Here is a 223,057-nt window from a genome sequence, read left to right as displayed (position 1 = left end):
TAGAGCCCACTCAACCACTGCGTCTTGCTCGACAATCCAAAAATAATTGAGAGGCTAGGACTTTTGTCCCAGCCTCTATCTATTTGACTGACAAAAGGGGGGATTGATGGTAAAATGAGGAAGAGATTAGGAGGAGATGAAATGAAGAAGAAAATAAAATGGGGCCTTGTCTTATGTTCGGTACTTATACCAGTATGTTTGAGTGCCTGCAAACAAGGAACTGTAGAAAAACAAGGTTCTTCGAATAAAGAAGTACAGAAGAAAATCGATCGAAAAAACATTCATTTTGACAAGACAGGACCTGCAGCAACATTTGATTGGGATGCAAAGAACAGTATCAGATACATAACGTTTGAAAAACTTCCACAATATATGAGGTCAGATGATAGCGATGGTATTTCAATATATGGACAGCAACCGAATGAAGTCTCTCTATCTGAGGAAGGAAGAGTTCAAAAAGCTTTGCAGGTCGTTGAAGGAATCTATGTAGATCCAAGGGGAATAGACACAGTAATCAAGGCCAATGGGGCAAAAAATCAAGAGGATATGTATACTCGACTCTGGAACGATTATATTATCCCTAAAATTGAAAAAAACAGTAGTACTTTTGATCCAAATACTTATGTGGAATATCTTGGTGAGAAGTACCCCCTCAAAATATATGGTCCCATGTATTTGAAGCTCATGACGAATGCATTGAGCTTTGGAAAAAAATATGAATTAAAGGGCTATGCAGTTAAGGGAAACAAAGTATTTATTCGCATTCAGGTACCAACGTACTTCCCAGAGCTTTTACCGAGAGGGAATAAATATTATAAAAATCCTAATGAGTCAGATTTCAATCAAGCCTTCTATGATTGGCTCGATGAATTCCATCAAAGGTATGCTGAAAAAGAAATAAATCGAGATGATCATATTTCCTATATCATGCTTTCAACAGTTTTACAACAGTTAGTTAACAAAAATTTCGAGGCAACCTCATTATCCGGTTATGCTTATAGTAAAACTTCGCCTACGGAATTCACGGTTGAAATGGAAGTGACAAATCAAGGTGATGTTCGAATTGATTTAAAAAACTTGGCTATTCTCTTACAAATCCCTCAGCAAATGAAGGGGGATAATCAGTATGGTAAGCAAGATGAGAATAATATCTTTTGGACCATCCCATCTGGAAATAATAATGACGGACAAAAGATAAAAGAAAAATTAAAGAATTTTAATCCCAAAAATCCTGTTAAAAGTTATGCAATTGGAGAGCCAGTTGTATTTGCTAATGGCTTAGAAGTTACACTGAATAGTGTAACAGACGATCCAAATTTGGATGTTCAGGATGATCAAGACCGTATCGATACAAGGAAAAAACAACATCGATTGATCGTCGAATTCACCCTATCGAATACAACACCTCTCAGTATTGAAAATACTCCAGATTATACAAATGTAGATCTCTATGATGGCCATGGCAAATCTGCTTATATGCTGAATAATACTTTAAATTACAAACAGCCAACAGTCCTTGAGGCAGGTGAGTCAGCTAAATATAAGATTAATTATTTAACAGATGGGGATGGGCCGTTTACGATCGTTTATGGTGACGCCAAATGGGTCATTCAAAAATAGAGAAAAATCCAAATCTTTAATCAGCTTATTGTAAAAGCTAGTGAGTTTAAGAAATTATAAGAAGCTTCAGTTGTCAATAAATTATTAAAGAAATTTATTCATATGTGGTTGGAAAAGTCGGAAGACTTTTAAAGAAAAATGACGAACAAATAAGGTAAAAGAAGCGTACAGAAAGTAGAAAAGAGAGAATGAAGAAGATTTTTAAATCAATCAAGTTTTGGATATTTGTATTACTTGTTACCTTGGCAGGAGGCTGGTTTATCCGGTATGAAATTCATAAGCGTGATATATCACAATTTGTAACTTGGAAACCTCGTCCACACATAGTTGATTCCCAATTTATTGCAGGTGGGAAAGCAGTAGCTATTCAATGGGATAATAAAAAAGAAGTGGATGAGGCGCTGGAAGCAAATTCGTACAATCCAAAAGTTAAAGTAGAATGGTTTATAAATGGTGGAAATAGTGAACGGTACATTGCACAAGAAAGTTACAAATTAAAATCTGACCCACGTCTCTATTTTCAATATTATATTCGTGGTAATCAAGTTCCTTACCTAACTACAAATAAAGCACAAAAGGGAGAGTACTGGCTCATTGATGTCTATGATACCAAGGACAAGCGCTTAGTGAAGAAAACATATGATGTTTTTAAGATAGTACGAGATATGGATAAGAATTATATCCCCTTATCTGTTAAAGTTTCTTCTATGTTGTTGGATACATATGATGGAGAAACATACATTCCGATTGATATTCTTGTCGATAAGAAAGACAAATATATTGTAGAACCTGGAAATATCTATGTACAAACAGAGTATCAATCTCGTATAGGGTTAATGAATGTTAAGGATGGAAAGTTCGCTTGGAAAACCTCATCAGGCAAAGGTTATGAACAAGTTCAAAAAGAAAGTCTAGAAAACGACAAAGACTCGCATCCATTTGAATACAATTTTGAAAGAGGACAATTGGAGCTCCAACATTCACGTTTGTTATTTACAGATCGTAGTGATGAGGCTAAGGACATCCCATTGAAAACACTCTATCCGAAAGTATATTCGATTTTAAGCAAAGGGAATAATCCAACTACTGTAAAATGGGGTGAAGAATATACAAAAGGGGAGAATGCCTACCTATACTTTCTCGGACCAGAAGATCTCAACTTTGATATTTCATTTTTGGAATTGCTTTATAAAGTTCCAGAGCAGCGTTCAGGTGGATGGGATGATGTCCTACGGTATCATAAGATACCAGCAGAATTTTCAAAAGATGGGCAAGAACATCTTGCGAATAACAAAAAAGAATTTTTCCAATATTTTAAAAAGGAATTAAATCAAAGTAAGGATACTACAGAGTTCTCATTGCTGAGACGCTTGTATGAAGTACAGAACTACGTGGTCTCTAGGGATTTTGGAAAGTCCTTCGGTGATCTGACCATACCAGCTGAGTATACTAAAGATGGAAACGTTCATGTCGTTCAAAATGATGAAGAATTCTTCAAATATATGGATTTAGAGAAAATTCCTAATAAAAAGATGAAAGAAGATATTAAAAAAATGTTCCCATATGATGTAAAAAATTAATTGATTTAATTGAATTTTACAAGGAGGTCAGGCTATGAAGCCCAACTATTTCAAACTATTCGCAGGAATTCCACTTATTCTTTGTTGCCTGTTTCTTTCCAGTTGTAAGATCATGAAACCGAGTGATTACAAAAAGGCTAAAGAAGTTGTTACAGAAGTTTTTAAAGAAAATGGTCTTCATGGCAAAGTTACCATCACTAAGTTATCCTGGACTGCCCTAGAATACCCACAGTATCATGTAAGCTACGTATACTCTGAGAAGACCTACGATGATCAAACGGTAAAATTGGAAGATGAGGACGTAACTTTTAAAGATGACTGGTCGGGGTCATATAGTAGTTATCTTCCATCATACAAGGAAGCGTTTTTGAAACAGAAATCTATTAAAAATATCGAGGAAAAACTAGAGACTGAATTAAAGAAGCAATCTCTAGGTCTTCCTATTAGTTTCTTTGGTTTTTTATCTAACTCCAACCGTGATGAGAAGGAGCAAATTCTAGATAGTATCGCAAGTCAAAATCTCAAAGAAGGGAAAAAGGACTTTGCTGGTTACTATCAAATCCCTTTTCAGACCTTAATCGATCAAGAGTTAATCCGTATGACTATTTATATAGAGGATGGTGTATCCGTTAAGGAACAAGACTTAAAAGCAGCAGCCAAAAAATTAGACGCTAGCAAACTACCGGATGGTGCCTATGATTTCTACTATTCCAAAGGCAGTTACGCCGATTCCATTAGTTACTCATTCAAGGTTAAAGATGGGAAAGTTGTTTTTTATGAAGATCAAAATATTCAGAATTGAGTAACCGAATACAAGAAAAAGATCTAGTCGTGTTTGACTAGATCTTTCATGTTGCTTAGAAGTCTTCCTTCTTCTTAAGTGTCATAGAAGCAATAGCTGTAGCGACGAATGTCAAACCAGTTACAAGAAGTCCTAAATGATCTTCCGTTCCTGTTGAAGGAAGGGATCGTTTACTTTCTTTAGGCTTGTCACTAGATTTAGGAGTTTCACTAGATTTAGGTTTGTCACTAGGCTTAGGCTTATCTCCATTTGGTGATGGATTTTTAGGTTTGCTATTACTTGGTGTTGGTATATTTGGAATATCAATTGATGGTGAAGGTGGAAGAAGTTTATTTACCACATTTCCTTTATCAACGACAAGGTTTGTAGCTGAAGTAAAGTCGCTTGTAGTAACTTTGATGGATGTATCTGAAAGTTGGTAACCATTAGGAGCAGAGAGCTCTTTGATCACGTAATTTTTCGCTTCAAATCCAACAAAGCTTGCAAGTCCATCTTGACCAGAAATTGCTTGCGCTTGGCCTTGTCCATAAGGATTTGCAACAGGTGTCACACCATCTGCTTCAAAGAGTCCAAATACTGCACCAGCTAGGTAATCACCCTTTTCATCCACTTTACGAACCCTAAGGGTATAAAGTTTCAATTCAGGATTATTCACTGTTGGTGGAGTTGGTGGGATAACCTTGTTGATAAAGGTTTTCTTATCTCCATAAGCAACGACTGCTTGGATAGCATTTGATGCTTCATCCTTTGTGACGGTAACTGTGACATCCACTTGACCTTCATCATATTGGATGTTTGCCTGATCAGCTGGAACGACTTCTTTAATGGTATATTTATGAGTACCAATCATCGCTTCCGTGTAGGCGATTGCATCAAATGTCACTGTACCATCTGCAGCATTTTGTTTTGTCTGAAGAACAGTACCATTTTCGTCCAAGAGGTTAAAGCTAAATTCACCACCTTGAAGGTCACGACCTTCTAAAATCTTGCTTGTGGTAATTTGTTTTTCACTTGGAGTTGGAGGTGTCGGAGGTGTATACGTGTTGGTAAAAGTAGGAGTATCTTTCTTACCGTCGTATTGCACATCCGCATTCAATTGTCCATTTGCATCCTTAGTGACAGTCACTGTTACAGTATGAACAGATTCATCATAAGTGATTGCTGATTCTGGTGTAGCTGGTTTTTGTTCAGTAATTGTGTAGGTGAACGTACCAGCTTCATTAAAGCTTACTGGATTGAAGAGAATATCGCCATTCTCACCATTTGTCTTGGTATCAATGAGCGTACCAGCTTGATCCTTGAGAAGGAAAGTAAACTCATTTGCTTTCAACGTACGGTCGCTCGAACCATTGATCGCCAATACTTTTTTAGCCTTGAATTGAGCTGTCGTTGGTTTCACTGTTGGAGGAACAGGAGTTGGAGGTGTATACGTGTTAGTAAAAGTAGGAGTATCCTTTTTACCGTCGTATTGCACATCCGCATTCAATTGTCCATTTTCGTCTTTTGTAACAGTCACTGTTACAGTATGAACAGATTCATCATAAGTAATTGCTGATTCCGGTGTAGCTGGTTTTTGTTCAACAATTGTGTAGGTGAACGTACCAGCTTCATTAAAGCTTACTGGATTGAAGAGAATATCCCCATTCTCACCATTTGTCTTGGTATCAACGAGCGTACCAGCTTGATCCTTGAGAAGGAAAGTAAACTCATTTGCTTTCAATGTACGATCGCTCGAACCATTGATCGCCAATACTTTTTTAGCCTTGAATTTAGCTGTCGTTGGTTTCACTGTTGGAGGAACAGGTGTCGGAGGTGTTTTCGTATTTGTAAACGTATCTCCTTTTTCAGCATCCCCACCTGAGTAAGTCACAGTAGCGACGAGTTTATCGTTTGCTTTCTTCACCTCAACTGTAGCAGTGATGGTTTGTGTGCTATAGCTGATAGAATCATCCGTACCTTTGTTTTCGGTAATGGTGTATGTGTGTGTTCCTTCTGCAGTATAAGAAAGTTCCTGGAAGGTTACAGTACCATTTGCTTTGTTTTTAGCAGTTTCAAGGGTCGTGTTTCCTTCTTTCAAGACAAATTCAAATTGATCGTCTGTCAACGGTAAGTTTGTTTCACCTTCTTTAAGGAGCTTTTTCACTTGAAGTGTAGCTGTTACACTTTCTGCTTTAGGAGCTTCTTTTTTGTTGGTGAACGTATTTGTCTCAGTTTGACCATCAGAGTAGCTGATTTGTTCTACAACCAAGGCGTTGTCTTTTTCAACCACTACAACTGTAGCCGTGATGGTTTTATCACTGTAGGTAATGGTTTTGTCCGTACCTTTTGTTTCAGTGATGGTATATTTGAATGTACCTGCTTTGTCTACAGTGATGTTATCAAAAGTAATTGAACCATCTTTTTTGTTCTTGGTTGTGCCAACAACTTTATCGTTTGAATCTTTTGCAACAAACTCAAAGTCATCACCCTTAAGTTCGCCACCTTCAAATGTTTTTTTAAGTTTTAAGGTTACCTTAGCATTTGAAACTTTTGGTTTGTTTTGAGTATTGGTGATCGTATTTTTTTGTTCACCATCTCCACCTGAGTAAGTGACAGTAGCGACCAGTTTGTCGTCAGTTTTCTTCACATCGACAGTAGCCGTGATGCTTTGTGTACTATAGTTGACATTAGCATCCGTACCCTTGTTTTCAGTGATGGTGTATGTATAGCTACCTTCCTTATTGAAGGTTAGAGACTTGAAGTTGACAGTGCCATCTGCTTTATTTTTAGCAGTTTCAACTACCGTATTATTTTCATCTTTCAAGACAAACTCAAATTGACCTTCTGTGATTGGAACTTGTTTATGTTCTTGATCACCGGCTACTTCGAAAGCTTTTTTAACAACAAGATTTGCAGTAGTTTCAGTTACTTTTGGTTTGTTTGAAGTGTTTACAACTTTAATAACATTCGACTCATTGATTGGTTCAACTTTTGAAGTATAACCATCAGGTGTATTCGTTTCTTCTACTGAATAAACAATCGGTTGTCCATCTTTAATCCCTGGTAATTTAGAAAATTCTGCAGTCCAACCTGAAGCCTTTGTCAAGGTCTTAGTCATACCGTCTAATTTTTTACCATCAGCTAATAATTGAACTGTGATATCTTTACGGTCAGCTTCTTCATCACCAACCCATTCTTTTTGAACAGTTATAGTTTTATCACCGGATACCCAGAAGTTTAATTCTGTGTTATTCCAGAATGCTGGGTCTTTTAATGGTGTTTTGATTTCATCAGCTGTTAACGTAGCATTGTTGTCAACGCGAACGGTTGTCTTAGGAATTAATGTTTGGTATTCAACGATCAATTCATCGCTTGATGCTGTTTTAAAGACATCACTGACATCTGATAAATTCACGGTAAATCCATTGCCGTCCGCATCGAATTTCACATGTTTCCAGAAGTCCCAACCAGAAGCTACCACTTGTCCACCTTTTCTCAAAGTGAAGGATGGTTTCAAGTAAGTTCCTACAAAGAATTCACTTGCAGCGTGGTTTGCAGCAGGAGCAAAAGTGATTTTTGAGTAATCTACAGCTGGAGCTTGGATTTTATCTGACACAACAGGGTTTGTGATGGCTTGTTTCTTACCATCTCCGTTGATACGAATGAACCAAGTAGTGAGATAATAGTCATCTCCAACATTCATCCATGCATAGTTTTCAGATGCGTCTAATTTGAATTGTTTAGAAACATAATCACCTGTACGATTATATTTATTTAAGATTGCTTCGAAAACTCCTGGCCCATCAGGACGTGTGATGACGACTGATTCTGAACCAACTTTTGAGGTAGCCGTTTTATTTCCAGGATTTCCCGGAGTGTTATCCCATTCTGCTTTGTATGAGAAACCACCCTTAACGTTTTGGTTCATGGATTCGATGGCTTTTTTAAAAGTAAAAGTAATCTTTTTGTTTGTCATCGAAATGGTTGCGACTTCAGCTCCATTTGCTTGGAGTGATTGAGTTGCAACTTCAGTGATATTGACACCTTCTGGAGCATCAATGGTAAACGTATCACCTTCTTTAACTGATTTACCAGTTAAATCCCAGTCAAATGAAAAGATAACTTTTTGTCCACTTGCCTGAGCCTTTAAATTGGTGACGGTTGGTGAAACAGTGGCCGCGCTAACAGGTTTGATCACAGACAAGCCTAAGGCTACCACGGCGATGATAGCTACAAATGCAACTATCTTTTTATATAGAAATTTCAATTGGCCTCATTTCCTTTCTTTTGCATAAATTTCGTAAAGTTTTTCTATATAGTGATATCTCCTAAAACTGAAAAACTCCTGATCTTTGCTCCATACAATCAGTTGCTTTATTTGAACATGTATTTAGAGAAGAAGGACCTTACCTCTATTGAGAAAATATGGGGGCATACCTCAATATCCTATCTTTAGTCTGTCCATACTAGAGGATTGGTTGGACCTGAAACAAACTTTCTAAAAACAATGATTCGATAGAAAAACGGAAGAAATTTACGCTTCATAATATAAAATGATAATAAGCAGTGCAAACTTAACAGAATAATCATCCCATTACATTTTTAAAAGATTATTATCATATTTATTATATTCTTTTAGTGTGATAAGTCAAGCTAAATGCAACAAAAATAGAGGAAATTGTTCATTTTATTCCAACCACTACCTGACCCTTTATTTCCCGCCATTTTAACCTTTCATGATATAATATTCAGATAAGAAAAAGAGGAGACCAAAAGCTAGATGATCACTTCAAAATACGATTGGCAGTTAGCTTCACCAAGTGCAGATGAGGCCTTTTTAGCCCTTGCCAAAAAAGCAGGCCTGGAAGCGTCCGTAGCAACCTTGCTGTATGAGCGTGGCATTCAGACCAAAGAGGATTTAGAAGACTTTTTAGAACCCAAACTGGAGAAGCTACACGACCCTTATTTGCTCCACGATATGGAGAAAGCAGTGGAGCGCATCCGACGGGCCATTGAAGATTATGAGCAGATCCTGATCTACGGAGACTATGACGCGGACGGGATGACTTCGGCCTCTATTATGAAGGAAACCTTGGAGCAGATGGGGGCAGAGGTGCAAGTCTACCTCCCCAACCGCTTCACAGACGGCTATGGTCCCAATGAGAGTGTCTACAAGTACTTTATCGAGCAGCAAGGCATTTCCCTGATTGTTACAGTGGACAATGGGGTCGCCGGTAATCAAGCCATTGCCATGGCTCAAGCGATGGGAGTCGATGTTATCGTGACGGACCATCACTCGATGCCAGAGGTTTTGCCCGATGCTTATGCGATCATCCATCCGGAGCATCCAGATGCGGATTATCCCTTCCATTATCTAGCAGGATGTGGTGTGGCTTTTAAGTTGGCCTGTGCCCTCCTAGAGGAAGTACCAGTCGATCTCTTAGACCTGGTAGCCATTGGGACCATTGCTGACATGGTCAGCCTGACAGATGAGAATCGGATCCTGGTCAAATACGGTCTGGGTGTTCTCCAACATACCCAGCGCATGGGTTTGCAGGAGCTCTTGGAGATCGCAGGGATTCGTCCGGAGGATGTCAATGAAGAAACGGTTGGTTTTCAGATTGCTCCTCGTCTCAATGCCCTTGGCCGCCTCGATGATCCCAATCCGGCCATTGAACTCCTGACAGGATTTGACGATGAAGAGGCGCACGAGATTGCCCTCATGATTCATCAGAAGAATGAAGAACGAAAAGAGATTGTCCAAAGCATCTACGATGAAGCCAAAACCATGGTCGACCCAAGCTTGTCCGCCCAGGTCTTGGCAAAAGAAGGCTGGAATCCAGGGGTCCTTGGTATTGTCGCCGGCCGTCTATTGGAAGAGCTTCATCAGCCAGTTGTTGTTTTAAGCATCGAAGATGGGCGGGCTAAAGGAAGCGCTCGAAGTCCTGAGTCGGTCAATATTTTTGAGGCCCTCGATCCTCACCGGACGCTCTTTGTCGCCTTTGGAGGACATGCCGGTGCAGCAGGGATGACGCTCGAAGTGGACCAACTTCCTGCCCTATCTCAGGCTCTTACGGATTACATTGCAGAGCAAGAGATTGATCTCAGTAGCAAGTCCAGCTTAGCCATCGATGAGGAACTGCATTTAACTGAACTAACGCTTGAGACTCTGAAAAGCTTTGAGCGCTTGAGTCCTTTTGGCATGGACAATAAAAAGCCCGTCTTTCTGGTTCGTAATTTCAAGGTAGAAGGGGCGCGCTCAATGGGAGCTGGCAATACTCACTTGAAACTCAAAATTTCTCAGGAAGATGCGACCTTTGAGGTGGTTGCCTTTGGCTTGGGAAGCATAGAGGCAGAGTTTGCCCAGGCGCAAGACCTGGAGTTAGCTGTGCAATTGTCAGTCAACCAATGGAATGGCCAAACGACCCTTCAGCTCATGCTGGTCGATGCGCGTGTGGACGGAGTCCAGCTCTTTAATATCCGCTCCAAAAATGCCAGTCTCCCCGCAGGTGTTCCTGTTCTCGACTTTACCCAAGAACTGCCGGATCTGACAGGCGCGCCCGCTGTAGTGGTTGGAAATATCCCTGAGGATATAGAGTCCTTACGGCAAATTTTTCAAGAGCATGATTTCCAGGCTGTCTATTTCAAAAATGAGATCCCCAAAGCCTACTATCTGACAGGGTACGGGAGCAGGGACCAGTATGCCAAGCTCTATAAGACCATCTACCAATACCCAGAGTTCGATGTCCGCTACAAATTGAAAGACCTAGCAGCCTATCTCAAGATCCAGCAGATCCTCTTGGTCAAAATGATCCAGATCTTCCAAGAGTTGGGCTTTGTGACCATTGAAAATGGCATCATGAAGGTCAATAAAGAAGCAGAAAAACGGGAAATCGCTGAAAGCACCATCTACCAAAACCTCAAACAAACGGTAAAAGAGCAGGAGTTGATGGCCCTTGGAACGGTTCGTGAAATCTATGACTATCTAACAGGACAGGCCTTATGAAAAAACACCTAAAACAGTTTCTCTGGCTCAGCCCCATCCTACTTTTTGCACTTTATTGGCTGGGAATCTACCTGAGTCTCAAAAACCCCATGGAGGAGATTAACTACTCCGAAAATGGTGGGTGGATGCGCTATGTGATGTTTAAGCCCTATACAGAAACGATAGGAAACGATGGTATCTGGAAAGAAGATGAAGGATTTCAAATGTATCCCTATTCCGAAGGAATTGTTGGTGGGGATGAGCGACTTTCAGTCTTGATGTTTCATGATTCATCTGATTGGACATTTCGATATGAAGTTGATGTATCTAAGGATGTTACGGTTGGTTTTGGATTTACCTATGATTCTACTAAAAAAATCTTTAGACAGGAGGGCCTGTTCCTCTCTAAAAATGGGGCGAGCTACAAAGGCCAGCAACTCCTTGATCAACTTGCCACCTATGGCAAAGACCGTACTTGGTTGAAAAAGCAAAGCAAGAAAGTCGCTGAGCAGTATATTCTTGGCACCTGGTTTAAAAACGGAAGTTCCCGTTATTCCCTGAAAAACTTGGGGGATATGAAAATCGAGTACAATAAATTGATAGAAGAATAGTAAGTTTTTTTGGAATCCAATCCCACATCATTTTTCGGATGTGGGATTTTTGCATTTGACGCAGAGACTTGGGAAAATGATTTGGCAAAAATGATGCAAGTTAGTAGAATTCATGGTATAATGGAATGTAAAAATTTTTTATGAAAGAAAGTTAACCATGAATTTAAAAGATTACATTGCAAGCATTGAAAACTATCCACAAGAAGGAATTACCTTCCGTGATATCAGCCCTTTGATGGCAGATGGTAATGCTTATAGTTATGCGGTTCGTGAGATCGTTCAATACGCAACCGATAAGAAGATCGATATGATCGTCGGTCCTGAAGCGCGTGGCTTCATCGTTGGATGTCCAGTCGCTTTTGAATTGGGAATTGGTTTTGCACCTGTTCGTAAGCCTGGTAAGTTGCCACGTGAAGTCATCTCTGCTGACTACGAAAAAGAATACGGTGTCGATACCTTGACCATGCACGCAGATGCTATCAAACCAGGTCAACGTGTTCTCATCGTTGATGACCTTTTGGCGACTGGTGGTACGGTGAAAGCAACCATCGAAATGATCGAAAAACTCGGTGGGGTCGTTGCAGGGTGTGCCTTCTTGATCGAGTTGGACGACTTGAAAGGTCGCGAAGCGATCGGCGATTACGACTACAAAGTTTTGATGCATTACTAATATAGTCTAATACTATAACTGGCTACAGAAAAACCATAATTGAAAACTATAGGCTCCTATCATATAATGTTAGTTAAGAACTTGTAAGATGGGAGCTTTTTATGCCAATTACTCTAGATAAAAAATTACCAGCAGTCGATATCCTTCGTTCAGAAAATATTTTTGTCATGGATGATGTTCGGGCGACTCACCAGGATATTCGGCCCATGAATGTTCTCATTCTTAATCTGATGCCGACCAAGGTTGCGACAGAAACCCAGCTCTTACGCCTCTTGGCCAACACACCCTTGCAGATCAATGTGGAGTTCCTCTACATGGCAAGTCATGAGTCCAAGAATACAGCGGCAGAACATTTGGAGAGTTTCTACAAGACCTTTGAGGATATCAAGGATAATTACTATGACGGTTTGATTGTGACAGGAGCACCTGTCGAAAAGATGGACTTTGAAGAAGTGGACTACTGGGATGAGTTGACCCAGGTCTTTGAATGGGCCAAGCGTCATGTTTTTTCCACCTTGCACCTCTGTTGGGGAGCTCAGGCTGGTCTCTACCACCGTTACGGGATTCAAAAAGTAGAGCTCTGTGACAAGCTATCCGGTATCTATGACCAAGCTGTGGTACGTCCGGAAAGTCTGCTCATGAGAGGCTTTGACGATCGCTTCCTTGCCCCTCATTCTCGCTATACGGATGTTCCTTTGAAGGAAGTACTTGAAAAGAGCAATCTTCAGGTGATCGCTCAGGGAAATGAAGTTGGCATTTCCATCATTGCCAGTCCAGACATGCGTGAGGTGTATAGCTTTGGCCATCTGGAGTATGATCGCGATACGCTGGCTAAGGAATACAACCGAGATGTCAAGGCAGGCTTGGATCCGGATGTTCCTAAGAATTACTTTGATGGGGATGATGCCAGTACAGAGCCTCGCATTCGCTGGAATCTAGCTGCGACAACCTTCTTTAGTAATTGGATCAACTATGCGGTTTATCAAGAAACACCTTACCGCTTGGAAGAATTGGAAAAAGATATTTCATTTTATGGTTACCTATAAAGGGGAATTATGACATATTCACAAGCATTTAAGTATGGCAACTTGGTTCTTCCAAGTGCCTTGCTTTTTCATTATCATGAATTGTTTGACCAAGCAGATGACTACTTGGTTTGGCAGTTTTTCTTCCTTCAAAATACGACTGGCCAAGAGGCTTTGACACCTAATCAGATTGCTAGTCATCTAGGAAAAACAGTGACAGAGGTCAATCGGATTATGTCCAATTTGACCACCAAGGGACTTCTTCAATACCGGACTATTGAGCTCAATGGCGAGATTGAAGCCATCTTTGATGCGACCATTGCCCTGGAGCGCTTGGATGAGATTTTAGAAGCACAATCACAAGGGAAGGCACAAAGCGCGCCTGCTAAGGGAAATGTCATCAAGGACTTGGTGGAAACCTTCCAACAAGAACTGGGACGACTCTTGACGCCTTTTGAGATTGAAGACCTGACCAAGACCGTGCGCGAAGATCAGACAGATCCAGATGTGATCAAGGCAGCCTTACGAGAAGCTGTCTTTAACGGCAAGCCTCACTGGAAATATATCCAAGCCATTTTACGCAACTGGCGCAGTGAAGGCATCAACAGCCTGGCCCAAGTAGAGGCGAAACTACAAGAACGTGAGCAAACCAACCCACGCAATGTAACGGTTTCAGACGATTTCTTGAAGGCCATGGATTTGTGGAAGGATTAAAAAAAGCTAGCACTTTATAAAAGTGCTAGCTGCAGATGGAAGGTAAAGTCTTCCTAGAAACTTTCCTTATGTGAGTACGGACGTCAGCGAACTTCGAAGAAGTTCCATGACTTAGTTTTGAACCTAAGGTTTCAAAACTCCCGAGTGCCTGAAACAATGGTGTTTCAGGCACTTTTCTCACGGCGGAAAGTTTTTAGTTTATACTTGAATAGTTTTAAAAATAAGACATTATTTTTACTGAAACAAATAGGTTCTTAATTGAAAAAATAATTTTTAACCATACAAAAAGCTAGCAGTCATATATTGCTAGCATTTTTCGTTTATAGATAGTCTGCATAGGCTTTTTCTAGTTTGCTAAGGAGTTCTTGTTTTTCCTCCTCACTAGCAAAGGAAGCCTGGATGGCATCGACATTGTGCTGGTAAAAGTCAGCTTCCTTGGTTTGGAAATGCTGATGGTAGAGGGCATATTCCTTGGTTAAATCCGTATCAGATACAGTCCGGTTATCAGTATTGATACTGATCCGAGCTCCAGCTACCTTCATCTTCAGATAAGGGAAATCCTCTATAGTCGGTGCTGCTTTTGTCTGTAAGTTGCTGGTCAAGCAGAGTTCACCCGTGACCCCATTGTCAATAAAGGATTGGAGTAAGGCTGGTTCATGAGATAGAGCTGTCACGTGGCCATTGCGTTTGATGCCAAATGCAATCGATTGGGCTACAAAGTGTGGGCAATGACACTCACCTGCGTGAAGTGTCATAGGACGATGGTAACTCTTGACTTGCTCAATTAGAGGTCGAATATCTTCTGGAGAGTAGTTGTGCTCATCCCCGGCAAAGTCAAAACCAACAAAATCTTGATCGCTAACTTGGTTTGCTTCGGCAAGGATGCGAGAGGTGAGTTCTGGATCGGACTGGCGCATGCCACAGACCAGGGCTTTTGCAATAATGCCAAACTCTTCTTGGGCTTGGCGCAATCCTTCACAGACAGCATCGATAGTTTCTGGGACGGTAAGTCCTTGGTCCATGGACAATTCTGGGGCAAAACGAACCTCGATGTAGAGGACATTCTCCAGAGCCGCTTGCTTAGCGACATCGTAAGCAGCAAGGGTCAAGGCTTCCTTGGTTTGAAGGAGGGGCCGGATGTAGTCAAAGGCCTCTAAATAGTCCAAAAGATTCTCACAGTGGGCAGGGGCAGTGACATGGTGTCTGAGCTCTTCATCGCTAGCAGGGAGGTCAATATTGGCCATAGCTGCCAATTGGCGAATAGTCGGAAGAGACAAGGAACCGTCTAAGTGACAGTGGAGTTCCGTCTTTGCCAAACTATGAAAATCGATCATGGACATATTTTTTCTCCTTAAAATGTATTTTTTCTATACTATCATTTTGCCAAGAAAAGTCAAGTAGCCTTCGCGTAGCAGATCTTTGAAAGGGAGCCCGAGATTTGATATGCTAGGAGTAGCGAAATAAAGGAGAAGAAAGATGTCAGATTATCAATTGCCAGAAGTATGGGAAGCACCGAGCCAAATGGGAGGAGCTTGGGGTGGCTTGAACCAACCAACAGCAGGTGCCCGCTTTGAACAAACTCTTCCAAAAGGTGACCAGCCTTTCCAACTCTATACTCTTCCAACACCCAATGGGATCAAGGCCACCATTATGCTGGAGGAATTGAAAGAGCTGGGTGTGGATGCAGGCTATGACGCTTATCGGATCAAGATTGGCGAAGGAGATCAGTTTGGTAGTGACTTTGTAGCCATCAATCCAAACTCGAAAATTCCAGCCATGTTGGATCAATCAGGGGATCAAGCCATTCGTGTCTTTGAATCGGCTAATATCCTCCTGTATCTAGCAGAGAAATTTGGAAAATTGATCCCGACAGATCTGGCTAAACGAACAGAAGTGCTCAACTGGCTCTTCTGGCAGACAGGAGCTGCACCTTTCCTAGGAGGAGGCTTTGGTCATTTCTTCCACTATGCACCAGAGAAAATCGAGTATGCCATCAACCGCTTTGCCATGGAAGCCAAACGTCAATTGGACTTACTGGACAAGGAGCTTGCCACTAAACCTTATATCGCAGGGGATGACTATACCATTGCAGATATCGCTATCTGGTCTTGGTATGGTCGTCTAGCCCAAGACAAGGTCTGGGACTGTGCAGGGATTTTCCTAAATGTGAAGGAATATAAGCATTTGCAGGCTTGGACAGAGAAAATTGCCAATCGCCCAGCTGTGAAACGTGGCTTGGAAGTAAGCTATAAGGAAATTGATGCATAATGAAAAGGCGCCGTTGCGCCTTTTTTTAATGGTGCAAACATGGTATACTAAGGGATGGAATAAAAGTTTAGAAAGTAGCACATGGAATTTACAAAATTATCAAATCGCTTGGACTTGGTGGCTAGCTTCGTCCCAGCTGGAGCGCGTCTGTTGGACGTGGGGAGTGACCATGCTTATCTGCCAATCGCCCTCTTACAAGAAGGTAAGATTGAGGCCGCTATTGCTGGTGAAGTGGTAGAGGGACCCTATCAGTCTGCCCTGCAAAATGTCGCCGATAATGGCTTAGAGGACAAGATTGAAGTCCGTCTGGCCAATGGCTTGGCTGCCTTTGAACCAGCAGACGGCATTTCCTGTATCACCATTGCTGGCATGGGCGGACGCTTGATTGCAGATATCTTAGCGGCAGGTCTTGAGAAATTAGCCAATGTCTCTCGCTTGGTTCTGCAGCCCAATAATCGAGAGGATGAACTGCGGGCTTGGTTAGTCGACCATGATTTCCACATTGTTGATGAAGCTATCTTGGAAGAAAATGAGAAGTTTTATGAGATCCTTGTGGTGGAACACGGTTCTCAAGAGTTGACAGCCAAGGAACTACGCTTTGGTCCCCATTTGATGCGGGAACAAGCTCCAGCCTTTGTCCAAAAGTGGTCCAAGGAAGTGGAGAAATTAGCCTTCGCCTTGGAGCAGGTCCCAGTTGAGAATCAATCTGCCAGAGCATCGTTAGAAGAGCGCATCGCTCACATCAAGGAGGTTCTACATGTTAGCAAGTGAAGTCATTAAACGCTATGAAGCCTACTGTCCTCAGGAGCTTTCCATGGAGGGAGATGTCCGTGGGCTACAGGTCGATACGCTACAAAAAGACATTCATAAGGTCATGGTGGCCTTAGATATCCGCGAGCAGACGGTGGCGGAAGCTATCGCCCATGGGGTGGACTTGATCATCGTCAAGCACGCACCGATTTTCCGCCCGCTTAAAGATTTGGTAGCTGACCGGGCTCAAAATCAGATCTATATCAACTTGATCAAGCACGATATCGCGGTCTACGTCAGCCATACTAATATTGACATTGTCCCAGATGGGTTGAACGATTGGTTCTGCCAGCTCTTGGAAATTGAAGATACAGAGCCCCTCAGTATGACAGGAGAAGGGCTCGGAATTGGTCGCATCGGTCGGGTGCCCGCCCAAACCTTTGGCCAGCTGGCTGACAAGGTCAAAGAAACCTTTGGCTTAGATGCTTTGCGCCTAGTCAGTTATGATCAGGCGGATTTGGAACGGGTCATCGAGCACGTCGCCATTTGTGGAGGAAGTGGCCAGTCCTTTTACAAGGATGCTCTCGCCAAGGGAGCAGAGGTCTATATCACAGGAGATATCTACTACCACACGGCTCAGGACATGCTGAGTGATGGGCTCTTGGCCTTGGATCCGGGACACCATATCGAAGTTCTTTTTGTGTCAAAATTAGTAGAAAAGCTCAATCAGTGGAAGGCTGAAGAAGCGTGGGAGATTGAAGTGATTGGCAGTCAAGCCAGCACCAATCCTTTTTACCATATCTAAGGGGGCATGATGAAAGTTGCCATTATCGGTGCAGGGATCGTGGGATCTACTGCAGCCTATTATTTATCCAAAGAAGCACAAGTGGATGTGACCGTCTACGACCATGGAGTCGGCCAAGCAACCAAGGCAGCGGCAGGCATTATTAGCCCTTGGTTTTCTAAACGGCGGAATAAGGCCTGGTATCGCCTGGCTCGTCTGGGAGCAGATTTTTACCAAGAATTGGTAGAAGACCTGGCCAAGGACGGGATTAAAACAGATTTTTACCAGCAGACCGGCGTCTATCTCCTCAAGAAAAAGGAGGAAAAATTAGACGAACTCTATCAGTTGGCGCTGAGCCGTCGGGAGGAATCTCCCTTAATCGGGGACTTGGCGATTTTGAATAAGGAAGAAGTAGCCCAGCAATTCCCAGGTCTGCAAGGCTTTGAGAAGCTTCTCTATGCATCAGGTGGAGCCCATGTGGAGGGAGCCCTTCTTACGGAAACCCTTCTTGAAGCCAGTGGCGCAAGAGTCATCAAGGAAGAGGTTGCTCTCTCAGTCTCAAGTGATGGCTATCAGATTGCAGGAGAAAGCTATGACCAAGTTATCCTGTCAACAGGAGCCTGGTTGGGGCAGGTACTCGAACCACTTGGCTACCAAGTCGATGTCCGTCCACAAAAGGGGCAATTGCGGGATTATCAGCTAGACTTAGTTACTGATGATTATCCTGTGGTCATGCCAGAAGGAGAGCTGGATATCATTCCATTTCAGCAGGGCAGGATCAGTATGGGAGCCACCCATGAGAATGAGATGGGCTTTGACCTGACGGTGGATCAGGCTTTGCTGAATCAGATGGAAACAGAAGCCCTGTCTTACTATCCAGAACTCGCTCAAGCCGAAGTTATCGGGGAGCGCGTGGGAACCCGGGCCTACACCAGTGATTTTTCACCATTTTGGGGAGCTGTTCCTGATCAAGCAGGCCTCTATGTCGCCAGTGGCCTAGGATCATCTGGCCTCACAACCGGTCCCCTCATTGGTTGGCACCTAGCCCAACTCGTGGTAGGAGGAAACCTGCGCTTAGATCCAGCAGATTATCCAGTTGAACAGTATGTGAAGAAGTAGGCTGGGACAAAAGTCCTAGCCTCTCAATTGTCTTTGGATTGTCGAGCAAGATGCAGTGGTTGAGTGGGCTCTACTACAAGGTAAGATTTTCAGACGGCTCAGTCAAGGAGCAGTAATCTATTTGAATCATGAGTAAGACCAATGCTAACAATTCTACAACTCTCATCTCCTGTCATCACCTTGTAACACAAATGCAAGGTGACTTTTTTATATAAACATGATAAAATAAGGGTAATGACTACGTAGAAAGGCCTAACATTATGAAAGGTATTATTTTAGCAGGGGGCTCAGGAACTCGCTTGTATCCATTGACACGTGCGGCTTCTAAGCAGTTGATGCCCATTTATGACAAACCAATGATCTACTATCCGCTGTCAACCCTTATGTTGGCTGGGATCAAAGATATCCTGATCATCTCGACTCCTCAAGACCTTCCTCGTTTTGAAGAGCTTCTTGGAGATGGCTCTGAGCTAGGAATTTCTCTCTCTTATGCAGAGCAACCAAGTCCAGATGGTTTGGCGCAAGCCTTCATCATCGGGGAAGACTTTATCGGTGACGATCATGTTGCCCTCATCCTTGGGGATAATATCTTCCACGGAAATGGCTTAACCAAGATGTTGCAACGAGCAGAAGCGAAAGAAAAAGGGGCGACTGTCTTTGGTTACCAAGTCAAAGATCCAGAACGCTTTGGTGTGGTAGAGTTTGACGCAGATATGAACGCTATCTCTATCGAAGAAAAACCAGAACATCCAAAATCCAACTTTGCAGTGACAGGACTTTACTTCTATGACAATGATGTGGTAGAAATTGCCAAAAACATCAAACCAAGTCCTCGTGGAGAGCTTGAAATCACAGATGTTAACAAGGCCTATTTGGAGCGTGGAGATCTCTCTGTTGAGCTCATGGGCCGTGGTTTTGCCTGGTTGGATACTGGGACTCACGAAAGCCTCTTGCAGGCATCTCAATATATCGAGACTGTTCAACGCTTGCAAAATGTCCAAGTGGCTAACCTTGAAGAAATCGCCTATCGCATGGGCTATATCACCAAAGAACAAGTCCATGAATTAGCGCAATCATTGAAGAAAAACGAATACGGACAATATTTGCTCCGTTTGATTGGAGAAGCTTAATGACGGAACAATTTTTTGATAAAGAATTAGCAGCACGCAAAATTGAAGCCATCCCAGGCTTGATGGAGTTTGATATTCCTGTACGCGGGGATAACCGTGGTTGGTTTAAAGAAAACTTCCAAAAAGAGAAAATGCTTCCCCTTGGATTCCCTGAAAGCTTCTTTGCAGAAGGCAAGTTGCAAAACAATATTTCATTCTCTCGTAAGAATGTTTTGCGTGGCTTGCATGCAGAGCCTTGGGACAAGTACATCTCTGTAGCAGATGAAGGAAAGGTTCTTGGAACTTGGGTAGACCTTCGTGAAGGCGATAGCTTTGGAAACACCTACCAAACCGTGATCGATGCTTCAAAAGGCATCTTCGTCCCTCGTGGTGTAGCCAATGGGTTCCAAGTTTTGACAGACAAAGTTGCTTATACATACTTAGTCAATGATTACTGGGCACTGGAACTCAAACCAAAATATGCTTTTGTCAACTACGCAGACCCAAGCCTAGACATCCAATGGGAAAACTTGGAAGAAGCAGAAGTCTCAGAAGCAGACAAAAATCACCCATTGCTCAAAGATGTTAAACCCCTAAAAGCAGAAGATTTGTAAGAATGAACCTTGCATAGCAGTATCGCGACTGCAAGGAGCGTTATAAGATTGTTCCTGTCCTAGTGAAAACAAGATTCCCTCAGGGAATCTTGTAAGGAAATCCGGAGACTTTGGCTTCGGATTTAGCCATGAAACCGAAAGGTTGCTGGCGTCCCTCACTAGCTAAAGGAACAATCAAAACTAAAAACTATTTGGAGAAAAAATGTCAGAATATAAACATATCATCGTAACCGGTGGAGCTGGTTTCATCGGTTCAAACTTCGTACACTATGTCTACAATAACCATCCAGACGTGCATGTGACTGTCCTTGATAAACTTACTTATGCTGGAAACCGTGCCAATATCGAAGAAATCCTTGGAGATCGTGTCGAGTTGGTTGTGGGGGACATCGCTGATGCTGAATTAGTTGACAAATTGGCTGCCAAGGCTGATGCCATTGTCCACTATGCGGCTGAAAGCCACAATGATAACTCCCTCAAAGATCCATCTCCATTTATCTACACAAACTTTGTTGGAACATACACACTCTTGGAAGCGGCTCGTAAATACGACATTCGTTTCCACCACGTGTCAACAGACGAAGTGTATGGAGACCTTCCATTGCGCGAAGATCTTCCTGGACATGGGGAAGGTCCTGGTGAAAAATTCACTGCTGAAACCAAATACAACCCATCATCACCTTATTCATCAACTAAGGCTGCTTCAGACTTGATTGTGAAAGCTTGGGTACGTTCATTTGGTGTCAAAGCAACGATTTCAAACTGTTCAAACAACTACGGGCCATACCAACACATCGAAAAATTCATCCCACGTCAAATCACCAATATCTTGTCTGGCATCAAGCCAAAACTTTATGGTGAAGGGAAGAACGTCCGTGACTGGATCCACACCAACGACCACTCAACAGGTGTTTGGGCGATTCTTACTAAGGGCCGTATCGGTGAAACTTACTTGATCGGTGCTGACGGTGAAAAGAACAACAAAGAAGTGCTTGAGCTCATCCTTGAAAAAATGGGACAACCAAAAGATGCTTACGATCGTGTAACAGACCGTGCGGGTCACGATTTGCGTTATGCCATCGATTCAACAAAATTGCGTGAAGAATTAGGTTGGGAACCACAATTCACAAACTTCGAAGCAGGTTTGGAAGATACCATAAAGTGGTACACAGACCACCAAGACTGGTGGAAGGCTGAAAAAGAAGCTGTAGAAGCCAACTACGCGAAAACACAAAAAGTTTTGAAATAATAAAGAAAGTCCAAGCGGAAAATTGCTTGGACTTTTTCTTTTATTTTCTGAAAATAAGTGATTACCCTTTCATCTATGGTATAATAGGATCAGTTTGAAAATATTTATCGATTAGGAGGAATAGATGAATCAAAAAGATTGGGTTGACTATTTTGAAGCACTCCATAACCGGAAGCCGAGTCTGCAAGAGTTTCAAAATGCACGAGCGAATGGCGAGTTTGTAGTGGAACGAAAAGAGACCGTTCCTGAAGCACCAGTTCCATCAGCGGTCGCCTCACGAGAGAATAGTGAGCAGGTTCAAATGCCGTCACAAGTGGAGTCAAGTCCTGAGACTCCAGCTATCAAACGTTTTAGTGTGAAATGGAATAAACAGACAAAATGGGCTTTATCAGGTGTAGGAATACTAGCTGTTATTGTACTGGCTTACTTCTTTTTCTTCCAACCGACTCCAAGTTTAGAAGGAATTTGGGTTGGTCCTGCTGATTCAACAGCAGTGGTTTATGAATTAAATCAAGAAGAGTCACGATCGTATGGTAAGTATAAGATTGAGAAAGTTTATAAAGGAAATGAAGCAAAACAAGAGTTTCAGAAAGCTTTAAACCAATTAAACTACTCCAAGCTGAAAACCTTAGCAGATGTTGATAGAAAATTTGACCTCCACACGAGGGAAGTTGTCATCATTAAAGACGAGCATGGGCTTGTTTATAATCTACTCCAAAGCAATGGAACCAATGTAATTTTGGCCAATGACTTGATGGATTTGGTTACCTATAGTGATCATTCAGAAAGCTTTAAAAAGAATGCTATTTTTCACAAGACAGAAATTCCTAAAGTGCTAGTTGGGAAATGGAAAATTGAGCGTTCTTATGACGATGAAACCAATTACCTTGAATTAAATGATCGTGGAATTCTTACTTATAGTGAATTTGATAGCAGCGAAGGTACGGCTTTTTATACCCTAGAAGAGCTCCAAAAGATGCCTTCAACTAAGTTTGACCAAGAAAAGACAGCTGACAAAGTGAATGAGGTATATGAAGATCTTCAAGATGCGGTGGATTCTCAAGATTATCAGCTAAATAGTATGAAAGACGTGTACAAGCAACTAGGATCTGATTTTTATTATGTCCCTGTAAATGGAGGAAAGACAGTTCTTGTTTTCACAGAAGACTATCATTTATTTGAAAAATTGGAAAAAGTGAACTAAATCAGAAGGGCCGCAAGGTCCTTTTCTTTTATTTTCTGAAAATCACAAAATTAACCATTGATCTGTGGTATAATATGATTAGTTTTTATGATGAATCAATAAGGGGGATATGATGAATCAAAAAGATTGGGTTGAATACTTTGAAGCGATCAATGGTCGTAAGCCAAGTATGCAAGAATTTCAAGAAGCGCGTGAAAAAGGGGAGTTTGTCGTAGAGCGAAAAGAAGCGCCGACTCCAACAACTGAGGCACCAGCTCCAGCAACTGAAGCACAGGCTCCTGTTCAAGAAGCACCTGTTGCACCTAGCGCACCTCTTTCACAAGAGCAGACGTCCTTTGTCCAACCACAACCATCTGCGAAAACCTTGCAACCTGTTCCAAGACCGAAATTGACTTTTAATAAACCAACGAAGTTAGGTGTTGCAGTCGTCGCTGCCGTTACAGTCATTGCATTGGTTTGGATCTTTTTCTTTACAGGAGGACCAAGTGTAGATGGCGTTTGGTTGCGAGATACGGATTCAAGTCCGGTTACTTATGAACTAAGCGGAAAGAAACAAAGAGTCAATGGCGATGAGACCATCAAAAAGGTTCTCAAGGGCAATGAAGCGAAAAAAGAATTTAATACAGCACTTTCTTTGTTGAATGCAGCTGACTTGCATTCACTTGCGGATGTCGATAAGAAATTTAACCTGAAGACGACAGAAATAGTTGTTATTAAGTCTGGTGGGAACACACGCTATAACTTGCTCCAAAAAGACGGAAGCAATATTATTTTAAGAAATGATTTATTCGACTTGAAAACTTATAAATCATACAAAGGAAACTTTGAAGATAATTTGGTCTATCACAAGGTTGAAACACCAAAGGCCATGGTTGGAAAATGGAAGAATGTGACAGAAGGAAGTAATACAACTGTTCAGATTTCAGATCACGGAATTATTAGTGATAAGTATTACGATAGCAAGGCTTACGCATTCTATTCTCTAGCTGATTCAGAAAAGTATGATGGAGACACGACTTCTAAAGAAGAGATTGAACACACATTTGAAGTAATTCAAGAAGCGGTGAAATCAGAAGGCTATCAAGTGAAGAGCGCTAAGGAAGTCTATATACAAGCTAATTCAAATTATTGTTTCGTACCTGTCAACGGTGGAAAGAATATACTCGTCTTACGTGGTGGTAATGAATTTGCCGCAAAATTAGAAAAAGTGAAATAATCAAAGGACCGCAAGGTCCTTTTTGTTTCCAAACTTCTTACTGAAAAACTATTCATGTCTAGGCAAAAATATGGTAAAATGGATAAGATGTAATGGAGAGGTTAGGACCTTTTCAAGCGATTAGAGCTAATGGAGTAGAAAATGCAAAATAGACCTATTATTATTGGTGTTACTGGTGGTTCTGGTGGTGGAAAGACCAGTGTGTCTCGTGCCATTTTGGCTAATTTTCCGAATGAAAAGATTGCTATGATTGAGCATGATTCTTATTACAAGGACCAGAGTCATTTAACCTTTGAGGAGCGGATCAAGACCAACTATGACCATCCTTTTGCCTTTGATACGGACTTGATGATTGCGCAGATCAATGAACTCTTGGCAGGTCGTCCGGTGGATATTCCAACTTATGACTATGCAGAGCATACGCGCAGTAGCAAGACCTATCGTCAGGAACCACAAGATGTTTTCATCGTGGAAGGAATCTTGGTCCTTGAAGACAAGCGCCTTCGAGACTTGATGGACATCAAGATCTTTGTGGATACAGATGATGATGTTCGGATCATTCGCCGGATCAAACGCGATATGGAGGAGCGTGGACGGAGTCTCGATAGCGTCATTGAGCAGTACCTTGGAGTGGTGAAACCCATGTACCATCAGTTCATTGAGCCAACCAAGCGCTATGCGGACGTGATTATTCCTGAAGGAGTGACCAACACGGTAGCGATTGATTTGATCACAACCAAGATTGAAAAAATCCTCAACGAAGCGCGTGAGGGAAAATAAAAAAAGGAGAAAGAGGGCAAGTGATCTCCAAGTGTCTACGGATATGAGGAGTGACGGAATGTCTCAGTAGTTGATGAGACTCTTCATTCGCTAAAAGACTAAGAAGAGTTCTCAATCAATTTTGTGGGGGTGGTATGAGAAATGTTTATTTAAACATTTTCTACCACTCCCTCTTTTTCCTAGGGAGAAGATAAATGAAAAGGGAGTTTCATTCGCGGACCAAGGCGTTCGCTTGTTTATTGACCATGTGTGCTGGTTTTTCAGATGCTTATACCTTTATTTGTCGGGGTGGGACCTTGGCGGCAGGCCAGACGGGAAATGTGGTCTTTCTATCGGTTGGTTTGATTGGCCAGCAGATCTCAGATGTAGAAGTGAAGTTAGCCACGATGCTGGCCTTTATGCTGGGAATCTTTTTGATGACGGTTTTACGTCGCTTGATTGACAATTCAGTCTGGCGCTTGAGTACCCTGGTGCCCTTTATCCTCACGACCTTGGTGACGGGATTTTTACCAGCATCGGTAAAAAATGTCTTCATCGTGCCTTTTTTTAGCCTGAGTTTGGGAATCGTAGCGACCTCATTTGGAGAAGTAGATGGCTATGCCTACAACCACTCCTTTATGACCGGAAATCTCAAGAAAACCATGGTAGCTTATGGAAATTTTGTTAGAGACAGGGAGATGAAATTCCTCTGGGAAGCCATCTTTATGACCTGCTTGATCGGGAGTTTCGTCTGTGGGGCCATTTTTTCGACCTACTTGATCCAGTTTTATGGATTAAAGACGATTTGGCTGGTGGCCATCATCTTGACCATCTTTTTAATCTACCGGGCCATTCAATATTTTGAAGTCTTTCACTTCAATCGACGATATGAATAGATAAAGGTATCATAAAAAACTTTCCTTAGGTGAGTGCGGACGTCAGCGAACTTCTTTTAAGAAGTTACATGACTAAATCAAGATACAAAGGGCGTCTGCGGATAAAGTCAAAATAGGGAGTTTGACGCAGAATCTTTCGATTCTAGGAGAACTTATCTTTTTGACACAATCCGCAGCCCGTGTTCAATTCATATTGAGCCCCTTCGCTCTTCAATTTCTGGGCTCAGGCTAAAACAGTTTCCCAAACTGTTTTACTCTCAATAATTCCGTGTGCCTGAAGCAGTTAAGCTTCAGGCACTTTTCTCACAGCGGAAAGTTTAGTATATTCTTTATCAATTTAAATTAATGAGACCTCGATTTTATCTCTTTTCAGAATCGCTTAAGTTATTTTACTAAAAATTAGTTTATCTATATTCCAGAGGCTGGGACAAAAGTCCTAGCCTCTCCATTATCTTTGGATTGTCGAGCAAGACGCAGTGGTTGAGTGGGCTCTACTACGCTGATTTCATCAGCTTTTACAGCCCTACTCAACTGTGCGGAGGTTGGACGACGAAATCGAATTCTAACGAATGACCGATTTCTGTCCCACTCTCTTTTCTTTCGTTGTTTGAAGCTTAATTTTTGGGCAAAGATTTGGTATAATGAAAGGTATGAAACATTCGGAAAAAGAATCACAATACCAACTTTTACTGGCACAGTTAGACGCTCTCTTAATGGGAGAAACCAATGCCTTGGCTAATCTGTCCAATGCCAGTGCTCTCTTAAATCAAGCCCTGCCTCGTTCGGTCTTTGCGGGTTTTTATTTGTATGACCAAACAGAATTAATCCTGGGACCTTTTCAGGGAGGTGTTTCTTGTGTCCATATCGCTCTTGGAAAGGGTGTCTGTGGAGAAGCAGCTCAAAAGCAGGAAACCATGATTGTCGATGATGTGCGCCAACATGCCAACTATATTTCCTGTGATAGCCGGGCTATGAGTGAGATTGTGGTGCCTATAGTCAAGGACGGTCAGCTCCTTGGGGTATTAGACCTGGACTCAGAATGCGTCTCTGACTACGATCAGCTGGATCAAGAGTATTTGGAAAAGTTTGTCACTATCTTGATCGAAAAGACAAACTGGGACTTTAAGATGTTTGGAGTTAAGAACTAATGTATCAAGCTTTATATCGGAAATACCGTAGCCAGACCTTTGGCCAATTGGTCGGCCAGCAAGTGGTGGCACGGACATTGAGACAGGCCGTCGAGCAGGACAAGATCAGCCATGCCTATCTCTTTTCTGGACCTCGTGGAACTGGGAAAACGAGTGTGGCCAAGATCTTTGCCAAGGCTATGAACTGTCCTAATCAAGTCAATGGGGAGCCGTGTAACGACTGCTATATCTGTGAATCCATTACCAATGGGAGTCTTGAAGATGTTATCGAGATCGATGCAGCCTCTAACAATGGGGTCGATGAAATTCGCGATATTCGCGACAAGTCGACCTATGCTCCAAGTTTAGCCAAGCACAAAGTCTACATTATCGATGAGGTCCACATGCTCTCGACAGGGGCTTTTAATGCCTTGTTGAAGACGCTGGAAGAGCCGACGGAAAATGTGGTCTTTATTCTCGCTACGACAGAATTGCACAAAATTCCTGCAACTATTTTGTCACGGGTCCAACGCTTTGAATTCAAATCCATCAAACTGCCAGATATTGTCCAACATTTGGAAGATATCCTAGCTACTGAAGGGATTGCCTATGAAGCAGATGCTGTCCAGATCATCGCCCGGCGCGCTGAGGGTGGGATGCGGGATGCCTTGTCCATTTTAGACCAAGCCCTTAGTCTGACTGCAGGTAGTGAGTTAACGACCGCGATTTCTGAAGAGATCACCGGCTCCATCAGTCTAGCCGCTCTTGATCAGTACGTGGCTGCCATCCTGGACCATGATGCGACGGCTGCGCTGGAGCAACTCGCGATTATCTTTGATAATGGCAAGAATATGGCTCGTTTTGTCGCAGACTTACTTCAATACCTGAGAGATCTCTTGATTGTTCAGACAGGTGGAGAAAATACCCATGCTAGTGCTTTATTCGCGGTCAACCTTGCAGCCGATCAAGCTCGTCTCTTTGCTCTGATTGATCAGGCGACGACTAGTCTAGCAGATATCAAAAACAGCCTGCAACCGCGTATCTACACTGAAATGATGACCATTAAATTGGCTGAAAGCACAGGCCATGTTTCTAACTCAGCAGCTGTGGAGGTTCCTTCTAATGTGCTAGCTCAGCTGGAAGACTTGAAGAAGGAAATCGCTCAACTCAAGCAACAGTTAGCGCAATCAGGTAGCAGTCTTCCTGCTTCAAAACCAGCAGTAACTCGTCCAACTAAGTCGAACAAGGGCTACCGAGCAGATCGCAACAAGGTCAACGCGATTTTACAAGAGGCAGTCGAAAACCCAGAACTGGCTCGAACAAACTTGATCCGCCTCCAGAATGCATGGGGGGAAATTATCGAGAGCTTGGCAGGTGCGGATAAGGCTCTCTTGATCGGATCCCAGCCAGTCGCTGCCAATGAAAATCATGCGATTTTAGCTTTTGAGTCTGCCTTTAATGCCGAACAAACCATGAAGCGGGACAACCTCAATACCATGTTTGGAAATATCCTCAGCAATGCTGCTGGCTTTTCTCCAGAGATTCTAGCGGTTTCTCTAGAGGAGTGGACCCAAATTCGGGCGGAGTTTTCTGCTAAGAAGCGTGGTCAAAAAGCCGAAGTGGTGGAAGAAGAGGAAAGCGTCATTCCTGAGGAATTTACCTTCCTATCTGATAAAATTACTCTTCAGGACGATTAATACATGAATTTTTTACCGAATCATGGTAAAATAATGATATGAATACAAAACAATTTGCAGTGATAGCAGTCTTTACTGCTATGGAGACATACTTTTTCAATGAAGCGACCATGGCAGGTCAGATGCTCTTTGCATTCTTTTGGGCCCTCTTGATCCTGCGCAATCTTCAGACGGCCTATATGGTGGAGAAAATTGCTAGTGTCATTGAAAAAGAAATCAGAAAGAAAAGAAAATAAAACCTTTGAAAAGGAATCCTTTTTCAAAGGTTTTTTCTTGTTTTAAAAGGCTTCTTGGGATTGCTTGCGGTAATCTCCTGGGGAGAGGCCGACCTTCTGTTTAAAAGCCTTTGTAAAGTAAGAGTAGTTGTCGTAGCCCACCTGAAGGGCGACTTGGTAAATGGGGGTATTGCTTTGCGATAGCATCTCTTTTGCGGCGGCCATCCGTTTATCGGTGATGTATTTCACCAGGGTTTCGCCGGTGTCGCGCTTAAACATCCGTGCTAGATGATCTGGACTAAGAAAAACCATTTCGGCCAGCTTGGTGCGACTGATATCCTCCTTGTAATGGTGATCGATGTAGTCAGTGATCCGCTGGATTAGATTGGATTGGTGTTCTAGATCGATCACATAATGGCGAGCAGAGCTCCAGTAATCTTCGATATAGGCTTCAAAAGCTTCGATGGCATGAAACCGCCGTTCGAAGAGAAATTGATGGTGTTTGTTTTGAAATAACTTGTGGGCGAGAATGCCGTTCTTATCCAGATAAATCCCAATTTGCTGGGTCCAGTCTAGCTGGAGTTCACTCAGAGTTGAGATCGGGATGCGATCTTGAGTCTCTAAGCTATGGATGATTTGGAGGAGCTGTTCTGTCTCTAGTTGATTTGTAAAAGTAAGCGATATTCGATGAGCGGGCTTTTGAGGTGCTGGATTTGAGGAAGTGTAGGAGTGGATGCTGTTCCAATGGAAAACTTGTTCTTCACTGTATTGGCAGAGTTGCAGAGCCTTCATCAAGAGCGTCTCAAGGGAAATGGCATCTGAATAGAGAAGGATAGAGGATCGGTCTAAGTCTTGCTGGATCTTCTGCTGGATAGCCTTTAGGAAGTCTGCACACTCTGTAGTCTGATTCTTTTTGAAGAGGCAGAGGTAGCGATCGGTCTGGTTTTCGATTTTACTGAGGGCGCAGTAGTGGACAGGGAAATCTAGGGAGAGATCCTTGATACAATGGCGGAGCTGCAAGCGCCAAGAAGGGACGCTGGGGTGAAAGTCTTCTTCAACTAAGTGGAGAGTGATGAGGACCAAGAGGTATTCTTCATGTGATTTGGGGCTATAGCCTCGTTTTGTTACTTCTTGAAGGAGCAGTTCTGCTTGAGATGGACGCGGTTTTCGCAAGTAGTCATGCCAAAATTCAGCTTCTTTTTGCCCTTGCTGGGCTAATTGGATCGCACTCTTGTGGCGCTTGATCTTATTGAGGGCTTTTTGAATGATAAATTCTAAGCGGTCGGGGTCAATCGGTTTGAGGTAGTATTCAAAACTTTGGAGTTCAATGGCTTTTTGAGCATAATTGAAATCAGCATAATTGGTGAGGAAGATCGTTTGAATGTCATATTTTTCTGACCGTACCCAGGCTAGGAGATCTAGCCCACTGCCCTGTGGCATCTCGATATCACTGATCATGAGGGCGATCGGGTGACTTTGAATGATGGCTTGGGCTTGGCTCAGGCTGGAGGCGGTATATACCTGCTCAATGCCCAAGGCTTCCCAATGGATGGTTTCCTGTAGGGCTTTAATGATAAAACGATCATCGTCAACGAGTAGGATATTCATGTGTGTCTCCTTTGTAGGGTTCATAAGGAAGGCCCAGTTGGATGCGAGCACCTCCTTGGGATCCATTTGAAAATTGAAGCGTGTAGTGATCTGGATAGAGGAGATCCAGCCGCTCCCGTGCATTGGTCAAACCAATGTGATGGCCATCTTCTGTAACTAAGGATTTTTTCTTTGCTAGATCTTGTAAGATAGCGGAGCTAAAACCTGAACCATTATCCTGAAGGCATATGGCAAGCTGTTGGTTTGCTTCTTCATGAATGGAAAGCTGGATATGGAAGGAATCTTGGAAAGAAAAGCCGTGTTTGATGGCATTTTCTACAAAGGTTTGTAGAAGCAGAGGTGGAATGGCCGCATCTTTCAGACCAGGATCCCAGTCTAGGTCAAAGTGGATGCTGTCCCCATAGCGGATTTTCTGGATTTCTAGGTAATTTCGGATATGTTGGATTTCATCTGCTAGGCGATTAAAATCTTGGTGGGCTTGAAAGAGGTGACGCAAGTAATTGGAAGTCACCTTGGTCAACTCCTCGATTTCCTTATAGTTCTTGGTTTGGAGCATGCTGTGAATCATGGAGAGCATGTTGAGGTAAAAATGGGGTCGGACTTGATTTTTGAGGTAATTGAGTTCGACTTTTTTGAGATTGAGTTGCGCGTGGTAGGCTCGAATTTGGAGGTCTTTCATATGGATTAGGACCTGATTGATCTTGTGATTGGCTTGATCGATCTCTAAGATCCCTTGGTCTTCGATCACATCTAGCTTGGTGGAAGCAGCGTCTAGCTGAGAAAGGCGTTGGGTGAGTCGTTTCATCGGTTGGATCATCCGTTGACGAATATAAAGGATTAGAATGGTAGAGAGAACGGCGATGATCAAAGGAACCAAAGAAAGAAGGGTTTCAAGTACGATATTTGTACGGAAAACGTCTCCGTAATCGACTGTCACATAAAGATCAAAAGGCAGATGGGTTTGATTGCTATCGGCTTGAATGACAGAATCTGTAGCATGGATCTGATTGGGGCGTTCGATGGATAAGCGCCCTTTTTTTCCAATATTGAGCTTTTGCAAGGGTCTTAAAATATTCTGGGTAGAAATGATGGCATAGATAGCCTTGCCCTTGTAATGAAGGGATTTCAAGAGATAATCATGCTGGTTCAGGCTGATTCGTTGCCATTTTTGACGGGTCTTGTCTGTTTCTTTGTCATAGGTTTTAAGATGATCTTTCAATTGTACATAGTCCAGGTAGGGCAGTTGAAGACTGGAAGCGTTGAAAAAATGTGGGATGTCTTTTGTCTCTATGAAAAAGGTAATGGGGCTATCCATCTGGTACTGAAACTCCGTGAAATCAATCCGCAGTTTTTTTAGATTTTCATGAAAATCCGTGAAATCAAGCGGAGTATTGAGCTCTGTCAAATAGTCGTTGTGACTAATGGTACTGTACATAAAACGCTCAACGGAGTGAAGCTCTGTATTTAAGGAATCCGCATAGATATGAATCGAGTCCTCTAAATGGAGCATATTTTGGTGTTTAATAAAATTTCGGCTAATCCCACCAATCAAAAGGTTGATCAAGGTATTGACGACTAAGAGGAGAAAGAGTAGGCGCGAAAAAAATTGGATCGAGTGATCTCGTGTACTTCTGTGAATAGCTTTCATAATGAGCACCTCACATATATTATAGCACTATTTGAAAACGGATTCATGAACAAAACCGATATTAAAGTAAAAAAATCGGGAAAGTGCATGTTTTTGTGTGGAGAAAACGGAAAAGTGAATGAAGATGCACGAAAAAGTTCTATAAAGATGGAAAGGATTCCTATAAAATAGAGGAGAAAGAAAAGGAGGGCCTTATGAAAAGCGAAGTAAATGCGAAGCAGAGCAAATTTAAGAAAAATATTCCTTTATATGTGCTGCTCCTACCATCGATTATTTTATTGATTTTATTTGCCTATATCCCTATGGCGGGTCTAGTCATCGCTTTTAAAGATTACTCTCCCGCTACTGGGATATTTGGAAGTCCTTGGGCTGGTCTCAAGTATTTTAACCAGTTCTTCTCATCCTTCCAATTTGCGACAACCATGAAGAATACCTTGAAAATTTCTATTTACAGTATTCTGGTGGGTTTTCCCTTGCCGATTGTTCTAGCCATTATTTGCAACCAGATTCGTGTGGGCAAGTTCAAAAAAGTCTTTCAAGTAACGACTTATTTGCCTCATTTTATCTCGACCATGGTCATGTGTGGGATGATTATTCTCTTTCTCTCTCCAAGTAGTGGACTGTTAGCCAATGTCCTCAAATTGGTCGGCTTAAAGATGCCTGCTCTCTTATCCAAACCGGGTAGCTTTGCAGGTGTCTATGTCTGGAGCGATGTCTGGCAACATATCGGTTGGGATAGTATCATCTATCTAGCCGCTCTATCGGCCATTGATCCGACCTTTTATGAAGCTGCGACCATGGACGGGGCGAGTCGATTGCAAAAGATCCGTCATATTGACTTACCCTTACTGTTACCAACGGCGATGATTCTCTTGATTCTCAGAGCAGGAAGCCTACTCAGTGTTGGTTTTGAAAAGGTCTTGCTCTTGCAAAATCCACTCAATCTGGCAGGAAGTGAAATCATTTCGACCTATGTTTACAAAGTGGGGATGATTAATTTCCAATATAGTTATTCGACAGCGATCGGTCTCTTTAATACCTTGGTCAACTTGATCATCTTACTGTCGGTCAACTGGTTTGCGAAACGCTATACCAAGACAGGATTGTTCTAGAAAGGAGGAGAAATTGTGAAATTGTTTCAACATGCGAGAAAGACCAAGTCAGAAATTCTCTTTGATGTTTTTATCTATGGTCTAGCGATTTGCTTGACTCTCTTGATTGTCTACCCTTTGTGGTTTGTTATCATTGCCTCCTTTAGTAATCCGTCTGATGTGGCAACTGGTAAGGTTTGGTTTATCCCGAGGGAATGGCGACTAGATGGCTATCAACGCTTGATTGAACAGCCTTTGTTTCTAAAGAGCTATCTCAACACCATCCTCTACACGGTTGTAGGGACCATCGTTGCCCTGGTCATTAATATCCCGGCTGGTTACGCTTTGTCGCGAAAGGACCTCTTTGCTAAGAAATGGGTCAGTGTTTTCTTTATCGTTCCTATGTTCGTCTCTGGGGGCTTGATTCCCATTTATTTGACAGTGAAACAATTGGGTTTGGTCGACACCTTCTGGGTAATGGTCGTACCGTTTGCAGTTTCTCCTTACAATATCGTTGTAGCTCGAACTTTCTTTAACAATAGTATTCCAGAAGGGATGTGGGAAGCCGCCCAGATCGATGGTTGTGGAACCATTCATTACTTCAGAAAGATCGTGCTCCCCTTGTCCAAGGCTATTATTGCCGTTATTGGACTTTGGACAGCAGTAGGGATCTGGAATTCTTGGTTCAATGCCTTGATTTATTTGACCAATGAAAATCTCCAACCCCTACAACTGATCCTGCGCCGTCTCTTAATTAGTAATCAAATGTTGCAATCGCAAGCAACAGGGGAGGTAGCTTCTGACCTCCGTATTAAGGCTGATATGATGAAATATGCAGCCATCGTTATCTCAACAGCACCGATTATGATGCTGTATCCATTCGTCCAAAAATACTTTAATCAAGGTGTCATGATAGGGGCCTTGAAAGAATAGGAGAAGATCATGAAAAACAGGAAATTTGCCTATCTGCTCCTTGGAGCAGCTGCTTTAGCTGGCTTGACGGCTTGTGGAGCTTCCACAAATAAATCAAGCAATGACAAGAATGATGGAAATACCTTCAAGATCACGACCGTTCGTTGGTCGGATTGGGGGGAAGACTATCACAAAGGTTTTCTAGATGATTCAGCCAAGGAATCAGGTATCAAGATCAAATGGGATACCATGGTGGCTGCAGACTGGTCGGATAAGAAATCTGTCCTTGTAGCCAGTGGAGATTTACCAGACGCATTCTTGGGATCCAATGCCTTCACGGATTCTGAAATCGCTCAGAACCAAAACATGTTCATCCCATTGGAAGACTTGATCAAGGATAATATGCCCAACTTGAACAAGGCCTTTGAAAAAGAACCAAAATTAAAAGCCATGGTGACCAACCCTGATGGTCATATTTACAGTCTGCCTAAGAAATTGCCAATGCGGCCAATCGTCGGCAACCAACTCTTTATTAATAAGAAATGGTTGGACAACCTTGGCTTGAAGATGCCGGAAACCTATGATGAATTGGTGACTGTTTTACAAGCCTTCAAGGACAAGGATGCTAATGGCAATGGGGATGTCAATGATGAAATTCCATTTGGTTCTGGTAACTTTGATCCGACCTTCTCTTATATCTTGCCATTCAACAACCGTCTGGGTGGAGATAATACCTATGAAATGTCCGTCAAAGATGGCAAACCGGTCTACCTCCGGACGGAAGAAAGTTATAAACAAGGGATAGCGGCTATGCATGAAGCCTACAAGAAAGGCTTGATCGACCCTGAACTCTTTACAGAAGATACCTCTATGTCTGTTGCCAAACGGATGGACAAGGGAGTGGCGCGTGTCGGTGTATCAAGTGGTTGGACAGCAGATGCAACCTTTGGCCAACATGCCAGCGAATATGCTCCTCTCCCAGCATTGAAAGGCCCAGATGGCAAACAATATGTCGTTTCTGACCCAGATCATTTGAACTATGGACGCAATGAAATCCTGATCACGAATAAGTGCAAGGACCCTGCAAAATTGCTCAAATGGTTGGATAAATTCTACACGGATGATGCCAGCATCCAAAACTTCTATGGTTCCTTTGGCATTGCGACTGAAAAAGATGGTGACAAGTACAAGGTCTTGGCTCCAAAAGATGGTAAATCTGCCGATGAATGGGCTTGGATCAATTCCCTTCGTGACTTTGGACCAAAATATGTGTCGGATGATATCAATAGTCATGTCGACATCGACCAAACACAAGGTGATGGTCTCAAATTGAAGATGGATAAAGAATTGAAACAATACGCTTTGCCAGCATATCCAAATGTCATCTACTCTCAAGAAGAATTAAACAAATTGTCCTCTATTTATGTAGATATCAACTCTTATGTTACCCAACAAGCTTCTAAATGGGTAGTAGAAGGGGGCATCGAAAAAGAATGGGATGATTACAAAGCAACTTTGAAGAAGATGGGCATTGATGACTTTATGAAGATTCAACAGGATGCCTATGATCGTTACCAAAAAGAAGTGAAGTAACAGGGGTCTAAATGGATTCAAGTAAGTAACTCAGGGGCGTAGAGCCCCTGAGTGCTTCCTTAGAGGAAGTAGCAGAAATTGAGATGAAGCACAAGGAGAAGAAGATGAAAAAATTATTTTCATTGGATGGACGCTTGGTCAAGACCTTGACCCGGTTGACAGACATCATTATCTTGAACACCTTGTTTATCGTTTGCTGCCTTCCGGTTCTCACGATCGGTGCATCGCTTACGGCTTTAGCAACCATGTGGCACCGATTGTTGAAAGGGGAAGATACGGATCTCGTCTTTCATTTTTTCCGTCTCTTTCGCGCTAATTTTAAGCAAGCAACGGTGATTTGGTTGACTTGCCTAGGACTATCTGCCCTTCTTTATCTGGATTACTGCCTTTTTTCAAATACGGCCTTTTTAAGTGAGTATGGGATTTGGATCTTGCTTCCCTTTATCGTCCTTCTATGTGGAGGGATGACCTTGATCTTTCCTTATATCGGCCTCTTTGAAGATCCTACAAGAAAGGTCTGTCTGAATAGTTTCCTCATTGCTCTCTTAAATCCTATTCAAACCATCTTTCTTATCTTCTTCAATCTGGCAGTGATTTATATCAGTCTCAGTAGTCCTGAACGGTTACTGACAGCTATTTATCTCTTTACCTTTGGAGGTTTCGCTCTTTGGAGCTTCTTGAATGTCCGACTGACCGATCAGATCTTTTCAAATATCCAAGAAGGAGAAATCTTTGAAAAATGAAGTCAAGGAAGTGGGGCGTATGTTTTACGGATATTATTTAAATCGAATAAAGTTTCCTAGATTTTTAGGAAACGATAGAGAGTAGCACAACTTTTTTTGCTAAAAAACTAAGTGATGCTGAAAAGAATAAATGATATAGACTTTTAGCCTTATTCAAACATATGCTGAAACTTTCCGCTGTGAGAAAAGTGCTAGAAATATGATTGTTTCTAGCACTCGGGAGTTTTGGAACTTTAGGTCCAAAACTAAGTCATGGAACTTCGAAGAAGTACGCTGACGTCCGACCTCACCTAAGGAAAGTTTCTCTGGTGACTTTTTCTCAATCCGAAGTTTCCTAGAAAATCTAGGAAACTTTTTCTATTTCATAAACATTTCACATTTCTTTTCTATAATAACTATAACAAATGATGAAAGCGCCCATATTGCATTGCTGTGGGCTTTGAAATGGAGGGTGAGATTATGCTCTTACAACAGGCAATCGCCTATATTTCTCGAAAAAGAACGAGGAATCTGGTCCTCTTTCTGATTCTGCTCTTAATCCTCTCTTGCTTGTATTTCTGTTTTTCACTGATGCAAGTGGGAGGAAGGTTAGAGGAACATATCAAGCAGTCGGCTGGGACCAGTTTTGCCTTGACCAGTAAGCAGGGGGATACGCCCTTTGCTCTGAAGGAAGCTGAAAAGGTGGAGCAGCTAGCTGGGGTGGGAGCCATGGTTCCTCAATATGAAAGTCCCGTTCGCATTCTTGGTAAAGAAGCAGTGACGGGACAGCAGTCGGTAGAGCGGGATGATTTGGGGCAGGAAGCCAAGCAAGCGCTAGGCGCTGTCTTTACCCAGAAGACAGACCAGCACCTAGATTTCCGCAGTGGCAGTTTCCAACTGGTGCAAGGCAAGCACTTATCCGACAAGGCTCGCGGGCAGATCTTGATCCACCAAGAGTTGGCTAAAAAGAACAAGCTAAAGGTCGGAGATTCCTTGACCTTATCCAGCTTTCAGATGGGAGAGACTCCTGCCAAAGAGCAAACCTTTAAAATCGTAGGGATCTTTTCAGGTAAGAAACAGGAAAAATTCACAGGAATGACCTCTGATCTGAGTGAAAATCAAGTCTACCTCCCTTATGAGGATGCGACCAAGCTTCTTGGTCTCAGTCAGCAAGAAGTGACCCAGGTCACCTTTGGGGTCAAAGATCCTGAGAAAATCGATGCCCTCTTGAAGCAAGTCAAAAGCTTGGATCTGGATTGGCAATCGCTACGCGTGGTCGAAGATCGCAAGGCCTTTGACCAGATGAAGGAATCCTCTCAGACCCTAGAAGGCCTGGTGCGGATCATGATGATCGTCCTCCTGGTGACGGGAGCAGGTGCCCTATCGCTCTTACTCAGTCTCTGGACACGAGAGCGGATTCATGAAATCGGCGTCCTCTTATCCATTGGGAAGAGCAAGGGCCGGATCTTTAGACAGTTCCTCTTGGAAGTGGTGCTGGTATCCTTACTAGCAGTGATCCCAGCCTTTCTCATCGGGCGGATGGTCAGCCATCGTTTCTTAGAGCAGTTTGTCGGACAGACCGGTCAACAGCAAACCCTAGAATTACTCAACCAAATCCCTCAAGGCCTTTCCTTAGGAATCGCCTATGCTAGCCTCTTGTGCTTGATCCTTCTGTCGCTCGGTGTAACTACCAGCATGATCTGGCGCAAGAGTCCAAAAGAAATATTAACAAAAATGAGTTAAGGAGAAATGACACCTATGTTAGAACTCAAACATGTATCCTATAGTTACCAAAGCTACCAAGAAGAGATCTTCTCAGACGTGAACTATCAGTTTAAAAATGGGACATTTTACAGCATTATCGGTCAGTCTGGAGCTGGGAAATCGACCCTCCTCTCCCTCTTGGCTGGTCTAGACAATCCTAAGAAGGGGCAGGTTCTCTTTGATGGGGAGGACATCCAGACCAAAGGGTCTAGCTACCACCGCAAGCACCATGTCTCCCTGGTCTTTCAGAATTACAATTTGATTGATTATTTGACGCCACTTGAAAATGTTCGCCTGGTCAACAAGCAGGCAGGGAAAGAAATTCTCTTGGAATTGGGGCTGGACGAAACGCAAATTAAGCGCAATGTCCTTCAACTATCTGGAGGGCAGCAACAGCGGGTGGCTATTGCGCGTGCGCTCGTTTCAGAAGCACCTGTCATCTTGGCGGATGAGCCGACAGGAAACCTTGACGAACAGACAGCAGGTGACATTATTGCCATTTTGAAGAAGTTGGCCAAGGAACGCCAAAAATGTGTCATTGTCGTCACCCACAGTAAGGAAGTGGCAGAGGCCTCCGATGTGGTCTTGGAATTGAGTCGCCGTAGCCTCGTTGAGAAGAGCAAGTAAGGAGGGAATGCTATGTTGCGAAATGCTTTTGCTTATATCACACGTAAATGGCCCAAGTCTCTCTTGCTCTTTGCCATCATTCTCCTCATGGGGACCTTGAGCTTGATCGGACTCTCCATGAAGGGAGCGACCCAAAAAGCTTCATCAGAAAGCCTGGGATCCATCACCAATAGCTTCTCCATGCAGATCAACAGACGGACCAATCCGGGAACCCCTCGGGGAGCTGGGAATCTCAGAGGAGAAGATATCGAAAAAATCAGCCAGGTAGAGGGGATCACCTCCTCCATCAGGCGGATCAATGCCATCGCGGATATCCTAGACCACGAGATCATTGAGACTGAAGAAACCCTGCAAAATCAATCTCCAGAGCGGGCCAAGAACTTTAAGAATACCTTGATGGTGACAGGGGTCAACGACTCTTCAAAAGAAGATAAATTTGTCTCTGGAGCCTACAAGCTGGTCCAAGGGGAGCATCTGACAGACAAGGACAAAAACCAAATCCTCATGCACGAAGATTTGGCGAAAAAGAATGGTCTTAAGGTGGGCGATAAGGTGCGCCTCAAGTCCAATCTCTACGATGCTGACAATGAAAAAGGGGCCAATGAAACCGTCGAAGTGACCATTAAGGGTCTGTTCTCAGGGAAGAACCAAGCTCCTCTAACTTACGCCCAAGAGTTGTACGAAGATACGCTCATTTCTGACTTGGATACAGCTGCCAAACTCTATGGTAATACTGTCCAAACAGCTACCTATGAGGATGCGACCTTCTTTGCTAAGGGGGATCAGGACCTGGATCAATTGATCGAAAAAATCAAAGCACTCGACATTGACTGGAACCTCTATGACTTGGTTAAGAGCTCTTCCAACTACCCAGCCTTGCAAAAATCCATCAGCAGCATGTTCCAAGTGGCGGACTACTTGTTTATCGGTAGCCTCGTCTTTGCTAGCTTGCTTCTCACCCTTCTCCTTGTCTTGTGGCTCAATGCTCGTCGCAGAGAAGTGGGTATCTTGCTAGCTCTGGGACTCTCCAAGGTGCAGATTGCAGGGCAATTCGTGGCAGAATTAGTCATGATCTCCATTCCAGCCTTCCTCCTTTCCTATGGAGTCGCAGGACTTCTTGCCAAAGGAGTCGGAGATACTGTGCTTAAAAACGTAACCAGTGGCATTGCCAAACAAATGGCTCAAGAATCCTCTGCAGCCAACCTTGGTGGTGGAGCTGAGGCAGAAAGCTTCAGTAAGACCCTGACAGACCTCCATATGGACATCCAACCGAGCCAATTGTTGGTGATTGTTTTGGTTGGTGGCCTCCTCTTGATTCTCGTATCCATCCTTTCTTCTCAATGGCTCTTGTATAAGAAACCAAAAGATCTCTTGGTGGATGTCGAATAAGAGATTGTTTCCTAAAATAGAAATAGGGTATAATAGGAGGTAGAAGAAGTTTCTTAGATAAAGGAAAGTGTATGAAGATACTAATCGTAGAAGATGAAGTCCTGATTCGCGAAGGGATGAGCGACTATCTCATGGAATGTGGCTATGAAGTCTTCGAAGCAGGCGATGGGCAGGAGGCCCTGGACCTCTTTCACAGAGAGGCGCCAGATCTGGTCTTGCTGGATATCCAGCTCCCTATCCTCAATGGCTTGGAAGTGCTTAAGGCCATCCGGAAGACCAGCTCGGTCCCTGTCCTCATGTTGACGGCCTTCCATGACGAGGACTATAAGTTGACGGCCTTTGGAGAGTTGGCAGACGGCTACCTGGAAAAACCCTTCTCCTTGTCCCTCTTGAAGGTCCGTATCGAAGCTATTTTTAAAAAGCTCCAGCCTTCCCGGGTCTTCACCTATGGAGAGGCACGGGTGGATTTTGAGAGCTACACTGCCAGCCTAGCTGGGCAAGCCATCTCCATGAATGCCAAGGAGTTGGAAATCTTGGAATACTTGCTCCAGCATGAGGGTAAGGCCCGGACCCGCTCTCAGATCCTCGATGCCGTCTGGAAGGAGACGGAGGAGATTCCTTTTGACCGGGTAATCGATGTCTATATCAAGGAACTACGAAAAAAACTAGAGCTGGACTGTATCGTTACGGTACGCAATGTCGGCTATAAATTGGAGAGACCATGACCAAACGAAGTATCTTTGCAAAGATCTTTCTGATCACCTTTGCCCTTTTTAGTGGCTTAGTCATCCTTCTACATGCTTCGGTTTACTTTATTTTCCCCTCGACCTATATCGAGTCTCAGCGCCAGACGATTTTGAAGAAATCACAGGCCCTGGCCAAGAGTTTCCAGGGTCAGGAAGAAGGAACCATTGAGTCGGTCATCGACCTTTATTCCAAGACCAATGATATCAAGGTCTCGATCAAGGGCAAGGAAAAACAAAATGCCCTAGAGGTTAAGGATGACCTGCTCGTGAACCCTGATAGCCAGAATAATTCGCTGGTCATTGAAGAGCGAAAGATTGAGACCAAAGAGGGGAAAGACTTAACCTTGCAATTCTTAGCAACTGTCGATTCCAAAAAGGAAGCGCGGGACATCAGTCTGGGCTTTCTTCCCTATAGTCTCCTTGCTTCCTTTGTTCTGTCAGTGATTGCCTCCTATCTCTATGCCCGCCTGATTTCTGCTCCGATCCTTGAGATCAAGCAGATGACCAAGCGGATGAAGCGCTTGGATCGGACAGCTAGTCTTCCCATTCATTCGCAGGACGAGATCGGCGTTCTTAAGCAACAGATCAATGATCTCTATCGCCATCTCCTAGAAGTGATCGACAATCTAGAGCAGCAGAAACAGGAAAATCTGAAGTTGGAGCAGATGAAGGTGGAATTCCTACGTGGAGCCTCACATGAGCTCAAGACGCCTCTGGCCAGCTTGAAGATTATCCTTGAAAATATGCGGGATAAGATTGGCCGCTACAAGGATCGGGACCGCTACCTGTCGGTTTCCCTCGATATCGTCGATGAGATGAACCAGATCGTCTTAGAAATCCTGTCCCTGTCCTCTGTCCAAGAATTGGCCGGAGACAAGGAGTGGATCCAGCTGGATCAGGTCGTAGAGCAGATCCTCGATCAGTACAAGGTCTTGGCTCAATCCCGCGCGCTCACGATTGACAATCAGATCCCTGACAAAGCCGTCTATATGGACCCAGCGATTCTGAAATTGGTCCTCTCAAATGTCATCAGCAATGCAGTCAAGCATTCGGATGCCGGTGGAGAGATCCAGCTCCGTCTCGAAGAAGAAGGGACGCACTTGGCAGTTGAAAATACCAGTCAAGAAATGGTAAAGACTGCTGAAATGCCAATGACCGCTAGCCGTCAGAAGAAGGAAGGCGGCTTGGGACTCTTCGTGGTCCAACACTTGCTAGACCATGAGGAACTGGCCTACCAATTTGACAAAACGGCTATGGGCTTGCGCTTCTGTATGGAACTGCCCAAGGAGCCTCAAGAATAAAAAAACTAGCGAACAAGTGAAATGCTTGTTCGCTAGTTTGTATTTAATCAACCTTTTCTACCTTTAGCAATTGGCCGTGTTTTAATTCATAAATGGTATCCACATAGGTCAGGATAGAGCGGTCATGGGTCACCATGATGGCGCTCTTGTTTTTGGATTTGACTTCTTTTCGGATCAATTGGGCAATTTCTTGCCCTCGATCTGGGTCTAGGCTAGCCGTTGGTTCGTCGGCTAAAATGACCTGCGGATTTCCGATGAAGGCTCGAGCAATGGCTGCCCGTTGCTTTTGTCCACCGGACATCTGATTCGGATATTGGTGGTAACAAGCTTCGATACCCAGATCTGCTAACAAGGCTTTGACCTCCTCTTGGCGTTTTTTCTTGTCCTTTTTCCCCTTTAATTTGGCCACCAGTTCTAACTGGTCACCGATTTTCATATAGGAGAGGAGCTGGTGATCTTGAAAGATAAAGCCGAGCAATTCCAGCCGTTTTTGCGTCCATTGGCCTTGGTTGAGGCCGGTCAAGTCTTGGCCAGCGATACGAATCTGCCCCTCATCCGCTGATAAAAGCAAGCCAGCGATGGCCAAAAGCGTGGACTTACCAGATCCTGAAGGGCCCAAGATGGCGACGAATTCGTTGGGTTCGACGCTTAAATTCAGCTGGTTGAGGACATGGTGCATCTGGCTACCATCGGCGTAGGATTTTCTGATATTTTCTAATTCGATAATGGCCATCTTATTCTCCATTTCCACCAATGACTTCGATTGGATCTACTTTTTTGATTTTGACAAGGGACAAGGCACCACACAAAATAGAGGTCAGGATAAAGCTAACCGAGATGGTGAGATTGTCCTTCAGGGTCATAAAGGAAGGGACGCTATTGGGTAAAAATGGCGCCATTATGGTTGCCAAGCCAAGTCCCAGCAGCACTCCGATGAGGGAGATAATGGTGAGCTGGGATAGTTGGACATAGGTAATCTGGCTCATGGACATGCCAATAGCCTTCAAGACACCGAACTGTTTCAACTTCTGCAGGGTGAGGATATAGAAGAAGACCCCTAGGATAGCAGAAGAAGCGAGTAAGAGCACCCACGTGATCATCCGTAGCGTCAGATTTTGAGCCTTGTAGCCAGGGATTTTATCGATCACCTGCTTCTTATCCGCCACCATCAAATTGCTGGCTAGATCACTAGAAGGGATGCTTTTCTTGGTCACAAGGGTTTGGGCTTGCCATTGATAGCTTGGATCTGTTTTTTGCCGCAGGCCTGTGTAGGTTTCAGAGCTGATAAAGCCAATCTCGCTGTAGCCGTATTTGGCATTTTTCGCGAAGGCCACGACCTTGAGTTTTTGCTTAGAAGTTTTGTCGATCACTTGATCGCCGACTTGGATCCCTTCATCCTCTTTGAAAGAACTGTCCAAAATGACCTCGTTTTTCTTTAGGTCGGAGATCTTGAGGTCTGTATCTTCCATGATTGGATTGAGGATTTCTTCTTCGTTGTGATCGGTCGCGAAGTAGGTGATATCCAGAGTATTGGAATCCTCTGTTTTTGAGACGGTTGCTCGCTGGATGGACAAGCCCGAATAGTCCATCCCCTCTATCTTTTGGACCTCATCTAAATCCTTCGCCGTAATAGTTGAAAAGGGGATAATCCCTTCTGAATCCGTCGAAAGGATGTAGTGCAGGGCCCCATAGTTATCGATTTGGGCCGATACTGAACGCCCCAGTCCATTTGTCAGACCGGACAAGAACACCACCATAAACATGAGGATGGTAATGAGGAGTTCAATCAGGATAAACTTCTTGGGTTGGTATTTCATTTCATTCCATGCGATTTTCATATTCGTTCTCCTTTTAGCACGGAGGTGCTCAAGTAGTTTGGCACCTAAACATACTCTACCATCATACCACAAGTGGAGGGATAATATGGGGATGGTGTTTGGTAGAGTATGAAAGAATCGGATTTGTTTACTGTGTTCAATTTGATTCTCAATTATTAATTGTTAATGAATACAAAAATAAATCTGCTATAGACAAGAAAAAAAAGCCTTGATTTCAAGGCTTTTCCTGTTGATTTAGATGCCCCCTGCATGGATTTGGAAAGGACTTTCATATTGAGAGTAATTAAAAATGTTGAAATTTAATTGAATTTCGGAAGGCGCTTTTGGTATTTTCAATATCATGATTTAAAAGTAGGGCAAAAAACATACTGAATTGAACTGTTTAGTAGCTTAAATATATCACGCTGTTATCTAAAAAGTTAATTTTATAGAGTTTACTAAGATAGTTGCTGAGCTTTTATTTATCACTCCAACTTTATTATTATACCATAAAAATAATTAGAAAAACAGACTTGTATTATTTTGAAATTTGTATATGATGAAGGTGTAAGAACTATAAAATAGCCTGTTAGAAAGAGGAGGAAAAGAATGAATCAGGCTATATAAAATTGGTGATTGGTAATTAATGTTGTAAAACAAGAAAGGAAAAGGTAAAAAATGCAAATACATAAAAAATTTTTTATAGTAGCGCTGGTTTTATCCATTTGTATCTCACTTTATTTTCTTATCAATCCGTCTAATATTCTCACCTTTCCGATTTTTGTGAGTGAATTTGATGACACCACATTTAAATATTACATGTTTGTGAAGATTGGAGTTGTATTATTATTTATCAAATTCCTACTAGATATATGCTTAGAATTTATCAAGAATTGGTTTAAAAATTTTTGATATTTCTTCACACAAAAGAGTCTGAGACAGCGTTTTGTCCCAGACTCTTTTGTGAGTTGTGAGCTCTGTTTTATAGATTCCACTGCTTGAGGGAGATTTCGCCGCTATTGAGCCAGATTTCTTCTTGATTGTCTAATTGGACCAAGAGTTGGCCGGTATCAGAGATATCTTTGGCGAGGCCCTGATAGGTTTGCTGGTTCTGCTCAAAGGTGACGGTTCGTCCTAGGACCAAGGAGCGCTCTTTGTAGAGGTAGACCAGTTCATCGATATCCGTTTGGAAGAATTCCTTCCAGATCTCACTGATGAGGTCATTGCGGGTGATGGGACAAGGTCCTTCAAATAAGGAACCAGCCTTACTTTCTAGCTCTTCTGGGAAAGTAGGGATGGCTAAATTGAGACCGACTCCGATAATGACATCTGTGACAAGACCAGTCTCGATCGACGTGATAGCTTCGGTAAGGATTCCCGCAATTTTTTTATGGCGATAGTAAATATCATTGACCCACTTGATATCGATATCGATCAGGGTCAAGTTTTTAATAGCCTTGTAGATAGCTCCAGCGAGCATCAAGGTATAAGGAGGGAGCTCCGCAGGTGGCAGTTGAGGCTTGAGATGAAGGGACATGTAGATGCCCCCTTGATCGGGGCAATAGTAGTCACGACCAAAGCGGCCCTTTCCAGCGGATTGCGAATTGGCTAGGTAGAGCGCCTTGCCTTCTTGATGGGCTTCTATGCCTAATTTAGCATCCAATTGGGTGGAGCTACATTGTTCGTTTAAGGAAACGGTCAATTGGGTATTGCTTGCGATCACTTCAGGAAGCAGAATATCGCCTGAGACCAATTTGTAGCCCTTCTTTTTTAGGGATTCGATGACGACCCCATCTTTTTCTAGACGTTGGATGGCCTTCCAGATAGAGGTACGGGAAACACCTAGTTCTTGCGCCAGCTGCTCCCCGTTGACATAATCATCTGCCTGAGAAAGGGTTTGAAAGAGGATTTCATGTGTTTTCATAGGACCTCCTAGCGACTGCTGTCACGAATCGTCAGTTTGGTGGCTAATTTGACCATATAGGGAACACTTGGTTGATTCCCTTGAAAGGCTTGCCGGAGCATTTGAATGGCTTGCTTACCCATTTCTTCTGTATAGACGGTTACTGTAGAGAGGGCAGGAAAGACATACTTGGCAATGGAAGTATCATTGAAGGAAATGAGACTGACACGATCAGGAATTGCGATTTGGTGCTCCTGAAGAGAGCGAAGGGCTCCGACAGCCAAGGCATCACTGGCCATGAAAAAGGCAGTTGGTAAGTCGTCGCCCAATGCTTGAATCAGCTGCTCCATCATCTGATAACCCGACTCGGTCGAGAATTGCCCAACTGAGACAAAGCGCTCCTCATAAAGTCCTTTTTCCGTGAGAAACTGTTGAAAGGTCCGTTGACGGGGATCCATTTGAAGCGGTGTCGCATCTGCGGTCTCTTCCTGACCAACCAAGAGCCCGATCTCCTTGTGGCCATGATCAAGGAAATACTCGAGAGCGGTGATGACAGAATCTTCTAGATCGGTCGTCACACAGGAATGGCCCAGATAGAGGGTATTGCTATCGACAAAAATAAGGGGTTTGCCGTAGCTTTCCAGATCTTGAATAGTCTTGGGACTGAATTTCCCAAGAGCGATGATGCCGTCTGCCTCTTGAATCAAGGACCAATCGTCATTATTAAAGATACGAAAGATCTCATATCCTAATTCCTGGGCTTGTTTTTCTAACCCCATCCGAATGGCATAGTAGTAGAGGTCATCTAATTCTTCTTCGCGCGTGTACCATTCAAAGATGACGATTTTATGAAAATCCTCAACTGGTTGAGGCGCTGTTTTGCGGCTTTTCTTTTGGTAATGCAGGTCCTCAGCGATGCGAAGAATCCGACTGCGCGTGTCTTCACTGACCGATAAGGTTGCATCCTGGTTGAGGACGCGAGAGACCGTTGCCTGAGAAACGCCTGCTTTTTCCGCAATGTCTTTAATCGTTGCCATAGTTCATCCTTTATTGATTTCTACTTCCAGTATACTCTAAATACTAGTAAAAAGAAATAAAATTTTACTAAATTTTATGTTTGTTGCGATATTGGCTAGGAGTCAGCTGGCTATAGACCTTAAAGGCCTTTGAAAAATAGAGGGGATCTGAAAAGCCCACTGAGTATGCCACAATCTTGATGCTTTCGTTTGTGTTGGTCAGTAACTGCTGGGCACGCTGCATGCGGACCGAGTGCAAGAATTCCTTGGGAGAGATCTGGTGAAACTCCTTAAAGACAGTTGTCAGATAGGAGCGATGGACATTGAGGTCATCGGCGATCTCTTGAATACTCAAGTGTTCTTTATTGTAATGCGTCTCAATCACATGCTTGCAGGTCAGGTAGAGTTGATAGGTCGGAGAGAGATAGCTCTTTTGTACGTTGGGAGCTATTTCCCCAATGAGATAAAGGAGTTCATAGATCTGCGAGAGAAGGTGGAGTTGGTAGTGAGAAGTCATTTTTGAAGCCTCTGCCTTGTGGACGAGTTGTTCCATAAACTGGCCGATCTTTTCTGTTTCCACCTCTGTTTTCTTTAAAAAGCCTTTTTCATGCAAGGTTGAAAAACGCATGAAATCACTCACCTTGGTGCCACTGATGCCAATCCAGTAGTAGGACCAAGGTTCTTCTTCATCTGCCTTGTAGTAGGTCACCTTATTTTTGGGGAGAAGGAAGAGATCCCCGGCCTCTAGGTGGATTTCTTTTTTATTGAAGTGGAAGACTCCCTTTCCCTTGGTAATAAAATGCAGAACAAAATTGTCCCGAACGCTGGGGCCAAATTCATAGTTTTTAGGACAATCTTCGTAGCCATAAAAATCAAGGGCTAGGTCAATGGTATCAGTTTGGTATTCAGAAAAGACTAACATAGGTAAACCTCCTACCTAACATTTTACCATATATGTCCAACAAAATTCTATTTTAGTAAACGTTTACATAATGTAAGATAAAGACATGTTAAAAAAGAAAGTTATTGGAACTGAATTTAAAAATACATAGTGATATTTTATAGGATCCAATGGAGGAAGATATGGCAATTCGTATTGAACAGAATTTGTTCTATGTTGAAAGTAAGGGACTGAGCCTGATCCTTGAAAATCGGGATGGCTACCTGATGCTCAAGCATCTGGGACGTCCGATCCCGTCTTATCATTTTTCCAATACTGTGCATGAAAAAGATCATGCCTTCTCTGGGAATCCAACACCTGACAATCGCATCTTTAGTCTAGATACCCAGCGTCAGGTCTTGGGACAGCACGGGCTTGGAGATTTTCGAAAGCCGTCTATTCAAATCCAGCACGGCGCTACAGAGGTGACGGATTTCCTCTATGTCGGAGCCAATATCTACTCTGGCAGTGTCGAGGCAACTGGTCTTCCGAATCCTCACTCGGTAGATCAGGCTGAAACCTTAGCCCTGGTCTTTGAAGATGATCAAGCGGCCCTCCGGTTGACCATCTACTACACAGCCTACGAGGACCGGGCAACCATCACCAGCTTTTCAAAGATTGAAAACTATAGTGATGAAAGCGTCGTGATCCACAAGGCGCTCAGTGTGTTGGCCGATGTCCCAGCAGGTGACTATGATGTCATCACCCTTCAAGGGGCCTATGCGAGAGAAAAAACAGTCCGCCGCCAGCAAGTAGAGCAAGGAATCTTCTCCATCAACTCCAACCGTGGTGCTTCAGGACACGCCCAGACCCCAGCCCTGATCCTTGCTGACCATGAAGTGACAGAAGATGCTGGTTCTGCCCTTGCCTTCCAACTGCTCTACAGTGGGAATTTTGAAGGATTTGTTCAAAAGAATCAACTCAATGAAGTTCGCGTTGGATTGGGAATCAATCCAGAAAACTTCTCCTGGGAGTTGGCACCGAATCAGAGCTTTGATACCCCAGTGGCCATGATTAGCTACTCCCATAAGGGATTGACCGGTCTCAGTCAAGAGAGCCAAGCATTTGTCCAATACCATATCATTCCTAGCCAGTTTGCCTATAAAGAACGTCCAATTCTTATCAACAACTGGGAAGCGACCTACTTTGACTTTAAGAAAGACAAATTATTGGAGTTAGCGGATGAGGCCCAAAAAGTGGGGATCGAACTCTTTGTTCTGGATGATGGCTGGTTTGGCAATCGCTATGATGACAACCGGGCTCTCGGTGACTGGACTGTTAATGAAGAAAAATTAGGAGGAAGCCTAGCAGAACTGATCCAAGGCATCCATGACAAGGGACTTCAATTTGGCCTTTGGGTGGAGCCAGAAATGATTTCTGTTGATAGCGACCTCTATCGGGCTCATCCGGACTGGGCTATTCAAGTCCCAGGCTACGAACACACCTATTCACGGAATCAACTAGTGCTCGATTTCTCTAATAAAGAAGTAGTGGCTTATATCAAGCAGGTCTTGGATGACTTACTTGGAAAGCATGAGATCGACTATATCAAATGGGATATGAACCGCAATATCACCAAACTTGGGAATGGGAAAACCTACCTTGAAACCAAGATGCAATCCCATGCGTATATCTTGGGTCTCTATGAAGTGGTTTCTTACTTAACAGAGAAGTACGAGAACATCCTCTTTGAGTCCTGCTCCGGAGGTGGTGGCCGCAATGACCTCGGTATGATGCGTTACTTCCCGCAGGTATGGGCGAGTGACAATACGGATGCCATTGCTAGACTTCCGATCCAGTACGGTTCTAGCTACCTCTATCCTACCATTTCTATGGGGGCTCACGTATCAGCAGTGCCAAATCACCAGATGGGACGGATGACACCACTTGAAACGCGTGGTCATGTGGCCATGATGGGAAATCTGGGCTATGAATTGGATTTAACCAGTCTTCCGCAAGAAGAGTTGGATCGGATCGCAGCACAAGTCGCTCATTACAAAACGATTCGACCAGTTGTTCAATTCGGAAAACACTACCGCTTGATCAATCCAAGCCAAGGTAGCAATCAAGCAGCCGTCCAGTTCACTTATCAAGATCGCACGGTTGTAACTTATGTACGGGTCTTATCAACGGTTGAGGAGATCGAGCCGACCCTGAAACTCAAAGGATTGGAAGAAGATGTGCTCTATCGCTTAGAAGGGACGGATCAAGTCTATTCAGGAGCTGAGCTCATGTACGCCGGCTTAACCGTCGTTCTTCCTCAGGGAGATTTCCTCACTAAACAATATGTTTTTGTCAAAAAATAAAAGGAGACAGCCAAATGAAATGGTATAAAAAAATCGGACTTCTTGCGACTACAGGCCTAGCCTTATTTGGGCTCGGTGCTTGCTCCAACGATGGAAAATCTGCGGATGGCACAGTGACTATCGAGTATTTCAACCAGAAAAAAGAAATGACCAAAACCTTGGAAGAAATCGCGCGTGATTTTGAAAAGGAAAATCCAAAGGTCAAGGTCAAAGTTGTCAATGTACCAAATGGTGGTGAAGTATTGAAGACACGTGTCCTCGCAGGAGATGTGCCAGATGTGGTCAATATTTACCCACAGTCCATTGAACTGCAAGAATGGGCGAAAGCGGGTGTCTTCGAAGATTTAAGCAATAAAGATTATCTCAAACGCGTAAAAAATGGCTACGCTGAAAAATACGCTGTAAACGGGAAAGTATACAACGTTCCTTTCACAGCCAATGCTTACGGAATCTACTACAACAAAGATAAATTCGAAGAATTGGGCTTGAAGGTTCCTGAAACTTGGGACGAATTTGAACAGTTGGTAAAAGACATCGTTGCCAAAGGACAAACTCCATTTGGGATTGCAGGTGCAGATGCTTGGACCCTCAATGGTTACAATCAATTGGCCTTTGCGACAGCAGCAGGTGGAGGAAAAGAAGCCAACCAATACCTTCGTTATTCTCAACCAAATGCCATTAAATTGTCTGATCCGATTATGAAGGATGACATCAAGGTCATGGATATCCTTCGTATTAAAGGTTCTAAGCAAAAGAACTGGGAAGGTGCAGGTTATACAGACGTTATCGGAGCCTTTGCGCGTGGAGATGTCCTCATGACACCAAATGGGTCTTGGGCCATCACAGCGATCAATGAACAAAAACCGACATTCAAGGTTGGGACTTTCATGATTCCAGGGAAAGAAAAAGGACAAAGCTTAACCGTTGGTGCGGGAGACTTGGCATGGTCTATCTCAGCCACTACCAAACATCCAAAAGAAGCCAATGCCTTTGTGGAATACATGACCCGTCCAGAAGTCATGCAAAAATACTATGATGTGGACGGATCTCCAACAGCGATCGAAGGAGTCAAACAAGCAGGAGAGGATTCACCGCTTGCTGGGATGACCAAATATGCCTTTACGGATCGTCACTTGGTGTGGTTGCAACAATACTGGACCAGTGAAGCAGACTTCCATACCTTGACGATGAACTATGTCTTGACAGGTGATAAACAAGGGATGGTCAATGATTTGAATGCCTTCTTTAACCCGATGAAAGCGGATGTGGATTAGGAGTAGAGAAACGATGAAAAAAGTATTACAAAAATATTGGGCATGGGCTTTTGTGGTCATTCCCCTCTTATTACAAGCAATTTTCTTCTATGTGCCAATGTTCCAAGGAGCCTTTTACAGTTTTACCAACTGGACAGGTTTGACCTATAACTACAAATTTGTTGGCTTGAACAACTTTAAGCTCCTCTTTATGGATCCAAAATTCATGAATGCGATTGGCTTTACTGCGATCATCACGATTGCCATGGTGGTTGGTGAGATTGCCCTTGGGATCTTTATCGCGCGTGTCTTGAACTCAAAGATCAAAGGCCAAACCTTCTTCCGTGCTTGGTTCTTCTTCCCAGCTGTTTTGTCTGGTTTAACAGTGGCGTTGATCTTCAAACAAGTCTTCAACTATGGTCTACCAGCGATTGGGAATGCCCTTCATATCGAGTTTCTCCAAACCAGTCTTTTAGGGACTAAGTGGGGAGCAATCTTTGCGGCTGTCTTTGTCCTTCTTTGGCAAGGGGTGGCCATGCCCATCATTATCTTCTTAGCTGGTCTGCAATCTATCCCATCTGAAATTACAGAAGCAGCCAGAATCGATGGCGCGACGAGCAAGCAAGTCTTCTGGAATATTGAATTGCCTTACTTGTTGCCAAGTGTCTCTATGGTCTTTATCCTAGCCCTAAAAGGTGGGCTTACCGCCTTTGACCAAGTCTTTGCCATGACTGGTGGGGGTCCAAACAATGCCACAACCTCACTTGGGCTCTTGGTTTATAACTATGCCTTTAAAAACAACCAATTCGGATATGCCAATGCCATTGCCGTAATCTTGTTCTTCTTGATTGTAGTGATTTCGATCATCCAATTGAGAGTATCTAAGAAATTTGAAATTTAAGAGGAGAAGCACGATGAAACAAGATGAAAGAAAAGCCTTGATTGGCAAATATATTCTATTGATTCTAGGATCGGTTCTGATTTTAGTGCCACTCCTTGCCACCCTCTTTAGTTCCTTCAAACCCACCAAAGATATTGTAGATAATTTCTTTGGATTTCCAACAAACTTCACATGGGACAACTTTAGCCGTCTCTTAGCTGATGGCATTGGAGGCTATTATTGGAACTCTGTTGTCATCACTGTCTTGTCTTTACTTGCTGTGATGATCTTTATTCCTATGGCAGCCTACTCCATCGCCCGCAATATGAGTAAAAGAAAAGCCTTTACCATCATGTACACCCTCTTGATCCTTGGGATTTTCGTACCTTTCCAAGTCATCATGATTCCGATTACGGTTATGATGAGTAAACTCGGTTTAGCTAACACCTTTGGTTTGATCTTGCTCTACTTGACTTATGCGATTCCACAGACCCTCTTTCTCTATGTGGGGTATATCAAAATCTCTATCCCAGAAAGTTTGGATGAAGCAGCAGAAATCGATGGGGCTAATAAGTTTACAACTTATTTCCGTATCATCTTCCCAATGATGAAACCCATGCATGCGACAACTATGATCATCAATGCTCTTTGGTTCTGGAATGACTTCATGTTGCCACTCCTTGTCTTGAACCGGGATTCCAAAATGTGGACCCTGCCTTTGTTCCAATACAACTATGCAGGCCAATATTTCAACGACTACGGACCAAGCTTTGCTTCCTACGTTGTCGGCATTATCAGTATTACTATTGTCTATCTCTTCTTCCAACGCCATATCATCGCAGGAATGAGCAACGGCGCAGTGAAATAACAAGATACAAAGCCCGTCAAAAGCTCACAGTGAAAATAGGGAATCTGAATAAGAAGCCTCAGCTTCTTGGAAGATTCATCTTTTTCACACAGAGCTTAGGGCGTGTTCAATTTCAGATACAAAGGGACGATTCAGCTTGCTGATTTCAATCGTATCCTAGGAAGCAATTCTAAAATAGAAAAACTCATGAAAGCCAGGTCCTCAAAGACTTGGCTTTCAAAAAAGAAAGGGAACCATTATGCCAATTCAAAACAAAACCATGTTAATTACTTACTCAGATAGCTTAGGAAATAACCTTAAGGATCTCTATGAAAATCTGGAGAAATATTTTGGGGATGCAGTAGGTGGGGTTCACCTCTTGCCGTTTTTCCCATCAACTGGTGACCGTGGCTTTGCGCCTGTAGACTATGACCAAGTGGATCCAGCCTTTGGAGATTGGGAAGATGTCAAACGCCTGGGCGACAAGTATTATCTCATGTTTGACTTTATGATCAATCACATTTCCCGTCAGTCTAAGTATTATAAAGATTATCAAGAGAAGCACGACCAAAGTGCCTATAAGGACCTCTTCCTCAACTGGGACAAGTTCTGGCCGGAGAATCGCCCAACTCAAGCAGACGTAGACTTGATTTATAAGCGCAAAGACCGAGCTCCTAAGCAAGAAATCACTTTTGCGGATGGGACGACTGAGCATCTCTGGAATACCTTTGGGGAAGAGCAGATTGACCTAGACGTGACCAAAGAAGTAACCATGGATTTTATTCGCAAGACCATCGAACACCTGGCAAGCAATGGCTGTGACCTCATTCGTTTGGACGCCTTTGCCTATGCGGTCAAGAAATTGGACACCAATGATTTCTTCGTGGAACCAGACATTTGGGATTTGTTGGATAAGGTGCGCGATATGGCCGCAGGCTACGGTGCTGAGCTTCTTCCAGAGATTCATGAGCACTATTCCATCCAATTTAAGATTGCTGATCACGACTATTATGTCTATGACTTCGCACTACCTATGGTAACCCTCTATAGCCTCTATAGTTCAAAAGTGGATCGTCTTGCCAAGTGGTTGAAGATGAGTCCCATGAAGCAGTTCACGACACTCGATACCCATGATGGGATTGGGGTGGTCGATGTCAAGGACATCTTGAATGATGAAGAGATTGACTATGCTTCAAATGAGCTTTATAAGGTAGGAGCAAATGTTAAACGCAAATATTCCACAGCAGAATACAACAACTTGGACATCTACCAAATCAATTCGACATACTATTCAGCACTTGGAGATGACGATCGTAAGTACTTCCTAGCCCGTTTAATTCAAGCCTTTGCACCAGGAATTCCACAGGTTTATTACGTTGGATTCTTGGCTGGGAAGAATGATTTGGAACTCTTAGAAAACACCAAAGAAGGCCGCAATATCAACCGTCATTACTACAGCAATGAAGAAATTGCTCAAGAAGTAGAGCGACCAGTCGTGCAATCCCTTCTCAAGCTCTTTAGTTTCCGGAACAACTCGCAAGCTTTTGACTTAGAAGGAAGCATTGAGGTGGAAACACCAGATGAACATACCATTGTCATTACGCGCCAAAATAAAGACCAGACTGTCACAGCAGTAGCCCGAATCGATCTTGCTGAGGGCACTTACCAAGTGACAGAAAATGGTCAAGAAATGGTGTTTTAGAACCTTTAAGAATCTCAATTGGGTCACTCCCAATTGAGATTTTTTGGTAAAGTTTTACTAAAATTAACTCGAAATAGCAAGAGTGAAATAGAAGTTATAATCGGATGAAAAACCTATATTATCGCCTTTCTGGGCATAAAATAAAAAATTAATAAAATTTTACTAAAAACACTTGAAGTTTTACTTGTGATCAGATATAATACAAGTATAAAAACGTTTACAAAACTAAAGGAGTTTCTCATGACGACAACAATCACATCTCAAGATTTACAAGCAAAATTCCAGGCTGTCTTTGGGGAAAAGGCTGACCACACTTTCTTTTCACCAGGACGGATTAATCTGATTGGTGAACACACGGACTATAACGGAGGCCATGTTTTCCCAGCGGCTATCACACTTGGTACCTACGGAGCGGCAAGAAAGCGTGAGGATAAGGTCTTGCGTTTCTTCTCAGGAAACTTTGAAGACAAGGGGATTATTGAAGTTCCACTTGAAAATCTCCACTTTGAAAAAGAGCACAACTGGACCAACTATCCAAAAGGCGTGCTCCACTTCTTGCAAGAAGCTGGTCATGTCATTGATAGCGGTATGGACGTCTATGTCTACGGCAATATTCCAAATGGATCCGGTCTTTCTTCTTCAGCTTCGCTTGAGCTCTTGATTGGCGTCATCGCTGAGAAACTATATGATCTTCAGTTAGATCGTCTAGATCTGGTCAAGATCGGGAAACAAACCGAAAATCACTTCATCGGAGTTAACTCTGGGATCATGGACCAATTTGCCATCGGTATGGGAGCTGATCAACGGGCTATTTATCTCGATACCAACACCCTAGAGTATGATCTGGTACCGCTGGACCTCAAAGACAATGTCGTGGTCATCATGAATACCAACAAACGCCGGGAATTAGCAGATTCAAAATACAATGAACGTCGTTCAGAATGCGAAACTGCCGTTTCTGAACTCCAAGAAAAATTGGATATCCAAACCTTAGGGGAATTGGATCTCTGGGCTTTTGATGCCTACAGCTACTTGATCAAGGATGAAAATCGCATCAAACGGGCTCGTCATGCTGTACTTGAAAACCAACGGACCCTCCAAGCACGCAAGGCCCTTGAAGCAGGTGATTTGGAAGGCTTTGGCCGTCTCATGAATGCTTCCCACGTATCCTTGGAGCATGACTACGAAGTGACAGGTCTAGAATTAGATACCTTGGTGCATACAGCCTGGGAACAAGAAGGTGTCTTAGGCGCTCGTATGACCGGAGCAGGCTTTGGTGGTTGCGCCATCGCTCTCGTAAACAAAGATAAAGTGGAAGACTTTAAAGAAGCTGTCGGCAACCGTTATGAAGAAGTCGTTGGCTATGCGCCAAGCTTCTATATTGCAGAAGTTGCGGCAGGAACACGGGTGCTTGATTAAAAAGGAGATAGGATGACAGAACAGGTATTAGATGCATTTGTCACAGCGGTCATTAACGTCAGTGACTACGAAGAGATGGATCGGATCTATCTAAAAAATCGCGTTATGAGTCGCGTCGGAGAAGAAGGGCTAGACGCCCCAGCTCAAAAAGAAGACTTGATTGCGCTCAAAGATCAGCTGGTGGAAATCGCTGTTGCGAATGGTAAGATCCAAGATAGCATGGCCGCCAAGGACAGCCTAGGTGCAGAGTTGATGGATTGGATCACCCCCAGTCCTAGTCAGGTCAACCGCTATTTCTGGGAGACCTACCATCAGTCCAAGGAAGACGCGATTGCGGATTTCTATGCCCTCTCTAAGCGCAATGATTACATCAAGGTCAAGGCGATTGCGCAAAATATCGCTTTTGAGGCAGAAACCCCCTATGGCTCCCTTGAAATCACCATCAATCTGTCAAAACCTGAAAAAGATCCTAAAGACATCGCAGCGGCGAAGCTGGCTAAAGCTAGTCATTATCCAGCCTGCCAACTGTGCTTTGAAAATGAAGGATATCAAGGTCGCCTAGACCATCCTGCCCGTGCCAATCATCGGATCATCCGCTTTGACATGGACAGTCATGACTGGGGCTTCCAGTATTCCCCTTATGCCTACTTCAATGAACACTGCATTTTCCTCGATAGCCAGCATGTTCCTATGGCCATTAGCCGCAAGACCTTTGAGCGACTCTTGACCATTGTCGAGACTTTTCCAGGCTATTTTGCAGGCTCCAATGCAGATCTACCCATTGTAGGGGGATCCATCCTGACTCATGACCATTATCAAGGCGGACGCCACACCTTCCCTATGGAGCTGGCGCCTGTGGAGGAAAGCTTTACCATTGAGGGCTTTGAGGCTGTATCGGTAGGAATTGTTAATTGGCCCATGTCGGTTCTCCGGTTGCAATCGGACAACAAGGCGCAATTGATTGACCTGGCAGACCATATCCTCACAGCCTGGCGAGGCTACTCGGATCCAGCCGTTCAAGTCTTAGCAGCATCCGATGGTCAGCCCCACCATACCATTACCCCCATTGCACGGATTCGTGATGGGCATTATGAATTGGACTTGGTGCTCCGTGACAACCAAACCTCACCAGAGCATCCAGACGGTATCTATCACCCACATGCGGATGTGCAACACATCAAAAAAGAAAATATCGGCCTGATCGAAGTCATGGGCTTGGCCATTTTGCCACCTCGCCTCAAGGAAGAGCTCAAGCAGGTTCAAGACTATTTGCTTGGACGTGAGGATACTGTGGCGACCTACCACCAGCCTTGGGCAGATGATTTGAAAGCCACTCACCCAGCTATCACAGAAGAAGCAGAGGCAGAGGCCCTTGTCCGTGAATCAGTCGGCCAGATCTTTGCGCGTGTGCTGGAAGATGCCGGTGTCTACAAGAGAACCGCAGAAGGACAAGCTGCTTTTAGACGCTTTGTTGCGACACTTTAAGTGTGGAGAAGTGGCAGAAATTTGGTACAATAAGAGAGAAGACAAGAAGCGAAAGGAAAACAAATGGCAATACTCGTACTCGGAGGAGCTGGCTATATCGGTTCCCACATGGTGGACCGTTTGGTCAATGAAGGACAGGAAAAAGTCGTCGTGGTCGATAGCCTGGTCACAGGCCACCGTGCAGCGGTGCATCCAGATGCTGTCTTTTACCAAGGAGATCTGGCGGATCAAGACTTTATGCGCAGGGTGTTTAAAGAACATGCCGATATCGATGCGGTCATCCACTTTGCGGCCTACTCACTGGTCGCTGAGTCCATGGCAGATCCTTTGAAATATTTTGACAACAATACAGCAGGCATGGTCAAACTCTTGGAAGTCATGCATGAATGTGGGGTGCACTACATCGTCTTTTCTTCAACTGCTGCCACCTACGGCATTCCAGAAGAAATTCCGATTCTTGAAACCACTCCACAAAAACCGATCAATCCTTATGGGGAAAGCAAGCTCATGATGGAAACCATCATGCGCTGGGCTGATCAAGCCTACGGCATCAAGTACGTGCCCCTTCGTTACTTTAATGTAGCGGGTGCTAAGCCAGATGGATCCATCGGAGAAGACCATGGACCAGAGACCCATCTCTTGCCGATCGTCTTGCAAGTGGCCCAAGGCAAACGCGAAAAGATCTCTATTTTTGGAGATGACTACCAGACACCAGATGGCACCAATGTTCGGGACTATGTCCATCCATTTGACTTGGCAGATGCCCATCTTTTAGCAGTGGAGTATCTCCGAAACGGCAACCCATCTACTGCCTTTAACCTGGGCTCGTCGACCGGTTTCTCCAATCTTCAAATCGTTGAAGCGGCCCGCAAGGTGACCGGACATCCGATCCCACTTGAGCTGGCTGATCGCAGACCAGGAGATCCTGATACCTTGATCGCATCCTCTGAGAAGGCGCGTGCCATCCTCGGTTGGCAACCAAAATTTGACAATATCGAAACCATTATCCAAACAGCCTGGGCTTGGCATTCCAGCCACCCAGATGGCTACAATGATCGATAAGGAGGGGCTGCGGACATCATTTTTGAGACTTTTTTAATAACATCTAAAACGACAGTTGATCTTGCCAAATGACTCGTTTCAGACGTCAGTCATTTCCCTAACCATCATAAAAAAGTGAGGTATTCAAAATGAATAAAACCACAAAAATGTTAGCCGTCTTCTTGACAGCGGGTCTTCTTTTAGCTGGTTGCACACAAAAAGAGAGTACAAAATCTACTAGTCCATCGTCTACTAAGGCGACAAGTAAAGCAACAAGCAAATCATCCGCTAAAGAGAAGACAAAAGAGTCATCAACTGATGAAAGCAAAAAAGAAGATGCACTAGCAGGTGCACAAAAAACCGTTCTTGAAACGAGTGATGAAGCAGGTAAGTCCACTGTAACCTTGTATTACAAGGGAGATACCTTGTTGTTACAAGAAAAAGTTGATGATTACGACGTCTCAAAAGTGCCTGGTGAGAACCCTCTTGAAACCATGAAAGAAGCCGTCGCTAAGAGCCAAGAAAAATTCAAAGATCTGATGGGCCATGGATTTGAACTAACATCAGAATACAAAGACGGAATCTTTTATATCCGCAATACTATTGATTACACAAAAATCGATTTTAATAAATTGAAAGAAATCGTACCAGGCTTTAATCCCCTAGATGACAAAACAGTCAGTTATTCAGTAACGAAAGACAGTCTTATCAAAGGCGGAATGGTCGAAAAATAAACAAAATGGAGAGTAGCTCAGTTTGTTGCTCTCTTTTTGTTTTCGTATGAATTCATGGCCATATTTTGTAGAATAGGATTTAAGGAAAAGAGTATTTAAATGAGTGATATCTTTTTAGAGAGTGCAAATCATGATTTGCATTTGTATGAATAAAATCTTTAGTTGAGTGATTACAGTTAAGAAGTCCACTGACGAGTAGGAAGTATTGAGAAGATCAATCCAGTTTACTTATGCACTGATCAAACGATTCATCCCTTTTGAAATTAAAGATGTAATAGAAGGGGTTGGAAGAAATACAATTAAATATAAAAAAGAGGCTGGGACAAAAGTCCTAGCCTCTCAATTGTTTTTGGATTGTCGAGCAAGACGCAGTGGTTGAGTGGGCTCTACTACGCTGATTTCATCAGCTTTTACAGCCCTACTCAACTGTGAGTAGGTGGGACGACGAAATCGAATTCTAACGAATTACCGATTTCTGTCCCACTCTCTTTTTGAGGTTAAGATGACCTCAATCTATCTGTGCCTGATGATGTATTGATCATGGTAAAACAAATCTTCGTGAGAAAGCAAGTCTACTCATTTTTTTGAATGATTAGTTCTCCAGATCTAATTTCCCAGACTTGGTCAAAGTTCTTCAGTGCTTCATTCTGTCGGTGTAAAGTAATGATGACAGCACACGGTAAGTCTAGTACTTTTTTCAATTCTGCCTCAAACTGATGAGCATCCAAGGCTGAAAAAGGTTCATCCATAATAACTAATGGACTCTGGCGGTTTTTTTCTCGATTGAGGTACATGCGTTGTTGTTGTCCAGCTGACAGGGATTGAGGAGGTGTTGCTTCAAATTCCTCATCCTTAAACTCTGCGGGGAAAGTATTGAATAGCGTAACATTATTTTCATAACTAGAGATGAAGCTATGCTCTTGTTGCAAGATCAGGCCAAATCTCCCCCAAAGCTGATTTAGGGGAAGATCGTTCAGCAAGATCTCGCCTTGGAAATCCTCATCCGTACCATTTAAAATATTGAGCAGGCTACTCTTACCTGATCCGTTCTCTCCTATGAGGGCAATCTTATCTCCTTTGTGAATGGTGGCAAAAGAAATCTTCAATGTTGATTCCCCAAGTTGTTTAGAAAGATTTTTCAATGTGATCGTTTCAAAAGAATGCTGTGGTGCCTGAATTGAAGATGGATGTTTAACGATAGTTTGAAAGCTTTTAATTACAGGTTTTACCGACTCTAACATTTGCAGATCGTAAAGGATTTCTTGAATTGGTTCTGAGAAGGCTGTAATATAACCAAAACTGGCCACCACCTCAGGGATACCAATTTGATGATGATATAGAGAGTAAGCTAGATAGGAAAAGAGAATAAGGCTAATGAATTCAAAAGAAATACCCGTCAAGAGAATACCTGTAATTTTAGTCAAACCATACCCAAGATACTTATCCTGCAAATTTTTGAGAGAACTTCTTTGTTGCTCTATAAAATGAGGTAGAGTAAGTTTGTTAACTAGGTGATGTCCTCGGAATAGATCCTCCAAGGTCCGATAATAATCACCTTGCTTTTCAAGATAGGTTTGTCTACGCTTCGCAGTCAATTGACCAACGATCTTTGGAATTTGAATACTGATGGCTGTTGAAATCAGTAGGATCAGTGCCACTATAGGATTGATCGTTCTGGTAATAATGATGGTATAAATCAAAATTCGTAGAATCTACTTAAAAAAACTCATCAGTGGAGGTAGATAATCTTTTTCCAGTGAATCAAGATCATTAGATTGATAAGAAATGTATTCTGCGACTGTTTTCTGCTTGAAATCATGGTGGGCAAGTCCTAAAAGAGATTGAAACCAATCGTTCTTTAGATTTGTCGAAAAGAGAATGGCCTGTTTCCAGTCAAGTCGCATTTGGATGTAGTTGCAAGTCAAGTAACCTATAACTGCGATACAATAACCTGACAAAGCTATTTGATAGTGGCCACGAATTAATTCTTGTGTAAAGTATGGAAGAAGAGCCGTACAAATATTGGACAGTCCACTAAAGAGAAAATTAAAGAAAAGATACCAGCGCAAAGGCTTAAGGTATTGAAACATAGACGAAACTCCTTGATAAAGCTATAACATAAAACTGATAATGACATAACAGCCCAGTTACATTAATGAGCAAATAGGGGCATTAGTTAGAAACTTTCATTTTTGTAAAATATAACTAAATTATAGCATATGATGAAGTCAGTTTATTAATTTGAAAGAAGTTTGTCCATGTATTTCTCAAAAAAATTTGATATTAGGATGATTCTGTAGGCGTGTTAATTTAAACAAAAGAATTGCTAGCGACAGAAGATGCTGCGAGTGGAACCTACTTGCCTCCAAGTAGTGGATCTGATCTATCGTGGAAGCAAACAACCTCTTTAGGATGGCAAAAACGTCAAGCCATTCTGAACAAAGTGAAGAATCCGAAAGTTGAAACATTAGAAGAAAAACTCTCAAAAATGTCACGTGCTGAACTGGAGGAAGAGTATGGAGATGTGATTCAAGCCTATAAAAGGTATACGAATATGGGGCAAGGTGATGCGATCCTTGCCAAATGGGATATGAACGATCTCAAATTGTTATGGAAGAGATATAATGAAGTTAAGAATGATCATTTAGGATTATTACCTTCAGAATTAGCCAAGGTGGACCCAAAATTTAAGAAACGTATCGATGCAATAGATCAAGAAGCGTTAGAAGAGGCCTACCCAGAACTTAAAACATTGATCTCCATGGCTCATGTGAATCCATATGCACAACTATTTAAATCTGAAACAGAGCGAGCTAATTATCATTACCTACTAGACCGTTATTTCTTTTTGGATAGTCAAAAAATGCTCAGTTGGCGAGATCCTGCTTTTCAAACTAAATATGATTATTATATAATTGAAGAAGGTATTGATCCTTTTACAGGTAAACCTGCTACACAGGAAGAAATCAATCGTGCAAAAAATATCAAGAAGGTGAGAGGTTTTACTGATAGCCTCCAACTAGCAAGTACCTTGTATACATCTTATGTTGGATATAATCAGTACTACAATAAACCCTACACAACTTTCTCGGATGTATATAGTAAGGTAAAAGGGAAGATTCCTGTCTTCAATAGGAAACCAGTAATTCCTGTTTTTTCAAATAGATATTCAAAAATAGATTTTACTCAAACTGACTTTGATGTTGAGTTAATAAGAGGTAGATTGAAAACTGATCCAGATACGGCTTTTTTCTGGTCAGGACGAACAGATGGCATTGGAGGAATGGATGTTGCGAAAAAAATAGCAAAAAATAAAGGAGGAGTTACATTAGAATCTACGATTGATGATACGAACATTGTAATGCCTGAATGGGATTTTAATACTCCTTCAAGTGTAACAGCTTGGGAGGAAGCTTCGAATGTTTACGCAGAGCAAGTATCTGGTGAAATAAGAGCTGTAGTTGGTAGCGAACTACGACCAGGAAATATTTGGGAAAACATCGAACTACCAAGATTGAAGGCCAATCCAAATGTTACTAAGGTTACAACAATAGATCCTAAAACAGGGGTAGAAAAAATTATATTCGAGAGGTAGAAATGAAAATTACAGGAACAAGATCAACAATTACTTTTGATTTAGAGAATGGTTTCCTCATAAAAGCACAAGGAGAATTGCTGATCAATAAAAAATTTGTTGTTTATAAAGATAGTATGACACAATGGGAGCCTCCTCATGAGAATCTTCCGATAACTCAAAGAGAAATAGAAAATATTATTAATACAGCTAAAAAAATGGAGAGCAATCAAACTATTCAATTAGACTTTGTATAATTATATTGTATTCTAAGAGAAATAAATCTCTATACAAGTGGTCAGGTTGTCTATCATGGGACCAAACTCCTAGGTGGAAGTGAAGAAGATGCTCAAACTGCAAACTTTATCGGGAACATCGTAGGAGGTTATGTGGCCTCCTCAGCAACCAGCAAGTTTAGTTTGAATCAACCTTTTTTTTCAAATCGATATTCAAAAATAGATTTTACTCAAAACAGAAGACCATTATAAAACATTTTAAAAAAATAGAATAGAGGTTTGAAATCCTGAAAAATAGAATTCATTACATTACGAAACTTGAAATGCAAGATCGATTGCCTTTCAGTGGCTTTGTAGCAAATTTTGATGGGAAGCAGATCCAAAACAAAGAAGAACTATTTCGTTTTCTTGAAAAAAATGTCGGACTTCCTGATGCCAATAATTGGTCATCTATTACAGATTGGCTGACAGACTTATCATGGATAAAAGCTGAAGAATACAACTTTATTCTTGAAAATTATGATAGCTTCTTAAAAGATGACTTATCATCTAAAGACTTATTTTTAGAAATTTTGGAAGAAGATATTCTTCCTTGGTGGGAATGCGATGTTGAAAAGCATGTTGTTGGCAGTAAGGTCAAGAGTTTTCAAGTTTACATAGTAGAAAATTAAAAATAGGACAAAGTTTTAAGGAGCTACCTTAAGGTAACCACTTATGTTGGATATAATCAGTACTACAATAAACCCTATACAACGTTCTTGGATGTATATAGTAAGGTAAAAGGGAAGATTCCATTCTTCAATAGGAATCCAGTAATTCCTGAGGTTAACCTTAAGGTAGATATCAATGGTAAAACTATAACAGAAACCACAAAACCTTATGATCGCGAACATATTTTACGAAATATAGAAGAAAGCAGGCTTGCGAGGGAGAATTCAGGGTTTAAAGACTTTTCAACCACGAGGCTTCAGCCGGTAGTCAAGCCTCAGCCTGCACCTAAGAATTTAGATGTTGAGGGACCAGTAGTAAATAATATTCAATCTAAATATCCCGATTTGCAAACTTATGAATATAATTCATATACAAATCCTGGTCCACTAAATGATTTAAGAGGTCAGCCTAATGTTAATTTTTATAGGGGACGGTATGATGTTGAAGTTTTGAAGTCTCCCAAAATATTATATCGAGCTGGCGACCAAAGCAATCCGCTAGGGCAATGGTTTACAGAATCAGCCCCACATTCTGAGATAGAAGTTAGAATAAATACGGCAGTAAAACCAATTTGGACAGATCGTTCAGGAAACTACACTGGCAGCTCTCCTTTAAATACAGTTTACGAAATAAAAATACCAGCTGGCACAACAATATACAGAGGACCTGTTGCGAGTCAAGGAGGCATCTATCAAGGTGGTTTGGAATATGAACAAATTTTTATTGAAACTCCGTGGAAAATAGAAGGTGTAGAGGTTATTAGCTCAAAACCATTAAATTAGTGAGGAAAGAAATGAAACGAAAAGAATTATTAGATAATATCAAATTAATATTACCACTATTAAATCAATACAATGATGGGACAATTCATGTACAAATTTCATTTTTACAAGGATTAGAATGTGCATTGGAAAATGGTGACTCACTCCCTACAATAAGAGAAATTAAAGATATCCTTTATCCTCCAAGAGGAGGTCTATCAGACTTTTTTGTTTGGAAGAATGATTATTTGGAACGACTAAAAATTAATGAAGAAATTGAAGCCTACAATAATAGATTATGGGAGCTTTTAAATCAAATAGAAAACTTGGAATCATAGTAAATGCATCAAATTTTAAAATTAGAAGCATTTCATCAATCTCATACAAGAATTCCAAGCGGAAATGAAGCATCTGCTTTTGAAGATTTTTGGAAACCAGGAGGACAAACCTTCCCAGGAAATATGCCAGAAGGCATCATGAAAGATATTAGTACCCAAAGAGGAGAACACACATGGAACATAGTAAATTAACTTGGGAAGACGTTAGTAAGTTTGAAGAAATAAAAGGTTATGGACAACATGTTTGGCGACATCATGAGAAATATTTTTTTGTTACAGATGAAGGAGGAATAGCTGAACAGAGGGTAGTCTATGAATTACCATTAGAACTATTTCAATCACCCTACCAAGTTTTTCTGAGTTACTTGAAAAGTCTAACTTAATTTGACAATTTAGGCAATAAAGAAATCCTAGACAAGCTTTTGAGCTATTCAGAAGACTTGAAATACCACTATAATCTCTATCAGCTCTTGCTTTTTCACCTTCAGAATAAGGAACCAGAGAAATTTTTTGGACTCATTGAAGACAATATAAAGAAGGTTCATTCTCTTTTTCAGACTGTCTTTAAAACATTTCTAAAGGACAAAGGGAAAATCATCAATGACCTTCAGTTATCCTATTCCAACGCAAAATTGGAAGCGACTAATAATCTCATCAAACTTATCAAACGCAATGCCTTTGGTTTTCGGAACTTTGAAAACTTCAAGAAGCGAATTTTCATCGCTCTGAATATCAAAAAAGAAAGGACGAAATTTGTCCTTTCTCGAGCTTAGCTTTTCTTCAACCCACTAAAGTTGACAAAGAGCTGTAGATTTTAGGTATTTACCTTGTCTACTTAAGAGGTATCATATCATCGAGATAAAGGTGATTTGTTTGTTCCTAAGAATTAGGTTTTAGGTTTGACTTGTGGCAACTTCTGGAAAAAGCTTGTCTAGAATTTTTGGAGTGATAGCTTGTCCAGGACCTTCAGCACAATAGGTGTGAATATACATAGCGGGATTGAAGTTGAGCTCGATACAAGTGAAATGAGGTTTTTCCTTGCTAGCAGGCTGAGTTTTATCTGGAATGATGAGGTCAACCCCGCAAGCCCAGGCCCCCATGCTAGTTGCCATAGCTGCTGCCAATTCTTGGTAAGAGGAATCTATTGTCTCAGTGACATCAATAGAGTCACCACCCGTAGAAATGTTGGAGTTACGGCGGAGATTGACCTTTTTCCCTTCTGGGAGAATATCATCAGGTGCATAACCTTGCTGAGTCAACATCAATTGTTCGATGTCTCCTAGCTTAATGATTTCCAGAGGTGAGCGGTGGTCACGGCCTCGCAATGGATTGGCATTTTTCTGAGCGACTAATTCACGAATGGTGTGTTTGCCATCACCGACAACATTAGCAGCGACACGAAGGAGGACAGACTCACAACGCCCGTCCAGAATGAAGAAACGGTATTCGGTTCCTGGGATAAATTCTTCAACAAGAACAGCTGTATCTTCTGCAAAGGCAATCTCGAGAGCTTTCTTATAGTTATCAAGGCTGGCAGGCTCTTGGAAAATGGAAATGCCCAGACCGAAGTTGGTTGATTTTGGTTTAACCACAATTTGCTTGCCCTTGATAAGAGGATAGTAGGCTAGACCTTGTTCTAGACTGGTAAATTCGTCGCCGGCGGGGACAGGGAAGCCAGCATCAGCCAGGATTTTTTTGGTCACGGTTTTATTAGCCATGGCAAGAGGAACTACATAGTTGTCTTTTGAGGTCATGTTACCATTTTTGACGTACTCAACATGATCTTTATGCCAGAGTTTAAGGAATTGATCCTGCTCATCTAGGATTTCAAAATGAAGCCCTTTTTGAATGGCATCAAAGAGCAGCATCTGGGTAGAAAGTTCCATCTCCTCATAACCCTTAAGGGCATAGTGGGCAGTCCAGTCGTAATCATGATAGGCAAGCGCCTTGTCAAGGGCAAAGTCAGAAAGGGACTTGTCTTTGATATGAGGAAGAAGTTGAGCAGCTAGTGTCTGACTGGAATCTGCAAAGGCATCTTTAACTTGTTTGACCAGCCCTTGATGATAGTCACCAAGCCCAAAATGTTGCACCAGTTGGTCTAGAGCTGTCGTAATGTTCTGAGTTTCAGCTTCAGAAGGTAGAGGTTCTAAAGGATGAGAGAGGGCAATTTTTTCATTCAGCGCGTGACCTTGAGCCAGAGCCTGATCAACATTTTCAGGGGCATCCAGCCAGAGGAAGGCTAGAAGGAGTAGGTGTACGGTATCCATGGTAGTTTGGCTAATACCGATACGCTCAAAGGGGTTGAGGTCGAAGTTACGGAATTCTAGGTAGGTGATTCCCTTGTCAAGGAAGGAGCGATTAACCTTTTGTCCACGGAAACGAACAGCCGAGTAAAATTCCTTTTCCGCAATCAAATTACCTTGTTCGATATAGTTTTCGATGGCAGAGACATAGTCTTCTAGGCTTGCAAAAGATACTTGTATTTCTTCCTTATTGACATAGCCGTGGTCACTGTTACGGAAGGAACGCACAGGTTCTGGAACTTCTTGGTCGAAGAATCCTTGCTCAGCAATAGGTGCAGCCCCAAAAAGATAGGTAATCACCCAACGGTAGCGCAAGTAGTTTTGAGCCAGCTTAAGATAGAGGGCGTTTTTGAAAGCAATTATATCAATCTGGTCACTTTCTTGGAATAGGGCTTCAACCAAATCTTTCCCTAGTTCCATATTATAGTGGATACCTGAGATAGCTTGTAGTTTAGTTCCGTATTTTTCGGCCAGGTAGTTACGATAATGGCGTTCAAATTCATTTTCCAGTTGGGCAACTTGGATTTCTTGGGCGTTGATACGAGGAGGCATGGACAAGGGCCAGAGAAGTTCATCTTTACTGATGGAACGTCCAGCTACATCGGTAATGGCTCCAAGAAATCGACGAGCCTCAGTGGTAGATTTAGCAACTGGTGTGATGAGTTCCATCTGAAACTCACAAAAATCTGTTTGAATATAAGGGTGGAAACTTCGAGCTCCTAGCCATGAAGGGTGAGGCGTATGTGCTAATTTTCCCTGTCTATCGACACGAAGACTTTCGCGTTCAATTCCAAAGTTAGCTTGAAGGATAGGGCTAGTAGGCTCCAGCTTTTGAAGCAGTTGATTTATAGTCATAGAGTCACCTTTTCATCTAATGTTAGTGATAGTCTATTATAAATAGGAGAAGAAAACAACTTTCCGCTACGGTTAAGGGGAATTTCCGAATGTTTCAGATAAGAATTCTTAAAACCAATTGTTTTTTAGCTCTATTATATGCAAAAATTGTAAAATACCCACTGATTTTTATGTAAAATGTTATTTCTCTTGGAATTTAAATCAAATTAGCCTATACTAATGACGTATATATGAGAACGAAAGAATCCCTAGGGTCGGCACTGCACCCATAAAATGAGACACAAGAAAACACTCCTGTTGAATTCTGGTAAACTAGAAACAGGGGTGTTTTGTTATGGTCAAAAAGCATATTCAGTAGAAACTAAGCTAGCCTGTATCGAAATGAAGAAGGCAGGCAAATCAAATAAAGTTATCATGGATACCCTCAGCATCAAAAATGCTAGTCAGGCCAAGACCTGGTAGCGATGGTATCAGAATGATGAATTGTACCGTTTCCAACAACCCGTGGGGAAACAATATACTTATGGTAATGGGATGAAACAGTTATCTGAAGTGGAACAGTTACGTTTGCAGGTAGAATTACTAAAAAAGTATCAGAACTTGATAAGAGAATCGACAAAGTAAGTCTTATCAAGCTAGTAGAAGAGTATAAGAAAACGTGCCCTGTATCGATTATTTTAGAATGTTTCGGCGTCAAACGCTCCACCTTTATCGCTGGAAACAGGAGTGTAAGAATTCTCAGAAAAGAGGCGAAATAGCAGATAATGGCTGTATCGAATGGTTTCACTCTGTTCTCAAGTCTGAAACCTTCTATCTCCATAAGTGGAGAAACATAACTGAAGATAGTCTAACAGATATTGTCAAAAATTACATCATATTTTATCCTGATAATTATGTATCACCATTGAAATAGCCTGCGTGGAACTTGTTTAGACACCGTTAGTTGTGGACAAGTTTCTTTTTTTATTTTAGGTGCACTAGATGAATCTCTCCCAAAATGTGTTGAAAATATAAATAGAACTCTGGCTTTCTCCTAATGCAAGTACGGGAAGAGTTGAAAAACTCCAACCTGTAACCTCTCCTCTAGCTATTCCACCTATTTCATGCTAGAATAAAGAAAAACACATTTGGAGGCATTATGAATCAGACAGTGACTTATTTGCAGGAATTGACAGCCATTCCTTCCCCGACCGGTTTTACACGTGAGATCGCAGAATACTTGGTCAAAACCATTGAAGGCTTTGGGTACGAAGTAACTCGGACTGCTAAGGGAGGCGTGAATGTGACCGTGCCTGGTGTGATCACAGACAAGCAACGCTACGTCACAGCCCATGTGGATACCTTGGGAGCTATTGTCCGCGCGGTGAAAGCAGATGGTCGCCTCAAGTTAGACCGTATCGGTGGTTTCCCTTGGAATATGATTGAAGGGGAAAATTGTACAGTCCATGTAGCCAATACAGGAAAGACCCATTCTGGGACTATTTTGGTCCATCAGACTTCTTGCCATGTCTACAAGGATGCGGGAACTGTAGAGCGGACCCAGGACAATATGGAAGTCCGTCTAGATGAAAAAGTGACCAATGAAAAAGAAACCCGTGCCCTTGGCATTGAAGTGGGTGATTTTGTCAGCTTTGATCCCCGGACCATTGTGACAGATACTGGCTTTATTAAATCTCGTCACTTAGATGACAAGGTAAGTGCGGCGATTCTCTTGAATCTTCTGCGCGTGTACAAGGAAGAGCAGATCCAATTGCCAGTAACGACCACCTTTGCCTTTTCAGTCTTTGAAGAAGTGGGGCATGGGGCTAATTCTAGTATTCCAGCTGAAGTGGTCGAATACTTGGCAGTGGACATGGGAGCTATGGGAGACGACCAAGCGACGGATGAATACACGGTATCCATCTGTGTCAAAGACGCTTCTGGACCATATCACTATGAGTTCCGTCAGCATTTGGTAGCCTTGGCAAAAGCCCAAGAAATCCCTTATAAGTTGGACATCTATCCTTTCTATGGATCAGATGCCTCTGCAGCCATGAGCGCAGGAGCAGAAGTCAAACATGCTCTTCTCGGAGCAGGAATCGAATCTAGCCACTCTTATGAGCGGACTCACTTGGATTCTGTAGTCGCAACAGAGCGCATGGTCGATGCCTACCTCAAGAGCGACTTAGTAGAGTAAAAAATGGAACTACTCTCCGGAGTAGTTTTTTTCATAATACAAAAATTTTCTGAAAATTCCTTTTCTTCTGAAAACCTTTGTGGTATAATCTTAAAATAAACTTAAAATTTCTTGAGGAGATTTACATGAAAAAAAGAAATGTCATTGCACTTGCGGGGGTTGCCCTCCTTTCAGCAGGTATCCTAGCAGCTTGTTCGGGTGGTTCTAAATCATCTAGCTCAAGTAACGGTCAAAAATTCTCATATGTCTATGAGACTGAGCCAGAAAACCTAAACTATATCACATCTGGTAAAGCAGCAACCCACGATATCACTGGAAACTTGATTGATGGTTTGTTTGAAAATGATAAATACGGGAACTTGATTCCATCTCTTGCAAAAGATTGGACAGTTTCGCAAGATGGCTTGACTTATACTTATAAACTTCGTGACGATGCTAAATGGTATGATTCAGAAGGCGAAGAGTATGCGGATGTAACAGCTAAAGATTTCGTCACAGGGATCAAATATGCGGCTGATAACAAATCAGAAATGCTCTATATCATCCAGGATTCTATCAAAGGCTTGAATGACTACGTCAGTGGTAAAAATAAAGATTTCTCAGCTGTAGGAGTAAAAGCAGTTGATGATCATACCCTTCAAATCACTTTGAACCAACCAGAATCTTACTGGAACTCTAAATTGACTCTTGGGATCACTTTCCCTGTCAACGAAAAATTCGTGAAATCAAAAGGGGATAAATTCGCTCAAGCAAGTGACACCAGCTCTCTTCTTTACAATGGTCCTTACATCTTGAAGAGCTTTACTTCAAAATCTTCTATCGAAATGACCAAGAATGAAAACTACTGGGATAAAGACAAGGTCTACATCTCAGATGTGAAATTGGAATTCTACGATGGACAAGACCAAAGTAAATTGGCCAAATCATTCGGTGAAAATGCTCTTAGCTTGGCAAAACTCTTCCCAACTGGATCTGGTTACTCAGAGCAAGCCAAAGAATTCAAAGACGAAATCACCTACACTCCTCAAGATGCCGCTTCTTATGTTATTGGTACCAACATCGACCGTCAATCTTACAAACACACTGCTAAGAAGACCGATGAAGAAAAACAATCTACTAAGAAAGCTCTCTTGAACAAGGACTTCCGTCAAGCGATCAGCTTTGCCTTCAACCGTGAAGCGTATGCTGCTCAATTGAACGGAAAAGACGGAGCAAGCAAGATCATCCGTAACCTCTACATTCCACCAACATTTGTCCAAGCTGATGGTAAGACCTTTGGTGAAATGGTGAAAACTCAATTGGATACCTACGGAGATGAGTGGAAATCTACTAAACTAGACGATGGTCAAAATGGTCTCTTCGATGCTAAGAAAGCGAAGGAAGAGCTTGCAAAAGCGAAGACTGCCTTGGAAGCAGAAGGTGTGAAATTCCCAATTCACATCGATATGCCTGTAGACCAAACCACACCATCAAGAGTTCAACGGGTACAATCCTTCAAACAATCAGTTGAAGAAGCACTTGGTAAAGAAAATATCGTCATCGATATCCAAATGCTTTCGAAAGAAGACCTTCAAAATGTGACCCTCTTTGCGCCAAATGCGGCTGGCGAAGACTGGGATCTCTCTGATAATGTTGGATGGAGCCCTGACTACCAAGACCCATCAACTTACATGGATATCTTGAAAGCTTCATCTGGTGAAAATACTAAAACTTTCCTTGGATTTGACCCAAGTGAAAACAATGAAGCAGCTAAAAAAGTTGGTCTGTACGACTTTGAAAAGATGATCAAAGATGCTGGTGCAGAAACACAAGACGTCAACAAACGCTATGAAAAATATGCGGCAGCGCAAGCTTGGTTGACAGATAGTGCCCTTGTTATGCCAACTTCTTCATCAACTGGACGTCCATTCTTGACACGTATCGAACCATTCTCAGCTCCATTTGCATGGACTGGTGGTAAAGGAAAAGACCACGTGATCTACAAAGGAATGAAACTCCAAGATAAAGCTGTGACAACTGCTGACTACAACAAAGCCCTTGAAAAATGGCAAAAAGAACAAGCAGAGTCAAACAAAAAAGCACAAGAAGATCTTAAGAAACACGTCAAATAAGGATCGATAACCGGGGCTGATGCCTCGGTTTTTTTTTTGGATCATTTGAATATCTATTTGATATAAAAACGCTTACATAGTATAATAGGGGTGTTGATTACAAAAAAAGTAAGGAGACTGACATGAAAAAGAAAACAATGGTTTCCATTGTCGCATCAAGTTTATTGATCGCACCGATGGTCTTGCATCAAGTAGCAGCAGCAGATGAGCAGACAGAAGAGCTAGCCCCATCGACAGAAGTGGTCCATGCTCCAGCTTCCGAAGCAAGACCGACAACAAGTGACACAAGTACTGCCACTAGTGAAGAAGCTGCAAGCTCGAATGAGGCATCGCTGGATCGGACGGCAGTTGCAAATCAAGTAGCCCCTGCTACAGAAGAACACACAAGACAAAGTGAGCCTACGGTCCCAGTAGCAACTCCAGCAGCAACAAACAGGGAAGCTGGGCCTCAATCTGCTCCTTCTTCAGAAGCTCCGGCAACAAGTCAGGATTTGGCAAAGGTCACAGGTAGCACCCTTGCAGCGGATCAAGCCTCTAAAGAGTTGACGGTCCAAGATGCTGTTAATGGCTTGCTTCAATGGGCAGCAACAGATCCTAGCCAATTGGGCCAAAGCCAAGCAGATCGCGAACGCTTTGCCAAGAGTTTAGGCTTGATTGAAAAATCAGAAGATCTGACTCGTAAGGTTAGTCAGCCAGAATTGGCCAAGATGTATGAAACAGCTAAGAAACTCTACGATGCCTACCGGGCTGAAAAGAAAAGTCCGCTCTTTTTAAATGGTCGTGCCCAACCGATTTTCCCTTATACAACGGGAGAAAAAGCAGACCAAGACTACAAATATGAGGACAGCCAAATTGTGCGCTTCCCAGTCTATGTCGAAACGGACTACGATACCGATGCAGATGGTAAGCCTGACTTAGTCAAAGCCATTGTTCAATTACCAAAAGCCGTAGCGCAAGGTGATTTTAAGGCAGCCACCATTCTAGAAGCACGCCCTTACGTAGCGGGGACGCTCGATGAAAACTATGTGACTCTTGAAAGTTTGGGGCTTCCTACGGACGGTAGTTACGACATGAAGAAGCTGCACAACCAACCTGCAAAGAGACAGCCAGTAAGCAGTGAAACAACAGTAGAAGCAGCCAAAAAAGCCAAGGCTTCGGATTGGTATTACTACAGTCCCTACGAGTATATCTATGACTACGAAGATCTCAACTGGTACGACTATTTCTTGGTCAGAGGCTATGCCTTTATCTCCAGTGCTGGACTTGGTACCAAGGGATCAGAAGGATTTAATACGACGGGGTCTGATCTCGAAATCAATGCCTTTAAGAATATCATCGAATGGGTCAATGGCAAACGCAAGGCCTACACCGATAAGACTAGCAATGTTGAAATCAAGGCAGACTGGGCAACAGGCAATGTCGCTATGACAGGTCTCTCCTGGGCTGGAACCACGACCTTTGGTGTGGCAGCAACAGGCGTAGAAGGTCTAAAGACCATTGTTCCAGCAGCAGGGATTGCCTCTTGGTATGATTATTTCAATAGCCAAGGAACCCAGTTTGGCAATGCCCCTTATAGTGACCTTTCATGGCTCTCCCTCTACGTTAGCACACGGATGCTGGACCAAGACGACTGGGCAGGGATTTGGCAAAACTATTCCAACTACATCAATCAATTGAACAAGGACCAGTACGCCCATGATCGTAACTACAGTGATGTCTGGAAGGAGCGGGATTATACCCTTCATCCAGAAAATCTCAAGACCAGCGCCCTGATCGTCCATGGCTTGAATGATGACAATGTTAAGACCAAACACTTTGAACTCATGTACGATGCTCTCAAGAAAGCAGGACAAGATGTCAAGCTCTATCTCCACCAAGGAGATCACGTCTATCCAGCGGCTATGTCACGGGGATACGGCATCACTGCCAATGGTCAGGACTTTTATGACCTGCTCAATACCTGGCTGACCCATTACCTCTACGGTGTGGACAATCACGTCGAAAGTTTGCCAGCGGTTCTAGCTCAAAACAACTATGATCCAAGCAAGTGGACCAGCTATGATAACTGGAAGAGTAGTCAACGTCTCTTCTTGAATGCAAGGTCTAAACGTCTAGAAGAAACCATTTCTAGTGACTATGCGGCTGCGGGTGTCGAGATCGCTAACCGTAATGAAACCGTCAGCAAAGCATCCTCTAAGGCCAATCTGACCTTTGCTTCTGATGTTACTGAGGACACTACGATCAAGGGCCACATCCCCGTTCATTTCAAGGCAGCACTTGCCAAAGGTCAAGGAAAGAATTTCCAAATCAACGCTCTCTTGGTAGATGTGGCAGATGAGGATTTTGACGTGGTGGGAAATGGTAGCGTCAAGCAAGATAAAACAGCAGACGGTTTCTGGATGGGAAGCAATTTAAGCAACCTATCTGTTGCCGAATACGAAACCATCAAGACCAAGTACAAGGTGATCGCGAAAGGCTGGATCAACCTTGCGAACCCTGAGTCTGGCTACGATTCAGCAAGCTCACGCACTAGCATTGAGCCAAAAGTTGGGGAATACCACGATTACACGGTTTATCTCCAACCAAATCTCTATACGGTTAAGAAAGGTCATAAGTTAGCTCTAGTCTTTAACACCTATGACCCGTCTGATTTAACGGTGGAGCATCCATATGAAGTGACCTTCAAGACAGATTCTATCCAGGCTGCGATTCCAATTGTCGAAAAGACCCGCGCCCAAAAGGCAGCCTATGTACCAAGTGCAACAGATACTGACTATGCGAAATTGCCAGAAATAGAAGGAGCTGCTCTAGTCGCTCCAGAAGTGCACTACAAGGAAGAATATACGCTTCCAACTCCAGAACACCTTGTCCAACCAAGCCAAACTCTTCCTGAAAAAGATGAACAGATGCAAACAGGATCAGCAAGACAAGAGCAATCTCATCTTACACTAGCTGTATCTTATGGACCTCAATTTGTTTCACAAGGATTGGCAGAAGATCCTCAAGAAGTGACTCCTGCAGTAGGAGGAGAGCAGGTAGACCATACCCTTCCTCAAACAGGGAGCAAAGATCATGCTCTGGGTCTCTTAGGGGTGATCAGCCTAACAGCTTCTAGCCTCATCTTTTGGCGCAAAAAGAGAGAAGATGCCTAAGGACTCCCCGTAGCAAATATTTCTAAAATGGCATCTTTTAGTGTAAAATAAAAGTAGAAATGCAGAATCAGTAGTCACTACTGAAAAAGGAGGAAATATGGCACACATAATCACAGATGCAACTTTTGAACAAGAAACCAGCCAAGGCCTTGTCTTGATTGACTTTTGGGCAACTTGGTGCGGTCCATGCCGCATGCAAGCTCCAATCTTGGATCAGTTGGCAGAAGAAGTACATGAAGATGATTTGAAAATCTGTAAGATGGATGTCGATGAAAATCCAAATACAGCGCGTCAATTCGGTATCATGTCGATTCCAACTCTTCTCTTTAAAAAAGATGGACAAGTTGTCAAACAAGTGGCTGGAGTTCATACGAAAGCCCAATTGAAAGAAATCATTGCAGAATTGAGCTAAAAAGAAGACTCGTTTTCCAAACCGGAAAACGAGTTTTTTTGATGCTCTTTATTTCTTTCAAATAGACGCGATACCCATTGACAGCGCTTTCTTATAGTGCTAAAATGAAGCTGTATTTCCTATAAAATTTTTACAGGAAAAAATTCTCCTAGGAAGGTGTAGATCCTAGGAGAAAATTACATATAAAGGTTATTGCCCCTCTGTATCTTGGGCTACCCAGACACTGACGGAACGTTCTGCCACTGGGAATTCAGCAGTACCGTCTTCTTGGACTTGGACGGTTTCGCTACAATTTTCTAGTACATCATAGTAGGTGAGGCCTGCGTAGGATGAGCCGATCTCCATGACTTTTGTAGCAGCTTGGTTATTGGAAATCAAGCAGGCGATTGGTGCTGATTCTTCTGAACCTGAACGTGTCCAACCGATGCAATTAGGATCATCGAAGTAGTCCGTTTCTTCCCCATAGGCCAGATCTTTACGAACCCATAAGAGTCGATCGAGGACCCCTTGGAAACTTTCTTGCGCAAATTGGCCCTCGATACCGTAGTAGTCTCCATAGAAGACACAAGGCAAACCAGCTTCACGAAGTAAGATCAAGGCATAGGCTGCAGGCTTAAACCATTCTTGGATGGTAGATTCCAAGGCTTGCCCTCGTTGGGTATCATGGTTGTCCACAAAGGTTACGGCCTGTTCAGGATGATTGAGTGCTAGTGTTCCGTCAAAAATAGTTCGAAGGTCGAAATTTTCACCTTCTTGACTAGCTCGGAAGAGATTTTGGTGGAGGGCCACATCGATCAAGTCGTATAAGTAGTCAATGCTTTCCAAGTACTCATCGTTGGTTTCTGTGTCCCCATTCCAAAATTCACCAAAGACGTAGAAATCTTCACCATATTTTTTGGTGATATTGTGGATGAAATTCTTCATAAAGAAGGAGTCAATGTGTTTGACTGCATCCAGACGGAATCCCTCAACCCCTGTTGTTTCGATAAACCATTCAGCCCATTGGTCGAGATTTTCTACAACCTCGGGATGTTTGAAATCGATATCGGCGTACATGAGGTAATCGTAGTTTCCGTTTTCCTTGTCAACCAGATCTCCATGGGCCCAACCTTTGTTGTCCCCTTGGATTTGGTAGATCCCACTTTTATTACGTGAAGCATCGTAGTCCGTACCGGTGAAATGGTACCAATGCCAGTGGAAGTCATTATAGGCGCCATTTCGGCCATCAAAGGTGAATTTGGTCCATCCTTGAATGGTGAAAGGTTCGGTAAGGATCTTGTTTCGATCCATCGGATCGACCTCAACGACCTCGAATTCTTCTAAACCATCTGCAGCAGCTTTGTGGTTAAGAACGACATCGGCCATTGGTTGAATCCCTGCATCTTTGAGGGCTTGAATGGCTTGAAGATAATCGTCTTTGAAACCGTATTTGGTACGAACCGTTCCTTTTTGATCGAACTCGCCCAAATCAAAGAGGTCATAGACTCCGTACCCAACGTCATTGTTAGATGTAGCTTTAAAGGCAGGTGGCATCCAGACTTTACGAATACCCAAGTCTGCTAAGTGTTGCGCATCTTCAGCAAGACGCGTCCAGTGGTTCCCATCAGCGGGCAAATACCACTCAAAATATTGCATTAAGGTTTGATTTTCCATTTTTATTTCTTCTTTCATGTGAATGTTCCTATTTTACCAAAAATAGTTGGATGCGACAAACTTTTGCGCTGGAAGCAAGCCCTTTCTAGAAAAGAAATCGCATACATGAAAGAAATGAAGTGAGAATATAACATAATAGAGTCGGGCCCCGCTAGGACTGACTTTGAAAATGGTGAAAGGAGACCATTTTATGAAAAAAACAACTCTTGTTTCTCTACTCGTTGCAGGTTTACTGATTAGTCCTGCTGTACTCGCCCAGCATGTGCAAGCAGACCAAGTAAGTAGCACAACTACTGAGGAGACGGTGACTCCTTCTACGGCAAGTCCTGAAGTTACTGAAACAGTGACCTCAACACAAGGAGACACTAAAGAAATCGTACAGCCTGAAAAAGTGGAAGAGGTTTCAGAAACTAACAGACCAACCACTTCGCCAACCGCTCCGACAACTACTCCGACGACTGAGCCACATGAAGAACCTGCGTCAAGTCCAGCGGTAGTGAGCGCCCCAACTGTTGAGCCCACTCTAACCAATCAGCCAAGCCCTGCGCCTGCGACACCTACAGTTGGCAGTCAAGAGGTGAGCGCGACTCCAAAAGTAACCAAAGGAGACTTGGCTAAAATTACGGGTGCAACTGTACCCGACCAGGATCATGAAAAAGAAGTCACTGTGACGGAGGCAGTCAATCAACTATTGAACTGGGCTTCGACTAAGGAAAATCAAGTCGGATCTACTGATAAAGACCGATTAGCTTTTGCTAAGAGCCTAGGGATGGTCAAGGAAGGAGTGGAAGGTTCTGCTCCGGTTACTAATCTCACTTCGATGGTTGATGTAGCCAAACAGCTCCGTGCCGCTTACCGCGCGGATAAGAAGACTCCTCTCTTTTTGAATGGCAAAGCACAACCTATTTTCCCATTTACGCCAGGAGACGATCCGGAGCATTACTCCTATGACAAGAGTGACATCGTGCGCTATATTGTCTATGTTGAGACCGATTATGACACGGATGGAGACGGCAAGCCTGACTTGGTCAAGACTTTTGTGCAGGTGCCAAAAGCTGCTGTCAATGGGGACTATAAGGCAGCCAGCATCTTTGAAGCCAGCCCTTATGTAACAGGAACGACAGAAGAGCGTACCTTAGAGGCAATTGGTCTCAAAGAAGGTGGAAACTTCGATATGGCCAAGCTCTATGAAAAACCTGCTAAACGCCAAGCAACCAAGACTGTTACGACAGAAGAAGTAGCCAAAGCGACCGATCCAAAGGATTGGTACTATGTCAATCCGCGTGAAAGCTCTGAAGATTATACACATTATGATTATGAAAATCTTAACTGGTACAATTATTTCTTAGTTCGTGGTTATGCAGTGGTGACCAGCAGTGGTTTGGGCTCAAAAGGATCAGACGGGATCAATACGACCGGCTCTGACCTTGAAGTCGCTGCTTATAAAAATATCGTTGAATGGCTCAATGGTAAACGCAAAGCTTACTCTGATAAGACTAGCAACCAGGAAGTTAAGGCGGACTGGTCCAACGGAAACGTCGCTATGACTGGTTTATCTTGGGCAGGTACGACAACATTTGGTGTAGCGTCTACTGGAGTGGAAGGTCTCAAGACCATTGTGCCAGCTGCAGGGATTGCTAGTTGGTACGACCATTTCAACAGCCAAGGATCTCCTCTTGATACCGGAGCTTCCAATGACCTATCTTGGCTATCTGTCTATACTTCAGGCCGAATCCTTGATAAGGAAGATTGGGACAAGGTCAAGGATTACTATGCAGCCTATATCACCAAGCTCAATGAGCTCCAACACAAGGATGGTCATAATTATAACGAAGAATATGCCAAACGCGACTACACGCTTAACGCAGCTAACTTGAAAGCAGCCCCTCTCATTATTCAAGGGCTCAATGATGACAATGTAAAACCCAAACATTTTGAACTCATGTTAGAAGCCTATAAGAAGGCGGGAATCGATGCCAAGGTCTTGCTCCACCAGGGCAATCACATCTATCCATCTACGCGTTGGTCAGGGACAGAAGTCGCAGGCCAAGCCTTTAATGACCTGATGAATCTCTGGTATAGCCATTACCTCTACGGTATTGAAAATGGGATTGAAAACCTTCCACAAGTAACAGCTCAGGACAATCTAGATCCAAGTAAATGGCGTCGTTTTGATAAATGGGATACCAGCAATGCTATTTCTGCTCGTATCTACTCCAAACGGGAGGATGTGACTGTAACTGGTGATTACTATGGTACAGGAAATAACTGGACTACACGTAACCAAGATGCGGCCTTCCATTCCTCAGAAGTAGCGGCTTCCTATGCAGCACCTGTCGACCAAGATGTCACCATCAAAGGCCATATTCCTGTGCATTTTAGCGCTGCATTTGTCAAGGGAGACAAAAACCATGCGCATGTCAGTGCGACCCTGATGGATGTTTCAGACGAAGACTTTGATGTGGTCAAAGAAGAAATTACCTATGACAAAGACGGTTACAGCACACGCACATTAGACAAAGAAACCATCGATGAGACAGGCTACTGGAATGGTAGCAATCTTGAAACCTTGCCTCTCAAACGTTACAAGACCCACAAGGTTAAGAGTGTGGTAATTGCGCGTGGTTGGATGAATCTGGCCAATCCAGCATCTCGCTATGACTCAGCAAGTTCTAGTCATTCTATTGATCTGAAAGAAAATGAATTTCATGATTACACCATGTATCTGCAACCAAATCTCTATACAGTGAAAAAAGGTCATCGACTGGTTTTGAGTTTGCACACCTATGATCCAGATTACATCTATTTTGCAGATCCTTATGAAGTGACCTTCAAGACAGATTCTATTTCTGCAACGATTCCAATCGTAGAAGACAGTCGGTCTCTCTTGTTCCGTTATCAACCGAGTGAAAAAGATACAGAGTATGCCACATTAGCAGATCGGATCCTACCAATTGCAACCATTCATCCAAAAGTAGATCCTGAACAAGACCCAAGTCCAGTAGATCAAGCAGAAAAACCAATTGTTCCAAGTAATCCAATGACGCCAACTAATCCAGCTACTTCTGAAATTCCTCAAAAACCAAGCCAAGGTCGGGATCTGATGGACTTCCGTAAGGGACAAAAAGAAGAAACTGCACAAGAATTGGCTCAAAGAGCTGATAAAGATAAGATCGAAGTGACAAGCCAACCAAGCCTTCCAAAAACAGGTCAAGCAACAAGCCCTTGGACTCTCTTTGGCTTCCTAGGGCTCATGCTCACTAGCCTTTTGTCACTTGGCAAAGCTCACAAAGATGAATAATAGAAAAAAAGGATGGAGAAAAGTGAAAACCACCAATAGAGAGAGCATCGAAACGATTTTTACCGAAGCCTTGGCAATTCCAAGCTTTACCAACACGGAGACCGAGCAAGGGATCGAAGCCTACCTGGATCAACGGATTGCCCAGATCCCTTATTTCAAGGAACATCCGGACCATTTTGGGCGCTATCAGGTGCCACAGGATCACTTGCATCGGTCGGTCAATTGGGCCTTGGTTGATAAGGGCAAGAAAAAAACAGCTATCCTTTTCCACCACCATGATACAGTCGATCTAGAAGACTATGGAAATTTGGCAGAAATCGCGCTCGATTCTGATCAAGTAGCAGAAGCCTTGAAAACACTAGATAGGCGACCAGATATGCAGGAAGATTTAGCTTCTGGGGAGTGGAAATTTGGCAGAGGGTCTTGCGATATGAAAGCAGCCCTAGCCCTTCAATTGGGGGTTCTGGAATCCTATGCTGCAGACCTCACAGAAGGTCAGGTCAACCTGCTCTATCTCTCTGTTGGAGATGAGGAATCCTATTCACGTGGAATGCGGGGAGCTTTGGGCCTCCTCACAGATTTACAGGAAAAGTTTGATCTGAATTATGTATTGGCAGTGGATTCAGAGCCCTTTGAATCAGAGGTAGGAAAAGAAAAGGTCCTTCACATCGGCACAGTCGGCAAACTCATGCCGGTCGTTGTGGCGCAAGGCGTTTTGTCCCATATGAAGGAGCCTCTTAAAGGGATCAATGCCTTGTCCCTCTTAGTAGCCATTGCAAGCCAGCTGGATCTTCATCCCGATCTGGCAGATCAGGCCTTGGGAGAAACGTCTCCCCTTCCTTCTTGGTCCTATCTCAGAGATTTGAAGGAGCAGTATGATGTATCGACTGTGCTCTATGCGGCTGGTTATTTCAGTGTGTTGCATTTGAAGAAAACACCCCAAGAGCTCTTGCAACGTATCTATGAGCTTAGTCAGGAGGCTTTGGACGCCTTTTACAAGAAGTACGAGAACTTGCAGGATCAGGCAGGCCAAGACCACATTATTGCAAGGCCAAGAGTCATCACCTATCAAGAACTAGAGGAACGTTGCAAAGCCTTAGAGGGCTACCAAGACTTTAGAGAAGCTTCTAATAAAAAAGCGGAGCAAGATTTTCGTAATGGGACCAGCTACCAGAGCCTTGCGATTCAGCAAATCCAGCGACTCCTTGAGTTTCTCGGAGATAAGGATCCTATGGTGGTCATCGGTTTTGCGCCCCCATATTATCCTTCCATGAATTGTCGCTTTTTAGACAATACCGATTTCAATATCGTGTCCCTCATCACTGATTACCGCGAGTATCTGGACACAAGAGGTTACCTCTTAAAAGTCGAAGAATACTTTATGGGGATTAACGACACCAGTTATTGTGCCTTGGAAAAGGATGTGGCCTCTTATCAAGTCGTCTTGGATAGCCTAGCCACACCAGCCCAGGTCTATGATCTGGATCTGAAAAAAATTGCTCAAATTCAGGTTCCAGCAGTTAATCTAGGACCATGGGGCAAAGAATTGCACAAGCGAGGAGAGCGGGTCTACAAAGAAGACTTTTTGGAGACCATTCCAAACTATTTACTAGAATTGCTCTACCATTTCGATGATCGCTTATCAACAGAATAAGAAAAAACGGTCCCAATGAGGATCAATTAGGGAGTTAACATGATTACATTTCACGGAGTTACCAAAGATTACGATGGGCACATTGCCCTTAACCACTTGGATCTGACCATCGAGGATGGGCAAATTGTCGGCCTGATTGGCCACAACGGAGCTGGAAAGTCAACGACGATTAAGAGCCTGGTCAGTGTCATCACCCCAACCACTGGATCAATTGAAGTGGATGGTCAGGACCTCTATAGCCATCGGCTGGCGATCAAAAAGAAGATCGGTTATGTGGCAGATTCGCCAGATCTTTTCTTGCGTCTCACAGCCAATGAATTCTGGGAGTTGGTTGCGACCTCTTATGACATGAGTCAGAAAGACTGTGATCAACGCTTGGAAGAGCTTCTTACGATCTTTGATTTTCAGAGCCACCGCTATGAAGTGATTGAATCCTTTTCACATGGGATGCGCCAGAAGGTCTTCGTTATTGCAGCGCTCTTATCCGATCCAGATATCTGGGTCTTGGACGAACCGATGACCGGATTGGACCCGCAGGCTTCTTACGATTTAAAACAAATGATGCGTCAACATGCGGATCGCGGAAAGACCGTTATTTTCTCTACCCACGTCTTAGAAGTGGCTGAACAACTCTGTGATAAAATTGCTATTCTGAAAAAGGGAAATCTCATTTTCTATGGGACGATCGAGGAATTGAAGGGACAACATCCAGAACAAAGCCTGGAAAGTATCTATCTCAGTTTAGCGGGTCGGAAGGAAGAAGGTGGCGATCATGCGTCTTAAGATCATCCAGCAGCTGGTCAATGTTAATATCATCTATGCCAGTCAGCCAGCTCAGATCGCAAAATTACGTGCCAAACAGGCCAAAAAACCGGACGTCAAACTCAATGTCGCCCGCAAATCGGTGCTCAACTACCTCTTTTTAGGATTGGTCTATTTCCTCATATTTGGCTTGCTCTTTAGCATCTATGATTTTGTCCATCAACCAGCCTTCTTTGTCAATATGGTGGCCCTCTTTTCCTTGATGACTATTTCCCAAGGCTTTATGAGTTTTTACAATGTCTTTTATGAAAGCAAGGACCTCCAGTTTTACCGGCCCTATGCCTTCTCAGATGCGGAAGTCATTGCTGGAAAGAGTATCTCGGTCATCCTGACCCTTCTCATGGCTATCCTTCCCTTGGTCAGCTATTTTCTGATCCTGCCTGTCCAAGCAGGCGGCTTCAATCCGTTAGGGATCCTGCTAGGCCTCTTTTGTGCCTTAATTCTCTTAGGCGTTCTCTTTTTAGCGACGATCATCCTATCCCATCTGATCACTAAGACCCTCTTTTTCAAAAAACACACGACCCTGGTCTCCAACATCATGGTCGGAATCGGCTCCCTCCTCAGTCTAGGCGCTTATCTTTATCTAAATCTAGTCCAAACTCACCGGGTAGAGATGTCAGGTGGAGCGGATATTCCCATTCTTTTTCCGCCTTTTGTTGCCTTTCATCAGTTTATCCTCCATCCTTTTGAGGGAGGAGCGATCCTTGGCGTTTTGGGCTGGATCGCGGTGCTATTGGTCTTGATCGGCCTGGTTCGTAAACTTGTGATCCCGCAGTTTTATGATGCAGCCCTTGCGGTTTCGACCAACCAAACCGTCAAAGAGCGCGTGAGAGCGATCCATGTGGGTCAGAAAGACTCTTTTAGACGATTTGTCATTCAGTATCATTGCAGACTCTTGAGCGATGGAACCCTTATGGTGCAAGTTCTCTTGATGATGAGCATTCTGCCATATATTTTTCTCCTCAGTGGAGCAGCAGGAGCATCGAAGAATATAGGCGGCCTCAGTCCTTACTTGACACCCCAGTATCTGGTGCCACTGGCCCTTGTTGCCTTCTTGATCGGTGTTTTCAATAGTTTTGGAGGTTTGACCAGTATCGGTATTTCGCTGGAGCGTGAAAACTTTGAGTACTTGAGATCGCTCCCTATTGATTTCAAGCGCTATCTCTTTATGAAGTTTTGGTTGCTCTATTTGGTGCAATCCATCCTTCCGGACCTTCTTTTGCTTGGCGTTTGTCTCTATTTTGGCGTGCATCCCTTGGCCATCCTTGCCATGTTGCTGATCTGGATTGTGACCACCATTCCGTTCTGCATTATAGACTATGTCAAAGATTTTCAAAATTTTAGCACCAATTGGACCAATATCACGGAGTTAATGACCCGTCATCGTGGGAATGCAGCCCTTCAGTCCATTCTCTTGATTGTCTTTCTCTTTGTGATGTTTCTCTTGATTATTGTCAGCTTCATTTGGACTTACCATTCCGTCAGCACTCTGCTGGCTGTGATCCTTTATAGTGTCCTGCTGCTAGTCGGAGTAGCAATCAGTTCTACCATCTACCGCAAAAAAATCCGCACTCTCTACCAAGAGATCGGAGAATAAAAAGAGAGAGTGGGACAGAAATCGGTCATTCGTTAGAATTCGATTTCGTCGTCTCACCTCCGCACAGTTGAGTAGGGCTGTAAAAGCTGATGAAATCAGCGTAGTAGAGCCCACTCAACCACTGCGTCTTGATCGACAATCCAAAAACAATAAAGAGGCTAGGACTTTTGTCCCAGCCTCCTTTTTAGTGGTAACTTAAATCTCATATCCCATAAGGAGTCCGCCTTCTTCAGCATAGAAACTACAAAGTCCAGAAGTAGGGAGGACTTCGATCATTGCATGGGCGAATTTCTCACGAACCAATTCAGAGAATTGCTCGATAAATTTTTCATTGTTGCGGTGGGCGATGGTAATATGTCCGCCCTTATAACCCGCCTTGATTAGTTCATCAAAAGCAGCCTTGATAGCTTTCTTTTGTCCCCGTGCTTTTTGAAGCAACTCAAGTGTCCCCGTCTTACTAGCTTCTCCGACCATCCGGATATTGAGGAGTCCGACAACAGTCCCGATCAATTTGCTGAGACGCCCATTTTTGACCAGATTATCGACCTTAGCCAAAACAAAGAGCAACTTGGTTTTAGACTGATAAGTAGTGATCACATCAACCACTTGATCAAAATCGAGACCTTCAGCGACCAACTGGTTGAGCTTGCGAACGATTAGGTCCACCTCGCCCCCAGCTGACAAGCTATTAATGACGTGAATATTGGTATTCGGATGCTCTTCCAGATAAATTTTCTTGGCCACCTCGGCACTATTGTAACTACCAGAAAGGGTCCCTGTGATGGTAACAACGAAGATATTATCCGCCCCTTCAAAAGACTTCATGTAATCATCCGGACTTGGGCAGGCAGACTTAGATGCAGTCGCAGTCGCATACATCTCCTCCATCATCTGATCGATATTGAGTTGGGCATCATCTGTATAGATGGTCTCGCCCACTTGGATGGTCAGTGGGACACTGACAAACTCCGTATCTGGTGCCAGGTTGTCCAAAGAGCGGTAGTCACAGCCTGAATCCGCAATAATTTTCCATTTCATCAGTTCATACCTCATAATTGTATAAAAATGTACATTGACAAGTAGTTTGTCTTCTTTTACAATTATATCATGAAGTACCATGCTATCCAAGCAGATAACATCAGGTGAGACAGATAGAAAGTAAATGTTATGGCAGAAAGAAAAATATCCGAGAAATCCTTGGAAAATCTCAAACGATTTAACCAAGAAAACAATGCGATTACACGAGAATCCATCGAAATCTCTCTCCTGCAACTATTGGAGAAAAAAGATCTGAAAAAGATCACCATCTCTGAGCTGGTTCAGCGTGCTGGGGTCTCTCGCGCGGCCTTTTACCGCAATTATGGATCAAAAGAAGAGATTCTTGAGTCTATCTTTCAATCTAGTATCGCAAAAATTACCAAGTCTTTAGATGGCTACAACCTCAAGACAGATCTCTACCAAGTCTGGGTCTATCTTTTTAAGGAAGTTAAGAAAGAAGCTAAGATTATCAGCCTGGCCATTGATTACAATTTTGAACGGCTCTTGACCAAGGCAGTCTATGACTTTTTAGAAAAACGAAATGGCAGCTCATCAAATGGCGCTGGCAGCTACCTCAATTCTTTCTGGAGCTCAGCCATTGTCTCTGTCATCTCTAAGTGGATCAAGGATGGCATGAAGATCCCAGCTGAAAAAATCGCTACGTTAGGCCTACCCCTCTTTCCACAAAAGAAGAAGTAAGAACCACCGAGAGGTGTCAAATTCAAGATAAACTTCTCTTAGAAACTTTCCTTAGGTGAAGACGGACGTCAGCGAACTTCGAAGAAGTTCCATGACTAATTATTGAGCCCCTTCGCTCTTTAATTTCTGGGCTCAGGCTAAAACAGTTTCCCAAACTGTTTTACTCTCAATAATTCCGAGTGCCTGAAACGTTATTGTTTCAGGTACTTTTCTCACAGCGGAAAGTTTCAGTGTATGTTTGAATGAGCCACATAGTATAGTTTATTTTATTTCCTTTGGCATCACTTAGATTGTTTTATGAAAAAAAGTTTATTTATATACTAACCACCAAGAGGTGGTTTTTTTCTTGTATTTATTTTTAACTAGTGAGGAAGTTGAATAAGCCGCAAAATTTCGGTATCATGGTAGGAGTTAACTTTTAGAATTAAACCATTAAGTGGGACTTTTAAGTGACTTATTTTTAAGACAGAGCAAACAAATACCAAATAACAACATACTAATAACTAAGGAGATTTATGGTTACAGATTATAAAGAACTAAGAAGGCGTTACAATATTCCGGTGATAGTCATGCTGCTTATTCTAGCTCTACCATTTTTATATGCAGTGCAAGTGACCCAAAGTAAAAGGATCGCGACCATTTGTTTTTTGATTTACTTATCATTTGAGCTGGTTCTAGTTATCATTAAAGATACTCTTTTAATTAAGAAGTTGAATAGTCTTATCTATAAGGACATAAATCTTGACTTGATGGCAAGCTATATTCTGAACCAAAAAAGAAAGAGTATCAAAACTATTAAAGCGCGTGTACAGGTTGCCACTATTTTCTATTTCTATAGGATTGGTGACTTTGGATCCATTGAAGCAGTTGTAGACGAACTCAAAAAGATTCAAAAGTTTACAGATGTTGAACAAGTAAAATTAAACGAAATTCTATTGAATGCAAACCTATTTTCTAGACCTGATTTGAAGGAAGATGAGTTTGATGAATTGCTCTCTGACTATTTAGCAGTTTATGACAAGATGGCATACAGCGCTCGTTATGATATACTGGTCAAAAAAGAGCCCAATGATGCCGTTCTAAAGGAAGTGACGAACAACAAGTTCTCACAATTGGAATCTATGTACCTAAGGGCAGTCAATGAGTACCTCAAAGGGAATAGAGATAGGGCAATGGAGCTATTTCGTACCATTGCGAAAGAAGATGAGAGATTGTATCTAGTCCGAATGGCTCAGTCCTATCTAGATAGTGAAAACTCAGGAGAAAAGAGTGTTTCACTTGATGAAAGACAAGAAGAAGTCACCTTGAAATTATTGCGAATGAAGCTGATAGAAGTCAAACCAGCTAAATCAACTAAATCCACAAAAGGACTTGCTTTTTTCAAAGGTTGGAAAATCGCTTTACTGTTAATCCCGCCGTTTTTATTGTATGCGATGGTTTTAGTTGTAATAGCCGTCGTCAAAAAAATAGGGTCATTCGTTCTCTCGAAATTTGAAAAATAGATAATTGGACTGAGTAAAATATTGAAATGAACTTTTATAAAAGACTCATTTGAAAGGAAGATATGCTAAATAGACTATTGAAAACCCCCATTTTAAGTTGTTCAATTATATTTGTTATCTGCTCAGCAGCAAGGCTATTCGAATACTTCTATATGAGGACAGATGAAACTTTTTTATCGGAGAATTTTCTACATAAGCTTTTTGGAATACTTTTATTGTGGGGAATTCTTTCAATTAGCAAATTAAGATGGATAGATATTGGTTTTACACCTAATGGAATTATAAGAGGTATAGGAAATGGCCTGCTTTTTGGCTTAGTATGCTCCATCTTTGCATATTCAGTTGAGTGTATTGTTCTCTTGTTTCTTCATGGCAATGTTCACTTATCATTTTATGCGAGTGGTTTCTCTTTAACTGATGAAAAAGGAACACAAGCAGGCATCTTATTTATCTTGTTAAGTGTCTTATTTAACCTGATAAACGTGTGGATGGAAGAAGGAGTTTTTCGTGGCCTTTTCACAAAAATTCTTGAAGGGATTTCTTACCGCAAGAGTCTATTCTTTATAGCCTTCCTATTTGGAATATGGCATTTGGCAATGCCCTTAAGAGATTATCTTCAAGAAGAATCGTCACTCTTAAATCTTATTGTTATGGGAATTGGCTATGTTATCCTAGCGGGAATGATGAGTATCAAATGGTCTTTACTTTACAAAATGACAGGTTCCTTGTGGCTAGGACTAGGAGATCATCTTTTCAACAATCTTGCTTCAAATCTGGTTCATGTTGTCTCAAATTCTGAATCAGATAGCTTGCAGATAGTGAGAATTATTCTTTGGCAGTTGTTGTCATTTGCAATTGTTTTGAGCATTTATAAAAGAAAGTCGAAGGCTATAGCGAATCAATAATGAAGCTCTTTTAAGAATTTTTGAATCCTATTACATTTTATGAATCAACGATTAAAAAATTTTTTATAAGGAACTCTAACAAAAAGCCCCTGTCTGAAAACGATGATTTCAGACAGGGGGCTTTCTTTATTCTTGGATCATGGCTAGGAGGTCCTCTCCTGTAGTGGTTGGAAGGATCCGGACTCGTTTGAGGGAATAGAGTCCATCAGCGGAGCTGGCTAGTCCATTTTTAGTGGTGAGGCCAAGTTTGTAGTCAGCTTTCTTGGCTTGGTCGATCGTGACCTGGCTGTAGCGACCAGATGGGTAGACGATAACGCTAGTATTTTGATCCAGCACCTTATCCAGCAGGCGTTTAGAAGCGACCAGCTCATTCTTTTGGGTCTCAAGACTGGAATTGGCTAGGTCTGGATGATTGACCGTATGGCTTTCAAAGGTCAAGCCAGCACTTTTCATCTCTTTGATTTGGTCAAAGGTCAGGACATTTTCTTTTTCCTTTTGGGTAAAGTCCGTGATGATATTGTTAGTGGCGGTCATCTTGTACTTCTTAAGAAGCGGATAGACGATGGTATAGAAATCCTCGACGCCATCATCAAAGGTCAACCAGACATATTTCTTTCCTTTTGGCACTTCATTTTTTGCGAGGATCCGATAGGCTTCCTCAGGTGTCAGGGTGTAATAACCCGCTTTTTTCAGGGCCTTTAGTTGGCTTTCAAAGGTTTCTGGATCGACAATCAGATTGGCATTAGCAGCTTCGGACTCAGCCATATTGTGCACGGAGTGGTACATGAGGATGGGCAGTTTGACCGGCTTTTTCACTCGGGTCCACTCGATAGAGGAGCTACCTTCCTCGAGAGAACGCGTTACGGCAGTGCCACTGGTATTCCCGTCACTCGGCTGAGTGATCCGTTTGATCAGAAGAAAGCTACAAATAAAGATACAGACTAGGAGGAGGGCATTGATTCCAAGTAGGGCTTTGATTTTTTTAGGTACTCTTCGTTTACTCATAGTGTCACCGTTTTCATTATTTTCTTTATTGTACCACAAATTCTATGTTCTTTTCCAGAACTTGCTACAGGAAGATCCTGTCATGAAAATTCAGAATTTTTAAGGCAATTGGCTGTCAAACGCTCAAGTTTTTGTTATAATGGAGCTACTATAGAAAATTCAAGGAGTCAATAGGATGTCTGTTAAGATTGCCTTACTAGGATTTGGTACTGTTGCTAGTGGCGTACCATTTTTATTAAAAGAAAACCATGAAAAAATCACCCAGGCAGCTCAAGATGAAATCGAGATCGCTAAGGTCTTGGTTCGAGATGATGAGGAAAAGGAAAAATTACAAGCTGCTGGTCACGACTACAACTTTGTGACCAATGTCGATGAAATCATTGAAGACAAAGACATTGCCATCGTTGTGGAATTGATGGGCCGTATCGAGCCAGCTAAGACCTTTATCACCCGTGCGCTTGAAGCGGGTAAGCATGTGGTCTCTGCTAACAAAGACCTTCTTGCCGTTCATGGAAGCGAGTTGCTAGAGATTGCTCAAAAACACCAAGTGGCCCTTTATTATGAAGCTGCCGTAGCTGGTGGGATCCCAATCCTTCGGACCTTGGTGAATTCCCTTGCTTCCGACAAGGTGACTAAGGTTCTTGGTGTGGTCAATGGAACATCTAACTTCATGATGACCAAAATGGTCGAAGAAGGCTGGACTTATGAAGATGCTTTAGCAGAAGCGCAACGCTTAGGTTACGCTGAAAGTGATCCAACCAATGACGTCGAAGGGATCGATGCTGCCTACAAGATGGTGATCTTGAGCCAATTTGCCTTTGGGATGAACATCCAATTTGATCAAGTGGGTCACAAAGGGATCAGCCAGATCACTCCTCAAGATGTCTCAGTCGCTCAAAGCCTTGGATATGTCATCAAGCTTGTCGGATCCATTGTTGAAACAGAGTCAGGGATTGCAGCAGAAGTGACACCAACCTTCCTTCCAAAACAACACCCACTTGCTGGCGTGAACGACGTTATGAATGCGGTCTATGTGGAATCCATCGGTATTGGTGAGTCTATGTACTACGGACCAGGTGCTGGCCAAAAACCAACAGCGACAAGTGTCGTAGCTGATATTGTGCGCATTGTCCGTCGTCTAAAAGAAGGAACGATCGGTAAAGCCTTCAATGAATACAGCCGCCCTCTTCAATTGGCTAAGCCAGAAGACGTGAAAAATAACTATTATTTCTCAATCAAGGCACCAGATGCGACTGGTCAAATCTTGCGTCTTGCGGAAATCTTTAATGCAGAAGGAGCTTCCTTCAAGCAAATCCTCCAAGAAGACTCAGATGGTCAATTTGCAAGTGTCGTCATCATTACCCACCAAGTCAACCAAACACAATTCAAGAACTTGGTTGAAAAATTGGATTCAGAGGCGAATTTCGAACTTTTGAATACCTTTAAAGTCTTGGGAGAATAAGCATGAAAATTATTGTTCCAGCAACCAGTGCCAATGTAGGGCCAGGGTTTGATTCTGTTGGGATTGCCGTGACTCACTATTTGACTATTGAAGTCCTTGAATCAGCTGATGCTTGGTTTATTGAGCATGATCTAGGAGCAGGGATTCCGACAGATGAGAAAAACCTCTTGCTCTCAACAGCTCTTTCTATCTCAACGGATATGCAGCCCCATCGAATCAAGATGACCAGTCAAGTGCCTTTGGCGCGTGGTCTTGGATCTTCTAGCTCGGTCATTGTCGCAGGGATTGAATTGGCCAACCAATTAGCCAACCTCCAGCTATCAGACGCTGAGAAATTACGCATCGCGACCGAGATCGAAGGTCATCCGGATAATGTAGCTCCAGCTATCTTTGGGAATATGGTCATTGCGAGCTACATCGGTGAAGATGTCCAATATGTCACGGCTGACTTCCCAAGCTGTGACCTTGTCGCTTTTGTACCGAGCTACCAATTGAAGACCAGTGATAGTCGGAATGTCCTACCGAAAGAATGGTCTTATAAGGAAGCTGTTGCAGCTAGTAGCGTAGCCAATGTCGCTATCGCAGCTCTCCTCAAGGGAGATTTGCTGACGGCTGGTCGCTCCATCGAGTCTGATCATTTCCACGAACGCTACCGTCAATCTCTTGTCAAAGAGTTTCCTCAGGTCAAAGAAGTCGCCCATGCGCATGGGGCTTACGCCACCTATCTGTCGGGAGCAGGCCCAACGATCATGAACCTCTTAGCGCCAGAGCATACAGCAGCCTTTGTTGCAGCTCTCGAAAAACTCGGGCTAGATGGTCAGATTTTCCAACTTAAAATTGACACATTTGGCGTTCGTGTTGAGAATTAAACCCGAATGTAACACAAATGAAAGAAGGATGTATACGAATGTATATGTCCTTTTTGCTTCTCCTATGGTAGAATGGGAACAGTATGGGGAAAAGCTCAAGCTTTCCTGAAAATCTAGGGGGAAACATGAAACCAGAATATTTATATAGTATTGCTACCGATCTTGGTCTGCAATTTGATGGCGAAGCTCGTGTGATGTATGGAGAGCGTGAAGGCTTCTTGTTGGTCATTGAAGGCGCTCAAACCAAGAATGTATTTACCATTTCACTCAGTGTGAAACAAGGTTCCGAAGGAGACTTGATCGAAGATAGTGAAATTCTTTGGAATGAATTAAAAGAACAATCAAAAGCCATTAATGCTATCTCTTCTGATGGTTACTTGACCTCGATCGTTGTCAAAGGTGGAATGACCAAAGGGAAGGCTGTCGAAACCTTATGGACAGCTATCCAAGATATTGTTGATTTCTTACTCAACCACCAATTTGTGCAAGTGAATGCGGAAACGGGTGAGGAAGGACCAATCGGTCTGTATCAAATTGGAGATGCGATCTTTTTAATCGACGATGCAACCTTTAGAGCCTACCAAGCCGAAGTGCAAGATACAGTTGAGGCTTATGAAGCGCGGGAAGAAAACTTCCTCTTAGGGATTGTAGGGGCCGTGATCGGTGTGATCATCGGTGGAGCAGTTGCCCTCTTAGTAGCGCGTCTCGGCTATGTGTCTGTTTTGGCAGGTGCGGCCCTCGGTTTTTGTACCATCAAGGGTTATGAGATTCTTGGTAAAAAATTGACTAAAAAAGGTGTGGTAGTTTCAGCAATTTTGATGGTCTTGACCGTCTTTTTGGTCAACCAATTAGATTATACTTTGGCGCTTATGAGTGAACTGGATTTGCCATTTGGTATGACCTGGTCGCTTCTCAATGAAGCGACATTCCAAGGGGACGTCCCAGAAAACTTTTACTTGAATCTAGGCTTGCTAGCTGTCTTTACTCTTGGTGGTGCTTGGATTTCAGTCAAATCAGCTCTGGATGGACAAAAGAATCGTACCATCGCACGTAAAATTGCATAATAAATGGTAAAAGGAAGCCCTGAATACTATGGGCCTTCTTTTGTTTTTTAGGGTCGAAAAATCGTCAAAAATTTGGTATAATAGTTTGTATTTTATATAGAGAGAGAACAGACAGAAAGATGATTGAAGAAATGAATCAAATTCTTGAAGGGATTGATATCCGTTTTCAAGAACCATTAAAACATTATACCTATACAAAGGTTGGGGGGAATGCTGAGTTTTTAGCCTTTCCTCGCAACCAATACGAATTAAAACGCATCGTCCAATTTGCAAACAAAGAACAAATTCCATGGATGGTCCTGGGGAATTCTTCTAATATTATTGTCCGAGATGGGGGCATACCGGGATTTGTAATTATGTTTGATCACTTGCGAGATATCAGTGTGGATGGTTATGTGGTCGAAGCAGAAGCAGGGGCTAAACTCATCGACACCACCCATGTGGCCTTGTACCATAGTTTGAAAGGCTTCGAGTTTGCTAGTGGCATTCCAGGCAGTGTTGGTGGTGCTGTCTTTATGAATGCGGGAGCCTATGGAGGAGAGATTGCGCATGTCCTTGTATCCTGTAAGGTCTTGACCAAAGACGGGAAAATCGAAACTCTGTCAGCGAGTGAACTAGCTTTCGGTTACCGTCATTCTAAGATTCAAGAGACAGGTGCTGTCGTCATCTCTGCCAAATTTGCTTTGTCTCCAGGCAATCACGAGCAAATCAAACAGGAGATGGAGCGTTTGACCCATCTTCGTCAGCTGAAACAACCCCTTGAATACCCTTCTTGTGGATCTGTCTTTAAGCGTCCAGTGGGCCATTTCGCTGGTCAATTAATTAGCGAGGCAGGCTTAAAAGGCTATCGAATCGGTGGTGTTGAAGTCTCTGAAAAGCATGCTGGCTTTATGGTCAATGTGGACAATGGAACAGCTAAGGACTACGAAGACCTGATCGCCCATGTCATTGAAGCAGTCGAGGCTCATTCAGGTGTTCGTTTAGAACCAGAAGTTCGTATTATCGGTCAAACCTAAGAACGTTAGTATTGAAGAACAATTGATAGTGTAAACATCGATAGCATCAGTCGGAAAGGGGGTGAGTGCCTATCGATACCGTAAATAGGTGGGGCAGTCTAGTAAGTCCCCGAGAGGTATTGGTGGCTTGACAGGTTTTCCTGTCAGCCGCTGCGTTTTCGTTTGAAAAGCAGTTTGGTAATCGTAGTAAAGAAGGAATTTATGTGAATTGAAAAAACCAATTATTGAGTTTAAAAATGTTACAAAGGTCTTTGAAGATAGCGGAACCGTTGTCCTAAAGGATATCAATTTTGAATTGGAAGAAGGGAAGTTCTATACCCTGCTCGGTGCATCTGGATCAGGAAAATCAACTATCCTTAATATTATTGCCGGTCTTTTAGATGCTAGCTCTGGAGATGTCTACCTTGATGGGGAACGGATCAATGATGTCCCTACTAACAAGCGGGATGTCCACACCGTCTTTCAGTCCTATGCCCTGTTTCCGCATATGACAGTCTTTGAAAATGTGGCTTTCCCCCTTCGTTTGAAAAAGCTGGACAAGGCTGAAATCGAGAGACGAGTAACAGAAGTCCTCAAGATGGTGCAATTGGGAGGCTTTGAGAAACGTTCCATCCAAAAACTTTCTGGTGGGCAACGCCAGCGGGTAGCTATTGCACGGGCCATTATCAATGAACCGCGTGTGGTTCTTTTAGATGAGCCCTTGTCTGCACTTGACTTGAAACTTCGGACAGACATGCAGTATGAGTTGCGGGAATTGCAACAACGCTTGGGGATTACCTTTGTCTTTGTTACCCACGACCAAGAAGAAGCCCTTGCCATGAGTGACTGGATCTTTGTCATGAATGAAGGGGAGATCGTCCAATCTGGTACACCAGTTGATATCTATGATGAACCGATCAACCACTTTGTAGCGACTTTTATCGGGGAGTCCAACATCCTAGATGGTCGCATGATCGAGGACTACTTGGTTGAGTTCAATGGCAAACGCTTTGAAGCGGTCGACGGGGGGATGCGTCCAAATGAACCAGTTGAAGTCGTCATTCGTCCAGAAGACTTGCAAATTACTCTTCCTGAAGAGGGCAAACTCCAAGTAAAGGTGGACACCCAGCTCTTCCGTGGAGTGCATTACGAGATCATTGCCTATGATGATTTGGGAAATGAGTGGATGATTCACTCCACTCGTAAGGCCATCGTGGGAGAAGTCATCGGGCTAGACTTTGAACCAGAAGACATCCACGTTATGCGTCTCAATGAAACCGAAGAAGAATTCGATGCGCGGATCGAAGAGTACGTTGAAGTGGAAGAGCAAGAAGCTGGTTTGATTAATGCCATTGAGGAGGAGAGAGATGAAGAAAACAACCTCTAATCTATTTATCCTCCCCTATTTCTTGTGGATTTTTCTCTTTGTCTTGGCTCCTGTAGTCATGATTATCTTTCAATCCTTTTTCAACGTTGAAGGGCAGTTTTCACTTGAGAACTACAAAGAGTTCTTTACTTCGCAAAATCTGACCTATTTAAAGATGAGCTTTAATTCGGTCCTTTATGCCGGAATCGTCACCTTGGTGACGCTCTTGATCTCCTACCCGACTGCTTACTTTTTGACGTTGCTCAAACACCGGCAGTTGTGGTTGATGTTGATCGTCTTGCCAACCTGGGTCAATCTCTTGCTCAAGGCCTATGCCTTTATCGGAATCTTTGGGCAAGACGGCTCTATTAATAGCTTTTTAAGCTTTCTCGGAGTCGCTCCCCAGCAGATCCTCTTTACCGATTTCTCCTTTATCTTTGTAGCTAGCTACATCGAGTTGCCTTTCATGATCTTGCCGATCTTTAATGTCTTAGATGACTTAGATCCAAACTTGATCAATGCCAGCTATGATTTGGGAGCCAATCGTTGGGATACCTTCCGTCGTGTGGTCTTCCCCTTGTCCATGAATGGAGTCCGTTCAGGTGTGCAGTCTGTCTTTATTCCTAGTCTGAGTCTCTTCATGTTGACACGGATGATCGGTGGTAACCGCGTCATTACCTTAGGGACTGCGATTGAACAGCACTTCCTGACAACACAAAACTGGGGAATGGGCTCTACCATCGGAGTTGTTCTGATCCTTGCCATGCTCTTGACCATGTGGGCAACGAGAGAAAGGAGAGAACGATGAAAAAAGTATCTCATTTCTATCTAGGTTTCGTCTTTCTGATCCTCTATCTTCCTATCTTCTATTTGATCTTTTATGCTTTCAATGAAGGGGGAGATATGAATGCCTTTACTGGCTTCACACTTGAGCATTTCAACGAGTTGTTCGCAGATAGTCGCCTGATGCTGATCTTATCAGAGACTTTCCTGTTGGCCTTCTTGTCAGCTTTGATTGCGACGGTGATCGGAACCTTTGGAGCCATTTATATTTATCAATCTAAGAAGAAGTTAGAAGGACCATTGCTTTCCATCAACAACATTCTCATGGTAGCGCCAGACGTTATGATCGGGGCCAGCTTCTTGATTCTCTTTACGACGGTGAAGTACCAGTTAGGTTTCCTTTCTGTTCTGGCTAGTCACGTGGCCTTCTCGATTCCCATTGTGGTCTTGATGGTCTTGCCTCGTCTTAAGGAAATGAACCGGGATATGGTCAATGCAGCCTATGACTTGGGAGCTACCCAAGTGCAAATGCTTAAAGAGATTATGTTGCCGTATCTGACACCAGCCATTATTGCCGGCTACTTTATGGCCTTTACCTATTCTCTTGACGACTTTGCCGTGACCTTCTTTGTGACGGGGAATGGCTTTACAACCTTGTCTGTAGAGATCTACTCACGTGCTCGTCAGGGAATTTCCCTCAGCATCAATGCCTTGTCAGCCCTTGTCTTTCTCTTTAGTGTGCTCTTGGTCATCGGTTATTACTTTATCACCCGTGAAAAGGAGGAAGCAGCATGAAAAAACTCTATTCATTCCTAACAGGGATTGTCATGGTGATCTTGATCCTCTGGGGAATTAGCCACCAGATCGAAGCCAGCATGAATACCAAGAATAGCGACAAGTTGGTCATCTACAACTGGGGAGATTATATCGATCCAGACTTGCTCAAGGAATTCACAAAAGAAACCGGAATTCAGGTGCAATATGATACCTTTGATTCCAACGAAGCCATGTACACTAAGATCAAGCAAGGGGGAACCACCTACGATATTGCTATACCTAGTGAATACATGATTGCTAAGATGATGGATGAGCATCTGGTTGAAAAGTTGGACCAATCCAAGATCAAAGGGATGGAAAATATCGATCCAAAACTCTTGAACCAATCGTTTGATCCCGGCAACCAATATTCAGTCCCTTACTTCTGGGGTACCTTGGGGATTATCTACAATACCAAGATGGTCAAAAATGCTCCTGAACATTGGTCAGATCTCTGGCGTGAAGAGTACAGAAATGACATCATGATGTACGATGGTGCGCGTGAGGTCATGGGAATTGGTCTCAATACCTTGGGCTATAGCCTCAATGAAAAGGATCCAAAGAAATTGCAAGAGGCAGTAGATAAACTCTACACCTTGACGCCAAACATCAAAGCTTTGGTGGCCGATGAGATGAAAGGGTATATGATCCAAAACAATGCGGCTATTGGAGTTACTTTCTCAGGAGAGGCTAGCCAAATGCTTGATGCCAATAAGGATCTTCGCTATGTCGTTCCAACTGAAGCCAGCAACCTTTGGTTTGATAACATTGTCATTCCAAAAACCGTGAAAAATAAAGAAGCAGCATATGCTTTTATTAACTTTATGCTTCGTCCTAAAAATGCTTTGAAAAATGCACTTTATGTCGGCTACTCAACGCCAAATAAAAAAGCCAAAGCCATGTTGCCAAAAGAAATCCAAGATGACCAATCCTTCTATCCAAGCGATGAAACGCTGGACCATTTGGAAGTCTATCAACAATTAGGCAAGAAATTGCTTGGAGTCTATAACGATCTTTACCTTCAGGTCAAGATGTATCGAAAATAACACAAAAGGAACCTTCGGGTTCCTTTTTGATTGAAGATAAACTCCTCTTAGAAACTTTCCTTAAGTGAATACGGACGTCAGCGAACTTCTACGAAGTTCCATGACTTAGTTTTGAACCTAAAGTTTCAAAACTCCCGAGTGCTAGAAACAATGGTGTTTCTAGCACTTTTCTCACAGCGGAAAGTTTCATTATATATTTAGATACTCTACATAAATGCAACATTTGAATTCTTAGCATCACTTAGGTTGTTATTTGTAAAAAAGGATTACCTATATTCTAGAAGAACCCCGAAAGTTCTTTTATGATTGCTGCATATAGTCTCTAACTAGTGAGTTAGATTGAGATTCAAATGAAAGATGCTATAATAGTAAGGAAAGTGACTGGCCCATCCAGTCATGAAAGGAAGGATTGGAGAAGAAGAGATGAAGAGACAACTGGAATTATTTTTGATTATTCTTTTACCGATCCTAGGACTGGTTTTTCTTGGAGGAAAGATTATGCATCTAACCAAAAGACCAGAACAGAAGATAACAACCACTTCTTCAAAGAAAGTCGTACAAAAATCAGAAGAAGAAATAAAAAAAGAACAAGTAGCATATCTCAAAGAACACGAGCAGGAAATCGTCGATTTTGTGAAAGCCCAAAATCCGAAAGTCGAATCCGTTCAGATTGATTGGGATGAAACTCAGATGAGTGATGGTGGGCTTACAACTCCCGAATATTATATGAATATTTTTGGACGCATTAATCATATCGAGAACTCAGGATGGGGAGTGGATATTCCAATTAATGATGATCAGTCAATTAACATGCGAGAAATGTTTATGCTCCATGAACCTACGATTGACGGAAAGCCTATTTCCTGATCAAGTATAATGCATTTTGAAAAAGAACTGTTTTAGAAAAAGATAGCACATGATAAAACAAACGGCGTTTAAATTAATCACTACATTAGCTCTCCTTGCAAGTATAGGAGGATGTACCATAAATTCAAAAGAGCAAACGAAACAAGCACCCATTGCAACCCCTTCGACAACCAAGGAAGACAAAAAAACCATTAAACAAAAACAGCTCACATATCTGAAAGAACACGAGCAAGAGATGACAGCCTATGTTAAAGCTCATAATGCTAACATTACGCAGGTGTCTTATGACTGGGACAGTATTAAAACAGTTGTAGGAGGTAATGGAACGCCTCAGGGAGGTGACGAAATACTATTAGTTTATGGTTATGCCAATGGAAGTGATCTAACAAATTTTAGCCTGAATTTTACGTTAGACGAAAATAAAATGCCTAAAATAGATTCAATTGGTTCAGACAATTTGTATCGGGTAGAAAAGAAATGATCCGTCCGTTAGACAATGAGAGATGCAATAGAGGAATCACTTTTAAACGAAATAAAATTATGAGAAAACAAATAAACAATTTGATAATCGCACTTGCTTTCATTTCAACACTTGGATGTCTAGTAGGATGTGTGAAGAAAGAACGTGAAAAGAGCAGACAAGCGCAGACTGTCACCTCTTCAACCACAAAAGAAGATAAAGAAGCCATTAAACAAAAGCAGCTAGCCTATTTGAAAGAACATGAAAAAGAAATTGTTGATTTTGTGAAAGCTCAAAATCCAAAAGTCGAATCCGTTCAGATTGATTGGAACAGTATGCAAATTGAAGAGTCTGGAAAAGGAACGCCTCAGGGTGGTGGATACAATTTATCTATTTCTGGTCAGATTAATCAATTAAAAAACACAAAATTCTCCGTTGATTTTTACCTAGAAGATCAAAATAGCATACCAACTATCAAAAAAATGGGCATGCTTAATGATATCTATATCGAGGAAAATGGTGGCTGGAAAATTTTTTCTTAAGTAAATAGAAGTAAAAGTGTTATGAGGAAACAAGAAAATTAAAATGAAATGTACGCTTAAGTTATTAGCTTTAATGTTTATTTTCACAAGCATTGGAGGTTGTAGTGTAAAACAAAAAGCTCATACAAAACAAGTACAAACTGCAACCTCTTCCTCCACAAAAGAAGATATAGAAGTGATCAAACAAAAACAACTTGCTTATCTCAAAGAGCACGAGCAAGAAATCGTCAATTTTGTGAAATCGAAGAGTTCAAAGGTTGATTCTGTTCAGATTTATTGGGACGAAACGCAATGGATTGATGGTGGAAATGGGACCCCACAAGGTGGAGATGAGGTCATAGAAATTTTTGGTACCGTCAATCAACTTGAAGATTCAGGATGGAGGGTGGATGTCGTATTTGATTCTGATCAAAAGATGACATTTAGTATGGGCCATAATATTAGTATTAAGGGTGATTATATTGAGTAAGAACTGGAAGATTCAAAGTCTGTAAGGAGGATTTATGAAGAGACAAATGGAACTATTTTTGATCATTTTGTTACCGATCCTAGGACTGGTTTTTCTTGGAGGAAAAATCATGACCCTGACCAAAAGACCTGAACAGAAGATAACGACCCCATCTTCAAAGAAAGTCGTACAAAAACCAGAAGGAGACATAAAAAAAGAACAACTGGACTACCTAAAAGAACACGAACAGAAGGTTATTGATTTAGTCAAAGCACAAAATTCAAAAGTTGAATCCGTTCAGATTGATTGGGATCAGACACAATGGAGTGATGGTGGGCTTACAACTCCCGAATATTATATGAATGTTTATGGACGTATAAATCATATTGAAGAATCGGGTTGGGGAGTAGATATCCCAATTAATGAGGACAATACATTGAATCTAGATGAGATGTATATAGGATCCGACATTGATATAGGGTGGAGATTACTTGAGTAATTGGATCAAATCTAGGAAGAGAGTTCAAAGCTCAAGTGGGAGTACGACAATGAGATAGATGCTTTCTATATAAATCAGAAAAAGCTGGCATCGAAAGCAAAAAAAAATCAGTAAGGTTGTCCTAACTGATTTTTTAGTTGGTTCCAGATGATGCTGTATCTGCGCCACTGTCTGTTGCTGTGGAGCCTTGGTCTTGTGCGGCAGATGAACTAGATTCGGTAGCAGATGAGCTATCGGTTTCTTTTTGTGAACTTGTTTCTGTATTGCTTGAATTGGTTTGTGTATTGGTGTTAGCATCTGTATTGGTAGCGCTGGAGTCAGATCCCTTATCATGAACTACGACGACACTGGTGCTACTAGATGGTTTGTCTTCTGTTTTTTGATTGTCTTTATTGAGCAGACTCATGATGGTAAAGGAAGTGACGATAATCCCTAAGAGACTGGCAATCGTAGCTACAACCGTTTGAAATACGGACAAACCTTGTTTGACTTTCTCACCGCGAGATGGTCTTGTATCAACTTTTTCCTCAGGTTTTTGGTTTTTGTTACTTCTTGAATATTGTGACATGTTCATTCTCTTTCTATCAAAAATTGTTTTTTAACACTTTCCTATTATAAGTCATTTTCTGAAAAATGTCTAAAAAGAACTGAATTTTATAGAGTGATTTTGCCGCATCTCTCTTTATCAAATCCTTGTCCCAAGCGGTTAGAAATGATAAAATAGAAGTTACGTAAAAAGAAAGTGATGGATGCGTAGGACATGATCTATTTTGACAATTCAGCAACGACTAAACCCTATCCAGAAGCCCTTGCGACTTATACAGAAGTAGCGACTCGGATCTGGGGCAACCCTTCTAGTTTGCACAATCTAGGTAGTCAAGCGACTCGTATTTTAGAGGCTTCTCGGAAACAAATTGCGGAGCTAATTGGCAAGAAAGCTGAGGAAATTTACTTCACGTCTGGTGGGACAGAAGGGGACAACTGGATCCTCAAGGGTGTCGCCTTTGAGAAAGCTCCTTATGGCAAGCATATCATTGTCTCTGACATCGAGCATCCTGCCATCAAGGAATCGGCTGCTTGGTTAAAGACGCAGGGATTCGAAGTGGATTACGCTCCTGTGGATGCGCGTGGCTTTGTCAAGGTGGATGCCTTGGCTAACCTACTCCGTCCGGATACGACCTTGGTCTCTGTCATGGCCGTCAACAATGAGATTGGTTCCATCCAGCCCATCCATGACATCGCGGCTCTCCTTGAGGATCGCCCAACGGTTAGTTTCCATGTCGATGCGGTTCAAGCTTTGGCAAAGGTAGCAGCAGAAGTTTATCTACCAGAGCGCGTGGACTTTGCGACCTTCTCTAGTCACAAATTCCATGGACTTCGCGGAGTCGGCTTTGTCTACATCAAAGAAGGCAAAAAGATCACCCCTCTCTTAACCGGAGGTGGTCAAGAAAAAGAAATGCGCTCGACAACCGAGAACGTGGCAGGTATCGCAGCAACAGCAAAAGCCCTACGCTTAGCTATGGAAAACCAAGAAGCTTTTGCCAGCAAGACCCAGCAGATGAAAGAAGTCATCCGCGAAGAATTGGCCAACTATCCAGATGTCACTATCTTTTCTGGTGAGGATCACTTTGCGCCTCACATCTTGACTTTCGGGATCAAGGGAGTTCGTGGAGAAGTAGTGGTCCATGCCTTTGAAGAGTTTGATATTTACATCTCGACAACCAGTGCTTGCTCGTCCAAAGCTGGTAAGCCAGCTGGAACCTTGATTGCTATGGGAGTGGATAAGAGTATCGCACAGACAGCTGTTCGCTTGAGTCTCGATCTTGAAAACGACATGAGCCAAGTCGAGCAATTCTTAACCAAGTTCAAACTGATTTACGAGCAAACACGAAAAGTACGTTAATTTTAGAAGGAAATCAACATGACCTTAACCTATTCAGAAATTATGATTCGCTATGGAGAGCTTTCTACTAAAGGAAAGAACCGTATGCGTTTTATCAATAAACTTCGCAATAATATCCAAGATGTTTTATCTATCTATCCAGCTGTCAAAGTGACAGCTGACCGCGATCGGGCGCATGCCTATCTGCATGGGACAGATTATGAGCCAGTAGCAGAATCCCTCAAGCAGGTTTTTGGAATCCAAAATTTTTCACCCGTTTACAAGATTGAAAAATCTGTTCCGGCCTTAAAAGCGGCTGTGCAAGAGATCATGAAGGAGATTTACAAGGACGGCTTGACCTTTAAAATCTCAAGTAAGCGCAGTGACCATACCTTTGAACTCGATAGTCGCGAGCTCAATCAAACCTTGGGAGGTGCGGTCTTTGAAGCGATCCCAACTATCCAAGCTCAGATGAAAAAACCAGATATCAACTTGCAGGTTGAAATCCGAGAAGAAGCAGCCTACATCTCTTATGAAACCATTAAAGGAGCAGGTGGCCTTCCTGTTGGTACGTCTGGTAAGGGCATGCTCATGCTTTCTGGTGGGATCGACTCTCCAGTAGCTGGCTACCTAGCCTTAAAGCGGGGTGTGGACATTGAGGCAGTACACTTTGCTAGCCCACCTTATACTAGCCCAGGTGCGCTGAAAAAAGCCCATGATTTAACACGGAAGTTGACCAAGTTTGGGGGCAATATCCAATTTATCGAGGTGCCCTTCACAGAGATTCAAGAAGAAATCAAGGCAAAAGCGCCAGAAGCTTACCTCATGACCTTGACCCGTCGCTTTATGATGCGCATTACAGACCGCATTCGCGAGGTTCGAGGTGGTTTGGTGATTATCAATGGTGAAAGTTTGGGACAAGTGGCTAGCCAAACCTTAGAGAGTATGCAAGCCATCAATGCAGTAACCAATACGCCGGTTATCCGTCCGGTAGTGACCATGGACAAATTGGAAATCATCGATATTGCCCAAGCCATTGATACCTTTGAAATTTCTATCCAGCCATTCGAAGACTGTTGTACCATCTTTGCACCGGATCGTCCAAAGACCAATCCAAAACTCAAAAATGCGGAGCAATATGAGCAACGTATGGATGTGGAAGCTTTGGTTGAGCGTGCGGTAGCAGGTATCATCGTAACAGAGATCACACCAAAAGCAGAAAAAGATGAGGTCGATGACCTGATTGAGGATTTGCTATAGGAGAGACTGGGAGTATCCAGCCTCTTTTTCTAACCAACTTAAAGGAGACAAGATGAAAAAAATTATCGTTTTAATGACAAGTTTGCTTCTGTTGACAGGCTGCGTCAAAGTATCATTTACTGGCCCGAAAAAAGAAGAAAAGACCAGCCAGTCAACCAGCAGTAAAAAAGAACCCCTCACATTTGTCAGAGCCGACCAGTACAAAGACCAGGACAACGAAGTCTTGGAAGCATCTGAGAAATTTATCAAGGAACATCCAACGCTTGGAGAACCTGGAAAATTATTTGTCTTTTTCCCAGGATATACCTTTGGAAATGAGGAAAATCGCTTCGCCTTATTCTTTATTGTGAATCGTACCACCACAACCATCGATCGTGATGGATCCTTTGTCCTGAATTTGGAATATGATGGAGAGCCACTTTTTAAAGATGTTACAGTTGACTATGAAGTGAGCGAATCGGGTGTGTTAAAACCAAATACTGCTGCAGCAATTCCGATAAAAATTACTAAGGAACAAGAAGAAAAAATGAAGGGGATGAACGATTCGTCTAAAGCCAAAATGAGCTTTAATGACTTTAAATTTAAGGATAAGTAGATGAAAGCCGGTTTTGAATGCGATCTTAAACTACAAGATACAAAAAATAGATTTTTCAAAGAAAATTCGCTTTCAAAGCGCAAAAATACTTGTCTTTGTCTGATAGAAGTGATATACTTAGAGAGTTGACTATGCACATGCCTGTGCAACCGCTCGAACATCGTCGCTCATTTCCATGAGAGTAAGTGGTTCGTCCCACGATGCTAGGCGAGTCTTCACAAAAATACGGGGAAACCCAAAAATACATAGGAGGTGCATAATGAGCACATACGCAATCATTAAAACTGGCGGAAAACAAGTTAAAGTTGAAGTTGGTCAAGCAGTCTACGTTGAAAAATTGAACGTTGAAGCTGGTCAAGAAGTTACATTTAACGAAGTTGTTCTTGTTGGTGGTGAAAACACTGTTGTCGGAACTCCACTTGTTTCAGGAGCTACTGTTGTTGGAACTGTTGAAAAACAAGGAAAACAAAAGAAAGTTGTTACTTACAAGTACAAACCTAAAAAAGGTAGCCACCGTAAACAAGGTCACCGTCAACCTTACACTAAAGTTGTCATCAACGCTATCAACGCTTAATTTTTAGGAGAACACATGATACAAGCAGTCTTTGAACGAGCCGAAGATGGCGAGCTGAGGAGTGCAGAAATCACTGGGCACGCTGGAAGCGGTGAATACGGCTTTGATGTCGTGTGTGCATCGGTTTCGACTCTAGCCATTAACTTTGTCAACTCTGTTGAGAAGTTTGCAGGCTACGAACCGGATCTAGAATTAAACGAAGAAGAAGGTGGCTTCCTTCGGGTCACAATCCCGACAGATATTCCACCACATCAAAGAGAAATGACCCAACTATTCTTTGAATCATTTTTCTTAGGGATGGCAAACTTATCGGAGAACTCTTCAGAGTTCGTCCAAACAAGAGTTATCACAGAAAACTAACATGGAGGAAAACAATTATGTTGAAATTGAATCTTGCTAACTTGCAACTTTTCGCCCACAAAAAAGGTGGAGGTTCTACATCAAACGGACGTGATTCACAAGCAAAACGTCTTGGAGCTAAAGCAGCTGATGGACAAACTGTAACAGGTGGATCTATCCTTTACCGTCAACGCGGTACTCACATCTACCCAGGTGTGAACGTTGGACGTGGTGGAGACGATACTTTGTTCGCAAAAGTTGAAGGCGTAGTACGCTTCGAACGTAAAGGTCGCGATAAAAAACAAGTTTCTGTTTACCCAATCGCAAAATAATAAGGTTTCTTAAACCTTTTTTCCCGAGCCTTGAAATATTAAGGTGAGGAAGCTAGAAATAGCATAAATCAAAGCTTTCCGGATTGACGGAAGGCTTTTTTCTTTTATCTATTATAAAAATATCATGTTTACTCTTGTTAATATAATGTTTGAATTTGTGTTTTTTGAAAAATGTAGTATAATAGAGACAAATATAGTAGGAATGGAAGTAGTACCATGAAAGATAGCAGACATGTTGAAATTCTTCAGGAACTGGATCGAAAAAGTGTGGTATCGGTCAAAGAGCTCAAGGAACTTTTTGGGGTGACAGATATGACCATTCGTCGAGATCTGATTGATCTTGAAAAACAAGGTCTTTTAGTTCGTGTACATGGTGGGGCCCACAAAAAAGTCAAAGATAGCTTATTAGAAGCTTCTCACAGTGAAAAAAATCTGATCAATATTGATGAGAAACGAAGCATTGCCAAAAAATGTGCAGACTTGATCGAAAATGGGGATACCGTCTTTATTGGCTCTGGTACAACAACAGACTTTATCGGAGATTATTTGGAAGGGAAAGAAATTAGCATCGTCACCAACTCCCTGCCTATTTTTGAGAAGCTCAAGGATTTCCCGAATTATGACTTGATCTTAGTTGGTGGTCGCTACAGGGTAAAGACACAAACCTTTGTCGGTCAATTTGCCAATAAACTTTTGAAAGAAATCAAGGTTTCTAAGGCCTTCATCGGGGTGAATGGAATCGATGGCCATAGTGTATCTACTGCTAATGAAGAAGAAGGAAATGGCAATGCCATTATTCTGAACAATGCGATAGAGAAATATGTGGTAGCTGATAACAGCAAGTTTGATAGTTATTCCTTCTACAGTTTCTATCGTGTGGAAGATCTAAATGCCATTATTACCGATGATAGTATTCCAAAGAAAATCAAAGACAAATACGCCTTGTATACGAAAATCATTTAAGATCAAGTGGTCTCAAAAAAGAGACCACTTTTTACTTTTTTAAGGATGTTAGAAAATGACGGTTAGGAAGCGCTTTAGAGAGATATACAAACAAAATTAAACAAATTTAGACAAAAAATGATTGACAATCAATCAATATAGTGATATACTGAAGCTATAAATAAATAGTTAGATAAGGAGGTGGCAACAATGGGATTAAATCAACTCTTTAACAAAGATCTTGTATTTTGCCTACATGCCAAGGATCAAACAGATCTCTTTGAGCAGGTAGCAAGCTTATTGGAAGAGCGACAGATTGTGACACCAACCTATCGTTCCGCTTTGATTGAGCGTGAAAAGTCTTTCCCGACTGGATTAGACATGGAATTTCTTGGTAAGGACTTACCAAATGTGGCGATCCCGCACACAGACATTGTCCATAATCTCACTGAGAATGTGGTCGTGGTTCGTTTGGATCAACCCGTAACCTTCCATAATATGATTGCTCCAGATAAGGAAGTCCAAGTTTCACTTTTATTCTTCATTATCAACAATTCAAGCTCTAGCCAAACCAATATTTTGGCCCAGCTGATGGATTTCTTTACATCCAATGGAAATCTCGAAGCTCTATCAAAATTAGATAGTGAAGATAAGCTTTATCAATACATTACGGAAACTATTTCCTAAAACATTCGTAAATATTTATAATGGAGGACATCCAAATGATTAAAATTTTAGCTGCCTGTGGTGCAGGTGTTAACTCTAGCCACCAAATTAAGAATGCGTTGGAAGAAGAGTTGTCAAACCGTGGTTATGATGTGCGTTGTGACGCTGTCATGGTCAAAGATGTCAATGAAGATTTGATTTCAGGTTATGATATCTTTACTCCAATTGCTGCAACTGATTTGGGATTTGATCCTGGTATTCCAGTGGTAGAAGCAGGACCAATTTTATTCCGTATTCCAGCGATGAGTGCGCCAGTCTTTGATAACATCGAAGCTGCCATTAAAGAACATGGATTAAGTTAATATTTTTTTAAAACAGTTTGTAAGCGTTATCCAATGATAAAATTGGGAACGATTAAAGTCTAATATAACAAATTATAAATCGGGAGGATTTATTATGAATGGCATTATTGATTTTGCCAATAAATTTTTCAAACCCATCCTAGACATGGGTGCTCCGATCATCATGTTGATCGTCTTGACTTTATTGGCTCTCTTGTTTGGAGTGAAATTCTCTAAAGCCCTTGAAGGTGGTATTAAACTTGCCATCGCCCTTACTGGTATCGGTGCTATCATCGGTATGTTGAATGGTGCTTTCTCAGCGTCTCTTGCAAAATTCGTTGAGAATACTGGTATTCAATTGAATATCACAGACGTTGGTTGGGCGCCTCTTGCGACCATTACTTGGGGGTCTGCCTGGACACTTTACTTCTTGTTGATTATGTTGATCGTCAACGTTATCATGCTTGCGATCAAGAAAACTGATACACTTGACGTCGATATCTTCGATATCTGGCACTTGTCTATCACTGGTCTTTTGATCAAATGGTATGCTGATAAAAATGGAGTTAGCGCAGGAGTTTCTCTCTTCGTTGCTACTGTAGCAGTAGTCCTAGTAGGGATTATGAAGATCATCAACTCAGACTTGATGAAACCAACATTTGATGATCTTTTGAATGCACCTAGTTCATCACCTATGACTTCAACTCACATGAACTACATGATGAACCCAATCATCATGGTCTTGGATAAAATCTTTGACAAATTCTTCCCAGGTCTTGATAAATACGACTTCGACGCTGCTAAATTGAACAAGAAGATCGGTTTCTGGGGATCTAAATTCTTTATCGGTTTCCTTCTTGGTATCGTCATCGGTATCATGGGTACTCCACATCCAGTTGCTGGTGTCGCAGATGCGGAAAAATGGGAATTGGTTATTAAAGGTTGGTTGAGCCTTGGTTTGACTGCCGGTGTCTGCTTGGAATTGTTCTCATTGATCGGTTCTTGGTTCATCGCAGCGGTAGAACCATTGTCACAAGGTATTACAAACGTTGCTACTAAACGTCTTCAAGGACGTAAATTCAACATCGGTTTGGACTGGCCATTTATCGCTGGTCGTGCTGAAATCTGGGCTTGTGCGAACGTACTTGCACCAATCATGTTGATCGAAGCAGTGCTTCTTTCTAAAGTCGGAAATGGTATCTTGCCACTTGCAGGTATCATCGCTATGGGTGTGACTCCAGCCTTGTTGGTTGTAACACGTGGTAAATTGATCCGTATGATCATCTTCGGAAGCCTTCTCTTGCCACTCTTCCTTCTTTCAGGAACATTGATTGCACCATTTGCAACTCAATTGGCTAAGAGTGTTGATGCCTTCCCTAAAGGGGTAGCTTCTACTCAATTGATCACTCACTCAACTCTTGAAGGACCAGTTGAAAAATTGCTCGGTTGGACAATCGGTAACGCAACAACTGGTGATATCAAAGCTATCCTTGGTGTAGTTGTCTTCTTGGCATTCTATATCGGAATCTTCGCTTGGTACAGAAAACAAATGATCAAACGTAACGAAGAATATGCTGCAAATGCAAAATAATCGTTTCATGTAGTTTGAAAACTGACACCATATCTTTTCTAGATATGGTGTTTATATTTTTAAAAAAATGTTCGAAAATAAACAATTTAATGTTGACTTTCGTTCGAAATAGGTGTAATATATTATCAAAAGTAAGAAAATGTTTCTTTGTGAAAAATTAACAACAGGGATATTTGCTGAAACAAACAAAAGGAGGACAGGACATGTCTATTGTAATTGGTGCAGATGCTGCAGGATTAAGATTAAAAGATCTCGTGAAAGAGTTTCTTGTAAAAGAAAACTTCGATGTTGTAGATGTAACCGCTGAAGGTCAAGATTTTGTAGATGTGACACTTGCAGTTGCGAGCGAAGTGAACAAAAACGATCAAAATCTTGGAATCGTGATTGATGCTTATGGAGCTGGTCCATTTATGGTTGCGACTAAAATCAAAGGAATGGTGGCAGCAGAAGTTTCAGATGAACGTTCTGCTTATATGACACGTGGACACAACAATTCTCGAATGATTACCATGGGAGCTGAAATTGTTGGGGATGAATTGGCGAAAAACATTGCCAAAGGCTTCGTCAATGGTAAATACGACGGTGGCCGTCACCAAATCCGTGTCGATATGTTGAATAAGATGTGCTAATGAGAGGAGAATTCAAATGAGAATTGCAATTGGTTGTGATCACATTGTGACAAATGAAAAAATGGCTGTTTCTGATTTTTTGAAATCAAAAGGATACGAAGTGCTCGACTTTGGGACTTATGACCATACACGTACCCACTATCCAATCTTTGGTAAGAAAGTCGGTGAAGCCGTAGCAAGTGGCCAAGCAGATCTTGGTGTTTGTATCTGTGGTACTGGTGTTGGGATTAACAATGCTGTTAACAAAGTACCTGGTATCCGTTCTGCCTTGGTACGCGATATGACAACTGCTCTTTATGCAAAAGAAGAATTGAACGCAAATGTCATCGGATTTGGTGGTAAAATTACGGGTGAATTGCTCATGTGCGATATCATTGAAGCATTCATCCACGCTGAATACAAACCAACTGAAGAAAATAAAAAATTGATCGCTAAGATCCAACATGTGGAAACCCATAATGCTCATCAAGCGGATGCTGATTTCTTTACAGAATTCCTTGAAAAATGGGACCGTGGTGAATACCACGACTAAGAGGTGACGTATGATATTAACGGTCACGATGAACCCTTCGATTGATATTTCTTATCCTTTGGATGTACTCCAGTTGGATACAGTCAATCGTGTAGCTGAGGTGAGTAAGACAGCTGGTGGAAAAGGTCTCAATGTTACCCGTGTACTTTCTGAGATAAAGGATCCAGTGGCAGCGACTGGCCTACTTGGTGGTCGGACGGGGCAATTCATTCTCGATCATTTAGGAGAAGGGATAGAGGAACGTTTCTTTGAAATTGCTGGAGATACACGTAATTGTATCGCCATCCTTCACGAAGGCAAGCAAACAGAAATCTTAGAAAAAGGTCCAACCATTTCTGAGAAAGAAGGCCAAGACTTTCTCGACCATTATCGTCACTTGGTTGAACAAGTAGAGGTTGTTGCCATCTCTGGAAGTCTTCCTGCTGGTTTACCAGTGGACTACTATGCTAGCCTTGTCAAGATTGCAAGGGAAGCTGGGAAACCAGTCGTACTTGATTGCTCGGGAGCTTCTTTAGAAGCTGCCATTCAAGCAGCTGTCAAGCCTACGGTCATTAAACCAAACAATGAAGAATTATCACAGTTGTTAGGAAAAGAAGTGAGTAAGAATGTGGAAGACTTAAAAGAAGTTCTTCAGGATTCTCTCTTTGATGGCATCGAATGGGTGATTGTCTCCCTTGGAGCAAATGGCGCTTTTGCAAAGCACGGCGACGTCTTCTATAAGGTAGATATTCCTAAGATTGATGTCGTCAATCCAGTTGGATCTGGTGATTCGACTGTTGCAGGGATTGCATCTGGTCTCTATCATCATGAGAGTGACGCAGACTTGCTCAAGAAAGCAAATGTTCTTGGAATGTTAAATGCGCAAGAAGCACAAACAGGACATGTCAACATGGGGCACTATGATGCCTTGTATCAACAATTAATCGTAAAAGAGGTATAAAATGGTATTAACAGAACAAAAACGCAACTATTTGGAACGTCTTAGTACAAAAGACGGTGTTATTTCAGCTTTGGCCTTCGACCAACGTGGGGCTTTGAAACGCTTGATGGCCAAATACCAAGACACTGAGCCAACTGTAGCACAAATGGAAGAATTGAAAGTTCTTGTGGCAGATGAATTGACAAAATATGCTTCATCTATGTTGTTGGACCCAGAATATGGTTTGCCTGCTACGAAAGCCTTGGATAAAGATGCTGGGCTCTTGCTTGCATACGAAAAAACAGGTTACGATACATCTAGCACAAAACGCTTGCCCGACTGCTTGAACCTTTGGTCAGCAAAACGCATCAAAGAACAAGGTGCAGATGCTGTGAAATTCTTGCTCTACTATGATGTAGATAGTGCAGAAGAACTCAACCAAGAAAAACAAGCTTATATCGAACGCATCGGTTCAGAATGTGTGGCAGAAGACATTCCGTTCTTCCTTGAAATCTTGGCTTATGACGAAGGAATTGCAGATGCAACCTCTGCTGAATATGCAAAAGTGAAACCTCGTAAAGTCATTGAAGCTATGAAAGTCTTCTCAGATCCTCGTTTCAATATCGATGTATTGAAAGTAGAAGTTCCTGTCAATGTCAACTACGTGGAAGGATTTGGAGAAGGTGAAGTTGTCTATAGTCGTGAAGAAGCGGCTGCCTTCTTTAAAGAACAAGAAGAAGCAACTAACCTTCCATACATCTACCTCAGTGCTGGTGTATCAGCAAAACTCTTCCAAGAAACTTTGGAATTTGCTCATGAATCAGGTGCTAACTTCAACGGTGTTCTTTGTGGACGTGCGACATGGGCAGGTTCAGTAGAAGCTTACATCAAAGATGGAGAAGCAGCTGCTCGTGAATGGCTTCGTACAGAAGGTCGTCAAAATATTGAAGAATTGAATGCGGTCTTGGCTAAAGTGGCAACACCTTGGACAGAACGCGTGTAAGAAACAAATCGTTATTGCCTCCTAAAGCAACATTTAGAACATTGGAAGGAAGAAATTCCTTCCAATGTTCTTCATTATATTTAGGCTTTGTTTATTTTTTATAAAAAAATGTTTAAAAATTTTCGCTGTAAGGGTTTACAAAATAAAAAACTTATGATAGAATAAGTCCATAAGTTAAATAGCAGTGAGCGTTACTAAGTTAGATTAGGCGTGACCACAAGTAGATTGAATGATTAGCATAGGCTAGTTTTTTCAGTTGCTTCGTGGTCATTTTTATTTGCTTTTAACAAATTTTACAAAGGAGAGCCTCATGTATCGTATTATCCATCCAATGAACAATAATGTTGCTTTGGTTCAAAATGAACTACAACAAGAGTTGATTGTTATTGGGAGTGGGATTGCATTTGGGAAAAAGAAAAATGATCTAGTAGCTGATGATAAGGTCGAAAAAGTATTTCGTTTAAACACGGATGAGTCAAGAGAAAACTTTATGGCCCTTCTAAAGAATGTTCCTCTTGATTTCATTACAACCACTTATGAAGTGATTGATACCTTGTCTAAGAAATATGCCTATCCTGTTCAAGAATATATCTATGTGACATTAACAGATCACATCTTTTGTTCTTACCAGGCAGTTCAACAGGGAAGATATAAATACAGTGACCTTCCTGATGTGTCTGCTATGCATCCGATTCCCTATAAAATCGCAAAAGAAGCGATTGAGATCTTTCGAAAGCGGCTCTTGGATCAATTTCCTGACGATGAAGTGAATCGCATCGCTTATCATTTCATTAATGCACAAGGGGAAATGATTCATGAGCAAGATCCAGATGTTCAGGACCGACAAGTTATTTTGAAAGCTGTAGAAGAAAAACTAGCTCAAAATGGATTGAAACGGAAAGAAGAAAACAGTCATTTCTATGATCGCTTTATGATCCATCTCAATTATTTCCTAGATTCGCTAGATAAGGGAAGAGAAGATCCAGAAGGTTTGAGCGAGATGGAACAACTGATTCAGCTAAGTTATCCAAAGGCTTATGAGATTAGTCATCAAATCTACCAAACCATCGCTGAACAGACAGGAGCCAAGATATCTCCTAATGAAAAAGTCTATTTAGCCCTTCATATTCAACGTCTATTATAAAAATTTTCAAAAGGTATCATAAGGAGGAACCAACATGAATAAAGAAGAAGTCCAATTACTTGGCTTTGAAATTGTCGCTTATGCCGGTGACGCTCGATCAAAATTAGTGGAAGCCTTAAAAGCTGCTGAAAATGGTGATTTTGCTAAAGCAGAATCCTTAGTAGAAGAAGCGGGGTCTTGTATCGCTGAGGCTCACAAATCTCAAACGACCATGCTAGCGCATGAAGCAGCAGGAGAAGAAATCCCCTATAGCATTACCATGATGCATGGTCAAGACCATCTCATGACAACAATCCTATTAAAAGACGTGATTCACCATCTGATTGAACTATATAAAAGAGGAGCGAAATAATGAATAAACTGATTGAACTGATTGAAAAAGGGAAACCTTTCTTTGAAAAGATTTCTCGAAACAAATATTTGCGAGCGATTCGGGATGGCTTTATTGCAGGGATGCCTGTTATCCTTTTCTCATCTATCTTCATCCTAATTGCGTATGTACCAAACGCTTGGGGATTCCATTGGTCTAAAGATATTGAAACTTTCTTGATGACTCCATATAGCTATTCTATGGGCATCTTGGCCTTCTTCGTTGGTGGTACAACGGCTAAGGCTTTGACTGATTCAATGAACCGCGACCTTCCAGCAACTAACCAAATCAACTTCATTTCTACAATGTTGGCTTCTATGGTTGGCTTCTTGCTCATGGCTGCCGAACCTGCTAAAGAAGGTGGATTCTTAACAGCCTTCATGGGTACAAAAGGTCTGTTGACAGCCTTCATTGCAGCCTTTGTTACCGTTAATGTTTATAAGGTCTGTGTGAAAAATAATGTGACGATTCGCATGCCAGACGAGGTTCCACCAAATATTTCACAAGTATTTAAAGACCTGATTCCATTTACATTGTCAGTTGTACTCTTGTATGCACTTGAATTAGTTGTGAAAGCAAGCCTTCATGTAACGGTTGCTGAATCAATCGGTACCCTTCTTGCTCCACTATTCTCAGCAGCAGACGGTTATGTTGGTATTACGATTATTTTCGGTGCCTTTGCATTCTTCTGGTTTATTGGTATTCACGGCCCATCTATCGTTGAGCCTGCGATTGCAGCGATCACTTATGCAAATGCCGAAGTCAACTTGAACCTCCTTCAACAAGGTATGCACGCTGATAAGATCCTTACATCTGGTACACAAATGTTCATCGTCACTATGGGTGGTACTGGTGCAACTCTTGTTGTTCCGTTCATGTTTATGTGGTTATGTAAATCGAAACGAAATCGTGCTATTGGACGCGCTTCAGTAGTTCCTACATTCTTTGGTGTAAACGAACCAATCTTGTTTGGTGCACCACTTGTTTTGAACCCAATCTTCTTTATCCCATTCATCTTTGCACCAATTGCAAACGTATGGATCTTTAAGTTCTTTATTGAAACACTTGGCATGAACTCATTTACTGCCAACCTTCCATGGACTACACCAGGACCTCTTGGTATTGTTCTTGGTACAAACTTCCAGTTCTTATCATTCGCTCTTGCAGCATTGTTAATTGTAGTAGATATTGTTATCTACTATCCATTCCTCAAGGTTTATGATGAACAAATTCTTGAAGAAGAACGTTCAGGTAAAACTAATGATGAATTAAAAGAAAAGGTAGCTGCAAACTTTAACACTGCAAAAGCAGATGCTATTCTTGCAAAAGCTGGTGTTGAAGGTGAACCAGTTCAAAACAATATCACAAAAGAAACAAACGTTTTGGTTCTCTGTGCCGGTGGTGGAACTAGTGGACTTCTTGCCAACGCTTTGAATAAAGCTGCTGCAGAATACAATGTTCCTGTGAAGGCTGCAGCAGGTGGCTATGGAGCCCACCGTGAAATGTTGCCAGAATTTGACCTTGTTATTCTTGCTCCTCAAGTAGCTTCAAACTATGAAGATATGAAGGCTGAAACAGATAAACTTGGAATCAAATTGGCTAAAACTGAAGGAGCTCAATACATCAAGTTGACTCGTGATGGTAAAGGCGCTCTTGCATTCGTTCAAGAACAATTTCAATAATAAATACATTTACTGTTGATTGAAGTGAGATGGAGAAGGATTGCTCACTTACTCCTCTCCGCTCACTTTTCATTTGGTTCAATTAAGAAATAGGTGAAAAAATGACAAAAACACTTCCTAAAGATTTTATTTTTGGTGGGGCGACTGCTGCCTATCAAGCAGAAGGAGCTACCCATACTGACGGAAAAGGACCAGTTGCTTGGGACAAATACTTAGCTGATAACTATTGGTATACTGCTGAACCAGCAAGTGATTTCTACCATAAATATCCAGTAGACTTACAGTTGGCGGAAGAATATGGCGTAAACGGAATTCGTATTTCTATTGCTTGGTCACGTATTTTCCCAACTGGTTATGGTGAAGTCAATCCAAAAGGGGTAGAATTCTATCATAAGTTATTTGCAGAATGTCATAAACGTCATGTAGAACCATTCGTAACTCTTCACCACTTTGATACACCAGAAGCCCTCCACTCAAATGGGGACTTCTTGAATCGTGAAAATATCGAACACTTTGTAGACTATGCTGCCTTCTGTTTTGAAGAATTCCCAGAAGTAAACTACTGGACAACCTTCAATGAAATTGGCCCAATCGGTGATGGTCAATACTTGGTTGGTAAATTCCCACCAGGGATTCAATATGACCTTGCCAAAGTCTTCCAATCACACCACAATATGATGGTTTCTCATGCACGTGCTGTGAAATTGTACAAAGACAAAGGCTATACAGGTGAAATCGGGGTTGTTCACGCCCTTCCAACTAAGTATCCATTGGATCCTAAAAATCCAGCTGACGTTCGGGCTGCGGAGTTGGAAGATATCATCCACAACAAATTTATCTTGGATGCGACATACCTCGGACACTATTCAGATGCAACCATGGAAGGTGTAAACCACATTTTGTCTGTTAATGGTGGTAGTCTGGATCTTCGGGACGAAGACTTTGCAGCACTTGAAGCAGCTAAAGATTTGAACGACTTCCTTGGAATTAACTACTACATGAGTGACTGGATGGAAGCCTTTGATGGCGAAACTGAAATCATCCACAATGGTAAAGGGGAAAAAGGAAGCTCTAAATACCAAATCAAAGGTGTTGGACGTCGTGTAGCTCCTGACTATGTCCCTCGTACTGATTGGGACTGGATCATCTACCCTCAAGGTTTGTATGATCAAATCATGCGCGTCAAGAAAGATTATCCAAACTACAAGAAGATCTACATCACTGAAAACGGACTGGGCTACAAAGATGAGTTTGTGGACAATACGGTTTATGACGATGGACGGATTGATTATGTGAAACAACACTTGGAAGTCTTGTCTGATGCGATTGCCGATGGTGCAAACGTCAAAGGTTACTTCATCTGGTCTCTCATGGACGTCTTCTCTTGGTCAAATGGTTACGAAAAACGCTATGGTCTCTTTTATGTGGACTTTGAAACCCAAGAGCGCTATCCGAAGAAATCGGCTCATTGGTACAAGAAAGTAGCCGAAAGCCAAGTGATTGAATAAGTATAAGAGGCTGGGACAAAAGTCCTAGCCTCTCAATTATTTTTGGATTGTAGAGCAAGACGCAGTGGTTGAGTGGGCTCTACTACGCTGATTTCATCAGCTTTTACAGCCCTACTCAACTGTGCGGAGGTGGGACGACGAAATCGAATTCTAACGAATTACCGATTTCTGTCCCACTCTCTTTTTTATTTTTACTAGAAGAGGGTCTCTTAAACGCCTCTCTTCTTTCAGCCCCTAATTTATGGTATAATAGATCGATACTGTAATAAGGAAAATAGAATGAATATACAACAATTACGATATGTAGTGGCGATTGCCAATAGTGGTACTTTTCGTGAGGCTGCTGAAAAAATGTATGTGAGTCAGCCTAGCTTGTCCATTTCCGTCAGAGATCTGGAAAAAGAACTGGGCTTCAAGATTTTTCGTCGGACTAGTTCGGGGACTTTTTTGACCCGTCGGGGAATGGAATTTTATGAAAAAGCGCAGGACGTGGTCAAAGGGTTTGATGTTTTTCAAAATCAATATGCCAGTCCTGAAGAAGAGAAGAAAGAATTCTCTATTTCTAGTCAACACTATGACTTCTTGCCACCTTTGATGACGGAATTTTCGATCCGCTATCCGGAAAATAAAAACTTCCGCATCTTTGAATCAACGACGGTCCAAATTTTGGACGAAGTGGCTCAAGGGCATAGTGAGTTGGGGATTATTTATCTCAACCGTCAAAATACCAAGGGGATTATGCAACGGGTTGATAAATTAGGACTTGAAGTAGTGGATTTGATTCCTTTTCAGACTCATATTTACCTTCGTAAGGGACACCCTCTGGCTAAGAAGAAAAAACTGGTTATGGAAGATCTAGCTCAGTTGCCAACTGTTCGTTTTACCCAAGAAAAAGATGAGTACCTCTATTATTCAGAGAACTTTGTCGATACCAGCTCGAGCTCACAAATGTTCAATGTGACCGACCGGGCAACCTTGAATGGAATCTTGGAGCGGACGGATGCTTATGCGACGGGATCAGGCTTTTTAGATAGCCAGTCCGTGAATGGCATTACCGTGATTCCTTTAGAAGATAATTTAGACAATAAAATGGTCTATGTCAAACGCGAAGAGATGGATCTCTCTCCTGTAGCAGAGAAGTTTGTCGAGGTCATGGTAGAATATTTTGATCAAAAGAGGTAAGAAATGAAGAGAAAAACAATGGTCCCGGTAGCGATTGTCCTTTTGGTCCTACTGGATCAGCTGGTCAAATGGTATGTGGTGAAGAACATTCCACTGGGTGTCGTCAAGTCTTTTATTCCCCATGTGGTCAGTCTGACTTATCTTCAAAACACAGGTGCAGCTTTTTCGCTTCTTGAAAATCAGCAATGGTTCTTTACACTCATCACTCTAGTCGTGATGGTAGGGGCCTTTTACTATCTTTATAAGCACCTCAAAGGTTCGCTTTGGATGGTGACAGGCTTGACCTTGGTTATTGCAGGTGGCTTGGGGAATTTTATCGATCGCCTGCGTCAGGGATTTGTAGTCGATATGTTCCACCTGGACTTTATGAATTTTGCCATTTTTAATGTAGCAGATAGCTATTTGACAGTTGGAGTTTTCTTGCTCCTGATCCTGATGTTGAAAGAGGAAACGCATGGAAATTAAAATTGAAGTAGCCGGTGCGCGGCTGGATAAGGCTTTGGCGGATTTGACTCCCTTGTCACGAGCTGTGGCCAATGAGCAGATCAAAGAAGGAAAAGTTCTGGTCAATGGGACTGTGAAAAAAGCCAAGTACACGGTCAAAGAAGGGGATATCATCCAGTATGAAGTCCCAGAAGTGGAAGAGGTCAGCTATGAAGCAGAAGATCTGCCCTTAGACATCGTCTATGAGGACCAGGATGTAGTCGTCGTCAATAAACCTCAAGGCATGGTTGTTCACCCAAGTGCGGGTCATACCAGTGGGACCTTGGTCAATGCGCTCCTATACCATGTCAAGGACCTTTCAGGGATCAATGGGGAATTGCGTCCAGGGATCGTTCATCGGATTGATAAAGACACGTCAGGCCTCTTGATGGTCGCAAAAAATGACCAAGCTCACGTTGCCCTAGCAGAAGAACTAAAAGACAAAAAATCACTCCGGAAGTATTGGGCCATTGTTCATGGCAACCTTCCGAATGATCGGGGCATGATCGAAGCACCCATTGGTCGCAGTGAAAAAGACCGGAAAAAACAAGCGGTGACAGCGAAAGGCAAGCCTGCAGTGACCCGTTTTCAAGTCTTGGAACGCTTTGGAAATTACACCTTGGTAGAGTTGCAACTGGAGACCGGTCGCACCCACCAAATTCGGGTGCACATGGCCTATATCGGCCATCCAGTAGCTGGAGATCCTGCTTATGGACCTAAGAAAACACTCAAAGGACAAGGACAGTTTCTGCATGCGCGGACACTCGGCTTTACCCACCCTCGCACAGGAGAGACTTTGGAATTTACAGCAGAAGTGCCAGCGATCTTTGAGAAAACGCTGGAAGACCTTCGAAAAGGATAATGAAGAATGGGAGTGGGAAAGAACTCCTAAATTTAGAAAAGGTTGAAAAGTTTTCCCAAACCTTTTCAATCTTCCCACCCCGCATAGCTCCAACAGTCTGGGAGACTGTTGGAGGTTGCAGATAAAGGAAACTTTGTTTCCCTCATTAGGTCATCTTTGGAGCCTAAAAAGCGAACAAAGATTCCAATCAACCACTGCGTCATACTGTTATTACTATCAAACATTGAGAGCTGGACAGTTTTTGTCCAGCCTCACTTTCATTACATACGAAATAAATAGTATTAGAAAGAAACATAGAGATGAAAGCAAAACGAATCGTCTTTAAAGTAGGGACCTCGTCTTTGACCAATCCCGATGGGAGTCTCTCCAGACAGAAGGTCAAGGTCATTACCCAGCAGTTGGCTCTCTTACACGAATCGGGCCATGAGTTGATCTTGGTCTCATCAGGGGCGGTTGCTGCTGGATTCGGTGCCCTTGGTTTTAAGAAACGGCCGACTAAGGTGGCAGACAAGCAAGCCTCTGCGGCAGTTGGTCAAGGTTTATTGATGGAAGAATATACCTCTAATCTTCTTTTACGCAACATTGTTTCTGCACAGATTTTATTAACCCAGGATGACTTTGCGGATCAACGTCGCTATAAGAATGCCCACCAGGCCCTTTCTGTCTTACTCAACCGTGGGGCGATTCCGATTATCAATGAAAATGATACGGTCTCTATCGCTGAGCTAAAAGTTGGTGACAATGATACCTTGAGTGCGCAGGTTGCGGCCATGGCCCAGGCGGATCTTTTGGTGCTGTTGACGGATGTGGATGGCCTCTATACAGCCAATCCTTCTCAGGATCCAACAGCCAAGCGTTTGGAGCGGATCGAGCACATTTCTCGCGAGATGATCGAGATGGCTGGAGGTGCAGGTAGTAGCAATGGAACTGGCGGAATGCTGACCAAACTCAAGGCAGCGACCCTGGCGACAGAGTCTGGGGTTCCTGTCTATATTTGCTCATCTCTCAAGCCTGATGCCTTGATCGAAGCGGCGCAAGAACAAGCAGATGGTAGTAACTTCCTTGCAGAGGACAAGGGGTTAAAAACCCAGAAGCAATGGCTAGCCTTTTATGCAGAAAGTAAAGGAGCTCTTTGGGTGGATGCTGGAGCGGCTGAGGCCTTGTTGCAATACGGAAAGAGCTTATTAATTTCGGGTGTGACCAAGGCAGAAGGGGATTTTTCTTATCAAGACATCGTCAGCGTCTATCATCAAGAGTCAGGACAATTGCTAGGGAAAGGGAAAGTTCGTCTCGGCCAGTCGGCTGTACACGATATGCTCCAATCTAAAAAAGCCAAGGGAATCCTTATCCACCGGGATGATTGGATCTCGGTAACCCCTGAGATTGACTTACTCTTTACAGAATTCTAAAGGAAAATGTATGGAAACAACACAAGAACAATTAGCCTTAGCGAGATCGGCTAAGAAAAGCATCAATACGGCCAGTACAGCTCTTAAAAATCAGGCCTTAGAAGCTATGGCCAGTCAGCTTCTGAAAGCGACGGAAGCCATTTTAGCAGCCAATCAAATCGATATGGAAGCGGCACGCGGGAAGATCTCTGAAGTCATGCTAGATCGCCTATTTCTTGATCAAGACCGGATTGCAGGGATGGCACAAGGGATCCGTGCTTTAATCGATCTGCCAGATCCGATTGGGGAAGTGCTGGATACTGAAGTTTTGGAAAATGGCCTTGAAATCCAGAAAGTTCGAGTAGCCATGGGCGTCATTGGGATCATTTATGAAAGCCGTCCTAATGTAACGTCAGATGCTGCAGCGCTTGCCATCAAGAGTGGCAATGCAGTAGTCCTTCGTACTGGAAAGGATGCCTTTCATTCTGCTCAAGCGATCGTAACAGCCCTCAAGGTTGGATTGGAAGAAGCTGGACTCAATCCAGATCTTCTCCAATTGATCCAAGATACGAGTCGAGCTTCTAGTCTTGCTATGATGAAGGCTAAGGGCTATCTGGACTTGCTTATTCCACGAGGTGGTGCTGGTTTGATCCAAGCGGTGGTTGAAAATGCCATTGTCCCCGTGATTGAGACAGGAACTGGTATTGTCCATGTCTATGTGGACAAGGAGGCTGACTTCCAGAAAGCCCTAGCGATTATTGAAAATGCCAAGACCAGTCGCCCCTCTGTCTGCAACGCTATGGAGGTCTTGTTGGTCGATCGAGCGATCGCGTCTGATTTCTTGCCCTTGGTCAAAGAGCGCTTAGTGGATGAGCGGGAAAGATCGGTTGAGTTGCGTCTAGATGAGGACGCACAGGCTATCATTTCGGGGACAGCAGCGCAGGAGCAGGATTTTGATACCGAATTTTTAGATTATATTTTAGCAGTCAAGGTTGTTGATGGAGTCAAGGAAGCGGTGGACCACATTGAAGCCCACAGCACCCATCATTCGGATGCCATTGTGACTGAAAATCCTGAGACAGCCACTTATTTTACCAAGCAAGTAGATTCAGCAGCCGTTTATGTCAATGCGTCTACACGCTTTACAGATGGGGGTCAATTTGGCCTAGGTTGTGAAATGGGGATCTCGACCCAAAAACTCCATGCGCGTGGACCAATGGGACTGCGGGAGATGACTAGTTACAAGTATATCGTCAGTGGAAATGGTCAAGTGAGGTAAGTCATGAAAGTAGCATTTATCGGTCTTGGAAATATGGGAGCTAGTCTGGCCAAAGCGGTCGCAAAAGAAGTAGCTGCCACAGACCTGCTCTTGGTCAATCGTTCCCCTAAAAAGGTGGAAGAGTTTATCAGCCAGTATGGCGGCAAAGCATCTCATGTTCAACAGGCATTTGAAGAGGCAGAGATTATCTTCTTAGGAGTCAAACCCTACCAGATCTGCCCTTTACTAGAAGAGTACCAGGACATTTTGGGCCAACACTCCAATCTCCTGTTGGTTTCTATGGCAGCAGGTCTGGAACTGGAGCAAATGGCAAGTGTGGTTAAAAATGAGCGGGTGGGGCTTATCCGCATCATGCCTAATACGCCCGTAGCCATCGGTCAAGGTGTCATTAGTCTGACCCGCTCCCAAGCAGTGACAGACCAGCAGATAGCGCAAGTCAAACAGCTTTTAGCAAGCGCTGGGGCTCTCTATGAAATCGAAGAAAAATTAATGGATTCTGCAACTGCTGTTGCAGGCTGTGGTCCAGCCTTTGTCTATCAGATGATCGAGGCCATGGCGGATGCAGGAGTAGACTTGGGATTACCACGTAGTCAGTCTCTTCAGATGGCGGCTCAGACTTTCAAAGGGGCAGCCAGTATGGTCTTAGAGACGGGGCAACATCCTGGAAACTTGAAGGATGCAGTTTGTAGCCCAGGTGGCTCAACCATCGCAGGAGTCAATCGCTTAGAACAAGTCGGCCTACGGGGCGACATTATTGCAGGTGTGGAAGCTGCCTACAAACGCACCCAAGAAATGGGACAAGAGGCAGGGAAGAATTAGAAAAAAGATTGGTTTTTGCCAATCTTTTTTACGTTAGAGCGACTCTATTTCTACCAAACCATTTTCAGTCAGACGATAGATTTTTTGGCAGACTTCTTTGAGGAAGGTCCGATCGTGGGAGACTGTAACCAGTCCGCCTGGGTAGTCTGCGAATAGGCGACGAATTTCTGGTTGGGAAGTGGGGGAAAAATTGCGAGTAGGCTCGTCCAAGAGCAGAAACTGGGGACTTGTAAGCACTAATTGAAGGAGAAAGAGTTTGCCTTGCTGGCCACCAGAAAGTTCAGAGATAGGATGGTGCATTTCAGAATAAGTAAAGTTGAGGGAGGCTAAATGCAATTGAATAGTGTTGATTTCTTCGCGATCACCTGAATGCTGTAGAAATTGAACGGGTGTCTGAGTCAGAGGGAGACGTTCAGTGTAATCTTGAGGCATATAGGCAGTGCGGATACTCTCATTATTCTGTAAAATCTCCCAGATCTTTTGTAGGAAAGTGGATTTCCCAACACCGTTGGAACCGATAATCCCTATTTTATCCTGTCCTAGAAGAGTAAGGGAGAGGTTCTTGACCAGGACACGGTCACCAATTGCGAGCTCTTCCTGATCTAAGAGAAGGACTCGTTTTTGAGGAGACAAGGGAGTGAGGGGAGGGAAATGCAGATGGATGATTTCCTCATCATAGGGTTGGGAAGTCATGGATTGGAATTCTCGCTCGTAGCGCTTTTCTTGTGAGAGGAGGGACTTCATTTTCTTTGCTAGGAGACGTCCGGCAGTGCTATCCTTGGTGTTTCGTAAGGAGGTTTCGACTTGCTGACGGACGCGGCGATGCTTCTCCATTGTTTTCTTGTAGGTTCGTTGATCGTTGGCCGCTTGCTGAGTCTGTTGCTTGAATTGTTGCTCCCTCTGATTACTGTAGTCTTGATAGCCTAGGTGCTCTACAATGGTTTCAGCCTCCTTGCGGTGTTTGATCTGTCTTAGGTGGATGATCGTATCCGCCGTCTGAGTCAAAAAATCCTCATGATGGGAAATAAATATTATGGTTTGGGTGCTCGTTTGGATCATCTGCTGGAGCCAGTCCAGAGTCTCTAAATCCAGATCGTTTGAAGGTTCATCTAAAAATAGCAATTCATGAGGACAACAAAGTTCGTGAAGCAGTTGGACTTTGAGGGCTTCTCCTCCAGATAGACTTCCGATAGCTTGATCGCTTGCAAAGCGGTCGCTATTAAAATGCAATTGATCTGCCAGTCTGTAGAGGGTGGCATAGTCTAGCTCGTCCTCTCCAAAAAAATATTCTTTCAAGGTTTTTCCCTTCAAAGCTTCCGGTAAAGTTTGGGGAATATAGGCATAGGAGTGAAAGGAAGTGGTGATTTCTCCTTCTATGGTCAGATAATCTGGTAGAGATTTTGGGGACATAAGAACCTGAAGTAAGGAAGATTTTCCATTCCCTTCTTCGCCAATAATGGCAACTTTTTCTCCTTCATGAATGGTTAGGGACAGATCGCGAACCAAATCTCGTAAATCTTTTGTATGGCGGATGGTAAGGTGGGATAGTTTTAACATAAGATTCCTTTCTACTGGGACAAAAAACAGCTCTACCTATTTAGTAGAGCTGTATTCATGTGGAACCCAAGCAGAAAAAAACCTTATTTAGCCAACAAACGGTTGGAGAATAGGCGAGAGGGTACACAAAAAGAGATAGAACAAGCAGTCCACTAAATAAAGTATTTTATTTAACGAAACTTAGTTGTTCATATCTCCTTACCTCCGAATATGATTAGATTTATTCTATTCCTTTTATTCGTTATTGTCAAGGAATTCCTTGCTTCTTACTCCCTTTTCTTTTCGGACTCGGGGGGATTTTATGGTATAATTAAAAGTATGCATACAAAACCAACGTCCGCTTATGTCCATATCCCATTTTGTACCCAGATTTGTTTTTATTGTGATTTTTCGAAGGTCTTTATTAAGAACCAACCGGTCGATGCCTATTTGGAGCATTTGATTCAAGAATTTCGTCGGGAAGAAATCACACACTTACGGACTCTCTATATTGGGGGTGGGACACCGACAGCCTTATCTGCGGATCAGCTAGCCTATCTGCTCAAGGAGCTGACCAAGTCGCTTGATCTGTCTCAGATGGAAGAGCTGACGATCGAGGCCAATCCTGGTGATTTGGATCCGGATAAGATTGCGGTCTTGAAGGATTCGCCGGTTAATCGGGTTTCATTGGGCGTGCAGACCTTTGATAATCGCTTGCTCAAGAAGATTGGTCGAAGCCACCAAGAGCAGGACATTTATGACAATATCGACCGTCTGAAGCTGGCTGGTTTTGACAATATTTCGATCGACCTCATCTATGCACTTCCGACGCAAACCATGGACCAGGTCAAGGAAAATGTTGCGAAGGCTCTTGCCCTTGACATTCCCCACATGAGTCTTTATAGCTTGATTCTGGAGAATCACACAGTTTTTATGAATCGCATGAGACGGGGCAAACTTCCCCTACCTAAAGAGGAGTTGGAAGCGGAGATGTTTGAATACATTATTCAGGAGTTGGGGCGAGCGGGCTTTGAGCATTATGAAATTTCCAATTTCTCCAAGCCTGGTTTTGAAAGTCGACACAATCTCATGTATTGGGATAATGCCGAGTATTATGGTATGGGAGCTGGAGCATCCGGCTATGTCGATGGGATTCGCTACAAGAATCATGGCCCCATTCGTCACTATATGCAGGCTGTCGAAGAGGGAAATGCGCGTGTCCAAGAAGAACATCTGACTCAGACAGAAATGATGGAAGAAGAGATGTTTCTAGGACTACGTAAGAAAACAGGCGTTTCCAAGAAGCGTTTTGAAGAAAAGTTTGGTGTGAATTTTGACCAACAATATGGATCAGTGGTTGAGGAATTGATCCAGCAGGGCCTTTTGGTACCTGACAAGGACATTGTACGAATGACCAAGAAAGGTCTCTTTTTAGGAGACACTGTAGCAGAGAAGTTTATTTTGGAGTAGAAAATGGCAAAAACATTTGAATACAGCATGAAAATTCCGTTTGATATGAGCGATGTCAATGGTTATATTAAGATTCCCCAATTGATCTTGCTGTCTTTACAGGTATCGGGCATGCAATCGATTGAGCTGGGTATGAGTGATATGTACATTTTAGAGAACTACAATCTAGTCTGGATTATCACGGATTACAATATGAAGATCGAGCGTCTCCCTGTTTTTGATGAGAAAATCACTATCGAAACCTATGCCAAGAGTCACAATCGACTTTTCTGCTACCGGGCCTTTAATATCAAGGATGAAGCAGGAAATACTATCATTGAGATGGTCGCGACCTTTGTCTTGATGGATCGGGATACACGCAAGGTTCATCCTGTTATGAGTGAAATCACGGATGCCTTTGACTCTGAATTTTCAAAAACCATGCTACGCGGTCCCCGTTTTAAGGAATTAGAGGGGGGCGTCGAACAAGAATACCGGGTTCGGTTTTACGACTTGGATATGAACGGACATGTCAACAATAGCAAGTACTTGGACTGGGTTTTTGAGGTGATGGGAGCAGACTTCTTGACCCATCATGTCCCTAAAAAAGTTCATCTGAAATATGTCAAAGAAGTGCTAGCAGGAGGTCTCATCACCTCTCAATATGAACAAGAGGGCTTGAAAACTCAGCACCAAATTATTTCAGATGGTCAGATCAATGCCCAAGCTGAAATTGAGTGGGAAGAAGTAGAAGAAAAGGGTTGGACTTATGGAAAGTAGAAGATTAAAAAATAAAAAACAGGAACTTGAAAGCTATCAAAAACGGGTTGTGGCCTATGCCAAGCGTCAAAAGAACCCTTTGTACATGTTGGGAGATTGGCTCTTGACTCTTTGTGCTTTGGGCATCATCCTGGTAGAGGAAATTTATAAATTTTTCCGCTATCGCTTGAATTTAGATAGTTTTAGTCGCTTTTTAAGAGAAGATATACGCTGGTACCGGGTCTGGATCCATTTCACCTTGGCCTTTCTTTTACCGGTCATGATCTTCTCGATTGGGATTACTAGCCAATCAGGATCCTTCTGGTCCAATTTCTATCACCGCTTGTCCCAAGGCGTGCTCTTTAGCACGACAGTCAGCCTCGCTGCGACCTTGGTGACGGATTTTGTGGAGAATTTGCAACCAGAAACTAAGTCTGACGGGAAAAATCGGAGCACTAAACGCACGGTTTATCAAATCAGTGTGGATCAGGCAACCGTGATAGGCTTGTTATTGACCATTGTGATCCTCATGGTAGCATCCTTCTTGTTCACCCAATCGGGAAGTCAAGGGATTAATTTTACAGGTTTGGTGTTACAATTTGTCCTCTATGCTGGAGCATTGCTCTTATATGGTTCTGGTGGACGAGTCGATGCAGAGAAGTTTCATGAAGAAGCTGACACAGAAAGGGAAGAATAAATGCACTATAAGGGCTATTTGATTGATTTGGATGGCACTATTTACAAAGGAAAATCACGAATTCCTGCAGGAGAAGCTTTTGTTCATGAACTGCAGGCGCGTGAGATTCCCTATCTCTTTGTGACCAACAATACAACCCGCACACCAGAGACTGTTCGGGATATGCTGGCCACTCATTTCAATATTGAAACCCCAGTTTCGACTATCTATACAGCTACCCTTGCGACCATTGACTACATGAATGACCAAAATTTGGGCAAAAAGGTCTATGTGATCGGAGAAGCGGGGCTCAAAGATGCTATTGAAGAAGCTGGCTATATCATGGATGAAGAAGCACCTGATTATGTGGTGATTGGACTGGATTGGCAAGTGGATTATGAGAAGTTTGCTCTTGCGACCTTGGCGATTCAAAAGGGAGCGCACTTTATTGGGACCAATCCGGACCTGAACATTCCAACAGAGCGTGGCTTGCTGCCAGGTGCAGGATCCTTGATTGCGCTTGTAGAGGCTGCGACACGGGTCGAGCCTGTGATCATTGGAAAACCAAAGGCTATTATCATGGATAAGGCCATTGAACACTTGGGGCTTGAAAGAGAAGAAGTGGTCATGGTCGGGGACAATTATTTAACAGATATTCGTGCAGGTATTGACAATGGGATTCCAACCCTTTTGGTGACGACAGGTTTTACCAAACCAGAAGAAGTGCCGACCTTACCAATTGCACCGACACATGTTGTTACCAGTCTAGCGGAGTGGGATTTTGATGCTTAAAAGTTTGAAATCAATTAACCTATTTTTCTTTATCTTGTCAGCTGCCATCCTTCTCACCATCGCTCTAGCATGGGTCCTCTATCCCATGGAGATCCATTGGTTGGAGATTCAAAGCCGAACTGGTTTTTCGGCTTCAGTCATCATGAAGAATTTTAATGTCTTGATGAACTACTTGACCAATCCTTTTCAATGGGTGTTGAAGATGCCTCAATTCCCCTCTTCCAAAAATGGCTTGCACCATTTTGAGGCCGTCAAGTACCTGTTTCATTTGGTGACGGTCGTTTTCTTGGTCACTCTACCTGGTTTTATCCAGTTTATGCGGACAGTCGTCAAAAATGGCTACCTGGCCCTGTACCGTAGTCTCTTCTTTTGGATGATGGTTTTACCAGTAGTGCTTGCAGTGATGACTGTTATAATTGGCTTTGATCAATTCTTTACTCTCTTTCATCAAGTCTTATTTGCTGGGGACAATACTTGGCTCTTTGATCCGCGCGTGGATTCGATTATTCTTGCATTACCAGAAGACTACTTTATGCATGCCTTTTTGATTTTCTTTGTCTTATACGAAGGAGTCTGTGCGTGTTTTTATCTATTTTCTAGGAGGAAGAAATGAACCAATACAACCGATTATTAGACCCTAAAAAAGATATAGGAAGGTATTCTGGGACACTTGCTATTTATCTCTTGGTAATGACCTTAGTAACCGTCCTGTGGGAAGTCCTCCTTGGATTGACCATAGCAGGCTCTCTCAGAAAAGATCCAAGTCAAGTAACGGAGAAACTAAACGCCCTGAATGTTTGGGCTGGTATTCCCTACCTCATCTCTATTTCCATTGGACTCTTTCTTTTTAATGCCTATCGCAAGAAGGCCCTTTATAAATATGATCTTAAGCATAAGGGACGTAAGATGACACTTTCAGTCTTCTTTATTCTTCTCGCCTTTCTTGGCTTTTCTCAAGTCTTTTCATCTGTGATGACACAAGTGATTGAGCGCATGTTTGAGACCATTGGCCTTCATTCTCCAACACCAGATCTAGGAGATACGATTGAGCGATCTTGGACTATGCTCTTGTATGCTGGCTTTTTTGGTCCTATCACAGAGGAATTCTTCTTCCGTGGGGCTGGCTTGCGAGGCTTGGAACGGTATGGCAAAATCTTTGCCATTGTCATGACGGCTATTTTATTCGGCCTCTTCCATGCTAATTTTGACCAGCTCTTTTTCGCAGGTATCATTGGTCTAGGATTCGGCTACATTGCCTTTGAATACAATATCTGGTGGGCGATTTTCTATCACATTTTCAATAACTTTGTGATTTCCCAAGGCTTGCATTATGTGGCCTACCATGTGGATGAGGGACTAGCGAATTGGCTCCAAATCGGTGTTTTAGCCATTGGTTCCATTGTCATGATAGTGGTTCTTGCGACTAAATGGCCAGCTATCAAGGCTTATATTCAAGCCAATAAACCTCAACCGGGAGTTTTCCAGCGTGCCCTCGCGTCCTTCTGGTTCTGGTTCTTCGTGCTATTCACTATCCTGATGTCTATTGTTCCTTATGTGATTCCGATCTTCCAGATGACTAATTTCAAAGGCTGAGGATGTAAAGTTGGATACATACAATTGAGAGGTAAGCGCCTCTCTTTTTTGATATAATAGAGAGTATGAATAACTTGATTAAATCCAAGCTCGAGCTCTTGCCGACGAGTCCGGGCTGTTACATTCACAAAGATAAGAACGGTACCATCATCTATGTGGGGAAGGCTAAGAATCTTCGCAATCGCGTGCGGTCCTATTTCAGAGGGAGCCACGATACCAAGACGGAAGCGCTGGTATCTGAGATTGTGGATTTTGAATTTATCGTCACTGAGTCCAATATTGAGGCCTTGCTTCTTGAGATCAACCTGATCAAGGAGAACAAGCCCAAGTACAATATCATGCTCAAGGATGACAAGTCCTATCCCTTCATCAAGATTACCAATGAGCGCTATCCGCGCCTCATCATCACGCGCCAGGTCAAAAAGGATGGCGGTCTCTATTTCGGCCCCTATCCGGATGTGGGAGCAGCCAATGAGATCAAGCGACTTTTGGATCGGATTTTCTCATTCCGCAAGTGTACCAATCCGCCTTCCAAGGTCTGCTTTTACTATCATCTAGGGCAGTGCATGGCCCACACAGTCTGCCACAAGGACGAGGCCTATTTCAAGGGCATGGCCCAGGAGGTTTCTGATTTCCTCAAGGGGCAGGATGATAAGATTATCGATGAGCTCAAGTTCAAGATGAATACTGCTGCGCAAAACATGGAATTCGAGCGGGCGGCCGAGTATAGGGATCTGATCCAGGCCATCGGGACCCTGCGGACCAAACAGCGGGTCATGGCCAAGGATTTGCAGAACCGGGATGTCTTTGGCTACTACGTGGACAAGGGCTGGATGTGTGTGCAGGTCTTCTTTGTCCGTCAGGGCAAGCTGATCGAGCGCGACGTCAACCTTTTTCCTTACTACAATGATCCGGACGAGGATTTCTTGACCTATGTGGGGCAGTTTTACCAGGAGAAATCTCACCTGATCCCCAATGAAATCCTGATCCCTCAAGATATCGATGAGGAAGCGGTCAAGGCCCTAGTGGATACCAAGGTTCTCAAGCCCCAGCGTGGGGAGAAGAAGCAGTTGGTCAATCTGGCCATTAAGAATGCGCGTGTCAGTCTAGAGCAGAAGTTTAATCTCCTTGAAAAATCCATGGAAAAGACCCAAGGTGCCATTGAAAATCTTGGAAAACTCCTGCAAATCCCAACTCCTGTGCGTATTGAATCTTTTGACAACTCCAACATCATGGGGACCAGTCCGGTCTCAGCCATGGTGGTCTTTGTCAACGGGAAGCCAAGCAAAAAGGACTACCGCAAGTACAAGATCAAGACCGTCGTCGGGCCAGACGACTATGCCAGCATGCGGGAGGTCATTCGCAGACGCTATAACCGGGTCATGCGGGATGGCCTGACGCCACCAGATCTGATCGTTATCGATGGGGGACAGGGGCAAGTTAACATCGCTAAGCAAGTCATCCAAGAAGAGTTGGGACTGGATATTCCCATTGCAGGCCTGCAAAAGAATGACAAGCACCAGACCCATGAATTGCTCTTCGGTGATCCCCTTCAAGTCATCGAACTCTCTCGAACCTCGCAGGAATTTTTCCTCCTCCAACGGATCCAGGATGAAGTCCACCGTTTCGCCATCACCTTCCACCGCCAGCTCCGATCCAAGAATTCCTTCTCCTCCCAGCTGGACGGCATCGAAGGTTTGGGACCAAAACGCAAGCAGTTGTTGATGAAGCACTTCAAGTCACTGACCAAGATCAAAGAAGCTACTGTGGATGAGATTGTCACGGTTGGCATCCCACGAGCAGTGGCGGAGGCAGTGCAAGCCAAGCTCCATCAAGGAAAGCAAGAAGAAGAAAGTCCATTGATGGAAGTGGCGGAGCCCTCCCAAGGATTTAAGTAATTTCACCATCCATTTTCATGGATGGTTTTTACGTTTTACTCTTAATTTTGTTATACTAGATTCAAATCTAATTAAATTTCAAATGAGGTGTAATAATGAACCATCGAATCGCTATTATTTCTGATATCCACGGAGATACGACAGCCCTGGAGGCAGTGATTGCGGATGCGCGTGCTCAAGGCGCGACGGAATACTGGCTTTTAGGGGACATTTTGCTTCCGGGGCCTGGAAGAGATGACCTTTTTGAGTTGCTGGATGCGATTCCCATTACAGCAGCTGTTCGTGGAAATTGGGACGATTGTGTCCTAGAGGCCTTGGATGGCGAGTACGGGCTCGAGGATCCGCAGGAGATCCAGCTTCTTCGTCTCACTCAGTACCTCATGGAAGGACTGGATCCTAAGCGGATCGATTGGCTTCGATCCCTTCCATTGGTAGAGAAGAAGGAGGTCAATGGTATTCGTTTTTCACTGACCCACAACTTGCCAGAAAAGAATTATGGTGGTGACTTGCGTCCAGCTAATGTGACGGAGAACTTTGACCAACTGCTGGATGACCAGACGGATCTGGCGATCTACGGTCATGTCCACAAACAGTTGCTTCGCTATGGCAACCAGGGCCAGCAGATTCTCAATCCAGGGACTATTGGCATGCCATATTTCGACTGGGAACCAATTCAAAACCACAGAGCTCAGTATGCGCTGATCGATGTCGAAGAAGATGGAGTGACCAACCTGCAATTTCGTAAGGTGGCCTATGACTATGAAGGAGAGCTCCAAGATGCCAAGGACAAGGGTCTTCCCTTTATTGAGATGTATGAAGAACTGAGACGCGAGGATAACTATCGGGGCCATAACATCGAGTTGCTAACTACCTTAATTGAGAAATACGGCTATACCAAAGAAGTAGCTGCCTATTTCAATCTTTCCAATGAATCATAGGTGGATCTCTTGTGTATTCAACCTATAAAAAAGAAGCGGATCTTCAAAATGTCCGCTTCTTTTTTCACAATCTTAGGCTGTAAAACCCTGCAAGCTCTTTCATTTTGTGTTAAAATAGAGGTAACAGAAATAGAAAAGGAAGAAGCTTATGAAATTTCTAGAGCTCAATAAAAAACGCCATGCGATCAAGCATTTCACTGACCAACCGGTCGATCCAAAGGATGTACGGACTGCCATTGAGATCGCAACCTTGGCCCCTAGCGCCCACAATAGCCAGCCTTGGAAATTTGTGGTCGTTCGTCAAAAAAATGCGGAATTGGCAAAATTAGCCTATGGTGCAAACTACGATCAAGTTATGGAAGCACCTGTGACCATCGCCCTCTTTACTGATACTGATTTGCAAAAACGGGCTCGCAAGATTGCGCGTGTCGGTGGGGTGAAAAACTTCACAGACGAGCAGTTGCAATACTTTATGCAAAACCTTCCTGCTGAATTTGCACGCTATGATGCCCAACAGACAAGCGATTACTTGGCTTTGAATGCCGGTCTTGTGGCTATGAACTTGGTATTGGCTTTGACGGACCAAGGCATTGGAACCAATATTATTTTGGGATTTGATAAATCAAAAATCAATGAAGTATTGGACATCGAAGAGCGTTTCCGTCCAGAAGTTTTGATTACGGTTGGCTATGCGGCTGAAAAAGTAGAGCCGAGCTATCGCTTACCAGTGGACGAAATCATTGACAAACGCTAAGCCAATTAGCAAATAGAAGATCGAGGAGGAATTCATGACAACAGTTGACTTTAAAGCAGAAGTAGAAAAACGTCGCGATGAGATGATGGCTGACTTATACAGCCTCTTGGAAATCAATTCTGAACGCGATGACAGCAAGGCAGATGCAGAGCATCCTTTTGGACCTGGTCCTGTAAAAGCTCTTGAAAAATTCTTGGAAATTGCCAAACGTGATGGATATGAAACCAAGAATGTCGACAATTATGCCGGTCACTTTACCTTTGGTGAAGGAGAAGAAGAACTTGGGATCTTTGCCCATATGGACGTCGTGCCTGCAGGTAGTGGTTGGAAGACAGATCCATACAAACCAGAAATTATCAATGGTAAGCTCTATGCGCGTGGTTCGTCTGATGATAAAGGGCCTACAATGGCCTGCTACTATGGTTTGAAGATCATTAAAGACCTAGGACTCCCTGTTTCTAAGCGCGTGCGCTTTGTTGTCGGTACGGATGAAGAATCGGGCTGGGGCGACATGGATTACTATTTCAAACATGTCGGACTTCCTGAGCCAGATTTTGGCTTCTCACCAGATGCGGAATTCCCAATCATCAATGGGGAAAAAGGAAACATCACTGAGTACCTTCATTTTGGAAATGACAACACAGGAACTGCCCATCTTCATAGCTTTACAGGTGGCCTTCGTGAAAACATGGTACCAGAGTCGGCGACTGCAGTCGTTTCTGGACAACTTCCAGATCTTGCTGGCCTCTTAGATGCCTTTGCCAAGGAACACCAGCTCAAGTATGAAATTTCAACTGTTGACGAAGAAACCTATACCGTTACCATTGTTGGGAAATCTGCTCACGGATCAACTCCTGAAGATGGAATTAATGGTGCGACCTACTTGGCTCTCTTGTTGAACCAATTTGATTTTGGTGGTGCTGCTAAGGCTTACCTTCATGTGACAGCTTCGCTTCTTCACGAAGATTTTGCTGGTGAAAAATTAGGAATTGCCCATACAGATGCCAAAATGGGACCATTGAGCATGAATGCAGGTGTCTTCCATTTTGATGAAAGCCAAGCAGACAACACCATTGCCCTCAATATCCGGTACCCTCAAGGTACAGATCCTGAAACCATCAAATCCACCCTTGAAAAGATCGAAGGAGTGGCTACAGTAAGCTTGTCAGCCCACGGTCACACACCTCACTATGTTCCGATGGATGATGAATTGGTATCCACCCTCTTGCGTGTTTACGAAAAACAAACTGGCCTCAAAGGACATGAACAAGTGATCGGTGGTGGTACCTTTGGTCGTCTCTTGAAACGTGGGGTTGCCTTTGGTGCTATGTTCCCAGACTATGTCAATACTATGCACCAAGCTAATGAGTTCGCAGATGTCGAAGATCTCTATCGTGCAGCAGCTATTTACGCAGAAGCCATCTATGAACTAATCAAATAATCCACTACTCGGCCAGTTTTTCTGGCTGAGTTTTTCCATAGAAGGAGGACTTATGTCAAGGATTGAAAGCATTAAACAAGCCATTATGGCAGATCCTCAAAATAAAGAATATACAGAGAAAGGGATAGAGCCACTCTTTGCAGCCCCAAAGACAGCTCGTATCAATATCATCGGACAAGCTCCAGGGATGAAGACGGAAGAAGCTGGTATTTACTGGAAGGACAAGAGTGGTGATCGTCTGCGCGAATGGTTAGGAGTTGACGAAGACACCTTTTATAATTCTGGTTTGTTTGCGGTCATTCCCATGGACTTTTATTTCCCAGGACATGGGAAATCTGGTGACCTTCCACCTCGCAAAGGCTTTGCGGAAAAGTGGCACCCTCAACTTCTCAAGGAGTGTCCGGATATTGAGTTAACCCTCTTAATTGGACAATATGCTCAAGCTTATTACCTTCATGAAAAGGTTAGTGGCAAAGTAACCGAACGGGTCCACCATTTTAAAGACTATTTGCCAACCTATTTTCCACTTGTTCACCCTTCCCCTCGTAATCAAATCTGGATGGCTAAAAATCCTTGGTTTGAGGCAGAAGTTGTCCCAGAATTGCAAACCTTAGTACAAGAGATCATTCAAAAATAAAGGAGAGCGAAGATGGATCCTTATCAACAAGTTAAAGAAAAATTAGATGAGTTGGGAATTTCATTTGATGTGGTGGAACACCCACCTGCATTTACGACGGAGCAGGCGGATTCTTATATTGAAGGCTTAGAAGGTGTCCGCACTAAGACCATGTTTTTGACCAACAAAAAGAAAACTCAATACTATTTGCTCATCATGGATGACCAGAAGCCATTGGATATGGATGATTTCAAAGAGCAAGTGGAAGCCAACCGGATCCGCATGGCTTCAGCAGATTCTTTAGCTGAAAAAATGCAATTACCGCCAGGAACGGTTTCTCCATTTGGTTTATTGAACAATGAAGAAAAAGATATTCGGGTCTATTTTGATCAGGATATTGTGTCAGAGGAAATCATGACCTTCCATCCCAATACTAACGAAAAAACCATCTTTATTAAAACCCAAGACTTGTTCCGATTTTTAGAGTCTATTGACTTTAACTATGAAATCCTAACCCTTCCATAACATATCTTACAGGAGAAATCATGAAAGAAATTCCATTTTCAAGCTTTTACCAAGCTTATCAAAAAGGAAACATACACGTTCTTGATGTACGCGAGCAGGAGGAATATGATGCCCTTCACTTAGATGGGGTTCGTCTTCTTCCCTTATCTGAGTTAGCAGATCGCTACCAGGAATTAGAGAAGGATCATCCCTATTATGTCATCTGCAAGTCTGGTCGACGATCAGCACGTGCTTGCCAATTTTTGGAAGAGCAAGGCTATGATGTGACCAACGTCCAAGGTGGCATGGATGCATTTGAATCCTAAAAAAAGACCTCTGAAAAGAGGTCTCAGATTGAAGATAAAATCAAATTAAAAACTTTCCTTAGGTGAGTACGGACGTCTGCGAACTTCTTCGAAGTTCCAAGACTAATTATTGAGCCTAAGGTCTCAATAATTCCGAGTGCCTGAAACGTTATTGTTTCAGGCACTTTACTCACAGCGGAAAGTTTTGGTATTTTTTTGAATCGATTTTAAAATTGGAACTCATTTTTATTTCTTTGAAGAATAGCTTAACTTATTTTACTTTAAAATAGTTTGTCTACATTCTACGACCTCTGAAAAGAGGTCGTTTTCTTTACTAATTTCTAAAAATGAGTAGAATTTGTATGTTTTTCAAAAGATATTACAGGGATTTTCCAGTCTTTCATTGAAAATGGTTCAGAAATTTTGTATAATACCCTAGTATAAACAATAGTTAAGGAGATTCATTATGTCAAAACAAGATTGGCTGGATTATTTCGAAGCCGTAAATGGTCGTTCTGCTAGTGCAGAAGAAATTGCTCAAGCACTGGCTGCAGGAGAATTTCAAGAAGAAGTAGTGGTTCCAGAAACCCCACAAGCCCCAGAATTTGTTGCAGCGCCAACTGCCCCTGTGGAAGAACCAGTAGCAGCTCCACAAGCCCCAGAGTTTGTTGCAGCGCCAACTGCACCTGTTGAAGAACCAGTAGCAGCTCCTCAAGCTCCAGAATTTGTTGCAGCACCAACTGCCCCTGTGGAAGAACCAGTAGCAGCTCCACAAGCCCCAGAGTTTGTTTCAGCGCCAGCAGCACCTCAAGCTCCAGAATTTGTCGCAGCGCCAGCAACACCAGCAGCTCCAACTGCTCCTACAGAAGAACCAGTCGCAGCTCCAGTTCAAGAGCCTGCCCCTCAAGCTCCACAGCAAGCCTACCAACAACCGACTCAAGCAGCTTATCAACAAGCTCCCTACCAAGGTCAACCAGGACAACCTTATCCTGCCCAACCAAGTCAATTTGGTGTAGCCGTTGGTGGTTACTGGAATTGGTTCCTTTCAGCTTTGAAACGTCCAACAGCTGTAGAAAATCCAAAAGCTCTTAACGGAATTTTACAGTATGTCTTAACTGCCTTTGTCTTGACCCTATCAACTTTCTTCACAGCTAGTGGATTTACAGGCGGTTATGGAATGGATTTCCGTGCCTTTATGTTGACATTGATTTCCCTATTCTTTAGCCTTTACGCCTTCCAAGTAGCTGGATTCTTTGTTCGTCGTGTGGTTCTTCAAGATAAGGAATACAGTTACGGTCGTTCATTTGAAGAGTTTGGACGTTTGTCTGTTTACACTTTGCCACTTGCCCTTCTTGCTTTCTTAGTAGGTCTTGTAAAAGTTTATGAATTTTATGGCTTTGTAAACTTCCTTATTTTCTTCTTGTTCTTTGTTGGAACATGCTATGTCGTTCATCAAGGATTGAACAAGACAAGCTTTAAAGCAGATAAATTCTTGCTTCTAGTAGCATCATCTGTTGTCTTGCTTCTCATTGCCATCTTTGTCATTTATGTGAATGCTCGTATTTTAGAACAAGTAGCCGTAGGATTTATTCCAAGTGCTCCAAATTTCTCAAACTTTGGATTCTAACAATATCACAAAACGGAAGGTGGGGGAACCCACTTTCCCTATTTTATAATGAGGGAGAAGAGATCCATGCAAAAGAAATGGGTTGAATTATTTGAAAAAGTGATCGGTCGCAAACCGTCACCAGAAGAGTTTATGGCTGGGAAAGCTTGTGGATTTGATTTGAAACAAATTCAGTCTATCGCAGGAAATGCCCCAGCAGAGGAAGTCGCTCCTGTTGAGGAACCAGTGGTTGAACCAGTTGAAGAAGTGAAGAATGTGGATCCACTTCTAGCAGCTCGTCAGGCTTGGTTGCAACATTTTGAAGAAACCTATGGCCGCAAGCCAAGTGCGGAAGAATTTACTGCGGCTAAAAGTCAAAACTTCGAGTTTTTTGTAGGACCTGTACCTGAAGCAGAATTTGCGAACCCAGATTCTACAGAAGTAACACAGGAATATGTACCTCAACAGCCGACTCAAGAGTATACGGCTCCACTTGCTGCTGAGCAAACGCAGGTCTTTGCTGGTCCAAATGTTACAGAAGCAGGTCCAGCTCAGAAAAAACAAAAGGCCCCTAAAACGAAGGGTGGAAAGAAAGTTTCCAAGAAGAAAATTGGGATTATTTCTGCTATCGCAGTCCTTGTGATCGCTTTGGTGGCAGCCTTCTTTTACTTCCAGTCTACAACACGTGTCGAAGTGACTGCAGATAAATTTATTAAGGCAGTGGACACCAAGGATTATCGCGAAGCAGCAGATCTGCTTTCAACTGATAACGATAAATGGACGAAGGATGAAGCCGAAAGCTTTATTACCAGCATGGAAGATCAAGGGGTCGATATCGGCACAGAGTTGAATAAGATCATTGATAATGGTGGAGAGGGCAGCTATACGGATAAATCTGGAAACAAAATTTTTGGTTTGGAAAAAGCGGACAAGAAATTTGGGATCTTCCAAGAATACCGTGTAGCCAGCTATCCAGTACAAGTCAAGGTCAAGACCAATTTGGACCAAGCCAAACTCAAAGTGGCTGCCAATAAAACGGTGACCTTGAAGAAAGATGCAGTGACAGACCTTGGTTCTTTCCATTACAATACAAAAGAAATGGAATTGACTGCTAAAACAGAGGTCGGAAATGTTACTTCTAAGATCCATCTCAATCCTAAAAAAGCAACCAAGAATAACTTAGAATTGCAGTTGAATTCTGAAAAACGCAATTTAGAAGTTGAGTTCCCAGATGAAGTTGAAAACCCAACGGATGTGAAGGTTGTGGTTAACGGCAAAGAAGTCGGAACCAGCACGACCTTTGAAGTAGATAGCATCCCTTATCAAGAAATTGAAGTACATGCCGTCTTCAACATGAATGGGGAAACCTATACAACTGAGAAGGCTAAGGTGACGATTGAAGAGGGTGAGAACGATCCGATCGAACTCAAACTAGCCAAAGATACCCTAAAACGCATCAAGAGTGCACAGGATGCTAAGAAAGCGCAAGCAACCAAAGAAGAACAAAATCGGACCTTGGCAGAAGAATTCTTGAAAGAGTACCGCGACGCTGTCTTTAGCTCCGTTTCAAATCGAAACAACACCTACTCTAAATACTATGACACACAAAGTCAAGCTTATAAAGACATGGTTGAATTCACAACTGGTGATGGTGTTCGAAAGGCAAAAATTGACTACTATACTCCAGGAGCTTTGGACATTCAAAGTGTCACTGAAGAAAATGGTGTGGTGACGATCAAGACTTATGAAGACTTTACCGTGCATTATACCGATAGCCATCCAGATTCACAAAATCGCAAGTACAAGACCTACACTTTGAAAAAAGTAGGTGCAAGTTATGTGATTACGGATATTGTCGTAACAAAAGAATCATAGGAGATTCCTCATGAAAGCAAGATTTTCCAAATTAACTTTGGTGACAGTTGCCTTGTTAACCCTGACAGCTTGCTCCCAATCTCAATCCACTAGTTCTAAATCTTCTGCAAAAGAAGAAACTAAACAAACGCAAACCAAGTCTTCCAAAGAAACGTCTTCTGCAAAGGATACGTCAAAAGAAACTGGCAAAGAAGAGTCGTCAAAAGCTGGTAAGTCAGATGTGAAAGTGGACTCTGGTGTGAGCTATAATGGTTCTTACTATAGTGTCAAAGGGAAATATGGTGAGGTCATGATCGCCAACAAACATTATCCCTTGTCGCCTGACTTTAACCCAGGTGAAGATCCTGAAGCTGTTTCAGCCCTTCATGAATTGATCGCAGCCATGCAGGCAGAAGGTTATCCGATCAGTGACCAATATAGTGGTTTTCGTAGCTACGACACCCAAGTTGGCCTCTATCAAAACTATGTCAATCAAGATGGTCAGGAAGCCGCCGATCGTTATTCTGCAAGACCGGGTTATAGTGAACATCAGACAGGTTTGACCTTTGATTTGATCGATACCAGTGGTAATCTGGTGACGGAACCTGGACCAAGTAAGTGGTTGCTCAAGAATGCTGCTAAATATGGCTTTGTGGTTCGATACCAAGAAGGAAAAGAAAAAGTGACAGGCTACATGCCAGAGAGCTGGCATCTCCGCTATATCGGAAAAGAAGCACAAGATATCGCTGACTCAGGTTTGAGTCTGGAAGAATACTATGGCTTCACCGGTGGCGATTACGTTGATAAATAAAAAAGGTTGGGATTGACATCCCAACCTCAGATTGAAGACAAAGTCATATAAAAAACTTTCCTTAGGTGAGTACGGACGTCAGCGAACTTCTACGAAGTTCCATGACTAATTATTGAGCCTAAGGTCTCAATAATTCCGAGTGCCTGAATCGTTATTGTTTCAGGCACTTTACTCACAGCGGAAAGTCTTGGTATTTTCTTGATTCATCTAAAAAATTGAACTCAATTTTATTTCTTATCAGAATCGCTTAATTTATTTTACTTTAAAATAGTTTGTCTACATTTTAAGGTTGGGATAGATATCCCAACCTTTTTATTGTATGTTTTTTAGAAACTCATCCAGCTCTTTTTGATTCTTGAGAGAGAGAAATTTGTCTGGATAGTTTTGGCCGATAGTCTGATAGCGTGTGACCTGTCTAGCTTGGCGACCGTCCCAAAGGATCCAACGGATGAATTCCCAGTCAAAGCGTTCGGGGCAACCTGCCGCCATACTCTCACGGACTCGGCCTTTATAACGGCGGTATCGTTTCCAGGCTCTAAAGAGGCAGTTCCAACGAGAGAAGTTGAGAAAGATAATCTGGTCGGCTTGCTCCATTCTTTCCTCATAGAAGCACCAAGAGTAATTGCCATCAATGACCCAGTCTCTATGATCGCTGAGAAACTGTCTCATCTCTTTCTCCATCCAATCCCGGTCACTGTCTATCCAGCCCGGTTGAAATTGAAGGGTGTCCATATGGAGCTTGGGAATGGAGTAGTAGCGAGCTAAGTTTTCAGCCAAGGTAGATTTTCCAGATCCAGAATAGCCGATAATAACAATTTTCATAAGCACCTCTCAAAAAATTAGGCACAAAAAAAGCTCCGGAGAGCTTGATTTTTATGCTGTTCTTGATTAACCAAGTTTCGCTGCAAGACGTGCTTTATCACGGCTAGCTTTGTTCTTGTGGATCAAACCTTTAGTTTCTGCTTTATCGATAGCTGAGCTAGCAGCGCGGTAAAGTTCTTCAGATGGGTTTGCTTCAAAAGCTTTGATTGCAGTACGCATAGCTGATTTTTGAGCTGAGTTTTTTTCGTTTTGTTTAACGTTCAATTCAGCGCGTTTGATAGCTGATTTAATGTTTGCCAAGTTATTCACCTCCATTGATAATCTAACTATCTCATTATATATGAAAAGTTAAGATTTGACAAGCCTAAAATAGCTTTTCCTTAAAAAAGTACCGTTAACAGGCCATTTTCTCTAGCGTTTGAGATAAATTTCGTCGATTTCATGGTTGGTTGCTTTATGGAGAATCAGATCAGCTCGGTTTCTGGTTGGTTGAATGTAATGTTGTAAGTTAACTAAATTAATGGATTCCCAGACCTGATGGGCCATGCTTAAAACTTCCTCTAAGGGTTGTTCCGTAAATCGATAGTAGTAGTTCTTGGGATCATTTTGAGCTAATGCCAGGAGTTTTTGGAAGCGATCGATATACCAAGATTCGATATCATCGACTGCGGCATCCACATAGATCGAAAAATCAAAGAAATCGGTCATATAGAGACTGTCATTTTGCGGATTTTGAAAGACATTGATTCCTTCTACAATGACAAAATCAGCCGGTAAAATCGTTTGCTTCTCATCTGGGACAATATCGTAAATTTCGTGGGAATAGACAGGGATTTCTACACTCTTGTTGTTTTTGATTTGATTGAGAAAATCAAGAAGCAATTCCATGTCATAGCTTTCAGGAAATCCTTTTCGATTGAGGAGCTCTTGTTCTTTTAAGATGGCATTTGGATAGAGAAAGCCATCTGTTGTCACCAATTCTACGGTCGAGCCTTCGAAGGTCCGCGAAAGTAGGATTTGGAGAAGACGACTAGTAGTCGATTTCCCAACAGCGACACTCCCAGAAACCCCAATGATAAAGGGTTGGCGTTCACTCGTTTTTTGGAGAAAAATCCCTTTTGAGAAGGCCAAATCTTCTTTGGAACGCTTGTAGATTCCGATCAAGTTTGTCAAAGGCAGGTAGACGTCACGCACATCCTGGAGGTTGATGCGGTCGTTAAAACTTTTAATAGAATTTAGCTCTGTTTGAGAGAGAGGCGGGGTGGTTTTGCGATGCAAATTTTGCCAGGTTTCCCGATTGATTTTTTCAAAATGTAGAAATTCTTTGTCCATATGTCACTCCTATTTGTAGTCTTTAGTATACCAATTTTTAGAGGTCATGTAAACGATTTAAAAAAGGAGTGAATTATGATAAAATAACCTTATGAGTAAAATGTATTTCGATGTAAACCCAGATGCAGCCCATGATATTCATGATCTGGCTGTTGTTTTATTGGGACAAAAGATGAATTTTTATACGGACGCCGGCGTCTTTAGTAAAAAAATGATTGACTATGGAAGCCAGGTGCTCTTATCAACCCTGGATTTTCAAGAAGGGGAAAGTGTCCTCGATGTTGGCTGTGGCTATGGTCCAATTGGCCTCTCTCTCGCTAAAGCCCAGGGAGTCGCAGTGACCATGGTCGATGTCAATGAGAGGGCACTAGACTTGGCTAAGAAAAATGCTAGCCGAAACGGCGTGGAAGTTCAGATCTTTTCTTCGGATGTCTATGAAGCAGTCGAAGGGGTCTTTGACCATGTAATCAGTAATCCGCCGATCCGAGCTGGTAAGAAAGTGGTCCACCAAGTGATCACCGGTAGTTTTGAACATTTGAAACCAGGTGGAGACTTGACCATTGTCATTCAGAAAAAACAAGGGGCTCCGAGCGCTAAGGCCAAGATGGAAGAGACGTTTGGCAATTGTGAAATCGTAAAAAAAGACAAAGGCTATTATATTTTAAGAAGTGAGAAAGAATCATGAGAGCAGTAGATATCATTCAGAAAAAAAGAGATGGTCTTGCCTTAAACAAGGAAGAAATTGAATGGCTGATTGAGGGCTATGTTGCTGGAACGGTTCCAGATTACCAAATGTCCGCTTTTGCTATGGCTGTTTATTTTAAAGGGATGACGACGGAAGAAATCTCTCATATGACCATGAAGATGGTCCAAACGGGGCAACAGTTTGATCTGTCAGCTATTCCAGGAATCAAGGTGGACAAACACTCGACTGGTGGTGTAGGAGACAAGGTAACCTTGGTCTTGGTGCCTTTGGTTGCAAGTTTCGGAGTGCCGGTTGCAAAAATGAGTGGTCGTGGCTTAGGCCACACAGGTGGGACCATCGATAAGTTGGAATCCATTAAAGGTTTCCAGATTGAACGGAACCAAGAGGAATTTATCCAGCAGGTGCAGGAGATCGGCTTATCGGTCATTGGTCAATCCGACCAACTCGTAAAAGCAGACAAACTCTTGTATGCTCTGCGTGATGTGACAGCGACAGTGGACACCATTCCTTTGATTGCTAGCTCCGTCATGAGTAAGAAAATTGCAGCTGGTGCTGATGCCATTCTTCTCGATGTCACCGTTGGAGAAGGGGCCTTTATGAAGACCATTGAAGAGGCGCGTGAACTAGCTCGTACCATGGTGGATCTTGGAAATGCAGTGGGTCGGAAAACCATCGCTGTCATTACAGATATGAGCCAACCTTTGGGAACCAGCATTGGTAATCGTTTAGAGATTTTGGAAGCCCTGGATATTCTGAAAGGACAGGGGCGTGCTGATGTCACAGAGTTTATTTGTGAATTAGCACAAATCATGTTGAAATTAGCCAATGTAGATCAATCAATTGAAGCCATTCATGAACACTTGAGCAATGGACGAGCCTTAGCCAAGTTTGAAGAAATGGTCGTGGCACAAGGTGGAAACTTAGAGGATTTGCATCGTCCCGTCAAAGTAGATCAGGTCCTTGAAGTAACAGCAGATCAAGATGGCGTTATTGCAGCTTTACCTGCCATGGAATTTGGCCTATTAGCCATGCGACTTGGTGCTGGCCGTGCTGTCAAATCAGATCCCCTCGATTATGAAACAGGGATTGTATTTGACAAAAAAGTGGGAGAGCACGTTAAAAAAGGGGAACGCATTGCTCGTATTTTCGTGAATGAAAAAAATTCACAAGAAAGCGTTACAGAATTCAAAAAAAATGTTAAAATACTAGAAAGGGCTGAAAGCGTTAAAGAAATTATTGAAATAATATCTTAAGCAGCTCAGGAGATTGTATGAAGTTAAATAAATATATCGATCACACTCTTTTAAAACCAGATGCACAACAAGAACAGATCGAAAAGCTGATCGAAGAAGCCAAGGCTTATGATTTTGCGAGTGTCTGTGTGAACCCGACATGGGTGAATTTTGCGGCTGAGGGCTTGCGTGATTCAGACGTTAAAGTTTGTACCGTCATTGGTTTTCCTTTGGGAGCAAATACACCATTTGTCAAAGCGTGTGAAACAAAAAATGCGATTCAAAATGGTGCCGATGAGATTGACATGGTCATTAATATCGGGGCTCTTAAGTCTAAGAATTTAGCACTAGTTGAGGAAGATATCCAAGCTGTAGTCGAAGCGAGCGGTGATAAGCTCGTCAAAGTCATCATTGAGACTTGTCTCTTAACAGATGATGAAAAGATCGTTGCTTGCCAAATTGCTAAGTCAGCTGGCGCAGACTTTGTGAAGACTTCAACTGGCTTTTCAACTGGAGGAGCAACGGTAGAAGATGTGGCCTTAATGCGTCAAACTGTTGGACCCGACATGGGTGTTAAAGCTTCTGGTGGTGCTCGCTCTTATGAAGATGCTCTTGCTTTTATCGAAGCTGGTGCGACCCGTATCGGGACTTCTTCTGGTGTAGCCATCATGGAAGGTAAGGTGGCTCATGGCGACTACTGAGTTGATTGACTTAGCAGTTGAAGTGAGTCAACAAGCCTATGTGCCTTACTCTCATTTCCCAATTGGAGCTGTACTGCTAACGAAGGATGGAGAAATCTATACAGGTGTCAATATCGAAAATGCCAGTTTTGGTTTGACCAACTGTGGAGAACGGACAGCCATTTTTAAAGCTGTTTCTGAAGGAGCTCGTGAGTTTCAAGAGCTCATTATTTACGGGCAAACAGAAAAGCCCATCTCTCCATGTGGTGCTTGTCGCCAGGTCATGGCTGAATTTTTTGAGCCAGACCTTCCTGTAACCTTAGTATCTAAAGATAAATCGACGGTCGTGATGACGGTCAAGGAATTACTTCCATATTCCTTTACAGACCTGACTTTATAGGTCTGTGAGGCGGTCTTTTGACCCTTTCAATACTTCGCAACAATGTTGCACAATAATTTAGGAGGTTCAGTAATGAACAAGAAACAATGGCTAGGCCTTGGTCTAGTAACTGTCGCTGCTATCGGACTTGCAGCATGTGGAAATCGTGCGTCTAAAAAAGATAGCGCAAACTCAGAATCTAAAACAGATTTGAAAGCTGCTATCGTTACCGATACTGGTGGTGTGGATGACAAATCATTCAACCAATCTGCTTGGGAAGGTTTGCAAGCTTGGGGGAAAGAAAACGGTCTTTCTAAAGGGAACGGATTTGACTACTTCCAATCAACAGATGAATCTCAATATGCGACAAACCTTGATGAAGCTGTTTCTAACGACTACAAATTGATCTTTGGTGTTGGTTTTGCCTTGCGTGATGCAGTAGAAAAAGCGGCTTCTGACAACGAAGAAACAAACTTTGTTATCATTGACGACCGTATTGAAGGTAAAAAGAACGTAGCATCTGCTGTCTTTGCCGACAACGAAGCTGGTTACCTTGCTGGTATCGCTGCTGCGAAAACTACAAAAACTAAACAAGTTGGTTTTGTAGGTGGTATGGAAAGTGAAGTTATCACTCGTTTCCGCGCTGGATTTGAAGCTGGTGTTAAATCTGTTGACCCATCTATCAAAGTTCAAGTAGACTACGCTGGTTCATTCGGTGACGCTGCTAAAGGTAAAACAATTGCTGCTGCACAATACGCTGCAGGTGCAGACGTTATCTACCAAGTAGCTGGTGGTACTGGAGCAGGTGTCTTCTCTGAAGCAAAAGACTTGAACGAGAAGAAAAATGAAGACGAAAAAGTTTGGGTTCTTGGTGTGGACCGTGACCAAAAAGCTGAAGGTGAATACACTTCTAAAGATGGTAAAAAATCTAACTTTGTCTTGGCTTCAAGCTTGAAGAAAGTCGGAGAATCTGTAAAAGACTTGGCTAAGAAAGCTGCTGACGGTAAATTCCCTGGCGGTAAAGTGATTACTTATAGCTTGAAAGATGGTGGAGTTGATTTGACAACTGACAACCTTTCTGCGGATGCTAAAAAAGCTGTCGAAGATGCCAAAGCTAAAATCCTTGATGGATCTCTTAAAGTTCCTGAAAAATAATATTTGATTGGGCGGCCCTCCCTTTAAGGGCCGTTTCTTTTAAAGTGAGACATTTTTGTCTCAATAAAATCTGTTAGTTCTCTAGCAGATTTTATTGAAATAAAAAAATTTTGAAAGGAAAACACCCACATGACACATGAATATGTCATCGAAATGCGTGAGATTACCAAAAAATTTGGTGACTTTGTAGCAAATGATAAGATTAATCTTCAGTTGCGCAAAGGTGAAATCCATGCACTTCTTGGAGAAAATGGTGCAGGGAAATCTACCCTGATGAATATGCTGGCTGGTTTGTTGGAACCAACAAGCGGAGACATCGTGGTAAATGGAAAAACTGTTAACCTAGACTCACCTTCAAAAGCAGCTTCTTTAGGAATTGGAATGGTGCACCAACACTTTATGTTGGTTGAAGCCTTCACTGTTGTTGAAAATATCATCCTTGGTTCTGAAACCACTAAACATGGTGTTTTGGACCTTAAAAAAGCCAGCCAAGATATCCTTGATTTGTCTAAAAAATATGGCTTGGCAGTAGATCCACATGCTAAAGTTGAGGATATTTCCGTTGGTGCGCAGCAACGTGTGGAAATCTTAAAGACGCTTTATCGTGGAGCCGACATCCTGATCTTCGATGAACCAACTGCAGTGTTGACACCAGCTGAAATCGAAGAATTGATGACAATCATGAAGAACTTGGCGAATGAAGGAAAATCCATTATCTTGATTACGCACAAGTTGGATGAAATCCGTGCTGTTTCAGACCGCGTAACGGTTATTCGCCGTGGTAAATCGATTGAGACAGTCGAGATTGGTGGAGCTACTAACCAAGACTTGGCCGAAATGATGGTCGGCCGTTCTGTTTCCTTTAAGACTGAAAAAGGTCCTTCTCAACCGAAAGAAGTGGTCTTGTCGATCGAAAACTTGGTTGTAAACGAAAACCGTGGTGTCCCAGCTGTTAAGAATTTGTCACTGGAACTTCGTGCTGGTGAAGTCGTTGGGATCGCAGGGATTGATGGAAATGGTCAGTCTGAGTTGATCCAAGCGATTACAGGTCTACGGAAGGTAAAATCGGGTTCAATTAAGATTAAAGGCAAGGATGTTGTAGGACTACGTCCACGTCAAATCACAGAAATGAAGGTAGGGCACGTCCCTGAAGACCGTCACCGGGATGGTTTGGTCCTTGATATGATGATCTCTGAAAACATGGCTCTTCAAACTTACTACAAAGAACCTCTTAGCAAGAATGGTATTTTGAATTATCCAAATATTACCTCTTATGCCAAGAAGCTCATGGAAGAGTTTGATGTTCGTGCAGCTAGTGAAGTGGTACCAGCTAAGGCTCTCTCTGGAGGAAACCAGCAAAAAGCCATTATCGCGCGGGAAATCGATCGCGATCCAGATCTCTTGATCGTCAGCCAGCCAACTCGTGGTTTGGACGTTGGAGCGATTGAATATATCCACAAACGTTTGATTCAAGAACGGGATAATGGAAAAGCCGTTCTGGTTGTCAGCATTGAATTAGATGAAATTTTGAATGTTTCTGACCGTATTGCAGTTATTCATGATGGGAAGATCCAAGGGATCGTAACCCCTGAAACAACGAATAAGCAAGAGCTTGGAATCCTCATGGCAGGAGGACAAGTAAAGGAGGGAGCATCAAATGAATAAGAATTTAAAACAAATTGCCGTTCCATTGGTGTCTGTCCTTTTAGGGTTGGTCTTGGGTGCCATTATTATGTGGGCCTTCAGCTATGATGCCCTTTGGGGATATGAATTGCTGTTTAAGAAAGCCTTTGGTTCGATTAAGAGTTGGGGAAATATTTCCCGTGCCATGGGGCCACTGATTTTAGTTGCTCTTGGATTTTCAGTAGCCAGCCGGGCCGGCTTCTTTAACGTTGGACTTCCAGGTCAGGCTTTTGCAGGATGGATCATGGCGACTTGGTTTGCCCTTTCTTTCCCAAATATGCCTCGCTTACTGATGATTCCGATGACTGTTTTGATTGCGGCTATCGCAGGTGGATTTATTGGAGCGATTCCTGGTTTCCTTCGTGCCTATCTCGGAACCAGTGAGGTCATCATCACCATTATGATGAACTACATTGTTCTCTATGGTGGGAATGCCTTGATCCATAGCTTCCCAGCTTCCTTGATGAAAAACAAGGACTCAACCATTGATGTGGGAGCTAACGCTGTCTACCAGACAGAGTGGCTGCGTAATTTGACGGACAAATCACAAATGAACATCGGGATCTTCTTTGCCATCATCGCAGTGGTGGTCATCTGGTTCTTGATGAAGAAAACAACACTTGGTTTTGAAATCCGTGCCGTTGGTCTCAATGCGAATGCGGCGGAATATGCTGGGATGTCTGCAAAACGGACCATTATCCTTTCTATGATCATTTCTGGTGCTCTTGCTGGTATCGGTGGGGTAGCAGAAGGTCTGGGTATTTACTCAAATGTCTACGTTCAAACCAGCTCGATGAGTGTTGGATTTAACGGAATGGCCGTTGCCCTTCTTGCAATGAATTCACCAATTGGTATTCCATTTGCTGCCTTCTTGTTTGGAGCACTTCAAATTGGAGGAGTTGGTATGAAGCCAGCTGCCATCCCTGAAGAAGTCGTTCAAATTGTAACAGCATCCATTATCTTCTTCGTATGTGCTCACTACATTATTGAAAAGATGATCTCGATGCGTTCAGCTAAAAAAGGAGGAGCAAACTAATGAGTATTGTAACGATTTTAAGTATTCTTGTTTCCTCTATGATTGTGTATGCAGCGCCGCTGATCTTCACAAGTATCGGAGGAGCATACTCAGAACACGCTGGGGTTGTTAACGTTGGTCTGGAAGGAATCATGGTTATGGGAGCCTTCTCAGGAATTATCTTTAACTTGACTTTTGAGCCTGCCTTAGGAAGTTTGACACCATGGTTGTCCTTGATCGTTGCTGCAGGGATTGGAGTACTCTTCTCCTTGATTCACGCGGTGGCAACCATTCATTTCCGTGCTGACCATATCGTCTCAGGTACGGTATTGAACTTGATGGCACCTCCACTTGCGGTCTTCCTTGTTAAAGCGATGTATAACAAGGGACAAACTGATAATATCAAAGTTGCCTTCGGGAAAACATCCATTCCGGTCTTATCTAAAATTCCGGTAATTGGGGATATTTTCTTCAACAATGCCAGCATCATCGGCTGGGTTGCGATTCTCTTCTCATTCTTTGCTTGGTTCATCATGTTCAAGACAAAATTTGGATTGCGTCTTCGTTCAGTTGGGGAACACCCACAAGCAGCAGATACATTGGGAATCAATGTTTATAAAATGCGCTACTTAGGAGTGATGATCTCAGGTGCCCTAGCTGGTATTGGAGGAGCCATATACGCTCAATCTATTTCCGTTAACTTTGCGGTGACTACTATTGTTGGTCCTGGTTTCATCGCCCTTGCGGCTATGATTTTCGGGAAATGGAACCCAATCGGGGCCATGCTTGCTAGTCTCTTCTTTGGAGCTTCACAAAGTTTGGCTGTTATCGGGAATCAATTGCCTTTACTTAAAGGTATCCCATCCATCTACTTGCAAATTGCGCCTTACGTCTTGACCATGGTTGTCTTGGCAGCCTTCTTCGGACAAGCAGTTGCGCCAAAAGCAGATGGTGTTAACTACATTAAATCGAAATAATGCACAGAGAGATGCGAGGTTTCCTCGGTCTCTTTTGCTTTGTAAAGGCCCCTCTTAGTCGCAATTTCTTTAGATTTAGGGTACAATAAGAATACAACTTTTCACGTATTGGAGGAGCAGATGTTTAAGTGGATGAAACGCCTGATTGGCATGGTGATCGTTTTATTTATTTTATTAGTGATCTTGTTGGTTCCTGGATCTATCCCTGAAGGAGAGCAACTGAGAAATGTGCAGGCAGGGAGTTCTTTGATTGAGTTGGCTCAAAATGCTGTTTCAAATGCCTCTGTGAGCACTGAAGGGCTCTCAACTGAGCTAAGTCTCAATTCAGTGCAATTGAGTCAGGTCGTAAAAACAAGTGCTGGATCCGCCCTTGACAATTCTGACTATCAAAAGATGGCATTAGGAATGGATGGCAATGACCTTCATGTCAAAGTTCCTGTATCATTAGGGCCAATCGATAGCTATCTAGATTTAACCATGACCGGTCAAGTTGAAAACAATGTCATGAATTTGACCGTGACCGGTGCTAAATTAGGGAAAATGCCCATTCCAAAATTCTTGGTTCTCAACTATTTGAAGGATCAATCCAATCAAAATGGAGGCGGCTTCACAGTGAATGGTGATCAAATCACCCTTGATATCCCTCAAGCAGGCTATAGCATCTCAAAAGCGAGAGTGGAAAATGGCAATGCTAAGGTAACCGTTAGTATATCCTTGTTTTAAGTCTTTGTAATTGGAGTTGTCATGCTTGTCTTTGAATTTTGTGCAGAGAATTTAACTTATATTGATAAGGCGATTGCTGCTGGGGCAGGTCGCATTGAACTGTGCGATAACCTGGCAGTAGGAGGGACCACACCTAGTATAGGTGTGATCAATGAAGCAATCAAACTGACAAGAGAGAAGTCCGTGGATCTATGTGTCATTATCCGACCCCGAGGTGGCGATTTTGTCTATACTGATCTGGAAGTCGAAGCTATGCTGACGGATATTCGTGCTGCGAAAGAAATAGGGGTTACTTGTTTTGTGCTGGGAGCGCTGACGAGCGATCGAAAGTTGGACCAGAGGATCATGCAGCTTTTACTAGCAGCCTGTGGAGAGGCAGAGGTTGTCTTTCATATGGCCTTTGATGAGTTAGCTCATACAGATCAGCTAGAAGCGATTGAGTGGCTTTCTGATCAGGGTGTAGCCCGCATTTTATCACGAGCTGGAAGTCCAGGTGACCCACTAGAGCAACGTTTTGCACACTATCATTGTTTATTAGATGCGGCTAAGGGAAAAATTCAGATCCTGCCAGGTGGAGGTGTGACCCTTGACAATCGTCAGCTCTTTTTGGAGCAATTGGGCGTTTGTCAACTGCATGGCACGCGCATCGTGTTTTAAAGAAGAAACGATCACTGCTTGAAGTAGTTTTGAAGATCCGTTATCAAGGTTGGGGACGTTGTTTCCAGCCTCTTCTAGTGCAAAAATGAATAAGGGAGAGAAAATGTTTTTAGAGCATTATTTTGACCGGTACACCTTTCAGCCAGAAAAGGGATTGGCTTACGGATTTGAGAAGAGAGGGGCAGGCTATGAGTACCAGTGTCCCGTCTTATCTGACACTTTTCTCTTAAAGGTCCGTGTCTGCGACCAGAAGATTTCTTTTCAGGTCTATGATCAGGATACAGGGGACGAGTATATCCAGATCCATCTGGAACAGCTACAAGGAAATTTCGTCGGCCAAGTCAGGGAAGCCTGTCAGGAAAGTCTTGCAAGGATTCGGCAAGCTTGTTTTGAGGTAGAAGAATTTCTCTATCCTCAAGCCAAGCGTCTCATGGCCTATATCTCCCTGCACTATCAGGGAACGATTGAGTATTTGTGGGAGAGATCTCCGGAATCCGGTGCCATTCGCCACCGAGACACCCTCAAGTGGTATGGTGTCTTTATGACCATTGATTGGAAAAAACTGGATGCTGGCAAGTCTGGGAAAATAGAAGTTTTGAATGTTAAGTCTGATCAAGTAGCCCATTTCATCCAGCAGAAAGGGATTTATCCAGCTTTTCATATGAATAAAAACTATTGGGTGAGTATCCCTCTAGATGAAACAATTACTGATGAGGACTTGTTTGCTCTAGTGGATAGTAGCTGGCAACTCACCAAAAAGGGGAAATAAGATGAATCTGTTGAGGAAATTATCTTGGTTTTTTAATTTAGAGAAGAAGCGCTACTTGATCGGGATAGGGTCCTTGATCTTGGTTAGCTTTTTAAACCTCATTCCTCCAAGAATCATGGGACTTGTGATCGATTTGATCGATAAAAGAAGGCTGACACTAGGGCAGTTAGTTGTGGATATTGCCCTTTTGGTCCTCGCAGCTCTAGCCATGTATGGCCTTCGTTTTGTCTGGAGACGCTATATTTTTGGAACGGCCAATAAGTTGGCTCGGATCTTGCGTTACCGTTTGTTCAAGCAATTTACGCTCATGTCTCCGTCTTTTTATCAGCGTTATCGGACAGGGGATCTCATGGCCCATGCTACTAATGATATCAATGCGGTAACCATGTTTGCTGGTGGTGGAGTCATGTCTGCTGTAGATGCTTCTGTGACAGCCTTGGTGACCCTGGTCAGCATGTTTTTCATGATTGATTGGCGCTTAACCCTCTTGGCTATTTTGCCCCTACCGGTTATGGTGGTAGTGACTTCCGCCATTGGCCGCAAAAACCACAAAGCCTTCAAAGAGGCCCAAGAAGGCTTCTCAGAGCTGAACAACTTTGTTCAGGAATCAGTATCAGGAGTCAAGGTGACCAAATCCTTTGGCTTTCAGGCAGATGAGATTCGTGCTTTTGAAAAGACCAATCAGATAGTCTTTCGAAAAAATATGACTTCAGCCGGTTACAATGCTTTGTTTGATCCGACTACTCTTCTTTTTGTCGGTCTCTCCTATGTTTTGACGCTCTACTTCGGAGGTCTATTTGTTCAGGAAGGGAGCCTGACGGTTGGACAAATCGTAACCTTTATTACCTATCTCAATATGCTCGTCTGGCCCCTTCAAGCCATGGGCTTCTTGTTTAATATTAGTCAGCGTGCTAGCGTTTCCTATGATCGGATTGAGACACTTTTAGCAGAAACACCTGATATCCAAGATCCAAGTCAACCAGTTACAGTCATTCAAAATGGCGATTTGGAATATGACATTGAAGAATTCGCCTATGAGAAAGAGCCTGTCCTTGAGAAGGTTGCCTTTCATTTAGAAAAAGGGCAAACCCTTGGAATTGTAGGACCAACTGGATCTGGAAAGACCACCTTGTTGCGTCTCTTGCTTAGAGAGTATGACTTGGAGCAGGGAGATATCTTGCTAAATGGGATCTCCATCAAACATTATCGCTTAGAAGATCTTCGAAGCTTGATCGGTTACGTCCCTCAAGATCAGATCCTCTTTGCCATGACCATTCGCGAGAATGTCGCTTTTTCAGATCCACAGATCGAGGAAGAAGAGGTAATGAAGGCTCTGAGAACTTGTGGGGTTTATGAAGATATTCTGGCCATGCCAGACCAGATGGAGACAGTGCTGGGAGAGAGAGGGGTCTCTCTTTCTGGCGGACAAAAGCAACGGATTGCCATGAGTCGTGCTTTGGTCATGAATCCTGAGATCTTGATCTTGGATGATTCACTTTCTGCAGTAGATGCTAAAACGGAGCACCAGATCATTGAAAATATGAAGCAGGAACGCAAGGGGAAAACAACGATCATCACAGCCCATCGCCTATCAGCGATCGTTCATGCGGATTTGATTCTGGTAATGGAGAATGGACAGATTAAAGAGCGAGGAAATCACGAGGAATTAATGGCTCAAAAAGGTTGGTACTATGAAACCTACCAAGCCCAACAATTATCAGAAGAAATGGAGGGAAAGCTGAATGAAAACATCTGAAGCTCATGTGATGAAGCGGCTCTTGACTTACATGTGGCGTTATAAATGGTTAACGGCCCTAGCCTTAGCCTTTACCTTCCTAACTAGTCTGTTATTGACGGCGATCCCTCTTGCAGCTCGCTGGTATATTGACCACCTAGTGGATCCAACAGAAGCCGGCTCTCCAGTACTGACAGCTTTTCAGTTTTTGATTCTCTACTATGGGTTATTCATTGGGCGTGTGCTGGCAACTTACCTGAGCCAGTTAACCTTTGCGCGTGTATCCAATTCCATCGTAAGAGATATCCGTCTAGATATTTTCAAAAATCTTCAAAGACTGGGCATGTCCTTTTATGACCAGACAGCAGCAGGTTCGATTGTCTCGCGTGTGACCAATGATACACAGGCAGTCGCAGATATGTTTTCTACGGTCTTTTCAAGCCTGGTTTCATCCTTTTTACTCTTTCTAGTCACCCTGGTAACCATGTTTAGTTTGGACTGGCATTTGACCATTTGGATCCTGCCTTTTCTTCCCATTATTTGGTTTTCCATCCGTCTCTATCGCAAGTTATCCAATCGCTTGGTCAAGATGACCCGACAAAAATTATCAGATATCAATGTAAAATTATCGGAATCCATTGAAGGAATGCGGATCGTGCAGGCCTTTCGTCAAGAAAAGCGCTTGACGGATGAATTCGAACAGATTAATGGGGAACATTTGGATTACGCCAACCGATCTGTGGATGTCAATTCCCTCTTTTTGAGGCCAGCTATGACCCTGTTACAGGTTCTGGCTTATGCGGTTATTCTAACCTTTTTCGGCCTAAATTGGCAGTCCTCTGGCTTTACAGCAGGTCTTATCTATGCCTTTATCCAGTATGTTAGCCAGCTTTTCCAGCCCTTGATTGATGTCACTCAAAATTTTGCAACCTTGCAGACCTCTACCATTTCAGCAGCGCGTGTCTTTGAGATGATGGATCGAGACGACTATGAGCCCAAGCAAGCTGGTAGCCTGAAAGAAATCGAGCGGGGAGATATTCGCTTTGACCATGTATCTTTTTCTTATGATGGCAAACGGGATGTCCTAAAAGATATCTCCTTTGAGGTCAAAAACGGACAAACCATCGCTTTTGTTGGTCATACTGGTTCTGGTAAATCCTCTATTATCAATCTCTTCATGCGCTTTTATGAATTTGATCGTGGCCAGATCTTGATTGATGGACAGGATATCAAGGACTATAGCCAGGAAGCCTTGCGCAAGTCCATTGGTCTAGTGTTGCAGGAACCCTTCCTCTATCATGGAACCATTGCTTCTAATATCCGAATGTATCATGAAGAACTGACAGATGAGGAAATCCGACAAGCAGCTGCATTTGTGGATGTAGCAGACTTTATTGAGAGTCTACCTGGTGGCTATGATCATCCGGTAACAGAGCGGGGTTCTACCTTATCGACCGGTCAGCGTCAGCTTCTGGCTTTTGCCCGGACCATTGCTGCTCAGCCTAAGATCCTCATTTTGGATGAGGCCACTGCCAATATCGACCAAGAGACGGAAGAGATGATCCAAAACTCTCTGAAGAAGATGCGCCAAGGGCGGACAACCATTGCCATTGCCCATCGTCTTTCTACCATCCAAGATGCCGATTGCATCTATGTTCTCGATAAAGGAAAAATCATCGAATCAGGCAATCACGATCAACTCATTGCTCTAGGAGGAACGTATAAGAAAATGTATGACCTCCAGGCCGGTATGATGAAATAAGGACAAACAAGGAGAGTGGGACAGAAATCGGTAATTCGTTAGAATTCGATTTCGTTGTCCCACCTCCGCACAGTTGAGTAGGGCTGTAAAAGCTGATGAAATCAGCGTAGTAGAGACCACTCAACCACTGCGTCTTGCTCGACAATCCAAAAATAATTAATAGGCTAGGACTTTTGTCCCAGCCTCTTGTTTTTCTTTCTTGAAAGCTGTAAAATAAAGAAAAGAACAGAAAAAGGGAGCATACACCATGTCAAACGATCTGATCATGATGGGAGTTGTGATTGTCTTATTTGGACTCTACTTCACCCTTCAAGTTGAGCTCAATAGAGTCAGAAATCAATTTACTCATTATCTTCTAAAACCAGGTAGTATTTCCAAGGAACAAAGAGAGAAGTACCTCAAAGAACCAGAGATGGAAGCGATTCGCCTGATCCGCCTCGATTATCGGATCGGCCTTCAAAATGCCAAACTTGTTTATGAGCAATTGAAGAAATAAGAAAGACCCTCGTATAGTCTATATGAGGGTTTCTCTTTCAAAAAAAGGCGTAAGCTTTGGTAAAACATTGGTCACATCTGCCGATTTGATCTTGGCGAGTTGATAAGGACAAGAAGCGATGTAGGCTGCTTCAAAGAAATCAAGCGGAAGTCCACTGTGTTTTAAGGCAGCAAGGGATTGAACTTGGCTGAGTTCTAAAAGGATCCCATCGTGGGTCAGGGTCAGATGAGGAAGAAGAGGAGACTGGGCCATCAAGGTCTTTAGACTGGCTTCTTCTTCTTTTTTTCTGGCTAAGAGTCGCTTTTTATTGGTCAGATACATACCGTTATCAATGTAGAGACTCAAAGCCTTTTGCATGATCAGATTGCTATCATAGTCCAGAATCGTCTTATAGGTCAAGACTGGCTTTAGAAGGTCTTGGGGAAGAATCATGGAAGTGATGCGAAGAGCAGAAAAGAGATTGGTCGAAAAAGATTTGATATAGATGACTCGGTCCTTTTGATCCAAATAATGAAAAGATGGAGCATTGCTGCCATCAAGATCTCCCAAATAGTCGTCCTCAACAAGGTAGACATCATATTGGTCAGCTAGTTGCAAGATCGCTTCTTTCTGCTTGGTCGAATAGCTATGACCGAGCGGATAGTGAAAACGAGGGATCGTGTAGAAGAATTTGATATGGCCACTTTTGAAAATCTCTTCAAGCTCCTCAAGATCAATCCCCGTTAAATTACGTTGAATGGTACGGTAGGCAAGTTGCTGTGAATCTAAGAGTTGGTTCATCCGGTGATAAGTCGGTTGCTCGATCAAGATCTGCGATTTTTTATTGGGAAAGTCAATCTGGCTGAGGATATTAAGCGCCTGTTGAGTACCAGCAGTCAAAACAATCTGATCTGCAGTCGAATAAATACCTTCTTCCTTCAATAAGCCTTGAATGGATTGGCGTACTTCGAGTAAGCCTGCTTGGTCCGAAAAGTTATTAAAGAGATAATTCTCCCGTCCAATCAAGGTTTCATTGATACAGGTCCGAAAGTCCTCGAAAGCCTGGTTGCGGTCTTTCTCTAATTTTAGTGGAAGATCCTCATGTCGATTAGGTTCTTGCTCCAAAACATAGTAGCCACTTTGAGGCTTAGCATAGAGGAAGTGCTGGTAAGTCAAGTCCAGCAAGGCCCGTTGCACTGTGTCCTTACTACAAGAAAATTGACTGGCTAATTGACGAACAGAAGGAATTTTCTGTCCAGTTTCTAGTTCTCCATCTTGAATGGCTTCTTTTAAGAAATCGATAATTTGTTGGTATTTGCTCGTCTTCATTCCGCCTGTCCCCATACAGTTTTTTACTATTGTACAGAAAAAATCACAAAAAAACCACTCATAAGAGTGGTGAGCGTATTACATAAAGTAAACGATGGCTAAATACTGAAGAGCAGAAGCTGCCAGTATGAAGAGGTGCCAAATCATGTGGAAGTATGGTTTTTTCTTAGCATAAAAGCCAGCTCCAACCGTGTAGCAAAGTCCTCCCATGAGCATGAGACCCCAGAAGATCGGATTGGTTTGGCTAACGATTTGGGGAATAATAAAGATGACCAACCAGCCCATGATCAAGTAAAGAGCGAGACTGAACTTTTCATTGACTTTTTTGGCAAAGATTTTATAGAGAATACCAAAGATGGTGGTCCCCCATTGGATCAAGATAATGCTGTAGCCCATCCAGTTGTTCATCAAGGTAAGGACAACGGGTGTGTAACTACCTGCGATCGCAATGTAGATCATGGAATGGTCGATAATACGAAGCACATACTTTTGAGGTGAATCGTAAGACATGGCATGGTAGACGGTCGAAGACAGAAACATCAAAAAGAGACTGATCACAAAGATAGAAGTCCCAAAAGCACTGAGCAGACCGTGTTGCTCAAAGCTATAGACTGCTGAGATCGGAAGCAAGATCAACATGAGGAGGGCGCCAACAGCATGGGTTACGCTATTAGCGATCTCTTCTCCAAAGGATAATTTTTTACTTAGTTTCATGGTGTAATTCATCAGTTTCTTCCTCCGTTTTTACTGGTTGAATATAAGATAGGGTTTCAAGATAAAGTTGAACCGTCTGACAGGCAGAGCGAATGATGGGAGCGATCGGCTCTTTTTGCTCATTGAGATAAGCGACAAAGCTATTATAGAGAAGATCTGAACTCGCCTGGTCCTGCAAGAAATTTAAGGTAGAAGCGATCTCCTGAATAGAAAAGACCGTTTTTAAGGTTGTAATAGCGATTAAGCGAGCCACCTGTCTACGCTGGTATTTCTTCTTATCTGGTTTTTCGACATAGCCATGTTTTACGTAATTGTTGATCATGGCAGCCGTCAAGCCCTTGTCTGAAGAAGAGAGAACAGGTGCACAGGTTTTATTGACATAAAGTAGGACCTGATCGAGATAGAGGTCTAGCTCAGGCAGTTGCTCCCACGTTGGATAGGAAAAAGTGGACACTAAATCTTCACCTTTCTTTAATCTAGTTTTCATAACTAGATAATAACATTAATAAAAACTCCTGTCAAGAAAATTTGAAAATTATGGTACAATAGAACTATGAAACTATTAATTCCATCCGCTAAAGAACTGAACGAACAGGCTCGTATCTTCGAGCCCCAACCCTTGTCAGAGAACACAAAAACCATCCTCCAAGCTTTGAAGGCATTCTCGCTAGAAGAATTAGCGACCTTTTACGGGATCTCAGAAGAAAGAGCCCTAGTAGAAAAGGAAAGAATTGAAGCTCTGTTAGCTGGGAGTGCTAAAACCTATCCTGCTTTGGAACTGTTTGATGGCCTTATGTACCGTAGTATCGAGCGTCAAGACTTATCTGAAAAAGAGCAGGCTTATCTTCAGGAACATTTGTTGATCACGACTGCTTTATACGGTGTGCTACCTGCCTATGAAGGGATTGCGCCCCATCGCTTGGATTTTATGATGAAGCTAAAACCAGCTGGAAAATCTCTAAAGGCATTCTGGAAAGAGGACTATGATCAGGCAGTAGAAGGTGAGGAGCAGATCTTATCCCTTTTGTCTTCTGAGTTTGAACAGGTCTTTTCAAAAGCCATTCGTGAGCGAATGATTCGGATCAAATTTATGGAGAATCGTGGTGGGACACTAAAGATTCACTCAACGATTTCAAAGAAAGCACGTGGGGCTATGGTGACAGCCATGATGAAGGAAGAAATCACCCATCTAGAAGATCTGAAATCACTAGAAGTAGCAGGTTTTTCTTATCGTGAGGATTTATCGCAAGAGAAAGAATGGATCTTTGTGAAAGAATAAATAAAAATATTCCTGAGAAGCGTCAGGAATATTTTTTTGATCTGTTAGATAAAGAGAATGCACGATGAAAACTCCAAAATAGAGGATTTTGGAGTCAGAATCGTCTTGAGCAGTAGGCTTAGGCGATATGTTTGAATTTCTTCAAGAGTTCTGTTAACTCAGCTTGCTCGCCGCTATTAAAGACTTGCATCAAGCGTTGAATATTTTTAATATGATCTGGAAGAGCTTCTTCGATCTTTTTACGACCGGCATCTGTAATAGATACAACATATGCACGGCGGTCTTCTGGATCGGTTTCGCGTGTAATCCAACCATCGCGGACCATATTGCGAATAACCACAGTCATATTTCCAGAGGTCGCAAGAATGCTATCGATCAGATCTTGAATGCGAAGATCGCCTTTGCTATACAAGGTCTCAAGGACAGAGAATTGAGTTGGTGTCAACTGGTGCTTTTTAAAGATATGAGCCTCAGATGCACGGATCAATCGTTCCGCCTTGTGGAAGACGATCATGGTTTTTAAATCTACGTTTGCTTCTTTGAATAATCTCTTTAAATTTTCCATATCTATATTTTATCAATAAATAGTGTTTCTGTCGTTTAATTTTATTTTCAAATTAGTTACAAAATTGTGACAAATTTATTGAACTATGAACATAAAATATACAAGGTGTTAATTTTAGTTTGTTTATCAAACAATTTTATACTAAAACATTGTAACAGGTATGAAATATTAGTAACAATTCTTTCTTGAAAATCTATAGAATTCTATGTAGCTTTGGTGTATAATGAGGGAGTGAAACAGAAAAATTATCTTTTTATCATATGGCAACATATAATAGGAATCTGTGTCTTAGTTCTTACGGTGCTTTTTTCTTGGCTATTTCTTGCTGAAAAAACTTCTGATCGCTTGCAGGATCAAATGGCACAAGCAAGAAAAATAGCTCTGTCTCACTCTTCGATTGCGACCATTGAGACGGAGAGTTTCTTTCATGGCAGAGAAGCCTATCTTTCCTTTATTGGCAAGGACCAAGAGGGGCAAGATCTAGCGGTTTTGGTGGCGCAGGCGGATGAAGCAGTCTATACCTACCCTTTGAAAGAAGGAGTTAGCTCCAAAGAGGCAGCTTCCGTCGTCAAAGAGAAGAGTCAGGACGCGATTGATCGTGTCACTTTTGGACGCTTTAAAGGCAAACCGATCTGGGAAGTTAAGGCTGGGAGCTCTTATTATGTGGTGGATTTCAAGACTGGAAAAGTCACCGGTGTTTTTTAAGATTTGAGGAGGAAATATGAAATTATCAAATCGTGTATTGGAAATGGAAGAAAGTGTGACCTTGGCTGCAAATGCGCGTGCCAAAGCTTTGGCAGCAGAAGGTCGTGATATCTTAAGTTTGACCCTGGGTCAACCTGACTTTGCGACTCCAAAAAATATTCAAGAAGCAGCAGTCGCATCGATCGAGGATGGTCGCGCTAGCTTTTATACGGTAGCATCTGGACTTCCAGAATTGAAGGATGCCATTAGCGACTACATGAAAGAGTTTTATGGCTATGCAGTGAATCGAAATGAGGTTGTGGTCGGTACTGGTGCTAAGTTTATCATCTATGCCTTCTTTACTTCTGTCATCAATCCAGGTGATGAAGTCATCATTCCAACCCCTTGCTGGGTTTCTTATGTAGACCAGGTGAAGATGGTAGAAGGCACACCTGTTACTTTCCAAACAACAGAAGAAAATCACTTCAAGGCAACGGTAGAGCAATTGGAAGCAGCACGGACAGACAAGACCAAGGTTGTCTTGCTGAATTCGCCATCCAATCCAACAGGAATGATCTACAGTAAAGAAGAACTCGAAGCAATCGGAAACTGGGCTGTCGAGCATGATATCTTGATTTTGGCAGACGATATCTATGGGCGATTAGTCTACAATGGCAATACCTTTACGCCCATTTCTAGCTTATCAGAAGCGATTCGCAAGCAAACCATCGTGATTAACGGAGTTTCTAAAACCTATGCTATGACTGGTTGGCGGGTTGGTTTTGCTGTAGGAGATTCTGAGATTATCGGAGCTATGGCCAAGGTGATCAGCCAAACAACTTCCAACTTAACAACCGTTTCCCAATATGCCGCAATCGAAGCCCTCACAGGAGACCAATCTTCTATTGAGATCATGCGTCAAGCTTTTGAGGAACGCTTGAATACTATTTATCCTTTGTTGAATGAAGTACCTGGTTTTGAAGCCATCAAACCTCAAGGAGCCTTCTATCTCTTCCCAAATGTCAAGAAGGCCATGGAGATGAAGGGCTATACGGATGTGACGGAATTTACCACTGCAATTTTAGAAGAAGCAGAGGTTGCTTTAGTAACGGGAGCTGGCTTTGGTGCCCCTGAAAATATTCGCTTGTCTTATGCGACAGATTTGGACACCCTGAAAGAGGCTGTTCGCCGACTCAAGGCCTTTATGGAAAAATAAAATCGCAAGATCCTTAGTAATGAGCTGAGGATCTTTTTCTTTAAAAAAAATCTGGTTTTCACAGGTAGAGCCTAGCACTGAAAGCCTTTTTATGATACAATTAAGAAGATAATGTCTTCGGACAAGTTTAACGAGAAAAGGAAGATGAATGATGACAAAACGGATTACTATCATCGAAGTAAAAGACTATGTTGGTCAAGAAGTGACCATCGGTGCTTGGGTGGCCAACAAATCAGGTAAAGGAAAAATTGCTTTCTTGCAATTGCGTGACGGGACTGCCTTTTTCCAAGGTGTGGCTTTTAAACCAAACTTTATCGAAAAATTCGGCGAAGAAGTGGGGCTTGAAAAATTTGATACCATCAAACGCTTGAGCCAAGAAACATCAGTGTTTGTGACTGGTATTGTCAAAGAAGACGAGCGTTCTAAATTTGGTTACGAATTGGATATTACAGACATCGAAGTGATCGGTGAATCTCAAGATTACCCAATCACTCCTAAAGAACACGGGACAGACTTCTTGATGGACAACCGCCACTTGTGGTTGCGTTCACGCAAACAAGTTGCCGTTATGCAAATCCGTAATGCCATTATCTATGCAACTTATGAGTTCTTTGATAAGAATGGCTTCATGAAGTTTGATAGCCCAATTCTTTCAGGAAATGCTGCAGAAGATTCTACAGAACTTTTCGAAACAGACTACTTTGGAACACCAGCCTATTTGAGTCAATCAGGTCAGCTTTATCTGGAAGCAGGTGCTATGGCACTTGGTCGCGTCTTTGACTTTGGTCCAGTATTCCGTGCTGAAAAATCAAAAACTCGTCGTCACTTGACTGAGTTCTGGATGATGGACGCTGAGTACTCTTACTTGACACACGATGAGTCACTTGATTTGCAGGAAGCTTATGTCAAGGCTCTTCTTCAAGGTGTCTTGGACCGTGCTCCTCAAGCCTTGGAAACATTGGAGCGTGATACGGAGCTCTTGAAACGCTACATTGCTGAACCATTCAAACGCATCACTTACGATGAAGCGATTGATCTCTTGCAAGAGCATGAAAACGATGAAGATGCTGATTACGAGCATTTGGAACATGGAGATGACTTCGGTTCACCACATGAAACATGGATTTCAAACCACTTTGGTGTACCAACCTTCGTGATCAACTATCCATCAGATATCAAAGCCTTCTACATGAAGCCAGTTCCTGGTAATCCAGACCGCGTGCTTTGTGCAGATTTGCTCGCACCAGAAGGCTACGGGGAAATCATCGGTGGATCTATGCGTGAGGAAGACTACGACGCCCTTGTTGCGAAGATGGAATCTCTTGGCATGGATCTTACAGAGTATGAATTCTACCTTGATCTTCGTAAATACGGTACAGTCCCACACGGTGGATTTGGTATCGGTATCGAGCGTATGGTAACCTTCGCAGCTGGTACTAAACACATCCGTGAAGCCATTCCGTTCCCACGTATGTTGCATCGTATCAAACCTTAATAGACGTAAAAACGCCATTAGGCGTTTTTAACTTTTATATCTGCTCCTAAAAACTATGAAAGGAATTTCAATGCTGAAAATAGATATCATTGATGGGAAAGAATACGAGGATGGTCAGGGGTCTTTGATCGCAGATCTAGACCATAGCATTCAACAGATGCTCAAGACCTCCTACCCGGAAAGTCAAATGGATGATTTTATCACGTATAAAAATTTGAGCCAGTATTGTATGGATTATCTTGGACAGATTATTGAGCGTGCCAATGATAAAAACGAAGCCATTAAACAGCAGGTGACAGGTGTCATGCCCGAAAGCGAGCGCCCCTTTAACGTTGAAGACCGCTTGACAGCCAGCTATACCTTCGGTCAGCGGGTAGCGGATTCGGTTGCACGCTTTGGTGGGTCATGGACTTTTATCATTAGTTTTATCCTGATGATGGCTATCTGGATGTTGATTAATGTCTTGCATCCCTTTGGCTGGAATTTTGACCCTTATCCTTTCATCTTGCTGAATCTAGCACTTTCTACGATTGCGGCGATTCAAGCTCCTTTAATCATGATGGGTCAAAATCGTGCGGCAGATTATGATCGCCTGCAAGCACGAAATGACTTTAACGTCAATATGGAATCGGAACGAGAAATTCGTTTGCTCCATACAAAGATTGACCATATGGTGCAACAAGATCAGACGGATCTACTAGAGATTCAAAGGTTGCAAACCGAATTGTTGGTGTCCTTGTCTAATCAAGTGGCCCAGCTGCGTCAAGAAATGAATCAAGAAAAATGAAGGAGGTGGAGAAGATGTAGGCAAATCTAAGTAAGTCTTTTAGAAACACTCATATAATCTATTGAAAGAGGAAAAACAATGTTTAAAAGAACTTACAAACGCAATATTTCACTCCTAGCAGGTTTGGAATTTACATCTTATTTTGGAATTACCAGTTTTTGGATTCTCTTTTTTATTCAAAATGGTCTTTCTTTGCTTCAGATTGGTTTATTAGAGAGTATCTTTCATGGGACGAGTCTCTTGTGTGAGATCCCATCTGGTATGTTAGCTGATCGCTTTAGCTACAAGACCAATCTCTATTTGGCTCGCTTGTCCAGTATTGGATCTTCTATCTTGATTTTATTTGGTCAGGGGAATTTTTGGATCTATGCCATTGCCATGATGGTCAATGCTTGGTCTTATAATTTTGACTCGGGGACCAGTACCGCTTTCTTATTTGATTCAGCGGTGGAAGCAGGTCAAAAAGACCGTTATCTTCAGATTTCTAGCTTCTTGTCTGGTGTGGCCGAAGTCACCCGAACGTTAGGTACAGTTGTGGCAGGCTTCTTTATTCACGGAGCATTGGCTTGGACCTATTATATTGCTATTGGGCTTTCCTTGCTTTCCATTCTTTTGATCTTTCTGATGAAAGAGCCAGAGAGCAAGAGTGATGAAAGAAATCATTTGACCTTAAAGCGGATATTGGAGGTAGTGAAACAAGAATGGCAGGAAAAACCAGTCTTGTTTTACTGGATGCTCACCTATCAGTTGGTAGGGACCATCATGTGTATGTTTTATTTTTACTACCAACAGAAAATTAGTGACTTAGCTAGTTGGCAAGTTTCGCTCATCATGTTAATTGGTAGTGGATTCAATCTCCTAGCGGTTTATTTGGCTAGTCAAATCGGGAAAAAATGGAATAGTAATCAAGTCTTTCCGATTCTGGTTGCACTGACAGGGTTGACCTTGCTTTTGGTAGGTTTAAAGACTCCATTTGCCTATCTGAGTGTCTATCTCTTGACCAATGCCCTTTATGCCGTTTATCAACCTATCTACTACAATGATTTACAAGCTTATCTGCCATCCAGTGTACGAGCAACTATGCTGAGTATCAATTCAATGATGTTTAGTTTATCTATGATCGTGATTTTCCCACTGACTGGTTGGTTGATCGATACTTGTGGATTTGTAGCAGTCTTTCTTGTGCTAGGCCTTATAACATTCCTATCTTTCCCTCTCTTACTGATTGGTTTAGGGAGAATGGGCAAGACCTTAAGCGATGTGACAAAGACTGAATAAAACTTATAGGGTTCTTGAGTCTAACAAGATTTAAATAGCAGAAAAACTGAACAATCCTTCTATGCTATGTAGGAATAGTAAGATTGAAGACAAAGTCATCTTAGAAACTTTCCTTAGGCGAGGACGGACGTCAGCGAACTTCTATGAAGTTCCATGACTAATTATTGAGCCTAAGGTCTCAATAATTCCGAGTGCTAGAAACAATAGTGTTTCTAGCACTTTTCTCACAGCGGAAAGTTTCAGTAGATGATTGAATAGCTCTAACAAATAAAATTATTTTATCTTTATAGAAGTTAATTAATTTGTATAAAAGAGCAGTTTGTCTACGTTCTCATACTCTCTGCTTGGCAGGGAGAGTTTTTTTGTCAGTTATAATTGTGGTAAAATAGGTATATCCTATTTAAAAAGAATCGAGTTGTATGAAATCATTATTGAAGTATTTTAAGGGCTATCTATGGGAAACTTTTCTAGGGCCCGTGTTTAAGCTTTTAGAAGCTATTTTTGAATTGTGTGTCCCCTTAATCATCGCCCACTTAGTCGATCAGGTCATTCCGAAAAAGGAAACGAGCGCAGTGGTGATGACGGTCGGTGTTTTGTTTTTATTTGCGAGCTTTGGTGTCGTCGTAGCTATTACGGCCCAGTATTTTTCTTCTAAAGCAGCTGTCGGCTTTACCCGCGAGATGACCAAGGATTTGTATGAGAAGATCTTATCACTTCCAAAGGACAAGCGCGATAGGATCGGGACTTCTAGTTTGGTAACCCGTCTCACTTCTGATACCTATCAAATTCAGGTTGGGATCAACCAATTCTTGCGCCTCTTTTTGAGAGCACCGATTATTGTCTTTGGTTCTATCATCATGGCTTTCACCATCAGTCCTAAACTAACCCTTTGGTTCTTGGGGATGGTGGCGATTTTAACCCTGATTATTGTGATCATGTCACGGCTTGTCAATCCGCTCTTTGCTAAGATTCGGAAAATCACAGACCGGATGGTTACGGTGACGCGTCAGCAATTTCAAGGGATGCGGGTGATTCGAGCCTTTGGACAAGATGCTAGTGAATTAGAGGATTTTAGAGAGGTCAATCAGGGCTACAAGATCTGGCAAATTCGCGCTGGTATCTGGTCTAGTTTGGTGAGCCCCTTGACCTTCCTTGTGGTCAATACGACCTTGGTTTGTGTCATTTGGCAAGGACAATTGAATATCTCTGCTGGTCTTTTAACCCAAGGGATGTTGGTCGCTTTGGTCAATTATTTATTACAAATTTTAACAGAATTGATCAAACTGGCGATGCTGGTCACGTCTTTAAATGTCAGCTATATTTCAGCTAAGCGTGTTCAAGAGATTTTTGATTTGAAGGAAGAAGACCTCTTAGAAGCTCTGCCAGAAGAAACTGCAAGAGAGCAAGAAGCGATCAGCGCACAGAAAGTTACTTTCACTTATCCAACGGCTTCAAGCCCAGCTCTAGAAGATATTTCCTTTGATCTGGATCATGGACAGATGTTGGGAATTATCGGTGGTACAGGATCTGGGAAGTCTACCCTGGTTCAGTTATTGAGTCATTTGTATGCCGTGAGTCAAGGGAAATTAGCCCTCTATCATCAAGGTCACTCTCCTAAAACTCTCAAGGAGTGGCGGGAGTGGGTAGCTGTTGTCCCACAGAAGGCAGAGCTCTTTAGAGGAACCATCCGCTCGAATCTCTTACTTGGAATGGAAGAAAATCTATCGGATGAAGATTTGTGGTGGGCGCTAGAAACAGCTCAGGCGGCTGATTTTGTCCGTGAAAAAGAAGGACAACTCGATGAGCCAGTGGAAGCCTTTGGTCGAAATTTTTCAGGCGGCCAACGCCAGCGGTTGACAATTGCGCGTGCCCTTTTGAAGAAGGCTCCTTTCTTGATTTTGGATGATTCAACTTCTGCCTTGGATTATTTGACGGAAGCTCGTCTCTTAAAATCGATTAAAGAAGAATTGAGTGATACGAGTTTGATCTTAGTATCACAACGAACCAATAGTCTCAAGTCTGCTGATCAGATTTTGGTCTTGAACAAGGGTCATCAAGTAGGACTGGGGAATCATGATTTCCTTTTGTCTACCAATGAGATTTATCAAGAAATTCATTATTCACAACACGGGAGGGAGGAAGCATGAGTCAAAAACGTTCTAGTTATTTAAAACGACTGTTTAGAGATTTTGCTCACCATCCCGGGCTCCTGATCCTAGCTAGTCTTGGAACCATCGTTCAAGTGGCCTTAACGGTCTGGTTACCGATCCTGATCGGACATGCGGTTGATTTAGTCATCAATCCTCAAGGGATGACAGTCTTATGGCCTGTTTTGATCAAAATGGTTCTGGTCATTGTGGCCAATACCCTGATCCAATGGATCAATCCTCTTGTCTACAATCAATTGGTCTATCGGTATAGCCAAAGCCTGAGAGCAGAAGTGATGGAAAAAGTACACCGCTTGCCCTTGTCTTATCTAGATAAACAAGGGAGCGGAGACTTTGTCAGTCGTCTCACGACCGATGTGGAGCAACTCAATAGCGGGCTTCTCATGGTCTTCAACCAGTTCTTTGTTGGGCTCTTAACCATTCTTGTGACCATTGTAACCATGGCAGAGCTGGATTTTTTTATGATGGTAGCGGTTCTGGTCTTGACTCCTTTGTCTCTTTTGATTGCTCGTTTTATTGCCAAGCGTTCTTATACGCTTTTCCAAGAGCAGACCAAGGCGCGTGGCCTCCAAACTCAGTTGATCGAAGAGTCTTTGACGCAAGAAAGTTTGATCCAGTCTTTTAACGCTCAGGATCAATTCCGTAAGTCCTTTAAGGGGACGAATGAAACCTACGCTAAGTATTCCCAATCTGCTATCTTTTATTCTTCTACTGTCAATCCTGCGACTCGCTTTGTGAATGCCTTGATTTATGCAGTGGTGGCTGGATTTGGTGCGGTTCGAATCATTTCCGGTTCTCACTTCACAGTTGGTCAATTAGTGACCTTCCTCAATTATGTCAACCAATACACCAAGCCATTTAATGATATTTCCTCTGTCTTATCAGAACTCCAAAGTGCCCTCGCCTGCGCAGAGCGCTTGTACAGCGTATTGGATCAAGATGAGATTGAGGAAACCGGTCATCAATTTTTGGAAACGCAGAATGTTAAAGGAGCGATTGGCTTTGAGCACGTCACATTTGGCTATGATTTAGGACGGACCTTGATCAAAGATTTAACCATTCAGGTTCCAGCCGCTAGTAAGGTAGCGATTGTAGGGCCTACAGGAGCAGGGAAGTCGACCTTGATCAATCTGCTCATGCGTTTCTACCCTGTGAACTCTGGGATGATTACAATCGATGGGGTGCCGATTACGGACTACACCCGTGCTTCCTACCGCCAACAGTTTGGCATGGTTCTACAAGAAACCTGGCTTAAGGTTGGGACGATTCATGAAAATATCGCTTTTTCTCGGCCAGATGCGACCAGAGAAGAAGTGATAGAAGCAGCCAAAGCAGCCAATGCAGATTTCTTTATCCGGCAGTTGCCACAAGGGTACGATACCTATCTTTCAGATGCTGGAGAGTCTTTGTCTCAAGGTCAACGCCAACTCTTAACGATTGCGCGGGTTTTCCTTTCAGTTCCTAAGATTTTGATCTTGGATGAGGCGACATCCTCCATCGATACTCGGACGGAGGTCTTGATTCAAGATGCCTTTAATCAACTAATGAAAGGACGGACCAGCTTTATCATTGCTCACCGCTTGTCGACCATTCAAAATGCCGATATGATTCTTGTCATGGTGGATGGTGATATAGTTGAGCATGGCACTCATGAAGAGCTAATGCAAGCGCAAGGTGTTTACTACAAGATGCAGACAGCTCAGCAACAGATTAGTTAGAATGTAAACAAACCATTTTTAATGTAAAATAAGTATAGTGATTCTGCAAAGAAATAAATATCTACTCAATTTGTATAACGAATTAAGAGAACATTAAAACTTTCCGCTGTGAGAAAAGTGCTAGAAACAAATCAGTTTCTAGCACTCGGGAGTTTTGAAACTTTAGGTTCAAAACTAAGTCATGGAACTTCGTAGAAGTTCGCTGACGTCCGTACTCACCTAAGGAAAGTTTTTAATATGTCTTTATCTTCAATCTAAGCATTTTCAGATTTGAAAATGCTTTTTTGGGTCTAAAAAGCATCTAGCAAAATTGCTAGATGCTTCAAAAACCACTATTTTTTAAACGTTTAGAACCTTATCCAAGAATTCTTTCAAACGTGGGTGTTGTGGGTTGTCGAAGATTTGGTCTGGTTTGCCGTCTTCGAGGAATTCACCGTCTGCGGTGAAGATGACGCGGTTGGCTACTTGGCGGGCGAATCCCATCTCGTGGGTAACGATGATCATGGTCATGCCTTGCTCTGCCAACTCTTTCATAACGTTCAATACATCTCCGACCATCTCAGGGTCAAGGGCAGAAGTCGGTTCGTCAAAGAGCATAATATCTGGATTCATGGCGAGTCCACGGGCAATGGCCACACGTTGTTTTTGACCACCGGAAAGACTATTTGGATTGGCATCGGCTTTATCTGCAAGTCCAACTTTTTCCAACAATTCCATCCCGACTTTTTGAGCTTCTTCACGGGTCATCAGTTTGTGCTCTACTGGCGCAAACATAATGTTTTCAAGGACGCTCATGTGAGGGAAAAGGTTGAAGTGTTGGAAAACCATCCCGATATTTTCACGGACCAAATCAACATTGGTTTTTGGATCGGTTAGATCATATCCATTTACGGTAATTTGACCTTTTGTCACTTCTTCGAGGAGATTAAGACTACGAAGGAAGGTCGATTTACCAGAACCGGACGGCCCGATAATACAGACCACATCCCCTTCGTAGAATTTTGTTGAGATTCCTTTTAAGACCTCATTTTCACCGTAGTATTTGTGGAGGTCATGGACATCAATTTTTAATTTAGCCATTAGTTAACCTTCTTTTCTAATTTTTTTGCAAATCGTGTTAGCAAGGTGATAATCACGAGGTAGAAGACGGCAAGGATAGCATACATCTTGAAACTTTGGTAGTTTCGAGCAATGATGATCTTACCAGTTTGGAAGAGTTCTACCAATCCGATTGCAGACACAATAGTCGTATCTTTCAGGGCAATGACGAATTGGTTCACAAAGTTTGGAAGCATGAGTTTGGTTGCTTGTGGCAAGATGATCTTGCGCATGGTCTTGCCATAAGAGATTCCAAGGCTTCGGCTGGCTTCCATCTGTCCAATCGGTACAGCTTGGATCCCCCCACGGACAATTTCTGCGATATAAGCAGCAGCATTGAGGGAGAGGGCGATGGTACCTGCGACAAAGTCGTTGATTGGGGATTGGTGACCTGTGACCGATTCAATCAAGTTTGGAATTCCCCAGAAGATGAAGGCGGCAAGGATCATGAGTGGGATCCCACGAATAACATCGACAAAGATTTCTGCTGTCCAGCGGAGCCACTTATAAGGACTAACACTAAACATCCCAAAGATAACACCGATCACCATAGCAATGGCGAAAGAGAGAAGTGCAAGGGCAAGAGTCACACCCAAACCACTTAACAATTGTTTGTAGTTGTTTTGAAGTAAGCCCCAGATCGTTGTTTCATCTGCCGTTGTACTTGAAGTACTTGATTTGCTATCTGCTTTAAGGTATTTATCGAGAATCTTTTGGTATTGACCGCTTTTCTTCAAGTTCGCAAGACCGTTATTGAACATTTCGATCAATTCAGGATTTTCACCCTTCTTAACGGCAAATGCTAGTTGACCACTTGGAGTCCCTTCGATAGGTGTTTTGAATTTACGTCCTTGTTTAATAGCGTATTTGATAACAGGTTCGTCATCCATAATCGCTGCAACAGAACCAGAATTCAAACTATCATACATAGAAGCTCCATCAGAGAACGTTTTGATCTTGTAACCATATTTCTTTTGGTTTTTTTCAAGGAAGTTTTGTGAGGAAGTACCGTTTTTAACACCGACTGTCTTTCCTTTTAGGTCATCATATGAATCAATCTTGCTGCTTTCTTGAACGGCTAGAATAGAATTGGCCGTGTAGTATGGTTCAGAAAAATCAAATGTTTCTTTCCGAGCATCTGTTACGGTCATCCCTGCGATCATTCCTTGCGCATGGCCGGATTGGACATCACTTACCGCTGCGTCAAATCCAGGATTATTAATCTCGATGGTAAATCCTTGGTCTTTGGCAATAGCCTTGATCAAGTCCATATCGATCCCTGTGTATTTGTTTTTTCCATTTTGGAAGACAAATGGTGCAAAAGATGAGTCACTTGAAATTACATATTTTGATTTTTTAGGAGTTGCTTTTTGACCAGCAGGAGTAGTTGTTTCTGGAACGGCACTGTTACTTGATGATTGGCTTTCACCTGTCCATTTCTTGATGATCTCATCAAGTGTTCCGTCAGCTTTCATTTGAGCGAGGGCCTTGTTAAATTCGGTGATCAACTTTTCATGATTTCCACCTTTTTTAACACCAAAGGCAAAGCCACCGACTGCTTCCCCGTCCATATTGATAGCTAGGTCCTGACCCTTTTGGATGGCGTATTGAATAACAGGTTGGTCATCCATGACTGCATCCACTGCACCAGCTGATAAACTGTTATACATGAGATCACCGGTATCAAAAGTCTTGATCTTGTAGCCGTACTTGTCCTTGTTTTTATCGAGGAAGCGTTGGGCTGCAGTTCCGTTTTTAACACCGACTGTCTTCCCTTTTAATTGGCTGTACTTCGTGATTTTATCGGCTTTCGTAGTCGCGATGACAACTTTTGTATCATAGTAAGTATCAGACATGGTGAAGACTTTTTCACGTTCTGTTGTTTTGGTCATCCCGGCCATGATGGCATCTGCTTGACCAGCTTGAACTGCATTGACCGCTGCATCAAATCCCGGGAAGGATTTGTCCAAATCCCAGCCATTGATTTCAGCGACCTTGTCCAGGATCTCTACGTCAATTCCTTTATAGGTTTGATCTGAATCCTTAAATTCAAACGGTGCATATGCTGTGTCGAAAACGACCTTGATCGTTTCAGCCTGAGCATGACCAGCGAATGCAATGAATGGAAATAAGAAAAGCAAACATGCTAGTAATTTTTTCTTCATTTCTGTCTCCATTAAATTCTTTTCTCTTAGGGGATTTGACCCATGAGCACATTGACCAAAGGATGGCCTTAAAAAAACAAATCATTCATACCAAAACGAGTATGAATGGTCTTATGTCTTTCTACAGAAGCTATTATATCAGAAAAAAGTCATTTCTGCAAGAAAATTGAGTTTCGATGTTAGATTATCTAACATAGGTTGATATTGCAGCTCTGGATTTTCTTTGTTACAATGGACCTATTAGATAAATGGAGGTTGATCATGAAGAAAGGAAAGATCATTCAGGATATAAAAACAAACACATCTATGCCAGTTCTTATTTCTACACTATTCTATGTATTATTAGCATCTCTCTTTATAGAAGGAGGCCTTTGGATTGGTAGTGAACTTGTGGGGCCATTTTCCTTAGTGATTGGTTTTCTAGTGGAGTTCTTTTCGCCAGGAGATGGGACAGCAAGTATTCAAGAATTTTTCTACCATTATCTTCTCTATTATGAGCTCTTCAGTTTTGTAATCATACTATTTCTCTTTATTTTTTGGGTGAAGGTCATAGAGAAGAATGCTTTATCAAGCTTAGGCTTTGTAAAAAGAAATTGGCTCAAGTATCTAGTCTGGGGGATCATGATTTCACTTGTTCAAATGGGAGTGATCGCGCTTGTCTACCAAGTAAGTGGCATCGGGTCTTTTGTGTTAAATGAGCTCAGTTTAGAGCCCTTGCTTTTTATCCTAGGATTATTTCCATTTTGGCTTCTGCAAGGTGGTACAGAAGAAGTAGCGACGCGGGGTTGGCTCCTAACTCGGATTGCTGCAAGAACCAATCTTCCCTTAGCAATCGCGATTTCTAGTAGTCTCTTTGGCATTCTTCATCTGGGAAATGCAGGAGTGACCTTCTTATCCGTTCTGAATATCATCCTTGATGGGGTGCTAGCTGGTCTGCTTTTTATCTATACCGATAGTATCTGGCTTGTGGTCGCCCAACACGGCACTTGGAACTATGTACAAGGAAATCTCCTTGGTTTCCAAGTCAGTGGCACAGGCGCAGATGCGTCTATCTTTAGTTTTACCATGGGAGATGGACCTGTCTGGTTGACCGGAGGGGCATTTGGAGCAGAAGGATCAATCATCACCACTCTGGTTCTTCTTGTATCCCTAGTGATTGTATATCGCTTAGGGGAGAGGAAAGAAAAGTTTGATGACTAACCTCTGTGTAATGTCTGAAAGTCATATATGAAAAAGACAAACACCAAAAATGACGTTTGTCTGCCTTCTGAGTCGAACACATATTGATGAGTTCGGCTTGTTTTATATAATAGGAATAATTAGCTTGACTTGTGCACCATTATGAATATTTTCTAAATGCATCGTTCCATTATGAAGTTTCATGACGCGTTTTACGAAAGATAAACCAAGTCCATAGTGACTTTCTTGAGAGGGTGTTCTTGCTTGGTCATCTTTATAGAAAAGATTTCCAGCATTCTGTAATATATTTTTTGAAAAATTAGATTGGTTATTCCATATAGTTAGAACTAATTGACTATTTTCTTGTGAAATTGTTAGCTGGATTTGTGCATCATTTTCTTTTTGATGTTGTATTGAATTATTAATGATATTTGTGATTGCTCGGAAAAATAGATTGGAATGAATTGCAATTTGTGTTGATGGAGTTACTGTGTTTGTAAAAACAAATTGTGTATTTTTAGGGAGTAAAGGTGAGATATGTTCCTGTAATTGATAAGTTACTTGTTTAATTGATATGTTTTCAAGTTGAATATCATGGTCGTAAAAGGTTTTGGAGTATTGGATGAAGTGGTTAAAATAATCGTTTAATTGAATACTAGCTTGCTCAAGATCTTTTAGACATTCCATTACTTGAGGTGTTTGTTTGGTAGATTGTAAGAATTCAGCATTTCCTCTGATGACAGTTAGAGGAGTTCGAAGATCATGTGCAGCGCTAGATACTTGAAACATGAGTTCTTTTTTTTGATCTTTTTCATGTTCAATCCTATTTTTTATATCAGATTGCATTTTTTCGATCAGTTCATTTGTTTCAATAAATTCTTTAATCTGCAAATGGTGATGTTCATTTTTTGTGAAATATAGACCACTATGATAAACCATGTTCATTTCTTTTTGAATCTTGGTTAATAACTGTCTAATATTTATTACAATGATAACAATTAAAATGATGCAAAGATAAATCCAAGAACTGACGCTAAAAAATAAAGCAAAGCGATTGGCATTTTTCTCATTGATTCCAGATACAGAAGATAGAAGAGCGGGGAGTATGTAAAAAAGTATCAGACATAGAAGAAATTGCCAAATGATTTTAAGGTAGGTACGCTTAATGAGTTGCTTGATCGTCAATTCTTTTTCCATTTGTATCCTCCTCCCCATACTGTTTTGATTGGATCAATTTGATGAGTTTTAAATTTTTGTCTAATTTGATAGATGTATTCGGTGATTGACCGTAGTTGAGCATCAGAGCTTACAGGATAAAGATAATTGTAAAGTTCTTCTATGCTAAATATTCGGTTTTCATTTTTGGCTAAAAGATAAAGTAAATCAAACTCTCGCTTAGTTAGTGATATTCTCTTTGATTGATAATAAATTTCTTGACGATCTCGATAAAAAGTAATATCTGAATTCATTTCTTCTTTAGAGGCAGGGTGAGATCTTTCTTCTCTCCGAAGATGCATTTGAATTCTTGCAATCAATTCTTTAATGCTGAATGGTTTTGTGATGTAATCATCGGCTCCGGCTTGTATTCCTTTTAATAAATCTTCTTCAAAATCTTTAGCGGTTAGAAATAAGATTGGAGTAGCAATTTGTGAACGAATGGAACGACAAATTTCTATACCAGAAATAGGCATCATGACGTCAAGTAAAATTAGATCAAATCCAGTAAAGTCACAGATATTGATCTCCTCTATATTTTTACGAGTTTCCACGTGAAAGTTGTTTGCTTCTAATGCATTCCCTATTAATCGTAAGATTTTTTCATCATCGTCAATGGCTAAAATTTTATACTTCATAGTTCCTCCAATTATATGAGCATATTATAGCAAATATAGAATGTAATTTGTTGAAAATAAAAAAAATAATTATTCTGAGAATTTCCTGATTTTCTCCTGTTATACTTGCTCCAAGTGAAGGTGGAATTTCACTAAAAGTCAGAAGGGAAAAAGAATGAATGATAACAATTCAAAAGCTACATAAGGAATATAATAATAAAATTGTCCTTCAAAACGTGTCTTTCAAAGCTAAGAAAGGTGAGATTACTGGATTGATTGGACCGAATGGATCTGGAAAATCAACTTTAATCAGAATTTTACTTGGATTAGAAAATAGTCAAATGGGAATGACGTTGATCGATGGCAAAAAATACTCTCAATTGGGAGATAATCCTTTTTGTATTGTTGGATCGTTCCTTGACAGTTGCCAACCTTACCCAACCAGAACAGGATTTCAGCATCTTCGTTGGATTGGCTTGGCTTGTGGGGTTGATAGAAATAGGTGCAAGGAATGTTTAGAGTTGGTGGGGTTAAGTGAAGCTAAAAATAAAAAAGTAAAAGACTATTCATTAGGAATGAAGCAACGTCTTGGTTTAGCAACAGCCTTATTAGCAAATCCTGACATCTTAATTTTAGATGAACCAATCAATGGACTAGATCCAGAAGGAATTCGCTGGGTACGTAATTTTTTACAATCTTTTGTCAATGAAGGTAAAACTGTATTAATGACAAGTCATTATATGAGTGAGTTAGAATTAACTGTAGATCATTTGGTTGGTATTTCTAATGGCAAAATTGTTATTGATGCTCCTACAAAAGATATTTTGAAACAGTTTGGCTCTTTTGAGGAAGCATATTTTAAAGCACTCGAAGGGAAAGAAGGTGAATAATATGTTGAAGCGTTCCTTTTTTAGTGACCTTTATAAATATTGTAGTTTACCTACTTTTAAATTTACTTTTTTTCTTATTTTGGGAGTCAGCATATTTTTTTCAATTCAAAATATCCAGGTGATAAATGCTTTAGTGGAAGGAAATGGCCAAGCAGTTAACCTTGATCCGTCTATGTTATCATCGAATCCAGTCTATACAGTCAGGGATGCCCTCTTATCCTCCCCCTACCAAGCAAGTGTTATTTTCTTGCCAATTATTGTTTCGCTTGTTTATTCAACCCATTATCAATTTGGTGATGATTATTTTAGCCAGTTATTGATTCCTAACTGGAAAGTTCGTCTTACTGGGTTTATTGCAAGTTCGATTGTCCTATCGTTACTTTCTACTTTAATAATTTCTATAGTAAATGCTGTTATCTTACTCATTTTTCTAGATTCAACTTTAAAGAATTATTTAGAATTGACTTTGTTTTTAGATGTTACGGTAAGAGTTATGATATTTGCAATCGTTCTTACTTTATTAGCTTTACTTTTCGTAATCGTAACGAAAAAATCAATGACTTCATTAATTGCAGATGTTTTATTATTGGTAATCACTTTATCAGGTATTCTAAGAGGAATTTCCTCTAAAATAGAAAATCTCTTGCCTTTGATTGGAGCAAAGTCATTTGCTTTTGGCCGAATTGAAGGGACTCAAACGAGCCAATTGTATGGATTTACACTTTTAATAGTAGAAGGGATCTTGTTCTTGGTATTCATAATGGTTGTAGAAAAGATTCGAATGGGGAGGAAGAATGGCAAAAGTATTTTTCAGTCTTATCGTCAAAAAATATAGTTTAAAACCCGTGAAGTACCAGATAGCCATACAGTCACTTTTGATAGGTTTTGTGTGTCTCTTCGGTGTGTTACCAGTTTCAATCAATGATACTGTTGTACAATTATCTATAAAGCAAGCTCTTGTTTTTGCCTCAATGCTCTCTGTTAGTATTGGGTGTGTTAATGCATTTGTTGAGTTACAATCACACGAAACAAAACTAGTTTATTTGGTAAGTGGAAAAAGGATTTTAAGTTCAATTCGAATTCTGTTCGTAGAGTTATGTGATGTAGTACTACAATCAACCATGTATTTCATTGTACTGCTTATATGGTTTCATTTTTTTAGTAGCGAAAATGGTGTCAGTTTAGAACTTTTCAGTTTCTATTTGATTGGCTCCATCCAATATTTTTTGATTTCTTACTTCTTAAGTTATTTTTTCAAAAGTCCAATGGGGAGTTTAGCTATTTTGATACTATTTCCTATTTTGGTACAACCATTCATAGAAAGAGTAGTGGAACCATTGACTAGTTATTTATTTTATAATATCGTTGCGGAAACAATATTAGGGAGAGTTTCCAATTTACAACTCTGTACTTACATTATTGGAATTGTATGCTCACTTGGAGCAACTCTCTACCTCTTAGTAAGGAATCAAGAAGTTAAGTAGTAAATAAAAATGATACTAATGAGCAAACCTTGCTAATTTTGTATATCATGGACACTGATGTTTATTACGTATTGCATTGTTTTAGAATAAAAGACAAGACTTTCGAAGTAATTGCGAGAGTCTTGTTTAGTTTTTATGCTAATGCGTGTCCAATTAATTAGATTGTAATTCCCTCATGTACCAATTTAATGGATCATGCTGTAATATGTTGTCTTCTCTCTTCATTCCTCATCACAGAGAATTCTGGTGATTTATGGTAAAATAAGGTCTATATATGTGAGGACAAAGAGATGATTAATCGAGTAACAGACAACAAATTTAAACTAGTATCCAAATACCAACCGTCTGGGGATCAACCGCAGGCCATTGAACAGTTGGTAGATAACATCGAAGGTGGCGAAAAGGCCCAAATCTTGATGGGGGCAACTGGTACAGGGAAGACCTATACCATGAGTCAGGTCATTGCCCAGGTCAATAAGCCGACCTTGGTCATCGCCCACAATAAAACCCTAGCGGGCCAGCTCTATGGGGAGTTCAAGGAATTTTTCCCTGAAAATGCGGTCGAGTACTTCGTCTCTTACTACGATTACTACCAGCCAGAAGCTTATGTGCCATCGAGCGATACCTATATCGAAAAAGATAGCTCGGTCAATGATGAGATTGACAAGCTTCGTCACTCAGCAACCTCCGCTCTTTTAGAACGAAATGATGTGATAGTTGTAGCTTCTGTCTCTTGTATCTATGGGTTGGGTTCTCCTAAGGAATATGCCGACAGCGTGGTCAGCCTGCGCCCAGGTCTGGAGATTTCTCGTGATCGTTTGCTCAATGACTTGGTGGACATCCAGTTTGAGCGCAATGACATCGACTTTCAACGGGGGAAATTCCGTGTCCGTGGAGATGTGGTCGAGATTTTCCCAGCTTCGCGTGATGAGCATGCCTTTCGAGTCGAGTTTTTCGGGGATGAGATTGAGCGGATTCGTGAGATTGAAGCTTTGACCGGCCAGGTTCTAGGAGATGTGGACCACTTAGCTATTTTTCCGGCTACACACTTCGTGACCAATGACGACCATATGGAAGTGGCCATTGCCAAGATTCAGGCGGAACTAGAAGAGCAGTTAAAGATCTTTGAAAAGGAAGGCAAGCTCTTAGAAGCTCAACGATTGAAACAACGGACTGAGTATGATATTGAGATGTTGCGAGAGATGGGCTACACCAATGGGGTCGAAAACTACTCCCGTCATATGGATGGCCGGAGTGAAGGAGAGCCACCGTACACCCTTTTGGACTTCTTCCCAGAAGATTTTCTCATCATGATCGATGAAAGCCACATGACCATGGGACAGATCAAAGGCATGTACAATGGTGACCGTTCTCGTAAGGAAATGTTGGTTGATTATGGTTTCCGTTTACCTTCTGCCCTAGACAACCGGCCACTGCGTCGAGAGGAGTTTGAAAGCCATGTCCACCAGATCGTTTATGTGTCTGCGACACCAGGTGACTATGAGATGGAACAGACGGATACCGTCATCGAGCAGATTATTCGTCCGACAGGTCTACTCGATCCAGAAGTGGAAGTGCGTCCGACCATGGGACAAATGGACGATCTCTTGGGTGAGATCAATGCGCGTGTAGAACGTGGAGAGCGGACCTTTGTCACCACCTTGACCAAGAAGATGGCGGAAGACTTGACCGACTACTTTAAGGAAATGGGTGTCAAGGTCAAATACATGCACTCGGACATTAAAACCCTAGAGAGGACGGAGATTATTCGTGATTTGCGTTTAGGGGTCTTTGATGTCTTGGTCGGAATCAACCTGCTTCGGGAAGGGATTGACGTACCGGAAGTCAGCCTAGTTGCCATCCTCGATGCGGATAAGGAAGGTTTCCTCCGCAATGAACGTGGACTCATCCAGACCATCGGTCGTGCTGCCCGTAATAGTGAGGGTCACGTGATCATGTATGCGGACACCATGACCCAGTCTATGCAAAAAGCCATCGATGAAACGGCCCGCCGTCGTCAGATTCAGATGGCCTATAATGAAGAACATGGCATTGTGCCACAAACCATCAAAAAGGAAATCCGAGATCTTATTTCTGTTACTAAGGCTGTGGCCAAAGAAGAGGACAAGGAAGTGGATATCACCAGTCTCAACCGCCAAGAGCGCAAGGAACTGGTCAAGAAACTGCAAGGCCAAATGCAAGAAGCCGTGGAAGTGCTTGATTTTGAGTTGGCAGCCCAAATCCGAGATATGATGTTGGAAGTCAAGGCTTTGGATTAGAAAGGATAAAGCGATTGAAGTTTATCATTAAAACAATGGAAACTCCTGAAGAGATAGAAGGAAAATCTCTCGTTCATTGGCAAACGTGGAGAGAGGCTTATGACGATCTTTTACCCGCGGATTTTCAGGAGACGATGACATTAGAAAAATGTCGATTCTTTAGTCAAAAATATCCAGAAAATACCTTGATTGCGATGGATGGATGGAAAGAAGGTCGTTGGATTTATCAGCTATGGAAATTACCGTGATGAGACCATTCAAGCTGGTGAAATCATTGCCTTATATGTTTTAAAAGATTACTATGGAAAAGGTGTGAGTAAACAGTTAATGCATGCTGCATTTGCTGCTCTTGATCAATTCTCTGAAATTTATTTATGGGTATTGAAAGATAATAAGCGAGCCATTGCTTTCTATCAAAAAATGGGTTTTACTTTTGATGGCCAAGAACAAATACTTACACTTGGAAAACCTGTTAAGGAATTGCGGATGATGTGTTCTTCAAATAAAAATTCCTAAAGGACGTATCTATCAATCTTTGAAACATTATCAATTAATCAAGTAAAAATATAAAAGAGATAGAATGAACCAAAGAGATGAAGGAGAAGACGAATGAAGATTCTAGTCATCAATGGGCATCCGGATAAGGAAAGTTACTGTCAGGCTATTTTTAAAACCATTGTCGAAACAATTGACTCAAATCGCCACGAGCTTAAAGTGATTAATCTCAATGAAGAGGACTTTGATCCGGTTCTTCGCTATGGCTACCGAAAGCGGATGGAAGAAGATCCCTTTATCCTTCGTTCTCAAGAATGGATCCAGTGGGCGGATCACCTGATCTTTGTCTATCCCATCTGGTGGAGTAGTATGCCGAGCCTTATGAAGGGCTGGATCGACCGGGTCTTTACACCGGGGATTGCCTACTCGGCAAATGATCAGGGTAGCTTTATCTGGAATTACTTTAGAGGCAAACAATTTAAGAAGTTGCTCAAAGGGAAAACAGCCAGTATTTATGCGACCTCCATGGCGCCTACTTGGTGGTACAAGATTTTTTCAGGTTCTCTTAACATTCCTGATAGTTATGGCATCTCTGTTTTGAAGAATGCCGTCTTGAACCACTGTGGGATTAAAACCAAGCGCGTCTGCATCTTAGGAGAAGTCGGCCGGGATGTGAATACCGCTAGCATGCGGGAACAGCATCTCCAAAAGGTAGCAGCAGAAGTGAAGAAACTCTGATCCTGTCCTTGTCTTTGTTGGACATTTCTAGGCAAGCGGTTGTATTCTTAACGGATGTTGGATAAAATAGAATTAAAATCTATGGGAAATAGGGGAAATAAATATGTTGCTGTTTATGTATATGATCTATGTCATCTATTTCATTTCAAAACTGAAAAAAGAAGATAAAAGAGTCTCTCTATTTACGAAGATTGTTGTTTATGGTTTATTGGTTTTATCATTGATTAAGATCTATTTCGGCATAGTGGCATTTATATTTTCCCCTTTACCACTAATTGGTTCAATAGTTTCTTTAGCTCTTGGTGGTATGAGATTGGTTCTTAAAATAGTTATAGCACTTAGCTTACTTTTATTATCGCTAAGTCTATTCTTAGACAGCAAAAAAAATGATCCGGATACGCCCCTTATAGAACATTGGCTCCGGTTAGGTTATCATATTCTGTTGATGTTACTTTAGGAGATCCAGTTTAAACCAATTACTAAGAAAGGGAGATCAACATGAGAAAGTATCGGAACCTGTTTCGAATCTTGTATCTGATTTTGTTGCTTTTTGTTTTTGCTAACTTCCTTTTGGACTTCAATGGTTGTGCCTTTACGCCGCTCCTCTGGAATCCCTGGTTGTATCTAGGGGCTGTGACTATTCTATGTCACAGCTGGTATCGCTTCTATCGAAAACATGCACCAAATTGGAAGAATCTTGTGAGTGTTCTCTTGAGTCTCTTTGCTAGCCTGATTCTAGCATTTTTCATTGAGTTGTTCTTTACCTTTGATGGCCATGGTCCGGTAACGATTCACTCGGAATATTATTTAAAAGAGAAGTCAATTGTCTTTCAGAGAGGCTCTCTTTTGGATGACTATGATGAATACCATGAGCTGGTAAATCCCTTTGTGATGAAAAAAGAGATAAAGAAAAAGGTTTATATTGATTAATTGTCAATATCATAGAAAGGAAATATATGTCACGCGAAACATCTACCATTTTAACAAATCTATGTCTGATTGAAGACACTTCAACGAATAAAGTTGTCCTCCAATACCGCTCACCTGAAAAGACTCACTGGGCTGGCCATGCTTTTCCAGGTGGCCATATCGAAGAAGGAGAAAGCCTTGTAGAATCCGTCATTCGTGAAGTCTACGAAGAGACAGGACTGACAATTGCAGATCCAAAACTGGTCGCAGTCAAAGACTGGGAGCCAGATGAGGGAGGCCGCTATATTGTCTTTTGCTACAAAGCAACAGAATTTACAGGCCAGCTCAGATCATCTGAAGAAGGAGAAGTTTCTTGGGTTGAGAAGGACCAATTAGAAAAGTTGGACTTGTCCTACGACATGCTTCCTCTGCTGGAAGTGATGGAAGACCCGGACTTGTCTGAGTTCTATTATCGCAAACGGACAGACGACGACTGGGAAAAAATAAGATTTTAAGTAAAGGGACTAGAGGTATCTAGTTCTTTTTTCTCTTCAAATTTCTCTTCAAAGATAAAATGTTGCTTAAAGCATTGAGAATGTTCCATTAGTGCTTGAATCTGCTTTAAAAAAGTACTATAGTATAAGCATAAAATACAATTGTAATCTTTCATACTGTGAATAGAAAGAAGGCAAGATATGAAATTACAATTTAGAATCCTTATAGGAATTTGCTTCTTGATCGGTGCCTTAGTCTTTGCCTTTCAAAAGGAATGGTTATACGCTCTGCTGTTGCTTTTAGTTGGGGCTTCTTACCTTTATAAAGGAGTGCGTCGATGAAGAGTGAGTGTTTAAACATCAAGGGGCTAAATGTTTGGTATAAAAAAGACAAGCCCGTTATAAAAGACGTGAATTTGCTTGTACCCAATCATTCTGTAGTAGGGTTGATTGGTCGAAATGGAGCTGGGAAGACAACCTTGCTAAAAGCTTTAAGTAGTGTTTTTGATCATCGGCAGTATGCAGTTGAGACTGTTACTATAGAAGATAAGGTAAGCTCTTTTCATACGAATTTCTATAAGAGCCGTACCTATACAGTTTTTACTGAAAACAATAGTTTTTTAAACTGGGATTTTGTTCACTATTTTAATTTTGTCTGTCGTTTGTATCATCGAAAGAGAGATGAAAAGGTATTGCAGGACCTGATCTCAGGTTTTCATTTTGAAGAATTTCTCAACACAGATATCGGTAGTTTGTCAACGGGAAATAAGAAGAAAGTCTTCTTGATCACAGCTTTTTATCTCAAACCTCCCCTCCTTATTTTGGACGAACCATTTGATGGCCTTGATTTTGATGCGACAGAATTTCTATATGGTTTGCTATTGCTGTATAAAGAAGAAGGCTCTATTCTGATGAGTTCGCATATCGCAGAGAGTATTGTTCGGGTGTGTGATACAGCTTATTATATTGAAGATGGTCACCTAGACGCGATCGAATCGAATTTAGAAGATTGGTTTCATGACGTCAATCGTCAAAGGGGGTAGAGCATGCTACTAGCAATTTTTAGAGATTTGGTATCCAAAAATCGGTTCTTCTTGTTCTTGACTTCCTTAGCCTTTGCTCTTTATTACCATCTTGTTGGGGGCAAATTTTCTACGAGCTTTCAAGTCTTATTGATCAGTACGGCTATTGTCACTGCACTATCAACCTTTCAATTGTTGTATTCCTACTTTTCGATGGACAGGGTCCAGGCCTATTACCAGCTTCCGTTGTCTCTCAATCGTTTCAAAGGTTCTTTTCTGACGGTAACCTTTCTTCTCAATTTGTTAGAGCGCGTGCTGTTATTGATCCTCTTTTTGGGAATCAAGTTAGACCTGCCACAATCCTTTAAGCTTGTCCTCCTATCTTTACTGGTGGTATTGAGTGTTTTTTATGTCTTTATCCAGTTCAATACAAGGCCCAGTTTTCTAGGAGGGGTGCTCATTTTTGTAACAACTGTTCTCACAGTCTCTTCTTTATGGGTCCAACAAGTGTCCTATATGATCTTACTGTCAGTCCTCCTTGCTGTCTTAATTTTTAAAAATGAGGACCTGGTCGCGATTTCAAAAAATGATCAGTTGCTCGTCGCAAAGGGAAGAAGTGGCAATTATTTTTGGATTTCCTTGTTTCAAGAGCGCTATTTTTCCATCAACTTTGTCTTTACTCTCATATTCCTCCTTCTCATTCTGATACAGGATTATAATGCTCCTTTAAAAATCATCATTCTTTTAACGATGGCTTCTGTCAATACGCCATTAACCACCCTCATTTCCGCGGATAAAGATTTGATTGATCATGTTAAGTCCCTTCCTAAGAGTCGGTTATTTTACTTGATGTATTACCGTGTATTGCTGACTTATTTCTTAGCTGTGAATCTATTTGTTGCTCTATTATTAAAAATGGTGGTCATGCCTGACTTGGGGATTCTATTTTTACTAGGAGTGATGCTTCTAGCAGTAGTGGAAGCTGTTTTGCACTTACTGATTGAAATCTATTTTCCTTTAAGAAAATGGAATTTAAAGAGAGAATGTTGGAAGCACCCCCGAAAATACATTGTTCCTAGTATCGTCTTCTTACTTAGTTGGAGTCTCCTTTTCTGCTTCTAAGGAATTGCCCCTTTGCTTGTATCTGCTTCTTAATTGTAGTATGATAGAGGAGTTGAAAAGATGCTAGAAAAGGTGGCAAGTATATGAAAGATTTTCACTTTGATGCAATTGCTGCATTTGAAAATTATGAAATCGAAAAGATGAGAGATGGCCATGTAGTGGTGACAACCAAGGTCGTGGAATCCTCGCTCAATTATTATGGAAATGCGCACGGAGGCTATCTCTTTACCCTGTGTGACCAAGTCAGTGGTTTGGTCGTGGTTTCTCAAGGGGTCGATGGGGTGACCTTGCAATCCTCGATCAATTACTTGAAAGCAGGGCGTCTGGGGGATGTCCTCACGATCCATGGCGAATGTGTCCATAGTGGACGCACGACTCGAGTTGTGGATGTCGATATTACCAATCAAGACGGGGCCAATGTCTGCAAGGCAACCTTTACGATGTTTGTTACGGGAGTGAGAGATGAATCCGCACAAGTACGCATTTAAAAATTATATTTTTGATTTTTATGGAACCTTGGTCGACATCGAAACCGATGAGGACAGTCCAGTCTTATGGGATACTATGGCTCAGATCTACCAATCCTACGGGGCAAGTTACATAGGAGAAGGTCTGCGCCTGCGTTATAGAGAGTTGGTGCAACAAGCTGAAGAAGACTTGGCCAAGGAAAAACAAGTTGCCCATCCTGAGATTGATCTGACGGTCATTTTTGTGCAATTGTATCTAGAAAGTCATCCAAGTGGAAACAGTGTTGCCCACCTCAAAGAGTGGGGACGTTTGATTGCACGGACTTTCCGTGTCCTTTCTCGCAAACGATTGGAGCTTTATCCTCACACGAAAGAAGTATTAGAGGATATGAAAGCTGCAGGTTGCCGGATCTATCTCTTATCCAATGCCCAAGCAGAATTTACCAATCCTGAGATTAATTTAGTAGGTTTGAGAGAACTTTTCCATGCCATTTACTTGTCATCAGATGCAGGTATTCGCAAACCTCAGCCAGAGTTCCTCTTGAAAGTGCTGAAAGAACACCAGTTGAACCCTGAGAAAACGGTCATGGTGGGGAATGACTTTACAACAGATGTTGCCGTGGCCCAAAGTATCGGCATGGAGAGTATCTTGATCAATACCTTCCCATACTCTGATGCTGAACTGGGCGAGAAGAATCAAGCAGGCGTGCGCGTGATTCGGGATATTCAAGAATTGCAAGAAGATTGAAAGATATCATCCATGTAAGGAGGCCAAGTTGCCTCCTTTTTTTGAAAATCCTACAGTCGAACAGGATTTGTCAAATTTTTGCTTTCATGGTATACTATGAAAGTTAATTTGAATAAGGAGATAAACATGAATAACTTACCAAACTGTCCAAAATGTAACTCTGAATATGTCTATGAAGATGGAGCACTCTTGGTGTGTCCAGAGTGTGCTTATGAATGGAACCCAGCTGAGGTCGAAGAAGAAGAGGGTGTCGTAGCGATTGACGCCAACGGAAACAAATTGGCTGATGGCGATACGGTAACCTTGATCAAAGATTTGAAAGTCAAGGGTGCACCGAAGGATTTGAAACAAGGAACGCGCGTGAAAAACATCCGTATCGTAGAAGGCGATCATAACATCGATTGTAAGATTGATGGTTTTGGTGCAATGAAACTCAAATCAGAATTTGTGAAGAAAATCTAAAGATAAGAGGAAGGGCCTAGCCCCTTTTCTTTCAGGAGAATACTATGAAATTCAAACTATTATTTAGCTATCGTTTTCTATTGTTTATCTTAAGTGTACTCGGCGTTTATCTGCAACTGACCAAGCATGGTGGCTTTGGCATGATGCTCTATTACACCATTTTATCCAACATGTTGGTCATGTTCTTTATGGGAGACATGGTTTGGCGCATGGTTCGAGGTCGTTCGACCCAGACTCAGGGTTACCTTCGTATGAAAGGCGCCGTAACCATGTCCATTATGATCACCTGTGTCATCTACCACTTTATGTTGGCGCCTCTTGCGACACCAGAGAAGTTTTATCGTTTGGAAAACTTCCTCTGTCACTATATTGTTCCCTTGATGTTCTTCTTTGACACTCTAGTGATTGATAAGCCCAAGCAATACCGTAAGCTGGATCCTTTGGCTTGGACCTTGCTTCCTGTAGCTTATATGCTCTTTGCCCTTCTCAATGGTTTGGTCTTGAAGTGGCCAATTCCAGGTGCAAAAGATAGTCCCTTTGCCTATTTCTTTATCAATGTTAATAAATACGGCTGGGCCTTTGTTGGAAAATGGGTGGTGATCATCTTTATCGCTTACCTCTTGGCTGGCTATGTGCTTTATGGGATTAAAAATATCAAGCGGAAATCGGCTGTTTCTTAGTAAAAACCGAACATTATTCGGACGAAAAGTCATATCTTTAAATTTTTTTGAAAAATGTTGAGTTTTTTCTTGCATGTCGTTTGAAACTGTGATATAGTTATCTCAATTAAATAAATCCTTTAATCCTGTCCCGTGAGGCAGGCAAGGAGACTGTGAAAAACAATGGCTAGGACCATAGGGCGAGACTCTATCCTCTTAGACCATTCATTTGCTGAACCTCCTTGAAAAAGGAGGTTTTTCTTTTACAACTAAGGAGGACTGAATGAAAACCAAAGAAGTCGTTGATGATTTGACGATGAAACGGGCCATTACCCGCATCACCTACGAAATCATTGAACGAAACAAAGATTTGAGCCAGATTGTGCTGGTGGGGATCAAGACGCGTGGTGTTTACATCGCTCGCCGGATCCAAGAACGCCTCTCTCAGCTGGAACAAATCGATGTCCCTGTAGCAGAACTAGATACCAAGCCTTTCCGAGATGATATGAAGGCGACAGAAGATACAACGGTCTTACCAGTTGATATCGCTCATAGAGAGGTCATCTTGATCGATGATGTCCTCTATACAGGTCGCACGATACGCGCTGCCATTGACAATTTGGTCAGTCACGGTCGTCCTGCTCGAGTGAGTCTTGCGGTTCTAGTTGACCGTGGGCATCGGGAGTTGCCGATTCGTCCGGACTTTGTTGGGAAAAATATCCCGACAAGTAAGTCAGAGGAAATCATTGTCGAGATGGTGGAGCTAGACGGCCAAGACCGCGTCCTCATCAAAGAAGCTTAAACAAATTGTAAACTATTTGCATTCACATTATAAAAGGAGAATCAACATGTCTGAAAATCAAATCGCTCTTAAAAACCTTGTCTCAATGGAAACTCTTACCAATGAAGAAGTAATGGCGTTGATCAAACGTGGGATTGAGTTCAAAAACGGAGCTAAAGCAGCCTACGAAGACCAACACATCATCTCAAACCTTTTCTTTGAACCTTCAACTCGTACCCACAAAGCCTTTGAAGTGGCAGAGTTGAAATTGGGATGTGATCTCCTTGACTTTGATGTGAAGACAAGTTCTGTGAACAAAGGTGAAACACTTTACGACACCATCTTGACCATGTCAGCTCTTGGAGTAGATGTCTGCGTCATCCGTCACCCTGAAGTGGACTACTACAAAGAATTGGTTGAAAGCCCAACGATCACAGCCTCTATCGTCAATGGTGGGGATGGTTCAGGTCAACACCCAAGCCAAAGTTTGCTTGATTTGATGACCATCTACCAAGAATTCGGTCACTTTGATGGCTTGAAAGTTTGTATCGCTGGGGACTTGGATCACTCACGTGTGGCAAAATCAAATATGCAAATCTTGAAACGTTTGGGAGCAACCCTCTACTTTGCAGGTCCAGACGAATGGAGAAGTGCGGAATTTGAAGACTATGGAACCTTCGTCACTATCGATGAAGTCATTGAAGATGTAGATGTGATGATGTTCTTGCGTGTGCAACACGAACGTCATGATTACGAATCACTCTTCTCTAAAGAAAACTACCACCGTCTTCATGGTTTGACTCAAGAACGTTATGACCGTATGAAAGATACAGCGATCTTGATGCACCCAGCACCAGTCAACCGTGACGTTGAAATTGCGGACCACTTGGTAGAAGCTCCTAAATCACGCATCGTAGAACAAATGACCAACGGTGTCTTTGTCCGTATGGCCATCATTGAAGCCGTCCTTAAAGGTCGCGGTGCAAAATAAGATAACTGACAATTCATTGAAAGGAAAGAAAGAGGACAGAGTAGAGAGCTACATGGAATCTGACTTTCCTTTTTTTGAGGAACTATGATAAAATTGGACTAGTGAAAAAGAAGGGAGGGGTTCGATGAAACGATTATTGGTCCTAGAGGATGGGACTGTATTTGAAGGGGAAGCCTTTGGTGCAGACTTATATGTGACTGGTGAATTGGTCTTTACGACAGCCATGACAGGCTATCAAGAATTGATCACGGATCAGGCTTTTAGTGGCCAGATCCTCTCCTGTACCTTTCCGGTTATTGGCGCAGCAGGAATCAATCGGGATGATTCTGAATCCATTACACCCACTTGTTTAGCAGTAGTGGTTCAGCATCTGGTGGAGATGCCGAGCAATTGGCGGCAGCAGATGACCTTGGATGAATTCTTGAAGCGAAAAAAAATCCCTGGTATTGTAGGGATTGATACCCGCCAGGTGGCAAAAATTGTCCGCAAGTATGGACGGATGAAGGCAACTGTTATTAACAAGGGGGATTCGATCGAGCATATCTTGGATCAGTTGCGAGCGACAGTCCTTCCAAAAGACCAAGTACGTCAAGTCTCGACCAAAACAGCCTATGCTGTACCTGGTTTTGGAAAGAGTATTGCCTTGATTGATCTAGGGGTCAAGCACTCTGTCTTACGTCAGCTGAGTCAAAGGGACTGTAATGTGACAGTCTATCCCTATGATATCTCTTATGATGAACTGATGGAGCAGCAACCAGATGGGGTTATTTTATCCAGTGGGCCAGGCGATCCCCATCAGGTGAAAAAACTCTGCCGCTTGATCAAAAAGCTCAATGGTCAGATTCCGATCTGGGGTATGGGCTTGGGAGCTCAGTTGTTGGCACAAGCTTACGGCGCTGAGCTGGCCCCTATGGAAGTCGGACATTTCGGCTTGAACATACCTGTGCGTGAAATTGCGACAGGAAAAATCGAGATAACCAGTCAAAATCACTTGTATAGTATAGCGAGGGACAGTCTGCCCCATGATTTATTGGTCACACATGAAAATGTCAATGACCATAGTATTGAAGCTTTTCGTCATCGTTACCAACCAATTTTAGGGGTTCAATTCCAAGTAGATGCTAGTCCAGGTCCAAGAGAAAATCTCTATTTTTACGATGAATTTTTAGAGTTGATTGATGCCAAAATTCACGAAAGTAGAAGGGAGAAGGAATGATGAAACAAAACCAGAAATTGCTTCTCCTGTGTGGAGATTCTTATCAGGATATTAGCCTCTTGGCTGCGGTAAATGAAGCACAAAAACTCAATGCCAAGGATGGGAATGCTCTTGTCCTTTATTTGGGCGAGGAAAATGCTATCACCCAAGAAGCTACAGATATAGTTGTAGTTAGTAAGCTCAAGCTGGATGCTCTTAGGACGACTCTTCTTTCTTATACTGGATCTCGCTTGCTCTTAGCTTTTGCGGACAAACAGATTTTGAATCTCTTGTTTCGTTTGGAAGAAACTGGATTTTTCAAAGATGCATCGATTATGATTGTCGGGCCGAGTCTCCAACGCTACCGTAATTTTTACCAACAGGCAGATCAACGACGTCTCTTTCAAGAGCTGGGCTATCAAGTACCCGCTTCCGCACTGGTTGGTTCTGTTCGAGAAGCTATCGAGTTTTCTGAAGGCATTCAATTTCCTATTATGATCTGGCCAGTAGCGAGTAAGCAAGGGCAAGGGCGAAAGATCGCTCATAACTTGGATGATTTATGCGAAGCTGTAGAAATGGGACTTTCGGTTTCTCCAAGTCAGCAGTGTTTGCTGGAGTTTTCGACTTATGGCTTTAAGGAACTGGATTTTGTAGTCATGCGGGATCGCGAAGACAATCACTACCTGGCGGCCTCTATTGAAAGCATTGATCCTGTTGGGATCCACTCTAGTGACTCTTACCAATTTATGCCAGCGGTCACTCTGACTGACCGAGAGTTTCAAAATCTTCGTGAAGCAGCGATCCACATCAGTCGCTATTTGAAGCTGACAGGAGCCATTTCGATCAAGTTTGCTTTGGATCCGACCAGCTATGCTTTTTATATCCTAGAAGTTAACCCATTTGCTTCAGATAGTATCTCAATGGCCTCTATGGGCTTGGGTTATTCCTTATTTGAGCAAGGAGTTCAGCTACAATTAGGGCGATCTCTCGAGCATTTGCCTCATCCCTTATTAAAGGATTTAAAGGCCGTTTACGAACCGAGTTTGGACTATATTTTCTTTAAGATTCCGATTTTTTCTGATGCTGCTAAAAATGCCCGTCTCAATACCCAAATTCACTCTTATGGGGCAGTTTATGGGTTTGGGAAGAGAATCGATGAAGCTTATCAACAAGCCCTAGAAACCATTAAAGATAAGAACTTGCTGACCATCCTTCCTGAGGAAATGAGCGATGATGAATTAATCCAGAAAATTGCTCGTCATATGCCACACCGGCTCTTCTATATCTTAGAAGCTTTGAAACGTGGTTTTGAGTTTGAGGAACTCTTGGATTTGAGTAAATTAGCACCTGTTTATTTGCAGGTCTTGGCCAATCTAGTGGAGTTAGATAAAGGAGTAGAGGCTGAGACAAGCCCAGCCTTTCTTCCGGTTGAGCCATCAGCTGGCTTATATGAGGTCAAAGCGGGAGCAGCCTATTATCTGACCCGATATGGAACCAATGAATCATTGGGTTTGGACGCTGCTTGTGTCTTAGTAGATGATCTAGAAATCCGTGATGAGTGTTTTTACCAAAAGGTGAGAAAGCAAGTGAAAGAGCTGAAAGAAAAAGGACAACAGGTGATCTTACTCACGAATCGTCCTTTTACAGAATCTTTGGCAGATAAAGTCTATTATCTTTCGATCAATGAGACAAGCCTTCGCCTGATTCAGACCATTGATCAGGTCAAAGATATTGTCAAGCTTTCTAATAGACAATAAAGGATCCGGACAAACTATCCGAATCCTTTTTTTGTTTCTTATTTTTTGGTCACAATACCGATAATGGTATCAACTGCGCGTTCCATGGTTTGGAGACTTACGTATTCAAAGCGACCATGCATGTTTTCTCCACCGGCAAAGATATTTGGTGTTGGAATCCCCATAAAGGAAATTTTAGATCCATCTGTACCACCACGGATTGGTTCAATGATTGGAGTGATACCAAGATCTTCCATGACTTCCTTAGCAAGGGTAATCGGCGTCATATCTTTTTCAATCACTTGCTTCATGTTGTAGTACTGATCTTTGAGGGTGAGGAGAACGCGTTCGCTACCGAGCTCCGCATTCATCTGATCGGCAATAGATTTCATGAGGTCTTTGCGTTTCTCAAAGCTTTCAGTTTCAAAGTCCCGAATGATGTAGCTAGCACTTGCTTCCTCGACAGTTCCATCAATATTCATCAAGTGGTAGAAGCCTTCATAGCCTTCGGTTAATTCTGGACGTGCTCCTTCAGGGAGTTTGTTATGGAAATCAATGGCCAATTGAAGAGCGTTGATCATTTGACCTTTGGCTGTACCTGGATGGACATTGCGCCCTTTGAAGGTAATTTCAGCCCCAGCTGCTGAGAAGGTTTCGTATTGAAGCTCTCCAAGAGGACCACCATCGACAGTATAGGCAAAGTCTACATCGAAATCCTCTGCATCAAATTGATCTGCTCCGACTCCGATTTCTTCATCTGGACCAAAGCCGACACGGATTTCTCCGTGTTTGATTTCAGGATGAGCTGTCAGGTATTCAATAGCTGTCATGATTTCAGCAATACCTGACTTATCGTCTGCACCCAGAAGAGTAGTACCATCCGTTGTGATCAAGGTTTGTCCCTTGTAGTTGTTCAAATGAGCAAAATCCGCTGGATCGAGTGTGAAACCAGAGTCACCAAGGGCAATGACACCCCCATCATAATTCTCAACGATTTGTGGATTGACATTTTCGGCATTGAAGTCAGCGGTATCCATGTGAGAGATAAATCCAATCTTGCGTGTAAAGCTTGGATCATTAGCTGGAAGCGTTCCAATAGCATAGCCGTTTGGTAAATAGTAGACGTTTTGAAGACCCACGCGTTTCATTTCAGGGATCAAGACGTTTGTTGCAAAATCAACTTGTGATTGGGTACTTGGAGTGGTTGTAGAATTTTCATCTGAACGTGTGTTAACTTTTACATAGGTAATAAAACGGTCCAACAAATTTTGGTATTTCATGATCATTCTCCTTTTTCAGTTTCAATTAATTTGTGAATAGCATGGGCCACACCATCCTCATCATTGGTCAGGGTGATGAAGTCTGCTATTTCCTTGACAGCAGCATTGCCATTTCCCATAGCGACGCTGTAACCAGCAAAACGTAGCATTTCAAGGTCATTGTTTGCATCTCCAAGAGCCATGACCTGGTCTCTCCTGTAGCCTAATGTTTGACTTAATGCTTGAAGAGCAGAAGCCTTGCTCGCGCCTTTTGGCAAGATTTCAAACAAGATATCCTGTGAACGAACAGTGTTAAAATCGGCCTCTAATGCAGCCTCGTGCTGAGCTTGGAAGGCATCAATAGCAGAAGGATCTCCTACGTACATAGCTTGAAAAATAGGAACAAGGTTGGGCAAATCCTCTTCTGAGACTGGTGTCGGTTTACTATTAACAATACCCGCATCCATCGTGACAAGTTCACTGGCTTCAGGTGCGACCACTAGGTAGTGATCTATGTCAAATAAGGTTAGCTGGACGTCTGTATCTTCCGTCAAAACTTGCAAGCGGTGCATGTCCTCAAGGCTCAATTCTTCCTTACCAATGATTTCCCAATTCTTAGTAGACAAGGTTGTACACCCGTTATTGATAATCATATAGTAGTTGCCATCAGGGAGTCCAATCTCTTCAAAGATGGGCCGTACCCCTGCTAAGGGGCGCCCCGTACAGATCACAATGTCATAGCCGGCTTCATGGGCTCGGTGAAGAGCTTCAATATTGCCTTTAGATAGAGTCTTATCCTCATGCAAAAGAGTTCCGTCCAAGTCAATCGCAATTAATTTAATCATTTGATTTCCTCCAAATCAAGAGGAACAAAGCCATCAATCACTTTTCCAATCACCCCAGGTTCCTCATCTAGTGGAATGATTTGATCACTATATTTCTTATTGAGGGAAACCAGTCGAATACCGTTGGCCTCACGAAATACCCGTTTGATCAACGTTTGTCCATCAAAATCAATGGCATAAATAGCCCCTGCCTGATCATAATAGGTTTGCTTGATTAACACAACAGCCCCTTTTTCGTATTTAGGCTCGAGGGAATCCGTATGAATCCAAAAAGCCAAATCGTAAGGAATCTTTTGATCAAACCAGACGATATCAGCTTGCTTTTGATTTTGGTAAGCTGCAAAAGAATCATAGACAGAATAAGAGTGGTATTGCTTTTCAATCTTCTGTCTTTCTTTCTGATGGGTCAAGAGACTCTTTCCATAAGAAAGAAGATTTTCTTGATTTCCTTCATCGAGCTGTTTATACAATCGTTCAATCTCTGAATCAATGACCACAAAATCATTGCGTAATCGCGGGTCAATTTCAGCAACCGCTACCTGGAAAAAGGCTGCAATCTTCTCTAAATTTTCAGGAACGGGAAGAGAAGTTCCTTTTACATATCCAGTCAGGGTGCTTGCAGGGATTCCAGTAATACGAGATAATTCGATCTGCTTTTTTCCTTGTTCTTTCAGTAATTCTCTGATTTTTTCCGATATAATCCGTAATGCCTCTTTGTCTTGAGGGCTTGCTTTTCCACGACCTCTGGCCAACGTACTCACCTCCTTGTATTTACCCTTACTATTATAATGAATTAAATCGAAAAAGTAAATAGAAATCCCTGAGAAATGCGAAAAAAGATGAATTTGATCTAAATCGGATTTTCATTTTAAATTTTATCAGATATTCCTTTACTTTTTGAGGAAAAAGATCTAAGATAAGAGCAAAGAGTTCATGGAGGTGGAGCTATGATTCGTACTGTTCAAGTCAAAGATGCAGGTCAAATTAGAGATTTATGTCACCAGTCTTTGGGTTATGATTCAACCCTTGAGAAAGTGGCAGCTCAGATTGATAAATTTAATTTGCCAGATTCAGATCATTTTTGCTTTGTTTATGAAGAGGAACAAACAGGAAATATTCTTGGTTATGTGGAAGCGGAAGTCTATGAAAGCCTTTATAGTGACGCTGGTTTAAATATTTTGGGTCTTGCGGTTTTTCCATCTGCTCAAGGACGTGGGATCGGTCGCCAATTGATGGAGCGAGTTGAAGAACTTGCCAAAAGCAAGCATTATGCTTTTATTCGTTTAAATTCTGCCTCTCATCGAAAAGAAGCTCATCTCTTTTACGAACGAATAGGCTATGAGGGTAATAAAACGCAGAAGCGATTTTTGAAAATAATGAATTAAGATAGGCAAAGGCCTATCTTTTTTGTTATAATGAAGAGTACGATTAAATTTACTAGGAAGATGATTATGCCAAATTTTGAAGAATTAAAAAAACGACAAGAGAAGATTCGGAACTTCTCGATCATCGCCCATATTGACCATGGAAAGTCAACCTTGGCCGATCGAATTTTAGAAAAAACCGAAACCGTGTCTAGTCGGGAGATGCAAGCCCAACTTTTAGATAGTATGGACCTGGAGCGGGAACGTGGGATTACCATCAAGCTTAATGCCATCGAGTTGAACTACACGGCTAAAGATGGGGAAACCTATATCTTCCACTTGATTGACACACCAGGACACGTGGACTTTACCTATGAGGTTTCGCGGTCGCTCGCTGCCTGTGAGGGAGCCATTCTCGTAGTGGATGCCGCTCAAGGGATTGAAGCCCAGACTCTGGCCAATGTTTACCTAGCGCTGGACAATGATTTGGAAATTCTTCCAGTCATTAATAAGATTGACTTGCCAGCTGCAGATCCAGAACGTGTGCGCACAGAAGTAGAAGATGTCATCGGGTTGGATGCTAGTGAAGCTGTCCTAGCTTCTGCCAAGGCTGGTATCGGGATTGAAGAGATTTTGGAGCAGATCGTTGAGAAAGTTCCAGCACCGACGGGTGATGTTGAAGCCCCTCTTCAAGCCTTGATCTTTGACTCTGTTTATGATGCCTATCGTGGGGTAATTCTTCAGGTCCGTGTGGTCAATGGAATGGTTAAACCAGGCGATAAGATCCAGCTCATGAGCAATGGCAAGACCTTTGATGTCACAGAAGTTGGGATCTTTACTCCTAAAGCAGTCGGCCGTGATTTCCTTGCGACTGGAGACGTTGGCTATATTGCGGCCTCTATCAAGACCGTTGCAGATACCCGTGTCGGGGACACTGTGACCTTAGCGACCAATCCAGCAAGTGAGCCACTACATGGATACAAGCAGATGAACCCAATGGTCTTTGCAGGTCTCTATCCGATCGAATCCAATAAATACAATGATCTTCGTGAAGCCTTGGAAAAATTGCAATTGAATGACGCTAGTCTTCAATTTGAACCGGAAACTTCTCAAGCCCTTGGTTTTGGTTTCCGTTGTGGTTTCTTGGGACTTCTTCATATGGACGTTATCCAAGAGCGCTTAGAGCGTGAGTTCAATATTGACTTGATCATGACAGCACCGTCTGTTATCTACAAGGTTAATTTGACAGATGGCGAAGCACTAGATGTGTCTAACCCATCTGAGTTCCCAGATCCAACCAAGATCGCTTCAATCGAAGAACCTTATGTCAAAGCGCAAATCATGGTGCCACAAGAGTTTGTCGGAGCTGTCATGGAATTGGCCCAACGCAAACGTGGGGATTTTGTGACCATGGACTACATCGATGAAAATCGAGTCAATGTCATCTATCAAATCCCACTGGCGGAAATTGTCTTTGATTTCTTTGATAAATTGAAATCCTCTACTCGAGGCTATGCGAGCTTTGACTATGAGTTGTCTGAATACCGTCCTTCTAAATTGGTCAAAATGGATATCCTTCTCAATGGCGATACTGTCGATGCCCTCAGCTTTATCGTTCACAAGGATTTTGCCTATGAACGTGGTAAGTTGATCGTTGAGAAGCTCAAGAAGATTATTCCTCGTCAACAGTTTGAAGTGCCTATCCAAGCGGCGATCGGTCATAAGATCGTGGCTCGTACAGATATCAAGGCCCTTCGTAAGAACGTCTTGGCCAAGTGTTATGGTGGGGACGTCTCACGGAAACGCAAGCTTCTTGAAAAACAAAAAGCTGGTAAGAAACGGATGAAGGCAATTGGATCTGTAGAAGTACCACAGGAAGCCTTCTTATCTGTCTTGTCAATGGATGAAGAATAACATTTAAAGTGCCTCAAAAGGGCACTTTTGTTATAGGTATAAAAGAAATAGACTGAATGAGAAAGGTTCCATCAGATGTGACACTTATCCTATTTTAAAATACCCACTTTCATGGTAGACTAGAGGAAAGAAAACGTTCTCAAGGAGGGTGATCATGAAACGTAAATTACTAGTCGCATCCCTTACGATTCTCTCTGCCTACACCCTAATGGCTTGTAGTCACACCACTAAAAAAGATACAGCAGCTTCTTCTACAAAAGAAAGTAGCAGCAAAGTCGAAAAGAAACCAAGCAGTTCTTCGTCAAAGGATACTGCTTCTACAAAGAAAAGCACTTCCAGTCAAGAAACCAAGCGGATTGGAAATGCAGATTATGGATACATCAATATTCCAAGTAAATGGATCAAGTTTACGGACCTTAGTGGGGTTGAGGCTGTCCAATATACTGATGGAAGTGGTTATAATATTGTTACCCTGAACAGTTTTACCAAAGAAAAAGCCAAAGTTCCTGCGGATATCGAGTTTAATGCTGAATTTCTGGCCAAGAAACTAGCCGTTATGTGGGAAGACAATCAGGATGTTGGGAAGATGACGGGAGCGCGGACTAAAGTCGCAGGTCTGGATGCCTACCAGCTTCAAATTGTCATGAAATCTGGTCAATACCTGATTACTTGGATCTTCCAGAAGGGTGAAAAAGTTTATACCATTTCATTTGAAGGAGATGCAGAAACCTTGAAAACCTTTATCCCATACATCGAAGACACATGGAGCTTAGATGGAACAGGTGCTGTAACCGATTAATTAAGTGAGATAGATCGCAAGATCTATCTTTTTTCACAGTCTTTGTGGTATAATGCTTCTATTGTTTAGAAGAGGAAATAGAGGATGACACAGGAAATTGATATTGAAAAATACCATCAGTTAGCTCTCCAAAAGCAAAAGGAGCACCGCAAGGTATTGGCGAATCTCAAGAAGAAACCACCTAAGAATTTAGATAAACTAGCGCAAGAAATCCACGATGAAGTTTTCCAAGAAATCGATTGTACGGCTTGTGCCAATTGCTGTAAAACCTTAGGGCCCGATTTTAAGGAGGCCGATATCACGCGGATCGCCAAATATTTCAAGATGAAGCTTCCTGCCTTTGAGGCTGAATTTCTTCAAGTTGACGAAGATGGGGACAAGGTTTTTAAATCCATGCCTTGCCCTTTTCTTGGTGGGGACAATCTCTGTTCCATCTATGATGTTCGGCCTAAAGCTTGTCGGGAATTCCCTCACACCGATCGCAAGAAGATTTATCAGATCAACCATCTGACCATCAAGAATACCCTCACTTGCCCAGCGGCTTATTTATTTGTAGAAAAATTGAAGGATCGTTTGTAATGGCATATACATTTTTACTTTTTGATTTGGACCATACCTTGTTGGACTTTGAATCTGCTGAAGAAACGGCCTTAACGCAGATGTTAGAAGACATGAATTTTCCAGATGTACAGGCCTTTAAGGATTACTACAAACCCATGAACCAAGGTCTCTGGAAGGATTTGGAACAAAAGAAATTAACCAAGCAAGAGCTCGTGGATAGTCGGTTTGCGATTGGGTTTGCCCACTTTGGGATCACGGTTGATGGGGCTGAGATGGCTCTTCGCTACCAAGATTACATCAGTCTTCAGGGGCAGTCTTTCCACGGTGCGGAGGACTTACTGGCTCGACTTGAAAAAGCAGGTTACCAGCTCTATGGTGCAACGAACGGAGTGACTGCCATTCAAGAAGGACGCTTAGCTCATTCTACAATTGCTTCTTATTTCAAAGAGGTCTTTATCTCTGAACAGCTTCATACTCAGAAACCAGAACCTGCATTTTTTGACAAAGTTGGCCAACTGATTCCAGGTTTTAGCAAGGAAGAGACCCTTATGATCGGAGATTCCTTGACGGCGGATATCGCAGGAGGAAATGCTTCGGGGATTGATACCGTCTGGTATAATCCTGATCGTAAGGAAAATACCAGCCTGGTAGTACCGACTTATACCGTTAGCAACTATCAAGAAATCGCCGATTTACTGATAAAATAAAAAATTTTAAATACTGTCAAGTTTTTTTCTTGACAGCTCTATAAAATGTGTTATAATAGATCATGTGCTAAATAGCTTGTCTATTTCACCGAAAATTAAAATATAGAAAAGAGACTTATAAAAATGGCAGTTAAAATTCGTTTGACTCGTATGGGTTCTAAGAAAAAACCTTACTACCGTATTAACGTAGCAGATTCACGTTCACCACGTGATGGACGTTTCATCGAAACAGTTGGAACTTACAATCCACTTGTTGAAGAAAACCAAGTAACTTTGAAAGAAGACCGCGTTCTTGCATGGTTGGCTGATGGAGCTCAACCTTCAGATACAGTTCGCAACATCCTTTCAAAAGCTGGTGTGATGAAGAAATTCCACGATTCTAAATTCTCAAAATAATTTTTTAAGTAGGTTGATGTATGGATACGATTGAAAATCTCATTATTGCAATTGTGAAACCCTTGATTTCACAACCGGATGCTTTAACCATCAAGATCGAAGATACTCCTGAATTCTTGGAGTATCACCTTGACCTTGATCCTAGCGATGTTGGTCGTGTAATCGGTCGGAAAGGTCGCACCATTTCTGCGATAAGAACGATTGTCTACTCTGTCCCAACTGAAGATAAAAAAGTAAGAATCGTTATTGACGAAAAATAAAAGGCGGGGCTTTGTCCCGTTTTTTTGTTGCAAGGAGAAGGAATGAGAGATTTAACAGTCAGACAACTAGAGGAATACTTACTTGATCATTATCAACAATCTAGAACAGAAGAAGGACTTTTTATCAAACTAGTAGAAGAAGTTGGAGAAGTCGCTGAGGTTTTAAATGGACGTTCAGGTAGAAAAGAGGGGGTCCAAGATTCAAACGAGGAATTGGCAAAGGAGTTGGCAGATATCATTCACTACACAGTGGCAATTGCAGCTATTAACCATATCGACCTAACGAAGACCATTTTTGAAAAAGACAAGAAGGCAGCCATCAAGTATCAGCATGAACAAGATTTGGAGCAGTTTCTAGCAGAAAAGAGCATTTGAGAAAATCCTCTGAACGTGATAAAATAAAACCTAAGAATGTTAAGTGAATTGTTGTTTAGAAAGGGTTGTTTTGATATGAACCGATTTGAAGTAACTACAAAGATTGGTTGTCTCTCTGTTACTTATGAAAAGAGAAATAAAGTACTAGTTTGTTTAAATGGTGCTGGTTTGATACCGAGTTATGAAAATTTTCTACCAATACTTGAAAAACTTCCTTCTTCAATAGGTTACTTAACGATTGATTTTCCGAATACAGGTAGGAGTCCGATTCATAGTCAAACAGGATTTAATTTGGATAATCTTGTTGAAGCGGTATTCGAAATCCTGAAAGGGTTGGAAATTTCTGATTACATACTTTGTGTTCATAGTTTAAGTGGTGTTTTGGCTTTAAAGTTAATGAGTAAACCAATTAAGTGTCAAGCTTTGATAGCAATTGAACCAACAACAAAAAAAATAATGTTTGCTGATTTTTCAAAAAATCCTTATCCAGAAATGGAAGAGCAAATGAGGATGATTGAAGAATGTGGTCCGGAAAATTATTTTAAGGGACTAACTCAAGCAACATTTGAACCTGAAACTGATAGACTGATTTGGGAATTGATGGAAGAAAAGGGTTTAGAATTGGAAAAGCAAGTTCCTGGATTTCAGATATCTGTAACTATTACCGCTGAAGATTTTGATAGTTTGTCCTTAGCAGATAATATTCCTGTTTTCGTATTTTGTCAGGCGTATAGAGAAAAAGAGTACAGAGATTCAGAATATTGGAATTCTAATACAAAACTCATTCTAGGTGGAAACCACCACTATCTACACTGGTCAGAATCGGAAAAAATTGCAGCTCTTATTAGAGAACTGTAGAGATAAATTAATTAAAAGAGAAATGTAGTGAATAAAATGAATTACTTTAACGTTGGGAAAATTGTTAATACCCAAGGATTACAAGGAGAGATGCGGGTCTTGTCTGTGACAGACTTTGCGGATGAGCGCTTTAAAAAGGGAGCAGAGTTGGCTCTCTTTGATGAGAAGGATCAGTTTGTCCAAACGGTGACCATTGCCAGTCACCGCAAGCACAAGAACTTCGATATCATCAAGTTTAAGGATATGTACCATATCAATGCCATCGAGAAATTCAAAGGATTTAGCCTCAAGGTTGCAGAAGAAGACTTGACAGATTTGGAGGATGGCGAGTTTTATTACCATGAGATCATCGGCCTTGATGTTTATGAAAATGACCAGCTAATCGGTCAGATCAAGGAAATCCTGCAACCAGGTGCCAATGATGTCTGGGTCGTGAAACGAAAAGGCAAACGAGATCTTCTCTTGCCTTATATCCCACCAGTCGTCTTAAATATCGATATCCCTGGAAATCGTGTGGATGTAGACATCTTAGAAGGGTTAGACGATGAAGATTGATATTTTAACCCTCTTTCCAGAGATGTTTTCGCCTTTGGAGCATTCTATCGTCGGAAAGGCCCGTGAAAAGGGACTTCTCGAGATCAACTACCATAATTTCCGTGAAAATGCGGAGAAAGCGCGCCATGTGGACGATGAACCCTATGGGGGTGGGCAAGGCATGCTTCTACGAGCTCAACCGATTTTTGATGCCTTTGATGCCATTGAGAAGAAGAATCCACGCGTGATCTTACTGGACCCTGCTGGTCGGACTTTTGACCAAGCCTATGCTGAAGAATTAGCTCAGGAAGAGGAATTGATCTTTATCTGTGGCCACTATGAAGGCTACGATGAACGGATCAAGACCTTGGTGACAGATGAGATTTCTCTGGGAGATTATGTTCTAACGGGCGGTGAGCTAGCAGCCATGACCATGATTGATGCGACAGTCCGCTTGATTCCAGAGGTGATCGGAAAAGAATCCAGTCACCAGGATGACAGTTTCTCCTCTGGTCTCTTAGAGTATCCTCAATACACCCGGCCTTATGAATACAGAGGAATGACAGTTCCAGATGTTCTTATGAGTGGCCATCATGAAAATATCCGTCAGTGGCGCCTCTATCAGAGTTTGAAAAAGACCTTAGAACGTCGTCCAGACTTGCTAGAAAACTATGAGTTGACAGCAGAAGAAGAGAAGATGTTGGAACAAATTAAACAAGAAGACTAACAGCGTCAGCTGTTTTTCTTTTGCCTCAAAAATTTATGAAAAAAACTTTTAAAACCTACTAGTTATTGGTAACAAAATGTGGTATGCTAAGGGGTAGAGAAACTTCAAGAAAATGATTAAGTTTTGGGGGTGAGTTTAATGGGAAAGAAATTAGGAAAATCGGTTTTCACGACTGGGATTGCTGCAACAACAGTCCTATCTGGTATGTTTCATCACAAAGCAAATGCCGAAGAGGTCAAGCAAAATGAAAATCCAGAAACCAACAGCACGGAAGTAGTTGAAAAACCAATTACAGTTGATGAGTTGAAGCAAATCACAGCTCAAAAAGGGCAAGTGGTGAAAGATGTCCACTACCAAGAGCAAAAAGTGATCGATGCTCAAACAGAAGTCAAGGCTGCTGGACAAGAACTGGAAGAAAAGAAAGCAGAAGTGACGGATGCGGAAAACCTCATCGCAACGACTTCGGATGCCCAAGTTCAGAATGCAGAAAATGACGTCAAGGTGGCTCAAGCCTATGTGACTATTGAAGAAAATAAGGTTCGAGAAGCAGAAGCTGCTCATGACCAAGTCGTAGAGGCTGTTCGTCAACAGGAAAATCAGGTTACTGCTCAGGAATCTTTGGTCGATGTAGCACAAAATGAATTGAACCAAGCCAAAGCACCGATTTCAAATGATGAGAATGTACTCAACCAGGCTTTGTTGGAGCAAAGTCAAGTCGAGCAAAGTATCCGAGAATCTCAGAATCATCTTGCAACCTTGCAAGCGAGTCAGCAAACTGGCTCAGATACTGTGGCTCAAATTGAGAACGACATTCAACTGGCTCAAACGCGTCTAACAGATTTGAAAGCGGTCATCGCTACCAAGGAAGCAGAATTGGCAGCCTTAGAACAAGCAGCGGCCAATAGCCCAGTTCAGTTGAGTCAAGCGACTTATGAAGGTTATTTGCAACACTTAGCAGACAATGGCAATGAAGCTGCAGCGAGCGCTTTAGCCCTCTACAAACGTGGTCGTGAAGAAGACGGCTTAACGGTTGGAGAGTCTGGATCCTTGCAAGCTAACCTCCGAGCACTTGAAATTGCTGATGCTATCAACGCTTATCGTCGCAATGCCGGCTTGCCTGAATTGGAACTGGATCCCTATTCCCTTCCAGCCAGTCAAGTACAGTTGGAATACTTCAAAAAAGCCAACTGGCATATGTTTAAGTATTTGCCAAACGAGAACATCGCTTATGGCTTCTCACCTGCTGGTGCGGTTGACTTTTGGTACAATGAAAAAGCGGCTTATCAGGAAGTAGCGGCTCAATATGGTCTACCAACAGACGAAACACAAATCGATGCCAATGACATTTATATGAAAATTGGGGCTGAGGCCTTTGCGAAGGTTGGTCACTACCTCCAAATGGTAGACAACAAAGCGACAGCTTTATCAGTCGCTTATGACCCAAGCAATGCTATGTCAGAAGCAGCTTTCTTACATAGTCCGGTCCATTCAGCAGTGTCAACCAGTGCACTCGCTTACCAATTGCGTCAGGGAGCTGGCGCAACGACGACAAGATCAGATGTGAAAGCAAAATCTGATGAAGTCGCTAATCTCAAGTTAGACAAGGCCAATCAAGAGTCTCAAATCATTATCCTGCAAGGCAAGTTAGAAGATGCCCGCCATGCTAATTCAAACGTGGCAGTAGAGATGGCCAATGTCCAAAAGACCATCCAAAATTACAAAATTCTTCTTGTTAGCAAGGACCATGCGGTTGAAAAGGCGAAGGCGACTCTTGATGTATCTCGAGGTCGGATTGAAGCAGCTATCCAGCCAAAAGAAGCAGCCCTTCAAAAAGCGAAGGATTTGTTAGCGGCTGCGCGTGAGAAATTAGATCTTTTAAAAGCTGAAGAAGCAGAAAAAGCCCAAGTCGTTCAAGAAGCGCATGAGGGCTTGAAGGCGGCGCAAGAGCGCCTGGTTGCTGCTGAAAAACGTCTTTCTGACTTTAAAAATGCTCCAGAATTATTGGTCAAAGCCCAATCTGTTTTATCAGCTGCTGTGGCTAATTTAGAGAATAAAAAAGAAAAATTGGAAGCAGAATTCACAATCCTGCAATCTTATCAAAGTGTCGTGGAACTGTTGAATTCCCAATATGAAGATCTAGCGTCACGAATGGATCCAGCTATTTTAGAAGCAGCAGATATGCCAATGGATATCCGCTCAAGCAATCCAACAACTTTCTCGGATAGACCAACGGTTCTTCCAACAACTACCAATAGTCCACAAGTGCAAGCACCAACAGCTACTCCAGCTCCAAAACAAGAAGCCAAAGTAGAAGAGATCAAACCGAAAAAAGAAAACAGCCAAGCTGTGGCTGGATCTGATTCCTCCAAATATGCAGTAGCAACAACAGGTGTTGCCGTTGGGTTACTTGCTGGATTGTTTGGTTTCAAGAAAAAGAAACAATCTTCAAAAAATGATTAAGACATACCGAAGATAGAATAGATGCTTAGACACTTTATTGCTTAAAATCTTCAAAGAAGATATATGAGGGTGGGAAAAGAACTCTTTTAACAAAATGAGTTCTTTCCTGCTCTTTTTTTTACACTTTTAGAATTTTTGAAAGAAAATGATAGAAATTGATAAAAAGTGTTGACATTTTTTGGAGATGGAGTATAATAGTCCTTGTAATCGATTGCAAAAGGAGGAGAAATGCTTAAGTCTGAACGAAAACAATTCATCCTCGAGAAGGTACTGAAGGAAAAATTTGTTTCCTTAGAAACCCTTGTACAAGAGCTAGGGACGTCTGAATCAACGGTTAGACGTGACTTGGATGAATTAGAAGCTGAAAGTAAACTTCGCCGGGTTCACGGCGGTGCGGAAAGCCTGCATTTTCTTCAAGAGGAAGAAAGCAATAAAGAAAAATCTATCAAAAACATTCAAGTTAAGTCAAAGATCGCTGTAAAAGCGGCGGAATTGATCAAAGATCATGATGTGATCTTTATCGATGCCGGGACGACCAATGAACTTTTAGTACAAGAAATTGTCAATCCAACAGTAACCGTGGTGACCAACTCGATTCACCATGCGACCAAGTTGGTCGAGCGAAATGTTCCAACGGTCATCATCGGTGGGAAGGTAAAATCTTCTACAGATGCTAGTATCGGAGGGATCGCCCTCAATCAGATCGGTCAGTTGAATTTTGACAAGGCCTTTCTTGGAATGAATGGAATCGATGATGAATTTTACAGCACTCCAGACCTGGAAGAAGGATCTGTCAAGCGTGCGATTATCGAAAATGCGAAAAAAACCTACATCCTAGCGGATGATTCGAAAATTGGGGTGACATCCTTTGTCAAAGTGGCTCCTATTAAGCGAGCCATGATTATCACCAATCAAAGTGAACCGCAACGATTAAAGGTTTTAAAAGAAAAAACGGAGGTTATAGAGGTTTGATTTATACAGTTACACTGAATCCAGCAATTGACTATATTGTCCGTCTCGATCATGTAGAGACCGGAGCGGTCAATCGGATGGCTTCGGAAGATAAATTCGCCGGTGGTAAAGGGATCAATGTCAGTCGTGTTTTGAAGCGTCTCGATATCGAGAACACAGCGACTGGATTTATCGGTGGTTTCACCGGACGCTTCATTGAAGACGTACTGACCAGCGAAGACATTTCCACCAACTTTGTGACAGTGGACCAAGATACACGGATCAATGTCAAGATCAAGGCTGATGAGGAAACAGAAATCAATGGGAATGGTCCAGAAGTAACGGAAGCTCAGTTGCAAGAATTGCTCAACATCTTATCGAGCTTAACAGCAGATGATGTGGTAGTCTTTGCAGGATCTGCCCCATCTTCACTTGGAAATGCCATTTACAAACAATTGATCGCAGCAACACGTGCGACAGGTGCGCAAGTGGTTTGTGACTTTGAAGGACAAACCTTGATTGATTCCTTGGAGTTCAATCCCCAATTGGTCAAACCAAACAACCATGAATTGGGAGATATCTTTGGCGTTACCTTGACGGAATTGCCAGAAATTGAACGTTATGCTAAAGAAATCTTGGCCAAGGGTGCACAAAATGTCATTATTTCCATGGCGGGTGATGGTGCTCTCCTCGTCAGTCCAAGCGGAACTTACTTCGCAAAACCAATCAAGGGTCAAGTGAAGAACTCTGTCGGGGCTGGAGATTCCATGGTTGCTGGCTTCACTGGGAAGCTCGCAACGACGGGAGACGTCATCGAAGCCTTCAAATGGGGCGTGGCTTGTGGAACAGCAACCACCTTCTCAGATGATTTGGCGACAGCTGACTATATAAAAGAAACTTATGAAAAAGTAGAGGTAGAAAAACTATGAAAATTCAAGACGTTTTAAATAAAAACGTGATGTTGTTTGACCTTCAGGCAACAGATAAAGAGGGCGTGATCAATGAGATGGTCCAATCGCTCGTTGACAATGGTGTGGTGACAGATTTTGACACTTTCAAGGCTGGAATCATGAACCGTGAAGCACAAACTTCAACTGGTTTGGGTGACGGAATTGCCATGCCCCACAGCAAAAACGAAGCAGTCAAAGAAGCAACAGTTTTGTTTGCAAAATCAAACAAGGGTGTGGACTATGCATCACTTGATGGCCAACCAACAGACTTGTTCTTCATGATCGCAGCTCCAGAAGGAGCCAACGACACTCACTTGGCAGCCCTTGCTGAATTGTCTAAGTACTTGATGAAACCAGGTTTTGCAGACAAACTTCGCCAAGCAAGCACTCCTGATCAAGTGATCGCAGCCTTTGATGCAGAAGAGCAAGAAGCTGCAGCTGAAGAAGCGAAAAAAGCAGAAGCGGTCAAAGAAGCAGCTTCATCTGACAAACCTCTCATCGTTGCCGTTACAGCATGTACAACAGGTATCGCCCACACTTACATGGCAGAAGAAGCCCTCATCAAAAAAGGGGAAGAAATGGGTGTTACAGTCCGCGTTGAAACCAACGGGGCATCTGGTGTCGGTAACCGCTTGACAGCTGAAGAAATCGCAAAAGCTGAAGGGGTCATCATTGCAGCTGATAAAGCAGTTGAAACCGCTCGTTTCGATGGCAAAAAATTGATCTCTAAACCAGTCGCAGCCGGTATCCGTCAGACAGAAGAATTGATCCAAACCATCTTGGATGGAAAAGCAGATGTCTTCCACGCTGAAAATGCAGCACAAGCTAGCGCTAGCCAAGAAAAATTGAGCTTGGGTGGAGCTTTCTACAAACACCTGATGAGTGGGGTTTCTCAAATGCTCCCATTCGTTATCGGTGGTGGTATCTTGATCGCCCTTGCCTTCTTGATCGACCAAGTTCTTGGTGTGCCTCAAGATCAATTGTCTAGTCTTGGTTCTTATCATGTATTAGCAGCACAATTTAAAACAATTGGTGGAGTAGCCTTTGGCTTCATGCTTCCTGTACTTGCAGGTTACATTGGATTCTCAATCGCTGAAAAACCTGGTTTTGTAGCAGGATTTATTGCTGGATCTATTGCTAGCTCAGGTTCAGCATTTGGAAATATCGCCTACGGTGCTGCTAAAGGTGAATTACCAGCAGCCGTATCATCAGGTTTCCTTGGAGCTTTGGTAGGTGGTTTCCTTGCAGGTGGAGTTGTTCTCTTACTTCGCAAAGCCCTTGCAGGTCTTCCACGTTCACTCGATGGTATCCGCTCTATCCTTCTCTTGCCATTACTTGGTGTTGGTTTGACAGGATTCTTGATGTTCCTCATCAATATTCCAATGGCTGCTATCAATACTGGTCTTAACAACTTCCTTTCAAGCTTGTCAGGTAGCTCAGCTGTCCTTCTTGGACTTCTCGTCGGCGGTATGATGGCTGTCGATATGGGTGGACCAGTTAACAAAGCCGCTTATGTCTTCGCTACAGGTACACTTGCTGAATCTGTTGCTTCAGGTGGTTCTATTGTTATGGCAGCTGTTATGGCAGCTGGTATGGTTCCTCCATTGGCAGTATTCGTAGCAACTGTATTGTTTAAAGATAAATTCACACAAGAAGAACGCGATTCAGGTTTGACAAACATCGTTATGGGTCTTTCCTTCATCACAGAAGGTGCCATTCCATTCGGTGCAGCTGACCCAGCTCGTGCCATCCCTAGCTTCATTGCTGGTTCAGCATTGACAGGTGCCCTTGTTGGTCTTGCAGGCTTGAAACTCATGGCTCCTCACGGAGGAATCTTCGTTATCGCTCTTACATCAAATCCACTTCTATACATCTTGTTCGTATTGATCGGTGCAGTCGTAAGTGGTATCTTATTCGGATTGCTTCGCAAACCTAAAAACTAAATATGATTAAAAGGTTGGGAATGCCCAACCTTTTCTTCTTGTACTAGCGAAAAAATCACCTCATTCGGCGTTGGTATCTTGAGCTGAATTATGATATAATAAGCCTATCGCATATTTTTAGGAGAATAAAAATGGATATTCAACGTGAAAAAGAATTTGTCAGCCAATACCACTATGACGCTCGTAATTTTGAGTGGGAAAAAGAAAATGGGATCCCTGAAACAAAAGTAGATGTAAACTTTCAATTGATCAATCGTGATCAAGAACAAAACACGACTTCTTTGATTGTCATCTTGAGCTACATGATCGTTTTTGACGGTTTTGTGATCAGTGGAACTATCACTCAAATCAACCACTTGTTTGGTCGTTATGTCAATGAACCAAGTGAATTCAGCAAAGACGAAGTGGAAGAATTGGCTCGCCCTTGCTTGAATATGCTCAACCGTTTGACTTATGAAGTCACAGAAATTGCCCTCGATTTACCGGGTATTAATTTGGAGTTTTAATCAATGAAATTAGCAGTGATCACGGATTCGTCTGCCTATTTAACGCAAGACGTGCTCCATCACGACGACTTATTTATTTTAGAGATCCCGATCTATATCGACGGGGAGTCTTATGTTGAAGGGAAGAACCTGACACACGATGAGTTCTACCAAAAGATGGCGGCGTCTAAGGAATTGCCAAAGACTAGCCAGCCGAGTGTTGCAGAGTTAGAAGAAGTATTATCTGGTTTGACAGCTAAGGGCTATACGCATGCTATCGGTCTTTTCTTGTCATCAGGTATTTCTGGTTTCTACCAAAATATCCAATATTTGAAGGACGAATTCGAAGGCTTGACCGTCGAATTTCCGGATTCAAAAATCACCAGTGCTCCTCTAGGAATGATGGCAGAAGACTGCTTGAAATGGTCTGGTGAAGGCCGTTCCTTCGATGAGATTGTGGCCAATGTCCAACACCAGATTGATGGAACCTCTGCCTATATCATGGTGGATGATTTGAACCACTTGGTTAAAGGTGGTCGTCTGTCAAATGGTGCTGCTATTCTTGGAAACCTCTTGAGCATCAAGCCCATTCTTCATTTTAATGATGAAGGCGTGATTGAGGTCTTTGAGAAAGTCCGGACGGAAAAGAAAGCCATGAAACGCTTGGTAGAGATTGTTGTATCAGATATCGCAGATGGTCATTACCAAGTCTTTGTCATCCATGCCAATGTTCCTGAAAAAGCAGAAGCACTTCGCCAACTGCTCATGGAAGAAGGAGTGGAAGGTGACATTCCTTTTGCTACCTTTGGAGGGGTGATTGGGACGCACTTAGGTGACCATAGCTTAGCAGTTGGCTATATCCCTATCGTTTAAGGAGAATTCTATGTCCATTAAAGTCATTATCGCAGGTTTCAAGGGAAGAATGGGACAAGCAGCCTACAAGATGGTTTCTGGAGATCCTGAGTTAGAATTAGCTGGCTTGATCGATCCATTTACTGATGAGACAGAGGTTGCAGGAGTCCCTGTCTTTAACCGCAAAGAAGATGTTGTGGGTCTAGAGGCAGATGTTTGGGTCGACTTTACCATGCCCAAGGTAGCTTACGAGAATACTCGCTTTGCAATTGAGAATGGCTTTGCGCCTGTTGTGGGAACGACTGGATTCACTCCTGAGCAGATCCAAGAATTGATAGACCTTTCACGTGAAAAGGATTTGGGTGGCTTGATCGCGCCGAACTTTGCCATTGGAGCCGTGCTCTTGATGCAATTTGCAGCGCAAGCAGCCAAGTATTTCCCGAATGTAGAAATTATCGAATTGCACCACGATAAGAAAAAAGATGCACCGAGTGGAACAGCAATTAAGACAGCTGAGCTGATCTCAGAGAAGCGCGAGAAGATCCAGCAAGGTGCAGCAGATGAAGAAGAGTTGATGCCTGGAGCAAGAGGGGCAGAGTTTGAAGGGATGCGCATCCATTCAGTTCGATTGCCTGGCCTAGTCGCTCACCAAGAGGTGATTTTTGGTAGCCAAGGCGAAGGGTTGACTCTCCGTCATGATTCCTATGATCGTGTTTCCTTCATGACAGGAGTAAATCTAGGGATTAAAGAAGTTGTCAAGCGTCATGAGCTTGTTTATGGTTTGGAACACTTACTATGAGATTAGAAAAGATGCCTTCTGAGTTTCAGGAGGCTTTACCAATATTAGAGAAGATTAAAGCAGCTGGTTTTGAGGCCTATTTTGTAGGGGGATCTGTCCGTGATGCCCTCTTGGATCGTCCAATTCACGATGTCGATATCGCTTCCTCCTCATACCCAGAAGAGACCAAGGCCATTTTTGATCGAACAGTGGACGTCGGTATCGAACATGGGACTGTCTTAGTTCTTGAAAATGGTCAAGAATATGAAATTACGACCTTCCGGACGGAGGATGTCTATGTCGATTATCGTCGTCCGAGCTCCGTGTCTTTTGTACGCTCACTAGAAGAAGACCTCAAGCGCCGTGATTTCACCGTCAATGCCTTTGCCTTAAATGAAAAAGGAGAAATTGTTGACCTCTTTCATGGACTAGAAGATTTAGAAAACAAGGTCCTTCGGGCGGTTGGCCTTCCTCACGAACGGTTTAACGAAGATGCACTCCGGATCATGCGAGGCTTTCGCTTTCAAGCCAGTCTCGGCTTTGAATTAGAAGAGGCAACTTTTGACGCTATGAAGGAGTGTGCGCCATTACTTGAGAAGATTTCCGTAGAGCGCACCTTCATCGAGTTTGATAAACTCTTGATTTCTCCATACTGGAGACAGGGCTTGGAGGCTATGCTAGCAAGTGGAGCCTATCACTATCTGCCAGAGATGAAGGATCGTAAAGAAGCGATCGAGCGTTTGTTTGACATAGAGTTGGAATATACTTTTTCAACTTCTGAGCAAGCCTGGGCTGCTTTGGTCTTAGCACTAGAGATTCAAGATATTCCAAAATTCTTTAAGAAATGGAAGACCTCTAGAGACTTTGCTAAGACGGTGGAGCAGATCGTGGAGATTCTAAAGCTCCGAGAAAATGGAAGCCTAGACAAGCGTGCCTGCTACAAGTATGAGAAACGTTTGTTACTGGTTGCTGAAGAGCTCCGTGAAGCTTATGCCTTGAGTGTGGATTATTTGGCCATTGAGCGTGTCTATGATAGCTTGACCATTCATGATAAGCATGAAGTGGTGGTCAATGGTGGCATGCTGATCAAAGAATATGGTTTTCAACCAGGTCCAGCCTTGGGAGAGATTTTGACAAAAATTGAATATGCCATTGTCGATGGGGAGCTGGCCAATGAAAAAGAAGCCATCATTGCCTATATCCAGCAAGCAAAAGAGGAGGAAAAATGAGCGATTTTATTGTCGATAAATTAACCAAATCTGTCGGAGATAAGACCGTCTTTCGTGAGATTTCCTTTATCATTCACGACTTGGATCGGATCGGATTGATCGGGGTCAATGGGACTGGAAAAACCACGCTGTTAGATGTATTGTCAGGTCGCTCTGGCTTTGATGGCGATGTGAGTCCTTTTTCTGCCAAGAGTGATTATACGATTGGCTACTTGACGCAGGAACCTGACTTTGATGATCAAAAGACGGTTCTGGATACGGTGTTGTCTAGTGATTTGCGTGAAATGCAGCTCATTCGCGATTATGAATTCTTGATGGCGGATTACCGAGAAGAGAACCAAGCCCGTCTTGAAAAGGTCATGGCGGAGATGGATTCGCTCAATGCTTGGGAAATCGAGAGTCAGGTTAAGACGGTCCTTTCTAAGCTTGGAATTGAAGACTTGAACGCCAAAGTTGGGGATCTATCTGGGGGCTTGCGTCGTCGGGTGCAACTGGCACAAGTTTTGCTGTCTCACCACGACCTGCTCTTACTAGATGAGCCAACCAACCACCTGGACATTGATACCATCGAATGGTTGACCAATTTCTTGAAGAACTCTAAGAAAACTGTGCTTTTCATTACCCACGATCGCTATTTCTTGGATAATATCTCGACACGGATCTTTGAGTTGGATCGAGCTAGCTTGATCGAGTATCAGGGCAACTACCAGGATTATGTTCGCTTAAAGGCTGAGCAAGACGAGCGTGATGCAGCCCTTCTTCATAAGAAGCAGCAACTCTATAAGCAGGAGTTGACCTGGATGCGGCGTCAACCCCAGGCGCGTGCGACCAAGCAACAGGCTCGGATCAATCGTTTCCATGATCTTAAGCAAGACTTGTCTAGTCAAAGCAACCAGACAGATTTGGAGATGAACTTTGAGACCAGTCGGATCGGAAAGAAAGTCATTGAGTTTAAAGATGTGAGTTTTGCTTATGAAAACAAGCCAATTTTACAGGATTTTAACCTCTTGGTGCAAAATAAGGACCGCATCGGGATCGTCGGGGATAATGGTGTCGGCAAATCGACCTTGCTTAATCTGATCGCCGAACGACTCCAGCCTCAGTCAGGTCAAGTCATTATAGGAGAAACCGTGCGGGTGGCTTATTTCTCTCAACAGATTGATGGGTTGGATGAAAGCAAGCGCGTGATTAATTTCCTCCAGGAAGTTGCTGAGGAAGTGAAGACGACCGTTGGGACGACATCAATTGCAGATCTCTTGGAGCAATTTCTCTTCCCACGTTCCATGCACGGAACCTTGATCGAAAAACTCTCCGGTGGTGAGAAGAAGCGGCTCTTTCTCTTAAAACTCTTGATTGAAAAACCAAATGTGCTTCTCCTCGATGAGCCGACCAATGACTTGGATATCGCTACCCTGACAGTTTTGGAAAACTTCCTTCAAAACTTTGGAGGTCCCGTTATTACCGTTAGCCACGACCGCTATTTCCTAGACAAGGTTGCAAGTAAGATCCTGGCTTTTGAAAACGGGGGCATTCGGGAGTTCTTTGGCAATTATACGGATTACCTGGATGAAGAAGCTTTTGAAGCAGCTCAAGTAACGGCCAGTCACAAGGTTGAAAAAGAGAAACCTGTCAAGCCAAAAGAAGAGAAGAAGCGCATGAGCTATATGGAAAAGCAAGAGTGGGCGAGTATTGAAGCAGATATCGAAGCCATTGAAAATCGGATCGCAGAGATTGAAGTGGAGATGAATGAAAACGGCTCTGACTTTGGCAAATTGTCAGCCCTTCAAAAGGAATTGGATCAGGAAAATGAGCGATTGCTTGAAAAGTACGATCGCTATGAATACCTGAGCGAATTAGATGAATAAGGAGGCCCTATGAATCAATTGAACCGGATATCCCTTGGGATTTCAGCCACTATTTTTACCATTATCGGTATCGTCTTGTTTATCAATCCGATTGAGCACATCGGCTCATTTAGCTGGTTGATTTCTTGTGGCTTCTTTTTAATTTCCCTTTCGCGTTTTTCACGCTATTACCGATTGCGCCAGGCTGGTATCATTCAGCAGCAACAGCTCTTTCACAGTATGGTTGCCTTAGTGTTCGCGGTTTACTTGCTACTATATGGCTACAAGACCTTACCGATTGTCTTCCCAGTTACCTTAGGGATTTGGCTGATTTATCGCTCCGTTTTAAATTTCCGAAAAGCTAACTTCTATTCCAAGAAGATTGAAGAGCTTTCCAAGCGCTATATTTTCTTTGCCTTGGTGCAACTCTTTATCGGCTTGTTCTTAATTGTCAGTCCGTTATCAATCAGTGTCATTCTCCTGAATATTATTGGTTTGATTTTCCTGCTTCTAGGACTTCAATCCTTCAGTCTCTTGTTAAAAAGTTAAGAAAAATTACGTGCAAACCTTTGCGTTTGATAAAAAGTCTGATATAATAGATCTGTAAGTGTTTACAGGTTGAAAGGAGTAATAGATGTCTAAAAAAATTATTGGGATTGACCTTGGAGGAACTTCCATCAAGTTTGCTATCCTCACTTTAGATGGGGAAGTTCAAGAAAAATGGTCTATTAAAACAAATATTTTGGATGAAGGTAGCCATATCGTCGACGATATGATCGAATCAATCGCGCATCGTTTGAAGATGCTTGAACTTGATGCTTCTGAATTCCAAGGAATCGGAATGGGATCGCCTGGTGTTGTTGACCGTGAAAAAGGTACAGTTATCGGGGCCTACAACTTGAACTGGAAGACCCTTCAACCAGTTAAAGAAAAGATTGAAAGTGCCCTTCATATTCCATTCTTCATTGATAACGATGCCAACGTTGCTGCTTTGGGTGAACGTTGGAAAGGGGCTGGTGAAAACCAACCAGATGTCGTATTCATGACACTTGGTACAGGTGTCGGCGGTGGTATCGTCGCTGAAGGTCGTCTCTTGCATGGTGTACGTGGAGCTGCTGGTGAGCTTGGTCACATCACGGTTGACTTTGATGATCCAATCCAATGTACCTGTGGTAAAAAAGGCTGTCTTGAAACGGTTGCCTCAGCAACTGGTATCGTCAACTTGACTCGTCGTTATGCCGATGAGTACGAAGGGGACTCTCAATTGAAAGTCTTGATCGACAACGGAGAAGAAGTAACGGCTAAAACGGTCTTTGACCTGGCAAAAGAAGGCGATGCTCTTGCTTTGATCGTCTACAAGAACTTCTCACGTTACCTTGGACTTGCTGCAGCCAATATTGGTTCAACCTTGAACCCGTCTAAGATCGTTATCGGTGGTGGGGTATCTGCTGCTGGAGACTTCCTCTTGGATGGTGTGCGCAAGGTCTTTGAAGAAAACTCATTCCCACAAGTACGTGAATCTACTCAATTGGCGCTTGCTACTTTGGGAAATGATGCGGGTGTCATCGGTGCCGCATCTCTAGTATTACAATAAGATTAAAAGGAGATTTGCCTCTCCTTTTTTCTTTATCCTGTGATATAATGAAAGCAATAGTAGATTAAAGGAGGAGATATGACAAAAGCAGATACCATTTTTAAAGAGTATATTCGGAAAATCATGGAAGAAGGTGTTTGGTCTGAACAGGCCCGACCTAAATACAAGGATGGTAGAACGGCCAACTCCAAGTACATCACGGGAGCCTTTATGGAGTTTGATCTCTCAAAAGGCGAGTTTCCTATCACGACCCTTCGTCCCATCGCGATTAAATCAGCCATCAAAGAGATGCTCTGGATCTACCAGGATCAGTCGAATAGCTTAGACCTGTTAGAAGACAAGTACAATGTCCACTACTGGAATGACTGGGAAGTAGGGGATAGTCGTACTATTGGTCAACGCTATGGTGCTGTGGTCAAAAAGCATGACATTACCAATAAAATCCTCAAACAATTAGAAGCCAATCCTTGGAATCGCCGCAACATTATCTCGCTTTGGGATTATGATGCCTTTGAGGAGACCGACGGACTCTTGCCATGTGCATTTCAAACCATGTTTGACGTGCGGCGCGTGGATGGGGAAATCTATCTAGATGCGACCCTGACCCAGCGTTCGAATGATATGTTGGTGGCCCACCATATCAATGCCATGCAATATGTTGCTCTTCAGATGATGATTGCCAAGCATTTTGGCTGGAAGGTCGGAAAGTTCTTTTACTTCATTAATAACCTTCATATTTATGATAATCAATTTGAACAGGCTGAAGAGTTACTCCGTCGGGAGCCTTCAGATTGTCAGCCGCACTTGGTTTTGAATGTACCAGATGGAACCAATTTCTTTGACATCAAACCAGAAGATTTTGAGTTGGTCGATTATGATCCAGTGAAGCCACAGTTGAAGTTTGATCTTGCGATTTAGTGATAAATCAAGGTTTTTTGATGCCCTGATCTATGGGTGAAATCCTTTCAGAATTAAAACAATTTCAGCTAAAAATTTTTACTCATTTTTGAGTCAAAATATTTTGAATATCGTTCGGGTTTTGTTAAAATAGATAAGGTTTGTAAAAACTAAACAATTTTAAAAAGAATGTTAATTTATAGATAAATATGGAGGTCCATTAGATGGGGAAAGACTTATTTAATGATCGTATTAGCAGATTCTCAATTCGTAAACTGAATGTGGGTGTTTGCTCAGTACTTTTAGGAACACTTGTCATGGTTGGGACAGCTGCAAGTGCAGCCGCAGAAGAAAAGACAGATACGACAAGTGAAAGTGTAGCAGCAGTTGCAACAGCGTCAGAAGCGCCTGAAGCGTCAACAGCTACAGCAACTTCAGCAACATCAACAGCTGCAACGACATCGACTTATGATGCAAACGCAGCAATCACTGCACCAGAGACTTCAACTGCTGCAGCAACATCAACAGCACCTGCTTCAACTAGTGAAGCAAGTAGCACAAGCACAGCAGCGTCTGCAGCCTCAACTGCACCGAAAACATCAACTGCTGCAACACCAAAATTAGAAGCAACTACACCAGCAAACAAGGCAGTAGAAGCAGCTGCAACAAGTGCAGATAAAAAAGAAACACCAACTCTTTCAGCTGGACAAGGTGTAACAGCAAACAATACAGTCGTAACGGAAGAGACAGCCAACACTTCTCGCCGTCGTACTCGTCGTGCTCTCGGCGATGCCAATGATCCAAGCTTAATCGGGGATGACGTTGTCGATGCAACTTCAACTCCAAAGGTTGAAAAACCAGGATATACAACAGACCTTGACGCAAAATCTTTGACTAGCCAGATTACATGGTTGGACTTTGGAGATGTAGCCAACTGGACAGGAACCACTACGACATTAGTACCTGCCGCCGAAACTAAACCAACTGAAAACTTACAAGAGAAAATGGCTCTTCAAGTTGGAGCTACCTATACTAAGGAAATCATGCCTGGATATGTGGTGACCATCAAAGTTAAGTCTTTGAAACCCTTCCAAGCAACTGAAATCTATAAGAAGCGACTAGAAAGCCAAGGAGCTACTGACGCAGAAAAAGCAACCTATGATCCAAATGCTCGAAACGGTTTTGTCAATAATTCAAGTTCACCTACTTCTAAGTTACATTTCAATAACGGTGATGAGGCCATGATTACCGCAGAGCCTCAAAATGGTTATACCGAAGTTAAACATGAAGGAATTGATACCAAAGCCAAGAAGACAACCATTGCTTCAGCGATAAATGGTGGAAATATTGGTGTGCAATTTGAAATTTCTGCCACCTTCCGTGGTAAAGTTGTTAAACCGGCTATTGTAATGGCTGATGGAGAGTCTGCCAACCCTGGTGAATTTGTTATGTTCACTACCAACGGACAAGGTTGGCAACATCTTGGAGAATGGAAAAAAGATTATAAAAGAGATAGTGTACCGTACATGATACAAGATACGGATAATCTTTTTGGCCCTAACCCTACTACTACTATTAATGGTAAATCATTCTACGGAATTAACCTTAACCAACTTCGCGGGTCTACTTTAGTTGGCCCAGATAAGAAACCAGTTGCTTGGAAGTATTTTGGAAACCCTGACCAAGTAACTGGTGGTCTTGGGACTGGTGTCTTTGGGCCAAATATTTCTGCAGGCGTTTCCTCTGTTCCCCTTGTTATGACGCGTGGTGCCTCTGAAGTGGGACTTTACATCGCTTCGGGTGGTAAACAGTCTGCTATGCTAGGGTTCTTCCCACTTGATGAAGGGGATGCTCCTGAGTCATATGGTAAAGCAGTCCATACCATTGCAACTGTTGACGGTGTTACTGGAGCTAAAGTAAATCAACCGTATCTTGGTAACGTGAGCCCAGATATGGATGAGAATACGACTCTCGACTGGTTCGGTGATGATAAGGCAACTACGGCCGATGAAGGAATTAACCAATTGCTTCCGGATGAACTCAAAGGGACAACCAATGAGATGATCAAGATGGATCGTACACGCCCAGGTAACTACAAAATGTCAGTTCAAGCCCATTTGGATGGAGCTTCAGAAGCACATATCTATGGTTGGGTAGACTTTAACCAAAATGGTAAATTCGACGAGGATGAACGCTCAAATCTCGCTACAATCACACAAGATGGCACTGTTGAGTTGACCTTTGCAAACAGCAAGACTTACGTCGACCCTAGCGTTAATGAACTAGGTGCTCGTGTCCGGATTGCTAAGAAAGCTACTGAGATTGAAAACCCAACTGGTATGGCCTTCTCAGGGGAAGTAGAAGACTTCAAAACTCAAATCACCCACCCACCAAAAGGGGAATTCAAGGAAACTTCTGGTCCTCAAGCTACTAAACAAACAGCAACTGTAACCTTTACAGCACGTGGAGAGCACAAGTATGAACCTAACTCTAAGGCAGTTATCGACGAGACAGTAGAACCATACATCGTTGACAAAGATGGCAACCGCGCAACTCTTGATGCAGATGGTTACTATGTTGTCCCAGGTCAAGGGAAGTACAAGATTACTGCCAACGGTAAAGATGTAGACGTTGAGTTTATCCCAGAAGATAACTTCCTAGGAACAGCTGATGGTATTTCTATCCGTCGTTCAGATAACAACGGTTACGATACTGGTTGGTCAACCAAATTCCCAGACCAAGAACCAAACATTGATGGTCAGTTGAATACCATGGATGGTCTTTACATCCCAACAGTTACTCCGATTGAAATCGAAGGTGTTGACAAAACTTCAACTGATGTTCAAGGTGCAACTCAAAAAGAAACTCCGACCTTTAACACAACTGCGACTAACTCAAATGGGGACAAGATTGCAATCACTCCAAGCGCAGAATATCCTGCTAAGTTGGTAGACCCAGCTACAGGTCTTACTACGGATGCGTCATCTGTAACAGTTGAAGGCGAAGGAACATACACAATTAATCCTACAACAGGTGAAGTAACCTTCACTCCAGAACCAAGCTTTACTGGTACAGCCAAAGGTGTGGATGTTACATTGTCAGCGCCAGTTGGACGCAATAAAAATGGTAAGGTTCAAGAGGAGTACATTAAGACAGCTACAGCTAAGTACACTCCAACTGTAACTCCAATTACCATCACTCCAACAGACAAAGTTTCTACGGATGTTCAAAACGTTCCTCAAACCCAAACACCAACCTTTGATTTGAGTAACGACAAGACTGCTGAAATCACAAGCAAGAAATTGGTGGATCCAGCAACTGGTCAACCAACTGATGAAACAACAGTGACAGTAGCAGGTGAAGGTAGCTATACTATCGACCCAACAACTGGAGCAGTAACATTTACGCCAGAAAAAGACTTTGTTGGTACTGCAAAAGGAGTAACTGTTCAGGCAACTGCTACTATTACAAATGCTAATGGTAAGACTGCAACCATTACTTCAGATGCGACCTATACACCAACTGTTGTGCCAGCAGTTCCAACTGCAAACCCTGCAACTTCAAAAGATATCCAAGGTGCAACTCAAACCGGTACACCAACCTTTGCAGGAACAACTGTTCAAGTAAATGGTGAAGATAAAGCTATTACCATTAAAGACAATAGCTACACATTGCTAGATAAAGATGGTAACGAAGTTTCATCGACACCAGCTTATGCCGCTGATGGTACAACTGAAATTGGTACTTACTCAATTGATTCAGCCACTGGTCAAGTAACTTTCACACCGACTGATAAATCATACACTGGTGCAGTCACACCAGCCAAGGTTCAAGCTGAAAGCTCAAACGGTATCAAGGTGGACACAACTTACACGCCTGAAATCGTTCCAGTAACACCAACAGCAACACCAGCTGAAACAGAAGATATCCAAGGTGCCACTCAAACAGGTAAACCTGAATTCAAAGGTGGAACTGTAACGGTTGATGGCGTTGAAAAGACTGTTGAAATCAATGAAGACGTTCCAGCAAAATTCGACGACGGCTCAACAACTAAGACCGTTGAAGGTGTTGGTACTTACACAGTAGCAGCAGATGGAACTGTGACATTTGTTCCTGAGAAATCATTTGTCGGAACTGCACCAGCCGTGACCGTTGTCCGCGAAGATAAGAACGGAACAAAAGCTTCTGCAACATACACACCAACTGTATTACCTGTAACTCCAACTGCAACTCCAGCAGAAACAACTGACATTCAAGGTGCAACTCAAAAAGGTAAACCTGAATTCAAGGGTGGAACTGTGACAGTTGATGGCGTTGAGAAAACTGTTGAAATCAACGAAGATGTTCCAGCAACATTTGACGATGGCTCAACTACTAAGACAGTAGATGGCGTTGGTACATACACAGTGGCAACAGACGGAACGGTAACCTTTGTTCCTGAGAAATCATTTACTGGAACTGCTCCAGCAGTGACAGTTGTTCGTGAAGATAAGAACGGAACCAAAGCTTCTGCAACGTATACACCAACTGTAACTCCAGTAACACCTACTGCGACACCAGCTGAAACAACTGATATCCAAGGTGCTACTCAAACTGGTAAGCCTGTATTTACTGAAGGCGACAGCCGTGTGCCAATGAACGATAATGTTCCAGCAACATTTGACGATGGCTCAACTACTAAGACAGTTGACGGCATTGGTACCTACACAGTAGCAGCAGACGGAACTGTAACCTTTGTTCCTGAGAAATCATTCACAGGTAAAGCACCAGCCGTAACTGTT

203 protein-coding genes, 5 pseudogenes and 1 other annotated feature are annotated in these 223,057 nt (G+C 42.5%); of the genes and pseudogenes, 178 read left to right on the top strand and 30 right to left on the bottom strand.

Annotation, left to right across the window (positions count from 1 at the left end):
- Nucleotides 1-141: 141 nt before the first annotated feature.
- From ACESR9_RS02010 to ACESR9_RS02000, 3 genes are all read left to right on the top strand, one after another.
- A complete protein-coding gene (locus tag ACESR9_RS02010; protein ID WP_373105273.1) occupies nt 142-1,620 on the top strand; it encodes a hypothetical protein in 1,479 nt (492 codons plus the stop codon).
- A 188-nt stretch (nt 1,621-1,808) separates the two neighbouring features.
- Complete coding sequence (locus tag ACESR9_RS02005) at nt 1,809-3,200, top strand: hypothetical protein (protein WP_373105271.1); 1,392 nt, start codon at nt 1,809-1,811, stop codon at nt 3,198-3,200.
- A 34-nt stretch (nt 3,201-3,234) separates the two neighbouring features.
- Nucleotides 3,235-4,002, top strand: coding sequence for a hypothetical protein (locus ACESR9_RS02000; protein WP_373105270.1), 768 nt, complete (start codon nt 3,235-3,237; stop codon nt 4,000-4,002).
- A gap of 55 nt (nt 4,003-4,057) precedes the next feature.
- On the opposite strand, the gene ACESR9_RS01995 is transcribed toward ACESR9_RS02000, so the two are convergent.
- Complete coding sequence (locus tag ACESR9_RS01995) at nt 4,058-8,248, bottom strand: Spy0128 family protein (RefSeq protein ID WP_373105268.1); 4,191 nt, start codon at nt 8,246-8,248, stop codon at nt 4,058-4,060.
- 513 nt (nt 8,249-8,761) lie between these two features.
- On the opposite strand from ACESR9_RS01995, the gene recJ reads away from it, so the two are divergent.
- The 5 genes from recJ to ACESR9_RS01970 all read left to right on the top strand — a co-directional run bounded on the left by recJ (nt 8,762) and on the right by ACESR9_RS01970 (nt 13,986).
- Nucleotides 8,762-10,987, top strand: a complete 2,226-nt coding sequence (gene recJ, locus ACESR9_RS01990) for a single-stranded-DNA-specific exonuclease RecJ (RefSeq protein WP_373105267.1) — start codon at nt 8,762-8,764, stop codon at nt 10,985-10,987.
- Nucleotides 10,984-11,577 carry a TipC family immunity protein gene (locus ACESR9_RS01985; RefSeq protein ID WP_373105265.1) on the top strand — a complete coding sequence of 198 codons (594 nt, stop codon included), beginning with the start codon at nt 10,984-10,986 and terminating at the stop codon, nt 11,575-11,577. Before recJ ends, ACESR9_RS01985 begins: the two co-directional genes overlap by 4 nt.
- Nucleotides 11,578-11,734: 157 nt before the next feature.
- Nucleotides 11,735-12,247 carry an adenine phosphoribosyltransferase gene (locus tag ACESR9_RS01980; protein WP_049506642.1) on the top strand — a complete coding sequence of 171 codons (513 nt, stop codon included), beginning with the start codon at nt 11,735-11,737 and terminating at the stop codon, nt 12,245-12,247.
- Between the two features lie 101 nt (nt 12,248-12,348).
- The gene (gene metA, locus ACESR9_RS01975) at nt 12,349-13,293 is read left to right on the top strand and encodes a homoserine O-acetyltransferase MetA (RefSeq protein WP_373105263.1); all 945 of its coding nucleotides are present in this window, start codon (nt 12,349-12,351) and stop codon (nt 13,291-13,293) included.
- Nucleotides 13,294-13,302: 9 nt separating this feature from the next.
- The gene (locus ACESR9_RS01970; protein WP_257739071.1) at nt 13,303-13,986 is read left to right on the top strand and encodes a DnaD domain-containing protein; all 684 of its coding nucleotides are present in this window, start codon (nt 13,303-13,305) and stop codon (nt 13,984-13,986) included.
- Between the two features lie 320 nt (nt 13,987-14,306).
- On the opposite strand, the gene add is transcribed toward ACESR9_RS01970, so the two are convergent.
- A complete protein-coding gene (gene add / locus ACESR9_RS01965) occupies nt 14,307-15,326 on the bottom strand; it encodes an adenosine deaminase (protein ID WP_373105260.1) in 1,020 nt (339 codons plus the stop codon).
- Between the two features lie 136 nt (nt 15,327-15,462).
- Between add and yghU the strand changes: the two genes are divergently transcribed.
- The 14 genes from yghU to ACESR9_RS01895 all read left to right on the top strand — a co-directional run bounded on the left by yghU (nt 15,463) and on the right by ACESR9_RS01895 (nt 29,014).
- Nucleotides 15,463-16,254 carry a glutathione-dependent disulfide-bond oxidoreductase gene (yghU, locus tag ACESR9_RS01960; RefSeq protein WP_373105258.1) on the top strand — a complete coding sequence of 264 codons (792 nt, stop codon included), beginning with the start codon at nt 15,463-15,465 and terminating at the stop codon, nt 16,252-16,254.
- A gap of 81 nt (nt 16,255-16,335) precedes the next feature.
- Nucleotides 16,336-17,025, top strand: coding sequence for a tRNA (adenine(22)-N(1))-methyltransferase (locus ACESR9_RS01955; protein WP_373105256.1), 690 nt, complete (start codon nt 16,336-16,338; stop codon nt 17,023-17,025).
- Nucleotides 17,012-17,809 carry a Nif3-like dinuclear metal center hexameric protein gene (locus ACESR9_RS01950; protein ID WP_373105254.1) on the top strand — a complete coding sequence of 266 codons (798 nt, stop codon included), beginning with the start codon at nt 17,012-17,014 and terminating at the stop codon, nt 17,807-17,809. Before ACESR9_RS01955 ends, ACESR9_RS01950 begins: the two co-directional genes overlap by 14 nt.
- Nucleotides 17,810-17,815: 6 nt before the next feature.
- The gene (locus ACESR9_RS01945; protein ID WP_373105251.1) at nt 17,816-18,907 is read left to right on the top strand and encodes an NAD(P)/FAD-dependent oxidoreductase; all 1,092 of its coding nucleotides are present in this window, start codon (nt 17,816-17,818) and stop codon (nt 18,905-18,907) included.
- Nucleotides 18,908-19,167: 260 nt separating this feature from the next.
- Complete coding sequence (rfbA, locus tag ACESR9_RS01940; protein ID WP_003002772.1) at nt 19,168-20,037, top strand: glucose-1-phosphate thymidylyltransferase RfbA; 870 nt, start codon at nt 19,168-19,170, stop codon at nt 20,035-20,037.
- Complete coding sequence (locus ACESR9_RS01935) at nt 20,037-20,630, top strand: dTDP-4-dehydrorhamnose 3,5-epimerase family protein (RefSeq protein ID WP_023918495.1); 594 nt, start codon at nt 20,037-20,039, stop codon at nt 20,628-20,630. Before rfbA ends, ACESR9_RS01935 begins: the two co-directional genes overlap by 1 nt.
- A 202-nt stretch (nt 20,631-20,832) precedes the next feature.
- Complete coding sequence (rfbB, locus tag ACESR9_RS01930; protein WP_003002700.1) at nt 20,833-21,879, top strand: dTDP-glucose 4,6-dehydratase; 1,047 nt, start codon at nt 20,833-20,835, stop codon at nt 21,877-21,879.
- A 124-nt stretch (nt 21,880-22,003) separates the two neighbouring features.
- Nucleotides 22,004-23,083: a hypothetical protein gene (locus ACESR9_RS01925; RefSeq protein WP_373105247.1), complete on the top strand. Its 1,080-nt coding sequence runs from the start codon at nt 22,004-22,006 to the stop codon at nt 23,081-23,083.
- 112 nt (nt 23,084-23,195) lie between these two features.
- The gene (locus tag ACESR9_RS01920; RefSeq protein WP_373105245.1) at nt 23,196-24,299 is read left to right on the top strand and encodes a hypothetical protein; all 1,104 of its coding nucleotides are present in this window, start codon (nt 23,196-23,198) and stop codon (nt 24,297-24,299) included.
- A 141-nt stretch (nt 24,300-24,440) separates the two neighbouring features.
- Complete coding sequence (gene udk / locus ACESR9_RS01915) at nt 24,441-25,079, top strand: uridine kinase (protein ID WP_003007856.1); 639 nt, start codon at nt 24,441-24,443, stop codon at nt 25,077-25,079.
- 194 nt (nt 25,080-25,273) lie between these two features.
- Nucleotides 25,274-25,954, top strand: a complete 681-nt coding sequence (locus ACESR9_RS01910; RefSeq protein ID WP_373105242.1) for a YoaK family protein — start codon at nt 25,274-25,276, stop codon at nt 25,952-25,954.
- Between the two features lie 650 nt (nt 25,955-26,604).
- A complete protein-coding gene (gene msrC / locus ACESR9_RS01905) occupies nt 26,605-27,102 on the top strand; it encodes a free L-methionine (R)-S-oxide reductase MsrC (protein WP_373105239.1) in 498 nt (165 codons plus the stop codon).
- On the top strand, nt 27,102-28,778 hold the full coding sequence (gene dnaX, locus ACESR9_RS01900) for a DNA polymerase III subunit gamma/tau (RefSeq protein ID WP_373105236.1): 1,677 nt from the start codon (nt 27,102-27,104) through the stop codon (nt 28,776-28,778). Before msrC ends, dnaX begins: the two co-directional genes overlap by 1 nt.
- Nucleotides 28,779-28,816: 38 nt before the next feature.
- Nucleotides 28,817-29,014, top strand: a complete 198-nt coding sequence (locus ACESR9_RS01895; protein ID WP_373105233.1) for a DUF3272 family protein — start codon at nt 28,817-28,819, stop codon at nt 29,012-29,014.
- A gap of 42 nt (nt 29,015-29,056) precedes the next feature.
- On the opposite strand, the gene ACESR9_RS01890 is transcribed toward ACESR9_RS01895, so the two are convergent.
- A complete protein-coding gene (locus tag ACESR9_RS01890) occupies nt 29,057-30,601 on the bottom strand; it encodes a helix-turn-helix domain-containing protein (RefSeq protein WP_373105231.1) in 1,545 nt (514 codons plus the stop codon).
- Complete coding sequence (locus ACESR9_RS01885; protein ID WP_373105228.1) at nt 30,582-32,249, bottom strand: sensor histidine kinase; 1,668 nt, start codon at nt 32,247-32,249, stop codon at nt 30,582-30,584. Before ACESR9_RS01885 ends, ACESR9_RS01890 begins: the two co-directional genes overlap by 20 nt.
- A gap of 194 nt (nt 32,250-32,443) precedes the next feature.
- On the opposite strand from ACESR9_RS01885, the gene ACESR9_RS01880 reads away from it, so the two are divergent.
- From ACESR9_RS01880 to ACESR9_RS01840, 9 genes are all read left to right on the top strand, one after another.
- Nucleotides 32,444-33,361 (top strand): ABC transporter permease, encoded by a 918-nt coding sequence (locus ACESR9_RS01880; protein WP_195529361.1) that lies wholly within the window; start codon nt 32,444-32,446, stop codon nt 33,359-33,361.
- 15 nt (nt 33,362-33,376) lie between these two features.
- Nucleotides 33,377-34,273, top strand: a complete 897-nt coding sequence (locus ACESR9_RS01875; RefSeq protein ID WP_373105225.1) for a carbohydrate ABC transporter permease — start codon at nt 33,377-33,379, stop codon at nt 34,271-34,273.
- Nucleotides 34,274-34,282: 9 nt separating this feature from the next.
- On the top strand, nt 34,283-35,845 hold the full coding sequence (locus ACESR9_RS01870) for a type 2 periplasmic-binding domain-containing protein (RefSeq protein WP_373105223.1): 1,563 nt from the start codon (nt 34,283-34,285) through the stop codon (nt 35,843-35,845).
- A 104-nt stretch (nt 35,846-35,949) separates the two neighbouring features.
- Nucleotides 35,950-36,588, top strand: a complete 639-nt coding sequence (locus ACESR9_RS01865) for a YesL family protein (protein ID WP_373105220.1) — start codon at nt 35,950-35,952, stop codon at nt 36,586-36,588.
- Between the two features lie 459 nt (nt 36,589-37,047).
- Nucleotides 37,048-38,310, top strand: a complete 1,263-nt coding sequence (locus ACESR9_RS01860; RefSeq protein WP_373105218.1) for an ABC transporter permease — start codon at nt 37,048-37,050, stop codon at nt 38,308-38,310.
- Nucleotides 38,311-38,316: 6 nt separating this feature from the next.
- Entirely contained in the window at nt 38,317-38,958 is a 642-nt protein-coding gene (locus ACESR9_RS01855; protein WP_151378742.1) for an ABC transporter ATP-binding protein, read from the top strand.
- A gap of 12 nt (nt 38,959-38,970) precedes the next feature.
- Nucleotides 38,971-40,347: an ABC transporter permease gene (locus ACESR9_RS01850; protein WP_373105215.1), complete on the top strand. Its 1,377-nt coding sequence runs from the start codon at nt 38,971-38,973 to the stop codon at nt 40,345-40,347.
- Between the two features lie 71 nt (nt 40,348-40,418).
- The gene (locus tag ACESR9_RS01845) at nt 40,419-41,072 is read left to right on the top strand and encodes a response regulator transcription factor (RefSeq protein ID WP_003011239.1); all 654 of its coding nucleotides are present in this window, start codon (nt 40,419-40,421) and stop codon (nt 41,070-41,072) included.
- Nucleotides 41,069-42,394, top strand: coding sequence for a sensor histidine kinase (locus ACESR9_RS01840; RefSeq protein ID WP_373105210.1), 1,326 nt, complete (start codon nt 41,069-41,071; stop codon nt 42,392-42,394). Before ACESR9_RS01845 ends, ACESR9_RS01840 begins: the two co-directional genes overlap by 4 nt.
- 43 nt (nt 42,395-42,437) lie before the next feature.
- On the opposite strand, the gene ACESR9_RS01835 is transcribed toward ACESR9_RS01840, so the two are convergent.
- The 5 genes from ACESR9_RS01835 to ACESR9_RS01815 form a co-directional block, all read right to left on the bottom strand.
- The gene (locus ACESR9_RS01835; RefSeq protein WP_373105208.1) at nt 42,438-43,127 is read right to left on the bottom strand and encodes an ABC transporter ATP-binding protein; all 690 of its coding nucleotides are present in this window, start codon (nt 43,125-43,127) and stop codon (nt 42,438-42,440) included.
- Nucleotide 43,128: 1 nt separating this feature from the next.
- Complete coding sequence (locus ACESR9_RS01830) at nt 43,129-44,232, bottom strand: ABC transporter permease (protein ID WP_373105206.1); 1,104 nt, start codon at nt 44,230-44,232, stop codon at nt 43,129-43,131.
- Nucleotides 44,233-45,193: 961 nt separating this feature from the next.
- Nucleotides 45,194-46,135, bottom strand: coding sequence for a bifunctional biotin--[acetyl-CoA-carboxylase] ligase/biotin operon repressor BirA (gene birA / locus ACESR9_RS01825; protein WP_373105205.1), 942 nt, complete (start codon nt 46,133-46,135; stop codon nt 45,194-45,196).
- Between the two features lie 8 nt (nt 46,136-46,143).
- Complete coding sequence (locus ACESR9_RS01820) at nt 46,144-47,151, bottom strand: LacI family DNA-binding transcriptional regulator (RefSeq protein ID WP_373105202.1); 1,008 nt, start codon at nt 47,149-47,151, stop codon at nt 46,144-46,146.
- A 67-nt stretch (nt 47,152-47,218) separates the two neighbouring features.
- On the bottom strand, nt 47,219-48,052 hold the full coding sequence (locus ACESR9_RS01815) for an AraC family transcriptional regulator (protein ID WP_373105200.1): 834 nt from the start codon (nt 48,050-48,052) through the stop codon (nt 47,219-47,221).
- Nucleotides 48,053-48,213: 161 nt separating this feature from the next.
- On the opposite strand from ACESR9_RS01815, the gene ACESR9_RS01810 reads away from it, so the two are divergent.
- The 9 genes from ACESR9_RS01810 (at nt 48,214) to ACESR9_RS01770 (ending at nt 59,737) form a co-directional block, all read left to right on the top strand.
- Nucleotides 48,214-50,376, top strand: a complete 2,163-nt coding sequence (locus ACESR9_RS01810) for an alpha-galactosidase (RefSeq protein ID WP_373105197.1) — start codon at nt 48,214-48,216, stop codon at nt 50,374-50,376.
- A 14-nt stretch (nt 50,377-50,390) separates the two neighbouring features.
- Nucleotides 50,391-51,650: an extracellular solute-binding protein gene (locus tag ACESR9_RS01805; RefSeq protein WP_373105194.1), complete on the top strand. Its 1,260-nt coding sequence runs from the start codon at nt 50,391-50,393 to the stop codon at nt 51,648-51,650.
- A gap of 13 nt (nt 51,651-51,663) precedes the next feature.
- On the top strand, nt 51,664-52,530 hold the full coding sequence (locus ACESR9_RS01800; protein WP_024055928.1) for a carbohydrate ABC transporter permease: 867 nt from the start codon (nt 51,664-51,666) through the stop codon (nt 52,528-52,530).
- A 13-nt stretch (nt 52,531-52,543) separates the two neighbouring features.
- Nucleotides 52,544-53,377, top strand: coding sequence for a carbohydrate ABC transporter permease (locus ACESR9_RS01795; RefSeq protein ID WP_021153463.1), 834 nt, complete (start codon nt 52,544-52,546; stop codon nt 53,375-53,377).
- Nucleotides 53,378-53,615: 238 nt separating this feature from the next.
- Nucleotides 53,616-55,058 carry a sucrose phosphorylase gene (gtfA, locus tag ACESR9_RS01790; RefSeq protein ID WP_373105190.1) on the top strand — a complete coding sequence of 481 codons (1,443 nt, stop codon included), beginning with the start codon at nt 53,616-53,618 and terminating at the stop codon, nt 55,056-55,058.
- Nucleotides 55,059-55,298: 240 nt separating this feature from the next.
- Nucleotides 55,299-56,477 (top strand): galactokinase, encoded by a 1,179-nt coding sequence (locus ACESR9_RS01785; RefSeq protein ID WP_373105189.1) that lies wholly within the window; start codon nt 55,299-55,301, stop codon nt 56,475-56,477.
- Between the two features lie 12 nt (nt 56,478-56,489).
- Nucleotides 56,490-57,962 carry a UDP-glucose--hexose-1-phosphate uridylyltransferase gene (gene galT, locus ACESR9_RS01780; RefSeq protein WP_373105187.1) on the top strand — a complete coding sequence of 491 codons (1,473 nt, stop codon included), beginning with the start codon at nt 56,490-56,492 and terminating at the stop codon, nt 57,960-57,962.
- Nucleotides 57,963-58,025: 63 nt separating this feature from the next.
- The gene (galE, locus tag ACESR9_RS01775) at nt 58,026-59,024 is read left to right on the top strand and encodes a UDP-glucose 4-epimerase GalE (protein WP_247923379.1); all 999 of its coding nucleotides are present in this window, start codon (nt 58,026-58,028) and stop codon (nt 59,022-59,024) included.
- Between the two features lie 128 nt (nt 59,025-59,152).
- Nucleotides 59,153-59,737, top strand: coding sequence for a DUF1307 domain-containing protein (locus tag ACESR9_RS01770; RefSeq protein ID WP_024055821.1), 585 nt, complete (start codon nt 59,153-59,155; stop codon nt 59,735-59,737).
- Nucleotides 59,738-60,309: 572 nt separating this feature from the next.
- Here the strand turns inward: ACESR9_RS01770 and ACESR9_RS01765 are convergent.
- Nucleotides 60,310-61,827, bottom strand: a pseudogene (locus tag ACESR9_RS01765) (ATP-binding cassette domain-containing protein).
- Nucleotides 61,828-62,075: 248 nt separating this feature from the next.
- Here ACESR9_RS01765 and ACESR9_RS01760 point away from each other — a divergent pair.
- The 8 genes and pseudogenes from ACESR9_RS01760 to ACESR9_RS01725 all read left to right on the top strand — a co-directional run.
- Nucleotides 62,076-63,332: pseudogene (locus ACESR9_RS01760) on the top strand (hypothetical protein); the annotation flags it as partial.
- 2 nt (nt 63,333-63,334) lie between these two features.
- Entirely contained in the window at nt 63,335-63,568 is a 234-nt protein-coding gene (locus ACESR9_RS01755; protein WP_024056346.1) for an Imm74 family immunity protein, read from the top strand.
- Nucleotides 63,569-63,870: 302 nt separating this feature from the next.
- The gene (locus tag ACESR9_RS01750; RefSeq protein ID WP_003007812.1) at nt 63,871-64,218 is read left to right on the top strand and encodes a barstar family protein; all 348 of its coding nucleotides are present in this window, start codon (nt 63,871-63,873) and stop codon (nt 64,216-64,218) included.
- An 87-nt stretch (nt 64,219-64,305) separates the two neighbouring features.
- Complete coding sequence (locus ACESR9_RS01745; protein ID WP_373105184.1) at nt 64,306-65,040, top strand: hypothetical protein; 735 nt, start codon at nt 64,306-64,308, stop codon at nt 65,038-65,040.
- A gap of 11 nt (nt 65,041-65,051) precedes the next feature.
- On the top strand, nt 65,052-65,357 hold the full coding sequence (locus ACESR9_RS01740) for a hypothetical protein (RefSeq protein ID WP_003007809.1): 306 nt from the start codon (nt 65,052-65,054) through the stop codon (nt 65,355-65,357).
- 3 nt (nt 65,358-65,360) lie between these two features.
- Nucleotides 65,361-65,549: a hypothetical protein gene (locus ACESR9_RS01735; protein ID WP_024055943.1), complete on the top strand. Its 189-nt coding sequence runs from the start codon at nt 65,361-65,363 to the stop codon at nt 65,547-65,549.
- Entirely contained in the window at nt 65,531-65,740 is a 210-nt protein-coding gene (locus tag ACESR9_RS01730; protein WP_049516158.1) for a hypothetical protein, read from the top strand. The genes ACESR9_RS01735 and ACESR9_RS01730 overlap by 19 nt, the downstream gene beginning before the upstream one ends.
- Nucleotides 65,741-65,746: 6 nt before the next feature.
- Nucleotides 65,747-66,130, top strand: a pseudogene (locus ACESR9_RS01725) (ISL3 family transposase); the annotation flags it as partial.
- Between the two features lie 120 nt (nt 66,131-66,250).
- Here ACESR9_RS01725 and gshAB read toward each other — a convergent pair.
- Nucleotides 66,251-68,515, bottom strand: a complete 2,265-nt coding sequence (gene gshAB / locus ACESR9_RS01720) for a bifunctional glutamate--cysteine ligase GshA/glutathione synthetase GshB (RefSeq protein WP_373105181.1) — start codon at nt 68,513-68,515, stop codon at nt 66,251-66,253.
- Nucleotides 68,516-68,896: 381 nt separating this feature from the next.
- On the opposite strand from gshAB, the pseudogene ACESR9_RS01715 reads away from it, so the two are divergent.
- From ACESR9_RS01715 to trxA, 5 genes and pseudogenes are all read left to right on the top strand, one after another.
- Nucleotides 68,897-69,103: pseudogene (locus tag ACESR9_RS01715) on the top strand (IS3-like element ISBt2 family transposase); the annotation flags it as partial.
- A gap of 550 nt (nt 69,104-69,653) precedes the next feature.
- Nucleotides 69,654-70,691, top strand: coding sequence for a M42 family metallopeptidase (locus ACESR9_RS01710; RefSeq protein WP_373105179.1), 1,038 nt, complete (start codon nt 69,654-69,656; stop codon nt 70,689-70,691).
- Between the two features lie 125 nt (nt 70,692-70,816).
- Nucleotides 70,817-72,802, top strand: a complete 1,986-nt coding sequence (locus ACESR9_RS01705; protein ID WP_021153433.1) for a peptide ABC transporter substrate-binding protein — start codon at nt 70,817-70,819, stop codon at nt 72,800-72,802.
- Between the two features lie 122 nt (nt 72,803-72,924).
- A complete protein-coding gene (locus ACESR9_RS01700) occupies nt 72,925-75,954 on the top strand; it encodes a CocE/NonD family hydrolase (RefSeq protein ID WP_373105177.1) in 3,030 nt (1,009 codons plus the stop codon).
- A gap of 97 nt (nt 75,955-76,051) precedes the next feature.
- A complete protein-coding gene (gene trxA / locus ACESR9_RS01695; RefSeq protein ID WP_049483759.1) occupies nt 76,052-76,366 on the top strand; it encodes a thioredoxin in 315 nt (104 codons plus the stop codon).
- 189 nt (nt 76,367-76,555) lie between these two features.
- Here trxA and ACESR9_RS01690 read toward each other — a convergent pair whose 3' ends face one another.
- On the bottom strand, nt 76,556-78,037 hold the full coding sequence (locus ACESR9_RS01690) for an alpha-amylase (protein WP_223141787.1): 1,482 nt from the start codon (nt 78,035-78,037) through the stop codon (nt 76,556-76,558).
- A gap of 172 nt (nt 78,038-78,209) precedes the next feature.
- Between ACESR9_RS01690 and ACESR9_RS01685 the strand changes: the two genes are divergently transcribed.
- Genes ACESR9_RS01685 through ACESR9_RS01670 form a run of 4 tightly spaced genes read left to right on the top strand, consistent with a single transcriptional unit; the run spans nt 78,210 to nt 85,393 of the window.
- Nucleotides 78,210-81,320, top strand: coding sequence for a CocE/NonD family hydrolase (locus ACESR9_RS01685; RefSeq protein WP_373105174.1), 3,111 nt, complete (start codon nt 78,210-78,212; stop codon nt 81,318-81,320).
- A 22-nt stretch (nt 81,321-81,342) separates the two neighbouring features.
- Nucleotides 81,343-82,974 (top strand): M20/M25/M40 family metallo-hydrolase, encoded by a 1,632-nt coding sequence (locus ACESR9_RS01680; RefSeq protein ID WP_373105171.1) that lies wholly within the window; start codon nt 81,343-81,345, stop codon nt 82,972-82,974.
- Between the two features lie 39 nt (nt 82,975-83,013).
- Complete coding sequence (locus ACESR9_RS01675; RefSeq protein WP_014713507.1) at nt 83,014-83,757, top strand: ABC transporter ATP-binding protein; 744 nt, start codon at nt 83,014-83,016, stop codon at nt 83,755-83,757.
- Nucleotides 83,747-85,393, top strand: coding sequence for a hypothetical protein (locus tag ACESR9_RS01670; RefSeq protein ID WP_373105169.1), 1,647 nt, complete (start codon nt 83,747-83,749; stop codon nt 85,391-85,393). The genes ACESR9_RS01675 and ACESR9_RS01670 overlap by 11 nt, the downstream gene beginning before the upstream one ends.
- Before the next feature lie 195 nt (nt 85,394-85,588).
- Here the strand turns inward: ACESR9_RS01670 and ACESR9_RS01665 are convergent, their stop codons facing one another.
- Nucleotides 85,589-86,431, bottom strand: coding sequence for a DegV family protein (locus ACESR9_RS01665; RefSeq protein WP_373105166.1), 843 nt, complete (start codon nt 86,429-86,431; stop codon nt 85,589-85,591).
- Between the two features lie 129 nt (nt 86,432-86,560).
- Here ACESR9_RS01665 and ACESR9_RS01660 point away from each other — a divergent pair, with 129 nt between their 5' ends.
- From ACESR9_RS01660 to ACESR9_RS01650, 3 genes are all read left to right on the top strand, one after another.
- Nucleotides 86,561-87,130 (top strand): TetR/AcrR family transcriptional regulator, encoded by a 570-nt coding sequence (locus tag ACESR9_RS01660; protein ID WP_037599347.1) that lies wholly within the window; start codon nt 86,561-86,563, stop codon nt 87,128-87,130.
- Between the two features lie 515 nt (nt 87,131-87,645).
- Entirely contained in the window at nt 87,646-88,632 is a 987-nt protein-coding gene (locus tag ACESR9_RS01655; RefSeq protein ID WP_373105163.1) for a hypothetical protein, read from the top strand.
- A gap of 62 nt (nt 88,633-88,694) precedes the next feature.
- Nucleotides 88,695-89,537: a CPBP family intramembrane glutamic endopeptidase gene (locus tag ACESR9_RS01650; RefSeq protein WP_254732368.1), complete on the top strand. Its 843-nt coding sequence runs from the start codon at nt 88,695-88,697 to the stop codon at nt 89,535-89,537.
- Nucleotides 89,538-89,663: 126 nt separating this feature from the next.
- On the opposite strand, the gene ACESR9_RS01645 is transcribed toward ACESR9_RS01650, so the two are convergent.
- Entirely contained in the window at nt 89,664-90,542 is an 879-nt protein-coding gene (locus ACESR9_RS01645) for a polysaccharide deacetylase family protein (protein WP_070587266.1), read from the bottom strand.
- A gap of 175 nt (nt 90,543-90,717) precedes the next feature.
- On the opposite strand from ACESR9_RS01645, the gene ACESR9_RS01640 reads away from it, so the two are divergent.
- From ACESR9_RS01640 to ACESR9_RS01580, 13 genes are all read left to right on the top strand, one after another.
- Nucleotides 90,718-92,004: a homoserine dehydrogenase gene (locus tag ACESR9_RS01640; RefSeq protein WP_061455121.1), complete on the top strand. Its 1,287-nt coding sequence runs from the start codon at nt 90,718-90,720 to the stop codon at nt 92,002-92,004.
- A gap of 2 nt (nt 92,005-92,006) precedes the next feature.
- Nucleotides 92,007-92,873, top strand: coding sequence for a homoserine kinase (gene thrB, locus ACESR9_RS01635; RefSeq protein WP_373105160.1), 867 nt, complete (start codon nt 92,007-92,009; stop codon nt 92,871-92,873).
- Between the two features lie 83 nt (nt 92,874-92,956).
- Nucleotides 92,957-93,937 carry a TenA family protein gene (locus ACESR9_RS01630; protein WP_373105157.1) on the top strand — a complete coding sequence of 327 codons (981 nt, stop codon included), beginning with the start codon at nt 92,957-92,959 and terminating at the stop codon, nt 93,935-93,937.
- A 119-nt stretch (nt 93,938-94,056) separates the two neighbouring features.
- A complete protein-coding gene (gene murB, locus ACESR9_RS01625; RefSeq protein WP_373105155.1) occupies nt 94,057-94,953 on the top strand; it encodes a UDP-N-acetylmuramate dehydrogenase in 897 nt (298 codons plus the stop codon).
- 208 nt (nt 94,954-95,161) lie between these two features.
- Complete coding sequence (locus ACESR9_RS01620) at nt 95,162-96,319, top strand: ABC transporter ATP-binding protein (RefSeq protein ID WP_049515341.1); 1,158 nt, start codon at nt 95,162-95,164, stop codon at nt 96,317-96,319.
- Entirely contained in the window at nt 96,300-97,106 is an 807-nt protein-coding gene (locus ACESR9_RS01615) for an ABC transporter permease (protein WP_223346177.1), read from the top strand. The genes ACESR9_RS01620 and ACESR9_RS01615 overlap by 20 nt, the downstream gene beginning before the upstream one ends.
- A complete protein-coding gene (locus tag ACESR9_RS01610; protein ID WP_009731236.1) occupies nt 97,103-97,876 on the top strand; it encodes an ABC transporter permease in 774 nt (257 codons plus the stop codon). Before ACESR9_RS01615 ends, ACESR9_RS01610 begins: the two co-directional genes overlap by 4 nt.
- Nucleotides 97,873-98,943 carry an ABC transporter substrate-binding protein gene (locus tag ACESR9_RS01605; RefSeq protein WP_342977391.1) on the top strand — a complete coding sequence of 357 codons (1,071 nt, stop codon included), beginning with the start codon at nt 97,873-97,875 and terminating at the stop codon, nt 98,941-98,943. Before ACESR9_RS01610 ends, ACESR9_RS01605 begins: the two co-directional genes overlap by 4 nt.
- A gap of 423 nt (nt 98,944-99,366) precedes the next feature.
- Entirely contained in the window at nt 99,367-99,810 is a 444-nt protein-coding gene (locus ACESR9_RS01600) for a hypothetical protein (protein WP_373105149.1), read from the top strand.
- A gap of 49 nt (nt 99,811-99,859) precedes the next feature.
- Nucleotides 99,860-100,291, top strand: coding sequence for a hypothetical protein (locus tag ACESR9_RS01595; protein WP_373105148.1), 432 nt, complete (start codon nt 99,860-99,862; stop codon nt 100,289-100,291).
- Nucleotides 100,292-100,350: 59 nt separating this feature from the next.
- Nucleotides 100,351-100,812, top strand: a complete 462-nt coding sequence (locus ACESR9_RS01590) for a hypothetical protein (protein WP_373105146.1) — start codon at nt 100,351-100,353, stop codon at nt 100,810-100,812.
- A 43-nt stretch (nt 100,813-100,855) separates the two neighbouring features.
- Nucleotides 100,856-101,281 (top strand): lipoprotein BUG3, encoded by a 426-nt coding sequence (locus ACESR9_RS01585; protein ID WP_373105144.1) that lies wholly within the window; start codon nt 100,856-100,858, stop codon nt 101,279-101,281.
- Nucleotides 101,282-101,315: 34 nt separating this feature from the next.
- A complete protein-coding gene (locus tag ACESR9_RS01580; protein ID WP_373105142.1) occupies nt 101,316-101,759 on the top strand; it encodes a hypothetical protein in 444 nt (147 codons plus the stop codon).
- 133 nt (nt 101,760-101,892) lie between these two features.
- Here the strand turns inward: ACESR9_RS01580 and ACESR9_RS01575 are convergent, their stop codons facing one another.
- Nucleotides 101,893-102,327: a DUF6556 family protein gene (locus ACESR9_RS01575; RefSeq protein ID WP_049498239.1), complete on the bottom strand. Its 435-nt coding sequence runs from the start codon at nt 102,325-102,327 to the stop codon at nt 101,893-101,895.
- Nucleotides 102,328-102,519: 192 nt separating this feature from the next.
- Between ACESR9_RS01575 and ACESR9_RS01570 the strand changes: the two genes are divergently transcribed.
- The 24 genes from ACESR9_RS01570 to proC all read left to right on the top strand — a co-directional run bounded on the left by ACESR9_RS01570 (nt 102,520) and on the right by proC (nt 124,081).
- Nucleotides 102,520-103,662 (top strand): cysteine desulfurase family protein, encoded by a 1,143-nt coding sequence (locus tag ACESR9_RS01570; protein ID WP_373105140.1) that lies wholly within the window; start codon nt 102,520-102,522, stop codon nt 103,660-103,662.
- A gap of 18 nt (nt 103,663-103,680) precedes the next feature.
- Nucleotides 103,681-104,901: a tRNA uracil 4-sulfurtransferase ThiI gene (thiI, locus tag ACESR9_RS01565; protein WP_049499090.1), complete on the top strand. Its 1,221-nt coding sequence runs from the start codon at nt 103,681-103,683 to the stop codon at nt 104,899-104,901.
- Nucleotides 104,902-104,953: 52 nt separating this feature from the next.
- Nucleotides 104,954-105,496 carry a membrane lipoprotein lipid attachment site-containing protein gene (locus ACESR9_RS01560; protein ID WP_070588905.1) on the top strand — a complete coding sequence of 181 codons (543 nt, stop codon included), beginning with the start codon at nt 104,954-104,956 and terminating at the stop codon, nt 105,494-105,496.
- 137 nt (nt 105,497-105,633) lie between these two features.
- Nucleotides 105,634-105,721 (top strand) — a sequence feature (ribosomal protein L21 leader region).
- A gap of 34 nt (nt 105,722-105,755) precedes the next feature.
- On the top strand, nt 105,756-106,070 hold the full coding sequence (gene rplU, locus ACESR9_RS01555; protein ID WP_003007734.1) for a 50S ribosomal protein L21: 315 nt from the start codon (nt 105,756-105,758) through the stop codon (nt 106,068-106,070).
- Between the two features lie 15 nt (nt 106,071-106,085).
- Nucleotides 106,086-106,430: a ribosomal-processing cysteine protease Prp gene (locus ACESR9_RS01550; protein ID WP_003002581.1), complete on the top strand. Its 345-nt coding sequence runs from the start codon at nt 106,086-106,088 to the stop codon at nt 106,428-106,430.
- A 17-nt stretch (nt 106,431-106,447) separates the two neighbouring features.
- Nucleotides 106,448-106,741: a 50S ribosomal protein L27 gene (gene rpmA / locus ACESR9_RS01545; RefSeq protein WP_003002805.1), complete on the top strand. Its 294-nt coding sequence runs from the start codon at nt 106,448-106,450 to the stop codon at nt 106,739-106,741.
- Between the two features lie 216 nt (nt 106,742-106,957).
- Nucleotides 106,958-107,704 (top strand): DeoR/GlpR family DNA-binding transcription regulator, encoded by a 747-nt coding sequence (locus ACESR9_RS01540; protein WP_003007732.1) that lies wholly within the window; start codon nt 106,958-106,960, stop codon nt 107,702-107,704.
- Between the two features lie 189 nt (nt 107,705-107,893).
- Nucleotides 107,894-108,370 (top strand): PTS sugar transporter subunit IIA, encoded by a 477-nt coding sequence (locus ACESR9_RS01535; protein ID WP_003007730.1) that lies wholly within the window; start codon nt 107,894-107,896, stop codon nt 108,368-108,370.
- A 35-nt stretch (nt 108,371-108,405) separates the two neighbouring features.
- Entirely contained in the window at nt 108,406-108,711 is a 306-nt protein-coding gene (locus ACESR9_RS01530; RefSeq protein ID WP_003002828.1) for a PTS sugar transporter subunit IIB, read from the top strand.
- A gap of 94 nt (nt 108,712-108,805) precedes the next feature.
- Nucleotides 108,806-110,281 (top strand): PTS transporter subunit IIC, encoded by a 1,476-nt coding sequence (locus tag ACESR9_RS01525; protein WP_373105136.1) that lies wholly within the window; start codon nt 108,806-108,808, stop codon nt 110,279-110,281.
- Nucleotides 110,282-110,484: 203 nt separating this feature from the next.
- A complete protein-coding gene (gene lacA / locus ACESR9_RS01520; protein ID WP_003007724.1) occupies nt 110,485-110,910 on the top strand; it encodes a galactose-6-phosphate isomerase subunit LacA in 426 nt (141 codons plus the stop codon).
- 16 nt (nt 110,911-110,926) lie between these two features.
- A complete protein-coding gene (gene lacB / locus ACESR9_RS01515; RefSeq protein WP_003002763.1) occupies nt 110,927-111,442 on the top strand; it encodes a galactose-6-phosphate isomerase subunit LacB in 516 nt (171 codons plus the stop codon).
- Nucleotides 111,443-111,452: 10 nt separating this feature from the next.
- Nucleotides 111,453-112,382, top strand: a complete 930-nt coding sequence (locus tag ACESR9_RS01510; RefSeq protein ID WP_061455172.1) for a tagatose-6-phosphate kinase — start codon at nt 111,453-111,455, stop codon at nt 112,380-112,382.
- 1 nt (nt 112,383) lies between these two features.
- Nucleotides 112,384-113,364 carry a tagatose-bisphosphate aldolase gene (gene lacD / locus ACESR9_RS01505; protein ID WP_070587281.1) on the top strand — a complete coding sequence of 327 codons (981 nt, stop codon included), beginning with the start codon at nt 112,384-112,386 and terminating at the stop codon, nt 113,362-113,364.
- Nucleotides 113,365-113,674: 310 nt separating this feature from the next.
- Nucleotides 113,675-114,508, top strand: a complete 834-nt coding sequence (locus ACESR9_RS01500; protein WP_023918365.1) for a PRD domain-containing protein — start codon at nt 113,675-113,677, stop codon at nt 114,506-114,508.
- A 34-nt stretch (nt 114,509-114,542) separates the two neighbouring features.
- The gene (locus ACESR9_RS01495; RefSeq protein ID WP_003007713.1) at nt 114,543-114,860 is read left to right on the top strand and encodes a PTS lactose/cellobiose transporter subunit IIA; all 318 of its coding nucleotides are present in this window, start codon (nt 114,543-114,545) and stop codon (nt 114,858-114,860) included.
- Nucleotides 114,860-116,560: a lactose-specific PTS transporter subunit EIIC gene (locus ACESR9_RS01490; RefSeq protein WP_049474596.1), complete on the top strand. Its 1,701-nt coding sequence runs from the start codon at nt 114,860-114,862 to the stop codon at nt 116,558-116,560. The genes ACESR9_RS01495 and ACESR9_RS01490 overlap by 1 nt, the downstream gene beginning before the upstream one ends.
- A gap of 101 nt (nt 116,561-116,661) precedes the next feature.
- A complete protein-coding gene (gene lacG / locus ACESR9_RS01485) occupies nt 116,662-118,068 on the top strand; it encodes a 6-phospho-beta-galactosidase (protein ID WP_373105132.1) in 1,407 nt (468 codons plus the stop codon).
- Between the two features lie 279 nt (nt 118,069-118,347).
- Entirely contained in the window at nt 118,348-119,250 is a 903-nt protein-coding gene (locus tag ACESR9_RS01480; protein ID WP_003011186.1) for a LysR family transcriptional regulator, read from the top strand.
- A gap of 3 nt (nt 119,251-119,253) precedes the next feature.
- Nucleotides 119,254-119,715, top strand: coding sequence for a signal peptidase II (gene lspA, locus ACESR9_RS01475; RefSeq protein WP_003001852.1), 462 nt, complete (start codon nt 119,254-119,256; stop codon nt 119,713-119,715).
- Nucleotides 119,705-120,595 (top strand): RluA family pseudouridine synthase, encoded by an 891-nt coding sequence (locus ACESR9_RS01470; protein ID WP_003001835.1) that lies wholly within the window; start codon nt 119,705-119,707, stop codon nt 120,593-120,595. The genes lspA and ACESR9_RS01470 overlap by 11 nt, the downstream gene beginning before the upstream one ends.
- A gap of 299 nt (nt 120,596-120,894) precedes the next feature.
- Nucleotides 120,895-122,004, top strand: a complete 1,110-nt coding sequence (gene proB, locus ACESR9_RS01465; protein WP_373105130.1) for a glutamate 5-kinase — start codon at nt 120,895-120,897, stop codon at nt 122,002-122,004.
- 10 nt (nt 122,005-122,014) lie between these two features.
- Nucleotides 122,015-123,262, top strand: coding sequence for a glutamate-5-semialdehyde dehydrogenase (locus ACESR9_RS01460; protein WP_373105128.1), 1,248 nt, complete (start codon nt 122,015-122,017; stop codon nt 123,260-123,262).
- Nucleotides 123,263-123,265: 3 nt separating this feature from the next.
- Complete coding sequence (gene proC / locus ACESR9_RS01455; RefSeq protein WP_373105125.1) at nt 123,266-124,081, top strand: pyrroline-5-carboxylate reductase; 816 nt, start codon at nt 123,266-123,268, stop codon at nt 124,079-124,081.
- Nucleotides 124,082-124,114: 33 nt separating this feature from the next.
- On the opposite strand, the gene ACESR9_RS01450 is transcribed toward proC, so the two are convergent.
- A complete protein-coding gene (locus tag ACESR9_RS01450) occupies nt 124,115-125,638 on the bottom strand; it encodes an ATP-binding cassette domain-containing protein (protein WP_373105123.1) in 1,524 nt (507 codons plus the stop codon).
- A gap of 318 nt (nt 125,639-125,956) precedes the next feature.
- On the opposite strand from ACESR9_RS01450, the gene hemW reads away from it, so the two are divergent.
- The 16 genes from hemW (at nt 125,957) to ldcB (ending at nt 141,613) form a co-directional block, all read left to right on the top strand.
- Nucleotides 125,957-127,087: a radical SAM family heme chaperone HemW gene (gene hemW, locus ACESR9_RS01445; protein ID WP_254732415.1), complete on the top strand. Its 1,131-nt coding sequence runs from the start codon at nt 125,957-125,959 to the stop codon at nt 127,085-127,087.
- Between the two features lie 3 nt (nt 127,088-127,090).
- A complete protein-coding gene (locus ACESR9_RS01440) occupies nt 127,091-127,846 on the top strand; it encodes an acyl-ACP thioesterase domain-containing protein (protein WP_373105119.1) in 756 nt (251 codons plus the stop codon).
- Nucleotides 127,836-128,522: a hypothetical protein gene (locus ACESR9_RS01435; protein ID WP_003007694.1), complete on the top strand. Its 687-nt coding sequence runs from the start codon at nt 127,836-127,838 to the stop codon at nt 128,520-128,522. The genes ACESR9_RS01440 and ACESR9_RS01435 overlap by 11 nt, the downstream gene beginning before the upstream one ends.
- The gene (locus ACESR9_RS01430; RefSeq protein ID WP_373105117.1) at nt 128,523-129,293 is read left to right on the top strand and encodes a TIGR01457 family HAD-type hydrolase; all 771 of its coding nucleotides are present in this window, start codon (nt 128,523-128,525) and stop codon (nt 129,291-129,293) included.
- A complete protein-coding gene (locus tag ACESR9_RS01425; protein WP_373105115.1) occupies nt 129,286-129,906 on the top strand; it encodes a TIGR01906 family membrane protein in 621 nt (206 codons plus the stop codon). Before ACESR9_RS01430 ends, ACESR9_RS01425 begins: the two co-directional genes overlap by 8 nt.
- Nucleotides 129,903-130,886, top strand: a complete 984-nt coding sequence (locus tag ACESR9_RS01420; RefSeq protein WP_373105113.1) for a CPBP family intramembrane glutamic endopeptidase — start codon at nt 129,903-129,905, stop codon at nt 130,884-130,886. Before ACESR9_RS01425 ends, ACESR9_RS01420 begins: the two co-directional genes overlap by 4 nt.
- Before the next feature lie 65 nt (nt 130,887-130,951).
- Nucleotides 130,952-132,784, top strand: a complete 1,833-nt coding sequence (gene uvrC / locus ACESR9_RS01415) for an excinuclease ABC subunit UvrC (RefSeq protein WP_373105112.1) — start codon at nt 130,952-130,954, stop codon at nt 132,782-132,784.
- A gap of 95 nt (nt 132,785-132,879) precedes the next feature.
- Nucleotides 132,880-133,722: a metallophosphoesterase family protein gene (locus ACESR9_RS01410; protein WP_373105109.1), complete on the top strand. Its 843-nt coding sequence runs from the start codon at nt 132,880-132,882 to the stop codon at nt 133,720-133,722.
- Between the two features lie 148 nt (nt 133,723-133,870).
- Nucleotides 133,871-134,476, top strand: a complete 606-nt coding sequence (locus ACESR9_RS01405) for a nitroreductase family protein (protein ID WP_003001591.1) — start codon at nt 133,871-133,873, stop codon at nt 134,474-134,476.
- Between the two features lie 34 nt (nt 134,477-134,510).
- The gene (gene pepV, locus ACESR9_RS01400; RefSeq protein WP_003011449.1) at nt 134,511-135,917 is read left to right on the top strand and encodes a dipeptidase PepV; all 1,407 of its coding nucleotides are present in this window, start codon (nt 134,511-134,513) and stop codon (nt 135,915-135,917) included.
- Between the two features lie 52 nt (nt 135,918-135,969).
- The gene (locus tag ACESR9_RS01395; protein WP_070846535.1) at nt 135,970-136,554 is read left to right on the top strand and encodes a uracil-DNA glycosylase family protein; all 585 of its coding nucleotides are present in this window, start codon (nt 135,970-135,972) and stop codon (nt 136,552-136,554) included.
- A 12-nt stretch (nt 136,555-136,566) separates the two neighbouring features.
- Nucleotides 136,567-137,058, top strand: coding sequence for a prolyl-tRNA synthetase associated domain-containing protein (locus tag ACESR9_RS01390; RefSeq protein WP_070665314.1), 492 nt, complete (start codon nt 136,567-136,569; stop codon nt 137,056-137,058).
- A gap of 20 nt (nt 137,059-137,078) precedes the next feature.
- Nucleotides 137,079-137,363, top strand: a complete 285-nt coding sequence (locus ACESR9_RS01385) for a rhodanese-like domain-containing protein (RefSeq protein ID WP_049507134.1) — start codon at nt 137,079-137,081, stop codon at nt 137,361-137,363.
- Between the two features lie 445 nt (nt 137,364-137,808).
- The gene (locus ACESR9_RS01380; RefSeq protein WP_373105106.1) at nt 137,809-138,969 is read left to right on the top strand and encodes a DUF6574 domain-containing protein; all 1,161 of its coding nucleotides are present in this window, start codon (nt 137,809-137,811) and stop codon (nt 138,967-138,969) included.
- Nucleotides 138,970-139,035: 66 nt separating this feature from the next.
- On the top strand, nt 139,036-140,823 hold the full coding sequence (locus ACESR9_RS01375) for a TcaA second domain-containing protein (protein WP_373105104.1): 1,788 nt from the start codon (nt 139,036-139,038) through the stop codon (nt 140,821-140,823).
- Nucleotides 140,824-140,833: 10 nt separating this feature from the next.
- Nucleotides 140,834-141,613, top strand: coding sequence for an LD-carboxypeptidase LdcB/DacB (gene ldcB / locus ACESR9_RS01370; RefSeq protein ID WP_003011416.1), 780 nt, complete (start codon nt 140,834-140,836; stop codon nt 141,611-141,613).
- Nucleotides 141,614-141,925: 312 nt separating this feature from the next.
- On the opposite strand, the gene ACESR9_RS01365 is transcribed toward ldcB, so the two are convergent.
- The 3 genes from ACESR9_RS01365 to coaA form a co-directional block, all read right to left on the bottom strand.
- The gene (locus tag ACESR9_RS01365) at nt 141,926-142,435 is read right to left on the bottom strand and encodes a DNA topology modulation protein (RefSeq protein WP_373105102.1); all 510 of its coding nucleotides are present in this window, start codon (nt 142,433-142,435) and stop codon (nt 141,926-141,928) included.
- 66 nt (nt 142,436-142,501) lie between these two features.
- Nucleotides 142,502-142,750, bottom strand: coding sequence for a 30S ribosomal protein S20 (gene rpsT, locus ACESR9_RS01360; protein ID WP_003007640.1), 249 nt, complete (start codon nt 142,748-142,750; stop codon nt 142,502-142,504).
- Nucleotides 142,751-142,846: 96 nt separating this feature from the next.
- Nucleotides 142,847-143,767, bottom strand: coding sequence for a type I pantothenate kinase (coaA, locus tag ACESR9_RS01355; RefSeq protein ID WP_272106790.1), 921 nt, complete (start codon nt 143,765-143,767; stop codon nt 142,847-142,849).
- Between the two features lie 91 nt (nt 143,768-143,858).
- Between coaA and ACESR9_RS01350 the strand changes: the two genes are divergently transcribed.
- The 14 genes from ACESR9_RS01350 to ACESR9_RS01285 all read left to right on the top strand — a co-directional run bounded on the left by ACESR9_RS01350 (nt 143,859) and on the right by ACESR9_RS01285 (nt 157,736).
- The gene (locus ACESR9_RS01350) at nt 143,859-144,452 is read left to right on the top strand and encodes a class I SAM-dependent methyltransferase (RefSeq protein ID WP_070594890.1); all 594 of its coding nucleotides are present in this window, start codon (nt 143,859-143,861) and stop codon (nt 144,450-144,452) included.
- Nucleotides 144,449-145,726: a pyrimidine-nucleoside phosphorylase gene (locus ACESR9_RS01345; RefSeq protein ID WP_373105099.1), complete on the top strand. Its 1,278-nt coding sequence runs from the start codon at nt 144,449-144,451 to the stop codon at nt 145,724-145,726. Before ACESR9_RS01350 ends, ACESR9_RS01345 begins: the two co-directional genes overlap by 4 nt.
- A gap of 17 nt (nt 145,727-145,743) precedes the next feature.
- A complete protein-coding gene (gene deoC, locus ACESR9_RS01340) occupies nt 145,744-146,406 on the top strand; it encodes a deoxyribose-phosphate aldolase (protein WP_021153359.1) in 663 nt (220 codons plus the stop codon).
- Nucleotides 146,393-146,785 carry a cytidine deaminase gene (locus ACESR9_RS01335; RefSeq protein ID WP_373105097.1) on the top strand — a complete coding sequence of 131 codons (393 nt, stop codon included), beginning with the start codon at nt 146,393-146,395 and terminating at the stop codon, nt 146,783-146,785. The genes deoC and ACESR9_RS01335 overlap by 14 nt, the downstream gene beginning before the upstream one ends.
- Before the next feature lie 72 nt (nt 146,786-146,857).
- On the top strand, nt 146,858-147,919 hold the full coding sequence (locus ACESR9_RS01330) for a BMP family lipoprotein (protein WP_003001669.1): 1,062 nt from the start codon (nt 146,858-146,860) through the stop codon (nt 147,917-147,919).
- A 129-nt stretch (nt 147,920-148,048) separates the two neighbouring features.
- Entirely contained in the window at nt 148,049-149,584 is a 1,536-nt protein-coding gene (locus tag ACESR9_RS01325) for an ABC transporter ATP-binding protein (RefSeq protein ID WP_373105095.1), read from the top strand.
- Nucleotides 149,577-150,638, top strand: a complete 1,062-nt coding sequence (locus ACESR9_RS01320; RefSeq protein WP_003007621.1) for an ABC transporter permease — start codon at nt 149,577-149,579, stop codon at nt 150,636-150,638. Before ACESR9_RS01325 ends, ACESR9_RS01320 begins: the two co-directional genes overlap by 8 nt.
- Nucleotides 150,638-151,594, top strand: a complete 957-nt coding sequence (locus ACESR9_RS01315) for an ABC transporter permease (protein WP_049471746.1) — start codon at nt 150,638-150,640, stop codon at nt 151,592-151,594. The genes ACESR9_RS01320 and ACESR9_RS01315 overlap by 1 nt, the downstream gene beginning before the upstream one ends.
- 120 nt (nt 151,595-151,714) lie before the next feature.
- Nucleotides 151,715-152,317, top strand: a complete 603-nt coding sequence (locus ACESR9_RS01310) for a hypothetical protein (RefSeq protein WP_070846521.1) — start codon at nt 151,715-151,717, stop codon at nt 152,315-152,317.
- Nucleotides 152,318-152,338: 21 nt separating this feature from the next.
- Nucleotides 152,339-152,974: a copper homeostasis protein CutC gene (locus tag ACESR9_RS01305; RefSeq protein ID WP_373105093.1), complete on the top strand. Its 636-nt coding sequence runs from the start codon at nt 152,339-152,341 to the stop codon at nt 152,972-152,974.
- Between the two features lie 103 nt (nt 152,975-153,077).
- A complete protein-coding gene (locus tag ACESR9_RS01300; protein WP_371605166.1) occupies nt 153,078-153,743 on the top strand; it encodes an MmcQ/YjbR family DNA-binding protein in 666 nt (221 codons plus the stop codon).
- Between the two features lies 1 nt (nt 153,744).
- Complete coding sequence (locus ACESR9_RS01295) at nt 153,745-155,499, top strand: ABC transporter ATP-binding protein (protein ID WP_070587332.1); 1,755 nt, start codon at nt 153,745-153,747, stop codon at nt 155,497-155,499.
- Nucleotides 155,486-157,240 (top strand): ABC transporter ATP-binding protein, encoded by a 1,755-nt coding sequence (locus ACESR9_RS01290; protein ID WP_070587333.1) that lies wholly within the window; start codon nt 155,486-155,488, stop codon nt 157,238-157,240. The genes ACESR9_RS01295 and ACESR9_RS01290 overlap by 14 nt, the downstream gene beginning before the upstream one ends.
- A 247-nt stretch (nt 157,241-157,487) precedes the next feature.
- Nucleotides 157,488-157,736: a hypothetical protein gene (locus ACESR9_RS01285; protein ID WP_070587338.1), complete on the top strand. Its 249-nt coding sequence runs from the start codon at nt 157,488-157,490 to the stop codon at nt 157,734-157,736.
- An 18-nt stretch (nt 157,737-157,754) separates the two neighbouring features.
- Here ACESR9_RS01285 and ACESR9_RS01280 read toward each other — a convergent pair whose 3' ends face one another.
- The 3 genes from ACESR9_RS01280 to ACESR9_RS01270 all read right to left on the bottom strand — a co-directional run bounded on the left by ACESR9_RS01280 (nt 157,755) and on the right by ACESR9_RS01270 (nt 160,245).
- The gene (locus tag ACESR9_RS01280; protein WP_373105089.1) at nt 157,755-159,059 is read right to left on the bottom strand and encodes an aminotransferase-like domain-containing protein; all 1,305 of its coding nucleotides are present in this window, start codon (nt 159,057-159,059) and stop codon (nt 157,755-157,757) included.
- 63 nt (nt 159,060-159,122) lie between these two features.
- Complete coding sequence (trhA, locus tag ACESR9_RS01275; protein WP_003011253.1) at nt 159,123-159,770, bottom strand: PAQR family membrane homeostasis protein TrhA; 648 nt, start codon at nt 159,768-159,770, stop codon at nt 159,123-159,125.
- Complete coding sequence (locus ACESR9_RS01270) at nt 159,745-160,245, bottom strand: DUF1836 domain-containing protein (RefSeq protein ID WP_013903686.1); 501 nt, start codon at nt 160,243-160,245, stop codon at nt 159,745-159,747. Before ACESR9_RS01270 ends, trhA begins: the two co-directional genes overlap by 26 nt.
- Before the next feature lie 66 nt (nt 160,246-160,311).
- On the opposite strand from ACESR9_RS01270, the gene yaaA reads away from it, so the two are divergent.
- Complete coding sequence (yaaA, locus tag ACESR9_RS01265; protein WP_373105087.1) at nt 160,312-161,037, top strand: peroxide stress protein YaaA; 726 nt, start codon at nt 160,312-160,314, stop codon at nt 161,035-161,037.
- Nucleotides 161,038-161,155: 118 nt separating this feature from the next.
- Here the strand turns inward: yaaA and ACESR9_RS01260 are convergent, their stop codons facing one another.
- Nucleotides 161,156-161,602, bottom strand: a complete 447-nt coding sequence (locus tag ACESR9_RS01260; RefSeq protein ID WP_049514775.1) for a MarR family winged helix-turn-helix transcriptional regulator — start codon at nt 161,600-161,602, stop codon at nt 161,156-161,158.
- 357 nt (nt 161,603-161,959) lie between these two features.
- On the opposite strand from ACESR9_RS01260, the gene ACESR9_RS01255 reads away from it, so the two are divergent.
- From ACESR9_RS01255 to ACESR9_RS01225, 7 genes are all read left to right on the top strand, one after another.
- Entirely contained in the window at nt 161,960-162,307 is a 348-nt protein-coding gene (locus ACESR9_RS01255) for a cell wall elongation regulator TseB-like domain-containing protein (RefSeq protein ID WP_230514274.1), read from the top strand.
- A 16-nt stretch (nt 162,308-162,323) separates the two neighbouring features.
- Nucleotides 162,324-163,502 carry a pyridoxal phosphate-dependent aminotransferase gene (locus ACESR9_RS01250; protein ID WP_003007583.1) on the top strand — a complete coding sequence of 393 codons (1,179 nt, stop codon included), beginning with the start codon at nt 162,324-162,326 and terminating at the stop codon, nt 163,500-163,502.
- A 148-nt stretch (nt 163,503-163,650) separates the two neighbouring features.
- On the top strand, nt 163,651-164,997 hold the full coding sequence (asnS, locus tag ACESR9_RS01245) for an asparagine--tRNA ligase (RefSeq protein ID WP_021153339.1): 1,347 nt from the start codon (nt 163,651-163,653) through the stop codon (nt 164,995-164,997).
- Nucleotides 164,998-165,067: 70 nt separating this feature from the next.
- Complete coding sequence (locus ACESR9_RS01240; RefSeq protein ID WP_373105082.1) at nt 165,068-165,784, top strand: DUF1003 domain-containing protein; 717 nt, start codon at nt 165,068-165,070, stop codon at nt 165,782-165,784.
- A 78-nt stretch (nt 165,785-165,862) separates the two neighbouring features.
- Nucleotides 165,863-167,062, top strand: coding sequence for an MFS transporter (locus ACESR9_RS01235; RefSeq protein ID WP_373105081.1), 1,200 nt, complete (start codon nt 165,863-165,865; stop codon nt 167,060-167,062).
- Between the two features lie 419 nt (nt 167,063-167,481).
- Nucleotides 167,482-169,209 (top strand): ABC transporter ATP-binding protein, encoded by a 1,728-nt coding sequence (locus ACESR9_RS01230; protein ID WP_373105080.1) that lies wholly within the window; start codon nt 167,482-167,484, stop codon nt 169,207-169,209.
- Nucleotides 169,206-170,948 (top strand): ABC transporter ATP-binding protein, encoded by a 1,743-nt coding sequence (locus ACESR9_RS01225; RefSeq protein WP_373105078.1) that lies wholly within the window; start codon nt 169,206-169,208, stop codon nt 170,946-170,948. The genes ACESR9_RS01230 and ACESR9_RS01225 overlap by 4 nt, the downstream gene beginning before the upstream one ends.
- 339 nt (nt 170,949-171,287) lie before the next feature.
- Here ACESR9_RS01225 and ACESR9_RS01220 read toward each other — a convergent pair whose 3' ends face one another.
- Together ACESR9_RS01220 and ACESR9_RS01215 are read right to left on the bottom strand one after the other, a co-directional pair.
- Nucleotides 171,288-172,028, bottom strand: coding sequence for an amino acid ABC transporter ATP-binding protein (locus ACESR9_RS01220; RefSeq protein WP_003007564.1), 741 nt, complete (start codon nt 172,026-172,028; stop codon nt 171,288-171,290).
- The gene (locus ACESR9_RS01215; protein ID WP_373105076.1) at nt 172,028-174,211 is read right to left on the bottom strand and encodes an amino acid ABC transporter substrate-binding protein/permease; all 2,184 of its coding nucleotides are present in this window, start codon (nt 174,209-174,211) and stop codon (nt 172,028-172,030) included. Before ACESR9_RS01215 ends, ACESR9_RS01220 begins: the two co-directional genes overlap by 1 nt.
- Before the next feature lie 261 nt (nt 174,212-174,472).
- Here ACESR9_RS01215 and ACESR9_RS01210 point away from each other — a divergent pair, with 261 nt between their 5' ends.
- Nucleotides 174,473-175,411, top strand: coding sequence for a CPBP family intramembrane glutamic endopeptidase (locus tag ACESR9_RS01210; RefSeq protein ID WP_373105075.1), 939 nt, complete (start codon nt 174,473-174,475; stop codon nt 175,409-175,411).
- Between the two features lie 102 nt (nt 175,412-175,513).
- On the opposite strand, the gene ACESR9_RS01205 is transcribed toward ACESR9_RS01210, so the two are convergent.
- Both ACESR9_RS01205 and ACESR9_RS01200 read right to left on the bottom strand, forming a co-directional pair.
- On the bottom strand, nt 175,514-176,587 hold the full coding sequence (locus ACESR9_RS01205) for a sensor histidine kinase (RefSeq protein WP_049496329.1): 1,074 nt from the start codon (nt 176,585-176,587) through the stop codon (nt 175,514-175,516).
- A complete protein-coding gene (locus ACESR9_RS01200; RefSeq protein WP_373105073.1) occupies nt 176,572-177,243 on the bottom strand; it encodes a response regulator transcription factor in 672 nt (223 codons plus the stop codon). Before ACESR9_RS01200 ends, ACESR9_RS01205 begins: the two co-directional genes overlap by 16 nt.
- Nucleotides 177,244-177,401: 158 nt before the next feature.
- Here ACESR9_RS01200 and ACESR9_RS01195 point away from each other — a divergent pair, with 158 nt between their 5' ends.
- The 18 genes and pseudogenes from ACESR9_RS01195 to ACESR9_RS01110 all read left to right on the top strand — a co-directional run bounded on the left by ACESR9_RS01195 (nt 177,402) and on the right by ACESR9_RS01110 (nt 193,715).
- On the top strand, nt 177,402-178,112 hold the full coding sequence (locus tag ACESR9_RS01195; RefSeq protein ID WP_373105071.1) for an ABC transporter ATP-binding protein: 711 nt from the start codon (nt 177,402-177,404) through the stop codon (nt 178,110-178,112).
- A gap of 1 nt (nt 178,113) precedes the next feature.
- Nucleotides 178,114-178,947, top strand: a complete 834-nt coding sequence (locus ACESR9_RS01190) for a hypothetical protein (RefSeq protein WP_373105069.1) — start codon at nt 178,114-178,116, stop codon at nt 178,945-178,947.
- Nucleotides 178,907-179,596, top strand: coding sequence for a hypothetical protein (locus ACESR9_RS01185; protein ID WP_373105067.1), 690 nt, complete (start codon nt 178,907-178,909; stop codon nt 179,594-179,596). Before ACESR9_RS01190 ends, ACESR9_RS01185 begins: the two co-directional genes overlap by 41 nt.
- 290 nt (nt 179,597-179,886) lie before the next feature.
- Nucleotides 179,887-181,875 (top strand): excinuclease ABC subunit UvrB, encoded by a 1,989-nt coding sequence (gene uvrB / locus ACESR9_RS01180; protein WP_373105065.1) that lies wholly within the window; start codon nt 179,887-179,889, stop codon nt 181,873-181,875.
- Between the two features lie 14 nt (nt 181,876-181,889).
- Nucleotides 181,890-182,391, top strand: a pseudogene (locus ACESR9_RS01175) (GNAT family N-acetyltransferase).
- Nucleotides 182,392-182,484: 93 nt separating this feature from the next.
- A complete protein-coding gene (locus ACESR9_RS01170) occupies nt 182,485-183,108 on the top strand; it encodes an NAD(P)H-dependent oxidoreductase (protein ID WP_373105062.1) in 624 nt (207 codons plus the stop codon).
- 498 nt (nt 183,109-183,606) lie between these two features.
- Nucleotides 183,607-184,038 carry a hypothetical protein gene (locus ACESR9_RS01165; protein ID WP_373105061.1) on the top strand — a complete coding sequence of 144 codons (432 nt, stop codon included), beginning with the start codon at nt 183,607-183,609 and terminating at the stop codon, nt 184,036-184,038.
- A gap of 26 nt (nt 184,039-184,064) precedes the next feature.
- Nucleotides 184,065-184,532, top strand: a complete 468-nt coding sequence (locus tag ACESR9_RS01160) for an 8-oxo-dGTP diphosphatase (protein ID WP_373105060.1) — start codon at nt 184,065-184,067, stop codon at nt 184,530-184,532.
- 317 nt (nt 184,533-184,849) lie between these two features.
- On the top strand, nt 184,850-185,554 hold the full coding sequence (locus ACESR9_RS01155; RefSeq protein WP_373105058.1) for an ATP-binding cassette domain-containing protein: 705 nt from the start codon (nt 184,850-184,852) through the stop codon (nt 185,552-185,554).
- Nucleotides 185,555-185,557: 3 nt separating this feature from the next.
- Nucleotides 185,558-186,655, top strand: coding sequence for a hypothetical protein (locus tag ACESR9_RS01150; protein WP_373105057.1), 1,098 nt, complete (start codon nt 185,558-185,560; stop codon nt 186,653-186,655).
- Between the two features lie 83 nt (nt 186,656-186,738).
- On the top strand, nt 186,739-187,143 hold the full coding sequence (locus tag ACESR9_RS01145; protein WP_003016342.1) for a PaaI family thioesterase: 405 nt from the start codon (nt 186,739-186,741) through the stop codon (nt 187,141-187,143).
- Complete coding sequence (locus tag ACESR9_RS01140; protein WP_373105054.1) at nt 187,118-187,870, top strand: HAD family hydrolase; 753 nt, start codon at nt 187,118-187,120, stop codon at nt 187,868-187,870. The genes ACESR9_RS01145 and ACESR9_RS01140 overlap by 26 nt, the downstream gene beginning before the upstream one ends.
- A gap of 126 nt (nt 187,871-187,996) precedes the next feature.
- Nucleotides 187,997-188,332: a zinc ribbon domain-containing protein YjdM gene (locus ACESR9_RS01135; RefSeq protein ID WP_003016288.1), complete on the top strand. Its 336-nt coding sequence runs from the start codon at nt 187,997-187,999 to the stop codon at nt 188,330-188,332.
- A 44-nt stretch (nt 188,333-188,376) separates the two neighbouring features.
- Complete coding sequence (locus ACESR9_RS01130) at nt 188,377-189,012, top strand: Pr6Pr family membrane protein (protein ID WP_373105051.1); 636 nt, start codon at nt 188,377-188,379, stop codon at nt 189,010-189,012.
- Between the two features lie 262 nt (nt 189,013-189,274).
- The gene (pyrR, locus tag ACESR9_RS01125) at nt 189,275-189,793 is read left to right on the top strand and encodes a bifunctional pyr operon transcriptional regulator/uracil phosphoribosyltransferase PyrR (RefSeq protein ID WP_003001719.1); all 519 of its coding nucleotides are present in this window, start codon (nt 189,275-189,277) and stop codon (nt 189,791-189,793) included.
- 46 nt (nt 189,794-189,839) lie between these two features.
- Nucleotides 189,840-190,763, top strand: a complete 924-nt coding sequence (locus tag ACESR9_RS01120) for an aspartate carbamoyltransferase catalytic subunit (RefSeq protein WP_049488079.1) — start codon at nt 189,840-189,842, stop codon at nt 190,761-190,763.
- A gap of 124 nt (nt 190,764-190,887) precedes the next feature.
- Nucleotides 190,888-191,979, top strand: a complete 1,092-nt coding sequence (locus ACESR9_RS01115; protein ID WP_373105048.1) for a carbamoyl phosphate synthase small subunit — start codon at nt 190,888-190,890, stop codon at nt 191,977-191,979.
- Nucleotides 191,976-193,715, top strand: a complete 1,740-nt coding sequence (locus tag ACESR9_RS01110; RefSeq protein ID WP_373105045.1) for an ATP-binding protein — start codon at nt 191,976-191,978, stop codon at nt 193,713-193,715. Before ACESR9_RS01115 ends, ACESR9_RS01110 begins: the two co-directional genes overlap by 4 nt.
- 38 nt (nt 193,716-193,753) lie before the next feature.
- On the opposite strand, the gene pepT is transcribed toward ACESR9_RS01110, so the two are convergent.
- Genes pepT through ACESR9_RS01095 form a run of 3 tightly spaced genes read right to left on the bottom strand, consistent with a single transcriptional unit; the run spans nt 193,754 to nt 196,550 of the window.
- Entirely contained in the window at nt 193,754-194,974 is a 1,221-nt protein-coding gene (gene pepT / locus ACESR9_RS01105) for a peptidase T (protein ID WP_003011473.1), read from the bottom strand.
- 2 nt (nt 194,975-194,976) lie between these two features.
- Nucleotides 194,977-195,798 carry a Cof-type HAD-IIB family hydrolase gene (locus tag ACESR9_RS01100; protein WP_373105043.1) on the bottom strand — a complete coding sequence of 274 codons (822 nt, stop codon included), beginning with the start codon at nt 195,796-195,798 and terminating at the stop codon, nt 194,977-194,979.
- Nucleotides 195,795-196,550 carry a LexA family transcriptional regulator gene (locus tag ACESR9_RS01095; RefSeq protein WP_031577084.1) on the bottom strand — a complete coding sequence of 252 codons (756 nt, stop codon included), beginning with the start codon at nt 196,548-196,550 and terminating at the stop codon, nt 195,795-195,797. Before ACESR9_RS01095 ends, ACESR9_RS01100 begins: the two co-directional genes overlap by 4 nt.
- A gap of 195 nt (nt 196,551-196,745) precedes the next feature.
- Here ACESR9_RS01095 and ACESR9_RS01090 point away from each other — a divergent pair, with 195 nt between their 5' ends.
- From ACESR9_RS01090 to ACESR9_RS00975, 24 genes are all read left to right on the top strand, one after another.
- Nucleotides 196,746-197,183, top strand: a complete 438-nt coding sequence (locus ACESR9_RS01090; protein WP_070587372.1) for a GNAT family N-acetyltransferase — start codon at nt 196,746-196,748, stop codon at nt 197,181-197,183.
- A gap of 66 nt (nt 197,184-197,249) precedes the next feature.
- A complete protein-coding gene (lepA, locus tag ACESR9_RS01085) occupies nt 197,250-199,076 on the top strand; it encodes a translation elongation factor 4 (protein WP_009731117.1) in 1,827 nt (608 codons plus the stop codon).
- 154 nt (nt 199,077-199,230) lie between these two features.
- Nucleotides 199,231-199,875, top strand: coding sequence for a hypothetical protein (locus tag ACESR9_RS01080; protein WP_302692239.1), 645 nt, complete (start codon nt 199,231-199,233; stop codon nt 199,873-199,875).
- An 84-nt stretch (nt 199,876-199,959) separates the two neighbouring features.
- Nucleotides 199,960-200,454, top strand: coding sequence for a YkgJ family cysteine cluster protein (locus ACESR9_RS01075; RefSeq protein ID WP_045759503.1), 495 nt, complete (start codon nt 199,960-199,962; stop codon nt 200,452-200,454).
- Nucleotides 200,454-201,143 carry a pyrimidine 5'-nucleotidase PynA gene (gene pynA / locus ACESR9_RS01070; protein ID WP_373105037.1) on the top strand — a complete coding sequence of 230 codons (690 nt, stop codon included), beginning with the start codon at nt 200,454-200,456 and terminating at the stop codon, nt 201,141-201,143. The genes ACESR9_RS01075 and pynA overlap by 1 nt, the downstream gene beginning before the upstream one ends.
- 123 nt (nt 201,144-201,266) lie before the next feature.
- Nucleotides 201,267-201,539, top strand: coding sequence for a 30S ribosomal protein S16 (rpsP, locus tag ACESR9_RS01065; RefSeq protein WP_003007475.1), 273 nt, complete (start codon nt 201,267-201,269; stop codon nt 201,537-201,539).
- A 20-nt stretch (nt 201,540-201,559) separates the two neighbouring features.
- Nucleotides 201,560-201,799 (top strand): RNA-binding protein KphA, encoded by a 240-nt coding sequence (gene kphA / locus ACESR9_RS01060; RefSeq protein WP_003001620.1) that lies wholly within the window; start codon nt 201,560-201,562, stop codon nt 201,797-201,799.
- Between the two features lie 42 nt (nt 201,800-201,841).
- Nucleotides 201,842-202,174, top strand: coding sequence for a MazG nucleotide pyrophosphohydrolase domain-containing protein (locus ACESR9_RS01055; RefSeq protein ID WP_003001737.1), 333 nt, complete (start codon nt 201,842-201,844; stop codon nt 202,172-202,174).
- 75 nt (nt 202,175-202,249) lie between these two features.
- Nucleotides 202,250-203,032 carry an alpha/beta fold hydrolase gene (locus ACESR9_RS01050; protein WP_070675480.1) on the top strand — a complete coding sequence of 261 codons (783 nt, stop codon included), beginning with the start codon at nt 202,250-202,252 and terminating at the stop codon, nt 203,030-203,032.
- Between the two features lie 36 nt (nt 203,033-203,068).
- Entirely contained in the window at nt 203,069-203,587 is a 519-nt protein-coding gene (gene rimM / locus ACESR9_RS01045; protein ID WP_070675786.1) for a ribosome maturation factor RimM, read from the top strand.
- Nucleotides 203,577-204,293 carry a tRNA (guanosine(37)-N1)-methyltransferase TrmD gene (gene trmD / locus ACESR9_RS01040; RefSeq protein WP_003007469.1) on the top strand — a complete coding sequence of 239 codons (717 nt, stop codon included), beginning with the start codon at nt 203,577-203,579 and terminating at the stop codon, nt 204,291-204,293. Before rimM ends, trmD begins: the two co-directional genes overlap by 11 nt.
- 138 nt (nt 204,294-204,431) lie before the next feature.
- A complete protein-coding gene (locus tag ACESR9_RS01035; protein ID WP_070675475.1) occupies nt 204,432-206,753 on the top strand; it encodes a CAP domain-containing protein in 2,322 nt (773 codons plus the stop codon).
- Nucleotides 206,754-206,981: 228 nt separating this feature from the next.
- Entirely contained in the window at nt 206,982-207,725 is a 744-nt protein-coding gene (locus ACESR9_RS01030; protein WP_031573070.1) for a DeoR/GlpR family DNA-binding transcription regulator, read from the top strand.
- Nucleotides 207,722-208,633, top strand: coding sequence for a 1-phosphofructokinase (pfkB, locus tag ACESR9_RS01025; protein WP_031573073.1), 912 nt, complete (start codon nt 207,722-207,724; stop codon nt 208,631-208,633). The genes ACESR9_RS01030 and pfkB overlap by 4 nt, the downstream gene beginning before the upstream one ends.
- A complete protein-coding gene (locus tag ACESR9_RS01020) occupies nt 208,630-210,597 on the top strand; it encodes a PTS fructose transporter subunit IIABC (RefSeq protein WP_070675462.1) in 1,968 nt (655 codons plus the stop codon). Before pfkB ends, ACESR9_RS01020 begins: the two co-directional genes overlap by 4 nt.
- 131 nt (nt 210,598-210,728) lie before the next feature.
- A complete protein-coding gene (locus ACESR9_RS01015; protein WP_003001888.1) occupies nt 210,729-211,103 on the top strand; it encodes a DUF1149 family protein in 375 nt (124 codons plus the stop codon).
- Between the two features lie 3 nt (nt 211,104-211,106).
- The gene (gene fakB, locus ACESR9_RS01010; RefSeq protein ID WP_070505525.1) at nt 211,107-211,955 is read left to right on the top strand and encodes a DegV family protein; all 849 of its coding nucleotides are present in this window, start codon (nt 211,107-211,109) and stop codon (nt 211,953-211,955) included.
- A 10-nt stretch (nt 211,956-211,965) separates the two neighbouring features.
- Nucleotides 211,966-212,733 carry a 4-hydroxy-tetrahydrodipicolinate reductase gene (dapB, locus tag ACESR9_RS01005; RefSeq protein WP_049483617.1) on the top strand — a complete coding sequence of 256 codons (768 nt, stop codon included), beginning with the start codon at nt 211,966-211,968 and terminating at the stop codon, nt 212,731-212,733.
- The gene (locus tag ACESR9_RS01000; RefSeq protein WP_070665365.1) at nt 212,730-213,941 is read left to right on the top strand and encodes a CCA tRNA nucleotidyltransferase; all 1,212 of its coding nucleotides are present in this window, start codon (nt 212,730-212,732) and stop codon (nt 213,939-213,941) included. The genes dapB and ACESR9_RS01000 overlap by 4 nt, the downstream gene beginning before the upstream one ends.
- On the top strand, nt 213,938-215,806 hold the full coding sequence (locus tag ACESR9_RS00995) for an ABC-F family ATP-binding cassette domain-containing protein (protein WP_373105029.1): 1,869 nt from the start codon (nt 213,938-213,940) through the stop codon (nt 215,804-215,806). The genes ACESR9_RS01000 and ACESR9_RS00995 overlap by 4 nt, the downstream gene beginning before the upstream one ends.
- A 9-nt stretch (nt 215,807-215,815) precedes the next feature.
- Entirely contained in the window at nt 215,816-216,334 is a 519-nt protein-coding gene (locus ACESR9_RS00990) for a hypothetical protein (protein ID WP_371494897.1), read from the top strand.
- A gap of 85 nt (nt 216,335-216,419) precedes the next feature.
- Complete coding sequence (locus tag ACESR9_RS00985) at nt 216,420-217,379, top strand: ROK family glucokinase (RefSeq protein ID WP_021153285.1); 960 nt, start codon at nt 216,420-216,422, stop codon at nt 217,377-217,379.
- 78 nt (nt 217,380-217,457) lie between these two features.
- Entirely contained in the window at nt 217,458-218,297 is an 840-nt protein-coding gene (locus ACESR9_RS00980; protein ID WP_045759489.1) for a thymidylate synthase, read from the top strand.
- A gap of 203 nt (nt 218,298-218,500) precedes the next feature.
- Nucleotides 218,501-223,057 (top strand): CshA/CshB family fibrillar adhesin-related protein (locus ACESR9_RS00975; RefSeq protein ID WP_373105024.1); only part of this gene is annotated, 4,557 nt, incomplete at its 3' end.

Origin of the sequence: Streptococcus parasanguinis, from assembly GCF_964238605.1 — a bacterium.
Taxonomy (GTDB): domain Bacteria; phylum Bacillota; class Bacilli; order Lactobacillales; family Streptococcaceae; genus Streptococcus; species Streptococcus parasanguinis_AJ.
The sequence above is the reverse complement of the archived record's forward strand: the minus strand, read 5'-3'. Positions and strand labels throughout refer to the sequence as shown.

Coding starts and splice junctions, on each gene's coding strand:
- ACESR9_RS02010 (WP_373105273.1), top strand. CDS start 142: ATGAAGAAGAAAATAAAATGGGGCCTTGTCTTATGTTCGGTACTTATA.
- ACESR9_RS02005 (WP_373105271.1), top strand. CDS start 1,809: ATGAAGAAGATTTTTAAATCAATCAAGTTTTGGATATTTGTATTACTT.
- ACESR9_RS02000 (WP_373105270.1), top strand. CDS start 3,235: ATGAAGCCCAACTATTTCAAACTATTCGCAGGAATTCCACTTATTCTT.
- recJ (WP_373105267.1), top strand. CDS start 8,762: ATGATCACTTCAAAATACGATTGGCAGTTAGCTTCACCAAGTGCAGAT.
- ACESR9_RS01985 (WP_373105265.1), top strand. CDS start 10,984: ATGAAAAAACACCTAAAACAGTTTCTCTGGCTCAGCCCCATCCTACTT.
- ACESR9_RS01980 (WP_049506642.1), top strand. CDS start 11,735: ATGAATTTAAAAGATTACATTGCAAGCATTGAAAACTATCCACAAGAA.
- metA (WP_373105263.1), top strand. CDS start 12,349: ATGCCAATTACTCTAGATAAAAAATTACCAGCAGTCGATATCCTTCGT.
- ACESR9_RS01970 (WP_257739071.1), top strand. CDS start 13,303: ATGACATATTCACAAGCATTTAAGTATGGCAACTTGGTTCTTCCAAGT.
- add (WP_373105260.1), bottom strand. CDS start 15,326: ATGTCCATGATCGATTTTCATAGTTTGGCAAAGACGGAACTCCACTGT.
- yghU (WP_373105258.1), top strand. CDS start 15,463: ATGTCAGATTATCAATTGCCAGAAGTATGGGAAGCACCGAGCCAAATG.
- ACESR9_RS01955 (WP_373105256.1), top strand. CDS start 16,336: ATGGAATTTACAAAATTATCAAATCGCTTGGACTTGGTGGCTAGCTTC.
- ACESR9_RS01950 (WP_373105254.1), top strand. CDS start 17,012: ATGTTAGCAAGTGAAGTCATTAAACGCTATGAAGCCTACTGTCCTCAG.
- ACESR9_RS01945 (WP_373105251.1), top strand. CDS start 17,816: ATGATGAAAGTTGCCATTATCGGTGCAGGGATCGTGGGATCTACTGCA.
- rfbA (WP_003002772.1), top strand. CDS start 19,168: ATGAAAGGTATTATTTTAGCAGGGGGCTCAGGAACTCGCTTGTATCCA.
- ACESR9_RS01935 (WP_023918495.1), top strand. CDS start 20,037: ATGACGGAACAATTTTTTGATAAAGAATTAGCAGCACGCAAAATTGAA.
- rfbB (WP_003002700.1), top strand. CDS start 20,833: ATGTCAGAATATAAACATATCATCGTAACCGGTGGAGCTGGTTTCATC.
- ACESR9_RS01925 (WP_373105247.1), top strand. CDS start 22,004: ATGAATCAAAAAGATTGGGTTGACTATTTTGAAGCACTCCATAACCGG.
- ACESR9_RS01920 (WP_373105245.1), top strand. CDS start 23,196: ATGAATCAAAAAGATTGGGTTGAATACTTTGAAGCGATCAATGGTCGT.
- udk (WP_003007856.1), top strand. CDS start 24,441: ATGCAAAATAGACCTATTATTATTGGTGTTACTGGTGGTTCTGGTGGT.
- ACESR9_RS01910 (WP_373105242.1), top strand. CDS start 25,274: ATGAAAAGGGAGTTTCATTCGCGGACCAAGGCGTTCGCTTGTTTATTG.
- msrC (WP_373105239.1), top strand. CDS start 26,605: ATGAAACATTCGGAAAAAGAATCACAATACCAACTTTTACTGGCACAG.
- dnaX (WP_373105236.1), top strand. CDS start 27,102: ATGTATCAAGCTTTATATCGGAAATACCGTAGCCAGACCTTTGGCCAA.
- ACESR9_RS01895 (WP_373105233.1), top strand. CDS start 28,817: ATGAATACAAAACAATTTGCAGTGATAGCAGTCTTTACTGCTATGGAG.
- ACESR9_RS01890 (WP_373105231.1), bottom strand. CDS start 30,601: ATGAATATCCTACTCGTTGACGATGATCGTTTTATCATTAAAGCCCTA.
- ACESR9_RS01885 (WP_373105228.1), bottom strand. CDS start 32,249: ATGAAAGCTATTCACAGAAGTACACGAGATCACTCGATCCAATTTTTT.
- ACESR9_RS01880 (WP_195529361.1), top strand. CDS start 32,444: ATGAAAAGCGAAGTAAATGCGAAGCAGAGCAAATTTAAGAAAAATATT.
- ACESR9_RS01870 (WP_373105223.1), top strand. CDS start 34,283: ATGAAAAACAGGAAATTTGCCTATCTGCTCCTTGGAGCAGCTGCTTTA.
- ACESR9_RS01865 (WP_373105220.1), top strand. CDS start 35,950: ATGAAAAAATTATTTTCATTGGATGGACGCTTGGTCAAGACCTTGACC.
- ACESR9_RS01860 (WP_373105218.1), top strand. CDS start 37,048: ATGCTCTTACAACAGGCAATCGCCTATATTTCTCGAAAAAGAACGAGG.
- ACESR9_RS01855 (WP_151378742.1), top strand. CDS start 38,317: ATGACACCTATGTTAGAACTCAAACATGTATCCTATAGTTACCAAAGC.
- ACESR9_RS01850 (WP_373105215.1), top strand. CDS start 38,971: ATGTTGCGAAATGCTTTTGCTTATATCACACGTAAATGGCCCAAGTCT.
- ACESR9_RS01845 (WP_003011239.1), top strand. CDS start 40,419: ATGAAGATACTAATCGTAGAAGATGAAGTCCTGATTCGCGAAGGGATG.
- ACESR9_RS01840 (WP_373105210.1), top strand. CDS start 41,069: ATGACCAAACGAAGTATCTTTGCAAAGATCTTTCTGATCACCTTTGCC.
- ACESR9_RS01835 (WP_373105208.1), bottom strand. CDS start 43,127: ATGGCCATTATCGAATTAGAAAATATCAGAAAATCCTACGCCGATGGT.
- ACESR9_RS01830 (WP_373105206.1), bottom strand. CDS start 44,232: ATGAAAATCGCATGGAATGAAATGAAATACCAACCCAAGAAGTTTATC.
- birA (WP_373105205.1), bottom strand. CDS start 46,135: ATGAAAACACATGAAATCCTCTTTCAAACCCTTTCTCAGGCAGATGAT.
- ACESR9_RS01820 (WP_373105202.1), bottom strand. CDS start 47,151: ATGGCAACGATTAAAGACATTGCGGAAAAAGCAGGCGTTTCTCAGGCA.
- ACESR9_RS01815 (WP_373105200.1), bottom strand. CDS start 48,052: ATGTTAGTCTTTTCTGAATACCAAACTGATACCATTGACCTAGCCCTT.
- ACESR9_RS01810 (WP_373105197.1), top strand. CDS start 48,214: ATGGCAATTCGTATTGAACAGAATTTGTTCTATGTTGAAAGTAAGGGA.
- ACESR9_RS01805 (WP_373105194.1), top strand. CDS start 50,391: ATGAAATGGTATAAAAAAATCGGACTTCTTGCGACTACAGGCCTAGCC.
- ACESR9_RS01800 (WP_024055928.1), top strand. CDS start 51,664: ATGAAAAAAGTATTACAAAAATATTGGGCATGGGCTTTTGTGGTCATT.
- ACESR9_RS01795 (WP_021153463.1), top strand. CDS start 52,544: ATGAAACAAGATGAAAGAAAAGCCTTGATTGGCAAATATATTCTATTG.
- gtfA (WP_373105190.1), top strand. CDS start 53,616: ATGCCAATTCAAAACAAAACCATGTTAATTACTTACTCAGATAGCTTA.
- ACESR9_RS01785 (WP_373105189.1), top strand. CDS start 55,299: ATGACGACAACAATCACATCTCAAGATTTACAAGCAAAATTCCAGGCT.
- galT (WP_373105187.1), top strand. CDS start 56,490: ATGACAGAACAGGTATTAGATGCATTTGTCACAGCGGTCATTAACGTC.
- galE (WP_247923379.1), top strand. CDS start 58,026: ATGGCAATACTCGTACTCGGAGGAGCTGGCTATATCGGTTCCCACATG.
- ACESR9_RS01770 (WP_024055821.1), top strand. CDS start 59,153: ATGAATAAAACCACAAAAATGTTAGCCGTCTTCTTGACAGCGGGTCTT.
- ACESR9_RS01755 (WP_024056346.1), top strand. CDS start 63,335: ATGAAAATTACAGGAACAAGATCAACAATTACTTTTGATTTAGAGAAT.
- ACESR9_RS01750 (WP_003007812.1), top strand. CDS start 63,871: ATGCAAGATCGATTGCCTTTCAGTGGCTTTGTAGCAAATTTTGATGGG.
- ACESR9_RS01740 (WP_003007809.1), top strand. CDS start 65,052: ATGAAACGAAAAGAATTATTAGATAATATCAAATTAATATTACCACTA.
- ACESR9_RS01735 (WP_024055943.1), top strand. CDS start 65,361: ATGCATCAAATTTTAAAATTAGAAGCATTTCATCAATCTCATACAAGA.
- ACESR9_RS01730 (WP_049516158.1), top strand. CDS start 65,531: ATGGAACATAGTAAATTAACTTGGGAAGACGTTAGTAAGTTTGAAGAA.
- gshAB (WP_373105181.1), bottom strand. CDS start 68,515: ATGACTATAAATCAACTGCTTCAAAAGCTGGAGCCTACTAGCCCTATC.
- ACESR9_RS01710 (WP_373105179.1), top strand. CDS start 69,654: ATGAATCAGACAGTGACTTATTTGCAGGAATTGACAGCCATTCCTTCC.
- ACESR9_RS01705 (WP_021153433.1), top strand. CDS start 70,817: ATGAAAAAAAGAAATGTCATTGCACTTGCGGGGGTTGCCCTCCTTTCA.
- ACESR9_RS01700 (WP_373105177.1), top strand. CDS start 72,925: ATGAAAAAGAAAACAATGGTTTCCATTGTCGCATCAAGTTTATTGATC.
- trxA (WP_049483759.1), top strand. CDS start 76,052: ATGGCACACATAATCACAGATGCAACTTTTGAACAAGAAACCAGCCAA.
- ACESR9_RS01690 (WP_223141787.1), bottom strand. CDS start 78,037: ATGAAAGAAGAAATAAAAATGGAAAATCAAACCTTAATGCAATATTTT.
- ACESR9_RS01685 (WP_373105174.1), top strand. CDS start 78,210: ATGAAAAAAACAACTCTTGTTTCTCTACTCGTTGCAGGTTTACTGATT.
- ACESR9_RS01675 (WP_014713507.1), top strand. CDS start 83,014: ATGATTACATTTCACGGAGTTACCAAAGATTACGATGGGCACATTGCC.
- ACESR9_RS01670 (WP_373105169.1), top strand. CDS start 83,747: ATGCGTCTTAAGATCATCCAGCAGCTGGTCAATGTTAATATCATCTAT.
- ACESR9_RS01665 (WP_373105166.1), bottom strand. CDS start 86,431: ATGAAATGGAAAATTATTGCGGATTCAGGCTGTGACTACCGCTCTTTG.
- ACESR9_RS01660 (WP_037599347.1), top strand. CDS start 86,561: ATGGCAGAAAGAAAAATATCCGAGAAATCCTTGGAAAATCTCAAACGA.
- ACESR9_RS01655 (WP_373105163.1), top strand. CDS start 87,646: ATGGTTACAGATTATAAAGAACTAAGAAGGCGTTACAATATTCCGGTG.
- ACESR9_RS01650 (WP_254732368.1), top strand. CDS start 88,695: ATGCTAAATAGACTATTGAAAACCCCCATTTTAAGTTGTTCAATTATA.
- ACESR9_RS01645 (WP_070587266.1), bottom strand. CDS start 90,542: ATGAGTAAACGAAGAGTACCTAAAAAAATCAAAGCCCTACTTGGAATC.
- ACESR9_RS01640 (WP_061455121.1), top strand. CDS start 90,718: ATGTCTGTTAAGATTGCCTTACTAGGATTTGGTACTGTTGCTAGTGGC.
- thrB (WP_373105160.1), top strand. CDS start 92,007: ATGAAAATTATTGTTCCAGCAACCAGTGCCAATGTAGGGCCAGGGTTT.
- ACESR9_RS01630 (WP_373105157.1), top strand. CDS start 92,957: ATGGGGAAAAGCTCAAGCTTTCCTGAAAATCTAGGGGGAAACATGAAA.
- murB (WP_373105155.1), top strand. CDS start 94,057: ATGATTGAAGAAATGAATCAAATTCTTGAAGGGATTGATATCCGTTTT.
- ACESR9_RS01615 (WP_223346177.1), top strand. CDS start 96,300: ATGAAGAAAACAACCTCTAATCTATTTATCCTCCCCTATTTCTTGTGG.
- ACESR9_RS01610 (WP_009731236.1), top strand. CDS start 97,103: ATGAAAAAAGTATCTCATTTCTATCTAGGTTTCGTCTTTCTGATCCTC.
- ACESR9_RS01605 (WP_342977391.1), top strand. CDS start 97,873: ATGAAAAAACTCTATTCATTCCTAACAGGGATTGTCATGGTGATCTTG.
- ACESR9_RS01600 (WP_373105149.1), top strand. CDS start 99,367: ATGAAGAGACAACTGGAATTATTTTTGATTATTCTTTTACCGATCCTA.
- ACESR9_RS01595 (WP_373105148.1), top strand. CDS start 99,860: ATGATAAAACAAACGGCGTTTAAATTAATCACTACATTAGCTCTCCTT.
- ACESR9_RS01590 (WP_373105146.1), top strand. CDS start 100,351: ATGAGAAAACAAATAAACAATTTGATAATCGCACTTGCTTTCATTTCA.
- ACESR9_RS01585 (WP_373105144.1), top strand. CDS start 100,856: ATGAAATGTACGCTTAAGTTATTAGCTTTAATGTTTATTTTCACAAGC.
- ACESR9_RS01580 (WP_373105142.1), top strand. CDS start 101,316: ATGAAGAGACAAATGGAACTATTTTTGATCATTTTGTTACCGATCCTA.
- ACESR9_RS01575 (WP_049498239.1), bottom strand. CDS start 102,327: ATGTCACAATATTCAAGAAGTAACAAAAACCAAAAACCTGAGGAAAAA.
- ACESR9_RS01570 (WP_373105140.1), top strand. CDS start 102,520: ATGATCTATTTTGACAATTCAGCAACGACTAAACCCTATCCAGAAGCC.
- thiI (WP_049499090.1), top strand. CDS start 103,681: ATGACCTTAACCTATTCAGAAATTATGATTCGCTATGGAGAGCTTTCT.
- ACESR9_RS01560 (WP_070588905.1), top strand. CDS start 104,954: ATGAAAAAAATTATCGTTTTAATGACAAGTTTGCTTCTGTTGACAGGC.
- rplU (WP_003007734.1), top strand. CDS start 105,756: ATGAGCACATACGCAATCATTAAAACTGGCGGAAAACAAGTTAAAGTT.
- ACESR9_RS01550 (WP_003002581.1), top strand. CDS start 106,086: ATGATACAAGCAGTCTTTGAACGAGCCGAAGATGGCGAGCTGAGGAGT.
- rpmA (WP_003002805.1), top strand. CDS start 106,448: ATGTTGAAATTGAATCTTGCTAACTTGCAACTTTTCGCCCACAAAAAA.
- ACESR9_RS01540 (WP_003007732.1), top strand. CDS start 106,958: ATGAAAGATAGCAGACATGTTGAAATTCTTCAGGAACTGGATCGAAAA.
- ACESR9_RS01535 (WP_003007730.1), top strand. CDS start 107,894: ATGGGATTAAATCAACTCTTTAACAAAGATCTTGTATTTTGCCTACAT.
- ACESR9_RS01530 (WP_003002828.1), top strand. CDS start 108,406: ATGATTAAAATTTTAGCTGCCTGTGGTGCAGGTGTTAACTCTAGCCAC.
- ACESR9_RS01525 (WP_373105136.1), top strand. CDS start 108,806: ATGAATGGCATTATTGATTTTGCCAATAAATTTTTCAAACCCATCCTA.
- lacA (WP_003007724.1), top strand. CDS start 110,485: ATGTCTATTGTAATTGGTGCAGATGCTGCAGGATTAAGATTAAAAGAT.
- lacB (WP_003002763.1), top strand. CDS start 110,927: ATGAGAATTGCAATTGGTTGTGATCACATTGTGACAAATGAAAAAATG.
- ACESR9_RS01510 (WP_061455172.1), top strand. CDS start 111,453: ATGATATTAACGGTCACGATGAACCCTTCGATTGATATTTCTTATCCT.
- lacD (WP_070587281.1), top strand. CDS start 112,384: ATGGTATTAACAGAACAAAAACGCAACTATTTGGAACGTCTTAGTACA.
- ACESR9_RS01500 (WP_023918365.1), top strand. CDS start 113,675: ATGTATCGTATTATCCATCCAATGAACAATAATGTTGCTTTGGTTCAA.
- ACESR9_RS01495 (WP_003007713.1), top strand. CDS start 114,543: ATGAATAAAGAAGAAGTCCAATTACTTGGCTTTGAAATTGTCGCTTAT.
- ACESR9_RS01490 (WP_049474596.1), top strand. CDS start 114,860: ATGAATAAACTGATTGAACTGATTGAAAAAGGGAAACCTTTCTTTGAA.
- lacG (WP_373105132.1), top strand. CDS start 116,662: ATGACAAAAACACTTCCTAAAGATTTTATTTTTGGTGGGGCGACTGCT.
- ACESR9_RS01480 (WP_003011186.1), top strand. CDS start 118,348: ATGAATATACAACAATTACGATATGTAGTGGCGATTGCCAATAGTGGT.
- lspA (WP_003001852.1), top strand. CDS start 119,254: ATGAAGAGAAAAACAATGGTCCCGGTAGCGATTGTCCTTTTGGTCCTA.
- ACESR9_RS01470 (WP_003001835.1), top strand. CDS start 119,705: ATGGAAATTAAAATTGAAGTAGCCGGTGCGCGGCTGGATAAGGCTTTG.
- proB (WP_373105130.1), top strand. CDS start 120,895: ATGAAAGCAAAACGAATCGTCTTTAAAGTAGGGACCTCGTCTTTGACC.
- ACESR9_RS01460 (WP_373105128.1), top strand. CDS start 122,015: ATGGAAACAACACAAGAACAATTAGCCTTAGCGAGATCGGCTAAGAAA.
- proC (WP_373105125.1), top strand. CDS start 123,266: ATGAAAGTAGCATTTATCGGTCTTGGAAATATGGGAGCTAGTCTGGCC.
- ACESR9_RS01450 (WP_373105123.1), bottom strand. CDS start 125,638: ATGTTAAAACTATCCCACCTTACCATCCGCCATACAAAAGATTTACGA.
- hemW (WP_254732415.1), top strand. CDS start 125,957: ATGCATACAAAACCAACGTCCGCTTATGTCCATATCCCATTTTGTACC.
- ACESR9_RS01440 (WP_373105119.1), top strand. CDS start 127,091: ATGGCAAAAACATTTGAATACAGCATGAAAATTCCGTTTGATATGAGC.
- ACESR9_RS01435 (WP_003007694.1), top strand. CDS start 127,836: ATGGAAAGTAGAAGATTAAAAAATAAAAAACAGGAACTTGAAAGCTAT.
- ACESR9_RS01430 (WP_373105117.1), top strand. CDS start 128,523: ATGCACTATAAGGGCTATTTGATTGATTTGGATGGCACTATTTACAAA.
- ACESR9_RS01425 (WP_373105115.1), top strand. CDS start 129,286: ATGCTTAAAAGTTTGAAATCAATTAACCTATTTTTCTTTATCTTGTCA.
- ACESR9_RS01420 (WP_373105113.1), top strand. CDS start 129,903: ATGAACCAATACAACCGATTATTAGACCCTAAAAAAGATATAGGAAGG.
- uvrC (WP_373105112.1), top strand. CDS start 130,952: ATGAATAACTTGATTAAATCCAAGCTCGAGCTCTTGCCGACGAGTCCG.
- ACESR9_RS01410 (WP_373105109.1), top strand. CDS start 132,880: ATGAACCATCGAATCGCTATTATTTCTGATATCCACGGAGATACGACA.
- ACESR9_RS01405 (WP_003001591.1), top strand. CDS start 133,871: ATGAAATTTCTAGAGCTCAATAAAAAACGCCATGCGATCAAGCATTTC.
- pepV (WP_003011449.1), top strand. CDS start 134,511: ATGACAACAGTTGACTTTAAAGCAGAAGTAGAAAAACGTCGCGATGAG.
- ACESR9_RS01395 (WP_070846535.1), top strand. CDS start 135,970: ATGTCAAGGATTGAAAGCATTAAACAAGCCATTATGGCAGATCCTCAA.
- ACESR9_RS01390 (WP_070665314.1), top strand. CDS start 136,567: ATGGATCCTTATCAACAAGTTAAAGAAAAATTAGATGAGTTGGGAATT.
- ACESR9_RS01385 (WP_049507134.1), top strand. CDS start 137,079: ATGAAAGAAATTCCATTTTCAAGCTTTTACCAAGCTTATCAAAAAGGA.
- ACESR9_RS01380 (WP_373105106.1), top strand. CDS start 137,809: ATGTCAAAACAAGATTGGCTGGATTATTTCGAAGCCGTAAATGGTCGT.
- ACESR9_RS01375 (WP_373105104.1), top strand. CDS start 139,036: ATGCAAAAGAAATGGGTTGAATTATTTGAAAAAGTGATCGGTCGCAAA.
- ldcB (WP_003011416.1), top strand. CDS start 140,834: ATGAAAGCAAGATTTTCCAAATTAACTTTGGTGACAGTTGCCTTGTTA.
- ACESR9_RS01365 (WP_373105102.1), bottom strand. CDS start 142,435: ATGAAAATTGTTATTATCGGCTATTCTGGATCTGGAAAATCTACCTTG.
- rpsT (WP_003007640.1), bottom strand. CDS start 142,750: ATGGAGGTGAATAACTTGGCAAACATTAAATCAGCTATCAAACGCGCT.
- coaA (WP_272106790.1), bottom strand. CDS start 143,767: ATGGACAAAGAATTTCTACATTTTGAAAAAATCAATCGGGAAACCTGG.
- ACESR9_RS01350 (WP_070594890.1), top strand. CDS start 143,859: ATGAGTAAAATGTATTTCGATGTAAACCCAGATGCAGCCCATGATATT.
- ACESR9_RS01345 (WP_373105099.1), top strand. CDS start 144,449: ATGAGAGCAGTAGATATCATTCAGAAAAAAAGAGATGGTCTTGCCTTA.
- deoC (WP_021153359.1), top strand. CDS start 145,744: ATGAAGTTAAATAAATATATCGATCACACTCTTTTAAAACCAGATGCA.
- ACESR9_RS01335 (WP_373105097.1), top strand. CDS start 146,393: ATGGCGACTACTGAGTTGATTGACTTAGCAGTTGAAGTGAGTCAACAA.
- ACESR9_RS01330 (WP_003001669.1), top strand. CDS start 146,858: ATGAACAAGAAACAATGGCTAGGCCTTGGTCTAGTAACTGTCGCTGCT.
- ACESR9_RS01325 (WP_373105095.1), top strand. CDS start 148,049: ATGACACATGAATATGTCATCGAAATGCGTGAGATTACCAAAAAATTT.
- ACESR9_RS01320 (WP_003007621.1), top strand. CDS start 149,577: ATGAATAAGAATTTAAAACAAATTGCCGTTCCATTGGTGTCTGTCCTT.
- ACESR9_RS01315 (WP_049471746.1), top strand. CDS start 150,638: ATGAGTATTGTAACGATTTTAAGTATTCTTGTTTCCTCTATGATTGTG.
- ACESR9_RS01310 (WP_070846521.1), top strand. CDS start 151,715: ATGTTTAAGTGGATGAAACGCCTGATTGGCATGGTGATCGTTTTATTT.
- ACESR9_RS01305 (WP_373105093.1), top strand. CDS start 152,339: ATGCTTGTCTTTGAATTTTGTGCAGAGAATTTAACTTATATTGATAAG.
- ACESR9_RS01300 (WP_371605166.1), top strand. CDS start 153,078: ATGTTTTTAGAGCATTATTTTGACCGGTACACCTTTCAGCCAGAAAAG.
- ACESR9_RS01295 (WP_070587332.1), top strand. CDS start 153,745: ATGAATCTGTTGAGGAAATTATCTTGGTTTTTTAATTTAGAGAAGAAG.
- ACESR9_RS01290 (WP_070587333.1), top strand. CDS start 155,486: ATGAAAACATCTGAAGCTCATGTGATGAAGCGGCTCTTGACTTACATG.
- ACESR9_RS01285 (WP_070587338.1), top strand. CDS start 157,488: ATGTCAAACGATCTGATCATGATGGGAGTTGTGATTGTCTTATTTGGA.
- ACESR9_RS01280 (WP_373105089.1), bottom strand. CDS start 159,059: ATGGGGACAGGCGGAATGAAGACGAGCAAATACCAACAAATTATCGAT.
- trhA (WP_003011253.1), bottom strand. CDS start 159,770: ATGAATTACACCATGAAACTAAGTAAAAAATTATCCTTTGGAGAAGAG.
- ACESR9_RS01270 (WP_013903686.1), bottom strand. CDS start 160,245: ATGAAAACTAGATTAAAGAAAGGTGAAGATTTAGTGTCCACTTTTTCC.
- yaaA (WP_373105087.1), top strand. CDS start 160,312: ATGAAACTATTAATTCCATCCGCTAAAGAACTGAACGAACAGGCTCGT.
- ACESR9_RS01260 (WP_049514775.1), bottom strand. CDS start 161,602: ATGGAAAATTTAAAGAGATTATTCAAAGAAGCAAACGTAGATTTAAAA.
- ACESR9_RS01255 (WP_230514274.1), top strand. CDS start 161,960: ATGGCACAAGCAAGAAAAATAGCTCTGTCTCACTCTTCGATTGCGACC.
- ACESR9_RS01250 (WP_003007583.1), top strand. CDS start 162,324: ATGAAATTATCAAATCGTGTATTGGAAATGGAAGAAAGTGTGACCTTG.
- asnS (WP_021153339.1), top strand. CDS start 163,651: ATGATGACAAAACGGATTACTATCATCGAAGTAAAAGACTATGTTGGT.
- ACESR9_RS01240 (WP_373105082.1), top strand. CDS start 165,068: ATGCTGAAAATAGATATCATTGATGGGAAAGAATACGAGGATGGTCAG.
- ACESR9_RS01235 (WP_373105081.1), top strand. CDS start 165,863: ATGTTTAAAAGAACTTACAAACGCAATATTTCACTCCTAGCAGGTTTG.
- ACESR9_RS01230 (WP_373105080.1), top strand. CDS start 167,482: ATGAAATCATTATTGAAGTATTTTAAGGGCTATCTATGGGAAACTTTT.
- ACESR9_RS01225 (WP_373105078.1), top strand. CDS start 169,206: ATGAGTCAAAAACGTTCTAGTTATTTAAAACGACTGTTTAGAGATTTT.
- ACESR9_RS01220 (WP_003007564.1), bottom strand. CDS start 172,028: ATGGCTAAATTAAAAATTGATGTCCATGACCTCCACAAATACTACGGT.
- ACESR9_RS01215 (WP_373105076.1), bottom strand. CDS start 174,211: ATGAAGAAAAAATTACTAGCATGTTTGCTTTTCTTATTTCCATTCATT.
- ACESR9_RS01210 (WP_373105075.1), top strand. CDS start 174,473: ATGAAGAAAGGAAAGATCATTCAGGATATAAAAACAAACACATCTATG.
- ACESR9_RS01205 (WP_049496329.1), bottom strand. CDS start 176,587: ATGGAAAAAGAATTGACGATCAAGCAACTCATTAAGCGTACCTACCTT.
- ACESR9_RS01200 (WP_373105073.1), bottom strand. CDS start 177,243: ATGAAGTATAAAATTTTAGCCATTGACGATGATGAAAAAATCTTACGA.
- ACESR9_RS01195 (WP_373105071.1), top strand. CDS start 177,402: ATGATAACAATTCAAAAGCTACATAAGGAATATAATAATAAAATTGTC.
- ACESR9_RS01190 (WP_373105069.1), top strand. CDS start 178,114: ATGTTGAAGCGTTCCTTTTTTAGTGACCTTTATAAATATTGTAGTTTA.
- ACESR9_RS01185 (WP_373105067.1), top strand. CDS start 178,907: ATGGCAAAAGTATTTTTCAGTCTTATCGTCAAAAAATATAGTTTAAAA.
- uvrB (WP_373105065.1), top strand. CDS start 179,887: ATGATTAATCGAGTAACAGACAACAAATTTAAACTAGTATCCAAATAC.
- ACESR9_RS01170 (WP_373105062.1), top strand. CDS start 182,485: ATGAAGATTCTAGTCATCAATGGGCATCCGGATAAGGAAAGTTACTGT.
- ACESR9_RS01165 (WP_373105061.1), top strand. CDS start 183,607: ATGAGAAAGTATCGGAACCTGTTTCGAATCTTGTATCTGATTTTGTTG.
- ACESR9_RS01160 (WP_373105060.1), top strand. CDS start 184,065: ATGTCACGCGAAACATCTACCATTTTAACAAATCTATGTCTGATTGAA.
- ACESR9_RS01155 (WP_373105058.1), top strand. CDS start 184,850: ATGAAGAGTGAGTGTTTAAACATCAAGGGGCTAAATGTTTGGTATAAA.
- ACESR9_RS01150 (WP_373105057.1), top strand. CDS start 185,558: ATGCTACTAGCAATTTTTAGAGATTTGGTATCCAAAAATCGGTTCTTC.
- ACESR9_RS01145 (WP_003016342.1), top strand. CDS start 186,739: ATGAAAGATTTTCACTTTGATGCAATTGCTGCATTTGAAAATTATGAA.
- ACESR9_RS01140 (WP_373105054.1), top strand. CDS start 187,118: ATGAATCCGCACAAGTACGCATTTAAAAATTATATTTTTGATTTTTAT.
- ACESR9_RS01135 (WP_003016288.1), top strand. CDS start 187,997: ATGAATAACTTACCAAACTGTCCAAAATGTAACTCTGAATATGTCTAT.
- ACESR9_RS01130 (WP_373105051.1), top strand. CDS start 188,377: ATGAAATTCAAACTATTATTTAGCTATCGTTTTCTATTGTTTATCTTA.
- pyrR (WP_003001719.1), top strand. CDS start 189,275: ATGAAAACCAAAGAAGTCGTTGATGATTTGACGATGAAACGGGCCATT.
- ACESR9_RS01120 (WP_049488079.1), top strand. CDS start 189,840: ATGTCTGAAAATCAAATCGCTCTTAAAAACCTTGTCTCAATGGAAACT.
- ACESR9_RS01115 (WP_373105048.1), top strand. CDS start 190,888: ATGAAACGATTATTGGTCCTAGAGGATGGGACTGTATTTGAAGGGGAA.
- ACESR9_RS01110 (WP_373105045.1), top strand. CDS start 191,976: ATGATGAAACAAAACCAGAAATTGCTTCTCCTGTGTGGAGATTCTTAT.
- pepT (WP_003011473.1), bottom strand. CDS start 194,974: ATGAAATACCAAAATTTGTTGGACCGTTTTATTACCTATGTAAAAGTT.
- ACESR9_RS01100 (WP_373105043.1), bottom strand. CDS start 195,798: ATGATTAAATTAATTGCGATTGACTTGGACGGAACTCTTTTGCATGAG.
- ACESR9_RS01090 (WP_070587372.1), top strand. CDS start 196,746: ATGATTCGTACTGTTCAAGTCAAAGATGCAGGTCAAATTAGAGATTTA.
- lepA (WP_009731117.1), top strand. CDS start 197,250: ATGCCAAATTTTGAAGAATTAAAAAAACGACAAGAGAAGATTCGGAAC.
- ACESR9_RS01080 (WP_302692239.1), top strand. CDS start 199,231: ATGAAACGTAAATTACTAGTCGCATCCCTTACGATTCTCTCTGCCTAC.
- ACESR9_RS01075 (WP_045759503.1), top strand. CDS start 199,960: ATGACACAGGAAATTGATATTGAAAAATACCATCAGTTAGCTCTCCAA.
- pynA (WP_373105037.1), top strand. CDS start 200,454: ATGGCATATACATTTTTACTTTTTGATTTGGACCATACCTTGTTGGAC.
- rpsP (WP_003007475.1), top strand. CDS start 201,267: ATGGCAGTTAAAATTCGTTTGACTCGTATGGGTTCTAAGAAAAAACCT.
- kphA (WP_003001620.1), top strand. CDS start 201,560: ATGGATACGATTGAAAATCTCATTATTGCAATTGTGAAACCCTTGATT.
- ACESR9_RS01055 (WP_003001737.1), top strand. CDS start 201,842: ATGAGAGATTTAACAGTCAGACAACTAGAGGAATACTTACTTGATCAT.
- ACESR9_RS01050 (WP_070675480.1), top strand. CDS start 202,250: ATGAACCGATTTGAAGTAACTACAAAGATTGGTTGTCTCTCTGTTACT.
- rimM (WP_070675786.1), top strand. CDS start 203,069: ATGAATTACTTTAACGTTGGGAAAATTGTTAATACCCAAGGATTACAA.
- trmD (WP_003007469.1), top strand. CDS start 203,577: ATGAAGATTGATATTTTAACCCTCTTTCCAGAGATGTTTTCGCCTTTG.
- ACESR9_RS01035 (WP_070675475.1), top strand. CDS start 204,432: ATGGGAAAGAAATTAGGAAAATCGGTTTTCACGACTGGGATTGCTGCA.
- ACESR9_RS01030 (WP_031573070.1), top strand. CDS start 206,982: ATGCTTAAGTCTGAACGAAAACAATTCATCCTCGAGAAGGTACTGAAG.
- ACESR9_RS01020 (WP_070675462.1), top strand. CDS start 208,630: ATGAAAATTCAAGACGTTTTAAATAAAAACGTGATGTTGTTTGACCTT.
- ACESR9_RS01015 (WP_003001888.1), top strand. CDS start 210,729: ATGGATATTCAACGTGAAAAAGAATTTGTCAGCCAATACCACTATGAC.
- fakB (WP_070505525.1), top strand. CDS start 211,107: ATGAAATTAGCAGTGATCACGGATTCGTCTGCCTATTTAACGCAAGAC.
- dapB (WP_049483617.1), top strand. CDS start 211,966: ATGTCCATTAAAGTCATTATCGCAGGTTTCAAGGGAAGAATGGGACAA.
- ACESR9_RS01000 (WP_070665365.1), top strand. CDS start 212,730: ATGAGATTAGAAAAGATGCCTTCTGAGTTTCAGGAGGCTTTACCAATA.
- ACESR9_RS00995 (WP_373105029.1), top strand. CDS start 213,938: ATGAGCGATTTTATTGTCGATAAATTAACCAAATCTGTCGGAGATAAG.
- ACESR9_RS00990 (WP_371494897.1), top strand. CDS start 215,816: ATGAATCAATTGAACCGGATATCCCTTGGGATTTCAGCCACTATTTTT.
- ACESR9_RS00985 (WP_021153285.1), top strand. CDS start 216,420: ATGTCTAAAAAAATTATTGGGATTGACCTTGGAGGAACTTCCATCAAG.
- ACESR9_RS00980 (WP_045759489.1), top strand. CDS start 217,458: ATGACAAAAGCAGATACCATTTTTAAAGAGTATATTCGGAAAATCATG.